At 37.1% G+C, this 230,686-nt stretch carries 209 protein-coding genes, 10 tRNA genes, 7 rRNA genes, 1 other RNA gene, 6 pseudogenes, 2 riboswitches and 1 other annotated feature (1 of these 236 only partly in view); of the genes and pseudogenes, 169 read left to right on the top strand and 64 right to left on the bottom strand.

The window, feature by feature from the left end; genetic code table 11:
* Window positions 1-136: 136 nt before the first annotated feature.
* The gene (gene bioB / locus MUA40_RS11815) at window positions 137-1,126 is read left to right on the top strand and encodes a biotin synthase BioB (RefSeq protein WP_016425684.1); all 990 of its coding nucleotides are present in this window, start codon (window positions 137-139) and stop codon (window positions 1,124-1,126) included.
* Window positions 1,127-1,212: 86 nt separating this feature from the next.
* On the opposite strand, the gene ahpF is transcribed toward bioB, so the two are convergent.
* Together ahpF and ahpC are read right to left on the bottom strand one after the other, a co-directional pair.
* Entirely contained in the window at window positions 1,213-2,736 is a 1,524-nt protein-coding gene (ahpF, locus tag MUA40_RS11810; protein ID WP_016425683.1) for an alkyl hydroperoxide reductase subunit F, read from the bottom strand.
* A 14-nt stretch (window positions 2,737-2,750) separates the two neighbouring features.
* Window positions 2,751-3,320, bottom strand: coding sequence for an alkyl hydroperoxide reductase subunit C (ahpC, locus tag MUA40_RS11805; RefSeq protein WP_016425682.1), 570 nt, complete (start codon window positions 3,318-3,320; stop codon window positions 2,751-2,753).
* A 563-nt stretch (window positions 3,321-3,883) separates the two neighbouring features.
* Between ahpC and nfsA the strand changes: the two genes are divergently transcribed.
* Window positions 3,884-4,639 (top strand): oxygen-insensitive NADPH nitroreductase, encoded by a 756-nt coding sequence (gene nfsA / locus MUA40_RS11800; protein WP_016425681.1) that lies wholly within the window; start codon window positions 3,884-3,886, stop codon window positions 4,637-4,639.
* A gap of 108 nt (window positions 4,640-4,747) precedes the next feature.
* On the opposite strand, the gene MUA40_RS11795 is transcribed toward nfsA, so the two are convergent.
* The 5 genes from MUA40_RS11795 to MUA40_RS11775 all read right to left on the bottom strand — a co-directional run bounded on the left by MUA40_RS11795 (window position 4,748) and on the right by MUA40_RS11775 (window position 9,710).
* The gene (locus tag MUA40_RS11795; RefSeq protein ID WP_194368741.1) at window positions 4,748-6,139 is read right to left on the bottom strand and encodes an L-cystine transporter; all 1,392 of its coding nucleotides are present in this window, start codon (window positions 6,137-6,139) and stop codon (window positions 4,748-4,750) included.
* A 64-nt stretch (window positions 6,140-6,203) separates the two neighbouring features.
* Entirely contained in the window at window positions 6,204-7,322 is a 1,119-nt protein-coding gene (gene thiO, locus MUA40_RS11790; protein WP_194513378.1) for a glycine oxidase ThiO, read from the bottom strand.
* A 93-nt stretch (window positions 7,323-7,415) separates the two neighbouring features.
* A riboswitch (TPP riboswitch) is annotated at window positions 7,416-7,518 on the bottom strand.
* A gap of 73 nt (window positions 7,519-7,591) precedes the next feature.
* Window positions 7,592-8,191: a DNA-binding protein gene (locus MUA40_RS11785; protein ID WP_262569621.1), complete on the bottom strand. Its 600-nt coding sequence runs from the start codon at window positions 8,189-8,191 to the stop codon at window positions 7,592-7,594.
* Between the two features lie 111 nt (window positions 8,192-8,302).
* Entirely contained in the window at window positions 8,303-8,977 is a 675-nt protein-coding gene (locus MUA40_RS11780) for a hypothetical protein (RefSeq protein ID WP_016425677.1), read from the bottom strand.
* A 307-nt stretch (window positions 8,978-9,284) separates the two neighbouring features.
* Window positions 9,285-9,710, bottom strand: coding sequence for a general stress protein (locus tag MUA40_RS11775; RefSeq protein ID WP_016425676.1), 426 nt, complete (start codon window positions 9,708-9,710; stop codon window positions 9,285-9,287).
* 180 nt (window positions 9,711-9,890) lie between these two features.
* Window positions 9,891-9,993: riboswitch (purine riboswitch) on the top strand.
* Between the two features lie 183 nt (window positions 9,994-10,176).
* On the opposite strand from MUA40_RS11775, the gene xpt reads away from it, so the two are divergent.
* From xpt to MUA40_RS11715, 12 genes are all read left to right on the top strand, one after another.
* Entirely contained in the window at window positions 10,177-10,758 is a 582-nt protein-coding gene (gene xpt / locus MUA40_RS11770; RefSeq protein ID WP_016425675.1) for a xanthine phosphoribosyltransferase, read from the top strand.
* The gene (gene pbuX, locus MUA40_RS11765; protein WP_037559511.1) at window positions 10,758-12,026 is read left to right on the top strand and encodes a xanthine permease PbuX; all 1,269 of its coding nucleotides are present in this window, start codon (window positions 10,758-10,760) and stop codon (window positions 12,024-12,026) included. The genes xpt and pbuX overlap by 1 nt, the downstream gene beginning before the upstream one ends.
* A 35-nt stretch (window positions 12,027-12,061) precedes the next feature.
* On the top strand, window positions 12,062-13,528 hold the full coding sequence (gene guaB / locus MUA40_RS11760) for an IMP dehydrogenase (protein ID WP_016425673.1): 1,467 nt from the start codon (window positions 12,062-12,064) through the stop codon (window positions 13,526-13,528).
* A gap of 22 nt (window positions 13,529-13,550) precedes the next feature.
* Complete coding sequence (gene guaA, locus MUA40_RS11755) at window positions 13,551-15,092, top strand: glutamine-hydrolyzing GMP synthase (RefSeq protein ID WP_016425672.1); 1,542 nt, start codon at window positions 13,551-13,553, stop codon at window positions 15,090-15,092.
* Between the two features lie 1,323 nt (window positions 15,093-16,415).
* On the top strand, window positions 16,416-16,775 hold the full coding sequence (locus tag MUA40_RS11750; RefSeq protein ID WP_016425671.1) for a thioesterase domain-containing protein: 360 nt from the start codon (window positions 16,416-16,418) through the stop codon (window positions 16,773-16,775).
* Between the two features lie 66 nt (window positions 16,776-16,841).
* Entirely contained in the window at window positions 16,842-17,249 is a 408-nt protein-coding gene (locus tag MUA40_RS11745) for a hypothetical protein (RefSeq protein WP_228480286.1), read from the top strand.
* A 26-nt stretch (window positions 17,250-17,275) separates the two neighbouring features.
* The gene (locus tag MUA40_RS11740; protein ID WP_016425669.1) at window positions 17,276-17,854 is read left to right on the top strand and encodes an MptD family putative ECF transporter S component; all 579 of its coding nucleotides are present in this window, start codon (window positions 17,276-17,278) and stop codon (window positions 17,852-17,854) included.
* Window positions 17,851-18,582: an energy-coupling factor transporter transmembrane component T gene (locus MUA40_RS11735; RefSeq protein ID WP_016425668.1), complete on the top strand. Its 732-nt coding sequence runs from the start codon at window positions 17,851-17,853 to the stop codon at window positions 18,580-18,582. The genes MUA40_RS11740 and MUA40_RS11735 overlap by 4 nt, the downstream gene beginning before the upstream one ends.
* Entirely contained in the window at window positions 18,575-20,029 is a 1,455-nt protein-coding gene (locus MUA40_RS11730; RefSeq protein WP_126496495.1) for an ABC transporter ATP-binding protein, read from the top strand. Before MUA40_RS11735 ends, MUA40_RS11730 begins: the two co-directional genes overlap by 8 nt.
* A 29-nt stretch (window positions 20,030-20,058) precedes the next feature.
* On the top strand, window positions 20,059-21,813 hold the full coding sequence (locus MUA40_RS11725) for an ABC transporter ATP-binding protein (RefSeq protein WP_016425666.1): 1,755 nt from the start codon (window positions 20,059-20,061) through the stop codon (window positions 21,811-21,813).
* Between the two features lie 34 nt (window positions 21,814-21,847).
* Window positions 21,848-23,581, top strand: coding sequence for an ABC transporter ATP-binding protein (locus MUA40_RS11720; RefSeq protein WP_167732728.1), 1,734 nt, complete (start codon window positions 21,848-21,850; stop codon window positions 23,579-23,581).
* Window positions 23,582-23,584: 3 nt separating this feature from the next.
* The gene (locus tag MUA40_RS11715; protein ID WP_194368734.1) at window positions 23,585-24,253 is read left to right on the top strand and encodes a saccharopine dehydrogenase NADP-binding domain-containing protein; all 669 of its coding nucleotides are present in this window, start codon (window positions 23,585-23,587) and stop codon (window positions 24,251-24,253) included.
* 203 nt (window positions 24,254-24,456) lie between these two features.
* Here the strand turns inward: MUA40_RS11715 and MUA40_RS11710 are convergent, their stop codons facing one another.
* The 3 genes from MUA40_RS11710 to MUA40_RS11700 form a co-directional block, all read right to left on the bottom strand.
* Complete coding sequence (locus MUA40_RS11710; RefSeq protein WP_016425662.1) at window positions 24,457-24,819, bottom strand: transposase; 363 nt, start codon at window positions 24,817-24,819, stop codon at window positions 24,457-24,459.
* A 144-nt stretch (window positions 24,820-24,963) separates the two neighbouring features.
* On the bottom strand, window positions 24,964-25,464 hold the full coding sequence (locus tag MUA40_RS11705; RefSeq protein WP_016425661.1) for a MepB family protein: 501 nt from the start codon (window positions 25,462-25,464) through the stop codon (window positions 24,964-24,966).
* Between the two features lie 5 nt (window positions 25,465-25,469).
* Window positions 25,470-26,165: a 4'-phosphopantetheinyl transferase family protein gene (locus tag MUA40_RS11700; RefSeq protein ID WP_394802127.1), complete on the bottom strand. Its 696-nt coding sequence runs from the start codon at window positions 26,163-26,165 to the stop codon at window positions 25,470-25,472.
* Between the two features lie 128 nt (window positions 26,166-26,293).
* On the opposite strand from MUA40_RS11700, the pseudogene MUA40_RS12180 reads away from it, so the two are divergent.
* Window positions 26,294-27,612 (top strand): annotated as a pseudogene (locus MUA40_RS12180) (ISL3 family transposase).
* 438 nt (window positions 27,613-28,050) lie between these two features.
* Here the strand turns inward: MUA40_RS12180 and MUA40_RS11685 are convergent.
* The 9 genes and pseudogenes from MUA40_RS11685 to MUA40_RS11645 all read right to left on the bottom strand — a co-directional run bounded on the left by MUA40_RS11685 (window position 28,051) and on the right by MUA40_RS11645 (window position 32,437).
* Window positions 28,051-28,317: a Txe/YoeB family addiction module toxin gene (locus MUA40_RS11685; RefSeq protein WP_016425657.1), complete on the bottom strand. Its 267-nt coding sequence runs from the start codon at window positions 28,315-28,317 to the stop codon at window positions 28,051-28,053.
* Window positions 28,317-28,574: a type II toxin-antitoxin system Phd/YefM family antitoxin gene (locus MUA40_RS11680; protein ID WP_016425656.1), complete on the bottom strand. Its 258-nt coding sequence runs from the start codon at window positions 28,572-28,574 to the stop codon at window positions 28,317-28,319. Before MUA40_RS11680 ends, MUA40_RS11685 begins: the two co-directional genes overlap by 1 nt.
* A 232-nt stretch (window positions 28,575-28,806) precedes the next feature.
* Window positions 28,807-29,640 (bottom strand): CPBP family intramembrane glutamic endopeptidase, encoded by an 834-nt coding sequence (locus tag MUA40_RS11675; protein WP_016425655.1) that lies wholly within the window; start codon window positions 29,638-29,640, stop codon window positions 28,807-28,809.
* Between the two features lie 66 nt (window positions 29,641-29,706).
* Window positions 29,707-29,883 (bottom strand): VraH family peptide resistance protein, encoded by a 177-nt coding sequence (locus MUA40_RS11670; RefSeq protein WP_016425654.1) that lies wholly within the window; start codon window positions 29,881-29,883, stop codon window positions 29,707-29,709.
* Window positions 29,884-29,892: 9 nt separating this feature from the next.
* Window positions 29,893-30,648, bottom strand: coding sequence for a hypothetical protein (locus tag MUA40_RS11665; RefSeq protein WP_016425653.1), 756 nt, complete (start codon window positions 30,646-30,648; stop codon window positions 29,893-29,895).
* Window positions 30,641-31,453: an ABC transporter ATP-binding protein gene (locus tag MUA40_RS11660; RefSeq protein WP_231371814.1), complete on the bottom strand. Its 813-nt coding sequence runs from the start codon at window positions 31,451-31,453 to the stop codon at window positions 30,641-30,643. Before MUA40_RS11660 ends, MUA40_RS11665 begins: the two co-directional genes overlap by 8 nt.
* 50 nt (window positions 31,454-31,503) lie before the next feature.
* Window positions 31,504-31,842, bottom strand: a pseudogene (locus MUA40_RS11655) (Msa family membrane protein); the annotation flags it as partial.
* Between the two features lie 101 nt (window positions 31,843-31,943).
* The gene (locus MUA40_RS11650) at window positions 31,944-32,168 is read right to left on the bottom strand and encodes a hypothetical protein (protein WP_323368676.1); all 225 of its coding nucleotides are present in this window, start codon (window positions 32,166-32,168) and stop codon (window positions 31,944-31,946) included.
* 107 nt (window positions 32,169-32,275) lie between these two features.
* Complete coding sequence (locus MUA40_RS11645; protein ID WP_228446226.1) at window positions 32,276-32,437, bottom strand: hypothetical protein; 162 nt, start codon at window positions 32,435-32,437, stop codon at window positions 32,276-32,278.
* A 14-nt stretch (window positions 32,438-32,451) separates the two neighbouring features.
* Between MUA40_RS11645 and MUA40_RS11640 the strand changes: the two genes are divergently transcribed.
* A complete protein-coding gene (locus tag MUA40_RS11640; protein ID WP_167512896.1) occupies window positions 32,452-32,676 on the top strand; it encodes a hypothetical protein in 225 nt (74 codons plus the stop codon).
* 214 nt (window positions 32,677-32,890) lie between these two features.
* Here MUA40_RS11640 and MUA40_RS11635 read toward each other — a convergent pair whose 3' ends face one another.
* The gene (locus tag MUA40_RS11635) at window positions 32,891-33,343 is read right to left on the bottom strand and encodes a 2-thiouracil desulfurase family protein (protein ID WP_016425650.1); all 453 of its coding nucleotides are present in this window, start codon (window positions 33,341-33,343) and stop codon (window positions 32,891-32,893) included.
* Window positions 33,344-33,352: 9 nt separating this feature from the next.
* A complete protein-coding gene (locus MUA40_RS11630) occupies window positions 33,353-33,538 on the bottom strand; it encodes a hypothetical protein (protein ID WP_016425649.1) in 186 nt (61 codons plus the stop codon).
* Between the two features lie 356 nt (window positions 33,539-33,894).
* Here MUA40_RS11630 and lip point away from each other — a divergent pair, with 356 nt between their 5' ends.
* Window positions 33,895-35,985 (top strand): YSIRK-targeted triacylglycerol lipase, encoded by a 2,091-nt coding sequence (gene lip / locus MUA40_RS11625; RefSeq protein WP_126496491.1) that lies wholly within the window; start codon window positions 33,895-33,897, stop codon window positions 35,983-35,985.
* A gap of 253 nt (window positions 35,986-36,238) precedes the next feature.
* Here the strand turns inward: lip and MUA40_RS11620 are convergent, their stop codons facing one another.
* Window positions 36,239-36,814, bottom strand: a complete 576-nt coding sequence (locus MUA40_RS11620; protein ID WP_167732963.1) for a hypothetical protein — start codon at window positions 36,812-36,814, stop codon at window positions 36,239-36,241.
* 351 nt (window positions 36,815-37,165) lie between these two features.
* On the opposite strand from MUA40_RS11620, the gene MUA40_RS11615 reads away from it, so the two are divergent.
* Window positions 37,166-38,308, top strand: a complete 1,143-nt coding sequence (locus MUA40_RS11615; protein ID WP_016425646.1) for an MFS transporter — start codon at window positions 37,166-37,168, stop codon at window positions 38,306-38,308.
* Window positions 38,309-38,339: 31 nt separating this feature from the next.
* On the opposite strand, the gene MUA40_RS11610 is transcribed toward MUA40_RS11615, so the two are convergent.
* Window positions 38,340-38,729 (bottom strand): DUF488 domain-containing protein, encoded by a 390-nt coding sequence (locus tag MUA40_RS11610; RefSeq protein WP_016425645.1) that lies wholly within the window; start codon window positions 38,727-38,729, stop codon window positions 38,340-38,342.
* A 97-nt stretch (window positions 38,730-38,826) separates the two neighbouring features.
* Window positions 38,827-39,030 carry a TM2 domain-containing protein gene (locus MUA40_RS11605; RefSeq protein ID WP_262569610.1) on the bottom strand — a complete coding sequence of 68 codons (204 nt, stop codon included), beginning with the start codon at window positions 39,028-39,030 and terminating at the stop codon, window positions 38,827-38,829.
* Window positions 39,031-39,272: 242 nt separating this feature from the next.
* Here MUA40_RS11605 and MUA40_RS11600 point away from each other — a divergent pair, with 242 nt between their 5' ends.
* The 12 genes from MUA40_RS11600 (at window position 39,273) to cntE (ending at window position 51,899) form a co-directional block, all read left to right on the top strand.
* Window positions 39,273-39,896, top strand: a complete 624-nt coding sequence (locus tag MUA40_RS11600) for a hypothetical protein (protein WP_194369068.1) — start codon at window positions 39,273-39,275, stop codon at window positions 39,894-39,896.
* A gap of 130 nt (window positions 39,897-40,026) precedes the next feature.
* Window positions 40,027-41,433 (top strand): LPXTG cell wall anchor domain-containing protein, encoded by a 1,407-nt coding sequence (locus MUA40_RS11595; RefSeq protein ID WP_262569608.1) that lies wholly within the window; start codon window positions 40,027-40,029, stop codon window positions 41,431-41,433.
* Window positions 41,434-41,640: 207 nt separating this feature from the next.
* The gene (locus MUA40_RS11590; protein WP_016425642.1) at window positions 41,641-42,345 is read left to right on the top strand and encodes a hypothetical protein; all 705 of its coding nucleotides are present in this window, start codon (window positions 41,641-41,643) and stop codon (window positions 42,343-42,345) included.
* Between the two features lie 319 nt (window positions 42,346-42,664).
* The gene (cntK, locus tag MUA40_RS11585) at window positions 42,665-43,474 is read left to right on the top strand and encodes a histidine racemase CntK (RefSeq protein ID WP_016425641.1); all 810 of its coding nucleotides are present in this window, start codon (window positions 42,665-42,667) and stop codon (window positions 43,472-43,474) included.
* A gap of 10 nt (window positions 43,475-43,484) precedes the next feature.
* Window positions 43,485-44,306: a staphylopine biosynthesis enzyme CntL gene (gene cntL, locus MUA40_RS11580; RefSeq protein ID WP_016425640.1), complete on the top strand. Its 822-nt coding sequence runs from the start codon at window positions 43,485-43,487 to the stop codon at window positions 44,304-44,306.
* A complete protein-coding gene (gene cntM / locus MUA40_RS11575; RefSeq protein ID WP_016425639.1) occupies window positions 44,306-45,598 on the top strand; it encodes a staphylopine biosynthesis dehydrogenase in 1,293 nt (430 codons plus the stop codon). The genes cntL and cntM overlap by 1 nt, the downstream gene beginning before the upstream one ends.
* A 143-nt stretch (window positions 45,599-45,741) precedes the next feature.
* Window positions 45,742-47,340, top strand: a complete 1,599-nt coding sequence (gene cntA / locus MUA40_RS11570; RefSeq protein WP_016425638.1) for a staphylopine-dependent metal ABC transporter substrate-binding lipoprotein — start codon at window positions 45,742-45,744, stop codon at window positions 47,338-47,340.
* A gap of 13 nt (window positions 47,341-47,353) precedes the next feature.
* Complete coding sequence (opp1B, locus tag MUA40_RS11565) at window positions 47,354-48,286, top strand: nickel/cobalt ABC transporter permease (RefSeq protein WP_016425637.1); 933 nt, start codon at window positions 47,354-47,356, stop codon at window positions 48,284-48,286.
* A 1-nt stretch (window position 48,287) separates the two neighbouring features.
* On the top strand, window positions 48,288-49,151 hold the full coding sequence (gene cntC / locus MUA40_RS11560; RefSeq protein ID WP_016425636.1) for a staphylopine uptake ABC transporter permease subunit CntC: 864 nt from the start codon (window positions 48,288-48,290) through the stop codon (window positions 49,149-49,151).
* A complete protein-coding gene (cntD, locus tag MUA40_RS11555) occupies window positions 49,151-49,969 on the top strand; it encodes a staphylopine uptake ABC transporter ATP-binding protein CntD (RefSeq protein WP_167732965.1) in 819 nt (272 codons plus the stop codon). The genes cntC and cntD overlap by 1 nt, the downstream gene beginning before the upstream one ends.
* Window positions 49,963-50,703: an ABC transporter ATP-binding protein gene (locus tag MUA40_RS11550; protein ID WP_016425634.1), complete on the top strand. Its 741-nt coding sequence runs from the start codon at window positions 49,963-49,965 to the stop codon at window positions 50,701-50,703. Before cntD ends, MUA40_RS11550 begins: the two co-directional genes overlap by 7 nt.
* Before the next feature lie 11 nt (window positions 50,704-50,714).
* Window positions 50,715-51,899, top strand: coding sequence for a staphylopine family metallophore export MFS transporter CntE (cntE, locus tag MUA40_RS11545; protein ID WP_016425633.1), 1,185 nt, complete (start codon window positions 50,715-50,717; stop codon window positions 51,897-51,899).
* A gap of 171 nt (window positions 51,900-52,070) precedes the next feature.
* Here the strand turns inward: cntE and MUA40_RS11540 are convergent, their stop codons facing one another.
* Window positions 52,071-52,505 (bottom strand): antibiotic biosynthesis monooxygenase family protein, encoded by a 435-nt coding sequence (locus MUA40_RS11540; RefSeq protein ID WP_016425632.1) that lies wholly within the window; start codon window positions 52,503-52,505, stop codon window positions 52,071-52,073.
* Between the two features lie 190 nt (window positions 52,506-52,695).
* On the opposite strand from MUA40_RS11540, the gene MUA40_RS11535 reads away from it, so the two are divergent.
* The gene (locus MUA40_RS11535) at window positions 52,696-53,031 is read left to right on the top strand and encodes a GNAT family N-acetyltransferase (RefSeq protein ID WP_262569606.1); all 336 of its coding nucleotides are present in this window, start codon (window positions 52,696-52,698) and stop codon (window positions 53,029-53,031) included.
* Window positions 53,032-53,288: 257 nt separating this feature from the next.
* On the opposite strand, the gene MUA40_RS11530 is transcribed toward MUA40_RS11535, so the two are convergent.
* Both MUA40_RS11530 and MUA40_RS11525 read right to left on the bottom strand, forming a co-directional pair.
* Entirely contained in the window at window positions 53,289-53,759 is a 471-nt protein-coding gene (locus MUA40_RS11530; RefSeq protein WP_016425630.1) for a DUF3021 domain-containing protein, read from the bottom strand.
* Complete coding sequence (locus tag MUA40_RS11525) at window positions 53,756-54,193, bottom strand: LytTR family DNA-binding domain-containing protein (protein WP_126495991.1); 438 nt, start codon at window positions 54,191-54,193, stop codon at window positions 53,756-53,758. The genes MUA40_RS11530 and MUA40_RS11525 overlap by 4 nt, the downstream gene beginning before the upstream one ends.
* A 249-nt stretch (window positions 54,194-54,442) precedes the next feature.
* Between MUA40_RS11525 and MUA40_RS11520 the strand changes: the two genes are divergently transcribed.
* Window positions 54,443-54,982: a hypothetical protein gene (locus MUA40_RS11520; RefSeq protein ID WP_016425628.1), complete on the top strand. Its 540-nt coding sequence runs from the start codon at window positions 54,443-54,445 to the stop codon at window positions 54,980-54,982.
* 486 nt (window positions 54,983-55,468) lie between these two features.
* Here MUA40_RS11520 and MUA40_RS11515 read toward each other — a convergent pair whose 3' ends face one another.
* Window positions 55,469-56,323: an oxidoreductase gene (locus MUA40_RS11515; protein ID WP_167732966.1), complete on the bottom strand. Its 855-nt coding sequence runs from the start codon at window positions 56,321-56,323 to the stop codon at window positions 55,469-55,471.
* A gap of 242 nt (window positions 56,324-56,565) precedes the next feature.
* Here MUA40_RS11515 and panB point away from each other — a divergent pair, with 242 nt between their 5' ends.
* The 5 genes and pseudogenes from panB to MUA40_RS11490 form a co-directional block, all read left to right on the top strand.
* Window positions 56,566-57,378: a 3-methyl-2-oxobutanoate hydroxymethyltransferase gene (gene panB / locus MUA40_RS11510; RefSeq protein ID WP_016425626.1), complete on the top strand. Its 813-nt coding sequence runs from the start codon at window positions 56,566-56,568 to the stop codon at window positions 57,376-57,378.
* Window positions 57,375-58,235 (top strand): pantoate--beta-alanine ligase, encoded by an 861-nt coding sequence (panC, locus tag MUA40_RS11505; protein WP_016425625.1) that lies wholly within the window; start codon window positions 57,375-57,377, stop codon window positions 58,233-58,235. Before panB ends, panC begins: the two co-directional genes overlap by 4 nt.
* Complete coding sequence (gene panD, locus MUA40_RS11500) at window positions 58,232-58,615, top strand: aspartate 1-decarboxylase (RefSeq protein WP_016425624.1); 384 nt, start codon at window positions 58,232-58,234, stop codon at window positions 58,613-58,615. Before panC ends, panD begins: the two co-directional genes overlap by 4 nt.
* 166 nt (window positions 58,616-58,781) lie before the next feature.
* Window positions 58,782-58,910: a hypothetical protein gene (locus tag MUA40_RS11495; RefSeq protein WP_262569602.1), complete on the top strand. Its 129-nt coding sequence runs from the start codon at window positions 58,782-58,784 to the stop codon at window positions 58,908-58,910.
* 7 nt (window positions 58,911-58,917) lie between these two features.
* A pseudogene (locus MUA40_RS11490) lies at window positions 58,918-59,052 on the top strand (transposase); the annotation flags it as partial.
* Window positions 59,053-59,528: 476 nt separating this feature from the next.
* Here the strand turns inward: MUA40_RS11490 and MUA40_RS11485 are convergent.
* Window positions 59,529-60,383, bottom strand: coding sequence for an NAD-dependent epimerase/dehydratase family protein (locus MUA40_RS11485; protein ID WP_016425623.1), 855 nt, complete (start codon window positions 60,381-60,383; stop codon window positions 59,529-59,531).
* 280 nt (window positions 60,384-60,663) lie between these two features.
* Between MUA40_RS11485 and ppdK the strand changes: the two genes are divergently transcribed.
* Together ppdK and MUA40_RS11475 are read left to right on the top strand one after the other, a co-directional pair.
* Entirely contained in the window at window positions 60,664-63,288 is a 2,625-nt protein-coding gene (gene ppdK, locus MUA40_RS11480; RefSeq protein WP_016425622.1) for a pyruvate, phosphate dikinase, read from the top strand.
* 4 nt (window positions 63,289-63,292) lie between these two features.
* A complete protein-coding gene (locus MUA40_RS11475) occupies window positions 63,293-64,108 on the top strand; it encodes a pyruvate, water dikinase regulatory protein (RefSeq protein ID WP_037559370.1) in 816 nt (271 codons plus the stop codon).
* 143 nt (window positions 64,109-64,251) lie between these two features.
* Here the strand turns inward: MUA40_RS11475 and MUA40_RS11470 are convergent, their stop codons facing one another.
* Complete coding sequence (locus MUA40_RS11470) at window positions 64,252-64,443, bottom strand: hypothetical protein (protein ID WP_016425620.1); 192 nt, start codon at window positions 64,441-64,443, stop codon at window positions 64,252-64,254.
* 184 nt (window positions 64,444-64,627) lie between these two features.
* Between MUA40_RS11470 and MUA40_RS11465 the strand changes: the two genes are divergently transcribed.
* Window positions 64,628-65,956, top strand: a complete 1,329-nt coding sequence (locus MUA40_RS11465) for a sodium-dependent transporter (RefSeq protein ID WP_262569600.1) — start codon at window positions 64,628-64,630, stop codon at window positions 65,954-65,956.
* 135 nt (window positions 65,957-66,091) lie between these two features.
* Here the strand turns inward: MUA40_RS11465 and MUA40_RS11460 are convergent, their stop codons facing one another.
* Entirely contained in the window at window positions 66,092-67,417 is a 1,326-nt protein-coding gene (locus MUA40_RS11460) for a carboxylesterase family protein (protein WP_016425618.1), read from the bottom strand.
* 13 nt (window positions 67,418-67,430) lie between these two features.
* Window positions 67,431-67,853, bottom strand: a complete 423-nt coding sequence (locus MUA40_RS11455) for a GNAT family N-acetyltransferase (protein WP_016425617.1) — start codon at window positions 67,851-67,853, stop codon at window positions 67,431-67,433.
* 177 nt (window positions 67,854-68,030) lie between these two features.
* Here MUA40_RS11455 and MUA40_RS11450 point away from each other — a divergent pair, with 177 nt between their 5' ends.
* From MUA40_RS11450 to MUA40_RS12205, 3 genes are all read left to right on the top strand, one after another.
* Window positions 68,031-68,936, top strand: coding sequence for a PLP-dependent cysteine synthase family protein (locus MUA40_RS11450; RefSeq protein ID WP_016425616.1), 906 nt, complete (start codon window positions 68,031-68,033; stop codon window positions 68,934-68,936).
* Entirely contained in the window at window positions 68,929-70,071 is a 1,143-nt protein-coding gene (locus tag MUA40_RS11445; protein WP_126496138.1) for a bifunctional cystathionine gamma-lyase/homocysteine desulfhydrase, read from the top strand. Before MUA40_RS11450 ends, MUA40_RS11445 begins: the two co-directional genes overlap by 8 nt.
* A 258-nt stretch (window positions 70,072-70,329) precedes the next feature.
* Window positions 70,330-71,511, top strand: a complete 1,182-nt coding sequence (locus MUA40_RS12205) for a LysM peptidoglycan-binding domain-containing protein (RefSeq protein ID WP_016425614.1) — start codon at window positions 70,330-70,332, stop codon at window positions 71,509-71,511.
* A gap of 287 nt (window positions 71,512-71,798) precedes the next feature.
* Here MUA40_RS12205 and MUA40_RS11435 read toward each other — a convergent pair whose 3' ends face one another.
* On the bottom strand, window positions 71,799-73,076 hold the full coding sequence (locus MUA40_RS11435; protein ID WP_016425613.1) for a YhgE/Pip domain-containing protein: 1,278 nt from the start codon (window positions 73,074-73,076) through the stop codon (window positions 71,799-71,801).
* A gap of 149 nt (window positions 73,077-73,225) precedes the next feature.
* Between MUA40_RS11435 and MUA40_RS11430 the strand changes: the two genes are divergently transcribed.
* Window positions 73,226-73,822, top strand: a complete 597-nt coding sequence (locus MUA40_RS11430; protein ID WP_126496137.1) for a TetR/AcrR family transcriptional regulator — start codon at window positions 73,226-73,228, stop codon at window positions 73,820-73,822.
* An 87-nt stretch (window positions 73,823-73,909) separates the two neighbouring features.
* Here the strand turns inward: MUA40_RS11430 and MUA40_RS11425 are convergent, their stop codons facing one another.
* A complete protein-coding gene (locus MUA40_RS11425; protein ID WP_016425611.1) occupies window positions 73,910-74,185 on the bottom strand; it encodes a hypothetical protein in 276 nt (91 codons plus the stop codon).
* A 492-nt stretch (window positions 74,186-74,677) separates the two neighbouring features.
* On the opposite strand from MUA40_RS11425, the gene isaB reads away from it, so the two are divergent.
* On the top strand, window positions 74,678-75,196 hold the full coding sequence (gene isaB / locus MUA40_RS11420) for an immunodominant staphylococcal antigen IsaB family protein (RefSeq protein WP_016425610.1): 519 nt from the start codon (window positions 74,678-74,680) through the stop codon (window positions 75,194-75,196).
* A 121-nt stretch (window positions 75,197-75,317) separates the two neighbouring features.
* On the opposite strand, the gene MUA40_RS11415 is transcribed toward isaB, so the two are convergent.
* The 4 genes from MUA40_RS11415 to gltC form a co-directional block, all read right to left on the bottom strand.
* Window positions 75,318-77,585 carry an ATP-binding cassette domain-containing protein gene (locus MUA40_RS11415; RefSeq protein ID WP_126496136.1) on the bottom strand — a complete coding sequence of 756 codons (2,268 nt, stop codon included), beginning with the start codon at window positions 77,583-77,585 and terminating at the stop codon, window positions 75,318-75,320.
* 218 nt (window positions 77,586-77,803) lie between these two features.
* Complete coding sequence (locus tag MUA40_RS11410; protein ID WP_016425608.1) at window positions 77,804-78,559, bottom strand: YibE/F family protein; 756 nt, start codon at window positions 78,557-78,559, stop codon at window positions 77,804-77,806.
* Window positions 78,556-79,662, bottom strand: a complete 1,107-nt coding sequence (locus tag MUA40_RS11405) for a YibE/F family protein (RefSeq protein ID WP_016425607.1) — start codon at window positions 79,660-79,662, stop codon at window positions 78,556-78,558. Before MUA40_RS11405 ends, MUA40_RS11410 begins: the two co-directional genes overlap by 4 nt.
* Before the next feature lie 11 nt (window positions 79,663-79,673).
* The gene (gene gltC, locus MUA40_RS11400; protein ID WP_262569596.1) at window positions 79,674-80,552 is read right to left on the bottom strand and encodes a glutamate biosynthesis transcriptional regulator GltC; all 879 of its coding nucleotides are present in this window, start codon (window positions 80,550-80,552) and stop codon (window positions 79,674-79,676) included.
* A gap of 120 nt (window positions 80,553-80,672) precedes the next feature.
* Here gltC and gltB point away from each other — a divergent pair, with 120 nt between their 5' ends.
* From gltB to MUA40_RS11385, 3 genes are all read left to right on the top strand, one after another.
* On the top strand, window positions 80,673-85,175 hold the full coding sequence (gene gltB, locus MUA40_RS11395; protein ID WP_167732979.1) for a glutamate synthase large subunit: 4,503 nt from the start codon (window positions 80,673-80,675) through the stop codon (window positions 85,173-85,175).
* Window positions 85,176-85,187: 12 nt separating this feature from the next.
* Window positions 85,188-86,654 (top strand): glutamate synthase subunit beta, encoded by a 1,467-nt coding sequence (locus MUA40_RS11390; protein WP_016425604.1) that lies wholly within the window; start codon window positions 85,188-85,190, stop codon window positions 86,652-86,654.
* 56 nt (window positions 86,655-86,710) lie between these two features.
* Window positions 86,711-86,803, top strand: a tRNA-Ser gene (locus MUA40_RS11385).
* Between the two features lie 316 nt (window positions 86,804-87,119).
* Here MUA40_RS11385 and MUA40_RS11380 read toward each other — a convergent pair.
* Window positions 87,120-87,275, bottom strand: a pseudogene (locus MUA40_RS11380) (transposase); the annotation flags it as partial.
* The gene (locus MUA40_RS11375; RefSeq protein WP_155976581.1) at window positions 87,271-87,621 is read right to left on the bottom strand and encodes a transposase family protein; all 351 of its coding nucleotides are present in this window, start codon (window positions 87,619-87,621) and stop codon (window positions 87,271-87,273) included. The pseudogene MUA40_RS11380 and the gene MUA40_RS11375, both read right to left, overlap by 5 nt.
* Before the next feature lie 423 nt (window positions 87,622-88,044).
* On the opposite strand from MUA40_RS11375, the gene treP reads away from it, so the two are divergent.
* From treP to rrf (MUA40_RS11320), 11 genes are all read left to right on the top strand, one after another.
* Window positions 88,045-89,487 carry a PTS system trehalose-specific EIIBC component gene (gene treP, locus MUA40_RS11370; protein WP_016425603.1) on the top strand — a complete coding sequence of 481 codons (1,443 nt, stop codon included), beginning with the start codon at window positions 88,045-88,047 and terminating at the stop codon, window positions 89,485-89,487.
* Window positions 89,488-89,518: 31 nt separating this feature from the next.
* A complete protein-coding gene (locus tag MUA40_RS11365) occupies window positions 89,519-91,153 on the top strand; it encodes an alpha,alpha-phosphotrehalase (RefSeq protein ID WP_037559368.1) in 1,635 nt (544 codons plus the stop codon).
* Window positions 91,154-91,165: 12 nt separating this feature from the next.
* A complete protein-coding gene (treR, locus tag MUA40_RS11360) occupies window positions 91,166-91,897 on the top strand; it encodes a trehalose operon repressor (RefSeq protein ID WP_016425601.1) in 732 nt (243 codons plus the stop codon).
* 92 nt (window positions 91,898-91,989) lie between these two features.
* Window positions 91,990-92,259, top strand: an RNA gene (gene ffs, locus MUA40_RS11355) — signal recognition particle sRNA large type.
* A 101-nt stretch (window positions 92,260-92,360) separates the two neighbouring features.
* Window positions 92,361-92,894, top strand: coding sequence for a GNAT family N-acetyltransferase (locus MUA40_RS11350; RefSeq protein WP_016425599.1), 534 nt, complete (start codon window positions 92,361-92,363; stop codon window positions 92,892-92,894).
* A 66-nt stretch (window positions 92,895-92,960) separates the two neighbouring features.
* The gene (gene dnaX / locus MUA40_RS11345) at window positions 92,961-94,649 is read left to right on the top strand and encodes a DNA polymerase III subunit gamma/tau (RefSeq protein ID WP_262569594.1); all 1,689 of its coding nucleotides are present in this window, start codon (window positions 92,961-92,963) and stop codon (window positions 94,647-94,649) included.
* A gap of 213 nt (window positions 94,650-94,862) precedes the next feature.
* Window positions 94,863-95,183: a YbaB/EbfC family nucleoid-associated protein gene (locus tag MUA40_RS11340; RefSeq protein WP_016425597.1), complete on the top strand. Its 321-nt coding sequence runs from the start codon at window positions 94,863-94,865 to the stop codon at window positions 95,181-95,183.
* Window position 95,184: 1 nt separating this feature from the next.
* Window positions 95,185-95,781 (top strand): recombination mediator RecR, encoded by a 597-nt coding sequence (gene recR / locus MUA40_RS11335; protein ID WP_016425596.1) that lies wholly within the window; start codon window positions 95,185-95,187, stop codon window positions 95,779-95,781.
* 575 nt (window positions 95,782-96,356) lie between these two features.
* Window positions 96,357-97,908 (top strand): 16S ribosomal RNA (locus tag MUA40_RS11330).
* 251 nt (window positions 97,909-98,159) lie between these two features.
* Window positions 98,160-101,083: ribosomal RNA gene (locus tag MUA40_RS11325) — 23S ribosomal RNA — on the top strand.
* A 77-nt stretch (window positions 101,084-101,160) separates the two neighbouring features.
* Window positions 101,161-101,275 (top strand): 5S ribosomal RNA (gene rrf, locus MUA40_RS11320).
* Together the 16S, 23S and 5S rRNA genes form the textbook arrangement of a ribosomal RNA operon.
* 386 nt (window positions 101,276-101,661) lie before the next feature.
* On the opposite strand, the gene MUA40_RS11315 is transcribed toward rrf (MUA40_RS11320), so the two are convergent.
* Window positions 101,662-101,853 (bottom strand): hypothetical protein, encoded by a 192-nt coding sequence (locus MUA40_RS11315; RefSeq protein ID WP_016426532.1) that lies wholly within the window; start codon window positions 101,851-101,853, stop codon window positions 101,662-101,664.
* Window positions 101,854-102,004: 151 nt separating this feature from the next.
* Here MUA40_RS11315 and MUA40_RS11310 point away from each other — a divergent pair, with 151 nt between their 5' ends.
* The 52 genes from MUA40_RS11310 (at window position 102,005) to MUA40_RS11055 (ending at window position 148,736) form a co-directional block, all read left to right on the top strand.
* A complete protein-coding gene (locus MUA40_RS11310; RefSeq protein WP_016426531.1) occupies window positions 102,005-103,351 on the top strand; it encodes an Orn/Lys/Arg family decarboxylase in 1,347 nt (448 codons plus the stop codon).
* Between the two features lies 1 nt (window position 103,352).
* Entirely contained in the window at window positions 103,353-103,967 is a 615-nt protein-coding gene (tmk, locus tag MUA40_RS11305) for a dTMP kinase (protein WP_016426530.1), read from the top strand.
* Window positions 103,968-104,052: 85 nt separating this feature from the next.
* On the top strand, window positions 104,053-104,382 hold the full coding sequence (locus MUA40_RS11300) for a cyclic-di-AMP receptor (RefSeq protein WP_016426529.1): 330 nt from the start codon (window positions 104,053-104,055) through the stop codon (window positions 104,380-104,382).
* 220 nt (window positions 104,383-104,602) lie between these two features.
* A complete protein-coding gene (locus MUA40_RS11295) occupies window positions 104,603-105,535 on the top strand; it encodes a DNA polymerase III subunit delta' C-terminal domain-containing protein (RefSeq protein WP_155976583.1) in 933 nt (310 codons plus the stop codon).
* A 5-nt stretch (window positions 105,536-105,540) separates the two neighbouring features.
* Window positions 105,541-106,344 carry a PSP1 domain-containing protein gene (locus MUA40_RS11290; RefSeq protein ID WP_016426527.1) on the top strand — a complete coding sequence of 268 codons (804 nt, stop codon included), beginning with the start codon at window positions 105,541-105,543 and terminating at the stop codon, window positions 106,342-106,344.
* A gap of 13 nt (window positions 106,345-106,357) precedes the next feature.
* Window positions 106,358-106,717 (top strand): DNA replication initiation control protein YabA, encoded by a 360-nt coding sequence (gene yabA, locus MUA40_RS11285; protein ID WP_126495996.1) that lies wholly within the window; start codon window positions 106,358-106,360, stop codon window positions 106,715-106,717.
* A gap of 16 nt (window positions 106,718-106,733) precedes the next feature.
* Window positions 106,734-107,459 (top strand): tRNA1(Val) (adenine(37)-N6)-methyltransferase, encoded by a 726-nt coding sequence (locus MUA40_RS11280; RefSeq protein WP_037559645.1) that lies wholly within the window; start codon window positions 106,734-106,736, stop codon window positions 107,457-107,459.
* Window positions 107,452-107,697: a GIY-YIG nuclease family protein gene (locus tag MUA40_RS11275; RefSeq protein WP_016426524.1), complete on the top strand. Its 246-nt coding sequence runs from the start codon at window positions 107,452-107,454 to the stop codon at window positions 107,695-107,697. The genes MUA40_RS11280 and MUA40_RS11275 overlap by 8 nt, the downstream gene beginning before the upstream one ends.
* 4 nt (window positions 107,698-107,701) lie before the next feature.
* On the top strand, window positions 107,702-108,535 hold the full coding sequence (gene rsmI / locus MUA40_RS11270; RefSeq protein WP_016426523.1) for a 16S rRNA (cytidine(1402)-2'-O)-methyltransferase: 834 nt from the start codon (window positions 107,702-107,704) through the stop codon (window positions 108,533-108,535).
* 94 nt (window positions 108,536-108,629) lie between these two features.
* A complete protein-coding gene (gene metG / locus MUA40_RS11265; RefSeq protein WP_016426522.1) occupies window positions 108,630-110,606 on the top strand; it encodes a methionine--tRNA ligase in 1,977 nt (658 codons plus the stop codon).
* Between the two features lie 332 nt (window positions 110,607-110,938).
* The gene (locus tag MUA40_RS11260; protein ID WP_016426521.1) at window positions 110,939-111,709 is read left to right on the top strand and encodes a TatD family hydrolase; all 771 of its coding nucleotides are present in this window, start codon (window positions 110,939-110,941) and stop codon (window positions 111,707-111,709) included.
* A 32-nt stretch (window positions 111,710-111,741) separates the two neighbouring features.
* Window positions 111,742-112,281, top strand: a complete 540-nt coding sequence (gene rnmV, locus MUA40_RS11255) for a ribonuclease M5 (protein ID WP_016426520.1) — start codon at window positions 111,742-111,744, stop codon at window positions 112,279-112,281.
* A 4-nt stretch (window positions 112,282-112,285) separates the two neighbouring features.
* A complete protein-coding gene (gene rsmA, locus MUA40_RS11250) occupies window positions 112,286-113,176 on the top strand; it encodes a 16S rRNA (adenine(1518)-N(6)/adenine(1519)-N(6))-dimethyltransferase RsmA (RefSeq protein ID WP_262569589.1) in 891 nt (296 codons plus the stop codon).
* A 99-nt stretch (window positions 113,177-113,275) separates the two neighbouring features.
* Window positions 113,276-113,542: a biofilm formation stimulator Veg gene (gene veg / locus MUA40_RS11245; RefSeq protein ID WP_016426518.1), complete on the top strand. Its 267-nt coding sequence runs from the start codon at window positions 113,276-113,278 to the stop codon at window positions 113,540-113,542.
* 818 nt (window positions 113,543-114,360) lie between these two features.
* On the top strand, window positions 114,361-115,209 hold the full coding sequence (gene ispE, locus MUA40_RS11240; RefSeq protein WP_016426517.1) for a 4-(cytidine 5'-diphospho)-2-C-methyl-D-erythritol kinase: 849 nt from the start codon (window positions 114,361-114,363) through the stop codon (window positions 115,207-115,209).
* A gap of 20 nt (window positions 115,210-115,229) precedes the next feature.
* Entirely contained in the window at window positions 115,230-116,051 is an 822-nt protein-coding gene (gene purR / locus MUA40_RS11235) for a pur operon repressor (RefSeq protein ID WP_037559647.1), read from the top strand.
* A 23-nt stretch (window positions 116,052-116,074) separates the two neighbouring features.
* Entirely contained in the window at window positions 116,075-116,455 is a 381-nt protein-coding gene (locus MUA40_RS11230) for a RidA family protein (RefSeq protein ID WP_016426515.1), read from the top strand.
* Between the two features lie 75 nt (window positions 116,456-116,530).
* A complete protein-coding gene (spoVG, locus tag MUA40_RS11225; protein ID WP_016426514.1) occupies window positions 116,531-116,851 on the top strand; it encodes a septation regulator SpoVG in 321 nt (106 codons plus the stop codon).
* A 347-nt stretch (window positions 116,852-117,198) separates the two neighbouring features.
* Window positions 117,199-118,554 (top strand): bifunctional UDP-N-acetylglucosamine diphosphorylase/glucosamine-1-phosphate N-acetyltransferase GlmU, encoded by a 1,356-nt coding sequence (gene glmU / locus MUA40_RS11220; RefSeq protein ID WP_016426513.1) that lies wholly within the window; start codon window positions 117,199-117,201, stop codon window positions 118,552-118,554.
* An 84-nt stretch (window positions 118,555-118,638) separates the two neighbouring features.
* Window positions 118,639-119,604: a ribose-phosphate diphosphokinase gene (locus MUA40_RS11215; RefSeq protein ID WP_016426512.1), complete on the top strand. Its 966-nt coding sequence runs from the start codon at window positions 118,639-118,641 to the stop codon at window positions 119,602-119,604.
* A 134-nt stretch (window positions 119,605-119,738) separates the two neighbouring features.
* On the top strand, window positions 119,739-120,392 hold the full coding sequence (locus tag MUA40_RS11210; RefSeq protein WP_194369365.1) for a 50S ribosomal protein L25/general stress protein Ctc: 654 nt from the start codon (window positions 119,739-119,741) through the stop codon (window positions 120,390-120,392).
* A gap of 414 nt (window positions 120,393-120,806) precedes the next feature.
* Complete coding sequence (pth, locus tag MUA40_RS11205) at window positions 120,807-121,379, top strand: aminoacyl-tRNA hydrolase (RefSeq protein WP_016426510.1); 573 nt, start codon at window positions 120,807-120,809, stop codon at window positions 121,377-121,379.
* A 5-nt stretch (window positions 121,380-121,384) separates the two neighbouring features.
* The gene (gene mfd, locus MUA40_RS11200; protein ID WP_371665195.1) at window positions 121,385-124,888 is read left to right on the top strand and encodes a transcription-repair coupling factor; all 3,504 of its coding nucleotides are present in this window, start codon (window positions 121,385-121,387) and stop codon (window positions 124,886-124,888) included.
* Window positions 124,878-126,410 (top strand): polysaccharide biosynthesis protein, encoded by a 1,533-nt coding sequence (locus tag MUA40_RS11195; RefSeq protein WP_016426508.1) that lies wholly within the window; start codon window positions 124,878-124,880, stop codon window positions 126,408-126,410. The genes mfd and MUA40_RS11195 overlap by 11 nt, the downstream gene beginning before the upstream one ends.
* Window positions 126,407-127,588 carry a MazG nucleotide pyrophosphohydrolase domain-containing protein gene (locus tag MUA40_RS11190; protein ID WP_016426507.1) on the top strand — a complete coding sequence of 394 codons (1,182 nt, stop codon included), beginning with the start codon at window positions 126,407-126,409 and terminating at the stop codon, window positions 127,586-127,588. Before MUA40_RS11195 ends, MUA40_RS11190 begins: the two co-directional genes overlap by 4 nt.
* Window positions 127,585-127,842 carry an RNA-binding S4 domain-containing protein gene (locus MUA40_RS11185; protein WP_016426506.1) on the top strand — a complete coding sequence of 86 codons (258 nt, stop codon included), beginning with the start codon at window positions 127,585-127,587 and terminating at the stop codon, window positions 127,840-127,842. Before MUA40_RS11190 ends, MUA40_RS11185 begins: the two co-directional genes overlap by 4 nt.
* A gap of 27 nt (window positions 127,843-127,869) precedes the next feature.
* Window positions 127,870-128,262 (top strand): FtsB family cell division protein, encoded by a 393-nt coding sequence (locus tag MUA40_RS11180; protein ID WP_016426505.1) that lies wholly within the window; start codon window positions 127,870-127,872, stop codon window positions 128,260-128,262.
* Window positions 128,263-128,402: 140 nt separating this feature from the next.
* Window positions 128,403-128,780, top strand: coding sequence for a S1 domain-containing RNA-binding protein (locus MUA40_RS11175; protein WP_016426504.1), 378 nt, complete (start codon window positions 128,403-128,405; stop codon window positions 128,778-128,780).
* An 83-nt stretch (window positions 128,781-128,863) separates the two neighbouring features.
* Complete coding sequence (tilS, locus tag MUA40_RS11170; protein ID WP_016426503.1) at window positions 128,864-130,153, top strand: tRNA lysidine(34) synthetase TilS; 1,290 nt, start codon at window positions 128,864-128,866, stop codon at window positions 130,151-130,153.
* Window positions 130,143-130,682: a hypoxanthine phosphoribosyltransferase gene (gene hpt, locus MUA40_RS11165; RefSeq protein WP_016426502.1), complete on the top strand. Its 540-nt coding sequence runs from the start codon at window positions 130,143-130,145 to the stop codon at window positions 130,680-130,682. The genes tilS and hpt overlap by 11 nt, the downstream gene beginning before the upstream one ends.
* A gap of 116 nt (window positions 130,683-130,798) precedes the next feature.
* Window positions 130,799-132,907 carry an ATP-dependent zinc metalloprotease FtsH gene (gene ftsH, locus MUA40_RS11160; RefSeq protein ID WP_016426501.1) on the top strand — a complete coding sequence of 703 codons (2,109 nt, stop codon included), beginning with the start codon at window positions 130,799-130,801 and terminating at the stop codon, window positions 132,905-132,907.
* Window positions 132,908-133,246: 339 nt separating this feature from the next.
* Window positions 133,247-134,131, top strand: coding sequence for an Hsp33 family molecular chaperone HslO (gene hslO / locus MUA40_RS11155; protein ID WP_016426500.1), 885 nt, complete (start codon window positions 133,247-133,249; stop codon window positions 134,129-134,131).
* A 171-nt stretch (window positions 134,132-134,302) separates the two neighbouring features.
* Window positions 134,303-135,232, top strand: coding sequence for a cysteine synthase A (gene cysK, locus MUA40_RS11150; RefSeq protein WP_016426499.1), 930 nt, complete (start codon window positions 134,303-134,305; stop codon window positions 135,230-135,232).
* Window positions 135,233-135,515: 283 nt separating this feature from the next.
* A complete protein-coding gene (gene folP, locus MUA40_RS11145; protein ID WP_016426498.1) occupies window positions 135,516-136,307 on the top strand; it encodes a dihydropteroate synthase in 792 nt (263 codons plus the stop codon).
* A complete protein-coding gene (gene folB, locus MUA40_RS11140) occupies window positions 136,297-136,668 on the top strand; it encodes a dihydroneopterin aldolase (RefSeq protein ID WP_016426497.1) in 372 nt (123 codons plus the stop codon). The genes folP and folB overlap by 11 nt, the downstream gene beginning before the upstream one ends.
* Window positions 136,661-137,140 (top strand): 2-amino-4-hydroxy-6-hydroxymethyldihydropteridine diphosphokinase, encoded by a 480-nt coding sequence (folK, locus tag MUA40_RS11135; RefSeq protein WP_016426496.1) that lies wholly within the window; start codon window positions 136,661-136,663, stop codon window positions 137,138-137,140. Before folB ends, folK begins: the two co-directional genes overlap by 8 nt.
* 358 nt (window positions 137,141-137,498) lie before the next feature.
* Window positions 137,499-138,986, top strand: coding sequence for a lysine--tRNA ligase (lysS, locus tag MUA40_RS11130; protein WP_126495999.1), 1,488 nt, complete (start codon window positions 137,499-137,501; stop codon window positions 138,984-138,986).
* Window positions 138,987-139,471: 485 nt separating this feature from the next.
* Window positions 139,472-139,586: ribosomal RNA gene (gene rrf / locus MUA40_RS11125) — 5S ribosomal RNA — on the top strand.
* Between the two features lie 9 nt (window positions 139,587-139,595).
* Window positions 139,596-139,671, top strand: a tRNA-Val gene (locus tag MUA40_RS11120).
* A 3-nt stretch (window positions 139,672-139,674) separates the two neighbouring features.
* Window positions 139,675-139,750: transfer RNA gene (locus tag MUA40_RS11115), tRNA-Thr, on the top strand.
* A gap of 6 nt (window positions 139,751-139,756) precedes the next feature.
* A tRNA-Lys gene (locus MUA40_RS11110) sits at window positions 139,757-139,829 on the top strand.
* Window positions 139,830-139,848: 19 nt separating this feature from the next.
* Window positions 139,849-139,923 (top strand) — tRNA-Gly (locus MUA40_RS11105).
* A gap of 7 nt (window positions 139,924-139,930) precedes the next feature.
* Window positions 139,931-140,019: transfer RNA gene (locus tag MUA40_RS11100), tRNA-Leu, on the top strand.
* Window positions 140,020-140,029: 10 nt separating this feature from the next.
* Window positions 140,030-140,106, top strand: a tRNA-Arg gene (locus MUA40_RS11095).
* 11 nt (window positions 140,107-140,117) lie between these two features.
* Window positions 140,118-140,191, top strand: a tRNA-Pro gene (locus tag MUA40_RS11090).
* Window positions 140,192-140,206: 15 nt separating this feature from the next.
* Window positions 140,207-140,282 (top strand) — tRNA-Ala (locus tag MUA40_RS11085).
* Between the two features lie 132 nt (window positions 140,283-140,414).
* A 16S ribosomal RNA gene (locus MUA40_RS11080) occupies window positions 140,415-141,966 on the top strand.
* A gap of 105 nt (window positions 141,967-142,071) precedes the next feature.
* A tRNA-Ile gene (locus tag MUA40_RS11075) sits at window positions 142,072-142,148 on the top strand.
* A 157-nt stretch (window positions 142,149-142,305) separates the two neighbouring features.
* Window positions 142,306-145,229, top strand: a 23S ribosomal RNA gene (locus MUA40_RS11070).
* 77 nt (window positions 145,230-145,306) lie between these two features.
* A 5S ribosomal RNA gene (gene rrf / locus MUA40_RS11065) occupies window positions 145,307-145,421 on the top strand.
* A 461-nt stretch (window positions 145,422-145,882) separates the two neighbouring features.
* Window positions 145,883-146,215, top strand: coding sequence for a transposase family protein (locus MUA40_RS11060; protein ID WP_194513348.1), 333 nt, complete (start codon window positions 145,883-145,885; stop codon window positions 146,213-146,215).
* Between the two features lie 592 nt (window positions 146,216-146,807).
* Complete coding sequence (locus MUA40_RS11055) at window positions 146,808-148,736, top strand: FUSC family protein (protein WP_126496526.1); 1,929 nt, start codon at window positions 146,808-146,810, stop codon at window positions 148,734-148,736.
* A gap of 155 nt (window positions 148,737-148,891) precedes the next feature.
* Here MUA40_RS11055 and pdxR read toward each other — a convergent pair whose 3' ends face one another.
* Window positions 148,892-150,292: a MocR-like pyridoxine biosynthesis transcription factor PdxR gene (gene pdxR / locus MUA40_RS11050; protein ID WP_126496525.1), complete on the bottom strand. Its 1,401-nt coding sequence runs from the start codon at window positions 150,290-150,292 to the stop codon at window positions 148,892-148,894.
* Between the two features lie 108 nt (window positions 150,293-150,400).
* Between pdxR and pdxS the strand changes: the two genes are divergently transcribed.
* Together pdxS and pdxT are read left to right on the top strand one after the other, a co-directional pair.
* Window positions 150,401-151,288, top strand: coding sequence for a pyridoxal 5'-phosphate synthase lyase subunit PdxS (gene pdxS / locus MUA40_RS11045; protein WP_016424274.1), 888 nt, complete (start codon window positions 150,401-150,403; stop codon window positions 151,286-151,288).
* Between the two features lies 1 nt (window position 151,289).
* Window positions 151,290-151,874, top strand: a complete 585-nt coding sequence (gene pdxT, locus MUA40_RS11040; protein ID WP_167732853.1) for a pyridoxal 5'-phosphate synthase glutaminase subunit PdxT — start codon at window positions 151,290-151,292, stop codon at window positions 151,872-151,874.
* A 172-nt stretch (window positions 151,875-152,046) separates the two neighbouring features.
* Here pdxT and MUA40_RS11035 read toward each other — a convergent pair whose 3' ends face one another.
* Window positions 152,047-153,252: a NupC/NupG family nucleoside CNT transporter gene (locus MUA40_RS11035; protein ID WP_016424278.1), complete on the bottom strand. Its 1,206-nt coding sequence runs from the start codon at window positions 153,250-153,252 to the stop codon at window positions 152,047-152,049.
* A gap of 164 nt (window positions 153,253-153,416) precedes the next feature.
* Between MUA40_RS11035 and MUA40_RS11030 the strand changes: the two genes are divergently transcribed.
* The 31 genes from MUA40_RS11030 to MUA40_RS10880 all read left to right on the top strand — a co-directional run bounded on the left by MUA40_RS11030 (window position 153,417) and on the right by MUA40_RS10880 (window position 186,959).
* Window positions 153,417-153,878: a CtsR family transcriptional regulator gene (locus MUA40_RS11030; RefSeq protein WP_016424279.1), complete on the top strand. Its 462-nt coding sequence runs from the start codon at window positions 153,417-153,419 to the stop codon at window positions 153,876-153,878.
* Between the two features lie 13 nt (window positions 153,879-153,891).
* Entirely contained in the window at window positions 153,892-154,422 is a 531-nt protein-coding gene (locus MUA40_RS11025) for a UvrB/UvrC motif-containing protein (protein ID WP_016424280.1), read from the top strand.
* On the top strand, window positions 154,412-155,416 hold the full coding sequence (locus MUA40_RS11020; RefSeq protein WP_016424281.1) for a protein arginine kinase: 1,005 nt from the start codon (window positions 154,412-154,414) through the stop codon (window positions 155,414-155,416). Before MUA40_RS11025 ends, MUA40_RS11020 begins: the two co-directional genes overlap by 11 nt.
* Window positions 155,417-155,433: 17 nt before the next feature.
* Window positions 155,434-157,893, top strand: coding sequence for an ATP-dependent Clp protease ATP-binding subunit (locus MUA40_RS11015; RefSeq protein ID WP_262569579.1), 2,460 nt, complete (start codon window positions 155,434-155,436; stop codon window positions 157,891-157,893).
* Between the two features lie 435 nt (window positions 157,894-158,328).
* Entirely contained in the window at window positions 158,329-159,696 is a 1,368-nt protein-coding gene (gene radA / locus MUA40_RS11010) for a DNA repair protein RadA (protein WP_126496070.1), read from the top strand.
* Between the two features lie 19 nt (window positions 159,697-159,715).
* Window positions 159,716-160,777, top strand: coding sequence for a PIN/TRAM domain-containing protein (locus MUA40_RS11005; RefSeq protein ID WP_262569578.1), 1,062 nt, complete (start codon window positions 159,716-159,718; stop codon window positions 160,775-160,777).
* Window positions 160,778-161,476 carry a 2-C-methyl-D-erythritol 4-phosphate cytidylyltransferase gene (gene ispD / locus MUA40_RS11000; protein WP_016424285.1) on the top strand — a complete coding sequence of 233 codons (699 nt, stop codon included), beginning with the start codon at window positions 160,778-160,780 and terminating at the stop codon, window positions 161,474-161,476.
* The gene (gene ispF / locus MUA40_RS10995) at window positions 161,469-161,948 is read left to right on the top strand and encodes a 2-C-methyl-D-erythritol 2,4-cyclodiphosphate synthase (RefSeq protein ID WP_016424286.1); all 480 of its coding nucleotides are present in this window, start codon (window positions 161,469-161,471) and stop codon (window positions 161,946-161,948) included. The genes ispD and ispF overlap by 8 nt, the downstream gene beginning before the upstream one ends.
* 76 nt (window positions 161,949-162,024) lie before the next feature.
* Entirely contained in the window at window positions 162,025-163,479 is a 1,455-nt protein-coding gene (gene gltX, locus MUA40_RS10990; protein ID WP_016424287.1) for a glutamate--tRNA ligase, read from the top strand.
* 386 nt (window positions 163,480-163,865) lie between these two features.
* Window positions 163,866-164,495 (top strand): serine O-acetyltransferase, encoded by a 630-nt coding sequence (gene cysE, locus MUA40_RS10985; protein WP_171839470.1) that lies wholly within the window; start codon window positions 163,866-163,868, stop codon window positions 164,493-164,495.
* Window positions 164,479-165,879 (top strand): cysteine--tRNA ligase, encoded by a 1,401-nt coding sequence (gene cysS, locus MUA40_RS10980; protein ID WP_016424289.1) that lies wholly within the window; start codon window positions 164,479-164,481, stop codon window positions 165,877-165,879. Before cysE ends, cysS begins: the two co-directional genes overlap by 17 nt.
* A gap of 4 nt (window positions 165,880-165,883) precedes the next feature.
* Window positions 165,884-166,273 (top strand): Mini-ribonuclease 3, encoded by a 390-nt coding sequence (locus MUA40_RS10975; protein ID WP_037559176.1) that lies wholly within the window; start codon window positions 165,884-165,886, stop codon window positions 166,271-166,273.
* Window positions 166,274-166,278: 5 nt separating this feature from the next.
* On the top strand, window positions 166,279-167,028 hold the full coding sequence (rlmB, locus tag MUA40_RS10970) for a 23S rRNA (guanosine(2251)-2'-O)-methyltransferase RlmB (protein WP_167732854.1): 750 nt from the start codon (window positions 166,279-166,281) through the stop codon (window positions 167,026-167,028).
* A gap of 3 nt (window positions 167,029-167,031) precedes the next feature.
* Complete coding sequence (locus MUA40_RS10965; RefSeq protein WP_167732855.1) at window positions 167,032-167,556, top strand: NYN domain-containing protein; 525 nt, start codon at window positions 167,032-167,034, stop codon at window positions 167,554-167,556.
* A gap of 75 nt (window positions 167,557-167,631) precedes the next feature.
* Window positions 167,632-168,207: a sigma-70 family RNA polymerase sigma factor gene (locus MUA40_RS10960; RefSeq protein ID WP_016424293.1), complete on the top strand. Its 576-nt coding sequence runs from the start codon at window positions 167,632-167,634 to the stop codon at window positions 168,205-168,207.
* 68 nt (window positions 168,208-168,275) lie between these two features.
* Window positions 168,276-168,419 (top strand): 50S ribosomal protein L33, encoded by a 144-nt coding sequence (gene rpmG / locus MUA40_RS10955; RefSeq protein ID WP_081635116.1) that lies wholly within the window; start codon window positions 168,276-168,278, stop codon window positions 168,417-168,419.
* An 18-nt stretch (window positions 168,420-168,437) separates the two neighbouring features.
* Window positions 168,438-168,617 (top strand): preprotein translocase subunit SecE, encoded by a 180-nt coding sequence (secE, locus tag MUA40_RS10950; protein ID WP_016424294.1) that lies wholly within the window; start codon window positions 168,438-168,440, stop codon window positions 168,615-168,617.
* Window positions 168,618-168,636: 19 nt separating this feature from the next.
* Window positions 168,637-169,185, top strand: coding sequence for a transcription termination/antitermination protein NusG (gene nusG, locus MUA40_RS10945; protein ID WP_016424295.1), 549 nt, complete (start codon window positions 168,637-168,639; stop codon window positions 169,183-169,185).
* A 161-nt stretch (window positions 169,186-169,346) separates the two neighbouring features.
* Window positions 169,347-169,769 carry a 50S ribosomal protein L11 gene (gene rplK, locus MUA40_RS10940; protein WP_016424296.1) on the top strand — a complete coding sequence of 141 codons (423 nt, stop codon included), beginning with the start codon at window positions 169,347-169,349 and terminating at the stop codon, window positions 169,767-169,769.
* 187 nt (window positions 169,770-169,956) lie between these two features.
* Window positions 169,957-170,652: a 50S ribosomal protein L1 gene (gene rplA, locus MUA40_RS10935; protein WP_050331764.1), complete on the top strand. Its 696-nt coding sequence runs from the start codon at window positions 169,957-169,959 to the stop codon at window positions 170,650-170,652.
* A gap of 90 nt (window positions 170,653-170,742) precedes the next feature.
* Window positions 170,743-170,882 (top strand) — a sequence feature (ribosomal protein L10 leader region).
* Window positions 170,883-170,931: 49 nt separating this feature from the next.
* On the top strand, window positions 170,932-171,432 hold the full coding sequence (rplJ, locus tag MUA40_RS10930) for a 50S ribosomal protein L10 (RefSeq protein WP_016424298.1): 501 nt from the start codon (window positions 170,932-170,934) through the stop codon (window positions 171,430-171,432).
* A gap of 38 nt (window positions 171,433-171,470) precedes the next feature.
* Window positions 171,471-171,836, top strand: coding sequence for a 50S ribosomal protein L7/L12 (gene rplL / locus MUA40_RS10925; RefSeq protein WP_016424299.1), 366 nt, complete (start codon window positions 171,471-171,473; stop codon window positions 171,834-171,836).
* Window positions 171,837-171,913: 77 nt separating this feature from the next.
* Complete coding sequence (locus tag MUA40_RS10920) at window positions 171,914-172,522, top strand: class I SAM-dependent methyltransferase (RefSeq protein ID WP_016424300.1); 609 nt, start codon at window positions 171,914-171,916, stop codon at window positions 172,520-172,522.
* 211 nt (window positions 172,523-172,733) lie between these two features.
* Window positions 172,734-176,285 carry a DNA-directed RNA polymerase subunit beta gene (gene rpoB, locus MUA40_RS10915; RefSeq protein WP_262569575.1) on the top strand — a complete coding sequence of 1,184 codons (3,552 nt, stop codon included), beginning with the start codon at window positions 172,734-172,736 and terminating at the stop codon, window positions 176,283-176,285.
* 328 nt (window positions 176,286-176,613) lie between these two features.
* On the top strand, window positions 176,614-180,234 hold the full coding sequence (gene rpoC / locus MUA40_RS10910; RefSeq protein WP_016424302.1) for a DNA-directed RNA polymerase subunit beta': 3,621 nt from the start codon (window positions 176,614-176,616) through the stop codon (window positions 180,232-180,234).
* A gap of 259 nt (window positions 180,235-180,493) precedes the next feature.
* Entirely contained in the window at window positions 180,494-180,748 is a 255-nt protein-coding gene (locus MUA40_RS10905; RefSeq protein WP_016424303.1) for a ribosomal L7Ae/L30e/S12e/Gadd45 family protein, read from the top strand.
* 95 nt (window positions 180,749-180,843) lie between these two features.
* Entirely contained in the window at window positions 180,844-181,257 is a 414-nt protein-coding gene (gene rpsL, locus MUA40_RS10900; RefSeq protein ID WP_016424304.1) for a 30S ribosomal protein S12, read from the top strand.
* 82 nt (window positions 181,258-181,339) lie between these two features.
* Complete coding sequence (gene rpsG, locus MUA40_RS10895) at window positions 181,340-181,810, top strand: 30S ribosomal protein S7 (RefSeq protein WP_014614746.1); 471 nt, start codon at window positions 181,340-181,342, stop codon at window positions 181,808-181,810.
* A 141-nt stretch (window positions 181,811-181,951) separates the two neighbouring features.
* A complete protein-coding gene (gene fusA, locus MUA40_RS10890) occupies window positions 181,952-184,033 on the top strand; it encodes an elongation factor G (RefSeq protein ID WP_016424305.1) in 2,082 nt (693 codons plus the stop codon).
* 183 nt (window positions 184,034-184,216) lie between these two features.
* Window positions 184,217-185,404 carry an elongation factor Tu gene (tuf, locus tag MUA40_RS10885; RefSeq protein WP_016424306.1) on the top strand — a complete coding sequence of 396 codons (1,188 nt, stop codon included), beginning with the start codon at window positions 184,217-184,219 and terminating at the stop codon, window positions 185,402-185,404.
* A 505-nt stretch (window positions 185,405-185,909) separates the two neighbouring features.
* Window positions 185,910-186,959 (top strand): PTS sugar transporter subunit IIC, encoded by a 1,050-nt coding sequence (locus MUA40_RS10880; RefSeq protein WP_016424307.1) that lies wholly within the window; start codon window positions 185,910-185,912, stop codon window positions 186,957-186,959.
* A 393-nt stretch (window positions 186,960-187,352) separates the two neighbouring features.
* On the opposite strand, the gene budA is transcribed toward MUA40_RS10880, so the two are convergent.
* The 3 genes from budA to MUA40_RS10865 all read right to left on the bottom strand — a co-directional run bounded on the left by budA (window position 187,353) and on the right by MUA40_RS10865 (window position 191,435).
* Window positions 187,353-188,057 (bottom strand): acetolactate decarboxylase, encoded by a 705-nt coding sequence (gene budA, locus MUA40_RS10875; protein WP_016424308.1) that lies wholly within the window; start codon window positions 188,055-188,057, stop codon window positions 187,353-187,355.
* A 31-nt stretch (window positions 188,058-188,088) separates the two neighbouring features.
* On the bottom strand, window positions 188,089-189,753 hold the full coding sequence (gene alsS, locus MUA40_RS10870) for an acetolactate synthase AlsS (RefSeq protein ID WP_016424309.1): 1,665 nt from the start codon (window positions 189,751-189,753) through the stop codon (window positions 188,089-188,091).
* Between the two features lie 515 nt (window positions 189,754-190,268).
* The gene (locus tag MUA40_RS10865; RefSeq protein WP_167732856.1) at window positions 190,269-191,435 is read right to left on the bottom strand and encodes a M20 family metallopeptidase; all 1,167 of its coding nucleotides are present in this window, start codon (window positions 191,433-191,435) and stop codon (window positions 190,269-190,271) included.
* Window positions 191,436-191,544: 109 nt separating this feature from the next.
* On the opposite strand from MUA40_RS10865, the gene MUA40_RS10860 reads away from it, so the two are divergent.
* The 3 genes from MUA40_RS10860 (at window position 191,545) to MUA40_RS10850 (ending at window position 195,627) form a co-directional block, all read left to right on the top strand.
* Window positions 191,545-192,732, top strand: coding sequence for a glycine C-acetyltransferase (locus tag MUA40_RS10860; RefSeq protein ID WP_016424311.1), 1,188 nt, complete (start codon window positions 191,545-191,547; stop codon window positions 192,730-192,732).
* Between the two features lie 489 nt (window positions 192,733-193,221).
* Complete coding sequence (locus tag MUA40_RS10855) at window positions 193,222-194,181, top strand: L-threonine 3-dehydrogenase (RefSeq protein WP_194369264.1); 960 nt, start codon at window positions 193,222-193,224, stop codon at window positions 194,179-194,181.
* Window positions 194,182-194,544: 363 nt separating this feature from the next.
* Complete coding sequence (locus tag MUA40_RS10850) at window positions 194,545-195,627, top strand: branched-chain amino acid aminotransferase (protein WP_262569573.1); 1,083 nt, start codon at window positions 194,545-194,547, stop codon at window positions 195,625-195,627.
* 284 nt (window positions 195,628-195,911) lie between these two features.
* Here the strand turns inward: MUA40_RS10850 and MUA40_RS10845 are convergent, their stop codons facing one another.
* On the bottom strand, window positions 195,912-196,373 hold the full coding sequence (locus MUA40_RS10845) for a transposase family protein (protein WP_262569572.1): 462 nt from the start codon (window positions 196,371-196,373) through the stop codon (window positions 195,912-195,914).
* A 172-nt stretch (window positions 196,374-196,545) separates the two neighbouring features.
* Between MUA40_RS10845 and MUA40_RS10840 the strand changes: the two genes are divergently transcribed.
* On the top strand, window positions 196,546-197,256 hold the full coding sequence (locus MUA40_RS10840) for an HAD family hydrolase (RefSeq protein WP_262569570.1): 711 nt from the start codon (window positions 196,546-196,548) through the stop codon (window positions 197,254-197,256).
* 65 nt (window positions 197,257-197,321) lie between these two features.
* Here the strand turns inward: MUA40_RS10840 and MUA40_RS10835 are convergent, their stop codons facing one another.
* Window positions 197,322-197,987 (bottom strand): deoxynucleoside kinase, encoded by a 666-nt coding sequence (locus MUA40_RS10835; RefSeq protein ID WP_050331752.1) that lies wholly within the window; start codon window positions 197,985-197,987, stop codon window positions 197,322-197,324.
* 1 nt (window position 197,988) lies between these two features.
* Window positions 197,989-198,597 (bottom strand): deoxynucleoside kinase, encoded by a 609-nt coding sequence (locus MUA40_RS10830; RefSeq protein WP_167733036.1) that lies wholly within the window; start codon window positions 198,595-198,597, stop codon window positions 197,989-197,991.
* Window positions 198,598-198,667: 70 nt separating this feature from the next.
* Here MUA40_RS10830 and tadA point away from each other — a divergent pair, with 70 nt between their 5' ends.
* Window positions 198,668-199,147, top strand: coding sequence for a tRNA adenosine(34) deaminase TadA (tadA, locus tag MUA40_RS10825; protein ID WP_016424318.1), 480 nt, complete (start codon window positions 198,668-198,670; stop codon window positions 199,145-199,147).
* A gap of 224 nt (window positions 199,148-199,371) precedes the next feature.
* Window positions 199,372-200,238, top strand: a complete 867-nt coding sequence (locus MUA40_RS10820; RefSeq protein ID WP_016424319.1) for a Cof-type HAD-IIB family hydrolase — start codon at window positions 199,372-199,374, stop codon at window positions 200,236-200,238.
* A gap of 303 nt (window positions 200,239-200,541) precedes the next feature.
* Here MUA40_RS10820 and folE2 read toward each other — a convergent pair whose 3' ends face one another.
* The 4 genes from folE2 to MUA40_RS10800 form a co-directional block, all read right to left on the bottom strand.
* The gene (folE2, locus tag MUA40_RS10815; protein ID WP_016424320.1) at window positions 200,542-201,423 is read right to left on the bottom strand and encodes a GTP cyclohydrolase FolE2; all 882 of its coding nucleotides are present in this window, start codon (window positions 201,421-201,423) and stop codon (window positions 200,542-200,544) included.
* A 47-nt stretch (window positions 201,424-201,470) separates the two neighbouring features.
* The gene (gene bshB2 / locus MUA40_RS10810) at window positions 201,471-202,148 is read right to left on the bottom strand and encodes a bacillithiol biosynthesis deacetylase BshB2 (RefSeq protein WP_016424321.1); all 678 of its coding nucleotides are present in this window, start codon (window positions 202,146-202,148) and stop codon (window positions 201,471-201,473) included.
* Window positions 202,149-202,166: 18 nt separating this feature from the next.
* Window positions 202,167-202,526 (bottom strand): YojF family protein, encoded by a 360-nt coding sequence (locus tag MUA40_RS10805; protein ID WP_037559048.1) that lies wholly within the window; start codon window positions 202,524-202,526, stop codon window positions 202,167-202,169.
* A 79-nt stretch (window positions 202,527-202,605) separates the two neighbouring features.
* The gene (locus MUA40_RS10800) at window positions 202,606-203,451 is read right to left on the bottom strand and encodes a MurR/RpiR family transcriptional regulator (RefSeq protein WP_016424323.1); all 846 of its coding nucleotides are present in this window, start codon (window positions 203,449-203,451) and stop codon (window positions 202,606-202,608) included.
* A gap of 411 nt (window positions 203,452-203,862) precedes the next feature.
* Between MUA40_RS10800 and MUA40_RS10795 the strand changes: the two genes are divergently transcribed.
* From MUA40_RS10795 to MUA40_RS10775, 5 genes are all read left to right on the top strand, one after another.
* Window positions 203,863-204,534, top strand: coding sequence for an N-acetylmannosamine-6-phosphate 2-epimerase (locus MUA40_RS10795; RefSeq protein ID WP_016424324.1), 672 nt, complete (start codon window positions 203,863-203,865; stop codon window positions 204,532-204,534).
* A 9-nt stretch (window positions 204,535-204,543) separates the two neighbouring features.
* Complete coding sequence (gene nagB / locus MUA40_RS10790; protein ID WP_016424325.1) at window positions 204,544-205,266, top strand: glucosamine-6-phosphate deaminase; 723 nt, start codon at window positions 204,544-204,546, stop codon at window positions 205,264-205,266.
* Window positions 205,267-205,376: 110 nt separating this feature from the next.
* Entirely contained in the window at window positions 205,377-206,015 is a 639-nt protein-coding gene (gene hxlA, locus MUA40_RS10785; RefSeq protein WP_016424326.1) for a 3-hexulose-6-phosphate synthase, read from the top strand.
* A 1-nt stretch (window position 206,016) separates the two neighbouring features.
* Entirely contained in the window at window positions 206,017-206,565 is a 549-nt protein-coding gene (hxlB, locus tag MUA40_RS10780; RefSeq protein WP_126496555.1) for a 6-phospho-3-hexuloisomerase, read from the top strand.
* Between the two features lie 282 nt (window positions 206,566-206,847).
* Window positions 206,848-207,531, top strand: coding sequence for a flavin reductase family protein (locus tag MUA40_RS10775; protein ID WP_262569564.1), 684 nt, complete (start codon window positions 206,848-206,850; stop codon window positions 207,529-207,531).
* Between the two features lie 39 nt (window positions 207,532-207,570).
* On the opposite strand, the pseudogene MUA40_RS10770 reads toward MUA40_RS10775, so the two are convergent.
* Window positions 207,571-207,889, bottom strand: a pseudogene (locus MUA40_RS10770) (transposase); the annotation flags it as partial.
* Here MUA40_RS10770 and MUA40_RS12170 point away from each other — a divergent pair.
* Window positions 207,885-208,160, top strand: a pseudogene (locus MUA40_RS12170) (integrase core domain-containing protein); the annotation flags it as partial. The pseudogenes MUA40_RS10770 and MUA40_RS12170 overlap by 5 nt on opposite strands.
* A 140-nt stretch (window positions 208,161-208,300) precedes the next feature.
* Here the strand turns inward: MUA40_RS12170 and MUA40_RS10765 are convergent.
* Genes MUA40_RS10765 through MUA40_RS10750 form a run of 4 tightly spaced genes read right to left on the bottom strand, consistent with a single transcriptional unit; the run spans window position 208,301 to window position 212,514 of the window.
* Window positions 208,301-209,395, bottom strand: a complete 1,095-nt coding sequence (locus tag MUA40_RS10765; RefSeq protein WP_228446218.1) for an MFS transporter — start codon at window positions 209,393-209,395, stop codon at window positions 208,301-208,303.
* A 29-nt stretch (window positions 209,396-209,424) separates the two neighbouring features.
* Window positions 209,425-210,471: a Gfo/Idh/MocA family protein gene (locus tag MUA40_RS10760; protein WP_262569562.1), complete on the bottom strand. Its 1,047-nt coding sequence runs from the start codon at window positions 210,469-210,471 to the stop codon at window positions 209,425-209,427.
* Complete coding sequence (locus MUA40_RS10755; protein ID WP_016424332.1) at window positions 210,464-211,276, bottom strand: HAD-IIB family hydrolase; 813 nt, start codon at window positions 211,274-211,276, stop codon at window positions 210,464-210,466. Before MUA40_RS10755 ends, MUA40_RS10760 begins: the two co-directional genes overlap by 8 nt.
* Window positions 211,273-212,514 carry a DegT/DnrJ/EryC1/StrS family aminotransferase gene (locus MUA40_RS10750; protein ID WP_167733076.1) on the bottom strand — a complete coding sequence of 414 codons (1,242 nt, stop codon included), beginning with the start codon at window positions 212,512-212,514 and terminating at the stop codon, window positions 211,273-211,275. The genes MUA40_RS10755 and MUA40_RS10750 overlap by 4 nt, the downstream gene beginning before the upstream one ends.
* An 81-nt stretch (window positions 212,515-212,595) precedes the next feature.
* Here MUA40_RS10750 and MUA40_RS10745 point away from each other — a divergent pair, with 81 nt between their 5' ends.
* The 4 genes from MUA40_RS10745 (at window position 212,596) to MUA40_RS10730 (ending at window position 215,834) form a co-directional block, all read left to right on the top strand.
* The gene (locus MUA40_RS10745) at window positions 212,596-213,549 is read left to right on the top strand and encodes a LacI family DNA-binding transcriptional regulator (protein ID WP_016424334.1); all 954 of its coding nucleotides are present in this window, start codon (window positions 212,596-212,598) and stop codon (window positions 213,547-213,549) included.
* A gap of 819 nt (window positions 213,550-214,368) precedes the next feature.
* Window positions 214,369-215,055 (top strand): 2,3-diphosphoglycerate-dependent phosphoglycerate mutase, encoded by a 687-nt coding sequence (locus tag MUA40_RS10740; protein WP_016424335.1) that lies wholly within the window; start codon window positions 214,369-214,371, stop codon window positions 215,053-215,055.
* Between the two features lie 317 nt (window positions 215,056-215,372).
* On the top strand, window positions 215,373-215,570 hold the full coding sequence (locus tag MUA40_RS10735; protein ID WP_016424336.1) for a hypothetical protein: 198 nt from the start codon (window positions 215,373-215,375) through the stop codon (window positions 215,568-215,570).
* Between the two features lie 30 nt (window positions 215,571-215,600).
* Window positions 215,601-215,834, top strand: coding sequence for a transposase (locus MUA40_RS10730; protein ID WP_194368881.1), 234 nt, complete (start codon window positions 215,601-215,603; stop codon window positions 215,832-215,834).
* Window positions 215,835-216,384: 550 nt separating this feature from the next.
* Here MUA40_RS10730 and thiD read toward each other — a convergent pair.
* Window positions 216,385-217,215, bottom strand: a complete 831-nt coding sequence (thiD, locus tag MUA40_RS10725; protein WP_016424337.1) for a bifunctional hydroxymethylpyrimidine kinase/phosphomethylpyrimidine kinase — start codon at window positions 217,213-217,215, stop codon at window positions 216,385-216,387.
* Between the two features lie 186 nt (window positions 217,216-217,401).
* On the opposite strand from thiD, the gene MUA40_RS10720 reads away from it, so the two are divergent.
* From MUA40_RS10720 to MUA40_RS10700, 5 genes are all read left to right on the top strand, one after another.
* Entirely contained in the window at window positions 217,402-218,079 is a 678-nt protein-coding gene (locus MUA40_RS10720) for a uracil-DNA glycosylase (RefSeq protein WP_306669211.1), read from the top strand.
* Window positions 218,072-218,398, top strand: coding sequence for a DUF5327 family protein (locus MUA40_RS10715; protein ID WP_016424339.1), 327 nt, complete (start codon window positions 218,072-218,074; stop codon window positions 218,396-218,398). Before MUA40_RS10720 ends, MUA40_RS10715 begins: the two co-directional genes overlap by 8 nt.
* Window positions 218,399-218,413: 15 nt before the next feature.
* A complete protein-coding gene (locus MUA40_RS10710; RefSeq protein ID WP_016424340.1) occupies window positions 218,414-218,776 on the top strand; it encodes a DUF423 domain-containing protein in 363 nt (120 codons plus the stop codon).
* Window positions 218,777-219,168: 392 nt separating this feature from the next.
* Window positions 219,169-220,620 (top strand): APC family permease, encoded by a 1,452-nt coding sequence (locus MUA40_RS10705; RefSeq protein WP_016424341.1) that lies wholly within the window; start codon window positions 219,169-219,171, stop codon window positions 220,618-220,620.
* Between the two features lie 143 nt (window positions 220,621-220,763).
* A complete protein-coding gene (locus tag MUA40_RS10700) occupies window positions 220,764-221,312 on the top strand; it encodes a GNAT family N-acetyltransferase (RefSeq protein WP_016424342.1) in 549 nt (182 codons plus the stop codon).
* 420 nt (window positions 221,313-221,732) lie between these two features.
* Here the strand turns inward: MUA40_RS10700 and MUA40_RS10695 are convergent, their stop codons facing one another.
* Complete coding sequence (locus tag MUA40_RS10695) at window positions 221,733-222,296, bottom strand: TetR/AcrR family transcriptional regulator (protein WP_016424343.1); 564 nt, start codon at window positions 222,294-222,296, stop codon at window positions 221,733-221,735.
* Between the two features lie 127 nt (window positions 222,297-222,423).
* On the opposite strand from MUA40_RS10695, the gene MUA40_RS10690 reads away from it, so the two are divergent.
* Both MUA40_RS10690 and MUA40_RS10685 read left to right on the top strand, forming a co-directional pair.
* Window positions 222,424-223,071 (top strand): HlyD family secretion protein, encoded by a 648-nt coding sequence (locus MUA40_RS10690; protein ID WP_060830342.1) that lies wholly within the window; start codon window positions 222,424-222,426, stop codon window positions 223,069-223,071.
* Between the two features lie 14 nt (window positions 223,072-223,085).
* Window positions 223,086-224,852, top strand: a complete 1,767-nt coding sequence (locus MUA40_RS10685; protein ID WP_016424345.1) for a DHA2 family efflux MFS transporter permease subunit — start codon at window positions 223,086-223,088, stop codon at window positions 224,850-224,852.
* 195 nt (window positions 224,853-225,047) lie between these two features.
* Here the strand turns inward: MUA40_RS10685 and MUA40_RS10680 are convergent, their stop codons facing one another.
* From MUA40_RS10680 to hemQ, 4 genes are all read right to left on the bottom strand, one after another.
* Window positions 225,048-226,589, bottom strand: coding sequence for an SLC13 family permease (locus MUA40_RS10680; RefSeq protein WP_016424346.1), 1,542 nt, complete (start codon window positions 226,587-226,589; stop codon window positions 225,048-225,050).
* Window positions 226,590-226,890: 301 nt separating this feature from the next.
* Window positions 226,891-227,349 (bottom strand): threonine/serine exporter family protein, encoded by a 459-nt coding sequence (locus MUA40_RS10675; protein WP_016424347.1) that lies wholly within the window; start codon window positions 227,347-227,349, stop codon window positions 226,891-226,893.
* Between the two features lie 12 nt (window positions 227,350-227,361).
* Entirely contained in the window at window positions 227,362-228,117 is a 756-nt protein-coding gene (locus tag MUA40_RS10670; RefSeq protein ID WP_155976594.1) for a threonine/serine exporter family protein, read from the bottom strand.
* 416 nt (window positions 228,118-228,533) lie between these two features.
* The gene (gene hemQ, locus MUA40_RS10665; protein WP_016424349.1) at window positions 228,534-229,286 is read right to left on the bottom strand and encodes a hydrogen peroxide-dependent heme synthase; all 753 of its coding nucleotides are present in this window, start codon (window positions 229,284-229,286) and stop codon (window positions 228,534-228,536) included.
* 314 nt (window positions 229,287-229,600) lie between these two features.
* On the opposite strand from hemQ, the gene pta reads away from it, so the two are divergent.
* Both pta and MUA40_RS10655 read left to right on the top strand, forming a co-directional pair.
* On the top strand, window positions 229,601-230,590 hold the full coding sequence (pta, locus tag MUA40_RS10660; RefSeq protein ID WP_016424350.1) for a phosphate acetyltransferase: 990 nt from the start codon (window positions 229,601-229,603) through the stop codon (window positions 230,588-230,590).
* Window positions 230,590-230,686: the start of a lipoate--protein ligase family protein gene (locus MUA40_RS10655; RefSeq protein WP_262569556.1), read on the top strand. Its footprint extends 740 nt past the window's final position; 97 of the gene's 837 nt are visible here — the first part of the coding sequence; its start codon is at window positions 230,590-230,592; its stop codon lies beyond the right edge, outside the window. Before pta ends, MUA40_RS10655 begins: the two co-directional genes overlap by 1 nt.

The raw sequence follows: 230,686 nt of genomic DNA, 5'->3' as shown, positions 1-230,686 counted from the left end.
TTAAGACAAAATTTGATTACCATCTAGCGGCCTAAATTTAAAGCCATTGTTTTGAAAAGAAAGACATATTGTAAACTTAAAATATAAATTAATTTACAATTATGGTATACTGGCTTTTATATGAGGAGGAATGGTTATGAAAATTGCAGAGCAAATATTAAAAGGTTCAGCTTTAACACCAGAGGAAGCATTCGACTTATTTACGAATCCAACCTACGACACCATGGACCTTGTACATGAAGCTTATCAATTACGTAAACATTATTATGGTCACAAAGTAAAATTAAATATGATTTTAAATGCTAAAAGTGGCATTTGTCCTGAAGATTGTGGTTATTGTGGCCAATCGCGTGAAATGAAGGAAAAACAACGTTATGCATTAATTCCGGAAAATCAAATTACAGAAGGTGCGAAAGTTGCGGCTGAAAATGAAATTGGCACCTATTGTATCGTTATGAGTGGTAGAGGTCCAAGTGATAAAGAGATTGATCATATCACATCCTCAGTCGAACAGATTAAGGCTGAGCATCCGCAATTAAAAATATGTGCTTGTTTAGGTTTAACGAATGAGGAGCAAGCGGGGCGTTTAAAAGCTGCTGGCGTGGATCGTTATAACCATAATTTGAATACAAGTGAAAATTATCATGATGAAGTTGTGACAACACACACGTATAAAGATCGTGTCGATACGATTGAAATAATGAAAAAAAATCATATTTCACCTTGCTCAGGTGTGATTTGTGGTATGGGAGAATCTAACCAAGATATCGTCGACATGGCCTTTGCATTGAGAGATATTGATGCTGATAGTATACCGGTCAACTTTTTACATCCAATTAAGGGGACTAAGTTTGGAGATATGGATCAATTGACGCCAATGCGTTGTTTAAGAATACTTGCGTTATTCCGTTTGATCAATCCAACAAAAGAGATTCGTATTGCAGGAGGTAGGGAAGTTAATCTTCGTTCATTGCAATCAACAGCCCTAATGGTTGCGAACTCTATCTTCGTTGGTGATTATTTAATTACTGGAGGTCAACCGAACCAACTGGATTATGATATGATTCGCGATATGGGATATGAGATTGATTACGGCACTAAACAAAGTGAGATGGAACGTGTATAACGTTTATTAAGTGATGCCATTCAGAATATGACATCAAAAAAGCTGATTGACATTGCGTCAATCAGCTTTTTGCATGTTTTAAAACTTTAGTTTCTGATGAGATAGTCAAATGCTGATAATGCAGCTGTTGCGCCTGATCCCATTGAAATAATAATTTGTTTGTAACGTTGGTCTGTACAATCTCCAGCTGCGAAGACACCTGGTACATTAGTATTACCAAGACGATCAACTTCAATTTCGCCCATACGGTTACGTTGAACAGAATCGCCTAACCATTCTGTATTAGGAGATAAACCGATTTGAACGAAAACGCCATCTAAGTCGATGTGTTTGTCTTCTTTTGATTGCATATCTGTATAAGTCAGACCGTTGACACGATCATCACCTGTAATTTCTTTTGTAGCTGCATTAGTAATAACTTGTGTGTTTGGTAATGATTTCAAACGTTCTTGTAAGACGGAATCTGCTTTTAATGTGTCAGAGAATTCTAATACTGTGACATTTTGACAAATTCCTGCTAAGTCAATCGCAGCTTCAATACCAGAGTTTCCGCCACCGATAACTGCAACATCTTTACCTTCAAATAGAGGGCCGTCACAGTGCGGGCAGTATGCGACGCCTTTGTTCGTGTATTTTTCTTCACCTGGTACCCCAATTTTTCTCCAGCGTGCACCTGTACCGATAATTAATGAACGTGTTTCTAGAACAGCGCCGTTATCAAGTGTTACTGATACAGTTTTATCTGTTTTTTCAAGTTGTTCTGCACGAACACCTTTCATAACATCGATATTATAATCTTTAATATGCTCTTCCAAGTTAGTTGATAATGATGGACCCGTTGTTTTCTTAACACCGATTAAGTTTTCGATATCTGCTGTATCGTTGACTTGGCCACCAATTCTATCAGCGACAATACCTGTAGTGAGCCCCTTACGTGCAGCATAGATTGCTGAACTTGCACTTGCAGGACCGCCACCAATAACAAGTACATCAAAGACTTCTTTGTTTTCAAATGCAGATGCGTCCGGACCTTGACCGAGTGTACTCAAAATATCTGTTACAGTCATACGGCCATTACCGAATTGCTCACCATTTAAGAAGATGGCAGGTACAGCCATGATGTCTTCTGCTTCTTCTTTAAATACAGCACCATCAATCATCGTGTGTGTAATATTAGGGTTCAATACACTCATTAAGTTTAATGCTTGAACAACGTCTGGACACTTATGACAAGTTAAGCTGATATAAGTTTCAAAGTGAAGTGGTTGTTCAATAGATTTGATTTGATCAATTACAGATTGTTCTTCTTTCGGAGCACGTCCACTGACTTGTAAAAGTGCAAGAACGAAAGAGTTGAATTCATGACCAAGAGGGACACCAGCAAATGTAATGCCAGTGTCCTCTCCAGGTCTATTGATACTAAAGCTAGGTGTACGCTTTAAATCAGCTTTTTCTACTGTAATTCGAGATGACATTTCTGCAACTTCATTCACAAGGTTTTCAACTTTTTGTGAATTTTCGTCAGAACCTGTACTTGCTTTAAGTACAACGTCACCTTCCATCAAATCAAGAAGTTGCGATAATTGTTGCTTCAATTCTTGATTTAACATGCAGCATAGCCTCCTTAAATTTTACCGACTAAGTCTAATCCTGGAGTTAAAGTTTCGCCGCCTTCTTCCCATTTTGCTGGGCAAACTTCACCTGGATTTTCACGCACATATTGTGCAGCTTTGATTTTGTGAACAAGTGTGCTTGCGTCACGGCCGATACCGTCTGCATTGATTTCTGCAGCTTGTACAACACCGTCAGGGTCAACGATGAAAGTACCACGTTGTGCAAGACCTTTTTCTTCATCTAATACATCAAATAAACGTGTGATTTGTTGAGATGGGTCACCAATCATTGTGTATTCTAATGTGCTAATTGCATCTGAGTGATCATGCCAAGCTTTGTGTACGAAGTGTGTATCTGTAGAAACAGAGTATACGTTTGTACCAAGTTCTTGTAATTTCGCATATTGCTCTTGAACATCTTGTAATTCAGTTGGACATACGAAAGAGAAATCAGCTGGATAGAATACAACAACACTCCAGCTACCTTTTAAGTCTTCGTGTGAAACTTCAACAAATTCATCTGTTTTTGCGTTGTAAGCTTGTGCTGAAAATTCCTCGATTTGTTTACCAATTAATGACATAATCGAAATCCTCCTATTATATGAATCATTATTATTTTAGATTAGAATTTAAAGACATCTCGTCTTAATTATAATTCCTTATTAATAATAATTCTAATCTCAATAGCTATTATGACATGGAACATGCTTTCCGTCAAATAAATATCATTGTTGAAAGGGACATACGCTGCGAAAGACAGTGGAATCAGCGTTTCGACCTGTGTTAGCGCGATTAAAACGATAAAAATTGCGCTTTAAATTCTAATAAATGTATCACCTTAATGATGAAAAAGGCTTGAAATTGGATAATAAAGGCGTTATTAATTTTATTCTAAAAAGTGTTAAACAATTCAAATGAACGATGAATAAGATGCTTACTAATATCATTTACGGGCGCTGATTCTCAATTACAACTATATAGTACAGAAATACATAGCCTCTCAATCAACAACGACCAATTTAATATACAGCATGTCTTCTGTTGTTATTTTTCTACGATTTAAGGGTATGCATGATATGCAAGGGACATGCGTTTTCTTGAGTGTTTTGATAGGATATAGAAAAAGGATAAGGAGTGTTTATAAATGTCAGAGTATGTGTATGATTTGGCAAAACGACATCACTCAGTTAGAAAGTTTAAATCAAATCAAATTAGTAGAGACACAATCGAAAAATTAATTGAAGCAGGGCAAATGGCTTCAACTTCTAGCTATTTACAGACAACATCAATTATTGGTATAGAAGATGCTGAAAAGAAAGAAGCTTTAAAAGAAGTTTCTGGGCAGCCTTACGTCGTAGAAAATGGTTATTTACTTGTTTTCGTGATTGACTATCACCGTCATCAGTTAATTAGTGAGAAACTTGAAGCTGATATGGAAGATAGCTTTGAGTCTTCTGAGGGATTACTCGTAGGTACAGTAGATGCAGCGTTGGCAGCACAAAATATTGCACTGACTGCAGAGGATATGGGTTACGGCATTGTTTATTTAGGTTCATTACGTAATGACGTACAACGTGTGAGAGAAATATTAAAACTACCTGAACATGTTTTTCCATTGTTTGGAATGGCATTAGGCGTTCCAGCTGATGATGAAAATGGTGCTCCTAAACCAAGATTGCCACGTGAACATGTTTTTCATATTGATACGTATTCCCAAAATGATGAACAGTTATCAAAACAGCTAGAGGCATATGATCAAGAAGTATCACAATATTATAGTCAGCGTACAAACGGTGAGCGCAATGAGACATGGTCACAACAAGTAGCGAGATTTATGAGCAGTAAGCAACGTACAGAAATGAAAGAATGGTTACAAATGGCAGGTTTTAATAGGAAATAAATCAGCAAACTTTTAATTGAAAGTATCTGAATCATAAAGTTGTAATAGCAAAAACCCCTTCAAATCTTTTCCACACGTAAGATTGAAAGGGGTTTTGTTATGATGTTATTAATGTTGCGGTGTTAATTCATCATAGTGATTTGAATTAAATGTTTCTTCATTTAATTGTTTTGTTAATTTAGCTGTTCCAGTACCTGCTAACATTGAATCATTAACATTTAGCGCTGTACGTCCCATATCAATTAAAGGTTCAACAGAGATGAGTACACCAGCGAGTCCAACTGGTAAATTTAACGCTGAAAGTACAAGGATAGATGCAAATGTTGCACCGCCTCCGACACCAGCAACACCAAATGAGCTGAGTACGACGACAACAACAACAGTTGCAAGGAATTTAAAATCAACCTCTACGCCAGCTACAGGTGCAACCATAATGGCTAGCATGGCAGGGTAGATACCCGCACAACCGTTTTGTCCAATCGAAAGGCCAAATGAGCCAGAGAAGTTTGCAATGGCTTGAGGCACGCCTAAACGGTTCGTTTGTGCTTGAACATTTAATGGTAATGTACCGGCACTTGAACGTGAAGTAAACGCGAATAAAATGACTTCGGCTGTTTTCTTCATATATTGAATTGGGTTGACGCCTATGATAGCAAGGATAATCATATGAATGATATACATCGTGATGAGTGCAGCATAAGATGCGATAACAAATTTTCCTAGCGTCCAAATGGCAGCGAAGTCACTCGTCGCAATGGTTTTCATCATAATTGCTAGAATCCCGTACGGTGTAAGTCTTAAGACGAATGTAACGATAGCCATTACAAGTGAATAGACTGCGTCGATACCGCGTTTAAGTGTGTGACCATTTTCAGGTTGTTTACGTGTCACGCGTAAAAAGGCAAAGCCGACAAAAGCGGCAAAGATTACGACAGCAATTGTAGATGTCGCACGTTGCCCCGTAAAGTCTAAAAATGGGTTAGATGGGATTAACTCTAAAATTTGAGCAGGTAATGTCGTTGCCGTTAATTCTTTAGCCTGACTTGCAATTTCAGAGCTACGTGCATTCTCAGCGTGACCGAGGTCAATGCTAGAAGCATCTAAATTAAAGACGACTGCATAAATAATACCGATAATTGCTGCGATTGCTACTGTTCCAATAAGGAAAGCAAAAATCAATCCGCCCATTTTAGCAAACTTTTCACCAATATCGATTTTCGTAAAAGCAGCAACAATTGAAACAAAGATTAATGGGATAACAATCATTTGCAAGAGGGCAATGTAACCATCACCCACTAAGCCAACCCACTCTGTCGTTTTTGATGTGACTTTGCTATCAACACCATAAATGAGGTGGAGTAGAAGGCCTAATAAGATCCCTAAACCAAGTGCAGTAAAGACACGTTTAGGGAATTTAACATGTTTTTTCGTCATGAACCAAAGTCCAATAAGAGCGAAAATAAAAATAATTAAATTAACAATAGTTAAAAACACAGACATATCAAAATACGCTTCCTTCTTAATTCCGACTTATACAATAGGATAATAGGAAAAAAGTATAAAATCAAGCTTTATTTTTTATCTGAGCAATTTTGGGTGAAAAGGGGGTGAGCTGTTCTTTCGCTTTAGCATGGCCGTCAATCAATTTTGCCATCAACGTACCTGCTATAGGTGAGAGTAAAATACCATTTCGATAATGCCCTGTGGATACATAAAGATGGTCTTCAACTTCTCCCATAATTGGCTCTTGGTTAGGTGTGATAGGTCGAATGCCCGTCCATGTTTTGATTACATGATGATTTTTGAGTTGCGGAATCATAGACAAGCTCTCTTGATCTAACCATGACAAGTTGTTCGCATCATTTTCAATACTCCAGCTATCGAAGTCTGATGTCGCACCAATTAAGAAACGATTAGGCAATTTGGGTACGATGTAACAACCATTCATATTAAAAATGGTTTCCTTCAACCCTTTATAACAAGAGGCAATCAGCTTAACGTCACCTTTAACTGGTTGAGTAGGTAATTGGATATGGAGTTGTTGGAGTAAAGTCCCCGACCAAGCGCCCGCAGCAATAATCAGTTCATCTGCTGAAAAGTTGCCTTTAGAGGTAATGACTGTATAACCATTGTGATGACGTTCAACTTTTAAGACTTCGGTCTGTGTCATGAGTTCAATATAGTCGCGCTTTATAACGGAAGCAATTAATGCTTTCGTATAGGTGTTTGCGTTAATTTGACCATCATCTTGGATTTTAAAAGCAGCACTTTGATTAGGATCGAGTTTGGGGAAACGTTGTTTTAGAGCGTATTTTGAGAGTTGTTTAATCGTGTGATCTTGGCTGTGTAAAAATTGGAATTGCGCTTCTACTGCTTGGATATCTTGTTTTTGAGAAGCCACTTTAATTAAACCGTATTTTTGATATTCAATATTAATTCCAGTCTCTTGTTCGAGGTCAGCTGCAACTTCAGGCATCATTGCACGACTTTCCATAGCGAGGTGATACAGTGGATTGGCTTCAAAAAACTCGTTCTGTGCACCAAGCATGCCTCCCGCAGCGTAAGATGCATTCATTCTTGGGGTATAACGATCGATAATCCGAATATGCCGGTTTTGAGAGGACAGCTGTCTTGCAATGGATAAACCCATAACGCCGGCACCAATAATAATTGTTTGTTTCATAAAAAAGCCTCCTGCATGAAAGGATGCAGGAGGAACACGTATATGATTGAAAAATGATGATTGAATCATCATTAAAAAGAGTTGAACTAAGTTCATTGTCATCATACGCTTTCCTTCGTTGGTTCTAACCACCTCAGGTTCAAAGAGTTAAGATAAATTCTTTCTCAGCTCGCCTCGAGCACCCCTAGCATATAAATTTTTATTTGATTTCATTTATTATTGTAACTTTCATATTTGAAATATGCAAGATACGCAAAGGTTGGATGGCTTTAACCACCGAATAAACGTTGGAAGAAGCCTTTCTTTTCACTGTTTTGAATCGATTGCACAAGTGCTTGTTGCTCTTTAGTTTGAGTCTCGATGCTTTGTTGCGTTTGACTCCATTGTTCACTTTGTTCTTTTTGTGCGGCTGTCAGTGATTCCAGAGACTTACTATTCGATTCAAGTTGTTGGTTTAATTGGGTATGTAACGCTTTTAATTCTTCTTGTTGTTGATGAACTTGGCTGACCATCTGACCTAACATTTGACGTTCTTCACGCATTTTGTTGATTTCATTGCGTAATTCATTGATAAGTTGTGGCACTTGTTGATCGCTCGGTAAGTGCTGTTTGTCTTCTTTGACGATAACTTGTAGAAAGTCTTTTTCTTGTTCTAATTCTTCAAAAGCAAGATCATAACTATTTGTACGTGCAACACGTTCTGTTATCTCTTGGAATAATTCAATATCTTCTTCTTTAAAATCAGTCGCTTCTCGACCACGGTATTCGGTTTTATTTAAATGGTAACCACGTTCTTCAAGATGCTGTACGATTTTACGTACTTGCTTTTCACTTAAGCCTGATCTTTGGGCAAATTCTTTTGTCAGCATATATCATTAGATCCTTTCTCTTCTTTTTAGACGTACGGAAGTGTGCGTTCAGTGACCCGTCAGTCTGCCTCTCTCATTATTTTAACGGCTTTAAGCATTGATTTCAAGGTCTTATGGGCGATGTTCTTTGCGTAAACCCATTTTAACAAGTAATGGATAAATGATACTTCGTGGTATTTGATTCGCATAAACATATTTTAAAATGTAGCAGGATTTAACACTTGTACCAAAAATATCCTTAGTTAAAGGAATATTGCCTTTCACATATAAATCTAAAGGGATGGGCTTACCGTTACGATCTAATGAAGGTTGTAAGTATGTAATTTCAGTTTGCTTTTCGTAACCGTTATCTACTAAAAAGTGACGACGGAAGTTAATTTTTTTTGCTGTTTCTTCATCAACATCGTTAGATTCAAATGTAGATTCAAACATAAAGAAATTAACATCTCGACCGTGAAGATGGTTAGATATACGATTCAACTCATACTCAATCTGTTCTAAAGTCGTTTTCAAGCAGGCCTCACAATCTTGACTATGTTGTGCAAGAAGATAAACAATAAAGCCGACATTTGTCGTCGCTTCATAGTGGGCTGTCGCCAAGCTTACAATGGCGTCGTCCTCAATACCAACAATAAATACAAAGTCGTGTTGGGTTTTATCTGTTTTGAGTGAACGCGCAAAAACAGACGCATCTTCTGTTACTAGATGGTCTAATTTATTTTTATAGAATGCTATTGCTGGCTCATACCAACGATCATGCGTAGATTTAATATGTACAAAGTTCATGTTACGTCACCTCTTTTAAGTTAACTCTCGTTTATTCTTGCAAGTATATAGGGTCATTGCAATGATGTATCAATACAATAGCTAGGTGAGGGAGTCAGTTGTGACTGTATCATTAGATAAAACAGATGACTAAGCTGGACTCATCATGACTGACTGTGGTGTCAAAACAAAAGATAAACAATAAGGGAACAGGAGAGAGTGTGTATGGAAATCTCATGTTTCTATAGATTTCCACATCTATCTCATATTCCCGTCCCCATCAAATGATTATGAAGTCATTCAGTATTAATAGAACGCAGTGTTTGATTTATTCAATGTCCCCTTTATGTTCAGAAGGAGCATGTTTGTCATCGTCTGGTGTTTGATATGCAGCATTGTTTTCTGGAACCTCATTGCATTCGTGATCAACTCTTTGCGCAATCACTATGATTTTATTGTTTACGATGTCTTGTTTAAGGTCTTCTCGCTCATGTTCAGAGAAATTATATTTAGACAGAGCGGCCTCTTCCGCATCTTCACCAATAAAAAAGCGCATAAATTTATCGCTGACTGTTCCATTAGTCGATTTGTGTTGAATTTGTGAATCATTGAATCGATCTGTTTTCAATTTTTCTCTGCTTAATACCACAATTTCGTTTTCTTTTAGACCTTCTTTTAATAGTAAATCAACGTATTGAATTGCATCATCTTCTGTACGTGCAACTTTATATTTTTCTACTTTATATAGTGCCATATGTGTGACGCCTCCCGATCGTGTTTTGTAATTACACTACCCTCATACTCCGTTCTATAAACGGTTTTATAATGCTATTATGCGCCTAAACATTACTTTACGCAACGAATTTCCATAAATTTCTGAATACAATGGATTTAAGATGATGCTATTGCGAAAGAGGGTTAAATTTGCTATTATCAGTAGATAATTTATCAAGCTCATATAATCTGAAGAATACGGCTTTAGAAGTTTCTACCATGTTGCCTTAAACGACATGACTATGAGTAATGGTACATCGATGTAGCGTGCTTAATGTATCCTTTCAATTCTGCTATTTGCATATTTTTGAATTGTCAAACAATACATGGGTTAGACACCTGTTATAGCGCCATTTTACAACTGTATGACTATTACTCGTATACCTAAAACCTCATTCTTTAGTTTTGGGTATTTTTGATATCATTTTTATCGAGGAGGAATAGGAGTGGACGCATTAAGAAAAAAGGTCATTGAAGATGGTGTTGTCATTGATGAAAAGATTCTCAAAGTCGATGGATTCTTAAATCATCAAATCGATGCTGGCTTGATGTATGACATAGGTCAAACGTTTCATGATCAGTTCGCAGATCAAGGTGTGACTAAAATTTTGACGATTGAAGCATCAGGGATTGCACCGGCCATTATGGCAGCGCATCGTTTTACCGTTCCTTGTTTGTTTGCCAAAAAAGCGAAACCAAGCACATTAAATGCAGGGTACTATCAAACAGATGTACATTCATTCACTAAAAACAAAACGAATACAGTGATTATCTCTGAAGAGTTTTTATCTCCAGAAGATAGAGTATTGATTATTGATGACTTTTTAGCCAATGGAGAAGCTGCATTAGGCTTACATCGTTTGGTTGAGCAAGCAGGAGCGACAACAGTGGGTGTGGGAATTCTAGTAGAAAAGAGTTTTCAACAAGGACGTTCACGATTAGAAGAGGCAGGCTTAACTGTATCATCGTTATGCCAAGTTGCTTCATTAAAGGGGAATAAAGTAACTCTAGTAGGAGATACAGAATGATGAAGCGATTTTTATTAAGTTTACAACATTTATTAGCGATGTATGCAGGGGCGATTCTTGTTCCGATTATTGTTGGGACAAGCTTGCATTTTACAAATGAACAAATTGCGTATCTTGTCACAGTCGATATTTTTATGTGTGGTGTAGCGACATTTTTACAAGTTTATCGAGGTATCGGTATCGGATTGCCTGTTGTTTTAGGATGTACCTTTACTGCGGTTGCACCTATGATCTTAATCGGACAAACGAAAGGTATTGACGTTTTATATGGGTCACTCTTTCTGTCTGGTTTATTAGTTATTTTAATTGCACCCTTTTTTGCTTCACTCGTAAAACTATTTCCACCTGTTGTAACTGGAAGTGTTGTGACAATTATTGGGATTACTTTGATGCCTGTTGCAATGAATTATATTGCAGGGGGTCAAGGTGCAAAAGATTATGGTGATCCAAAACATATTTTACTCGGTTTTGCGACGCTCATTATTATTTTGATTTTACAACGTTTTGCGCGTGGTTTCTTAAAATCCATTGCCATTTTATTAGGCTTAATTTTAGGTACTATTTTGGCAAGTGTATTCGGATTAATTAATGTAGCTCAAGTAGGACAAGCCCATTGGTTTGAATTACCTAAGCCGTTCAGATTTACAGGATTTTCTTTTGACTTTGGTGCAACATTAGTCTTTTTCATCGTCGCATTAGTGAGCTTGATTGAATCGACAGGTGTTTACCATGCTTTAAGTAAAATTACTGGTAAGAAACTTGAACGTAAAGACTTTAGAAAAGGTTATATGGCAGAAGGTATGGCGATTACTTTAGGCGCTATCTTCAATGCATTTCCGTACACTGCTTATTCTCAAAACGTGGGTCTTGTATCTCTTTCAGGTGTTAAGAAAAATGATGTCATTTACGGCATGGTTATTTTATTAGTTATTTGTGGCTGTATCCCTAAACTTGGCGCATTGGCTAATATTATTCCACTCTCTGTACTGGGCGGTGCGATGTTGGCAATGTTCGGTATGGTCATGGCATACGGTGTACGTATTCTCAATGATATTGACTTTAAAAATCAGAATAATTTGTTGATTATTGCAATATCGGTGGGTCTAGGTGCAGGTATCACAGCAGTACCTGAAGCGTTTAAAGCACTTGGTGACCAATTTGCATGGTTTACGCAAAATGGGATTGTTTTAGGCACAATATCAGCAATTCTCTTGAATTTATTTTTTAATGGTATTAACTCTCAACAAAATGATGAAAATGTGAAATAATATAAGTAATAATTTGAATGGAGGCTGTAAATAGTATGTGGGAAAACAAGTTCGTAAAAGAAGCACTCACTTTTGATGATGTACTTTTAATTCCGGCAGAATCAAATGTGTTGCCAAAAGAAGTAGACTTAAGTATAGAATTATCAGAAAAAATTAAGTTAAATATTCCGATTGTATCAGCCGGTATGGATACGGTAACAGAGTCTAAAATGGCGATTGCTATGGCAAGACAAGGTGGCTTAGGTGTTATTCATAAAAATATGAGCATTGAGCATCAAGCAGATGAAGTACAAAAAGTGAAACGCTCAGAAAATGGTGTCATTACAGATCCATTTTTCTTAACGCCTGAAGAAAGCGTCTATGAAGCGGAAGCATTAATGGGCAAATATCGTATTTCTGGTGTTCCTATTGTAGATAATAAAGAATCACGTCAACTTGTTGGTATCCTAACAAACCGTGACTTAAGATTTATAGAAGATTTTTCAATTAAAATCTCTGATGTCATGACGCAAGAAAATTTAATTACAGCTCCAGTTGGTACAACACTTGAAGAAGCAGAAGAAATTCTTCAAAACCATAAAATTGAAAAGCTTCCTCTTGTTGAAGATGGTGTTTTACAAGGTTTAATTACAATTAAAGATATTGAAAAAGTACATGAATATCCTTATTCAGCAAAAGATAGTCACGGTCGCCTCCTTGTTGCCGCTGCTATCGGTATCGCAAAAGATACAAGCATTCGTGCTGAAAAATTAGTTGAAGCCGGTGTAGATGCATTAGTTATTGATACAGCACACGGTCATTCACGTGGTGTTATTAATCAAGTTAAAGAGATTAAAGAAAAATACCCAGAAATTACAGTGATTGCGGGTAACGTTGCGACTGCTGCAGCAACAAAAGCATTGTTTGAAGCGGGTGCAGATGTTGTGAAAGTGGGTATCGGACCAGGTTCAATTTGTACGACACGTGTCGTAGCGGGTGTCGGCGTTCCTCAAATTACAGCTGTTTATGACTGTGCAACAGAAGCACGTAAGCACGGTAAAACGATTATCGCTGACGGTGGTATTAAATTCTCTGGCGATATCGTTAAAGCGTTAGCTGCAGGTGGCCATGCTGTTATGTTAGGTAGCTTGCTTGCAGGTACAGAAGAAAGTCCAGGTATGGTGGAAGTCTTCCAAGGTCGTCAATACAAAGTTTACCGCGGTATGGGTTCATTAGGCGCTATGGAAAGTGGTTCTAACGATCGCTACTTCCAAGAAGACAAAACACCTAAAAAATACGTACCAGAAGGTGTTGAAGGACGTATTGACTACAAAGGGCCATTACAAGATACAATCTACCAATTAATTGGTGGTGTTAAGAGCGGTATGGGTTACACAGGTTCACGTGACCTCAAAGCATTACGTGAAGAAGCACAATTTACGAAAATGAGTGCGGCAGGCTTAGCAGAAAGTCATCCACACGATGTTCAAATTACAAAAGAATCACCAAACTACTCATTCTAATTGGTAAAGGAGTACAAATAGTATGGAAATGGCAAAAGAACAAGAGCTCATTCTTGTCCTCGATTTTGGAAGTCAATACAACCAATTAATCACACGTCGTATTCGTGAAATGGGCGTTTATAGTGAATTACATGATCACGAAATGCCAATTGAAGAAATCAAAAAAATGAACCCTAAAGGTATTATTTTATCAGGGGGTCCTAACTCAGTTTATGCTGAAGATGCTTTTACGATTGATCCTGAAATCTATAACTTAGGTGTACCTGTTTTGGGTATTTGTTATGGAATGCAACTGACAACGAAATTACTCGGTGGTAAAGTTGAACGTGCCAATGAACGTGAATATGGTAAAGCAATTATCAATGCAAAATCTGACGAGTTGTTCTTTGGCTTACCTGAGGAGCAAACTGTTTGGATGAGTCACTCTGATAAAGTGATTGAAATCCCAGAAGGTTTTGAAGTGATTGCGGACAGTCCAAGTACACAATATGCAGCGATTGAAGATAAAAAACGTCGTATTTATGGTGTACAATTCCATCCAGAAGTACGTCATACAGAATTTGGTAATGACTTACTACGCAACTTTATTCGCCGTGTATGTGGATGTACAGGTGAGTGGACAATGGAAAACTTCATTGATATTGAAGTCCAAAAAATCCGTGACAAAGTAGGAGATCGCAAAGTTTTATGTGCGATGAGTGGCGGTGTTGATTCATCTGTTGTTGCGGTATTATTACACAAAGCGATTGGTGATCAACTAACATGTATCTTTGTTGACCATGGACTTTTACGTAAAGGTGAAGGAGACATGGTAATGGAACAATTCGGTGAAGGCTTTAACATGAACATCATTCGTGTGAATGCTAAAGACCGATTCATGTCGAAACTCGCGGGTGTTTCTGATCCAGAGAAAAAACGTAAAATCATTGGTAATGAATTTGTTTATGTTTTTGATGATGAGGCGTCAAAATTAGAAGGTGTCGATTTCTTAGCACAAGGGACACTTTATACGGATGTTATTGAGTCTGGTACAAAAACAGCACAAACAATTAAATCTCACCACAATGTAGGTGGTTTACCAGAAGACATGGAATTCGAATTAATTGAACCGATTAATACATTATTTAAAGATGAAGTGCGTGCTCTAGGAATTGAGTTAGGTATTCCAGAACATTTAGTATGGAGACAACCATTCCCAGGCCCAGGATTAGGTATCCGTGTACTTGGTGAAATTACTGAAGACAAATTAGAAATCGTGCGTGAATCAGACGCGATTTTACGTGAAGTGATTCGCCAAGAAGGTCTAGAACGTGAAATCTGGCAATACTTTACAGTATTACCAGATATTCGCTCGGTCGGTGTCATGGGAGACTACCGCACGTATGATTATACAGTCGGTATCCGCGCAGTCACATCTATTGATGGGATGACAAGTGACTTTGCACGCATCGATTGGGAAGTCTTACAAAAAATCTCAACACGTATCGTAAATGAAGTCGATCACGTTAACCGCGTTGTTTACGACATCACATCAAAACCACCAAGTACGATTGAGTGGGAATAATTAAATAGTGTGAATGAAAGGCTAGAATCACCGTTGTTACACGGTTTCTAGCCTTTTTGTTTGTACTTTTAATGTGTTAGGCTTGAAAATTGGTATAATTTGGGAACTTTACAGCTACTTGGTCGCGTTGTTTTTCAGTAATATGAGCATAAATAACCATAGTGGTTTAATGTACCCGTGACCCAATATATAGACTAATGAATTAATATTCTTCTCCAATGTGTTTAGCGGAATGAATATAAGAATTTTATCTCTTCTAAAATTAAGCTTCCTTCTTTTTTAGTTTTTATTATACATTTTTGGTATAGATGTTTAACAACTTAGCTTATTAATGAGTCTATATATTGTTTTATTCATAATTATATAAATTTAATACACTATGCTGAGGCTTATAAATTATATTTAGCCTTTATGAAATTTATTCAATTAATACAATTTAATATTCTTGACATAAATCCATATCTTTGCCGATATTCAATGTAATCTTCCCATTTATTATTTTGGTAAATTTCTATATGCTGGTATGTCATTTACCAATTCATAATCCCTTTTATTTCTTCATCAAGTAAAGCTTCATGCAGATCAGTCGCTCACTTTTCTGGATGATGATACATAAATTCACTTCCTAATAAAGCGTTTGGCATTATTTTCACATTTAAGCCAAACTTCTCTTTTAAAACATTAATTCCTCTTTTTGTCCTCCAAAGTAATTCTTTATCACCAGCTATTCCCTTTGACATAGCAACATAGCTAATCTTAGTATGTTTTTCTATTTATTAGGTGAAATCATTCACATATATCAAATAAAGTGGAAATCTATAAATAGTTTTAAAACAAATTTAATTTTGAAATAAACGTTCAACGATTTGTTCTGGTGACCAATGTAATTTTAGATGATATAGATATAATATATATATATATAATGGTTAACGATATATCTATATAATCTATTAGTATATTTATATTATATGATAATTAAATATTTAATTATTAATTTCTGATAGTTTGGAATTTTTTTACATAGATGTCCATTGATAATGATTATCAGTTAATGTATCATAATCATGTAAGATTCTAAAAATAATAACAAATGACATGAGGAGTGGATGTTTTATTGAATAAATATTTGATCGACAACCATAATGAATTTGATAAATCTATTATTTTATTTCCATTTGCAGGCGGTGGGTCCAATATTTATAAGAATTGGACCCTTTCTTTTAAGGGTTTTAATGTGTTGCGTATTCTTTATCCAGGAAGATAAAGTCGATTTGGAGAACGACCTATAACTAATATAGATTAGTTAGTGAAATTTATGAAGAAATGCTTGATGAATTAAAAACTAACGATCGAGATGCTATTGCAGGTATTACAATTCAAGACCAAGAAAAATATTGTCATATAGAGAAACATCAACTCGTTAAGAAAATTAGTGAAGAGTATGCAGATCTTATCGAAGAATCAGGATATAAATCTGTTCACTTAGTGGGTTACTGTTCGGGAGGTTTAATCGCTATGGAAGTAGCAAGTATGCTCATGCTTAGTGATGTCGATGTTGACAATGTTACTTTAATTGATACTTCACCATCACCGCTATCAGAAATCGATTATATGGTTTCAGAAATGGCATTTATCCAAACTCACTTTATTACGATTAAAGATGTATTACCAACCATTGATTAAAACAAACTAAACGATAGTATTAGAGCCATGTATTCTAATATTGAAACTGATGCAGAATACGATTTATTGAATTTCATTATCAAACAGTACGGTGAAGAAGATGAATTAAAAATAGAGTTAGAACAATTTTTTAAATACAAATCTTTTAATGAACGATTTGAAAAATATACTGAAGTTATTGATTCTAAAAAGGATGGTGATAATACAGTCAACACAGATTTCTTAATTTCTTCATATAAAACACAAATGGCAAGTTGGGAAGGGGCACATATGACACCTACTACATATATAGGTGATGTAACTTATTTGAAAGCACAAGAAGATGGTTCTGATTTGTTACCAGCACAAGATAGTAATGAATTTTGGCAAAATTGTTGTATAGGTGATTTCACTGAAATACCTATACCTGGTAATCATTATAATTGTGTTGACGATAAAGAGTATGCGTCATATGTTGCAAAATTATTAATATAAAATTTTAACAGACGGGGAGTTAGATTATGAATAAATTATCAGTTAAAGACTTAATTACAGTAGGTATTTTTACAGCGATTTATTTAGTAGTGTCCTTTGTTACTTTTATGATTGGTTACATACCATTTTTAATACCGTTTCTAGGGTTCATTTGTCCGATTGTATGCGGTATTCCGTTTATTTTATATGTTATGAAGATAGATAAATTTGGTATGGTGACATTGACTGGAACGATTTTAGGGGTTGCTTTTACAGTGATGGGCAGTGGCTTAATTATGATTCCGTTTGGCATTATCTTCGGTTTGATTGGTGACTTCATTATGAAATCTGGTGGATATAAAGAGTGGAAATCAATTGCGTGGGGCTATGCTATTTTCTCGTTTTGGATGATGGGATTTGTCGTAAGAATGTTTATTGCAAGAGATCAATACTTTAAAGAGGTCGGGAAGTCTTATGGTCAAGATTACGTAAATGTTTTGGAATCTATTACACCTTTATGGACATTACCTGTGATGTTTATTTTGACAATGCTTGGTGGTCTTGTTGGTGCATGGTTAGGTAAGAAAATGTTTAGTAAACATTTTAAAAAGGCGGGACTTGTTTGAAGACGGTTGTTGGTTCATTGAAAGATCATAGGAACATTGTCGCAAAATTAGACCCTAGAACTAAGATCGCTTTAACGATCACGATAAGTACGATTTTAATATCAAGTGGTAGTTCGCAAAGTATTTTAAGAGTATGTTTAACGTTGTTTTCACTCGCATTATTATTATCTATTCATAAGATCAGTTTATTTATTAAATGTGCGGTTACTTTTTTGGTGTTGATAGGCATTCAATATTGGGTTATTCCTCATACAGAAGGCATGATTAAATTTATTCTTCTTGCATTTGTTGGAATATTTATGAATATGTTTCCTGGTTTTATCGTTGGTTACTACACTTTATTCTCTACAAAAGTAAGTGAATTTATAGCAACTATGGAAAAAATGAAATTACCTAGAAATATTATCATTCCAATATCCGTGATTTTTAGATTTTTCCCGACGATTGCTGAGGAATATCGGAATATTAATTATGCCATGAAAATGAGAGGTATTAACTTTTCGAATCATTTTTTTAAAATAATCGAGTATAGAATGATTCCGCTTATTATATCCGTTGTTCAAATAGGAAATGATCTTTCTTTTACAGCGATGACAAGAGGAATTGATTCTCCATTTAAACGGACGAATGTATTCGTCGTGAAGTTTAAACTACTTGATATATTGTTAATCATTATCATGGTGATATTATGGATTATTTATTTTAAGGAGAAGTTGTTTAATGATTAAATTTGATAATGTAACTTTCAACTATGCTTCTTCAGAAGAACCAGCTATTCAAAATGTCTCGCTTCAAATTAAACAAGGTGAATTAGTCGTGTTCTGTGGTAAATCAGGTAGCGGGAAGTCTACCGTTGCTAAATTGATAAACGGCTTAATTCCTAAAGTTCAACCTGGTTATATGAGTGGGCATGTATACTTGGATGGATGCAATATATCGGAAATTGAGATGTATCAATTATCACAAATGGTTGGTAGTGTATTTCAAAATCCGAAGACGCAATTTTATAACGTTGATACGACAAGTGAGCTTGCGTTTAATTTAGAAAATCAAGGTATTGATAAAACGGTCATCATTGAAAAGATAAAAACAATTATGAACCAGTTCAAAATTGAGCATTTATTAGATCGTAACATATTTGAGTTATCAGGTGGCGAAAAACAAATCATTGCATGTGCGACAGTGCTTATTACTAATCCAGATGTTGTCGTATTAGATGAGCCATCTTCAAATTTAGATATGTATAGCATTAAGAAATTAAAAGAAATGATTTCTTATTTAAAAGAACGCGGTAAAACGGTCGTGCTGATAGAACATCGTTTGGATTATATTATGGATGAGACAGATAGCGTCTATTATATGGAACATGGCTCGTTACATGCCCATTTTTCTATAGATTCATTTAAATCACTAGATTGTGATGAACTTGAAAACATGGGTATTCGATACGGGCAAGAGGAACGATTACAACATGAGCCACAGTTTGGTGATCGTGTCATGGAAATGCATAATTTTACTTATACTTATGACAAATTTAATAAAGAGAAACAATTAGATGTGAATGAAATAGCCATACCAAAAGGTGAAGTAGTCGCGATTATCGGCGATAACGGAAGTGGTAAATCGACCTTTGCTAAATGTTTATGTGGTTTGCTGAAGGATTTTCAAGGACATGTGACATATGACGAGAAGCGACTCAAACAGAAACAATTATTAAAGCAGAGCTATATGGTTTTCCAAGATGTAAACACACAATTATTTACGGAAAGCTTAGAACAAGAATTACAGCTTTTAAATGTGCAAGTAACAGATACACAAGTTGATGACATGTTAGCAAGTATGAATTTGTTAGATAAAAAGCATGAACATCCATTGTCACTTTCTGGTGGAGAAAAACAAAGAATGGCCATTGCTACGGCAATATTGAGTGCTAAGGAAATCATTATATTTGATGAACCTACTTCAGGGCTGGATTTATATCATATGAAAAAAGTCGCGAAAATAATTAACGACATCCATGACAAAGGAAAGCAAATCTTTATCATTACACATGATAAATCATTGATATTAGAGATTTGTACATATGTCTTACATTTTGGAGATGGTCGTCTTATTAATCAGTTCGCATTGAATCATCAAGGCATCGATCAATTGAATCATTATTTCGATGTATAATTCGCATCAATGAGAGGAGTCAGTAAAGTATGAACACCGATGAACATTGGATAAAATCATTACTCGTATTTGGACAAGATGCTAAATGGAAGATTGTTTTATCTATTGTATTGTCTATTATTAGTGTGTTTTCAGGATTAGTGCCTTATTGGACGGTATATAAAATCATACTATTAATGATTGATGGAAATACAGAGATGAATCAAGTTATTTATTATATAAGTATCGCAGTTGGTGCTTATGTGATACAGGTTATTTGTTTCGGAAGTTCGACGATGTTATCGCATGTGACGGCTTATGATATTTTATCTAATATTAGAAAGCAATTGGCACATAAATTAATGCGTTTACCTTTAGGTGTTGTAGAATCTAAAAAAATTGGTGAACTTAAAAGTATATTTGTCGATAAAGTAGAAACGATTGAATTACCGTTAGCGCATATTATTCCAGAAGTAGTAGGTAATTTATTACTGTCTATTTCTATATTTGTTTATATCGTTATTATCGATTGGCGTATGGCTTGTGCCATGTTGATTACGGTGCCGATTGCATTTTTTGCTTTTAAAAAATTAATGTCTGGATTTAATGAGACATACGAAGAACAAATGGCATCGAATAATTACATGAATAGCTCAATTGTTGAATACATTGAAGGTATAGAAGTTATTAAAACATTTAATCAATCTCAAAATTCTTATAAAAAATATAAAGATGCTGTTAGTGCGTATAAGATACATACTTTAAATTGGTTTAAAAGTACATGGGGCTATATGAACTTAGGTGCAAGTATTCTTCCTTCGACTTTTCTAGGTGTGCTACCACTAGGTATGTATTTGATTTCAATTGACCAGTTGAACTATGCAGAATTTTTTATTTGCTTAGTACTGTCTTTAGGTGTTGTCGCACCAATCAAGAACTTTACGAATTATGTTAATCAATTAAAATCAATCCAATATGCGATTACAGAAGTACGCCAAGTATTGAATTTAGAAGAACTTGAAGTCTCGAAATCATTTAAAGACCCTAAAAATCATCAAATCACATTTAATGATGTTGGGTTCTCTTATTCAAATGACAAAGATAACTTAGTATTTAATCATTTGTCGTTTGTTATTCCAGAGAAGACTTTTACAGCAATTGTTGGTGCATCTGGTAGTGGTAAGTCTACGATTGCGAAATTACTATCAAGATTCTGGGATGTAACGTCCGGTGAAATTGATATCGGTGGCGTAAATATTAAAGATATTGAACCTAAGAAACTGAACGAATTAGTTGGTTTTGTCGGGCAAGATAACTTCTTATTAAATCTTACGTTTAAAGAAAATATTAAATTAGGTAATCCGGAAGCATCAGATGAAGCGGTTGAAGAAGCGGCTAAATTAGCGCAATGTCATGAATTTATTACGAAAATGCCAGAGGGCTATGATACGAATGTAGGTTCAGTTGGTGATAAATTATCGGGCGGTGAAAAACAACGTGTCACAATAGCGAGAATGATCTTGAAAGATGCACCGATTATTGTATTAGATGAAGCGACAGCTTATGTCGACCCAGATAATGAACAAAAAATTCAAGCTGCATTAAATGCTTTAACTCAAAATAAGACGCTCATTGTTATTGCCCATCGATTATCTACCATTAAACAAGCAGATCAAATTATTGTGTTAGGTCATCAACAAATTCTTGAAAAAGGTGACCATGCAAGATTATTGAATATGAATGGTCACTATAAATGCATGTGGGATATGCACATCGGTGCGAAAGATTGGGGGGTCTCTTCTTAATTTGTAATACATTCAAATATAAAGGAGGATTAACATGTTTCAGATTACATTTAAGATTTTAAAGTGGGCGACACCTTATAGATCAAGAATGATTTTAGGATTTGTAATGTCATTTATTAATTCTATTTTTATCGCCTTACCAATCTTCTTAGCTGCCCAAGTGTTTAACCGTGTGCTATCTCATAAACAAATTGAAATGTATGAAATTATGAGTGTGTTAGGCATCATGATTTTATTAGTATTAGCAAGATTTGTGACAGCTTATTTAAAGAATAGACTTCAAGAAAGTATTGCCTATGAAATGAGTGCTAAAGAACGTTTAAATATTGGTGATAAACTTAAGAACGTAAGACTAGGGTATTTTGAAGACCATCAAACAAATGAACTTGCAACAGTTGTTACAACAGATTTAACATTCTTAGAAAATTATGCAATGAAGATGATCGATATTGTCGTAAACGGCTATATATTAATTATTGTATTAATTTTGTCGCTTTTAGTTGTGTCTTGGGAAGTGTCACTATTAGCACTCGTGGGTGTAGTTCTATCTCTACTTTGCATTCATTTATTAGAAAAGAAAAGTCATCAAAACGCGCCTCATTATCATCATGTTCAAAATCAACTTGTTGAGAAAGTGCTAGAAGTTGTTCGAGGTATTCAAGTAATTAAATCATTCTCAAAAGAAAATACAAGTCTTCAAAGTTTTAACAAAGCAGTAGATGAAAGTCAACGCGTGAATACAAAAATTGAATTACAATATATACCTTTTAATTTATTACATTTATTGAGCTTAAAGATAGTCTCTATCGTTATTGTCTTAATGGCATGCTTATTATATATCAATCAAAGCATGGATTTACCAACGCTCATTATGATTTCAATATTTTCATTTGTGATATTTGAAAGTGTGGAGAATGTAAACAGTGCAGCACACGTATTAGAGATGATTGATATGACATTAAATGATATTGAAGAAATTAAGAAAGCACCTATATTAGATGAAACAGGAAGAGATATTGAAATCGATAACTTTGATATTGAATTTGATCATGTCAGCTTCTCTTATGGTGAGCATCGCGTGATTAATGATGTGAACTTTAAAGTAGGAACGCAAACATCTACAGCGATCATTGGACCATCAGGAAGCGGTAAGTCTACGCTATGTCATTTATTGTTAAGATTTTATGATGTAGACGAAGGTACGATTCGATTAGGTGGCGTCGATATCCGAGATATGACACTTAGTACGCTGATGTCGCATATTAGTGCGGTTTTTCAAAAGGTCTACTTATTTAATGATACAATCGAAAATAACATTTTATACGGTAAGCCAGATGCAACTAAAGAAGAAGTTATCGCAGCTGCGAAACAAGCATGCTGTCATGACTTTATCATGTCACTACCGGATGGCTATCAAACAATGGTCAATGAGAAAGGGAATAATTTATCTGGTGGAGAAAAACAACGTATCTCTATCGCAAGGGCAATATTAAAAGATGCACCTATCATCATTCTAGATGAAGCAACTGCGAGTATTGATCCAGAAAATGAACATCTCATACAAAGTGCCATTGATGAATTAAGCAAAGGCAAAACAGTTATCACAATCGCACATAAAATTGGAACAATTAAAAATGCCAATGAAATCATCGTATTAAACGAAGGAAAAATCATTCAAAAAGGTGATCACGAAACACTTGTGAATCAAGCAGGAACTTATCAGAACTTCATCGAAATCAAGACACAATCAGAAGGTTGGAGATTGTAGAGTATGAGTAAACAAATTGGCATTTTAGGTGGAAATGGTGCACTAGGTATTAGGTTAACGAAGTTATTATCTGAACATAAAAATATGCAAATTAAAGTCAGTACAAGAACTGAGAACTTTACCAAATTAGAACATCATCAAATTGAATATGTAACAGTAAGTTTATATAGTGCAGACGATTTAAAACAATTTATTAACGGATGCGATATTGTTGTGAATTGTACAGGTTATTACAATAAAAATATTATAGAGTGTTGTTTAGAATATCATGCGCACTATGTTGATACTTCTGGTGAGTTAAATTTAGCTCAAAGTGAAGTGGAATTGGATGAACAATTGAAGGCAAAACGGTTAAGTGCAGTACAATTTGTTGGTGTAAATCCAGGATTAACAGAAGTGCTGATTGCATATTGTAAAGCGTGTTCGAATGTTGATGAATTAGAATTATACTTTTCAGGTGTTGGCAAATTATCAAAATCAGCGGTCCTTGAAATGATTGAAACATCGGAACCGCCATATTCGTATAGTCAAATGTACATTAAAAACGGTAATCTTGAACGTTTAGATTATATGATGAAAGAAGCTAACTTAATGGATAATGAACGACCATTTAATTGTGTGCCCATTATCAATCATCATTTTATCAATTGCATAAAGCAAAATACCGTATAAATGCTAATTTAAAAATGTACACTCTCGCTTGAATAAGTATGTACAAAAATGACTGTTTTTATCATAATTTGATTGAGGTGAAATTATGAATTATACAGTCAAAATAGATACAGACATTAAAATTAAAAGCCTTTCAGACTTACCAAAGCTGAAAGAAATGAAAGAAAGATATTGAATTGATAACGTTTCCCAAATTTATCAATTCAATATCTTTCTTTCCAGTCTACTTGAGCAGCTATACCAGGGCGTTTTTCTACCCGTATAGTTGCTTTTTTAATTTCCTTTTCTTTCTTTTTCTTACAATATTCTCTTAGAATCGTATACTTGCCTTCATATCCTTTTTTAGAAATATATTTATAAATCGCCATAGCCGTACAACCTAACTCTAATTTTTCGTCTATGAGCGTTTTATAGGGTTCTAATTTTGATACTCTCTTTGTCGTTTTCCTTGTTTTTAATTTTTTCAACTCATTGCCTTTCCCAGCTTCATAATATTTTTTAACTGTCCTTGGATAGCAATGATATTGTCTAGCCAGCTCAGCGTAATTTGGTTTTATGCCTTTCATAATGTAAAATAACACTCCTTCGTATATATCATGTCTCAGTCAAACAACCTCCATTCAAAGATTGAGTTAAGACATGATTATATATTTTATACCGCCATTTACAATAGTTACTCTCTTAATAAAAACATAATGTTTTGTTGTTTATCATCTAAAATACAAAGAGTATAGTTTTTCTTCGTTAAAGTCATTTGAGAGATCTACAAAGTATTTCGTTTGCCATTTTTGTGTGCTTTTAGCAGTAGGATTTAAATTTGAAACCCAGCTCGGATAAACACGCATTGCCATTTTACCTTTAGCTTTATTTGATTTTATAACTCCTTTTTCTTTCAAAATATTTTTAGGAAATATGAACTGACCTATTTTTTCATTGTCTATAATATTTATGATTAATATATCTTCTGTTGTATCATAATCAAAAGGGATATTCACATTACATTCATTTTTTCGCCAAAAAGCAACAAAATATCCTTTTTTTTTTGGTGTTTTTTTGGCTAATCTACTTTTAAAAGTTAATTTATCTGACTCAAAAGTAAACGCTTCGTAATCAGAGTTCAAGTTATCAATTTTAATATTCGTTAAAGACAAGTTACTTATTACATTTATAACAGAGATTACTAATTCCTTTGAGATATAAGTGTCATTCATAATACTTATTCCTTTCTATTGAAATTCTTATGTCTTAAAATATCTTCTATTTCAATTTCATTAATAGAAGTAGGGAATTCATTTACTTTTGAACACACAGAAAATATGTAATTATCATAATGATACTTTTTAAAATAAAAATTGTTATCATAATAATTAGTGTAAACTGATATGTCATTCTCTAAAAAGCGATTTTTTATTGTAAAAGAGTTTAATGGAATGTAAAGGCCTTTACCTAAAGCTTTTACATAGCTCTCTTTTAATGTCCATATATAGAAAAATGTTTTACTAATGTCATCTTCTCCGGCATTAGTAAAGTAAGATTTTTCATATTTAGAAAATGATTGAATTAGAATATTAAAGTCTAAATATCTGACTTTTTCTATATCTACACCAATTTTCTGGGAGTGAATAGTACAAATTATCCATTTACCTGAATGAAATATATTATAGTGAAAATCAGAACTATTTTTTAAAAACGGTTTTCCATATTTGTTACTACAAAATACTAAGTCATCATTTTTAAGATTAAATTTATTCATAACTATATATCTAATTAGTAAATCAGAAAGTAAAGATCTTAATCGATCATTTTTATAGATATATCTTTCTATAGTTTTTCTTTTAGAATCAGAGATGTTATTTATAGCAAATTTGAAATTTTCGGAACTGAATTTGTTAGGTAGTTTTAAAGAAAATATTTGGTTGTATATTTTTAACGGTTGGCGAAATATTCACTGACCGTTATTTTAATTTTTGATATTAAAAAAGCACAAATATCTCTATAATTGTAAGTGACTAAACAAACCATTAAGGAGATATTGTGCCTATGTATAATGATATATCAGAAATGCTTGGAATTAAAGTCAAAAATTTAAAAATCACTCAAAATTTAGGATTACATGTACATAAAAACGTAAAGGCATTATTATACGAAGGCCAATTGACATATCATCCCAGTGCTTGTGCGTGTTGTGGAATTAAAAATGATGCACATTTAATTATTAAACATGGCTTTCGTAAAACGAAAGTTTATATGGGATTAATTTTTGAAAGACCTGCCTATTTAAAATTGAAGAAACAGCGCTTTTACTGTAAAGCTTGTCAACAAACCTTTACAGCTCAAACACCCTATATTCAACCCCGATGTACCATCTCAAATGAGGTCAAATGCATGATGATCCGGAAACTATCTAAAGTCATCTCTGAAAAGGATGTCGCTGAAAGTCTATGTGTATCACCTTCAACTGTCCATCGCCATTTAAAAGAGGTAAGTGATTCGGTGAAGACGCAGGCACATCATGTTTTAGCTGAGCACTTAGCTTTTGACGAATTCAAATCAACGGAAGATGTCAAAGGTGCGATGAGCTTTATTTACTGTGATAGTGTAACCCATGATATCATCGATATTTTACCTGATCGTCGCAAACATAAATGAGAAGCCTATCTTTAAAGTTCTCTAGAAAGCAACGTGAAAAGGTTAAAACCATCTCTATAGATATGTTTCCACCTTATATCGCACTCATTCAAGACTTATTTCCTCATGCGGAGATAATTATGGATCGCTTTCATATCGTGCAGGCTATCAATCGTGAAATCAATCGATGCCGAGTTCAAGTTATGAATGGTTTTAGGACAAAAGATAGACCTCAATATAATAAATTAAAGCGTTATTGGAAGTTACTATTAAAAGCGCCCTTAGATTTAGATCGAATGATATATCAGTCATACAGACTTTTTAAGTCTTGGCAGAGTCAATACAGTTTAGTTCAGTATTTATTGGGGCTTGATGAGAGGCTCAAAGAGACATATGAAACGGGGCATCGTCTTTTAAGTGCTCTGAAATCAAACGATATCCAGCAATTACGGTTCATCTTACAGGATTCAAAGACAAAAGATATTTCACAAGGACTCAAGCGTGTCATTCAAACATTCATCAAATACTTGCCCTATATCTCAAATACGATGCGTTATCCACATTTAACGAATGGGCCAATTGAGGGCATTAATAATAAAATAAAACTGATTAAACGGGTTTCTTATGGTTATAGAAATATCTGGAATTTTAGGAATCGAATCTTAATCATTTCCAAGGTATTTGTAAGTGAATATAAAAAACGCATTAAACAACAAAATAACGTTGCTTGATGCGTTATCGTCTCGCCAACCGACGTTGACAAAGAACCTATAAATTAAGCATATGCTTAGGTGGTGACTCCCGCGTAACACCTATGGTATCTATTTAATTGTCGGACAAAAAAGGACTGATAACGTAATCGTTACCAGTCCTTAACTCAAATTATATAAAAATCGGTTTACTAAACCGATTTAATTACTTGATATATCCTATTAATACCTATACAATTATAGTTATTAATGAGGCTTAGTAAGTAATCGTTTTAGCGTTAGGTTCGGTAACGTTGATACGTAAGCAATATAAATGCTACCAACATTTATATTTGCTGTGCTTATCAAGTCTCTATTTTTTTAATTTAACAATTTATATTATATTCTTCTGCCGATATATTTGCAAGTAATATAAAGGTCACAAAAAAAGCTAATTCATAGTTTTTGGTCGCATATTTTTTACTCATAATGCGACCAAGTAGAAAATATATAAACCTCTCTCTTTTCATCATCAACCGTATAAACAACTCTATGCTGATGATTAATACGTCTTGAATAACGTCCTAAATGCTTTGGTTGTAACTTTTCAAAAGATTGACTAGGTTCATAAGGATCAATTTTTAAAGTTTCAACAACATTTAAAAATTGTTCTTTGAGGTGCGATTTGTTGATTTTTTTCAAATCACTTTTAGCTGAATTTTTAATCAAGACGCTGTAATAACTCATTACAAGTTACCCCAATCTAAATCTTCAATATTTGTATAACCACTATCATCCTTTTCACGTTTTCTCACTTTATCCATAGTGCCAGTTGATTCAAGAAACAACGTTTCTTGAATACTATTCCAATCTTTTTGACTTACAATAACTGCGTTATTTTCACTTTTAGAACCACTTATAATAACTGGCTCATGATTAACATTTACATGTTTTAATAATTCATAAAATTCTTTTCTGGCATTTGTAGGTGTTTTGATATTCATAAAATCACTTCCTTGATTAGTATACTTATATTATAACGTACGCTTTTACGTACGTCAAATGATATAGTGTTTCTCTTTAAAATTTGAATAAAAATACAAAGTGCTAACCTATGGTTATGGGTCAAAAGCCCGTCAAATCAACGATGTATATTTCATGAATAAAACCACCTTTTCGTTAAGTCATTAAAACGTTGATATAACAACATTTTGCCCGAAAAAGTGGTTTACATAATTAACGATTATGGGTAGTTGTTTTGTATAGTTTATTCATTTTATAAATTATATAAAGTGCTATAACTATAAATGATGATATAGTGATTATAGATACAGTTGATCCATATTGCCCACCTGTTATTAATTGATTAGAATTACTATACACATACTCCATTACACTTTGATTACTTTGCTTTGTAGTTATATCAAACAATTGTGTGATATCAAACAAAAAATGAATTACAATAGAAGACCATATCGTTTTATAATAAATTGTTAATAATCCATAACATAAGCCAGCAATAAAAATACCAATGCTAATTTGTATTATATTTTGCAAATCAAAATTGCCATTCATAATATGAACCACACTAAATAAAGCAGAACTTATTATTAAACCCCAATAAATATTAATACGTCTTTCGATATAACCTAATAAAAGTCCTCTAAAAAATAGCTCTTCAGCTATAGATGTACTCAGGGAAGTAATTATAATGACAGTGATAAAAATAGGAATATTACTGATATTACAACTTCTCCACACACCATTAGTTATAATAAAAAAGCCTGAATACATAATAATTAAGGCTATAATCCCTAAAAAAAACCATTCTCTTTTCAAATAAGGTTTTGTAATACGATAATCTGATAAATTTGTTCTAATTCCTTTTGTTATACAACAATAAACAAACAAAAATGTTAATATTAATATTAATAAATGAGAAAGTGTATATCCTAAATCTTCCATACCGATAAATGGAATTATACCAATTAAAGGGGCGAATCCATTTATTAAAGTCATTATAAATAATGCACTTAAACAATTAATAATTACTTTTAAAGCTTGCTTCAAGTTTTTTCCTCCTACAATTAAAAAACGAATCTATAAGTAAATACTAATAGACCGCCATTTTTATTATTAATCATTTTCAAATGTATATACACCTATAACTAAACCAGCTGGAATACCTATAAAAGGAGTAAAAATCATACTTAATATTATCATTGCTATAATCATTAAGAAAAATGACTTCGATTTGATTTTCATATTTAATAAATTATTCTTAAAACTTTCCAAAAATTCTTTGACTTTCATTTGACTCTCCTAAAATTCCATTTTTTTATATTGATAGATACCAATTATATAAAATACGCATATATATATCGCGAAAATAATTGTAATAATAAGGAAAATACTGTTGAAATTTTGAGATGTTAGATTTTCTTGATATCCATTAGGGAAGATATACTTTAGTGACTTTAAAAAAGGGGCTATTGAGCTAACAATAAAGAAAGCTAATACGCCTAATATAGTATATCCATTGGGAAGATTTATAGATAATAGAACTGCCAAAAATATACATATTATTTGTAAAAATAATACACCAAAAAATTCTATTATCACATATTGTAAATCTTCTGTAGTTTTAGGCCAAAATTCATTTGACGCTAAGTCCATTGAAGTAATATGAAAATAATACAAAAATAGAGAACTTAAGAATAATACAATCACAAATATAATATACAACGTAATTATTGAAAGCAATTTACTGTTAAAAATACCACTTCTGGACAAGTCTTTATAAAAATATAGTTGCCCTTTTTCTTTTTCTGAGTAGAACTTCAATCCAATGATATAGGTCAATATAATTAACGGTATGACTGCATTATTTTGTATTACAAAAACTGATGAGAAAAACTCTATAAAACTCAGCGAATTTTTTTCACCACTTATTTGCATGAAATTAGTATTAAAAAAAGCCACTATGAATAATATCAAAGGGAACAAACCAAAAAATAAATATAACCATGATACTTTCATTTTTAATAAATTTTGTAGTATAGGCTGAAATTTATTCATAATTATTGTCTCCTTTGAATTTTTGTTGGATTAAATCTTTCTTTTCTTTAATGCTCAATATCTTATATTCTTTTGTTAGATCAACCAGTAAGTCGGATAATATTCCATTTTTGTTATTAACTTCGATAATTCGTTTATTATTAGTACTAGCGATATCATTTCCATATTTTTCACGAAATATTTCTTTATGATTGAACTCAGCATCTAATTCTATTAAAGTTGTATTTTCCTTTTGGCTATCAAAATCTTCTTTTAATAACCCATTGTCTATAAAAAGGTATCTCGTACAAATTTCTTCTAACTCACTTAATTGATGACTAGAAATTATAATTGCTGTATCTTTTTTTTCAACCCATTTTTTTAATGTTTGAATTAATTTATCAACACCATTAGGATCCAAACCAACAAAAGGTTCATCTAATATTAGCAGTTTAGGTTGAGTAACTAAGCAAATAGCTAGAGATAATCTTTGTTTCATTCCAAAAGAGAAACTATTAGGATTCCTATCTTTTTTTTCCCAAAGATCTACTAATTTTAGTACTTCTTCAATATTATTATAATCTTCCTTTTTTCCATTTAACTTTATAAAAAATTTTAAATGCTCTATAGCTGATAAATGATTAAAAATTGAACCCTCTATCATAAAACCTACTTCTTTTAGAGAATTATTCTTTTTTAAAATACTTTTATCATTTATAAAAATATCCCCATCAGTAGGTTTTATAGCTTTAGCTATTAATTTCATCAAAGTTGTTTTTCCTGCTCCGTTTTTCCCTATCAAGCCTACTATTTCTCCAACATCCACGGAGAAATTTATATCTTTCAGTGAGTATATTTCATTTTTTTTTGAATTTTTTACTTACATTCTTTACTTGTATCATTTTCGCCCTTCTTTCTTTTTGATAAATCAATTAAGAATAGAATTACAAAATTCAATAAAAACACAAATATTAATTGATCTATATTTGCTAACTCAGTATTTATTTGTATAGAAACACTTCCGGTTTCTCTACTATTTTCTGAAACAAATTCAGGAAACTCTGGTCTAGATATAAAATATACACTAAAAATAAAATAGCAAATCGTTGTTATACCAGAATATATTAAATTATATTTCAAACGGTTTCTCTCTTTTCCCAAGATATTAACAATACCGTTAAGTAAAAGTGGAGAAATATAAGCTAAAATGATAAAGCCTAATAATCCTAATTATAAATTGTAAATCATTCCAAAAGAAAAAATAATAATATTACCTAAGAGTATAAACATTGTTTTTTTGTCATTTTAAACATCCCTTATATGAATTCTGACACAATTATATTATGTAACCAGTGGAATAATATGGACTCTTGTAACCCTAATTTATCGGCTATAATATACAATAAAATTCCAGAAGGAAATTTAAGTATAATATTTTCTATAAAATTACCGTTAAGATGTAATAATACACCAAATATCAAAGAACCTATTATAAAAGATTTTAATTTACTAAATTTACTTATAAGAATAGCAAAAAATATACCCCTAAAAAGATACTCTTCACAAGTTGCTACTATAAAAGGTTGTATAATATTTTCTAACTTAATCGACCAAAACAGAAAGACGGTAAATACAATAACTATGTATATTATGAAACGATAAAAATTGATTGATAAATATAAGATTTGAAACCAATGATTTTACCAATAATAATTTTAGGTAGTATTATAAATCCAATAATCATAAAAACAGCTGGAATAATGAGTTGCCAGTTTCCTAAATTTTGGATTGGCAAAAATAATACTAACAATCCTCCAAAATTTATTGATATACCAGCTAAAACAGTTAAAACCACTGTATGGTATACAAGCGGTCCCTTATTTCGTAATTAACGATAAATATGTCGTAAAAGGTGCGCAACCATTAGAAACATTTGAAGGTGCAATTAATACAGCGTGGAGCGAAATCAATACACAAAAGAAATTTGAAGATTTGTCTACTGATGACAATTCTGGTCACTGTTCAGACGGCAGTTGCTCTATCTCTTAGAGTATCCCAATAGTGCTTTAATGATTAAAATAATCATGCGTTGTAGGATAGAAATCGGTTTAATATCATAGTCTCAATTTGGCAAGAATAACTTGGATTACAAACAGCTTATTATAGGATAAGCATCATTCAGTTATCTCTTGTCATTTTTTATTTTTAGGTCTATTTTAAAGGGCAAAATCTTGAAACGCAGCGTTTTAAAGTTGCTTTCAAATTAAGTGAGTTCGTAATACGTTTCGTCATAAACTTCTATTCCATTGACTTTTAAAAGCGCTGTAAACACACCGTCACCGCTTTTTTTAGTTCCATCAAAAGCGCCAGAATAAATGGTGTTTAAGCCACAAGTGGGACTGTCAGACTTTAAAATTAAAGTGCGACAATTTAATGCTTTACATATATTTAATGCTATTTTTGCACCTCTTACATAATCTTCAGTGACGTCATTTCCATGTAAATCAATAATTTTGGCTTTTTGATGCAATACATCATGCCCATCTCCACCGACAATTTCCGCAGCTGCTCTTGGTATAGATAGTCCTGCTAAAATTTCGGGGCAAATCGTTCGTGCGATCCCTTTATCTACTAAGTTTTTAAGCGTTGTGTTTCCTCTGTTTCCTCCATCGTATCGCACGTTTTCACCAGCTAAACAGGCGCTTATTAAAATCATGGCAGCACCTCATTTTCGATCTTTTTTCTTTGTGTTTTTGTTGCTTTTTCTAATCAATAAAATTGTATTTACGATAAATATAACAGCGATGACGACAGTAAGTGGTAACATATGCATGTTTGAGATATTTATAACAATGAGGGCAATCATCAGTACTATATTGATGATGTGGTGAATGGATAATGTTTGATGCATATGTTTTTCTCCTTCCTCGAAAAATTGAATGACGGTTTAAATAAGTCGTGAATATTAAGGCATTTAAAAGTTTATTTTTAGGTTGTTTGTTACGCTTGATCACAATTAATAAGGTAGCCGTTTGTTGTCATTATAACATGAACCATATTACAAATATTTTGTATAAACAAATAAACAGTAACACAAAAAAATAACATTAACGAGAGTGTTTTAGAAAATTTTTATCAAAAATATAAACAAACAAACTTTACAACAATTTTATCATAATGAAACAAAAGTTGCGATAAATGATGTTATATTATGAATATCAGTTATTCAATCTTAAATGTGGGATGAAAAACATTTGAGGTGGTAAAGTGGAAAATAATCAAGGTAATAAACGCTATTCTATTAGAAAGTATTCTATTGGTGTTGTCTCTGTTTTAGCGGCTACAACGTTTTTTGTGAGTACGCATGATGCACAAGCAGCTGAACAAGTCACAAATGGAAATCATGTACCTGCGGCAGTGGTTCAAAAAGGTGAGCAATCAACCCCTAATGATGTTAACGGCGTAACAAAAAAAGAAATTCCTGCAGAAAAATTACAACCAGCAACAAATCAACAGCCAGATCAACAGCCAAATGTTAAACCAGCAGAATTAACGCAATCAAATGCAGCTAAGCCAACAGTTCAACCGGCACCTGAGCTAACTCCGGCTGAACAACAAGATCATACAAACACTCATCAAGGTCATATCGACAAGGTTGCCGACGCGTCACATGCAGCATCTTTAACAGATCGACAATCTAACAAAGAAATCCCTCTGACACCAATTGAACCAGCACATAATACTAAACCAGATGCAACAGCGACAGACAAAAATACAGAAGTTAATGACAATCACCCGGGAAATGATGACAACGCAACAAATGTGGTCACTAATAAGAACAACGACACCCAACATGCAACAGCCTCTAATCAAGCACCACGCGCACTTGTGCAAGATCAAGATAAATCTAATTCAGATATAACAACGCAAAATCAAGATCAGCAAACTGCACAAAACGTTCTACCTAAAACAGATGTTGATGCTCATAATAATGGAAAAGACAAACAACCAGCGACACAGGTTGATAATAAAAAAGCAAAATCAGACTTTAAAGATGTGACTCAGGCGTCCCCAGTTGATAAAAATGAAAATAAAGCTAAAGCTGTTCCTCAAAGTCGGCCAGTAGCACGCACTTCAACACCGGCGCCAGTAGCTGATGCGCAAAAACCGCATGCACCTCAAGTGGGTCAAGCCCAACATGTGAATAAGTATCCTATTGTTTTAGTTCATGGATTTTTAGGACTAGTCGGCGATAATACGATTCCATTTTTAATTCCAAATTATTGGGGCGGCAATAAATATAATGTGGTCAGTGATTTGAAAAATAAAGGCTACGATATTTATCAAGCAAGCGTTGGGGCTTTTGGTAGTAACTATGATCGCGCAGTAGAATTGTACTACTATATTAAAGGTGGACGCGTGGACTACGGTGCAGCGCATGCAGCAAAATATGGACATGAACGTTATGGTAAAACATACAAAGGCATTATGCCTGACTGGGCACCCGGTAAAAAAATTCATTTAATTGGTCATAGTATGGGTGGTCAAACAATCCGTTTAATGGAACAATTTTTAAGAAATGGTAACCAAGAAGAGATTGATTACTATAAAAAACATGGCGGCGAAATTTCTCCATTGTTCTTAGGTGGACAAGATAATATGATTGCATCAATTACAACGCTTGCCACACCACATAATGGTTCACAAGCTGCAGATAAAATAGCTAATACGGATATTGTAAGAAATATCATGTTTGCGTTGAACCGTTTTACAGGAAATAAAAACTCAACATTGGATTTAGGTTTGACACAATGGGGTCTTAAACAAAAACCAGGGGAAAGCCGTATTGATTATATTAAACGTGTGAGCAACAGTCGCATTTGGACAACAACAGACAATGCAGCGTATGATTTAACTCTTGAAGGGGCTGCTAAACTTAATGCGATGACAGATTTGAATCCAAATATCACTTATACTACATATACAGGTGTGGCTTCTCATCCGGGACCTCTTGGTAATGAAAATCCAAATACAAGCGTATTTCCGTTGATGGACATTACAAGCACAATTGTAGGTCATGATGCAAATGTAGAATGGCGTAAAAATGATGGTGTTGTGCCAGTTATTTCTTCACTTCATCCAACAAACCAAGCGTATGTAGATATTTCAACAGACGATCCGGGTACAAGAAAAGGGATTTGGCAAGTGAGACCTGTTATGCAAGGCTGGGATCATACAGACTTTATTGGTAATGATGTATTTGACTTCAAACGCACAGGTGCAGAGTTAGCGAACTTCTATATGGGAATCGTAAATAACCTGTTAGGTGTCGAAGCATTAGACGGTAAATCATCATAAAGAAAATTTTATTTAGATGATGCGCATCAATTGTTTTCTTAAGCACTAGGTGTAAAGTGAAACGGAGGGCCCTTGTAAGAGGGAAGGATGTCTCACTTCTCAATGAAAAAGTATGTTAATCCAATTTGGTGTTTAAAAAGCAACGAGGCGCGAAGCTTTTTTTACAAAGCATTTAGCTAAAGATTTGGAGGCGACTTTCTATATGAAATAGAAGGTGCCTCCACTTTCTTTTTTGACGGCTATTTTTAAAAACTTAGTCCTGTTGTTCTTCAAAGTGGGTCTCGATGAAGGCGGCTTTTGATGTTTTGTTTTGCCATTCATCGACTAAATAACCTTCTAAATGACCGTAAAATCGGCCGTCCACTTCTAAATATGCGCCATCTTCAGATTCTTGACCATATACACCTACATCATGATGGGCTTGTTTAAAATAATCAATAAGATAAGCTTTCATTTCTTCAAATGCGTTAATATAAGACTCTACCTCATCATTATCGATAACATATGCCCCCACTCTCGTTTGACCTGATACACGACCGTGGACATCTGATATGACTTCTATTGGGTTCCACACGGCTATAATGTCACCCCCATCGGATGTGAAAGTATATCGACTGAGAATATATTGACTTTCCTGCCAATACACTTCTTGATATTTAGGAAGGTCATTGTAGTCTAAATAGTAATTTTCAAAAGTGACCTCATCTAAAACTTCTTTATCCACTTTGATGCCCTCTACTGAATGAAGCCACGATTTAACATCCGCTTCAGTTTCAAACAATCCGACTACTTGCTTAGTATTAAATTGATGTAATTCTAATAAATACATAAACATGTCTCCTTTATCCGTTATTGTCATATAGGAAAGAAATGAGTGCGTGCGATTTGTCTTATTTCAAAGGAATTTTTTACATAAAAGTGGCTTATAAATTGATCATATTTTATTTTAAAGATACATGCCCTCGATAGGATTGTCCAATAAAGTGATAAGAAACATGTAGGGGGTGTAAAAGTAAGGATGTACATAGAATAACGGAGTGACATTTTAAGAATACAATTAAAAAATAGGGTGATTCATACGTGTTTATAGGGTGTGTAAAGCGGCTTTCATATTGAAGGTGTGTGGTTTTAGCCATAGACTTAAAGTAATGAATGAAAAACAATTGAAGAAGGTATGAATATGTACAATGAAGTTCGTAGTCAATTACGCTTAAGTCTCGCATGGTTGACGCTCTTTTTAGTGGGTACCGATTTATTCGTGGTATCACCGTTACTCCCGAATATGCTTCGTGAATTTAATATATCTGCACAACAAGCCAGTTGGATTGTTACCTCGTTCGCCGTTATGTATGCGGTTATGGCACCGCTATTTGGTGTTTTAGCCGATCGATGGGGCAAAAAGAAAAATATCGTTATCGGGCTTATTTTATTCTCTTTTGCGAATGGGCTTACTTTTATCGCAAGTTCGTATTTTGTGCTCGTTTTAAGTCGTGTCTGGGCAGGTGGGGCTGCAGCTATGATTACTTCTTCTGTTTTTGCACTTACAGGTGATTTAGCGCCTAAAAATAAAAACGGCTTATATCTTTCTATAGCGACTTCTGGTTTTCTAACAGAGATATGGGTGGGTGCACCTATAGGGAATTTAATTGGCAACATTACGAACTGGCGAACCGTATTTATTATTTTAGCAATAGGGACATTGGCATTAAGTGCTCTAAATGGCTTTGCTTTACCAGGGCATATGCGTGCGCAATCACATCGGTCACTGCATTTCGAGCAATTTAAAGGTATGATTCGTGATGTACTTGTTACTACGTTTTGGGCTTTAGCTGTCTATGGTGTCTATACATTTCTCGGTGAAATTTTTAAAAGCGAGACAGGTTTGTCTAGCCTCATGACGAGTGTTGCCTTTACATTTTACGGAATAGGCGCCTTAATCGGAAGTGTTTCTGGGGGATGGTTTTCAGATCGTCTGGGTAATAATCGCGTTATCAAGATAGGCATGACCGGTTTAGCTATACTACTTGTTGTTGTAGGATTGACCGTTACACATCCCTTAATATTATTTCCGTCTCTCACGTTATGGGCTTTCAGTGGTTACTTGTTTTTCTCAGCGTATCAATCGTTTATCTCGAAACGGAATGCTACTTTTTCGGGAAGTATTATGGCGTGGAATCAGACTGCGATGTATGTAGGAATTACTTTAGGGGCATGGATTGGTGGAGGATTAATAGCCCATCATCTTATTCTCTTATTGTTTGTCTCATGTGCAACTTCTGCTTTAATCGGATTAATATGGTATCGCTTCAAAGTTGTGTCATAAATACAAAAACCAATCTTGTAGAGGACAATCTCTAAGATTGGTTTTTATTTTTAAGAGATCGGGGTGGATGATTGATCCAGTTTTGTAGAAGAATAGCGTGATTGTGCTCGGTATCTTTGGCTGCATAAAGTAATACCACATGCTCATTTTGACATACGATTTCCTGTAATTCTGCAAATGCGGCGCGTTGTTCATCCAGTGTTTGGAGTTCTTTTAAATATTGATCTTTAAATGTGGCAAAACGTTCAGGATCATGATGAAACCATTTTCTTAATTGAGAGGTCGGACCAATCTCTTTTAACCAATAATCTAAATTTGCATCTGCTTTAGAAATCCCTCTTGGCCATACACGGTCGACTAACACACGGACAGCGTTATTTTCTTGCGCTTTTGTATAGATACGTTCAATCTTAACAGTCACGAGAATCCTCCTTTTGAAATGTTGAAAGGCCATGGGCAGAAAGCAAGATACATTCTACCCGAATCACTTCTTGAGTACATTAGAATATTTGCGAGTGTTATACAATAATTTCGTTTGTTTCATATGGTGTTTTGAGTAATACAAGGATACCTTCGATAATACCAATTAGGCCGGGTATGCCTGTCCAAGAAAATAGAGCATATAAGATCCCGAGTCCGATTTTATGCGAATAGAATTTGTGAACGCCTAAACCTCCTAGAACAATCGCGAGTATAGCGTAAATCCATTTATTGACTTTCATTGTTTTATCACCTCATTGTAATTATACAACAAAATGTGAATAGATTTGTGAGATGACTATTTCGTGCAATATAAAACTACAATAAATAATGCATTATTTTAAATAGTTGATTTAAAGAATAAAATTGTTTTCCATTGCTATTATACATTTTTAAGTTCTAGTTAATATTCAGTTAATATGATTTATTTCTTTAGTATATTAAAGTTAAGCAGTAATGATTTTTTCTAGTAGAGAGGTTAAAGATGTTAAAGGAAAATTATAAATTAAGAAAAATGAAGATCGGTTTAGTTTCTACAGCAGCGGCAGCAATTTTTGTGATTTCAAATGGTACAGCGGAAGCTTCAGAAGATACAACGGCTCAAGAAGCATCAGCCGTCTCTGTTGATGAGAAACAAGTGAATGACAATCAACAAGTGGAAGAAAATACTGAATCAGAACAAGCGGAAAATGAAAGTTTTATCCATTTAGATGAAGTGCGCCCGGGCGACACACAAGTTTCAGGCTACACACAACCTAACAAAGCAATTTCACTTAAAATTGATAATAAAGATGTTGTTAATCTTGAAGATGAATTTAAAGAAGTGGTGTCTGATGAGAACGGGAAATTTACGTATGATTTAAATGGGCGAAAAATCGTTTATAACCAAAAAGTAGATGTTGAAGCAACAGAACCTCTAGACTTAGATGCTTTAGAAGATGATGAAGAAGCATTGGAAGCTTCTGATGAAGAAACAACAGCGGTGCCTCAGGAAGCAGAGCAAGATACTACAACACACGCGGTAGATTCAGAAGAAAAAGAAGAGGTAACAGCAGGAAATCACGAAGAAAGTGATTTATCACTAGAAGGATTACTATGTAGATGCTGAAGGCGAAGGTCCTAAAGCTTCGTATACAACACCTAGATATGAAAAAGCATACGAAATTCCAGAAACACGTATTCCTCAAATTAACGGTCGACACCAAGTCTGGATTGAACCTATTTTAGAAGGTACAGGTGTGGTTAAAGGGCATACGTCAGTTAAGGGCAAAGTTGCACTTGCGATTAACGGCAAGTTTATTAATTTAGGGGATTCAACTTCAACGCTTGAACAATTGAGTAAAGAAGCGTATGAAACACGTTACGACGGCGTTTGGAAATTTATTGATCCTAAAGGCTTTTTTGAATTCGAATTCAATCGTCTTTTCGATAAATCTTATTCATTGAAAAAAGGGGACCTCGTGTCACTTTCTTTTAAATCAGATAATGAACAAGACACAATGCCTTCATTTGTGTTTAATGTTTTAACAGAGCCATTTGAAGCGGTTGAAAAAGCTCATACATTATTTGATCATAATGCGATTGAACCTGTAAAAGAATTAAAAGATGTAGATGAAGCGATTGAAATTAATGACATTTTTGGAGATGTTATTGAAACAGCGATTCGTGGTGAAGACAAGTTAATCTTAGAAGGCACAAAAGAGATGACAGGTCGTAAGAAATATGCAAATGCGCTTATTCGAATTGATTCAAACTTAGGCGAATACAGACACTTCCCGACGCTTCAAGCAGATCAAGAAGGTAAGTTTACTTTCAATATTAAAGAAGCGGGCTATCGTATGTACAATGGTGAAACATTGACATTAACTGTAGTAGACCCAACGACACAAAAAGCGTTAGCTGAAATTCAAAAATATATTGAACCTGTTGATATTGATGAAATCATGGATGATGAAGTATTTGATGACTATTCAGATGAAGACGACGATATTTTTGAAATTCGCAGTTTTAAACCGGCTAACGAAGTCGTGGCACCTAAAGTAGAAGAAGCAACAAAGCAGCACGAAGAAGCACAACAAGAAGAAGTGAAACAAGATACGCAAGCTGCAGTACAACATGAAACGACAAAAGAAACTGATAAAAGTGACGCAAGCCCAGCTGTTAAAGCGGAACAAAAGCGTGATGCCTCTGAACAACACCAAGCAAGCGCTGAAACACCTAAAATGACGCAAGCGACTTCAGTTACAAAAACAACAATGCCTGAAAACGTGACACCTGTGTCCGTACAAGGTCAAGGTGAGCACAAACAAGCGGCAGATGCATCGGTATCTACAGCGCCTGAGTATACACAAGGTATGGAAGACATGGTTCCTTACAGCCAGCATTTAGCAACATTAAAGTTAGTCCATCATGAAAAAGGAAGTATGGGCCATGTGAACGGTTTACAACTTCAATCTACAATGCCAACAACACCTGTTGATTATTTAGTTAAACCACATATAGACAAGGCTGAGCCTAAATCTGTATCTGTATTACCAGAGACAGGTCAAGAAAAGGCGCCTACATTATGGTCTCTATTATTAATCGCTTCAGGCTTATCATTATTGGTATACAAACGACGCAAGCAACAAAAACATACACGTTAATCACAGAGTAGCAACTTAACGGGAAGATATAAGTCTTTATTAAAGCTTTGTGTATGAAAGCGGGACAATGGAATCAAATTGATTTCTGTCTCGCTTTCATTGTTTTTGGAAAGAAGTGTTAAAAAAGATAACGGCATATTGTATATTTGGTTTTATTTGATATATTTATAATTGTATAGCGCACCGCTTATAAAGTGAGGTATCAGAATGAAAAAATTAATTACAACATGTATAACATTATTAGTCATTTTAACAGGATGCAGTGAGGACAATCATCAAAAGGAAGAAAAAGCAAACAAAGCCGAGCCTCAAACTTCTGAACCGGCTACGCAAGAAAAAGAGACGACAACAGATCAACAACAATCGAGTAAGAAAGAAGTACCAAAAGATAAGAAAGAAGTTGCACAATCATTAAGCGAAAGTGACAAGGAACATCATGAAAAAGTTCAACAAGAAAAGAAAGATGAAACGAAACCCCAATCGGAACCGAAGCCGTCTGACTTAGACCGGGTTGATCTTAAAACGAAAATTGCGCTCGCATTCTTTGTGGAAGATGCGGCCCGCTATACAATCACAGCAACAGAAATCAATCAAGGAACGTATGAACATGTGGGAGCAGCTGGAACGGAATCAAGAACTGTAAATCATTTACAAGTGACGCCTACCATTCAAGTGCCCAATGCACCTGAAGGCATGCAGTTTTATATGGTGTCGCCACCTAAAGGGAATTTTGTGACGATTGTTGGTGTAAGTCCAAATACTTTATTTATTGGCGGCACACAAAGTGCATTCATCGATTATCAAATGTTATTAAGTTCAGGTAAAGCAATGCCGCTGCTTCCGTTATATGAAGCACATCATAATGACCCACGTTTACACAACATTACGACAAAGATGTCAATCAGCCAGTGAGAAATCAGATGAGCCGTTATGCGTTAAAAATGAAACGTCTGCACGATGATGTGACGTATTACTTCCTTATTATAATAAGTTCATCTTATTCAATGACGCATAAGTTAAATGTAATTTTAAAATAATAAATTAAATATTATTAAAGGAAATCATAAAATGTCAAGTAATTGTCGTTTTATGGTTCTTTTTTTATAAACATTTAAATCGATAATGATTATCATTGTTGACAATTTAAAAAGAAGAGAGTAGGATATTTTTAAATCGTTATGATTACGATTTGTAACAAAGCATATTTATTTTAAAAGGAGATTGAATACATTTGGAAATCGTTCATTTTTCGAAATTTAATCCATCTGGAAATATGACAGTATTGGTAGATTCTACTCATGATCCTTCAGAATATGCGGGTATAGCGCAGCAATTAATGCAAACATCACACGTGGGGTGTGAACAAGTTGGGTTTATTGTTGATGCCAAAGGTGATATTCCACATCAACTTGTTATGAGCGGACAAGAATTTTGTGGTAATGGCACTTTGTCATTTATTCATTATTTGAAAACGCGAGATCTATTACCTTCTTCTTCATTTGAACTTCAAGTTTCAGGTTTGAGCGAACCGACGAAGTGTGCTTTTTATGAAGAGACAGGACAATATGAAGTCGCGTTACCTGGACCGACGGAAATACTTGAGAAACAATATACGATTGATGACGTTATTTTTGATGGTTTAGAAATTCAATATGATACATATCAACATTTTGTCTGTCCGATTTCAGTATGGTCAGATCGTTTGGCAATATCAGTTGAAAAATTTGTGCGTCAACATCAATGGCCGGAGCATTTCACTGCAATCGGTATTATGCTATATGAAGCACATCAACGACGTTTGCATCCACTGATATACATACCTCAAGTTGACAGTATCATTTGGGAGCAGAGCTGTGGTTCTGGAACAGGTTCAGTGGGCGTTTATGAAGCATATCGCCGACACAGTTCACATATTGAAGAGGAGATTTTGCAGCCAGGTGGCGCATTATCTGTTTCAACTCGTCGACAAGATGAGGGCTATGAAATTTCCATAAAGGGTCATGTTTCTACAGTTGCAACGGGATTAGCATACTTAGAATAAGGAGAGAACCATGATCGACATGCAACAAGAGATTAAACAATTTGAAGCGCAGTTAGAAAACTATGCGCAACAATTCGAGCAATTATACGAAAAAGCACAAGCAAGCGAACAGGCAGTATGCGATTTAGAACAATTGGTTGATGATTACAGTGCTTATATTCTTGATGAGCAACAAGCACAAGTATATCAACAGTGGTATACACATCCAGAATCTAATACACAGTTGATTCACGTATTAGCGGAGATTACTTCACGTTGCGTGAAACTAATGGAATCCACACGTGCACGTCGATTAATATCAGGAAATGCAGGTTCATCAGGCTATTTTGAAAATATAGAGCACTGTATTGTAGAAGAATTTGGCCAGTTTGAAATTAAACCGGAAGATACGGTATTACTCGTAGGTTCTGGCGCGTATCCGATGACGCTCGTTCAGATTGCACAAGAAACAGGTGCTAATGTGATTGGTATCGATATTGATGAAGATGCCGTAAACTATGGCCAAAAAGTGATTGAAATCTTAGCGCCGAATGAAGCTATTGAGATCCATCGTAAAAATGTGAATGAGTTAGAGGCGATTCGAGATGTGACGCATATCATTTTCAGCTCTACAGTTAAAATGAAATATGACATTCTTGCAGAGCTTTATGAGTTAACAAATCGAGATGTTGTTGTTTCTATGCGTTATGGAAATGACTTAAAATCTATCTTTAACTATCCAAAACAGGACACATATTCACAGCATTGGACATGTGTGGCTGATATTACGCAACCCGATCAGATTTTTGATATTGCACTTTATCAAAAAGCAAATGAAAGGGGCGCATCGTAATGTCAAAGTCAGTATTGATAGCAGGAACAGGTCCTGTGGCGATTCAACTGGCGGTATTGTTTGATCAATATTCAGATAATCAGATTGCGATGGCAAGCCGAAGTTTACAATCAGAGAAATCACGCAAATTCATTGAGGCTTATCAACAAACGCAAAAAGTTGAAGTTTCTGTTCAAAATGAAGCGCATCAACAATTAGCTGGAGAAGCAACGTTAGCCAACGTCTATGAAAGTTATCATGACATTCAAAAGCAATATGATGTGCTCGTCCTTGCTTGTACAGCGGATGCGTATAGTGAAGTATTATCTCAGATTTCGGAACGTGTTTTAACGCAATTGAAAAGTGTTGTGCTTATTTCACCAACATTTGGATCGCATATGATTGTGAAACAGCAATTGCAAGCGTACCAACCGAATATTGAAGTTATTTCATTTTCAACTTATTTAGGAGATACGGGTGTGACAGATGTAGATCAACCGCACCGCGTAATCACTAAAGGGTTGAAGAAACGTCTTTATATCGGCTCAACTCAATCAAATACTCAAACTTTCCAGGAAATGGTCGCATTAATGACTCAAATTGGCGTGCCAGTAACAGTGGTGGAACATCCACTTCAAGCGGAGTCACGCAATAGCTCGCTCTATGTCCATCCTGCATTATTTATGAATATGCACGCACTTAAAGCGGTGTTTCAAGGTACCGATGTGCCGTTTTTTGTTTACAAATTGTTCCCAGAAGGACCAATAACGATGAAATGTATCACGGAAATGCGCTTAATGTGGCAAGAAGTGATGCATATTTTGCAGAAAATGAATATTGAAACTTTGAATTTATTGAAATTTATGGTGAAAGAAAATTATCCACTTCGTGAAGAAACAATCGATGCTTCAAAAATCGAAGCATTTGAAACATTATCACCAGTGGAGCAAGAGTATCTTTTATATGTACGTTATACAGGTATTCTGATTGATCCATTTTCAAAACCGGATGCGGCGGGTAAATATTTTGATTTTTCTGCCGTTCCATTTAAGCATGTCTTTCAAAATGGATCAGGGGAATGGCAAATTCCACGTATGCCGAGTGAAGATTACTATCGAACACAAATCATGCGCGGAATTGCACGTGTGCTCAAAATTAACACACCTATGATGGACACCTTTATGTATCGATATGAAGCACAGTTAGAAGCATTTCAAGCCAATCATCCGAACGATAGTTTTTCAGCACAGTTTAAAGTGCAAGATTTTGCGCATGATATTGCATGCATTGAATCGCAATTATCGCCGCACTAAAATAGGCTTTCTTATTATGGGTCTCGAATGGTTACATAGAGAGATGCCTACATTGAATCACTGTGTGTCTATTTAATGATAACTAAATATAAACTTCATAATACCCAAAACAAGGGTCACGGAGAAAAGAGAGGAAAAAGATTATGAAAAAGACTTTGAAGTGGCTGACTTTATGTATGGCCTTGTTACTTGTTTTATCAGCTTGTGGGAGTTCAAAGGCATTAGATGAGAAAAAAGAGGAGAAAAATCTTACATATGCAACATCTAAAGATATTGGAGATATGAATCCACACGTCTATGGTGGTTCTATGTCAGCACAAGGTATGGTTTATGAATCATTAGTTGATCATACACAAAAAGGGATTGAACCTTTATTAGCCAAATCATGGGACGTCTCTAAAGACGGTAAAACTTATACATTCCATTTACGTGAAGGCGTAAAATTCCATGATGGTACAAAATTTGATGCAGAAGCTGTTAAAAAGAATTTTGACGCTGTTCAAGCCAATAAAAAGTTACACTCTTGGATTAAAGTTTCTACTTTAATTGATAAAACAGAAGCAAAAGATGATTATACATTCGTATTAAAATTGAAAGAACCTTACAATGCAACTTTAGAAGAATTAGCAATGACACGTCCATTTGTATTTGTATCACCAAAAGCTTTTAAAGATGGCGGTACGAAAGATGGTTTGAAATCTTATGTAGGTACAGGTCCTTATAAGTTAAAATCACATGAAAAAGACGAACAAGCTAAATTCGAACGTAATGATGATTACTGGGGTGGACAACCTAAATTAAAATCAATCGTTGCGAAAGTGTTACCAGCAGGTGAAACATCATTCTTAGCCCTTCAAAAAGGTGAAGTTAACTTTGCATTTACAGATGACCGCGGAACTGACAACGTAGATAATGAAGCAATGAAAAAATTAGTGGACGAAGGCGACTACCAATTGAAACGTAGTAAACCAATGAACACTAAAATGATTGTTGCAAACACAGGTAAAAAAGACAGCCCTGCACAAGACAAAGCAGTTCGTGAAGCATTATGGCATAGTGTAGACCAAAAACGAATTTCAGAAAAAATCCTAGATAAAACTGAAAAACCTGCATCACAATTATTCTCAAAAAACGTGCCACATGCGAATATCGATTTACCAAAACGTGAATTTGATTTGAAAAAAGCTGAAAGTCTATTAGACGAAGCTGGTTGGAAACAATCTAAAAAAGGCGAAGTGCGTGAAAAAGACGGTAAAAAACTAGAAATGAACTTATATTATGACAATCACTCAAGTTCACAAAAACAAGAAGCTGAATTTATCCAAGCGAAAGCAAAAGATATCGGTATGCAATTGAAAATTGTAGGCGAAACTTCTGATAAAGTTGCTGAACGCCGTACTTCAGGTGATTATGACTTATTATTCAACCAAACTTGGGGCTTACAATATGACCCACAAAGTACAATCTCTGCATTTAAAGCAGATACAGGTTACAAATCAGCAGTTTCTGGTATTAAAGAAAAATCAAAATTATTCGATGATATTGATACAGCATTATCAACACAAGATGCTACAACGCAAAAAGAAAAATATAAAGATATTTTAACAACTGTTCATGACGAAGCGATTTTCATTCCGATTTCTCATGGTGGTATGACAGTTGTTGCACCTAAAGATTTAAAAGATATCTCATTCAAACAATCACAATATGAATTACCATTTGAGCAAATGGAATATAAATAAGGATGCTTAATGTATGGTATACAGTGTAATCAAACGTTTGTTACTGACCGTACCATTGTTAATTGTGATTAGCTTTCTCACATTTGCTTTAACCCATTTGTCGAATGAAGATCCAGCTGTAGTTATTTTACATGCACAAGAAGTTCCAAATATTTCACAAAGTTTGATTGAGCAAACACGTGAAAAATATGGGCTAAATGACCCCTTTATTGTTCAATACTGGGAGTGGTTCAAATCGGCAGTACAGTTAAAGTTTGGTCATAGTTTTGTGACCGGCGAAGATGTGAGTTTAAGATTATGGCCAGCATTTTTTAACACGCTTAAATTAACACTCGTATCAAGTGTAGTCATTATTCTATTATCTATGTTACTTGGTATTTTAACTGCTTTATTTCGTGGGACATGGTTCGACCGTGTCACACGAAGTACAGCATTTGTTTTAACTGCAATCCCTTCATATTGGCTTGCAGCGATTTTAATTATTTTTGTTTCGGTCAAACTAAACATACTTCCAACATCAGGATTGACAGGACCAGAAAGTTATATCCTACCCGTACTTGTGATTACGTTAGGATATACAGGGATATATTTTAGAAATGTGCGCAGTGCCGTTATTCAACAATTGGATCAAGATTATGTCTTATATATGCGTGCAATGGGTGTACCGACATCTAAACTTTTGCTGTATGTTGCACGTAATGCGATGCAAGTCGTTGTCTCTATCTTTTGTATGTCTATACCATTGATTTTAGGTGGTTCGGTCGTGATAGAGAATGTCTTTGCATGGCCGGGTATGGGGCAGTTAAGCGTGAAAGCCGTACTTGAACAAGACTTTCCAATTATCCAAGCTTATGTGCTTGTTGTTTCTGTCTTATTTATACTTTTTAATACACTTGCAGATGTCATCAATATGTGGCTGAATCCAAGGTTAAGGGAGGAAGGCTAATATGATTGTCTTTCAAAGGTTATTAAAAGATACAGGCGCAAAATGGGCATTGGCAATTATCGCTATGTATTTATTGCTCGGCGTTTTTGCACCTTTTGTCACACCTTATCCGCCGAATGAAGTTGATATTGATAATAAATTTGCAGGAATGTCATTCGCACATTGGCTCGGTACAGATCATTTAGGTCGTGATATTTTAACGCGTATTATTTTCGCGATTCGACCGAGCTTTATTTTAGTTTTATTTGCACTTATATGTTCAGTATTCATAGGCACGGTTTTAGGCTTCATTTCAGGTTACTTCGGTAAGTGGGTTGATGCGATCATTATGCGTGCTTGCGACATCATGCTATCGTTTCCAACCTATGTCATGACGTTAGCACTCATCGGCGTGCTGGGCATTGGTTTGAAAAGTATTATCGTAGCGCTCATTGTGACACGTTGGGCATGGTTTTGCCGTATCATTCGGACGAGTGTTATGCAGTATAGAGACTCAGATGATGTGAAATTTGCACGGACAATTGGTTTATCACACAGTCGTATTATTGCGACCCATATTTTGCCACGAACTTTAGCAGATATTGCGATTATTTCAACAAGTTCAATGGTATCCATGATATTACAAATTTCCGGATTTTCATTTTTAGGATTAGGTGTCAAGGCGCCTACTGCGGAATGGGGCATGATGATGAATGAAGCACGAAAAGTCATGTTCAGTCACCCAGAGCTTATGTTTGCACCAGGTATTACGATTATTATTATCGTATTAGCTGTCAACTTTTTATCTGATGCATTACAAATTGCAATCGATCCTAAGTTGTCTAAACAACAAATGAAGCAACGGATTAAGAAAGGGTGGATATAATGCAAGATACTGTGATGCATGTAGAAGACTTAACATTAATTGATGACAACACAAACGATGTCTTAGTCCACCACTGTAATTTTACGTTACATCGCGGCGAGGTCATCGCGATTATCGGTGAGAGTGGGAGTGGAAAATCGGTTACGTGTAAAGCTTTATTAGGTATCAATAATCGAAATATACGAATGAGTGGCCAAGTTACTTTCCAAGATCAAAATCTTCATCAAGCCTCCGAACAGGAACTTCGAAAAATAAGAGGTCGACGTATTGCGATGATTATGCAACAGGGCGGGACGGCATTTAATCCGACTTTCACGGTTGGGACACAAATGAAAATGATGTTGCAACAGCATCGAAAAATGTCTAAAAAAGAGCAAACAGCCACGTTAAAACATTATTTTGACATGTTGGGGTTAAGAGATTTTAACCGTATTTTAAAATCTTATCCCCATCAATTGTCTGGCGGCATGTTGCAACGGCTGATGATTATTCTTGCCCTTGCACTCAAACCGGATATGATTATTGCTGATGAGCCTACAACAGCTTTAGATGCAATTACGCAGTATGAAGTCATTGAAGAACTACGCGAAATTAAAGAAAAAATTGGCTGTGCCATGCTTTTTGTTTCGCATGACTTAGCAGTGGTTAAAAGTATTGCCGATACGGTCCTTGTTATGCGTCATGGAGATGTCGTTGAGTCTGGGCCTGCGGAACAAATTTTTAATCAACCGCAACATGAGTATACGCAGTTTTTAATTGCGGCACGAGATCGCGTTTCAAAGCATTTTAAGGCGCTAAGAGGTGATATGACATGTTAGAAGTTCAAAATGTAACGAAATCATATCGTAGTGGTGAAAGACGACGTAAGCGTCAAATTGTAAAATCTGTTAGCCTTAAATGCGATAAAGGACAAAGTATTGCAATCATTGGTGAAAGTGGGAGTGGGAAATCCACTTTAGCACGCATGATTTTAGGCATTGAAAAACCAGATAGTGGAAAAGTATTACTCAATGGCCGTGATGTCTGTCACCGCCAAGTTAGATTGGGTAAAATGAGTGTTGTTTTCCAAGATTATAAATCATCTTTACACCCGTACTTCAATGTGAGGCAAATTTTAAGAGAAGCGTTACGGCAATGTGAATCACCTGTAAGCGATAAAGAGGCGTATATGGTCGATTTATTAAAAAGTGTTGGCCTAGATGCGCAATATCTTGATAAATACCCACAAATGATGTCTGGAGGAGAGGCACAACGCGTTGCCATTGCGAGAGCGATTAGCACGAAGCCCGATTATATTGTTTTGGACGAAGCAATCAGTGCATTAGATATGTCAATTCAATCACAGATTTTAGATTTGTTAATTCATTTAAGGGATGTTCATCAATTGAGCTTTATTTTTATTACACATGATATACAAGCAGCTGTATATCTATGTGAAGATTTAGTGATTTTTAACGATGGACAGATTCAAGAGCGATTGAATCGTGATACATTAAACAATGTGCAACACGCGTATACACGCGAACTTTTTGCAAAACAATTTATGAACTAGGAGGCAATTGTATGAAAGGTGCATTGGCATGGCCTTTTCTAAGATTATATATACTCGCACTCTTCTTCTTTAGTGCGAATGCGATCCTTAACGTTATGATTCCTTTACGTGGTCATGACTTAGGTGCAACAAACGCAACGATTGGTATCGTAATGGGGGCTTACATGCTCACTGCGATGCTCTTTAGACCATGGGCGGGGCAAGTCATAGCTAAAATTGGACCTATCAAAATATTGAGATGGATTTTAGTGATCAATGGATTTGCACTTATCCTATATGGCTTCACTGGGCTTGAAGGTTATTTCGTAGCACGTGTAATGCAAGGGGTGTGTACAGCCTTTTTCTCAATGTCATTACAAATTGGTATTATTGACGCATTACCTGAAGAAGATCGAGCACAAGGGATTTCATTATATTCTTTATTCTCTTACATACCAGGAATTATTGGACCTATCATAGCGGTTGGTATTTGGAATTTAGATAACCTTAGTTACTTTGCACTTGCGATGATTATCATTGCAGTGACAACAGGTGTAGTCGGCTTCAGTGCAACGTTAAATCAAGATCACGAGCCACAAGCCGAACAACCTGAGAAACCACCTTATGGGCCTGTAACCGTATTTTTACAACTGTTTAAAAATCCATTTTTATTCAAATCAGGCATGATTATGCTCATTGCTTCTATTGGATTTGGTGCAGTTTCTACGTTTATTGTATTGTATGTGAATACATATCAAGTTGGACATGCCAGTGTCTTTTTAGCAATTCAAGCGATTACAGTCGTATTTTCGAGATTCTTTTTAAGAAAGTATATTCCTTCAGACGGGAAATGGCATGTTGGATTTATGCTAAAAGTACTCGGATTGCTCACGATTGCTTTATTCTTGATTGCAATGGGACCTTATCTAGGTGCACTCATTCTTTATGTGAGTGCAATCATGATAGGTATTACACAAGCCATGGTTTATCCAACGCTCACGTCTTTCTTGAGTTTCAAATTACCGAAACAAGGGCGTAACATGCTTCTCGGACTATTTATTGCAACTGCAGATTTAGGCGTATCATTAGGTGCTGCCTTAATGGGACCTATTGCCGATTTAACAGGTTATGCAAATATGTATCTCATATGCGGTATTTTAATGGCCATCATTACTGTGATGAGCATTGACCGTAGACCACAATTTATAGAACGTTAAAAAATGAGTAACGCTTCCTTCATTAAGCTGATTGCTATACACTGCTTAATAAGGGAGCGTTTTTGTGATTCAATCATATGCATATATTTAGCGGATATCCTAAACCCATATATCGCGTTATATGTGGGTTGATATAAGAAATTGTAAGAATGAGGTCTTTGCATCACGTCATTAATAAATATCGAATTTAATGAGGTATGAAGCGTTTAAATCTATAACCTCTTGATCGAGCCCTTCAAGTTGATGATGTTCTTTGTAGATACTTTTATAATGTGAAGACATTTGCCACGTTTCAAAACTGTCACGGTCATCCCATAAGGATAAAATAATGTAGTGATTTTGTGGGTCATAGGGTCTCAGTACTCTCAGAGCGACGAACCCGGGTGTTTCACCTAAGTAGGACGTTCGATTAAGAAAACGCTCCTCAAAGATAGCCTCACTGTAGCGAGCAACCTTAATGTAATTCATTACACAGAAATGGTCTGGTGAAAGGGTACCGATGTTTTCAATGGCGGTATATGTTTTTGCATCATTATTTTTATAAATCGTAGTTGTCAAATCATTTTCTTCAATCTGATAAAGGTGATCTTTATGAGAGAGTATCATTTTTTATACCTCCTCCTTATCCTTTATCACTTATACCCGTTATTGCACACTTTAATTGCATAAATTAAATTTTGTAACTGTAAATTTTGTTGTATTAAACTATAAAAACTCATTATAATAGTCAAACGTTAAAGTTGCTGTTAGCAGATTTAAATTGAGAGAGAATGAATAATAAAGGGGAGATAAAACAATGTTGCGCCATCGCACAGATTTAACAAAGGATATTCAAACATTAATGCTTACGGCTGATCCAAATCTTGAAAAAGTAAAAGCAGTATTTGAAGCGGGGAAGTGTTATGAATGGGTTGAAGGGAAGACGTTGATAGGTATTGCTGTGGTGCATGAGAGAGACACAAAAGCAGAGATTATGAATTTGAGTGTGGCGTCACAATTCGAAGGGCAAGGCTATGCGCGTAAAATCCTTGATACTTTGACAAAAATATACGCCGATGAAGGTTATCACTACTTAAGCATAGGTACAGGAAATTCAAGTTTAAGACAATTGAAAATTTACCAAAAAAATTGATTCCGAATTGTTGCTATACAACATGATTATTTTATCAGACAAGGTTATGCCCCTATTTATGAAGAAGGCATTCAATGTCGAGATATGCTAGTGTTAGAAAAAGAGCTTATATCATCGAGTAACATATCTTAAATATAAAAAACATGTGGCTGGGTAGGACAGTGATGCTTCTAACATTAAGTTAGAACAATTGATAAAAGCATAGGTTATGTCCTGACCTCAGCCACAGTCATTCTTGAATGGGATGAAGAGAAGAGTTACTTTTTAGGCGTATGAGTTCTTTGTTGTAACGATTGATTAATTTGTTGAATTTCTTTCTTAGTTATTAAGTAGTTGATACCCCAAATGATGAAATATATAAAGCTATAAATAATGGCAAAAAATACAAAGGCAGTGATTTTTAACGGGAACCATCCTGCTAAGCAAGCGAGCGGAAGAAAAAGTAAAAACATAAAGGAAAAGTGACGTAATGTCCGTTTTGTTAATGAAGTATCTTCGTATTCGAATATTTTTGCACCCCATTGAAACAAGATACCAATAATACCCCATAGAATCATCATAATGAGCATGATTTGCGCTTCAGTAAAATTTTGATAATACCACTCGCCAATTGTAGAAATAGGATTTGTAGGATGGTATTCATGATGGCTAAAAATCATCGAAATGAAAATTGAAATTAACACACCGATTGTCACTCCGATACAAAAACCATTTTTAATTGTTTTCATAGACCTAACCTCTCTTTAATAGATTTCACATAACGGCGCGAGGAATAAGTTAAATAGTCGTGCTTGAAAACCAGTTTTAAACTACCACTAGATGTGATTTCAATGTGATTTAAATAGTTGAGATTAATCAACTCACTTTTAGAAATCTGAATAAATGATGCAGGCAATTTAACTTTAATTTTGTAGAGTCGTTCTACCATTGTAAATGTCCCAATTACTGTTATGATTTTAAGTTTTTGTCGCTCCGTATAGATAGCAATAATATCTGTTATATCTACAAAGTAAATGGCGTTATCTTCTGTTTTTACATTCAAATAGGGCGTATCTTCTTGAATTTCTGTAACTATTTTTTGTAAATCAGGAGTCATAGACTTTGTAGTGATATGGATGTGATCCTCTGCCATCGCTGGATTAAGCGTAATGGTAACTTTCATAGGTGCTAACCTCCTTGTATTAAGTAAACCAAAGAAAACCCAAAAATACTATCTGCTGTTGCTATATGGTAGTGGATTCTTGTTAAACGGCATCGTAAGGAAAATAAACGGTGGGGTATAGAAAAGCGTCAATAATTTTTAATATATTCATCCATTATTTTTTGCGCAAGGTGTAGTAAGGGTTTAAAGTGATTTCAAATGTGGAAAATGTGAACCACTATTTTAAATTATTGTCGAAAGGAGTATGTGATGATCAATTTAATCTCTGCAATTGGTTCCATTGGGACGTTTATTATGGCGTTATTTTATTTTGTATCTGTGAGTGTCCAACTCTATCAAATGAAAATGAGTTTTTTACCTGCATTAGGATTCAATCAGATTTTGATGACACGAGATGGCGAAAGATTAAAATTAAAAAATACGGCTTCAACAACTTCGACAGATATAGGAGACGATTTTTTGAAGTTATTTAATCTTGGTGCGGGTGCAGCAAAACAAATTAAAATAGAAGTGTTTATCGACGAAGGTCAGGTTTTACAGAGAAAGTATGTTAGTATTTTGCCAAGTAAAGAGAGTTATTTATTACCTATTAATAAAGCTGTATTCAATGAGTTAGATCGCACTATTGAAAATAATGGGTATGAATCAAATTTAAAAATTAAAATGACATATCAACATAATGTGAGTCGGAAAACGCAAACGTTATATTTAAAAGGGAATATCGATAGTTTTAATCGTTACGATGATCGTTCAGTTTATGAATTGCAGTTTATAGAGGTAGATGGATAATCAAAGTATATGCGGACATCAATTGATACAAATTATATATTTTCTAAAACAAGTAATAGGAAGGACATACTTATCTGTTAATAGAATAGGTATAATTAGGGTTATAAATCATAGAAGCCTATTAGTCATGTGTTAATCATCCTCAGCGATTAAATTTGTAATAATTCGAGGTGATGGCATATGACAATAATAATCAACTTGGATGTTTATTTATCAATATCTCTAAGTATTATTGGGACTTTGTATGCAGTGACCTTATTGTTTAAAAATACAAAAAAATAGGCTCTCGTTATTGGGGAAACAAGAGGACCTATGATAGGCTGTAATGATTAACATATTTGAGTCTGGAAGCTCACTAATATGTTGCTATGTTTTTGCACCTAGTTCACGGTTAGTAGCCTAAGCTAGGTGTTTTTTCTTTTCTTCGTACTATCACTATATGTTACCGAAGTCAAAAAGTGTTGCTGTCGAAAGTTAACAACGTCCTTACTTAGCGTTTTGATAAGCAAGTAGTGTATAAACGGTTTCAAGATAAGGAACGGCTATTTGATGTGCTTGAGCACGTTGATAAATATAACCTTGAATGGCGTCGACTTCTAAAGGTTGACCTTGCATGATGTCATAATACATACTTGTTCCCATTTCATCAGGATACCCGGCATAAATCTTCATAATGGCGTCTACGATATTGTCATCCAACTGAATGCTTTCAGCTTGCGCAACGGCTGTGCCTTCTTCTAATAAGTGTCGACAAAGTTGAATCATCGCATCATCATGTAATACACGTGCGGTATCACGGCCTAGTGCGGTTATAGTATTAATTCCTAAATTTACGATGAGTTTATACCATATCGCATTTTCAATATGATTTTCGAGTACGAGCTCTAACGGGGCATCTTTTAGTTGCAGAGCAAGTTGTTCTGTATGAGCGTCTGCTTGGATATGAAGTTTATAGTCTCTAAAGTGTGTCACACGTTGCTCTTGTTTTTGACCACTAATGTAAACAACAGCTTGATAAGCATGATAGTCTGCTAATTGTTTGAGTTGACCATAGCCGTTTTGTGCCAAGATCACCAATGTGTTTGCATGTGTCAAATGGACGAGTTCTGGAATGACATCGGCTAATTGATGCGTTTTCACAGCAATAAAAATCACGTCAAACGGCTCTTGTACCGCTTCAATAGCCCGAACAGTCAGTTCCTGTTGGACTTGCGCATTCGATTCTTGAAAATGAATGATTTGATTTTGACGTCCTATTAACGTGACATCAAATGTGTGCGAAAGTGCAAAGGTAAGAGATGCCCCCACAGCGCCAGGCCCTATTACTGCAATTTTAGTCATGTTTGCCCTCTTTTCTCTATAAAATATAGGATGATTTACTGATATGTTTTAATGTATTACGATTAAAATACATTGTAAAGTCCGTTTTGATAATAAACGAATGATTGATCACTTTCGAAAATATGCCTGTTCAAATATTTTTCAAAAATGTGGTTTGCATTCTTGTGATATATTAAATATAAATGGAAAAATAAGGCGAATTGTTTTACGATTGATATATTAAAAATTAAAGGGTGAATGAATTGAAAACTTTAAATAATATCCAACAAATGAAGCGTGACGGTGAAAAAATTTCAATGGTAACTGCTTATGATTATCCGAGCGCCAAACAAGTGGAAGCTGCTCAAATCGATATGATTTTAGTCGGTGATTCATTAGGAATGACAGTCCTCGGATATGAAAGTACAGTAGATGTTACTTTAGAAGATATGCTACATCATAGTCGTGCTGTTCGTCGCGGTGCACCCAACACATTTGTTGTAGTAGATATGCCTTTTGGTTCAGTAGGTATCGATGCTTCAACAGATATTCAAAATGCTATTCGATTATACCAAGAAAGTCATGGAAATGCTTTGAAAGTAGAGGGTGCGCATCTAACACCTTTTATGAAACAAGCGACACAAATGGGTATTCCGATTGTGGCACATTTAGGTTTAACACCCCAAAGCGTCGGTGTTTTAGGTTACAAAATGCGAGGGACAACAAAAGAAGCAGCACAGCAATTAATTGAAGATGCACAAGCTGTAGAACAAGCAGGAGCAATCGCACTCGTATTAGAAGCGATTCCGAGTGATCTTGCAAAAGTAATTTCAGAAAAACTTACGATTCCAGTTATTGGTATAGGTGCAGGTAAAGATACAGATGGTCAAGTGCTGGTTTATCACGATATGCTTAATTATGGCGTAGAAAGACAAGCGAAATTTGTAAAACAATACGAAGATTTCTCGATTGGTATGGCTGCGCTTGAAAAATATAATGAAGAAGTGAAAACAGGTGTCTTTCCTTCTGAAGCATACACTTATAAAAAACAAATTATGGATGAGGTAGAAGCATGACACAGGTCATTACAACAGTTAAAGAAATGCAACAATTGATGAAACAACATCAATTAAAAGGTCGGAAAATTGGTTTTGTGCCAACAATGGGCGCTTTACATGATGGACACTTAACCATGATGCGTCAATCGATAACGGAAAATGATGTGACAGCGATCAGTGTTTTTGTGAACCCTTTACAATTTGGACCTAATGAAGATTTTGATGCCTATCCTCGCCAAATTGACCAAGATGTGGCGATGGTAGAAGCAATTGGTGTGGATTATGTCTTTTATCCAACAGTCGAAGAAATGTATCCGGGAGAAATTGGCATCCATGTTACAGTGGGACGACTGGCAGAAGTTCTAGAAGGGGCACAACGCCCAGGCCACTTTGATGGCGTTGTGACAGTTGTAAACAAGTTATTTAATATCGTCCATCCTGACGTAGCTTATTTTGGTAAAAAAGATGCGCAACAATTGGCGATCGTAGAACAAATGGTATTAGATTTTAACCATGATGTTCAAATCGTTGGTGTAGATATCGTGCGAGAGGCTGATGGATTGGCTAAAAGTTCAAGAAATGTTTATCTCACACCGGAAGAACGTGAAGAAGCGGTTCATTTACACAAAAGTTTAGAACTCGCGAAATCGCTATATCAGGCGGGTGAGCGCAATAGTAGCGTTATTATAGATAAAGTGACACAATATCTTCAGATGCATACGAGTGGTCGTGTTGAAGAAGTTGCAATTTATAGCTACCCAGAATTGCGTGAACAAGTTATGATAGAAGGACGTATTTTTATATCATTAGCTGTGAAGTTTACACAAGCACGGCTAATCGATAATATCATTATTGGAGATGAACAAGAGAAATGATTAGAACTATGATGAACGCAAAAATTCATCGTGCACGTGTTACAGAATCAAATTTAAACTATGTCGGTAGCATTACAATTGATGCTGATATTCTTGATGCTGTAGATATTTTACCAAATGAAAAAGTCGCGATTGTAAATAATAATAATGGTGCACGTTTTGAGACATATGTCATCGCAGGAGAACGTGGGAGTGGCAAAATATGCTTGAATGGTGCCGCATCTCGATTGGTCGAAGTAGATGATGTGGTCATTATTATGACGTATGCACAACTTAACGAAACGGAATTACAAACACATGCACCAAAAGTTGCAGTGATGAATGAAAAAAATGAAATCGTGCAAATGATTCATGAAAAAGAAAATACAATTGTCATGTAAGGACTTTCTCCATAGCACAACATGATGTTTTCAATACAAGAAGTTGTTAATATGAACGGTTGGTGAAACATTCACTGACCGTTATTTTAATTTTTGATAATAAAAAAGCACAAATATCTCTATAATTGTAAGTGACCCAACCAACGATTAAGGAAATATTGTGTCTATGTATTATGATATTTCAAAATTGAAGAAACAACGCTTTTATTGTAAAGCTTATCAACAAACTTTTACAGCTAAATCACCCTATATTCAATCCCGATGTACCATCTCAAATGAGGTCATCCACATTTAACGAATGGGGGCCAATTGAGGGAATTAATCATAAAATAAAACTGATTAAACGGGTTTATTATGGTTATAGAAATTTCTGGAATTTTAGGAATCTAATCTTAATCATTTCTAAGGTATTTGTAAGTAAATATAAACAACCAGTCTGGGACATAAATACCAAAATAAATAGCTCGAAGATGATTTTGACAAAAATCGTCTTCGAGCTTCCTTTTTATTATCATGCTTCATATTATATAGGCTCGCTTTCCGAGGGGACAGCCTCAGCCTGTAGTCTTCGGCTCGTCCTGTTCCCTCAGGAGCCTCGCTATAAATACTTCGCTTATATATGTAATCATTCACCATTATACTTAAACAATAAGGCACTTTCGTATAATTTAATTAATGCCAATAAAAACTAAACTAACGAGGTGCCTAAGGAAATTAGTCGCATCTAGTGCGGCTAAACTGATGATAAAAGGAAAAAAATCCGAGATTTTTCGTTTTTTACGAAAACCTCGGATTTCATCGATTATTGAGACAATTTTGTCTCAGGCTCGTTGGATTGCATTTAAATATTTTTCGTGATGTGATTGTTTTTGTGAATCAACATTTGCAAATAGCGAACTTCTTTTAATTAAAATTAGTTTTCATCTATGACCATGCCATCACGCCAAGAAGGATAACGAAGTGTCCCCTGGTGTGCTTTATATTTTTGATTGCTTGCACCACGTTCGAAAGGTTGAGCAGGGAAGAATTCAATTTCTGGTGAAACTTGAAGCTGTTGGGCATACCAGTTTGCCCATTCTTCCCCGCCAACTGGTTCATCATCTGTAATATTATAAATACCAGGCTCCAACGTAAGTGCGGCAACTGCTGCTTCTACAGTATCCTCAATATGAACAAAAGAGGTTACACCCTTTGAAACTTGAGCTTTCCCTGCTTTAAATTGATTATAAATCATACCTCCTTTTCCATACCAAGTCCCTTCACCATACATCATTCCGTATCTAAGAATAACAGCATGTGATAAACGCTGACTTTCTTTTTCTAAACCGATAACACCATCGACGGTTATTTTTCTATCTCCTGAAGATTCGGTATCCAATGCCGTCTGCTCATCTGCTAATGAGGCGCCAGGTGCGTACATAAAGGCTAAACTTTGTGAAATGATATGCTGAATATTATATTTCAGTGCCAGATCCACTAAATTTCGAGTGCCTTCAACGCGAACTTTTGTATTTGCTGACATATCGACATTTTTTAAATCTGTAATTTGATGCATGATGACGTCAGGTTTGAAATCTCTCAATGCAGGTTCTATTGTTTTTGGCTCGAGGATATTACCAATCCAGGCTTTTGCGCCGAGTTGTTCCAAGCGTGCTTTACCGTTTTGCGAAGTTGTAAAACCAGCAACCTCATACCCTTCTTGAATTAAGCGTTGTGTTAACTTCATACCAATGAGGCCAGTTGCGCCTGTGACGAATATCTTTTTCATTACTTTACTCCTTTGTATTAAATGGAATCAGGTTAATCATTTAATGACGATTCCTTTTCATTTGTTAATAATCCGTATTTATATTAAATAGCCGGTTTTGAAAAATTAAAACAAAGTAGATAGTTAATATTAGCTCTAGTAAAAATAATTATTTCTCGAATTTATGACAAAAAATAAAAATATCAAATGATTCTTATATTTTTGATTGTGTTTTCAGTTTTAATATGACATACTTTTATTAATTAGTATGACATATTAAATGTTAATGAGGTGGTAAAGTATGACAAAATACGTCTACGCTTTTGATGAAGGGCAAAAAGATATGAAAGATTTATTAGGTGGCAAAGGTGCGAATTTATCTGAAATGAAGCGCTTAGGACTACCTGTTCCTGATGGTTTTACCATTACAACTGAAGCTTGTATTGAATATCTAAAAAATGGAGAAAAACTTGCTGATGAGGTTCAAGATCAATTAGAAACACAACTCGCAGCTTTTTCAGAGAGAACGGGCAAGGCTTTTTCATCAAATGATCATTTGTTACTTGTTTCGGTTCGGAGTGGCGCGAAAATTTCAATGCCCGGTATGATGGATACAATTTTAAATTTAGGATTAAATGATGAAAATGTTGAAAAACTGGCAGCTAAAACTGGAGATGCCCGTTTTTCATACGATTGTTATAGACGTCTATTACAAATGTTTGGTGAAGTTGTATATCACATTCCGATGTCTGCTTTCGATACATATTTTAATGCGTATAAACAGTCACATGGTTACGAAAATGATGCAGATATCCCAGCAGAAGGTTTGAAAGAGATATGTGAGCATTATAAAACTGTTTATATTGAAGAAGTTTACAAACCATTCCCACAGGCCCCTATAGACCAACTACGAGAAGCGATTGAAGCTGTATTTAAATCATGGGATAACGATCGTGCGCGTGTGTATCGTGATTTGAATGAGATTCCACATGATATCGGTACAGCGGTTAATGTTCAAGAAATGGTTTTTGGTAATAGTGGCCCTAAAAGTGGCACAGGGGTGGCGTTTACACGTAATCCTGTGACAGGAGAGGCACAATTATTTGGTGAATACTTATTAAATGCGCAAGGAGAAGATGTGGTAGCGGGGATACGGACGCCGAAAGATATTGCAACATTACAGGCGCAAATGCCACACGTACATCAAGCTTTCGTCGAAGTTTCAGAACAACTTGAAGCCCATTATAAAGATATGCAAGATATTGAATTTACAATAGAAAATGAAAAGCTATATATTTTACAAACGCGTAACGGTAAGCGCACAGCTAAAGCGGCAATTCAAATTGCAGTGGATCTTGTAGAAGAAGGCGTCATCTCAAAAGAAGAAGCAATGCACAAAGTAGATGTGAAATCGATCGATACATTGTTACATCCTACTTTTAAAGACGAAGCACTTGAAGTCGCAGAAGTGATATCTAAAGCGGGTTTACCTGCAAGCCCGGGTGCTGCAACAGGTAAGATTGTTTTCTCAGCCGAAGCAGCGCAATTGCAAGCGGAGCAAGGAGAAAAAGTCATTTTAATGCGTCCCGAAACATCTCCTGAAGATATTGAAGGGATGATCGCAAGTGAAGCAATTGTTACAACACACGGAGGAATGACATCTCACGCCGCTGTTGTCGCGCGCGGTATGGGGAAATGTTGTGTGACAGGCTGTTCAGATCTTGAAATCAATACAAAAGAAAAAATCGTATCGTATGCTGGAAAAACATTACAAGAAGGCGATATGGTATCTGTTGATGGTGCAAAAGGCGACCTTTATGTTGGTGAAATTGAAACAACAAGTGCTGAACATAGTGAAGCTTTTGAACAATTTATGCAATGGGCAGAAGACGTGGCCCGCCTTAATGTCCGTATGAACGCTGAAACAACGCCGGACATTGAAGCTGGTTATCAATTTAATGCTAAAGGAATTGGTTTAGTTCGCACTGAGCATATGTTTTTTGGTGCAGAGCGTCTTGTAGAAATGCGTCGCTTTATTTTATCTTCAGATGATGCAACGAGAAAGGCAGCTTTAGATAAAATACGTGCTTATCAAACAGAAGATTTCGAACAGATTTTCCGCTTATCAGGCGAGCGTCCAACGATTGTTCGTTTATTAGATCCACCTTTACATGAGTTTTTACCAAAATCAGAAGATGAAATTCAAAATGTAGCACAACAATTGGCCATTCCAGTAGAAAAATTAAACAAACGTATATTAGAGTTACACGAAACAAACCCTATGTTGGGGCATCGTGGTTGTCGATTAGCTATCACCTATCCAGAGCTTTATGTGATGCAAGCAGAAGCGATTATGAATAGTGTGGCACAATTACAGCAAGAGGGAATCCATTGCCAACCAGAAATTATGATTCCACTTGTATCTACAGTAGAAGAATTTAAAATTTTACAGACACAAATTGTGGAAGCCATCCAACGTATTGAAACAAAAACAGATCAGACATTGCACTTTTTAATGGGAACAATGATTGAAACACCGCGTGCATGTATGATTGCAAATGAACTTGCTGAAGTGTGTGATTTCTTTAGTTTTGGTACGAATGATTTAACACAGTTAACGTATGGCTTTTCCCGTGATGATGCTGGAAAATTCATCAATGAATACTTAAACCAACAAATTTTAGAAGTTGATCCATTCCAAACTTTAGATGTTAATGGGGTAGGGGCATTGATTAAAATGGCTGTTGAGCAAGCAAAACAGGCCAATGAATCAATCAAAATTGGTGTATGTGGAGAGTTAGGAGGCGACCCTAAATCGATTCATCACTTTAACAAAATGGCTATTGATTATGTATCATGTTCACCTTTCCGCGTACCAGGAGCCATTTTAGCTACCGCACAAAGTGTCGTTGAGAGCGAGCGATAAGGCTATGGAGAAAAGGCAATTGACGATTTTTATCGTATCTGATTCACTAGGTGAAACGGCGCAACGTATGGTACATGCCGGTGTCAGTCAATTTCCAGATTTGACGCAAATTGAAATTAAAAAGTTTTCGTTTATCAAAAGCGAGGAAGAGTTAGTTCATGTATTAAAGTTAGCAAAAGAAAGAGATGCGATTGTTGTTACGACGCTAGTGACAGAAGAATATAATGTTATGGGACAAGCGTATGCAAACCAATATCAAATTCCATATATTGACTATATGTCGTCGCTCCTTCACCATATTCAAGCGCAAACGGGTCATATTCCTACGAAAGAAACAGGGATGATTCGAAAATTAGATGATGATTACTTCAAGCGTATTGATGCGATTGAATATTCGGTTAAATATGATGATGGTAAGCATTTTACGGATATAGGTGAAGCGGACGCACTCATTGTAGGTGTTTCGCGTACATCTAAGACGCCATTAAGCATGTACTTAGCAAATAAAGGCTATAAAATTGCGAATATCCCACTAGTTCCCGAAGTGACAATCCCATACGAGACGATAAAAAAGAAGCAAATTAAAGTATTCGGCTTAACAGCGAGCCCACAATATATTATGAACATTCGAACAGAGCGAATGAAAATATTAGGCATCGACGGCCAAGCCAATTATAACGATTTAAAACGAATCAAAGTGGAGTTGGCCTATGCGGAAGAAGTATTCAAAAAGTTGAATGCAACCGTGATTAACACAGAATATCGCTCGATTGAAGAGTCGGCATTCTATATCGAAAAATTTCTACAGGCCTCTTTTTAAATACATTCAAAAATAAAAAACAGAGCCTAGGACATAACCTAGCAAAAATAAGAAAACACCTCAAATTCTTGAATGAATTTTGGGGTGTTTTTTAGGAAATTGAAACCGTATCTCCCAGTTCTTTGCCATGTGTAGCGGTTAAATTATTTTAAATTGCGTGTATTTTGATTTTTAGTTGGTACAACAAAATACAATATTGCAAATACAATAATAGAAATAAAAGTGACTGCTGCAGTAATGGCAGGACTTAGGCTAAATAACACAGAAGAAATAACACATAAAGTACTAATAATAATCGCGATTAAATAAATGCGTTCTTTCAATTTTTCTGACATGATTTCTCACCCCTTTTATTCACTTTAATCATATCAAATTAAAGTGATGAATCAATCGCTATTTGAAAATTCATTGAACATTTCAATAAATAGTCGCAGAAGATTGTTCTTGAGCAGTGAATATGTTATATTTTCAAAGTATGCTTAAACGATTCAACGCATTAAAGCGAAAGGGTGAAAGGTATTGTCACAAAAGTCACAGTGGAAATCGTCGACGGGATTTATTTTAGCGAGCGCAGGCTCCGCAATTGGTTTAGGGGCATTATGGAAGTTTCCATATATGGTAGGGATGTATGGCGGCGGAGCTTTTTTATTCATGTTTGTTTTATTCACTATTTTAATAGGTCTCCCTTTTCTGATTATGGAATTTGCAGTAGGTAAATTAGGCAGAACCTATACAACGCAATTATTCGGAAAGTTAACGGGCCAAAAATGGCTTAATAGTATCGGTTGGATTGGCAATCTAACAGTATTTTTGTTGTTCGGTTTTTACAGTGTGATTGGGGGCTGGATTGTAGTCTATATTGGAATCGTTGGACTTCAATGGATTCATCTCGGCCTCGCGCATTTGAGCGATATACGTTTTGAATCGGTCATTAGCCAACCTGCCTATACATTGATCGGACAGCTTATATTTATTGGACTGACTTGTTTAATTGTGATGCTAGGCGTTGAAAAAGGTTTAGAAAAGGCATCTAAAGTGATGATGCCGCTGCTTTTTATCTTTTTAATTATCATTGTTGCCCAATCGCTTTCTTTAAAAGGTGCTATGGAAGGGGTGCGCTTTTTATTTGAACCACGCGTGACAGACATAACGATGGATTCTATTTTATTTGCGTTAGGCCAATCCTTTTTCGCACTATCATTAGGTACGACTGGTATGATGACATATGCAAGTTACGCACCTAAAGAAATGCCAATTAAGCGGTCTGCAATTACGATTGTTGCTATGAATATTGTTATCGCCATTTTAGCGGGTTTAGCTATATTTCCGGCATTACAGGCTTTTGGCTATCAGCCTAAAGAGGGACCTGGTTTATTATTCAAAGTGTTACCCCTTGTTTTTGAAAAAATTCAATTTGGTGCGTTATTTTATATTATTTTCCTAGTTCTCTTTTTGTTTGCAGCATTGACTTCTTCAATTTCATTGCTAGAGTTAAATATTTCTAATTTAACACGCAATGATAATCGAAAACGCACCAAAATGACGATGCTCGTAGGTGCAGGTGTGGTCATGATAAGTATACCGGCAATGTTGTCATTCAGTAGCTTAAGCGGATTAACTTTTGGTGCAGGTACGCTTTTTGATAATATGGATTTTCTTGTTTCAAATATTTTGCTACCTATTGGCGCGCTCGCCTCAACATTAGCAATTGGCCATAAGGTTAAAAAGGAGACATTAAGAGAGGCATTTGGTAATCACCGTCTTAAACTATTTTACCCATGGTATATATTAGTAAAATGGGTATTGCCATGTATTATATTAGCAGTATTCATTTTACAATTTGTTTGAACAGATTAAGTTTGACGTTTTTGTCTTATAGCACATTTCTGATTAATAAAGTTCAATATAAAAAAGCGTGGTCGAACTTGCCTCAATGATGAGAGGCAGACTACCACGCTTTTTAAATGAATGACAAGAAGAAATTTACATATAATATTGATGTTGTCTCAGTTCGCCATGTTTTGCAAAATGGCATAAATCGTGAATCATGCGGTGGCTCAGTTGTTTTTCATGTGAAGTCAGTGTTAAACCATTTGCTTCTAAAATATCGAGTCGTCCCATCCAAAAAATTAAGTCTAAGATATGATAAGCTGAAGCATAGCGTGGGTGATCAGGACGAAACCAATTAAACTCAGCTTTCCAAGTGGGCGCCGTTTTTGAAAGTGTGTGAAAAAGGTCGAGAAACGGCTGTTTAAAATAGAAATCTGTGATAAGCCGACGTTGTTGTTGCGCTGTCATCATCTCATGAAGAGCGGGTATGGGTAATCCAGCACGACTCAAAATTGCTTGAAATTGTAAAGGGTCTAATTTTTTTTGCTCGTTTTTAATATAAATATCACCTTCTGATGATGTGATACCTAATAAAACAGGTATATCGACATGGTCATAATGGGGCTCAATCTCCTTTGATGCAACAGGTTGATAAATTAATTCTAACCCTTTTGAAGGACCATAATGTGATTGATGCGCCTCCATCAACGTTAAAATAGCGTCACTATCTAATGTTTCCCATGTTTGATTGGGAAAGTGTCGATGTTTTAATGTGTTGAACATTTGCGCTTTTTGTTGTGCGGCGTATGGCGTATCGAGTTGTAATATGCCGCTTAACAGTACCGCATGTCGAATCAATGGTCTCACGCTTCGTATGCGTAACAGTGCCTCAATACTCATTGCGCCTGCGGATTGGCCCATGAGTGTGATACACTCCGGATCGCCACCAAAGCTGGAAATATGCGCATAGACCCACTTTAATGCACAGATTTGGTCAGAAAGTCCATTGTTTGCCTGCCAGTCAGAATGAATTGCAGACCAGTCCAAAAAACCTAAAGCACCTAATCGGTAATTGAATGTGACAACGATGACGTCCTCTTGTTGAACAATCGTTTGGGGTTGATATATATCTTGGGCACTATGACCATTCACAAAGCTTCCACCGTAAATAAAAATAATGACAGGTAGAAGTTGATCGCCCTTAGAGTGAGGACGCCAAATATTTAATGTGAGACAATCTTCACTTTGTTGAGGTGGTTCTTGAAAAGGAGAGAAAAAAGCTTCAAGCGAATTAAAGGGTTGTATCGGTGTATGACCAAATTCTGTCGCATAGAGGTCATTCTCGTAATATGTAACGGGCTGGGCATGTTTAAAGCGCAAAGCGCCTTTTGGTGATTGTGCGTAAGGAATACCTTTAAAAACGTCAAAACCAGCATATGATTTGCCATAAATTGTTCCTAATTTCGTATCAATACGCATCCCTTTCACTCCTTCAATGGTACAAATAAGCTTCAGCTAAGCTTTCTTTTTGATAAATCCCCATGCCCGTTTTTAATAATTTAAACCCACAAGATTCATAAAAATCAGTATGACCAATAGTCGAAATGAGATGAATACAGGAAACTGAACGAAAGATGTCGCAAAGTTGATGTAAAAGCTTTTTACCAATCCCTTGCCGTTGATAGTGTGGATGGACAATCACATCATATATAGCAGCATTGAAAACACCGTCAGAAAGGGCACGGGCACAGCCAACGATTTTTTGTTGGTGGACAGCTACAAAAATATGTGTGCTTGCATTGTAAATGACTCCAATATTTTCGAGCGTATGGCCAAACCAACCAATATCTTGATATAGCTTATAAAGTTGCTGAATGTCTTCCGATGTCAGCGTTGTTTTTGAGATGATCTCCATAAACTTAGCCTCCTTTATCTTTATTATATATTATAACGCAAACCATCATTTAAATTATCAGAAAAATATGAATATAAAAATTGATTGCCTTTACATTGAATCTCGCTATAATTTAACCTATAATTCATATTGAATAACTAAGAATTAAGGTAGTGAATGGATTGAGGAGGCGCAATTTTGAGGAATTTCGATTTAATTGGACATACACCGCTTGTGCAATTAGAACATTATAGTAATGACGATGTTCAAATTTATGCGAAACTCGAGATGTATAACCCGGGAGGCAGTGTAAAAGATCGACTTGGAAAGTATTTAATTGAACATGCGATAGAAGAAGGACGAATTCAAGCTGGAGATACGGTTGTAGAGGCCACTGCAGGTAATACAGGTATAGGACTTGCGATCGTCGCAAACCAGTATCAAATCCAATGTGTCATTTTTGCGCCAGAAGGGTTTTCAGAGGAAAAAATTGATATTATGCGCGCATTAGGCGCCCGTATTTATCGTACACCGAAAGATGAAGGGATGTTAGGTGCGCGTCAAGCAGCAGAAAACTTTGCGAAGCGTACAGGTGCGTATTATACAAACCAATTCGAAACATCAGATAATCCAGGCGCCTACAGAGAGACGCTCGCGGTAGAAATTATTGAAGCGATACCGAATTTGGATTACTTTGTGGCAGGGGCAGGTTCGGGAGGCACGTTTTCTGGTGTCGCTGAAGCTTTACAACCTTATGATGTTAAATCCGTTGTTGTTGAGCCAAAAGGATCTATTTTAAGTGGACAAGAAAAGGGAAGCCACGATACTGAGGGCATCGGTGTAGAGGTATGGCCTCAATTTTTGAAAAAAGAATGGATTGATGCCGTTGAAGTGGTCTCTGACGAAGTGGCATTTGAACATGTGAAACAACTCGCCAAATATGAAGGGATATTAGCGGGGAGTTCGTCGGGTGCAGCGTTAGAAGGTGCGCTTCAAGTGGCGCAACGTATTCAAAAGGGTAAGATTGTCGTCATTTTTCCGGATGGAAGTGACCGTTATATGTCGAAAAAAATATTTCAATATGGAGGAGATTTAAATGAATAAAAAAACATTATTAGTACATGGTGGAAATACGACAGATCCATATACAGGTGCAGTAACGACACCGATATATCAAACAAGTACGTACGAACAAGATGCAATCGGTGCGTTAAGACAAGGTTATGAATATTCACGTACCGCAAATCCAACACGTTCTGCTCTAGAATCGTTGATTGCAGATTTAGAACATGGTCAACACGGTTTTGCTTTTGGTTCAGGTATGGCGGCTATCAGTGCAGTCTTAATGCTTTTAGATCAAGGTGATCATATTATTGTCGGGTCAGATGTTTATGGAGGAACATATCGTGCCATGACAAAAGTCTTTACAAGATATGGCATCGAATTTGATTTTGTAAATACAACAGATGTTAAAAACATCGAAGCAAAAATTAATGATCAAACGAAAATGCTTTTTATTGAGACACCGTCTAACCCATTATTGAGAGTGACTGATATTCAAGCAGTGAGCGAATTAGCAAAACAACATCAATTATTGACTGTGGTTGATAATACCTTTATGACACCTTATTATCAAACACCACTTACTTTAGGTGCTGATATTGTGGTACATTCAGCTACTAAATATTTAGGTGGACATAGTGATGTTGTTGCAGGTTTAGTCGCAGTTAATAACGATGACTTGGCAGAGCGTATTGGTTTTATTCAAAATTCTACGGGTGGTGTGCTTGGACCACAAGACAGCTATCTTCTTGTACGTGGTATTAAAACTTTAGGTTTGCGTATGGATCAAATTGAACGTAATGCCTTAGCTGTCGTAGAAATGCTGAATCAACATCAGAATGTTAAAGCTGTTTACCATCCAAGTCTAACAACACACTTAAATTATGAAATTCATCAAGCACAAGCGGACGGCACGACAGGTATTGTTTCGTTTGAAGTGTCTGATGTAGAAAAAGCGAAATATTTGGTTAAACAAACGCAATATTTCACATTAGCGGAAAGTTTAGGCGCAGTGGAAAGTTTAATTTCTGTACCAAGTCTTATGACACATGCATCTATACCTGCAGATGTACGCGCTAAAGAAGGGATTGCTGATGGGTTAGTTAGATTATCTTTAGGTATTGAAGATACGAATGATATTGTAGCAGATTTAAAACAGACATTAGATCAGCTGTAAAATAGGTATGTGTTTGAAATACAGGTTGTTAAAAGTCGACTGTATTTATAAAATAGGCCATCGAATGATGTATATTTAAGATATATCTAATAAATTGATATTTAAGGAGTTATAGAAGCTAAGGTCATGTTCTACCTTAGCTTCTTTTTGTAATGATAATGTCATATAACGGAAATATATTTTTTATAGTGTTAGGTGTATACTTTATCAATGTATAGGTGTGTTTATAATGACTATCTTAAATAAGGAGGGAAATCAATGCATAAAAAAATCATTGCGGCAGTGATAGGGACTTCAGCTGTTACTGCAATGGTAGCCGCGGATGCCAATGCTTCAACATACCGTGTTAAAGCAGGTGACTCGCTTTGGTCTATTGCAACAAAATACAACATTACGATTTCACAACTTAAATCTTATAATAACTTGAGTTCCAATTTAATCTTTCCGAACCAAGTATTAAAAGTATCAGGAAGTACTGCGGGTACATCTAATCATGTGTCATCTTCGGGGAATTCATCAACATATACGGTGGTAAGTGGTGACTCATTATCAAGTATTGCCGCACGTTATGGAACGACATATCAACATATCATGCAATTGAACGGTTTAAATAGCTTTATGATTTATCCGGGTCAAAAGCTGAAAGTAAGTGGAACTGCTTCTACACCAAGTCGTCAAAAACCGGCTAAAACTTCTGGATCAACTACATATTATACAGTGCAACCAGGCGATTCATTATCACTTATTGCTTCAAAGTATGGGACAACTTATCAAAATATCATGAACCTAAATGGTTTGGATTCATTTTTAATTTTTCCAGGTCAAAAATTGAAAGTTAAAGGTACAGCATCTGCACCTAACCATACAACACCATCTAAACCTGCAAAACCAGCAACTAATGGTGCGACAACATATTATACAGTACAGCCAGGCGATTCATTATCGTTAATCGCTTCAAAATATGGCACAACGTATCAAAACATTATGCAATTAAATGGATTAAATTCATTTTTAATCTTCCCAGGTCAAAAATTAAAGGTTTCAGGTTCAGCGGCTTCTACAGGTACAACAACAGCACCTAACCGCCAATACCAAACACCAATCTTTAATCATGAAAATTACTATGACTGGGGTCAATGTACGTGGTATGTATTTAACAAACGTAAGGAAGCTGGTTTAGGTATCAGTACTTACTGGTGGAATGCTAATGCATGGGACGATAATGCAGCGCGTGACGGTTACACAATTGACCGCAACCCAACAGTAGGTTCAATTTTACAATCAGACTTAGGTTATTATGGTCATGTTTCATACGTTGAACGTGTGAATCCAGATGGCAGTATTTTAGTTTCTGAAATGAATTTCACTGCTGGACCAGGTGTACTGACTTATCGTACAGTGCCAAGTTACAATGTAGCGAACTTTAAATATATCCATTAATATATAAAAGGATTTCACTCATCATACTGATGAATGGAATCCTCTTTTTTTGGCTCTATACTCAATAGGGCTAGTGATTGATTGGCTCACCAGTCCTATTTTTCATACAAAAGAGCGGTCTCTTCATTTTACTTCGGTTAACTAACTTATCATCCGAAACGATTCAAGCTATACGGGACAATGAATTAAATGCATTTTTGTCCCGTGTGAAGTGATTATCATAAAAGGATGTCCTCTAACGCATTTGTATGGTTAGAGGGCATCCTTTAAATGTTAAATATTTTAATTTAAATTGTATTAACATAAGGAATGTGTTTTTTAGTGTAGTGACTGATTAACACTGAGATAATGCCAAATAGAATAAAACTGATTAATACAATAATTGTTGAATTCCATTCTAATGGTTGGTGTAGGTAAACTAAATTTTTAATCTCTGTTGTGTATAATTTGAAAGGATTCCACGGTAAAATATATTGTTGATAAAATTTAGGTACCATATGAATAGGTAATAAAATGGCTTGCATAGAAAAGAATACCAATATTAAAAATACAGGTGCTGCAAGAATACCAATCCAAACCATTAATCCTAAGATAAGCAATGAGAAACCAGAGATAGCTAAACCAATAAAGCTTGCGGTTACGAATGGATTTGGAAAGTTGAAATTCATAACGTAACTTAGGAAATAGACATATGCAAAACTTCCAGCAAAACTTGCGATGAGATCTATACCTATAGTTAATGCGCCTGTTAAAGTTTGACGACGTCGAGATGACATTTGACTTCTGTTTTTGAAATTAAAGTATAATACGACAGCTGTAATCATTGATGCAAGCCATACAGGCATAAAGAGTACCATAGCTGCATTACCATTAGCTTGATGTGATGCAATAGGATGGAATGTATGCTGATCAACGTTGACAGGGTTAGAAAACTGTTCGAATTGTTTAGCTGAGATATCGACGTTACTTTGAGCGAGTGCTTGAACATTTTGCTGACTGACTTGCTGATTAATATTCGTGCCTATTTGTTTCAAGACTTGTTTTGTTACATTTGCAAGTTGACCTTGACCCCCTTCATCAATGTAAGTACTGATTTGGGCTTGTTCTATTTTTGAAGGTGCTTTTTGTCCTTTTTTCTCCATTTGCGCTTTTATTTTTTGAATTTGTTGAGGTGGTATTTTACCTTCTTCAACTTGTTGTTGGAGTTCTTTTTGTTTAGATTTCATGATGGTTGTTTGAGCAGGGCTTAAAGCATGCTCTGAAAAATGATCTTCCAAAATAATTGCGCCAGCGTAAGTTCCTTTACGTACTTCATCTTGCGCTTTTTTGGCATCTTTGACTTCATGCCATTGAATTTCTTCTTTTTTGTTGTCTTTCAATTTTTCTGTTAATTTATTACCAATATTGATTTCTTTATCTTGTATGTGTGTCCCTTTATCTAAATTAACAATCGCCATAGGAACGTTGTTAGGTTTTGGGTTATATGCAGGATAAAATGCAGTAGCTAAAATTAATAAAATGGTTCCCGTAATGAGCGGTACAATCCATAATTTACGATTACTCATAAAATGACCTCCTTTAAGCAACATTGTGTTGTTTATTGTTCGTGATGTTATTATAATAGATATTAAAATAGATACAATGTTCAATTGATGGCAAAGTGCTGATTAACCAACACATAGTATAAAATTGTTGTTTAAAGGAGATTATTTTGATGGATAGAAGAGTTCGTAAAACGAAAACGGCAATAAAAAATGCGATGATTACACTTTTGAAAACGGAAAAGTTAGATAAAATTACCGTGAATCAAATTGCAGATGTTGCAGATATCAATCGTGCTACATTTTATCAGCATTATTTAGATAAGTATGATTTACTCGATCAAATTGAACAAGAAATGATTGAGCAGATGCAAATCAATTTTAATGAAAAAATTATGCGTCTTAAAGCAGTCGAGAATGCTGAGGAAGCAGCAATTGTGTTCAAAGAGATTCCACGCGCAGTTTTAACAATCATGCACGACGATCTTGATCGGTATCGCGTTTTATTAACTATGGGGCGCAATTATGAAATTGAACAAAAGATTGGAGAAATGATTGAGCTTAATTTGAAGAGTTTGTTACCTAATGATAAGGAGATAGCAGGAATTCCATTTCGATATTTTCATGCTTTTGTTTTGGGGAGTATGTGGTCGCTAATGCGTACTTGGGTGCTAGATGAGGCACGAAGTACAATTGATGAACAAGTCGAAAATATTTATAAATTGATGTATCAAGGGCCTTGGCGGATTATTTATGAAGTTTATCATTAAAAAATCATGAGACAGGTGACGTTTGGATTGCGCAGTTGTTAGTCGCAAGTTGTGCGCAATCCAAGTCAGCTGCCTCATTCTCACAAATTATGAACGTGCTTGAATTTCTTTAAGTTTTTGCACAGAGCTATAGACTTGGCGTCCTATTGAAAACATAGACCATGCTTTTCCAGCTTTGCTTTTAGCACCGAATGACAAGTAAAAATCAAGCAGTACATCTGCTACACCGATGCCGATAGAAATATAGCTCAATTTTTTGTTTTTTGAACGATAGATATAAGTATTGTAAGCATCGACAATGATGCTCGCGCCAGACAATGCGCCTGATAAGAGACTTAACGTTTTTTTAGGTTTTTTTGCCATAGAATGATAACCCCCATCTATATTGAATTATGATACATAGTATACCATTTTTGATAACTTTATCTATACATTGTGCGTTTATAACCTCTACACACTGCTAAATATCGCCATTTTTAAGCAAATCGTAATGGGCTATGCTTTATCAATCAATCCACCTTTAGTGTCTTTTATATAGTGTGAGTTAAGCGACTTTTCAGAAACTTGAAATGGATGTGGACGATATCATTTTTCGCGTTCTAATAATCATTTAATATACTAAAGTGGCTAAAATACCCAACTCAGGGCTGATGAAAAGGGATATTGCATAGCGTAAACTGTTGTAAGTGAAAGTATGACATGAATTTGTTATCATTTAATCAAGAAACAATTTAATATATCAATGATTGAATTGTAGGCAAATTGAGTAAATTTTTGAACTTGATTAATATGAGAATGATTGAGTAATCTTATTCAATTTGGATTGTGTCGAGAAATATAGAGGAGTGATACAAAATGAATCAAATGACAAAAGTAGTCATTGCAACAAGTTTATCTGTGGGGGCACTATTAGGTGCAACATCAGTAGGGGCACAACTGCCTACGGATGCGCATGCGGCAACAGCGCAAAAAGCCCCATACTACACTTACAAAGGTGTATTTAATTATAAGTCTAATAATGCTTTAGAAGATAAAAACTTTTATCAAGCACTAAAAGCAGATAATTTTAAATATGAAGGTTTAAAAGTAGGTCAATCAACACGTGCTGATGTGGAAAAAGCACTTGGAAAAGACTTGAAAAAATATTATGCGAAAAAAGGCATCACATATTACGAAAAAAATGATGTCATTATCGGCATTGATGACCATAATAAATTAGTTAATCTGACATTACTTGTCGATAAAGTAGAGCATAGTGACAAAGCGATTCGCGATCATGTAAAATCTGGAGAAATTTTTGATGCTAAAACAACACAAGTTGCGTTTTACCCAGGTAATTCTATCGTGATTAAAGCAAAAGGTAGTATGGCCTAATTATTGATAATAATGTTATAAAAAGCATGGGTGTGAGCCAAAAATCAGTTTGATTTCATAGTCTCATACCCATGTTTTTATGTTAAAAAATAATGCACATGTTCGTAAATTAGATGAAAGTTTAAAATGACTGACGATGGATATAGTCGGCAAGATGTTGTGCTGTTGCGGAATGCGTCGTTTCAATTAATCGTTGAGGCGGGCCACTAAATAAAATCTGACCGCCTCGTGTACCAGCGCCCGGGCCAATATCAATTAACCAATCTGCTTGGGTCATCATTGTTAAATTATGTTCGATTAAAATCACAGTGTTTCCATCTTGAACAAGTTGTTCAAATCGTTGTTGTAAAATAGGAATATCATCTTCATGTAAGCCTGTTGTGGGCTCGTCAAAAATAAAAATTTTTCCTGAAACATGATCGGTCATATAGCGACTCAGTTTTAATCGCTGGATTTCACCGCCAGATAATGTATCTAATGATTGTCCTAAAGTCATATAGCTTAGACCTGTTTTTTGGAGTGCAATCAAAGATTTTGAAATGGTCGTCTCATCTTTGAAAAGTGAGATGGCTTCTTCGACAGTGAGTGCTAATACATCTGCAATAGAATACCCTTCGACTTTTGCTTCTAATACCTCTGGACGGTAGCGCGTACCGTGACATACTTCACAAGTTTGAGAAAATGATGGCATAAAGGCAAGTTCTGTTTTGATTACTCCTTTACCGTTGCAATTTGGACAAGCGCCATCAGAATTGTAACTAAACATCGCCTTTTTCAAACCTGTGTTTTGACTAAAAAAGGCACGAACTTCATCAAATACGCCCATATACGTCAATAAATTGGAGCGGCTAGATGCGTGAATACCTTTTTGATTGATAAAAATTGCATTCGGGTTTTGTGCAAAGCCGCTTTTAATTAAAGAGCTTTTTCCTGAACCTGCTACACCGGTAATAACAGTCTGTGCATTTTGAGGAATAGAGACAGACACATCTTGTAAATTATTATGACTGATATGATTGAGATGAAACCAATCTTGGTAGTGAGCGACTGCTGGCTTAAGTTGATGTGTGCGCATCAATGCACGTCCTGTATCTGTGTTTGATTTTTTGAGTTGTTCATAAGTCCCTTCAAAAGTAACTTGTCCACCATTTTTTCCTGCCCCTGGACCGATATCGATAATATGGTCCGCAATTTTAATGACATCAGGATCGTGTTCGACAATAATCACTGTATTGCCTTTGTCACGTATATTCAGCATGATTTCATTGATTTTTTCAATATCTGCAGGATGTAACCCGACACTCGGCTCATCAATAATATAAACTAAATCTGTCAACGGTGTATTCAGGTGGCGAATCAGTTTAATACGTTGTGATTCTCCACCAGATAATGTAGGCGTTTCACGATTTAATGTTAAATAATTGAGGCCGATGTCATGTAAGGCCTGAAGCTGATTTTTTAATGGTGCAATAATGTAGGCGGCTTTGTCACTTTGAAGTTGCTCTAAAAAAAGGAGCGCTTCATCTATCGTTAATGCAGTAAAATCTGCAATACTTAAGCCGTTGATTTTACAGCTGAGCACTTTTGGATTGAGGCGTTGGCCTTGACAATCAGGACATGTATGTTGATGAACGACGCGCTGAACATCTTTTAGAAAGCGTTTTTTCTCAAAGTTATCATTGATTAAAAATGAACGACGAAAACGATGAATTAATCCTTCAAATTTTGCAGTTTTAGGCCATTCTGGAGGAGGATTTTTCAAACGTGTCGGTTCTGTATAAAGAAATGTATCAAGTTCTTCGCCTGTATAATCTTTTAACTTTTTATCATTATCAAACAATCCAGAATAGCGATAACGCTTTCCCCGCCAACTGTCTGGCTTGAAAGAAGGAAAACGTATTGCACCTTCATTTAAAGAACGATTGAAATCAATCAATTCGTTTAAATCAATATCTTCAACATAGCCAAGTCCTTGACATGTTTCGCACATTCCGTTTGGATGATTGAAAGAAAAAATATCAGAATATCCAACAAAAGGTTCGCCGATACGGGACCATAATAAGCGTACAGAAGCATAAATATCTGATATTGTGCCCACTGTGGAGCGAGAATTACCGCCAAGCCTTTTCTGATTAATGACCATTGCGACGGGTAAGTTTTCAATTTGATCGACGGCTGGTTTTTCATATTGTGTGAGTTGATGTTGGATATAACTTGAATAGGTTTCGTTTAATAAGCGTTCGGATTCTGCTGCTATTGTATTAAAAACTAGTGACGATTTACCAGAACCAGATCTTCCTGTGACAACCGTCAGCTGATGTTTAGGAATATTGACGTGAATATTTTTTAAGTTGTTTTGTCGTGCACCGTGGATATGAATCGTTGTCATTATTTTTCACCTCGTCATAAGTTTTACCCGAAACGCGCTTTGATTAATAATTGAGCGGTTAAAAGGCGAGAACCTGGGCATAAGTAGTGTTCTAAACGCGCTTTTTAGAGGGAGAAGGTTTAACGCAATATATACTCAAACAAGAAAAGGCGAGACCGGGAATGATGTCCCAGCCTCGCACCTGTTGCTTTACGCTTTTGAAATTGTATAAGGATCATTTAGTGGTGATATTGTTTCACTAGCCATGCAGTAATAATAGAAGTAATTGGAATACAAATGGCAATGGCAATACCACCTAATACGATAGTCACTAGTTCTTGTGCAAATAATTTCGCATTAATCAGGTGACCGAAACTATAGTGCAAATTGAAAAACCAAAAGACGATCGTCATTGAGCCACCAAGCAATGCGAGATAAATCGTATTCGCTGAAGTGGCTAATATTTCGCGCCCTACACGCATACCTGATTGGAAGAGTTCGCGCTTTGTTAATGAAGGATTCGCTTCGTGTAACTCAAAAACAGGCGAGCTGATGGTAATGGCTAAGTCAATCACTGCAGCAATGACGGCGAGAATGACTGTAAAAATCATAAACTGCTCCATATCAATCCCAATATTCAATGAAAAGACATAGGTTTCATCTTGTTCTTCTTGCGTAAAACCTTGTAAATGGCCCCAGTGAACAGAGAGATAAATCGCTGCAATCATTAATAACGTTGTCACGATACTAGAAATGAACGCTGCCAGTGTCTTTATATTGAACTTGTTAAGTAGAAAAAGATTAATGACAGCGATGATGATACAAAAGACAAACGTGACTAAATAAATGGGCGCGCGAAATACGATAAATAATATCGCAATGAAAAGTACAATAAAATTTAAAAACAGTGTTAAAAACGATACAAAGCCACTGCGGCCTCCAAAAACGAGCATCAGTATGAGTAAAAATAAACTTAATATCACAATTGCGTTCATTGATGCTTGCCTCCTAACCATTTCAACCATACTTGCATGAGTAAGATTGTTAATGGAATCGTTAAGACGATACCTATACCGCCTGTAATAGCCCGTGAAACTTCTAAAGACCAGTTCATAGAAATACTATAGGTCAGGGTATTCCCATTTTTTAAATAAAGTAAGAGCATTGGGAGGCTACCTGCAAGATAAGAAAATAATAAAATATTTGTCATTGTTCCCATAATATCTTGTCCGATATTACGGCCGGCCAAAACCCAACGCTCAGTTGAAATATGAGGTGCCCGTTGTAGCACTTCATACATACCACTAGATATTGTAATAGCCACGTCCATAACTGCACCCAAAGTCCCTACCATAACAGAGGTTAAAAAGACTGTTTTAGGTTGAATTGTCAAAAAGCTCATAGTTTCATATTTAATCCCTTGGCTATTTGTGAGTGAAATAACAGACCACGCGATAAATATACAAATAAAGGTGCCTAACAAGGTACTAAGAATGGTGACAATGGTACGCATAGACCAACCGATGACGAGCCAAAGCGTTAAGGTGGTTGCAATAACTACGGCTCCGGACATCAATAGGAACAAATTAAGATTCGTATTTGCGTGATACAAGCTAATAGCTAGTAAAATCGCAACAGAATTAATCAATAATGAAATAATCGATTGCAAGCCAATGCGGTGCCCCACAATGAGTAGTGCAATAAGAAAGAAGCTTACAATTGTGACAATCACAGTGTCACGTTTCTTTTCAATAATAAAGTTATCTTTACCTGCTTTATCTATATGGAGTAGTACTTTATCACCCACTTGGTAAGCTTGTGCTTCGGTTTGAGAAGCGTTATATAAGTGATCGACGTGTACAATTTGATCCTTTTTAGATGTATTTAAAACTTTAATTTTCAGGACATCATGATATTTAGTGTCTCGATTATGTTGATCATCAACAGATTTTTCGCTGTGATGTTGGTCGACATGAACGACTTCTCCAATCGGAATGCGATAAAAAGAGGTGTTCACTCGAGTGAAGAGAATTGCCAATAACGCGAGAATAATACAAATCGCGATAAAGTAATACCATAAATGACGTTTTTGTTTCATAATAAGTCTCCTTAGTGATAAATCGAACGTTGTTGTGTATGGGTCATTATAATTTTAATGACCTCATTTAATAATGGTTTTTGTAAATCTCGTCGATATACAAGGTGAAATGTTTTTTTTATATCTGTATGTGACAATGAAAATTTTTTCCACTGTTGATTTTGACTATATAAGTTGATGAAGGTAGGTGCAAGTACAAAGCCTTTTTGATTTTGTAAAATAAATCGCGCAAATTGCGGATTATTAATGATATGTACGGGTGTCTCAGCATGTGTTGTTAAATATAATTTTAAGTCAGTAGGCAAAGGCTCGTGTATGTACAAAGATTGTTTGAGTATATAGCTGAGCGGTGGATTAGGAACGTTCATGATTGGGGCGTGTGTGTCCCCATAAAGCACATAGGTCTCTTCAAAAAGGGGTAGGCTTTCTAGTGTATTATCATGAATGGTCGCTGTTGTTAGTGCTAAGTCGATATCTTGTGATTGCAAGGCAGGTAAAGTTGTTTCTTCATCTAATAAGGCAGGTACAAGCGATAAAGCTAATTCTGTTTCGATGGTTTGTAACACTTGCGGTAAAATTTGGCCAATTGAACCATTGACATAGCCAATTGTAAAAACGCTTTGCTTTTGTTGAACTTGTGTTTGAAATTGAGATAACGTGTGGTCCACTTGCTCAAGTATTGATTGCGCATGTTTTAATAATTGTTTCCCCTCAGTCGTTAAGAAAATGTTACGGCCACTGCGATAAAAAAGCGAAGTTCCTAACTCGACTTCCAAGTTGTGCATATGTCGGCTAATTGCCGATTGTGCAACATTGAGTTCGAGTGCCGCTTCTGAAATATGTTCGCGTTTAGCCACTTCTACAAAGTATTTCAACTGTTTAAGCTCCATAAATATTCCCCCTTCTTTTTATATTATCTCAAAATGAGATAGATTTCATCTCAAGTATATATTGATGTGATGAATAGGATTCCGCTATAGTTAGAATACTATTAAAGAGAGGTGTCAGAAATGTCTAATAATTCTAACTATACAAAAATTGGACTCTATGACAGTCGCGAAGAACACGATGCATGTGGTATCGGTTTTTATGCCAACATGAATAATGAACGTTCCCATGCTATTGTTGAAAAATCTTTAGAAATGTTGCGCCGCTTAGATCATCGTGGAGGAATTAGTGCAGATGGTATTACTGGGGATGGCGCGGGCATTATGACTGAGATTCCATATCAATATTTTAACCAAGTGACATCATTTTCACTTCCTGATGAAGGGGCCTATGCTGTTGGAATGATGTTTGCGCGAGACTTGATTTCTGACACTCCACACGCGTCAGCATTTGCATCCATATTTGAAAGTGAAGGGTTGCAAGTGTTGGGTTATCGTGAAGTGCCCGTTGATATAACGTGCCTAGCTACACGTGTAGCGGATACGATGCCAGCCATTCAGCAAATCTTTGTCTCAAACCAGAAGGCTCAAAATTTCGACCGGGCCTTATATCTTTCTCGCAAACAGATTGAAAAGTATAGTCACGAACAGGGCTTGGACCTTTATTTTACAAGCTTATCCCGTCGAACAATCGTTTATAAGGGATGGTTACGTTCAGATCAAATTAAACGTCTTTATATCGATTTACAACAACAGAACTATGTATCGAAGTTCGGTTCAGTACATTCTCGTTTCAGTACGAATACTTTTCCAAGTTGGGAACGCGCCCATCCGAATCGCTTGCTTATGCATAATGGTGAAATCAATACAATTAGAGGAAATGTGAACTGGATGCGTGCACGTCAACGTCGTTTAATCGAGACTGTTTTTGGTGAAGAACACGAGAAAGTGGAAGAGATACTTGATGAAACAGGAAGCGACTCGGCAATTGTCGATAATGCGCTTGAATTTTTAAGTTTAGCGATGCCGCCGGAGCAAGCAGCCATGCTACTCATTCCGGAACCTTGGCTATATAACAAAAGCAATGATCCGAAAGTTCGCGCCTTTTATGAATTTTATAGCTATTTAATGGAACCTTGGGATGGTCCAACTATGATTTCGTTTTGCGATGGCGACAAATTAGGGGCACTTACAGATAGAAATGGTTTGCGACCGGGTCGTTACACGATTACAAAGCAGAACGAAATTGTATTTTCTTCGGAAGTCGGTGTCGTTGATGTAGATGAAGCAGACGTAGCATTTAAAGGACAGTTGAACCCAGGAAAATTGCTTTTAGTCGATTTTAATCAACATAAAGTGATTGAAAACCATGAACTGAAAACAACAATCGCACAACAATATCCGTATCAAGAATGGCTTGAAACAAACCAACTTAACCTTAATTTGGAAACAATTCCTTATCAAGGCGATAAATTGTCAACAGACGAAGCTTTCGCGATGCAAAAACGATACGGCTATACAAAAGAAGAGTTAGATAAATATTTAACGGAATTAGTGTCAGGCGGTAAAGATCCCATTGGTGCGATGGGTTACGATGCCCCTTTAGCCGTGTTAAATCATCGACCGGAGTCACTATTCAATTACTTCAAACAATTATTTGCACAAGTGACGAATCCGCCTATAGACGCTTATAGAGAAAAAATTGTTACAAGTGAGCTCAGTTATTTAGGCGGAGAAGGGAACTTGTTGAATCCTAGTCCAGAGGCGTTACAACGCGTTCAGTTAAAGCATCCTGTCCTCACACATGCACAATTGGATGAAGTTGCTAAAACACTAAAAACAGCCTATCTTTCAACCGGCTATACAGAGGATCTGGAAGTGGCATTAGAAGCGTTAGGAAATCGTGTGGTTCAAGAAGTAAGACGCGGGGCGACAGTCATTGTATTAGATGACAGTGATGTTCGTCAAAGTGATACTTTTGCTATGCCTGCCTTATTGGCTTTAAGTGCTATACATCAGCGCCTTATTCGTGAAAACTTACGAATGCAAACCAGCTTAGTGGTGAGTTCTGGGGAGACGCGTGAAGTACATCATCTCGCTTGTTTAGTTGGATACGGTGCAAATGCAGTAGTGCCTTATTTAGCACAACATACGATTGCTGATTTAACGACACAAGGACGTCTTGAGGGCACTGTTGCTGAAAATGTAGCACGTTATAATGCGATACTGTCTGAAGGTCTGATTAAAGTGATGGCTAAGATGGGAATCTCAACGGTACAAAGTTACCAAGGCGCTCAAATATTTGAGGCAGTAGGGTTATCTGAGAGACTGGTTGATCAATATTTTACAGGGACAACTTCGAAATTATCAGGTATTTCAATTGAAACTTTAGATGCAGAAAATAAAGCACGTCAAACGGTGGAAGGTCAAACGCTTGACCCAGGAAGCACTTTCCAATGGCGACAACAAGGACAACATCACACGTTTAATCCGACAACGATACGATTGTTACAACATGCTTGTCGCGAGAATGACTATGCACAGTTTAAAGCTTTTTCTAAAGTGGCGAACGAACAAACAAGTAGTCACATTCGTGATTTATTTACATTTAAAGCACAACAATCAATTGATATTGAAGAGGTTGAAGCGGTCGACGAAATCGTTAAACGCTTTAAAACAGGGGCAATGAGTTATGGTTCTATCTCTCAAGAAGCCCACCAAACACTTGCAGAAGCCATGAATCAGTTGGGCGGAAAAAGTAATAGTGGTGAAGGGGGAGAAGCACGCTCACGTTACGAAGAGAGAGAAGATGGTCGTGATTATAAAAGTGCGATTAAACAGGTTGCCTCAGGCCGTTTTGGGGTGACGAGCCATTACTTACAACATGCGAAAGAGATTCAAATTAAAGTTGCGCAAGGTGCTAAACCAGGGGAAGGGGGCCAGCTACCAGGCAGTAAAGTTTATCCGTGGATTGCAGAAGTTCGAGGTTCGACGCCGGGAATCGGTTTGATATCACCGCCCCCTCATCATGATATTTATTCTATAGAAGACCTTGCACAGTTAATTCATGACTTGAAAAATGTTAATCGTGAGGCGGATATTACCGTTAAATTGGTTTCTAAATCTGGTGTCGGAACAATTGCAGCCGGTGTGGCAAAAGCATTCGCTGATAAAATTGTCATCAGTGGTTTTGATGGCGGAACAGGTGCTTCGCCAAAAACGAGTATTCAACACGCGGGATTGCCGTGGGAACTAGGTCTTGCTGAAACACATCAAACCCTCATGTTGAATGATTTACGATCACGTGTCCGTTTAGAAACAGATGGAAAGTTATTAACAGGACGAGATGTTGCCTATGCTTGTATGCTTGGTGCTGAAGAGTTTGGATTTGCGACAGCGCCATTGGTCGTTCTAGGATGCATCATGATGCGTGTATGTCACAAAGATACTTGCCCAGTAGGTATTGCGACACAAAATGGTGATTTACGTAAGCTTTATACCGGTAAAGCGCAATATGTGGTTAATTATATGCGGTTTGTTGCCGAAGAATTAAGAGAAATCATGGCTGAACTAGGTATTCGAACAGTGGATGAACTTGTAGGACGTACAGACTTACTCAAACGTTCATCTGTCGCTTATCATCATCCTAAAGCAAGAGAGATGAAGTTAGAAACTTTACTTCATCAAAATGAAGGTACACGTACAAAAGTGATTGAACAACAGCATGGATTAGAACATGGTTTTGACTTGAACCAGTTGTTGCCAGCCGCAAAATCACATATTGAAGCAGGAACACACTTTGTAGGACAATTTGAAATTGTAAATGAACAACGGAATGTGGGCGTGATCACAGGTAGTGAAATTACGCGAAATTACGGTTTGAAAGGCTTACCAGAGGATACCATTGTTGCAAAAACAATAGGACACGGCGGTCAAAGTTTAGGGGCATGGATGCCGAAAGGTTTGACGCTTCAACATACTGGAGACGCAAATGACTATGTAGGTAAAGGGCTATCAGGTGGTAAGATTGTTATCAACGTGCCGAATGTTGCACGTGAAAATGAAATTATTGTAGGTAATGTTTGTTTTTATGGTGCAACGCAAGGAGAAGCTTATATTAATGGTCGTGCGGGCGAACGCTTTTGCATTCGTAATAGCGGTGTCCACGTTGTCGTCGAAGGTGTAGGAGATCATGGTCTTGAATATATGACAGGGGGCCGTGTAGTCATTTTAGGTGATGTAGGTAAAAACTTTGGTCAAGGTATGAGTGGTGGTGTGAGTTACATTTTCCCATCAGATGTTGCCACTTTCAAAACACAAAATCAACTGGATTCACTTGATTTTGATGAAGTTGTGGATGAGGAAGAGAAAGAAATGCTAAAAGCGATGATTCAACGTCACTTGAAATATACAGACAGTCAAAAAGCGGCTACCATTTTATCTGATTTTGATGTGAAATTAAAAGCATGTGTAAAAGTAATTCCTAAAGATTATAAGAAAATGGTGCAAAAAATCCATTATCATCAGCAACGGACGACTTCACAGGATGAAGCGCTATTAGCTGCTTTCAATGATAAAGGATCTATACAAGAAACTGCGCAAGAAGAACGTATTCCAGTGTACTAAAGGAGGCTAACTATGGGTGAATTTAAAGGTTTTATGAAATATCACAAACAAAAGCTCGCGGAAGTTCCTTTAACAACACGTATTGAAAACTATGAAGCCTATCAATCACGTTTTACAAAAGAAGAGGCCCAACAGCAAGGGGCGCGTTGTATGGATTGTGGTACGCCATTCTGTCAGGTCGGTGAACTCGTAGGGCGTGAAACGGTTGGGTGTCCACTCGGGAACTATGTACCTGAGTGGAATGATCTCACTTACCGCGGTGACTTTAAAAATGCCTATGCACGTTTATCAGAAACAAATAATTTTCCTGACTTTACAGGGTATGTTTGCCCGGCACCTTGTGAAGCTTCATGTGTAATGAAGATTAATCGCGAATCTGTCGCTATTAAAGGTATTGAAAGAACAATCATTGATGAAGCGTTTGAGCAAGGATGGGTCAAAGCACGTCAACCAGAACAACGACGAGATGAAAAAATTGCGATCATCGGAAGTGGCCCGGCTGGGTTAGCTGCCGCTGAAGAACTCAACACATTAGGGTATACCGTTGTCGTTTATGAAAAAAATGCAAGACCCGGTGGCTTGTTGACATATGGTATTCCTAATATGAAACTAGATAAAAAGGTTGTATTTCGACGTGTTCGTTTGTTAGAAGAAGCGGGTATCACATTCAAATGTAATGTGGAAGTTGGAAAAGACATTACTAAAAATGAGTTGGATCAACAATATGACGCTATTATTGTTTGTACAGGTGCTGAAAAAGCACGTGACTTACCACTTGAAGGACGTATGGGGCAAGGTATTCACTTCGCAATGGACTATTTAACTGAACAAACACAGCTTTTATTAGGTGAGTTGGATACACAAACGATTACAGCAAAAGGGAAAAAGGTAGTTGTCATCGGTGATGGAGACACAGGCGCCGATTGTGTTGCAACTGCATTGCGCGATGGCTGTGATTCTATTGTTCAATTTAACCGTAAAGCTCGAAAACCAGAGCGTTTTGAAATGAATTACAGTTGGCCATTAGCGCAACCTGTATTGAAAAAAGATTATGCACACCAAGAGTATGAAGCTAAATATGGTCAGGAACCCCGTGCATATGGTATTCAAACGATGCGCTTTGATTTGGATGGAAACGGAAATGTGCGTGGAATCTATGCCCAAGTTCAACAAGATAGAGCTGACGGTACAATCGTAGGTGACGACCGAGAAATTTTTATCCCTGCGGATCTCGTGTTACTTGCAATTGGTTTTGAAGGTGTAGAACCCCGACTTGCACATGCCTTAAATTTGAAAGTAGAACGACAAAAAATAGCGGCTGATACTAAGGATTATCAGACAAACCAAGCGAAATACTTTGCAGCTGGTGATGCACGAAGAGGTCAAAGTTTAGTCGTTTGGGCAATCAAAGAAGGGCGTGAAGTGGCCGCTTCAGTCCATCAATTTATTAATGAAAAAAGTTTTGTATCATTTTTGTAAAAATCTTGTTGACAATGTGAACGAGCTATAATAATATATTTATGTGCTCGTTACACGGAGGAATACCCAAGTCTGGCTGAAGGGATCGGTCTTGAAAACCGACAGGGGCTTAACGGCTCGCGGGGGTTCGAATCCCTCTTCCTCCGCCATTATAAGTAAAATCCAAGACTAATAGATATAAAAGCCAAACACTCAATGCGGTTGAATGTTTGGCTTTTTTGTATGTAAAAATGAGGCGTATAGAGTCTTTTAAAATCAGTTTAATTTTTTCGGCTGTACACTTTATATGGTGGTTATGTGTCTATAATAATTAAGTCGCAAACTTCCGATTGCTTCTTCGAGTCTCGCTTTCCCAGGCGCCTTACCTCAACTAATTTTGGCTTTTATTGTAGCTCATAAGAAGCCAAAATGGATTTTCGGTTTCGGCTCTATGCCTCGGGAGTCTCGACTCGGTACGCAATCTATTTAAGCAATTTCACTATTGAAAAGTGGCATTGTTTTTTTCTTTGGTCTTTTATACAGTCTAAAAATAATAAAAATGCGATTTTTGAAGTTATAAAAGTTGCGATAGCCATATGAAACTCTTTTAATCAGTTTAACTTTTTGATTAATTCCTTCAATCGCTTATTGAATTGAGGGGTTCCAATCGTATAAGCAATGATATCCTCATACTTTCTGTAGAAGCGTAACACTTTCCATCCATACATTTAAAACATTGTTTTAACAGATTTAAATACACTGCTATCTCTTGGAATCTTAAAAAAGTAATTCGCGATAAACGTTTTCCGTGTTTGTGTATTCGGTTTGGATTCGTATGATAACAGTGAGGACAAGTCATAGGCTTGTATGAAAGGGTACCAAAGATGACGTTAGATTTCTTACCTCTAATAACTACATCTTCTTCAACTTTAGTGATTTTAATATTATTATCTTTAATTTTTAGTAACTTTAATATATCATTACACATAGGCGCAATATGTCTCCTTTATTTTTAGTTTAGTCACTTAAAATTATAGAGGCATTTGCGCTATTTTTGTACAAAAAAGCAGGATGACTTATGTCATCCCACCATAAAAAATGAAGAACCATTTTTTTATAGCATCTTACCTCTAACTTAATAATGAGTAAAAGCACTAATAACGTTGATACATTATTGTCTTTTGAATATAAAAGATTTTGAGATAAAACGCCACTTACATATGTCTGTATTATGCTTGTCTTTGAATTAAATTATTTTCAATGCAAATACTACAGAGTCAGAAACCCTTCTATTGTTCAAAAGAATAAACCAAAGCAATGTGAATTCTTGATATTTAATGTAAGCCTTTACATAACTTGTATATACAAGTTATAATTGTCTATACAAGTTGAACGAATGGAAGTGGTAAAAATGGCGGTAAACAAAGTGGATATACAAAACATCGTTAGAGCAATAGGAGGGAAGGAGAACATAAAATCAGCAACACATTGTGTCACACGTTTACGTTTAATTTTGAAGGATTACGACTTAGTCGATAAAAGTAAATTAAGTCAAAACCCTTTAGTTAAAGGTCAATTCAAAGCAGATAATCAGTATCAAATTGTTATTGGACCTGGGACTGTAGATGAAGCCTATCGATTATTAATAGATGAAACGCAAGCAACAGCAATTTCAAAAGAAGAAGCAAAAGAACAAGCCATACAAAAGGGTAATCTATTTCAACGTTTGATTAAATTGCTTGCTGATATCTTCATACCTATTTTACCTGCTATTGTTACAGCTGGTTTGCTCTTAGGGGTAAACAACGTGCTTACTATGAAAGGATTAGGGGGCACACCTTCTGTGATTGAGCGCTTTCCTCTAATTGCTGATTTTGCGAATATCATAAATGTTATCGCGACCACTGCTTTTATATTTCTTCCTGCCCTTGTAGGGTGGAGTGCAATGCGAGTGTTTAGGGGAAGTCCTGTATTAGGCATTGTATTGGGACTAGTATTAATGCATCCACAACTACTTTCGCAATACGATATAGGCAAAGTCGATACAATACCAAAGTGGCATATCTTTGGGTTAGAAATTAAGCAGCTAAATTATCAGGGACAGGTTTTGCCTGTATTATTAGCGTCTTATGTGCTAGCTCGAATTGAAAAAGCACTCAATCGAATTGTTCATGACTCGATAAAATTATTAGTTGTAGGGCCTGTGGCTTTATTAGTAACCGGATTTTTAGCATTTTTGTTTATTGGTCCTATCGCATTATGGATTGGAACAGGAATTACAGAGGGAGTGCAATTTTTATTTGAAAATGCAGGATGGCTTGGCGGAGGTATTTACGGTTTGCTTTATGCACCTCTTGTCATTACAGGGTTGCACCATATGTTTTTAGCGGTTGATTTTCAATTAATGGGTAGTCAACTCGATGGAACTTATTTATGGCCTATCTTAGCTCTCTCCAATATTGCACAAGGTTCAGCAGCATTTGGCGCATGGTTTGTTTATAAAAGACGTAAATTAACTAAGGAACAAGGTTTAGCGTTTACTTCGGGAATATCGGGATTTTTAGGTGTCACTGAACCAGCTATGTTTGGTGTGAATTTACCACTTAAATATCCGTTCTTTGCAGCAATTTTGACGACGATGTTCACTGGAATGCTTGTTGGGGGCTCTGGTGTGCTGGGTAAAGTGGGAGTAGGTGGAGTTCCCGCAATTCTCTCAATAAAAGCTAGTTTCTGGGGTGTTTATAGCATTGCAACGTTGATTTCTATGATTTTACCCGCAACCCTTACTATTGTTTTCTCACATTTGAAAGCTTATAAGAAGAAAGATAAGGTAGGGGCTCATGAATCAAGCTGAATCTTCGATAATGGATAGAGGTGGAATAACTATGGCGCAACAAGATTGGAAAAAATCAGTTGTTTATCAAATTTATCCCAAGTCATTTAATGACACAACAGGAAATGGAATAGGGGATATTCAAGGTATCATTGAAAAGTTGGATTATTTGCAATTTCTCGGTGTTGATTATTTATGGATTACACCTATTTATGATTCTCCAATGAATGACAATGGCTATGATATTAGAGATTATTATCAAGTTAATGCACAATTTGGGTCGAAAAGTGATTTGAAAAAGTTGGTAGATGCAGCACACGATCGAGGCCTTAAAATCATGTTGGATATTGTTATTAACCATACTTCTACATCGCATAAATGGTTTAAAGCAGCTAAAGCTTCTAAAGGTAATTCTTATAGAGATTATTATTTCTTTCGTGAATCTCAGCAGGGACCACCTACAAATTGGGTGTCAAAATTTGGCGGAAATGCATGGGAATACGACCAAACTACCGATAGTTACTATTTACACTTGTTTGATGTGACACAGGCTGATCTCAATTGGGATAATCCTGATGTACGGCGTGAGCTTTATAAAATGATTAATTACTGGATTGATTTTGGTGTGGATGGTTTTCGTTTTGATGTTATCAATTTAATTTCAAAACATGCACTTCAAGATTCTGAAAAAACAGGAAAAGAATATTATACAGATGGACCTCATGTTCATGAATATATTCATGAAATGAATCGACAAACTTTCGGTAATAAGGAAATGATGACAGTTGGAGAAATGTCTTCAACAACAATAGAACATTGTATAAAATATACGCAACCAGAACGACAAGAATTAAATAGTGTATTTAATTTTCATCATTTAAAAGTGGATTATAAAGAAGGAGAAAAATGGACGAATCAAAAATTTGACTTGCAGCAATTAAAAAAGATTTTAATGGATTGGCAAACAGGTATTTATGAAGGTGGAGGATGGAATGCTATTTTTTGGTGTAATCATGATCAACCAAGAGTAGTATCGCGTTTTGGACAAGATAATAATGAAGAAATGCGACGACGTAGCGCGAAAACATTAGCAATTGTTTTACATCTCTTACAAGGCACACCTTATATTTATCAAGGTGAAGAAATTGGTATGACAGATCCCCATTTTCAATCTATAGATCAATATAGAGATGTAGAATCAATAAATGCCTATCAAGAAATGCGAGCAGCTGGATATTCAGAAAGAGAAATTTTAACTATCTTGGGTCAGAAATCTCGTGATAATTCACGAACACCTATGCAGTGGAATGCAGATGAAAATGCTGGTTTCACCACGGGCACACCTTGGATCGATCTTTCTTATAATTATAAAGAGATTAATGTTCAAGCAGCTCTTGAAGACACTTCTTCTATACTTTATACGTATAAGAAACTTATAGAATTACGTCATGATTGTGATATTGTGACGTATGGTAACGTTGTCCCTCGTTATATAGAGCATGAGCAACTCTTTGTATATGAACGTAATTATAAAGAAGAAAAGTGGCTTCTAGTGGCTAATATGACCTCGCAAAAAGCTTTGTTACCTGATGACTTGCAGTTGGATGGTTCAATAGTGATGCAAAATGGTATAATAGAAGAAAATATAGTCGCACCTTATTCAGTAATAGTAGTGGCAATCAGGTAGTGAGAGGCAAAAATGAAAAAGCAGAATAAATTTCAGTATATTTTTGAAGATATGAGAATGTCTATTTTAGAAGGCGTATTTAATTATGGAGATGCCCTTCCTTCTGAACATCAACTCGTTAAAAAGTATAAAGTGTCACGTGAAACAGTTCGAAAAAGCTTAAACATGTTAGCTTCGGATGGTATGATACAAAAAATAAGAGGTAAAGGGTCTGTGGTAATTTATCATGGTATGACAGAGTTCCCTTTCAATGATTTGAAGAGCTTTAAAGAGATTCAAAATGAGCTCGCATTGAAACACCAAACAGTTGTAGTTTTATTTGAAAAGATTACAGCTGGACAAGCACAAGATGCTAAAAAAGCTTTAGATCTGTCACAAGGAAGACAGTTATGGCACTTTATTAGATATCGGCAAATTGGGCAAGCAACTAAAATTATAGATGAAGATTATATTTTAGCAGATTTATTCCCTGATTTGTCAGAGGAGATTATTCAAGATTCATTATATGATTATATTGAAAAAGATAAAGGGTATGAAATTAGTTTTTCCAGTAAGTCCATTACTTTTGAACCTTTTGGGGAAAGAGAAAGATTAGCTTTTGGTGATGTTTCTCCTCAGTATTCTGCAACAGTTACAGGTATTGTGCATTTGAAAGACACAACAAAGTTTCAATATAATGTCTCTAAACATATTGCAACTGAATTTAAATTTACTGATTTTTCTAGAAGGCATACACATGTATGAAAGAGCCTTTTATAGCGAAATTGCATTGTTTATTTATCGATATAGAGACTCTGCTTGCATTTTTATTAAAAGGTATAGTATTATTAAATATGCCGTGCTAAGCGGGGAGGTAGCGGTTCCCTATTCTCGAAATCCGCTTTATGCGAGGTCGAATTCCTTTGTCGCGGATATGTATTTGTGAAGTCTGCCCAGAGCACGAGGTGTTTGAAGATTTCGGTCCTATGCAATATGAACCCATGAACCATGTCAGGTCCTGACGGAAGCAGCATTAAGTGGATTCTCATATGTGCCGTAGGGTAGCCGAGATTTAGCTGTCGACTCTGGTAACGTTTGTGATGCGTATTCTACACAAAGGTGCACGGCATTATTATTTTTAAAATTGTATTTTCGATTAATAGATGTGTGAGTAACTTTTGAAGAGTTGCTCTTTTTTTATATATGAATAATGTAAGGAGGTTAACGGATGTCCGTATTTATTAGTACACCAACAGAAACTGACTATGAACCCTCTTATGAAATGATTGCTGAAGCTTTTAAAGATGTACCGCATTCAACACATCGCGAGCATGAATGGGTGAAACGTTTACGCATGTCGCCCAACTATCATTTTGAGTTGGAAGTTATCGCCAAAACAGAAGATGGCACGTTGATTGGACATGCGATGTGTACAGAGGTCAAAATTCAAAATGAAGACAAGACCTATACTGCGCTTGCACTCGCACCGCTCGCAGTTGTGAAAGCATATCGTAATAAAGGATTGGGGAAAGCACTCGTTCAAGCTTTGGAAGAACGTGCACTTTCTGAGGAATATACAACGATTCTCGTTTTAGGCGATGGGGCTTACTATGAAAAATTAGGCTATGAAGTTGCTGAAAACTATGATATCTATTTGCCGCCTCAAATGGGTGAAACTGAGCTACATGTGAAATTTTTGTGGGATGCTTTAGCGGATTTACCCAACGGAACAGTGGTCTATCCATCAGAATTTTTGAAGTAACTTTGCGCCATACAAACGAGATTGAACGTGATATAATGAAGTCATTGTTAGTTCGGAGGTGCCAAAGTGGATTATCAAGCATTATACCGTATGTTTCGTCCGCAAAGTTTTGATGATGTAGTCGGGCAAGAACATGTGACCAAAACCTTAAAAAATGCAATTGCAAAAGGGAAACAATCCCACGCTTATATCTTTAGTGGTCCGCGTGGTACAGGAAAAACGAGTATTGCAAAAATATTTGCTAAAGCCATCAATTGTGAAGTGAGAGAAGATGGAGAACCCTGTAATGAATGCCCGACATGCAAAGGCATTACACAAGGTTCTAATTCAGATGTCATCGAAATTGATGCCGCGAGTAATAATGGTGTAGATGAAATTCGTAATATTCGAGACAAAGTCAAATATGCACCGAGTGAATCAAAATATAAAGTGTACATTATTGACGAGGTCCATATGCTGACAACAGGCGCGTTCAATGCACTGTTGAAAACATTGGAAGAGCCTCCTGCACATGCAATCTTTATTTTGGCTACAACAGAACCGCATAAAATTCCACCTACAATTATTTCGAGGGCGCAACGTTTTGATTTTAAAGCCATTCATTCAGATCGAATTGTAGACCGTTTGAGATACGTTGCCGAACAACAGGCACTCGACTACGATGAGGAGGCCCTTGAGTTTATCGCAAAAGTATCAGAAGGCGGTATGAGAGATGCTTTAAGTATTATGGATCAAGCGATTGCTTTCGGTGATGAGCGATTAACTTTGAAGGATGCTTTGGATGTTACAGGGAGTCTAGATGAGTCCGATCTAAATGCACTCTTTCAAGATGTTGTACAAGGCCACGTTCATGATGCGTTTGAACGTTATCATCAATTTGTTAGTGAAGGTAAAGAGGTTAATCGTTTAATCAATGACATGATTTATTTTGTAAGAGACACGATTATGGCTAAAACAACAAATCAGCGAATGACGTTAGATGCTTTGGCTGAATTTGACTTAGAAGTTTTATATAAAATGATTGATGTCATTAATGATACATTAGTGTCAATTCGATTTAGCGTGAATCAAAATGTACATTTAGAAGTACTATTAGTTAAACTTTCCGAAATGATTAAAGAGGCTGGAGCAACAGGAGAAGTCGTTGTTAACCATGCGCCGTCAGAGCAACAAGATGCGATGATAAGACGTATGGAAGCACTCGAATCTGAATTACAAACGTTAAAATCTCAAAATATTGGGATGCCAACCTCACAACCTAAGCCACAGCCTGCAAAGCGTCGTAATTCGAATTCGACCTATTCAGTGGAACAAATTGCTAAAGTTCTAGATAAAGCAAACAAAGAAGATATTGCTTTAATTAAAGAGCGTTGGGCTGATGTTATTCAATATGCGAAAGATCGTAATCAGAAATCACTCGTCAGTTTGTTACAAAATTCGGAGCCTGTAGCAGCTAGTGAAGATAAAGTGTTAGTAAAGTTCGATGAAGAAATACATTGTGAAATTTTGAAAAAAGACGAAGAAAAGAAACAAAGTATTGAAAATGTCGTAAAAGATATTATAAACAAGCCTGTATCTGTGGTAGGTGTACCTGCTGATAAATGGATGCAAGTGCGGAGTGATTACATTACTAATCGTAAACGAAGTCATTCGAATGGGCAGCAGGAGTCTGCAAAGCCGGAAAAACAAGCGAGTGTTGTTGAAGCGGCCAAGAACTTGTTTGGAGAAGACACAGTTCATGTTATAGATGAATAAACATGACAAGGCTTTGAAAGGTATGTATAATTGTAAACGAATCTAAGAAGAACTCTCTCTTGGACGCGTATCATTACGTGAATATGTATATACCGTAAAATGATAGAGTATTGAGTATTCTGTTGTTTTAATAAAATGAATATAGATGGACCATCTCGTCTTTGATAAGATTATTTAATTGATGATGGTTTTAATAATAAGGAGGATACATTTATGCGCGGTGGCGGAAATATGCAACAAATGATGAAACAAATGCAAAAAATGCAAAAGAAAATGGCTGAAGAGCAAGAAAAATTAAAAGAAGAACAAGTTGAAGGAACAGCTGGTGGCGGCATGGTTAAAGTTGTCGTGTCTGGTCATAAAGAAGTCGTTGATGTGGTTATCAATGAAGAAGTCGTAGATCCAGAAGATGTAGAAATGTTACAAGACTTAGTATTAGCTGCAACGAATGAAGCAATGAACAAAGCAGATGAATTAACAGCTGAGCGTTTAGGAAAACATACTAAAGGTCTTAACATTCCAGGAATGATGTAATATGCATTATCCTCAACCGATATCGAAACTCATCGATAGTTTCATGAAATTGCCAGGCATTGGTCCCAAGACGGCTCAACGTCTGGCTTTTCACGTACTTGACATGAAAGAAGATGATGTTGTTCAATTCGCAAAAGCTTTAGTGGATGTCAAACGAGAACTTACCTATTGTAGTGTTTGTGGCCATATTACCGAACAAGATCCTTGTTATATTTGTGAAGATAAACAACGCGATCGTTCAACAATATGCGTGGTCGAAGATGATAAAGATGTGATTGCAATGGAGAAAATGAAAGAATATAAAGGCTTGTATCATGTATTGCATGGTACAATTTCTCCTATGGATGGCATTGGCCCTGAAGATATCAATATACCAAGCCTTATTGATCGTCTCAAAGATGAACAGGTTCAAGAATTGATTCTTGCAATGAATCCTAATCTTGAAGGTGAATCAACAGCGATGTATATTTCTAGACTGGTTAAGCCACTAGGCATTCGTGTCACACGATTAGCGCAGGGGCTATCAGTCGGTGGCGATTTGGAATATGCGGATGAAGTGACGCTGTCTAGAGCTATCTCTGGGCGTACAGAAATGTAGTAAGAAACAAATGGTCATATAATGAATGAAGATAACAGGCGGAAGAGAGAAAGCGACCTAGTTGTATCGTCTCGTATCATAGGAATGATATGTACATTAGAAAAGGATGGCATTAAAGTATAGGTTTCATTCAATGATTTGCTAATGCTTTTCTTTTGTATATTGAGATATGATGCCATCTCCTATCCTGTTGTCTTTATTTTTTTATTGTAGATTGCGTAGTGTTTTGTATAGAACAATAAAATAAAATGAGAATAATGCGTTTAAAATAACGAAAAGCATTAAAGAGTGTAATTTTTATTGTTGTTAAAAGGGTTGAAAGCCTGTATAGTTATATCTTATTGAGCGGCACAATAAGTCGCAACAACAAAACGAAAAAATTAATTAAAAAAGTTGTTGACATTAGAAAATAACTTGTGTATAATTAATTCTTGTCGAGTCAAAAAAATAAATGACATGAACATTGAAAACTGAATGACAATATGTCAACGTTAATTCCGATAATTTGAGTACTTCAACGTACTTTAAAGAGTGATTGACTTAATCAATCAACGAGCTATATCAAGCTTACTTCTTTTATGGAGAGTTTGATCCTGGCTCAGGATGAACGCTGGCGGCGTGCCTAATACATGCAAGTCGAGCGAACGGACGAGGAGCTTGCTCCTTTGAAGTTAGCGGCGGACGGGTGAGTAACACGTGGGTAACCTACCTATAAGACTGGAATAACTCCGGGAAACCGGGGCTAATGCCGGATAACATGTTGAACCGCATGGTTCAACAGTGAAAGACGGTCTTGCTGTCACTTATAGATGGACCCGCGCCGTATTAGCTAGTTGGTGGGGTAACGGCCTACCAAGGCGACGATACGTAGCCGACCTGAGAGGGTGATCGGCCACACTGGAACTGAGACACGGTCCAGACTCCTACGGGAGGCAGCAGTAGGGAATCTTCCGCAATGGGCGAAAGCCTGACGGAGCAACGCCGCGTGAGTGATGAAGGTCTTCGGATCGTAAAGCTCTGTTGTTAGGGAAGAACAAATGTGTAAGTAACTGTGCACGTCTTGACGGTACCTAACCAGAAAGCCACGGCTAACTACGTGCCAGCAGCCGCGGTAATACGTAGGTGGCAAGCGTTATCCGGAATTATTGGGCGTAAAGCGCGCGTAGGCGGTTTTTTAAGTCTGATGTGAAAGCCCACGGCTCAACCGTGGAGGGTCATTGGAAACTGGAAAACTTGAGTGCAGAAGAGGAAAGTGGAATTCCATGTGTAGCGGTGAAATGCGCAGAGATATGGAGGAACACCAGTGGCGAAGGCGGCTTTCTGGTCTGCAACTGACGCTGATGTGCGAAAGCGTGGGGATCAAACAGGATTAGATACCCTGGTAGTCCACGCCGTAAACGATGAGTGCTAAGTGTTAGGGGGTTTCCGCCCCTTAGTGCTGCAGCTAACGCATTAAGCACTCCGCCTGGGGAGTACGGTCGCAAGACTGAAACTCAAAGGAATTGACGGGGACCCGCACAAGCGGTGGAGCATGTGGTTTAATTCGAAGCAACGCGAAGAACCTTACCAAATCTTGACATCCTTTGACCGCTCTAGAGATAGAGTTTTCCTCTTCGGAGGACAAAGTGACAGGTGGTGCATGGTTGTCGTCAGCTCGTGTCGTGAGATGTTGGGTTAAGTCCCGCAACGAGCGCAACCCTTGAGCTTAGTTGCCATCATTAAGTTGGGCACTCTAAGTTGACTGCCGGTGACAAACCGGAGGAAGGTGGGGATGACGTCAAATCATCATGCCCCTTATGATTTGGGCTACACACGTGCTACAATGGACAATACAAAGGGCAGCGAAACCGCGAGGTCAAGCAAATCCCATAAAGTTGTTCTCAGTTCGGATTGTAGTCTGCAACTCGACTACATGAAGCTGGAATCGCTAGTAATCGTAGATCAGCATGCTACGGTGAATACGTTCCCGGGTCTTGTACACACCGCCCGTCACACCACGAGAGTTTGTAACACCCGAAGCCGGTGGAGTAACCATTTTGGAGCTAGCCGTCGAAGGTGGGACAAATGATTGGGGTGAAGTCGTAACAAGGTAGCCGTATCGGAAGGTGCGGCTGGATCACCTCCTTTCTAAGGATAATATACGGAAATATCACCAACAGGTGATAGACGGAATTAACATGACATATTGTATTCAGTTTTGAATGCTCATTCATTTGATGATTCAACGATTGTACATTGAAAACTAGATAAGTAAGTATAGATTTTACCAAGCAAAACCGAGTGACAAGCGAAAGCTTGAAACAAAATTATCGCTAGTCGTCGACAGACGACTCACATAATTAATAACTGGTGAATTGAGTGAAAGCTCAATCATAAAAGATTAAGTTATTAAGGGCGCACGGTGGATGCCTTGGCACTAGAAGCCGATGAAGGACGTTACTAACGACGATATGCTTTGGGGAGCTGTAAGTAAGCTTTGATCCAGAGATTTCCGAATGGGGGAACCCAGCACGAGTTATGTCGTGTTATCCGCATATGAATTCATAGTATGTGAGAAGGTAGACCCGGAGAACTGAAACATCTTAGTACCCGGAGGAAGAGAAAGAAAAATCGATTCCCTGAGTAGCGGCGAGCGAAACGGGAAGAGCCCAAACCAACAAGCTTGCTTGTTGGGGTTGTAGGACACTCTATACGGAGTTACAAAAGTATTTGTTAGACGAATAACCTGGAAAGGTTAATCAGAGAAGGTAATAATCCTGTAGTCGAAAACGAATACCCTCTTGAGTGGATCCTGAGTACGACGGAGCACGTGAAATTCCGTCGGAATCTAGGAGGACCATCTCCTAAGGCTAAATACTCTCTAGTGACCGATAGTGAACCAGTACCGTGAGGGAAAGGTGAAAAGTACCCCGGAAGGGGAGTGAAAGAGAACTTGAAACCGTGTGCTTACAAGTAGTCAGAGCCCGTTAATGGGTGATGGCGTGCCTTTTGTAGAATGAACCGGCGAGTTACGATCTGATGCAAGGTTAAGCAGAAAATGTGGAGCCGTAGCGAAAGCGAGTCTGAATAGGGCGAATGAGTATTTGGTCGTAGACCCGAAACCAGGTGATCTACCCTTGGTCAGGTTGAAGTTCAGGTAACACTGAATGGAGGACCGAACCGACTTACGTTGAAAAGTGAGCGGATGAACTGAGGGTAGCGGAGAAATTCCAATCGAACTTGGAGATAGCTGGTTCTCTCCGAAATAGCTTTAGGGCTAGCCTCAAGTGATGATTATTGGAGGTAGAGCACTGTTTGGACGAGGGGCCCCTCTCGGGTTACCGAATTCAGACAAACTCCGAATGCCAAATAATTTAACTTGGGAGTCAGAACGTGGGTGATAAGGTCCATGTTCGAAAGGGAAACAGCCCAGACCACCAGCTAAGGTCCCAAAATATATGTTAAGTGGAAAAGGATGTGGCGTTGCCCAGACAACTAGGATGTTGGCTTAGAAGCAGCCATCATTTAAAGAGTGCGTAATAGCTCACTAGTCGAGTGACACTGCGCCGAAAATGTACCGGGGCTAAACATATTACCGAAGCTGTGGATTGTCCGTAGGACAATGGTAGGAGAGCGTTCTAAGGGCGTTGAAGCATGATCGCAAGGACATGTGGAGCGCTTAGAAGTGAGAATGCCGGTGTGAGTAGCGAAAGACGGGTGAGAATCCCGTCCACCGATTGACTAAGGTTTCCAGAGGAAGGCTCGTCCGCTCTGGGTTAGTCGGGTCCTAAGCTGAGGCCGACAGGCGTAGGCGATGGATAACAGGTTGATATTCCTGTACCACCAATATTCGTTTTAAGCGATGGGGGGACGCAGTAGGATAGGCGAAGCGTGCTGTTGGAGTGCACGTCCAAGCAGTAAGATTGAGTGTTAGGCAAATCCGGCACTCATTAAGATTGAGCTGTGATGGGGAGAGGAAATTGTTTCCTCGAGTCGTTGATTTCACACTGCCGAGAAAAGCCTCTAGCTAGAATATCGGTGCCCGTACCGCAAACCGACACAGGTAGTCAAGATGAGAATTCTAAGGTGAGCGAGCGAACTCTCGTTAAGGAACTCGGCAAAATGACCCCGTAACTTCGGGAGAAGGGGTGCTCTTTGGGGTTCACGCTCTGAAGAGCCGCAGTGAATAGGCCCAAGCGACTGTTTATCAAAAACACAGGTCTCTGCTAAACCGTAAGGTGACGTATAGGGGCTGACGCCTGCCCGGTGCTGGAAGGTTAAGAGGAGTGGTTAGCGCAAGCGAAGCTACGAATCGAAGCCCCAGTAAACGGCGGCCGTAACTATAACGGTCCTAAGGTAGCGAAATTCCTTGTCGGGTAAGTTCCGACCCGCACGAAAGGCGTAACGATTTGGGCACTGTCTCAACGAGAGACTCGGTGAAATCATAGTACCGGTGAAGATGCCGGTTACCCGCGACAGGACGGAAAGACCCCGTGGAGCTTTACTGTAGCCTGATATTGAAATTCGGTACAGTTTGTACAGGATAGGTAGGAGCCTTAGAAGCGTGAGCGCTAGCTTACGTGGAGGCACTGGTGGGATACTACCCTAATTGTATTGGATTTCTAACCCGCAGCACTTATCGTGCTGGGAGACAGTGTCAGGCGGGCAGTTTGACTGGGGCGGTCGCCTCCTAAAGTGTAACGGAGGCGCTCAAAGGTTCCCTCAGAATGGTTGGAAATCATTCATAGAGTGTAAAGGCATAAGGGAGCTTGACTGCGAGACCTACAAGTCGAGCAGGGTCGAAAGACGGACTTAGTGATCCGGTGGTTCCGCATGGAAGGGCCATCGCTCAACGGATAAAAGCTACCCCGGGGATAACAGGCTTATCTCCCCCAAGAGTTCACATCGACGGGGAGGTTTGGCACCTCGATGTCGGCTCATCGCATCCTGGGGCTGTAGTCGGTCCCAAGGGTTGGGCTGTTCGCCCATTAAAGCGGTACGCGAGCTGGGTTCAGAACGTCGTGAGACAGTTCGGTCCCTATCCGTCGTGGGCGTAGGAAATTTGAGAGGAGCTGTCCTTAGTACGAGAGGACCGGGATGGACATACCTCTGGTGTACCAGTTGTCGTGCCAACGGCATAGCTGGGTAGCTATGTATGGACGGGATAAGTGCTGAAAGCATCTAAGCATGAAGCCCCCCTCGAGATGAGATTTCCCAACTTCGGTTATAAGATCCCTCGAAGATGACGAGGTAAATAGGTTCGAGGTGGAAGCGTAGTGATACGTGGAGCTGACGAATACTAATCGATCGAAGACTTAATCAAATTTGTTCATAAGGTTTTACTTGTAAATGTATACTTACGATCTAGTTTTGAATGTATAACATTCAAAAGCATTTTTGTTTGGTGACTATGGCAAAGAGGTCACACCTGTTCCCATGCCGAACACAGAAGTTAAGCTCTTTAGCGCCGATGGTAGTCGGACTGACGTTCCGCGAGAGTAGTACGTTGCCAAGCAGAAATAAACGCATAATTGGATGCGATGAGCGGCGTACATCCCGAAAGGTGAGAAATCATCTTTTGGGGTGTATTTTTATATGCTCTCAAAGTATGGGGGGCTGTTATCAACAGCGCTCTATGCAAGAGGATTGTGAGCATGCATGGCTCATTTTACGGCTGTATATTTTGGTTGTATATTTTTAACGGTCGGTAAAATATTCACTGACCGTTATTTTAATTTTTGATATTAAAAAAGCACAAATATCTCTATAATTGTAAGTGCCTAAACCAACGATTAAGGAGATATTGTGCCTATGTGTAATGATATATCAGAAATGCTTAAAATAAAAGCAAAATTTTAAAATATTATTGATAATATTTTAGCAAGCTCAAGTATGCGTATATTAGAAAAATGGTAATTGTTTGCTCGCTTCGATAATATCCTGAGTATAAAAAAACTGCTTGCCTTGTCCAGTGTACGCGGGTTCTAAAATCATATTTGTCATTGATGTGTAAAGCCATTTGGGGTGGATGCCACTGTTTAAGATTTCTTGGAATTCTTGAAAGTCTTTATCCCAATCTAATTGAATCTCCATTTATATCGTCACCTCCACAAAAATTATAGAACATATGTACGTGTTTTGAAAGGGTCTAGCCATGAAATTTCTGACGTCTCCCAAGATGTTCGTTATAATAGATGTATTAAATTCGTGTAAGTTAATAAATAGGTGAAGGAGGGATTGAGGGATGTCTTATCAACCATTAAGACAAAAAATGAAATCATGGGGGGAAAGTACGCCCATTTCCATGCATGTTCCAGGCCATAAAAATGGAACAATCGGTGATCTTTCTTTCACAAAGCCACAATATGATGTAACGGAAATAACAGGATTTGACGATTTACATCATGCAGATGACGTTTTATATCAAAGTATGCAGACTTTAGACCAGCATCCGAATTATAAAGGGTATTATTTAGTGAATGGGACGACGAGTGGTATTTTAGCGGTTATTCATGCGTTTGCCAATCGAAAAGGCACAGTGAGTATCGCTAGAAATGTACATAAATCGGTATTTAATGCGCTAGATATTGGTGGGCAAAGTGCTAATATCATGCCAACGTCAGTGAGTGCACAAACCAATCAGTATCTTGTGCCAGAGGTCAATAGGTCTATTAAAGCGAACTATAAATTAGGTGTTGTGACATATCCAAATTATTATGGTGAGGCGTATGACATCGGAAAAGTGATTCGAGATTATCATGCGATTAATGTGCCAGTCCTTGTAGATGAGGCGCACGGTGCACATTTTGGTTTGAACGGTTTTCCAGCTTCAAGTATGAATGATAACGCTGATTATGTTGTGCAATCTTATCATAAAACGTTACCGAGTTTAACCATGAGTTCTATATTATGGATACATAAGGATGCACCTTACCGTGCTCAAATAGAATTACTATTACAAACTTTTCAATCTTCTAGCCCTTCTTATTTGTTATTAGAAAGTTTAGAGTCAGCACAAACTTTTTATCGACACTACCAAAGTGACTATTTTTTTAAAAAGCGTGAAATATTGATTAAAAAGTTAAAAGAAAGCGCCTTTGAGGTTTTAGAGCCAGAGGACCCGCTTAAACTGCTGATTCGTTGTAAAGGACGGTCTGGACAAGAGATTCAGGCACTCATGGAAGAAAATGCGATCTATGTTGAATTAGCTGACGAACAGTCCGTTTTATGGGTTTTACCCTTATGGCATGTTGATGATCGTTATCCTTTTGCGTTGTTGTTACAACGTATAGCAAGAATGAAAATAGGTGCTGTTAGGGAAACAACTCAGCATGGACAGGCGCCAATGCTTTACAGTCAAGCAGGAGAATACAATGCGGTGACACCAAATTCATTTGTTGAGATACCTTTTGAACATGCAAATGGCAAAATATTAGCGGCACATTTAATTCCGTATCCACCGGGTGTACCTTCATTATTAAGGGGCGAAAAAATCACTAAAGATATGATAAAATTAATTCATTATTGGCAAACACGTGAGATACGCGTTGAAGGCCTTAAAAATGGAAAAATTAAAGTAGAGGATGAGTAGAATGGGCCGATTTATCACGATTGAAGGACCAGAAGGATCGGGGAAAACAACAGTACTCGAAGCTGTGGTTAAACGATTGTCACGTGATTATGATGTCGTGGCGACACGCGAACCTGGCGGTGTGGAAACAGCAGAAAAAATTCGTCAAATATTATTAAACGGCGATAGCATGGATGGTCGAACTGAAGCATTGTTGTTTGCTGCTGCGAGACGAGAGCATCTTGTCGCAAAAGTTTTGCCTGCATTAGCAAAAGGACAATTAGTGATTTGTGATCGTTTTATTGATAGTTCTTTAGCGTATCAGGGTTATGCACGTGAAATCGGGGTAAAAGGAGTACAAACTATCAATGACTTTGCGATAGAAGGACGCTATCCAGATTTAACGCTATACCTCGATATTCCAGCGGCAGTTGGACGAGAACGAATTGAACGTAATCAACGCGAGCAAAATCGTTTAGATAAAGAAAGTATGTTATTCCATGAACGTGTAATCGAAGGGTATCAACATATTATCAAGCAAGATCCAACGCGCTTTGCAGTGATTGATGCGAGTCAACCGATTGAGGCCGTCGTTGATGCATCAGTAAAAGCCATTCTAAAACAATTGGCAGATTAAAAAGTCATTTAGTTGTTTACTTAGGATTGAAGTGAAGCAGTGATACGAGATATGTTATAATATACGCTAAGAGGTGTTTGTAAAAATGAAAATGATTATAGCGATTGTTCAAGATCAAGATAGCCAAGAACTTTCGGATAAACTTGTTGAAAACAATTTTCGTGCGACGAAATTAGCAACAACAGGTGGATTTTTGCGAGCTGGAAACACGACATTTTTAAGTGGTGTTGATGACGACAGAGTTGATGAAATACTAGAAGTTATCGGTGGCACATGTGGTAATAGAGAGCAACTTGTATCACCAATCACACCAATGGGCGGAAGTGCTGATTCGTATATTCCTTATCCTGTAGAAGTCGAAGTCGGTGGCGCAACTGTCTTTGTAATGCCAGTAGAATCATTCCATCAATTTTAGAATAAAATGGAGGTTGTGACAGTGTTGGCGAGCAAAATTCGTTTACGTTGTTTCAACCTTTTTGTTTTTTGCCTGTATCAAGTATGACTTACATGCGTAGTAGCTCAGTTTAAATTACAAGGTGTTTCTTTCTTCGTCATACATCATGGAATTAAGTAAAAAACAGCCTAAAGTGTGTTGAGATGTCAGGATTCATTTTCATAAAGGAGCGCAAAGTTTCATGGAAGTAATTGATCAATTAAAAAAAGCGTATCAAAATCAAAAGTTGTCACATGCCTATTTATTCGAAGGTGACGATGCGGAAACGATGAAAACAACGGCGATGGATTTTGCACAATTTATCTTATGTCAAGATCAAGCGCAATGTAGGAATAAAGTAACCGAACATAATCATCCTGACTTTCAATACGTGATGACAGACGAAGCAACGATAAAAAAAGAGCAAGTTGAAGCGCTCGTTCATCATATGAATCAGTTACCCATTGAAGGGGATTTTAAAGTCTATGTGATTCAAGATTTTGAAAAATTAACGGTACAAGGTGAAAATAGTATTCTCAAATTTTTAGAAGAACCGCCTCAAAAGACGATTGCGGTGATTATGTCCACAAAGCCAGAGCAAATCTTAGATACGATTCACTCTCGGTGCCAACATGTGTATTTTAAACCGATGTCCAGAGCTACATTCGTGTCGCGTTTAATGGCACAAGATGAAACTATCACAAAACCGATAGCAGAGTTACTCAGTACATATACGACGCAAATTGAAGTGGCAACGCAACTCAATCAGGATTTCGAGTTGCAACCTTTCCGTAAGGTATTGTTGCAGTGGTGTTACCGTCTAGTGAAGCAGCGTGAAATGGCGCTCATCGGAGTTGTTGAATTACTCAAGCATGCTAAAAATAGACAGCTCCAATTGATGGCATTATCTGGAATTAATGCCTACTTTCAAGATTTATTGTATGTTAAAACAAAGATGTCCGACCGCATTACGTTTTCTGGCATGACAGAAGAGTATGAATCGTTAGCCTCACAAATGAGCTATCGTCATTTAACATATATTATTGAACAAATTACTGAGGCGCATAAAAAACTCAATCAAAATGTGAATCCAACGTTAGTATTTGAACAAATTGCAATTAAGGTGAAGGGGTGACGCTTATGCACTTTGTCGCAGGTGTATATTTTGAAAAAGCAAACGTATTAGAATATTATGAGCCAATTGACACGCCATTAACAGAGGGGCAATATGTGGTTGTAGAATCTAAGCGAGGACACGAACTCGGTGTGATCAAACATCCACCAAGAGCGGTGTCAGATCAAGATGTGACCCTACCTTTAAAGCCTGTTTTAAGAGTTGCTACTGAAGAAGATTTAGCCTGTTATGAAAAAAATGCGCAAGATGCGGATTGTGCTTTAGAGATGTGTAAAGGTTTTGTTGATCAATTGGAACTAGATATGCGTGTTGTGAACTGTGAATATATTCTGGACCGCACTAAAATCATTTTTAATTTTACAGCGGATGAGCGTATCGATTTCCGAAAACTAGTGCGTATGTTAGCGCAACGCTTAAAAACACGAATTGAATTACGCCAAATTGGGGTGCGCGATGAAGCGAAGTTACTCGGTGGGATTGGACCATGTGGGCGTTCATTGTGCTGTGCCACTTTTTTAGGAGATTTCGAGCCGGTATCAATTAAAATGGCAAAAGATCAAAATTTATCACTCAATCCTACTAAAATCTCTGGTGCCTGTGGGCGTTTAATGTGCTGTTTGAAGTATGAAAATGATTATTATGAAACAGCCAGAGCACATTTGCCTGACGTAGGAGAGCGTATTCAAACACCAGAAGGTCAAGGAGAAGTTGTCGGTTTAAATATTATTGATGTGTCCATGCAAGTCCGTCTTGATGGTATGGAACAACTGACAGAATACCATATTGAAGAATTAGAAACTTTAAAGTAGGGAGGTTCATCTGTTGGATCGAAATGAACTATTCGACCGATTAATGCGATTAGAAAAAAATGTAGCGCGTATTCATGAGGATATGCAAGAGTTAAAAGCTTTAACTGTTGAACTCGTAGAAGAAAATGTGGCATTACAAATTGAAAATGATAATTTTAAAGCTTTGATGCATCAAGAGGAAGAAGAGAACATCGAAACGCCCATTGAAGAAACGCGCAATGCAACCTCACAGCCCACTAAAAAACAACTACAAAGTCGGGAATATTTTGCCAAATTGTATCATGAAGGTTTTCATATTTGTCATGATGTATTTGGAAAGCATCGCCACGGCGAGGATTGTATGTTTTGTTTAAATGTGCTTAACGACAAATGAGGTGAAAATGAGAACCATGCTACAAACAGGTGAAAGATTAGACTATTTAATTCGAGAAGACTTGCGCATTATTCAAAATGATGCAGTCTTTTCTTTTTCTACAGATGCACTGTTGCTCGGTCATTTTACAAAGGTTAAAAAGAGAGATTGTATTTTAGACATGTGTTCAGGCAATGGTGTCATTCCATTGTTGCTCTCGGCGAAAGGTCTTAACCCAATTACGGGAGTAGAAATCCAGCCACAACTTGTTGATATGGCACGTCGTAGTTTTGCATATAATCAATTAGATGACCGCATCACAATGCTTGAGATGGACATTAATCGCTTGGTTGAAACATTTCAACCCGCGTCATTTGATTTGGTTACTTGCAATCCACCTTATTTTAAAGCGAATCAAGCGCATCAACACCAAATTGAAGCACATAAAATTGCGCGACATGAAATCTTTTGTACTTTAGACGATTGCTTTCGAGTTGCGAAGCATTTACTAAAAGAGGGTGGACGTATTGTAATGGTTCATCGTGCAGAACGTTTGCTTGATCTTTTGGAAGCAATGCGCCGACACCGTATTGAACCGAAGCAACTCCACATGGTTTACAGTAAACCTGGGCAATCTGCGCAAACCATTGTCGTTGAAGGTCGAAAAGGTGGACGGCAAGGTCTAAAGATTTCCCCGCCTTTTTATGTATACGACGAAAATCAACAATATACGCCTGAAATGCGAGAGGTGTATTATGGATAAACATTATATCTACATTGTTCAATGTAAAGATGCTTCACTTTATACCGGATATACGAACAACTTAGCAGCGCGAATCGCCAAACATAATGAAGGAAAAGGCGCGAAATATACAAAAAGCCGACGTCCTGTTCAATTGCGTTATTATGAAACGTTTGAAACAAAATCAGCAGCACTTAAGCGTGAATGTGCGATTAAAAAAATGACACGACAACAAAAAATCCAACTCATTGAGGAGTGATGAAATGGGAAGCTTATATTTGGTAGGAACGCCCATAGGAAATTTAGATGATATGACTTTTCGAGCTATCAATATTTTAAAACAAGTAGATTTGATTGCGTGTGAAGATACACGTGTTACTAAAAAGTTATGTCATCATTTTGAGATAGAGACACCTTTGAAATCTTACCATGAGCATAATAAGCAACGTGTGACAGAAAGTCTTATCGAAAAGCTCTGTGCCGGAGATGATATTGCACTTGTGTCAGACGCGGGTTTACCTTTGATTTCTGATCCTGGTTATGAATTGGTTGTACGTGCACGCGAAGAAAACGTTAATGTTATCCCTATTCCGGGAGCCAATGCTGGACTAACAGCGCTTATGGCAAGTGGTTTGCCATCATTTACATATACTTTTCTTGGTTTTCTACCACGTAAAACACGCGACAAGATAGAAGTGCTTGAAAAAAGAATGTTTCAAGAGAGTACTTTATTGTTGTATGAATCTCCACACCGTGTAAAAGAAACGCTAGAGGCGATTGCTAAGGTGGACGATCAGCGTATGATGACAGTGGCGAGAGAATTAACAAAGAAATTTGAACAGATTCAAACAGGCCGGGTGGATGACTTAATTGCCCAATTAGACGATACAATTCCGTTGCGTGGTGAGTTTGTATTAATTATTGAGGGAGCAATGGCGAAGGCGTCTACGTCATGGTTTGAGGACATGACGATTGAAGCGCATGTAAATCATTATATTGATCAAAATATGAAACCTAAACAAGCGATTAAGCACGTAGCGCAAGATCGTCAAATGTCGAGTAAAGAAGTTTATAATATTTTCCACAACATCAATTAAACACATTTTAGTACAATAGGGATTGAATTGTAACATTGAAAATAAAGCGAAATTTAGATATATTAGATAAGATAAGAATTGAGGAGGAGCGCTGATGGTGAAAGAGACATTTTATATTACTACACCGATCTACTATCCGAGTGGTAATTTACACATCGGGCATGCATATTCAACAGTTGCGGGTGACGTGATTGCTCGATATAAACGCTTGCAAGGCTTTGATGTGCGCTATTTAACAGGGACAGATGAGCACGGTCAAAAGATTCAAGAAAAAGCTCAAAAAGCAGGGAAGTCAGAACTCGACTACCTTGATAGTATGATCAAAGACATTAAAGCATTATGGGAAAAATTGGATATTTCTAACGATGATTTTATCCGAACAACTGAGCGTCGTCATGCCGAAGTGGTAGAAAAGATATTTGAAAAATTATTGGCGCAAGGCGATATCTATTTAGGAGAATATGAAGGATGGTATTCAGTTCCAGATGAAACCTTCTACACAGAAACACAATTAGTAGAGCCCGTTTATGAAAATGGCAAAATTGTAGGTGGTAAGAGCCCAGATTCTGGACATGAAGTGGAATTAGTCAAAGAGGAAAGCTACTTCTTTAAATTATCGAAATATACGGATCGCTTGTTAGAATTTTATGATCAGCATCCAGAATTTATACAACCACCATCTCGTAAAAATGAAATGATTAACAATTTCATTAAGCCTGGCTTAGAAGATTTAGCTGTTTCACGTACTTCTTTTAACTGGGGTGTGAAAGTTCCTTCCAACCCAAAACATGTTGTTTACGTTTGGTTAGATGCGCTTGTTAACTACATTTCAGCCTTAGGTTATTTAACAGACGACGATGCGTTATTCCGTAAATATTGGCCTGCAGATATTCATTTAATGGCAAAAGAAATCGTGCGTTTCCATTCTATTATTTGGCCAATTATTTTAATGGCTTTAGATTTACCGCTTCCTAAAAAAGTTTTTGCACATGGTTGGGTTTTAATGAAAGACGGCAAAATGAGTAAATCTAAAGGGAATGTCATGGATCCAAATGTGTTAATTGATCGCTATGGTTTAGATGCGACGCGTTATTATTTAATGCGTGAGCTTCCATTTGGTTCTGACGGTGTTTTCACACCAGAAGCCTTTATTGATCGCACAAACTTTGATTTGGCGAATGACTTAGGAAACCTTGTAAACCGTACAATTTCAATGATTAACAAGTATTTCGATGGCAAACTTCCAGCATATCAAGGACCTATGCACGAAGTTGATCAAGAAGTGGAACAAATGGCGCTAGATACCGTTGAAGTGTATCACGATCATATGGAAAAACTTCAATTTTCAGTTGCATTGTCAACGGTTTGGAAGCTCATTAGCCGTACGAATAAATATATTGATGAAACAACGCCATGGATTTTAGCAAAAGATCCTGAACAAAAAGAAGCGTTGGGCAGTGTGATGGCACACTTAGTAGAGAATATACGTTTCGCAGCTGTCTTATTGCGTCCGTTTTTAACACATGCACCATATCAAATTTTTGAGCAATTGAATATTAATAGCGAAGCACTTCATGGTTTTGAAAGTCTCGGTCGCTATGGCCATTTGACAGAGCCTATCATAGTGACAAGCCAACCGAAGCCTATTTTCCCAAGATTGGATGTAGAGGCTGAAGTTAGCTATATTAGAGAATCAATGCAGCCACCAAAACAAGCGGCAGAAACGCAAGTAGAAGTGACATCAAAACCACAAATTGATATTAAAGCGTTTGATAAAGTTGAGATTAAAGCTGCAACAATTATTGACGCAGAAAATGTTGAAAAATCAGATAAGCTTCTCAAAATTCAAGTGGATCTTGGACATGAGAAACGTCAAATTGTTTCAGGCATTGCACAATTTTACCAGCCTGACGATATCATTGGTAAAAAAGTCGCTGTCGTTACAAACTTAAAACCTGCAAAATTAATGGGACAAAAATCTGAAGGTATGATTTTATCTGCTGAAAAAGATGATGTCTTAACATTAATTAGCTTACCGAATGCGGTACCTAACGGCGCAATCATTAAATAAATGGGACGCAAAGCGTAATGCACAGAAACGTTTTTAACAGTGTATGGGTGACGCGAGCAAGGTTCTAATTCAAGTTGATGATATCAATCTAATCGCTAATGCAATGAGTGAGACGACAAAATCGAACGGAGTAGATTTTGATTACGTCTCACTCTTTCATTTATGATAAGAGGCGACGATAAGCACTACTTTATTGCGGATAGATTTATTTTCAACGATTTAAAAGGACCTATACGTATTGACTGGCGTGTTTGTTAAAGTCAATGACGCGGGTATAGAATTTTTGAAACGAAATAGAAAATAGAGGAATCAAATGATAAGGAGGATGAACAATGCTTATAGATACACATGTACATTTAAATGCAGATCAATATGATGAAGATTTAGAAGAAGTGATACAACGCGCACTAGATGCTGGGGTAGACCGTATGTTTGTCGTAGGATTCGAAACAAAAACAATTGAACGTGCGATGCAATTAATCGATGCATACGATTTTATTTACGCTATTATTGGTTGGCACCCTGTTGATGCCATTGATTTTACAGATGAGCGTTTAGAATGGATTGAAGAACTTTCAAAACATCCTAAAGTGATTGGGATTGGAGAAATGGGATTAGACTATCATTGGGATAAATCGCCAAAAGACGTCCAAAAAGAAGTTTTTCGTAAGCAAATTGCGTTAGCTAAGCGCGTAAAATTACCGATTATAATTCATAATCGAGAAGCAACACAAGACTGTATTGATATTTTAATGGAGGAACATGCCGAAGAGGTCGGCGGTATTATGCATAGTTTTAGTGGTTCTCCAGAAATTGCCGATATCGTAACGAATAAATTGAACTTTTATATTTCGTTAGGTGGCCCGGTGACTTTTAAAAACGCGAAACAACCGAAAGAAGTAGCGAAGCACGTGTCGTTAGACCGTTTATTAGTTGAGACAGATGCGCCATACTTATCACCGCACCCATATAGAGGTAAACGAAATGAGCCGGCGCGTGTCACTCTAGTGGCTGAGCAAATTGCGGATTTACGAGGTATTTCATATGAAGAAGTGGCCGCACAAACAACTCAAAATGCAGAACGCTTATTCGGATTGAAATAGGTCGGTTCATAGAAGGTAAAGAAGGTGCAGCGTTGAAAATTAATGAATTTGTTGTTGTAGAAGGGCGAGACGATACTGAACGCGTAAAAAGAGCAGTTGACTGCGATACCATTGAAACAAATGGCAGTGCTATAGATGCGCAGACTTTAGATGTCATACGTCAAGCTCAAGAAACAAGAGGTGTCATCGTTTTAACTGATCCTGATTTCCCGGGTGATAAAATACGGACGACGATACGTGAAGCGGTACCCGGTGTGAAACATGCATTTATCGACCGTGATAAAGCTAAAAATAGACGGGGTAAAATAGGAGTCGAGCACGCCGACTTTGAAACGATACGTGAAGCATTGATGCACGTTTCTTCGCCGCTATCAGAAGCACAAGAAACGATAGATAAAACAGTGCTAATTGAATTAGGATTAATCATTGGACCAGATGCACGCCGCCGCCGAGATCTTTTAGGAAGACGTCTGCATATTGGTCATTCCAATGGAAAGCAATTATTAAAAAAACTCAATGCCTTTGGTTATACAGAAGAAGATGTAAGAAGGGCATTAGGGGAAGAGGAGTAAATCTATGCATGATAAAGACATTGCAACACCATCGAGAACACGTGCATTATTAAATCAATATGGCTTTAACTTCAAAAAAAGTTTAGGTCAGAACTTTTTAATAGATGTGAATATTATTCATCGCATTATTGATGCAAGTGGCATTGATGCAACGACGGGTGTTATTGAAATTGGACCCGGGATGGGATCACTAACAGAACAATTAGCAAAAAAGGCGAAACATGTTTTAGCCTTTGAAATTGATCAAAGATTAATCCCTGTATTAAAAGATACACTATCACCCTATCCCAATGTTACAGTCATCAATGAAGATATTTTGAAAGCAAATGTCTCAGAGGCAATGCAGACGCATTTATCGGAATGTGAAAAAATAATGGTTGTCGCTAACTTGCCGTATTATATTACGACACCAATTCTACTCCGCTTATTAGAGCAAAATTTGAATATTGATGGTTACGTGGTCATGATGCAAAAAGAGGTGGGCGAGCGTTTAAATGCACAAGTGGGTTCTAAAGCATATGGTTCTTTATCGATCGTCACCCAGTATTATACAAAAACGTCGAAAGTTTTGACCGTTCCGAAAACGGTCTTTATGCCACCACCTAATGTGGATTCTATTGTTGTTAAATTAATGAAGCGTCAATCTCCGCTTGTCGAAGTGAAAAACGAGCAAGCGTTTTTCAAAATGGCAAAGGGGGCGTTTAGCCAGAGACGTAAAACGATTTTCAATAATTATCAGAATCTCTTTGATGATGGAAAAGCACAGCGGAATGAAATTTTACAATGGCTTGAAAAAGCTGGAATTGATCCGAAACGACGCGGGGAAACATTGTCAATACAAGAATATGCACGATTGTATGAAGAATTGGAAAATTTCCCTAAATTAACGTTCTAAATTTGTTGACATTGGCACGCCACCTTGCTAAAATTAAAATTTTATTTGACGCATCCTACTTAATTGTGTTATAATACACTTGTAGCGAGGTGGAGCAATATGCCAAAATCTATTGGAGACATCAAAAATTCTCTTGATTGTCAATTAGGAAATCGTATTGTACTTAAAGCTAATGGAGGTCGTAAAAAAACAATTGAACGTTGTGGCGTTCTTACTGAAACGTATCCATCAGTGTTCGTTGTTGAATTGGACCCTGAGAAACATAATTTTGAGCGTGTATCTTACACGTATGCTGACGTTTTGACTGAAAACGTTCAAGTTTCATTTGTAGAAGAAGAACTTCAACAAGAAGCAGTTGCGCAATAATATATGCCTGGCATATAAGGATAAATCTACATAATGGCCATTCTACTTAATAGGTAGTATGGTCTTTTTTGGTGTGGAATTCTATTTGATAGATAGTCTTGAGCGTTTTAATGTTGATTGATAAGTTGTCGATATACCTAAGAAAGCGCAGTAGCTGACTGGATTGAACATCGCTTTTTAAGCTCGTTCAACCCTAGTCATCCTTGCCGGGGCAGGACAACGAAATCAAATAGATTTCTGTCCAGCATGATAAGTGTACGCTAAAAATAAAAAGCGCAGTAGCTGACTGGATTGAACATCGCTTTTCAAGCTTGTTCAACCCTAGTCATCCTTGCCGGGGCAGGACGATGAAATCAAATAGATTTCTGTCCTGCATGATAAACGTACGCTAAAAATAAAAGCGCAGTAGCTGACTGGATTGAACATCGCTTTTCAAGCTTGTTCAACCCTAGTCATCCTTGCCGGGGCAGGACGACGAAATCAAATAGATTTCTGTCCTGCATGATAAACGTACGCTAAAAATAAAAGCGCAGTAGCTGACTGGATTGAACATCGCTTTTCAAGCTTGTTCAACCCTAGTCATCCTTGCCGGGGCAGGACGACGAAATCAAATAGATTTCTGTCCTGCATGATAAACGTACGCTAAAAATAAAAGCGCAGTAGCTGACTGGATTGAACATCGCTTTTCAAGCTTGTTCAACCCTAGTCATCCTTGCCGGGGCAGGACGACGAAATCAAATAGATTTCTGTCCTGCTCCCACTTTGAAAGGGTTCTGTGTTAAAATCACATTAATACCATTTGGAAAGAGGATATTGTAATGATTTATGAAACGGCTTCTGCTAAAATCAATTTAACATTAGATACTTTATATAAAAGAGATGATGGTTATCATGAAGTTGAGATGATTATGACCACGATTGATTTGAATGATCGCCTATCGTTTGAGAAGAGAAATGATCAACGTATTGTTCTAAATGTAGATGAGACTTTTATTCCGTCTGATGAGCGTAATCTGGCTTATCGTGCGGCGCTTTTAATGATGGAGGCTTATCAGTTAAAGCAAGGTGTCACGATTACATTAGAAAAAAATATTCCTGTTGCTGCTGGTCTCGCTGGGGGTTCAAGTGATGCGGCAGCGACGATGCGTGGTATGAATCGTTTGTTTGAACTCAATCGTCCGCTTGATGAATTAAGTGCACTTTCAGCAGAGATTGGGTCAGATATTCCATTTTGTGTTTATGGTACAACGGCGATTTGTCGAGGTAGAGGGGAGATATTGGAACAGTTACCAAAACCGCCTTCGACATGGGTAATTGTAGCGAAACCGCAAGCGGGTCTGTCTACACCTGAAATATATGGTGGATTAGATTTAAATCAGCCTTTTCCTGTTCATACAGCGCAATGTTTACAAGCATTGGAAAACAACGATTATCAAATGATGTGTGAAAGTCTTTCTAATCGTTTGGAGCCTGTGTCAATGGCGCTGCAACCTGAAATTGCAAAAATTAAGTCTAATATGTTGAATAACGGTGCGGATGGCGCGTTAATGAGTGGCAGTGGCCCTACCGTCTATGGTTTTGCACAACGTGAAAGGCAAGCGCGTCATATTTACAACGCTGTGAGTGGCTGTTGTAATGACGTATATCTTGTAAGAATGCTTGGTTAAAAAGAGAAAGGATGACAATCGTGCGATATAAAAGAAGTGAACGTATTGTTTACATGACACAATATTTAATAAGCAACCCGAATAAACTTGTACCACTTACTTTTTTCGTTACAAAGTTTGGACAGGCCAAGTCATCGATAAGCGAAGATGTTCAAATTATCAAAGATACTTTGATTAAAGAAGGCTTAGGCACAGTAGAGACGATTTCTGGCGCAAGTGGTGGCGTCAAATACCGACCACAAATGCAAAAAGAAGAAGCAAAAGCTGTCATTGCTGAAGTCATCGCCTTGCTACAAGAAAAAGAGCGTTTATTACCTGGGGGATATCTTTTCCTATCTGACTTGATGGGAAACCCCGCCTTGCTTAAACGGGTGGGACGTTTGATTGCAACGATATATATGCATGAAGAGTTAGATGCGATTGTGACAATTGCAACTAAAGGGATTTCTCTCGCAAATGCGGTAGCGAATGTACTCAATTTACCTGTCGTGGTGATTCGTAAAGATAATAAGGTGACAGAGGGATCAACAGTTTCAATTAACTACGTTTCAGGATCAACACGAAAAATCGAAACAATGGTATTATCTAAGCGTACTTTGAAGGAACATTCGAATGTTTTAATCGTTGATGATTTCATGCGTGCTGGTGGATCCATTAACGGTGTGATGAATTTAATGAATGAGTTTAAAGCACATGTAAAAGGGGTATCAGTACTTGTAGAATCCAAAGAAGTCAAACAACGACTGATTGAAGATTATACTTCCTTAGTACGTTTATCTGATGTTGACGAATATAATCAAGAATTTAAAGTCGAATCAGGTAACAGTCTAGCTAAATTTTAAAGACAAAAGGAGCGTTCAATCATTTGGAAATTATTAACACGAGTAAAGCGCCTAATGCAGTTGGACCATACTCACATGCTTCAGTCGTCAACGGACTTGTTTTCACTTCTGGTCAAATTCCGCTCACTTTAGATGGTGAAATTGTAAGTGATTGCGTACAAAAGCAAACAGAACAAGTCTTAGAAAATCTTAAAGTTGTGCTTGAAGCAGCTGGGTCAGATCTAAATCACGTTGTTAAAGCTTTAATCTTCTTATCGGATATGGAAAACTTTCAAAAAGTGAATGAAGTATATGAAAAATACTTTGACACACATCGCCCTGCGAGAAGCGCGGTGGAAGTTGCACGATTACCGAAGGATGTTAAAGTAGAGATTGAACTGATTGCTGAGGTTAAAGCTATATAATCATGAAAGTTACGGTAAAGACTTCTTTAATTACACAGCAATAAATATACTTAATTACTATGGGGGGCTCACTACATGAAAGTGACAGATGTCAGACTTAGAAAAATCCAAACAGATGGCAGAATGAAAGCCTTAGTCTCTATTACTTTAGACGAATCATTTGTGATTCATGATTTACGCGTAATAGAAGGGAACACAGGCTTATTCGTTGCGATGCCAAGTAAACGTACACCAGATGGTGAATTCCGAGATATCGCGCATCCAATCAACTCGGAAATGCGTCAAGAAATTCAGGATGCAGTAATGAAAGTATATGACGAAACTGATGAAGTGTTACCTTCTCATAATCATGAAGATAATCACGCATCAGAAGACAAAAACGAAGAAGTTGAATAGATATTTGCGATTTAAGGTTTTGTCATCTAAAAAGGGTGATGAAGCCTTTTTTGTATGTAAAAAAGGTGGGCGAGAGCCATTGAGCCATTGTGTTGAATGCTAAGAAGCGGTCGATAACATTTTAATGGTTGTATAGTAGCACTTAATCGCTTAAAATCGTAAAAGTGTTAAAGATGTGCTTATGACTTTTTAGCGTGAGCATATAGCGATAGCCATGATATTTCAGTCGTGTAGGCACAAGGTTTTTATTATGAGCCAAAGGTTTTATTCGTTTACGCCTTGAAAGTGTACACGCGCTTAAATTATAATTGTATAGAAGTGTAAAAGATACTGGAGGGTTCATTGCCATGCAAAAACATGCAGTCGTTTTGGCGGCGGGTAAAGGCACAAGGATGAAATCTAAGCAATATAAAGTATTACATCACGTTGCTGGTAAACCAATGATTCGTCACGTAATAGATCAAGTGCGCGAATCAGGTGTCGACAATGTGGTGACTATTGTGGGACACGGTGCAGAAAGTGTAAAAGAAACATTAGGGGACACGTCTTTGTATAGCTTTCAAGAAGAACAACTAGGAACAGCGCATGCTGTTAAGCAAGCGGCAGAGCATTTAGCATCAAAGGAGGGCACAACACTTGTTGTTTGTGGTGACACACCACTGATTACAAGTGCAACGTTGTCTCAATTATTAGCGCATCATGATCAAGAAGGTGCACAAGCGACAGTATTATCTGCGATTGCCGCGCAACCATTTGGATATGGTCGCATCGTTCGAGATGAAACAGGCCAACTGACTGAAATCGTCGAAGAAAAAGATGCGGATGCACAACAAAAAAAGATTCAAGAAATTAGTTCTGGAATTTTCGCATTTAATAATCAAACGTTGTTCCAATTGTTAGAACAAGTTGATAATGATAATGCACAAGGCGAATATTATTTACCTCAAGTTTTAAGTTTAGTGCTTCAAAATAAAGGTAAAGTTGCAGTCTACCGTACAGATGACTTCGACGAAATTATGGGTGTCAATGACCGCGTGGCGCTAAGTCGAGCAGAAAAAGCTTACCGTCAACGATGTAATGAATATCACATGCGCAATGGTGTGACGTTGATTGATCCAGACACAACCTATATTGGTTCAGAAGTTGAAATTGGCGAAGATACAGTGATAGAACCAGGTGTTAAGTTATCTGGCAACACGCGTATCGGTAGAGATGTCACAATTGGACAATATTCAGAAATACACAACAGCCAAATCCATGAGGGTGTGACGATTAAACAATCTGTCATCTCAGACGCTATTGTTGGCGAAAAATCAAAAGTAGGTCCATTTGCACAATTAAGACCAGGTTCAGAACTTGGCAAAGAAACAAAAGTGGGTAATTTTGTTGAAATTAAAAAAGCTCGTCTTGATGACGGTGCTAAAGTATCGCACTTAAGTTACATAGGAGACGCAGAAATTGGCGCGCGCACGAATGTGGGCTGTGGTTCAATTACAGTTAACTATGATGGTGCCAACAAATTTAAAACAATAATTGGTAAAGACGCATTCATCGGTTGTAACACGAATCTTATTGCACCTGTGACTGTTGGCGATGGTTCATTAATCGCTGCAGGGTCAACAATCACTGATGATGTACCGAACGAGAGTCTTGCGCTCGCACGTTCAAGACAGGTGACAAAAAAGGGATACATGAATAAATAAATGTAATGAATTTAAGCGAGAAATAGAAACAAGTATGTTGTAATCAATTGAAATGACTATAATAAAATTGGAGGATTCATAATAATGTTAAACACCGAGTATAAAAATTCGTCTTTGAAAATTTTCTCACTGAAAGGTAATGAACCACTTGCAAAAGAAGTTGCAGATCATGTAGGTGTTGAATTAGGTAAATGTACGGTTAAACGTTTTAGTGACGGTGAAATTCAAATTAATATTGAAGAAAGTATTCGAGGTTGTGATGTTTTCATTATTCAACCTACATCAAATCCAGTCAATGTACATTTAATGGAGCTACTTATTATGATTGACGCATGTAAGCGTGCTTCTGCAGCGAACATTTCAATCGTTGTGCCTTATTACGGCTATGCACGTCAAGACCGTAAAGCGCGTAGCCGTGAGCCAATCACTGCGAAATTAGTTGCGGACTTATTTGAAACTGCTGGTGCGGATCGAATGATTGCACTAGACTTACATGCACCTCAAATTCAAGGCTTTTTTGATATTCCTATTGACCACTTAATGGGTGTTCCGATTTTAGCAGAATATTTCTTGAATAATAAAGAGATTAATCCAGAAAATTGTGTTGTTGTTTCACCAGACCACGGAGGTGTAACACGCGCACGTAAACTTGCAGATTTCCTTAAAACACCGATTGCTATTATCGATAAACGTCGTCCAAAACCGAACGTAGCTGAAGTCATGAACATCGTAGGTGAGATTGAAGGACGCACGGCGATTATCATTGATGACATTATTGATACAGCAGGTACAATCACACTTGCCGCGCAAGCATTGAAAGATAAAGGCGCAACAGAAGTATATGCATGTTGTACACATCCAGTATTGTCAGGTCCTGCGAAAGAGCGCATCGAGAACTCGTCGATTAAAGAATTAGTGGTAACAAACTCAATCCAGCTTAAAGATGAACAAAAACCAAATAATATTACAGAATTATCTGTGGCTGAATTACTTGCACAAGCGATCGTACGTGTGTATGAACGTGAATCAGTCAGCGTATTATTTGACTAAAGCATTGACGAAACTGCAAATTTTGTGTAAAATATTTCTGTTCGTGCTCATACGGACAAATACACGCTTGCAAGCAACATAAGTTGATGGGCAAGTGCTGCACAGATGTGTGCAATGAAAGGTGGAAAATGAATATGGCTTCATTAAAGTCTGTTATTCGTCAAGGTAAACAAACACGTGGTGATTTACGTAAAATCCGCGAAGCAGGAAAAGTACCTGCAGTTGTATATGGTTACGGTACTAAAAACGTTTCAGTTAAAGTTGATGAAATCGAATTTATCAAATTGATTCGTGAAGTAGGACGTAACGGTGTTATTGAACTTGGCGTAGGTTCAAAACAAATCAAAGTAATGGTTTCAGATTATCAATTTGATCCACTTAAAAACCAAATTACACATATTGACTTCTTAGCAATCAATATGACTGAAGCACGTACAGTAGAAGTACCTGTACACTTAATCGGTGAAGCGCCAGGAGCTAAAGAAGGCGGCGTAGTGGAACAACCATTGTTCAACTTAGAAATCACTGCAACACCAGACAACATTCCTGAATACATTGAAGTAGACATTAGCGAATTAAACATCAATGATACTTTATCAGTAGCAGATGTTAAAATTTCTGGTGACTTCACTATCGAAAACGATGGAGAAGAAGCACTTGTATCAGTTGTTGCACCAACTGAAGAGCCAACTGAAGAAGAAATCGAAGCAATGGAAGGCGAATCTACAACAGAAGAACCTGAAGTTGTTGGTGAATCTTCTGAAGAAGAAGAAGAAAAAGAAGACTAATTTCTATCAATTTAGTCGTATTATAAAAAGAGCTGAAACTGTTATAGTTTTCAGCTCTTTTTATAATGGGTAAAACAAAATGCAGAATTTGTTGCATACGATGATACGAGACAATAGTGAAAAAGATGTGGTGGATGCTTTTAGTATAAAAGTGGCGTTGTGGTGATTTTGTGTTAAAATGTAAAAATAATAATATAATCACATTAAGTTATTTTTTATAGGATTTAAATCTTTAAAAGTAAAATTCATAATATTCAGTGATTCTAGCTTTTGTAGTCTCGCATTCAAATAGATCGTGCGATCGTATATATCGCAATTTAGCAAGTGTATTCTTAAATATGTTAATATATAGAAATAATGAAGAAGGGGCGTTTATTCAAATGAAGCGCATCAAGATCAATTTGGAGGTAAATGATGAAGTGTATCGTTGGTTTAGGTAATATAGGAAAAAATTATGAGCATACAAGACATAATATTGGTTTCGAAGTCATCGACCACTTACTCGAGCGACATCAAATCCAACTCGATAAGCAAAAATTTCGTGGTGCTTATACAATTGAACGAATTAACGGTCAAAAAGTAATGCTGATCGAACCTTTAACATTAATGAATTTATCTGGAGAAGCCGTAGCCCCATTGATGGATTATTATGACGTTCAAATCGACGAATTATTAGTGTTATATGATGATTTAGATTTAGCACAAGGTAAAGTGCGTTTAAGACAAAAAGGAAGTGCTGGTGGCCATAACGGGATGAAATCAATCATTCAGATGCTCGGAACAAGTGACTTTAAACGTATCCGTATAGGAATTGGACGACCTTCAGGCAGAACGCCGATTCGCGATTACGTGTTGCAAAAGTTTTCAAGCGCTGAAATGCAAGTGATGGATCCTGTTATTGCGCATGTTGCAGATGCTGTGGAAGCATTTATTAGCGATGAAAAATTCGAAAATGTAATGAATCAATATAATGGTGAGGCCAAGTGAAATCAATCATTAATGAAATTATAAATAGAGATACAAGATTTAAAGATTTGTCCGAGCAAGTCGGACATGCCAATTTATTAGTCACAGGATTAACGCCTGCAGCCAAAGCGTCTATCATAGCTGAACTTTACCAATCGGACCATCGTCAAGTTTTATTAGTGACGAATAATTTATATCAAGCGGATAAATTAGAGGCAGATCTCCTTCAATCTGTACCAGATGACGAAATTTATAAATATCCCGTGCAAGATATTATGATTGAAGAATTTTCTACGCAAAGTCCAGACTTAATGAGTGAGCGTGTCCGAACACTTACGGCACTTGCAAATGAACGTCGCGGACTTTACATTGTTCCTTTAAATGGTCTGAAAAAGTTATTAACGCCAAAAGCACTATGGCAAGAACATCAACTCTCATTGGAGGTTGGTGACGATATTGATGTTGATCTATTTCTAGATAAACTTGTAAACATGGGCTATCGTCGTGAAACAGTCGTTTCAAATATTGGAGAATTTTCAGTACGCGGTGGCATTATCGATATTTATCCATTGCTAGGTGAACCGTTGCGTATCGAATTATTTGATACAGAGGTGGACTCAATCCGTCAATTTGATGTTGAATCTCAACGTTCTTCTGAAAATGTGGAAATAGCAGAGATCACGACAGCGCATGATTATATTATGACGGATGCGGTTCGTCAAAGAATGATGGAAGGCTTAAGACAAGCTTACGAAACGACACGCCCTAAAACAGAGAAGTCTGTGCGTCAAGATTTAAAAGATACGTATGAGAGTTTTAATCTTTTAGAAGATACGCATTTTGATCCACAAATATTACGCCGTCTTATCGCGTGGATGTATGAAACACCGACAACCATCTTAGATTATTTCAAAGACAGCGCGATTGTTTTAGTAGATGAGTATAATCGTGTGAGAGAAACGGAAGAAACGTTGACTACCGAGACAGAAGCATTTCTTCAGAATTTAATCGAAAGTGGTAAAGGCTTTATAGGTCAACGCTTTATGGAAGATGACACTTTTGATCGTATGCTCCGTCAATTTAAAATTACTTTCTTTACACTGTTTACTGCCTCAATGCCTATGAAATTAGACCATATCGTCAAGTTCTCATGTAAGCCTGTCCAACAATTTTATGGCCAATACGATATTATGGCTTCAGAATTTCAACGCTACATGAAACAAGGTGACCGTATGGTGGTAATGGTCGAAACAGAAACAAAAAAAGAAAGAATTCATGCAATGTTGAGTGAAATGCATGTGCCTACACTGCTCGAACCCGAAGTTGATGCTATGGAACCCGGTCATGCTGCGATTATTCAAGGCAGTCTATCTGAAGGCTTTGAACTGCCTTACATGTCTATGGTAGTCGTGACAGAACGAGAATTATTTAAATCGAAGCAAAAAAAGACGTCTAAAAAACGTCGTAAAACGATGAGCAATGCTGAAAAAATCAAGTCATATCAAGAGTTGAACGTTGGTGATTATGTCGTCCATGTTCATCACGGTGTAGGACGTTACTTAGGCGTTGAAACCTTAGAAGTTGGAGAAGTCCACCGTGACTATATTAAGATACAGTATCAAGGCACAGATCAACTGTATGTACCTGTTGACCAAATGGAACAAGTGCAAAAATATGTTGGTTCTGAAGATAAAACACCAAAACTGTATAAATTAGGCGGTAGTGAATGGAAGAAAACGAAGGCTAAAGTTCAAAGTAGTGTCGAAGATATTGCTGATGAATTAATTGACTTATATAAAGAGCGTGAGCAATCTGTAGGATATGCATTTGGGCCGGATACAGAGGAACAACATGCTTTTGAAATGGACTTCCCATATGATTTAACCGATGACCAAGCAAAATCGATTTTAGAGATTAAAGAAGATATGGAAAGTCAGCGCCCTATGGATCGACTGCTCTGTGGAGATGTGGGTTATGGTAAAACGGAGGTCGCCGTGCGCGCAGCCTTTAAAGCGGTCATGTCAGGTAAGCAAGTTGCATTTTTAGTGCCAACGACTATACTCGCGCAACAACATTACGAGACATTAATCGAACGTATGCGAGATTTTCCAGTTGAAATTCACTTAATGAGCCGTTTTAGAACACCTAAAGAAATTCGAGAAACAAAAGAAGGCTTAAAGTCCGGTTTTGTTGATATTGTGGTAGGCACGCACAAACTTTTAGGAAAAGCTGTAGAATACAAAAACTTAGGCTTATTGATTGTCGATGAGGAACAACGTTTTGGTGTGCGACATAAAGAAAAAATCAAAACATTGAAAGCGAATGTCGACGTACTCACTTTAACAGCGACGCCTATACCAAGAACGTTGCACATGAGTATGTTGGGTGTGCGTGATTTATCTGTAATAGAGACGCCGCCAGAAAACCGTTTTCCAGTGCAAACGTATGTGTTAGAGCAAAATACGAACTTTATTAAAGAAGCGCTCGAGCGAGAGTTATCGCGTGGAGGCCAAGTGTTCTATTTATATAACCGTGTCCAATCGATTTATGAAAAACGTGAACAATTACAAATGTTAATGCCAGATGCATCTATTGGTGTGGCACATGGACAGTTACCTGAACGAGATCTAGAAGAGACAATGCTCGATTTCATTAATGGTGAATATGATATTTTAGTTACGACTACGATTATTGAAACCGGTGTAGATGTCCCTAATGCCAACACATTGATTATTGAAGATGCCGACCGTTTTGGCTTGAGCCAATTGTATCAATTACGTGGTCGTGTTGGTCGTTCGAGTCGAATTGGCTATGCCTACTTCCTCCATGCGACAAATAAAGTGTTGAATGAAACGGCTGAAGACAGATTACAAGCTATAAAAGAGTTCACAGAGCTAGGCAGTGGCTTTAAAATTGCGATGCGCGATTTAAATATACGAGGTGCCGGAAACTTATTAGGTAAGCAACAACATGGATTTATTGATTCTGTCGGTTTTGATCTTTATTCACAAATGTTAGAAGAAGCAGTGAATGAAAAACGAGGTATCAAAGAAGAAACAGTTGCACCTGAAATTGAGATGAACTTACGTTTAGACGCATATTTACCTGCCGAATATATTCGTAATGAGCAAGCTAAAATAGAAATTTATAAAAAATTACGTGCGACTGAAACGATAGATCAACTCATGGATATTAAAGATGAATTGTTAGATCGCTTCAACGATTATCCAAGTGAAGTTGAACAATTGCTCGATTCCGTTGAGATTAAAGTACATTTACTGCACGTAGGTGTGCAAACGGTAAAAGATACCGGAAAAACCATTGAAATTTTATTAACACAAAAAGGTACAAACGATATTGATGGCGAAGCGTTGTTTAAAAATACAATCGCGTTAGGACGAAACATGAAAGTCGGTGTACAAGAAGGTTGCATGAAAGTGACGCTGACAAAAAGTAAGCAATGGCTAGAGTCATTAAAGTTTTTGTCTAAGACGCTTGAAGAAAGTTTGAGAATACCAGATGAAGTCTAAAACAGCGTTCAATGGCGTCGTCGTTTTAACGCTCGCACTTATCATCGTCAAGGTATTAAGCGCTCTGTATCGTGTGCCTTATCAAAATATACTCGGTGATGAAGGATTATATGCGTATCAACAAATTTATCCGATAGTCGCATTGGGCGTTGTGTTATCTAGCAATGCGTTACCAAGCGCATATACCCAGCTCGTCGGGGATACCCATGAGACACAATCGGTTTTAAAACGATTATTATGGTCATTGACAGCAACAGGATTTCTTATCTTTATTGTGCTATTTGTAGGTGCAAAAAGTATTGCAAGCTTGATGGGTGACGTCCATTTGACACCGATGATTCATGCAGCAAGCTTGAGTTTTATCGTCATCGGAGCCTTAGGTTTATTACGTGGCCATTTTCAAGCAAAACGAGATATGCACATGCCGGCATACTCACAAGTTTTAGAACAGAGTATCCGAGTGGGAATCATTGGTGTTGTTATCCTGTTATTCGTTAAACAAGATTTATCAATTTATCAAGCAGGCACTTGGGCCATTATCGCTTCTGCTTTTGGCTTTTTGGGCGCAACGATTTTTCTTTGGCGCAAGCGTGATGTGCCACATAACAATGACGAAATGCCATCATTGCCGTGGCGTAAATTTATCGTTGCAACAGTCATTTTTGCAATCAGTCATTTAATCGTCATTTTATGGCAAGTGGTAGATAGTTTTACCATCGTGAACATGTTGCGTTATGGCTCGGGTTTGCCTTTCAAAGAGGCGATTACTGAAAAAGGTATTTATGATAGAGGTGCCTCATTTATTCAAATGGGCTTGATTGTCACAACGACGTTTTGCTTTGTCTTGATTCCGCTATTAACAGAGACGAAAAAAAGAGGTCAATTGCAACAAATGCACAGTTATGCGAATGCGTCGCTTAAAATTACTATTGTGATCAGTAGTGCTTGTGGCATTGGGCTCATCAATCTTCTTCCTGTACTCAATCACGTCTTTTTTGCAAGCCAAGACTTAACGCTAACACTATCTATATACATGTTGACTGTTATTTTGGTTTCATTAATTATGATGTATATTGCCTTATTAGAAGTACAAGAGCAGTTTCGCATCATTTTGATAGGTTTTTTAATGGGCATTACTACAAAATTAATATTTAATTTAATCACGATTCCACTTATGGGTATTATCGGAGCAAGTATTGCAACGGTCGCATCTCTAATCATTTTTGTGTTCTATTTACATGTATATGTAGTTAAACAATACCATTTAAACGCGTTAAGAAAGTTTTATTTCAATTTGGCTTTGGCTTTATTGGTAATGACAGCTAGTGTACAATTGTGTCAATATCTCATTCCTACATCTACACGTTTAGGCGGATTGCTCGAATTGCTTATTTTGGCTAGTGTAGGCGTTGGCAGTGTGATTTTAATGCTGTTATATCTTAATATTTTAAGTAGCGATGAATGGGTACATTTACCATTTGGTGATAAAATGATTGAATGGAAGAAAGGAAGAAAATCATGACACATCAACTTACAATTATAGGACTGGGTAATTACGGCTTAGATGAATTGCCTGTCAGCATTTATAGATTAATTCAGCAGCAGCCTAAAATTTATGTTCGTACTCAGCATCATCCAGTGGTTCAGCAGCTCAAAGAAATTGAATTTGAAAGTTTTGATCATATTTATGAGCAGTATGATTCTTTTGAACCTGTATATCAAGCGATTGTGGATGAACTTTTACAACGTGCCCAACAGTCCGATATTGTTTACGCTGTGCCGGGACATCCACGCGTAGCAGAAACGACGACACAACTGCTAATTGAACGTGCACATGAAAATAGCGTTGAGGTTCAAGTTTTAGGTGGGCGGAGTTTTATAGATGATATGTTTGAAGCGGTTCAAACGGACCCTAATGACGGTTTTACGTTGTTAGATGCGACAAGTTTAAATGCAGACATGTTGAACCCTCGAACAGCAACTATCATCACGCAAGTCTACAGTGCAATGGTGGCAGGTCATTTGAAACTATTGCTTATGGAACGCTATCCAGATGATTTTGAGGTCATGGTCGTTGATGGTGCGCGTCAGTCTGGCGCTCAAGTCGTACGTTGTCCAATATATGAACTGGATCATGAGATAGAATATACTAATTTAACGAGCGTATTTATCCCTAAAGCGAATGACGAGAAAGTGTTATACCAAGATTTTAACTATGCTGATCAAGTCATTGCACGACTTGTGGACGACGAAACTGGATGTCCATGGGATAAAGTACAAACACATCAAACACTTAAACGCTACTTGCTTGAAGAGACATTCGAACTATTTGAGGCCATAGATAACGAAGATGATTGGCATATGATTGAAGAATTAGGTGACATCTTATTACAAGTGTTGTTACACGCCAATATAGGTCGCAAAGAAGGTTATATGGATACACGTGAAGTTGTAGAAAGCTTGACTGAAAAAATGATTCGACGTCATCCGCATATTTTTGAAAATGATCAAGCTCAAGATGTAGATGATGTTAAAGCCATTTGGCAAAAGCAAAAAGTAGCTGAAGGTAAAACGCCACGTGTAAAATTCGAGAAAGTATTTGCGACGCATTTTCTAAAATTGTATGATGAAGTCAAAAATAGAGATTTTTCAGAAGAAGAGTTAACAGCCTATTTAGAAGAACGAGGAGGGTCACATTGAGACTAGACAAATATTTAAAAGTATCACGTCTTATTAAGAGACGTACATTGGCTAAAGAATTATGCGATCAAGGTCGTGTCGCTGTAAACGGAACAACGGCAAAAGCAGGCACAGATGTTAAATTAGACGACGTGCTCGTGATTCAATTTGGACAAAAAGTTGTGACAGTTAAAGTAACAGGATTGAGTGAACATGCCACAAAAGAGAATGCAAAAGGCATGTTTGAATTGGTCAAAGAAGAACGCATTCAGTAAAGGGTAAACAAAGAAAGGTGACGCCGCATGAATCAAAAAGTTCAAAATATCGGCAATCAATATACTTCTAAAAAAAACGCAAAGAAAAAACGACATGAACGCCGTAAAAAAGTAGTGAAAAAGCGTATTGCTGTTTTTGGAGGCGTACTTTTAGTCATTATTATCCTGCTTTTAATCATGGTTGCGTTTCAAATTAAAGGGAACCATGATGCCTCTGTTGAACGCCAAGCCAAAGAGGAGAAATATCAAAAGTTACAAGATAAAGAGATTGAACTTAAAGAACAACTCAATAATTTAAATGATGAGGCGTATGTTGAAAAAATTGCGCGAGATGAATATTATTTAAGTAATGACGGCGAGATCATCTTTAAGTTGCCTAACGACAAAGACAAGCAAGAGAAACAATCGAAAAAAGAGTAAAAGCAGTTTATAATTAAATTGCATAATATGTAAAATTCGTAAAGAAAAATGTCGATATTCAAATAGTCATTGTGAAAATAGATAAACAAAAGTATAATAGAACTAAATATCGAACAAAATCGGGAGGATGCATTAAAACAATGTCAATCGAAGTAGGAAGTAAGGTAAAAGGTAAAGTCACTGGTATCAAAAAATTTGGTGCATTTGTGGAGTTGCCTGAAGGTAAAAGTGGGTTAGTTCATATTAGTGAAGTAGCAGACAACTATGTAGAAAATGTTGAAGACCATTTGTCAGTTGGTGATGAAGTAGAAGTGAAAGTACTGTCTATAGCAGAAGATGGTAAAATAAGCTTATCGATTAAAAAAGCAAAAGATCGCCCACGTAAACAAAGACCGGCGCAAAAACCGGAAGACTTTGAGAAAAAGCTATCTAACTTTTTAAAAGATAGTGAAGATAAACTTACTTCTATTAAGCGTCAAACGGAATCAAGACGTGGTGGCAGAGGCTCACGTCGTTAAGCATTGATAATGACTTAGAGGTTGAGAAACGAAGGGTAACTTTGAATCTCAGCCTCTATTTTAATGTAGGAGTGTTTTGAACTATGCGGCAAAATTGGAAAGCGACAGACCACCTCGTTCTTGCAGTATCAACTGGAATCGATAGTATGGTGTTGTTACATCAATTATTGCATCAATATGCGTCGACGTATGAACAATTAACTTGTTTGCATGTCCATCATGGGTTGCGAGAGGCATCTCATCAAGAAGCGCTGTTCATTAAATATTATTGCGATATGCATAACGTCCCTCTTTATATTAAACAATTGGATTTATCACAAGCAGTTTCAGAAGGTAGAAGTATTCAAAACGATGCAAGAGAAATGCGTTATCAATGGTTTGATGATATGATGAATGCGTTGAATGCGGACTGTTTATTAACTGCACATCATCAAGATGATCAAGTTGAAACCATCTTTTACAGAGTTTTTACTGGCAGAAGCACACGGAGCCCATTAGGTATGGCAGATAGTGAACGAAGAAAGGACTATCGTCTACTAAAACCTCTGCTTGAAACAACGAAAGCACAAATCCGTTCATATCAACAAACATATAATGTCCCTTACTTTGAAGACGAATCCAATGCAACTGAAAACTACATACGCAATATGATTCGACATCGTTTGTTGCCTTCGATTCAAGACAGCCCGCAGCTACAAACGCAGCATTTATTAAAGTTAAAATCGTTTCATGATGAAGCACAACTGTTAATGAGAAACGAAGCGCAATCTTTTATTGAAAACTATGTGACAAAACAAGATGAGGGTGTTGTTTTGCCTAGAAAAACATTTAATCTGTGCACGCCACATGTTAAAATGTTAATCTTGGATCAATTGTTACAAGAATTTGATGACATCGTCACTATTAGTGAAAAAGCATACTATGATTGGTTTCATAAACTAGAGAGTGACGTTGCACAAACGCCGTTAATGCATACGCATCAATGGCATGCAGATGTTGTATATAATCAATTAATGATAATGAAACCGAGTCTGTACACTGCAGATTCACAACCGTTGCAAGTCGACCAAGAGGGAACTTACCATTTTGGTTTATATCGCATCAAAATAGAAGACTTTCATGAGATGAACACGGAATACATTACAATCCGTTCGCGTCATGAAGGTGATCATGTGACCTTAGATTCAAACCACCATAAAAAAGTATCGCGTTTAATGATTGATGCAAAGGTGCCTACGCAATTGAGGGAACAAATGCCAATTGTTGAAACATTAAATGGTGATATTTTAGCAGTGGGTACATTGTATGTTCGCAAGCAGTATGAAAAATTTATAAAGATTCAATTTCTGGGAGATGACAAAGATGAAAAATGATTTGAAAGAAGTATTGCTGACTGAAGATGATATTCAAGCAATATGTGAAACACTTGGCCGTAAAATTACGGAAGATTATAAAGGTAAAGATTTATTTTGTGTCGGTATCTTAAAAGGATCTGTTTTATTTATGACAGATTTAATCAAGCGCATTGACGTGCCCCTCGCAATAGACTTTATGGATGTTTCGAGTTATCATGGCGGTACAGAATCTACAGGCGAAGTTCAAATACTTAAAGATTTAGGTTCATCTATTGAAAATAAAGATGTTTTAATCATCGAAGATATCCTTGAAACAGGGACGACATTGAAGTCAATTACAGAATTATTAGCTTCGCGTCGAGTTAAATCATTAGAAATCGTGACATTATTAGATAAGCCTAATCGCCGAAAAGCAGAAATTGAAGCCAAATATGTTGGTAAAAAAATTCCTGATGAATTTGTCGTAGGTTACGGCTTAGATTATCAAGAAAAATATCGTAATTTACCTTATATTGGTACGCTTAAACAAGAAGTTTATGCAAAATAAATAATTTTAAAAATCATATGGTGTGTCAGTTGATGAAAGTCAATTACTAGCCATTTGTCAATCAATTATGGTAAAATTTTTATTAGTTTTATATTTGAAGTAGGAGGAAACGACGCATGCAGAAAGCTTTTCGTAATGTGCTGTTTGTAGCAATTATCGGCGTTGTTATTTTTGGGTTGTTTTCGTGGATTAATGGTAACGGAAATGTACCTAAAGAATTAACTTATAACCAATTTATACAAAAATTAGATAAAGGTGAATTGAAAACATTAGAAATTCAACCTGAGCATAACGTATATAAAGTAAGTGGTAAGTTAAAGAACAATGACGATTATGCATCGACAATTCTGTTCAATAATGATAAAGAATTGGACAAAATCACTGAAACAGCTAAAGAACAAAAAGGATTAGATTTTACAGTTAAAGAAGAAGAAGGACAGAGTGTATTTGTAAGCATCATTTCTACATTAATTCCAGTCTTAGTCATTGCCTTGCTCTTTATCTTCTTCCTTAGTCAAGCACAAGGTGGCGGCGGCGGTGGCCGTATGATGAACTTTGGTAAATCCAAAGCCAAAATGTATGATAGCCAAAAAGGAAGAGTACGCTTCTCAGACGTTGCAGGTGCAGATGAAGAAAAACAAGAGCTCATCGAAATTGTAGATTTCTTAAAAGATAATAAGAAATTTAAACAAATGGGTTCACGTATCCCTAAAGGGGTCTTATTAGTAGGGCCACCGGGTACAGGTAAAACATTACTTGCGCGTGCTGTTGCTGGCGAAGCAGGTGTGCCGTTCTTCTCGATTAGTGGTTCGGACTTTGTTGAAATGTTTGTCGGTGTCGGTGCAAGCCGTGTACGTGATCTATTCGAAAATGCGAAGAAAAATGCGCCGTGTATCATTTTTATAGATGAAATTGACGCAGTCGGTCGCCAACGTGGTGCGGGCGTCGGTGGTGGACACGATGAACGTGAACAAACGTTAAACCAATTACTTGTTGAAATGGATGGTTTTGGTGAAAATGAAGGCATCATTATGATTGCGGCAACGAACCGACCAGACATTTTAGACCCGGCATTATTACGTCCAGGTCGATTTGACCGTCAAATCCAAGTAGGTCGTCCTGATGTGACAGGTCGTGAAGCGATATTACATGTTCATGCTAAAAATAAACCACTTGATGAAACAGTAGATCTTAAAGCGATTGCGCAACGTACACCAGGTTTTTCTGGTGCTGACTTAGAAAACCTATTAAACGAAGCATCGCTTATTGCTGCACGAAGCGGCAAAAAGAAAATCGATATGCGCGATATCGAAGAAGCAACAGACCGTGTTATTGCCGGTCCTGCTAAAAAATCACGCGTAATTTCTGACAAAGAAAGAAATATTGTAGCCCATCACGAAGCCGGACATACAATTATCGGTATGGTATTAGACGAAGCGGAAATCGTACACAAAGTTACAATCGTTCCGCGTGGTCAAGCCGGCGGTTATGCGATGATGTTACCAAAACAAGACCGTTTCTTAATGACTGAACCAGAGTTATTAGATAAAATTTGTGGTCTGTTAGGTGGGCGTGTCGCTGAAGACATTATCTTTAACGAAGTTTCTACAGGTGCATCTAATGACTTTGAACGTGCAACACAAATCGCACGTGAAATGGTGACACAGTATGGTATGAGTAAAAAACTTGGACCGCTACAATTTAAACACGGCGGTGGACAAGTGTTCTTAGGTAAAGATATGTCTGGTGAACCTGAATATTCAGGACAAATTGCATTTGAGATTGATAAAGAAGTTCAACGTATCATTAAAGAACAATATGAACGTTGTAAGCAAATTCTTTTAGAACATGAATCTCAACTTAAACTTATTGCTAAAACATTATTAACTGAAGAAACATTGGTTGCTGAACAAATTCAATCATTGTTCCATGAAGGACATTTACCTGTAGTGAATTATGATGACGCACAAGTAGTCAATCACTCAGAAAATAAAGACTTTGACGAAGGTAAATATGGCAAGTCTTACGATGATATTCGCCGTGAACAACAGTCATTAACGCAACATCCAAGTGAACGCCGTCATGACGAATCATCAAATGAAGAGAAGCAAGATAACGATCAAAAAGATCAAACTTCTCATCAAGAAGACGAGGACAAAGATACAACAGGTTACGAACAAGAACCTAAAATCGATCGTCCAGGCGATAATGAGCCACGTCAATAAAAGATAGAATGGACTTTTCTTTAAAGTGAAAACTTTTTAGAAAAGTCCGTTTTACTTATGAAGTATCGTTTACTAATGGTAATGAAAAGTGATACAGATGTGTTGTGAGTCATTTTAGTTGTGTCTCTAAGCACATGCGCGTATGATAATGCGCAGTAGTTATTGTATACAATACATTGACATATAGAGGTGTGATTGAAATGTCGTTGCACTTCAACTTAAACGCTATATAAAGATAACGTATTTAGTGTTAATAAGATTTTGAATCTGTTAAAAATGATATTTGTATCAAAAAGCTTTAAAAACATTGTAGAAGGATTGAAGGAGTGGTATAGAAAGATGACACAAGATTATTTAGTAAAGGCATTAGCATTTGGCGGGGAAATTCGAGCGTATAGTGCAAATACGACAAATACAATTCAAGAAGCACAAACACGCCATTATACTTGGCCAACAGCTTCAGCTGCATTAGGTCGTACAATGACTGCAACAGTGATGATGGGGGCAATGTTGAAGGGTGAACAAAAATTAACAGTAACTGTTGACGGTGACGGCCCAATCGGTAAAATTATTGCAGATGCTAATGCAAAAGGTAAAGTTCGTGGTTATGTATCACAACCACAAACGCATTTTCCATTGAATCCACAAGGCAAACTCGATGTCCGTCGTGCTGTTGGAACTAGCGGTGCGATCAACGTAGTTAAAGATGTGGGTATGCGTGATTATTATACAGGTAGTAGTCCGATTGTATCTGGAGAACTTGGTGAAGATTTCACTTATTACTTTGCTAACAGTGAACAAGTCCCATCATCAGTGGGAGTCGGCGTGCTTGTAAATCCAGACAATACTATTAAAGCGGCGGGCGGTTTCATTATTCAAGTGATGCCGGGTGCTCAAGAAGAAACGATTGATCGCTTAGAAGCGGCTATTAATAGCATGAAGCCTGTTTCAAAATTAATTGACGAAGGATTGACACCTGAAGAAATGTTACAAACGATACTTGGCGAAGATAATGTGACATTTTTAGAGACAGTTCCAGTTGATTTTGAATGTCAATGTGGACATGATAAATTTTTAAATGCGATTAAAGGTTTAGGAGAAGCAGAAATTGAGAATATGATAAAGGTAGATCATGGTGCAGAAGCAGAATGTCATTTTTGTAGAACACGCTATCACTATACCGAAGAAGAGCTTAAGGCGTTATTAGTTGAAATGTCTTCTTAAATTTTTAATCGTTGAAGGGGCTTGCATTTTTCTAAAGAAAAGACGCGTATTTCAGGGAATAATTGATATTAGTGCTTTTGCAAAGGTCTAAATAGTGGTAAACTAAAGATATCCGATTCAAAAACTATGTATTTAACGAAATATAACTTTGATAAAGCGAGGTATCAACTTATGGTCAGAAAACCTGTAGAGAATATAACTGAAATTATTGGACAAACACCTGTGGTAAAATTGCGTCATCAAGCAGGTGAAGATGCAGCTGATATTTATGTGAAATTAGAATATCAAAACCCAGGCGGCTCTGTAAAAGACCGTATTGCATTGGCGATGATTGAACAAGCTGAAAAAGAAGGAAAAATTAAGCCAGGCGATACAATTGTCGAACCTACTTCAGGAAACACAGGGATTGGTTTAGCGTTCGTATGTGCGGCAAAAGGATATAAAGCGGTATTTACAATGCCAGAAACAATGAGTCATGAGCGTCGTAACTTATTAAAAGCATACGGTGCAGAATTAGTCTTAACACCAGGCGCTGAAGCAATGAAAGGCGCAATTAAAAAAGCGAAAGAACTTAAAGAAGAGCATGGTTATTTCGAACCACAACAATTCGAAAACCCTGCCAATCCGAAAGTGCATGAATTAACAACTGGACCTGAGCTAGTTGAACAATTCGAAGGTAAAACAATTGATGCATTTTTAGCTGGTGTAGGAACTGGCGGTACGTTATCAGGTGCCGGTAAAGTGTTAAAAGAGAAATATCCAGATATCCAAATTGTTGCGATTGAGCCAGAAGCTTCTCCAGTACTTAGTGGTGGAGAACCAGGACCACATAAATTACAAGGTTTAGGTGCAGGATTTATTCCAGGCACATTGAATACAGATATATACGACGAAGTGATTAAAGTGGGTAACGAAGTGGCGATGGAAACGTCACGTCGTGTAGCTAAAGAAGAAGGTATCCTAGGCGGTATTTCTTCAGGTGCTGCCATTTATGCTGCGATTCAAAAAGCAAAAGAATTAGGTAAAGGTAAAACAGTTGTGACTGTATTACCAAGTAATGGTGAACGTTACTTATCTACACCACTTTACAATTTTGAATAAAAGCTGACTAAAGAGATTGAAGCGTCCAATGACGATGCTTCAATCTCTTTTTTATGCTTAATATGTGGTATGTGGCAACGAGATGCTGTGCTGCCATGTATATTTGATAAGTCAAACCATCGTTCTAGTTTTCTTTATTGAGACGAGACAGCGTCATCAACGTGATATTGACGTGGCTATGAACGAATCAAGAGGGTTTGGTTGAAAAATTTGCTATAATAAATTTGTTCAAAAAAGAATTTTTCGTATAATGAGCTATCTCAAACAGAAAGGAAGGATTCCTATGCAGCAAACTCAAATTATGGGTATATTGAATGTCACACCAGATTCTTTTTCTGATGGTGGCCAGTTTAGCGAAGTCGATAAAGCAATCGAACATGCCAAACAGATGGTTCAAGAAGGTGCGCATATCATTGATGTAGGAGGTGTTTCGACTCGACCCGGCCATGAAAATGTAAGCATAGAAGAGGAAATGAAGCGCGTAATCCCTGTGGTCAGTGCACTGAAAGGTATCGATGCAGACATTTCTGTTGATACTTTTCGAAGCGAAGTGGCTGAAGCGGCCTTGAAAGAAGGCGCAACAATCATTAATGATCAATGGGCAGGTATTTACGATGAACGCATGTTTAAAGTGGTGGCGCAATATCAAGCGAGCATCATTTTAATGCATAATGGCGATGGTACACGTGATGTTCCTGTCGTGGATGAAATGCTTGTAACACTATTAAAGCAAGCGAATAAAGCCGTATTGGCAGGAATTCCAAAATCAAAAATTTGGTTAGATCCAGGAATTGGTTTTGCTAAAACAAGGGAAGAAGAACGTGAAGTGATGGCCCGTTTAGATGAATTAGTGGCTACAGGCTATAAAGTACTGCTGGCTACAAGCCGTAAACGTTTTGTTAAATTACTGCTTGGCGATGATAATAAAGTGGATGAACGCGATGAAGGTACAGCCGCTACAACTGCTTATGGCATTATGAAAGGGGTTCACGGTGTACGTGTGCACAACGTATTGATGAATGCGCGACTTGCTAAAGCAATGGACGGATTGAAAGGATATGAACATGACAGATAAAATATTTTTAGAAGGTTTAAACTTTTATGCTTATCATGGTGCACTATCAGCGGAAAATGAAATAGGACAAATTTTTACAGTAGATATCGAAATGAAAGTGGATTTACAAGAAGCGGGACAATCTGATCAAGTAGAAGATACCGTTCATTACGGCGAAGTCTATGAAGATGTTAAAGCAATCATGGAAGGTCCTCCTTCTAATTTACTAGAACATCTTGCGGAACGTATTGCATTACGTATAAATTCACACTATAATCGTGTAATGGAAACAAAAGTTAGAATTACAAAAAAGAATCCGCCCATCCCAGGTCATTATGAAGGTGTTGGTGTGGAAATAGTAAGGGTGAGCCATCATGGTTGATGCATATTTAGGATTAGGAAGTAATATAGGTGACCGTGAAAATCAATTAAAAGAAGCGATTCGCCTATTACGTGAAAATGAAGCTATCGAAATCATCGCGATTTCACCTATTTATGAAACGAAGCCAGTAGGATATACAGAGCAACCTGATTTTTTAAACTTATGTTTGCATATTAAAACAGAACTTTCAGCCCAAGCGTTGCTAAAAGTTGCCTTAAATACAGAGGCGGAATTACACCGCGTGCGTAAAATACGATGGGGACCTCGCACAATAGATATCGATATTTTATTATATGGAGATGAAGTCATCGATGAGACTGATTTGATTGTTCCTCATCCACGTATGACTGAACGCGCATTTGTGATGATTCCATTAAATGATATTGCAGCCAACGTCATTGAACCCCGATCAGGTCAAATGATTCAAAATATCGTGCAACAAGATGAAACAGTGGTAAAATATAAAAGTTAACTTGTTTCGATGCTTGATGAGGATTGAACCTGAAGCATTAATGAATTTTGGATGAGAAATCACACCGTTTATTATTGAGAGACAGGTGAATTCATCGATGAATCGTATAGCGATGGAAAATTAATCATGCATGGTTATGCTTACATCGTTGAGAGGGTTTCAAAAACGAAAAGTTGGCGTAATGGAATGCGAAAGCCTGACTCTTAGCATTGAAAGGGATTAGAGGTAATGGTAAAACGCATAAAGCTTTAAACCAAAATAGAAGCAGAAAAGACGGAAGTACGCATACAATTCCGTGATGAGATGCTTGGAAAACAATAAACAATAGAAGTATAAGCAGTGAAAAGGAGAGGTAAGAATGACAGAAGAAATGAATGACCAAATGCAGGTCCGCCGTCAAAAATTACAAGAGTTACGAGATTTAGGAATTGACCCGTTTGGCGAAAAGTTTGATCGTACTGGAGACGCTAAAACATTAAAAGCGCAATGGGATCAATATTCTAAAGAAGAACTTGTAGAAAAAGAATCAGAAAGTCATACCGTCATTGCAGGTCGTATTATGACAAAACGAGGTAAAGGTAAAGCCGGTTTTGCGCATATTCAAGACTTAACAGGGCAAATTCAAATTTATGTGCGTAAAGACCAAGTTGGAGACGAACAATTTGATCTTTGGAAAAGTGCAGATTTAGGTGATATTGTCGGCATTGAAGGTGTGATGTTCAAAACAAACACAGGCGAAGTTTCAGTAAAAGCGAAGTCATTCAAACTTCTATCAAAAGCATTACGTCCGTTACCGGATAAGCACCATGGTTTACAAGACATAGAGCAACGTTATCGCCAACGCTACCTTGACTTAATAACAAATGAAGAGAGTACGAAAACGTTTATTAATCGCAGCCGTATCCTTCAAGAAATGCGTAATTATCTAAATGATAAAGGCTTTTTAGAAGTTGAAACACCAATGATGCATCAAATTGCAGGTGGTGCTGCTGCACGCCCATTTGTTACACATCACAACGCTTTAGATGCGACACTCTATATGCGTATAGCGATTGAATTACACCTTAAACGCTTGATTGTTGGTGGATTGGAAAAAGTTTACGAAATTGGACGCGTTTTCCGTAATGAAGGTGTATCTACACGTCATAACCCTGAATTTACAATGATTGAATTATATGAAGCTTACGCTGACTATAAAGATATCATGGCTTTAACTGAAGAATTAGTGGCGCATGTTGCACGTAAAGTTTTAGGAACAACAACAGTACAATATGGCGATTACACAATCGAATTAGAGCCAAAATGGCGTCGTCTTCATATGGTTGATGCTGTAAAAGAAGCTACCGGCGTAGACTTTTACGAAGTGAAATCAGATGAAGAAGCACATCAACTTGCCCAAGAACACGGCATCGAAGTTGATAAAAATATGAAGTATGGTCATATCCTTAATGAGTTTTTCGAACAAAAAGTTGAAGAAACTTTAATTCAACCGACATTTATTTATGGTCATCCAATTGAAATCTCGCCATTAGCGAAGAAAAACCCAGAAGATCCGAGATTCACAGATCGTTTCGAACTATTCATTGTAGGTCGTGAGCATGCGAATGCTTTCACAGAGCTTAATGATCCAATCGATCAACGTGAACGTTTTGAAGCGCAACTTGTTGAAAAAGAACAAGGTAACGATGAAGCGCATGAAATGGATGAAGATTTCATTGAAGCGTTAGAATACGGAATGCCACCAACAGGCGGATTAGGTATCGGTATCGATCGTCTTGTGATGTTATTGACAAACTCACCATCGATCAGAGACGTATTATTATTCCCTTACATGCGTCAAAAATAAATTGAAGCAGCATAAATGAACTGCGGTTAGACGTTTTAATCAGTGTGTATGCTTAGTACATCCTTAATATTGAAATAATATTGGCAAGGGTGAGGCAAGGGAGTCAATTTGAACTTTGTCTCACTCTATTTTTATAGTGCTAATCCTTTTTAAGTTAGAAAGGCGCTTTTTTTGATAAACGCTGCGTTAGAATGTTGTGTTGAAGCGGTTATCGATACAAAGAAAATGGCTTTAAAAGAGCTATATCAATGGTTTTTATCTCAATAAAAGTTGAAGATGAAAAAAATATAAAAAAGTTACGAAAAAATGTTGACTTTATTGCAAGAATTGATTAATATATAAAGGTCGTCAAATTCAGTGACAAACTTATTTAAACTGTTTGTAAAAAACTTAAACAAAGTGTAAAATTAACTATTGAAAAGTATTTACAAAAATTGTATTATAATAAGGTAGCCAAAACGAGCTACTTAATAAAAAAATTATTGTCTGGTGACAATGGCAAAGAGGTCACACCTGTTCCCATGCCGAACACAGAAGTTAAGCTCTTTAGCGCCGATGGTAGTCGGACTGACGTTCCGCGAGAGTAGGACGTTGCCAGGCAATGATAACGGAGAATTAGCTCAGCTGGGAGAGCATCTGCCTTACAAGCAGAGGGTCGGCGGTTCGAACCCGTCATTCTCCACCATTTGCCGGCCTAGCTCAACTGGTAGAGCAACTGACTTGTAATCAGTAGGTTGGGGGTTCAAGTCCTCTGGCCGGCACCATTTCATGAGCCATTAGCTCAGTTGGTAGAGCATCTGACTTTTAATCAGAGGGTCAGAGGTTCGAATCCTCTATGGCTCATCATTCAAAATACTATCGAGCAGAAGTAGTTCAGCGGTAGAATACGACCTTGCCAAGGTCGGGGTCGCGGGTTCGAATCCCGTCTTCTGCTCCATTATTTTGCCGGGGTGGCGGAACTGGCAGACGCACAGGACTTAAAATCCTGCGGTGAGAGATCACCGTACCGGTTCGATTCCGGTCCTCGGCACCATTATTATTTAGCGCCCGTAGCTCAACTGGATAGAGCGTTTGACTACGGATCAAAAGGCTATGGGTTCGACTCCTATCGGGCGCGCCATTTTAAATATACGGGAAGTAGCTCAGCTTGGTAGAGCACTTGGTTTGGGACCAAGGGGTCGCAGGTTCAAATCCTGTCTTCCCGACTTCTTAAAAATCTTGGGGGCTTAGCTCAGCTGGGAGAGCGCCTGCTTTGCACGCAGGAGGTCAGCGGTTCGATCCCGCTAGTCTCCACCATTATTTTCTTGAATGAACATTGAAAACTGAATGACAATATGTCAACGTTAATTCCGATAATTTGAGTACTTCAACGTACTTTAAAGAGTGATTGACTTAATCAATCAAACGAGCTATATCAAGCTTACTTCTTTTATGGAGAGTTTGATCCTGGCTCAGGATGAACGCTGGCGGCGTGCCTAATACATGCAAGTCGAGCGAACGGACGAGGAGCTTGCTCCTTTGAAGTTAGCGGCGGACGGGTGAGTAACACGTGGGTAACCTACCTATAAGACTGGAATAACTCCGGGAAACCGGGGCTAATGCCGGATAACATGTTGAACCGCATGGTTCAACAGTGAAAGACGGTCTTGCTGTCACTTATAGATGGACCCGCGCCGTATTAGCTAGTTGGTGGGGTAACGGCCTACCAAGGCGACGATACGTAGCCGACCTGAGAGGGTGATCGGCCACACTGGAACTGAGACACGGTCCAGACTCCTACGGGAGGCAGCAGTAGGGAATCTTCCGCAATGGGCGAAAGCCTGACGGAGCAACGCCGCGTGAGTGATGAAGGTCTTCGGATCGTAAAGCTCTGTTGTTAGGGAAGAACAAATGTGTAAGTAACTGTGCACGTCTTGACGGTACCTAACCAGAAAGCCACGGCTAACTACGTGCCAGCAGCCGCGGTAATACGTAGGTGGCAAGCGTTATCCGGAATTATTGGGCGTAAAGCGCGCGTAGGCGGTTTTTTAAGTCTGATGTGAAAGCCCACGGCTCAACCGTGGAGGGTCATTGGAAACTGGAAAACTTGAGTGCAGAAGAGGAAAGTGGAATTCCATGTGTAGCGGTGAAATGCGCAGAGATATGGAGGAACACCAGTGGCGAAGGCGGCTTTCTGGTCTGCAACTGACGCTGATGTGCGAAAGCGTGGGGATCAAACAGGATTAGATACCCTGGTAGTCCACGCCGTAAACGATGAGTGCTAAGTGTTAGGGGGTTTCCGCCCCTTAGTGCTGCAGCTAACGCATTAAGCACTCCGCCTGGGGAGTACGGTCGCAAGACTGAAACTCAAAGGAATTGACGGGGACCCGCACAAGCGGTGGAGCATGTGGTTTAATTCGAAGCAACGCGAAGAACCTTACCAAATCTTGACATCCTTTGACCGCTCTAGAGATAGAGTTTTCCTCTTCGGAGGACAAAGTGACAGGTGGTGCATGGTTGTCGTCAGCTCGTGTCGTGAGATGTTGGGTTAAGTCCCGCAACGAGCGCAACCCTTGAGCTTAGTTGCCATCATTAAGTTGGGCACTCTAAGTTGACTGCCGGTGACAAACCGGAGGAAGGTGGGGATGACGTCAAATCATCATGCCCCTTATGATTTGGGCTACACACGTGCTACAATGGACAATACAAAGGGCAGCGAAACCGCGAGGTCAAGCAAATCCCATAAAGTTGTTCTCAGTTCGGATTGTAGTCTGCAACTCGACTACATGAAGCTGGAATCGCTAGTAATCGTAGATCAGCATGCTACGGTGAATACGTTCCCGGGTCTTGTACACACCGCCCGTCACACCACGAGAGTTTGTAACACCCGAAGCCGGTGGAGTAACCATTTTGGAGCTAGCCGTCGAAGGTGGGACAAATGATTGGGGTGAAGTCGTAACAAGGTAGCCGTATCGGAAGGTGCGGCTGGATCACCTCCTTTCTAAGGATAATATACGGAAATATCACCAACAGGTGATAGACGGAATTAACGTGACATATTGTATTCAGTTTTGAATGCTCATTCATTGAGGATTCAAAATCAAATGGGCCTATAGCTCAGCTGGTTAGAGCGCACGCCTGATAAGCGTGAGGTCGGTGGTTCGAGTCCACTTAGGCCCACCATTTGATATTGTACATTGAAAACTAGATAAGTAAGTATAGATTTTACCAAGCAAAACCGAGTGACAAGCGAAAGCTTGAAACAAAATTATCGCTAGTCGTCGACAGACGACTCACATAATTAATAACTGGTGAATTGAGTGAAAGCTCAATCATAAAAGATTAAGTTATTAAGGGCGCACGGTGGATGCCTTGGCACTAGAAGCCGATGAAGGACGTTACTAACGACGATATGCTTTGGGGAGCTGTAAGTAAGCTTTGATCCAGAGATTTCCGAATGGGGGAACCCAGCACGAGTTATGTCGTGTTATCCGCATATGAATTCATAGTATGTGAGAAGGTAGACCCGGAGAACTGAAACATCTTAGTACCCGGAGGAAGAGAAAGAAAAATCGATTCCCTGAGTAGCGGCGAGCGAAACGGGAAGAGCCCAAACCAACAAGCTTGCTTGTTGGGGTTGTAGGACACTCTATACGGAGTTACAAAAGTATTTGTTAGACGAATAACCTGGAAAGGTTAATCAGAGAAGGTAATAATCCTGTAGTCGAAAACGAATACCCTCTTGAGTGGATCCTGAGTACGACGGAGCACGTGAAATTCCGTCGGAATCTAGGAGGACCATCTCCTAAGGCTAAATACTCTCTAGTGACCGATAGTGAACCAGTACCGTGAGGGAAAGGTGAAAAGTACCCCGGAAGGGGAGTGAAAGAGAACTTGAAACCGTGTGCTTACAAGTAGTCAGAGCCCGTTAATGGGTGATGGCGTGCCTTTTGTAGAATGAACCGGCGAGTTACGATCTGATGCAAGGTTAAGCAGAAAATGTGGAGCCGTAGCGAAAGCGAGTCTGAATAGGGCGAATGAGTATTTGGTCGTAGACCCGAAACCAGGTGATCTACCCTTGGTCAGGTTGAAGTTCAGGTAACACTGAATGGAGGACCGAACCGACTTACGTTGAAAAGTGAGCGGATGAACTGAGGGTAGCGGAGAAATTCCAATCGAACTTGGAGATAGCTGGTTCTCTCCGAAATAGCTTTAGGGCTAGCCTCAAGTGATGATTATTGGAGGTAGAGCACTGTTTGGACGAGGGGCCCCTCTCGGGTTACCGAATTCAGACAAACTCCGAATGCCAAATAATTTAACTTGGGAGTCAGAACGTGGGTGATAAGGTCCATGTTCGAAAGGGAAACAGCCCAGACCACCAGCTAAGGTCCCAAAATATATGTTAAGTGGAAAAGGATGTGGCGTTGCCCAGACAACTAGGATGTTGGCTTAGAAGCAGCCATCATTTAAAGAGTGCGTAATAGCTCACTAGTCGAGTGACACTGCGCCGAAAATGTACCGGGGCTAAACATATTACCGAAGCTGTGGATTGTCCGTAGGACAATGGTAGGAGAGCGTTCTAAGGGCGTTGAAGCATGATCGCAAGGACATGTGGAGCGCTTAGAAGTGAGAATGCCGGTGTGAGTAGCGAAAGACGGGTGAGAATCCCGTCCACCGATTGACTAAGGTTTCCAGAGGAAGGCTCGTCCGCTCTGGGTTAGTCGGGTCCTAAGCTGAGGCCGACAGGCGTAGGCGATGGATAACAGGTTGATATTCCTGTACCACCAATATTCGTTTTAAGCGATGGGGGGACGCAGTAGGATAGGCGAAGCGTGCTGTTGGAGTGCACGTCCAAGCAGTAAGATTGAGTGTTAGGCAAATCCGGCACTCATTAAGATTGAGCTGTGATGGGGAGAGGAAATTGTTTCCTCGAGTCGTTGATTTCACACTGCCGAGAAAAGCCTCTAGCTAGAATATCGGTGCCCGTACCGCAAACCGACACAGGTAGTCAAGATGAGAATTCTAAGGTGAGCGAGCGAACTCTCGTTAAGGAACTCGGCAAAATGACCCCGTAACTTCGGGAGAAGGGGTGCTCTTTGGGGTTCACGCTCTGAAGAGCCGCAGTGAATAGGCCCAAGCGACTGTTTATCAAAAACACAGGTCTCTGCTAAACCGTAAGGTGACGTATAGGGGCTGACGCCTGCCCGGTGCTGGAAGGTTAAGAGGAGTGGTTAGCGCAAGCGAAGCTACGAATCGAAGCCCCAGTAAACGGCGGCCGTAACTATAACGGTCCTAAGGTAGCGAAATTCCTTGTCGGGTAAGTTCCGACCCGCACGAAAGGCGTAACGATTTGGGCACTGTCTCAACGAGAGACTCGGTGAAATCATAGTACCGGTGAAGATGCCGGTTACCCGCGACAGGACGGAAAGACCCCGTGGAGCTTTACTGTAGCCTGATATTGAAATTCGGTACAGTTTGTACAGGATAGGTAGGAGCCTTAGAAGCGTGAGCGCTAGCTTACGTGGAGGCACTGGTGGGATACTACCCTAATTGTATTGGATTTCTAACCCGCAGCACTTATCGTGCTGGGAGACAGTGTCAGGCGGGCAGTTTGACTGGGGCGGTCGCCTCCTAAAGTGTAACGGAGGCGCTCAAAGGTTCCCTCAGAATGGTTGGAAATCATTCATAGAGTGTAAAGGCATAAGGGAGCTTGACTGCGAGACCTACAAGTCGAGCAGGGTCGAAAGACGGACTTAGTGATCCGGTGGTTCCGCATGGAAGGGCCATCGCTCAACGGATAAAAGCTACCCCGGGGATAACAGGCTTATCTCCCCCAAGAGTTCACATCGACGGGGAGGTTTGGCACCTCGATGTCGGCTCATCGCATCCTGGGGCTGTAGTCGGTCCCAAGGGTTGGGCTGTTCGCCCATTAAAGCGGTACGCGAGCTGGGTTCAGAACGTCGTGAGACAGTTCGGTCCCTATCCGTCGTGGGCGTAGGAAATTTGAGAGGAGCTGTCCTTAGTACGAGAGGACCGGGATGGACATACCTCTGGTGTACCAGTTGTCGTGCCAACGGCATAGCTGGGTAGCTATGTATGGACGGGATAAGTGCTGAAAGCATCTAAGCATGAAGCCCCCCTCGAGATGAGATTTCCCAACTTCGGTTATAAGATCCCTCGAAGATGACGAGGTAAATAGGTTCGAGGTGAAAGCGTAGTGATACGTGGAGCTGACGAATACTAATCGATCGAAGACTTAATCAAATTTGTTCATAAGGTTTTACTTGTGAATGTATACTTACTATCTAGTTTTGAATGTATAACATTCAAAAGCATTTTTGTTTGGTGACTATGGCAAAGAGGTCACACCTGTTCCCATGCCGAACACAGAAGTTAAGCTCTTTAGCGCTGATGGTAGTCGGACTGACGTTCCGCGAGAGTAGGACGTTGCCAAGCAGAAATAAACGCATAATTGGATGCGATGAGCCGCGTACATCCCGAAAGGTGAGAGATCATCTTTTGGGGTGTATTTTTATATGCTCTCAAAGTATGGGGGCTGTTATCAACAGCGCTCTACGCAAGAGGATTGTGAGCATGCATGGTTCATTTCAACCTTTTCGAATTGTCTTTATGAGTCTAAAAAGCACGATTATTTCTACTATTGTAAGTGACTTAACTTATAATGGTTCTTCATTTTTTATGGTGGGATGACATAAGTTATCCTGCTTTTTTGTACAAAAATAGCGCAAATGCCTCTATAATTTTAAGTGACTAAACCAAAAATAAAGGAGACATATTGCGCCTATGTGTAATGATATATTAAAGATAATAATATTAAAATCACTAAAGTTGAAGAAGATGTAGTTATTAGAGATAAGAAATCTAACGTCATCTTTGGTACCCTTTCATACAAGCCTATGACTTGTCCTCACTGTTATCATACGAATCCAAACCGAATACACAAACACGGAAAACGTTTATCGCGAATTACTTTTTTAAGATTCCAAGAGATAGCAGTGTATTTAAATCTGTTAAAACAACGTTTTAAATGTAGGGTTTGTGGTCGGACTTTTACTTCTAAAACAAATGTTGTTGAGGATAACTGTTTTATCTCAAACCATGTTCAGAAAGCCATTATAGATAAAGCAACACAAGTTCGCTCAGAAACTGATATCGCAAGTGATTGTAACGTTTCTGCATCTTCTGTAAAACGTGTGATTCATAAAGTAAGCAATGCCACTTTTCAATAGTGAAATTGCTTAAATAGATTGCGTACCGAGTCGAGACTCCCGAGGCATAGAGCCGAAACCGAAAATCCATTTTGGCTTCTTATGAGCTATAATAAAAGCCAAAATTAGTTGAGGTAAGGCGCCTGGGAAAGCGAGACTCGAAGAAGCAATCGGAAGTTTGCGACTTAATTATTATAGACACATAACCACCATATAAAGTGTACAGCCCTTATAATAAAGGAAAGATAAAGCACCTAGACAAAGGCATGGCTTTGATTATATATTTTTTAACGGACGGTTGGTGAAATAGTCACTAACTGTTTTTTATTTCTGATATTAAAAACGCCACGATTTTTTAAACAACCAGATTCTTACTACAATAATTCAACATATACTGCAGCATTTACTATAAAAATGACAATGATGACACTAACATGGAATTTGTCATGTTACAATATGGGACGTGATCATCAATCGCAGTAGACGTAATACTTTAGAAAGTATTTGAAAGTGATTGTACCGTCTTAAATATCAAAAACACAATGTATGCTCGATGATTTTTCTTTTATATAATAGAGGTAAGACGGTAAATATGAGGAAAGGGAGCATCTCGATGATGAACTATTTAAAAAATGTGACCTATATAGATTGTCATAAAATTGATTTTCAACGCGCGTTTCGTCAAGGGCTGCTAATGTTTTTACCCCTATGTTTTGGGATGGTTTTTAATAACTTTTCAGCGGCACTCCTGGCGACAATTGGAACGTTTGCGAATATCTATGTCTTTAAGGGGACATTTAACTCCCGATTACGGGCGGTTACTTTTTCAGCTTTAGGCTTGACGGTGGCGATGATGTTAGGGACATTAACTTCTGGTACCCCTTTATTGTTTGGGATTTGTCTTTTAATTGTAGCGGTGGTGCCATACTATATTTTCAGTACGCTTAACATTCCTGGTCCTTCATCTACGTTCTTTATTATTGCATATAGCTTATCGAGCGTGATGCCTCATGACCCACAAGCTTTTGCGTTTCGAGGTGCTATGGTAGGAGTAGGTGGTTTGCTGGCGATCTTGTTTGTTTGCATTGAAATTAAACTAAGAAAAGAACAACCGGAGTATGATGCAGTTGCTCAAGAATTTAAACAAATCCAGTCGCTCATTGACCACTTCAATGATCAAGTGAAGTTTAATGACTTAACTAAGACAGTCGTTCGTACTTTAATTTCTACTTCGGAAATACTTCAAACATCGCGCTCACTTCTAAAGAAAAAGTCCATTGATTCTCAACGTCTGACGTTGTTGCATCGTGCTGCTGAAGGGATTTACTCGGAATTATTAGAGCTCAATGCGAAGGGACATCGGCCTATTCCTGAAATCATATCTGATATGATGACGTTTGTGATGTATCAAATTTTAGATTCAGCGCATAGCCATCGCACTTGGAAAAAACATGTGGATGTCTCACCAGAGTATGAAAATTTAGTAGAATTGATTTTTAAAGTTGATGAAATTTTGACTGCACCTGATGCGACAATTTCTAAAAATGCGACTATCCAATCGCCTCAGTATTGGAAAAGATTACGTTATAATTTAACGCCAGAATCAATGAATTTCATCTCTACAGTCAAATATTCAGTTATTATAGGCATCGCTATTTTGATTGCTTTAATCTTTGACTTTGAAAGGGCGTACTGGATTCCATTAAGTGCCCATACGGTTTTACTTGGTGGGACGACGATTGCCAGTGTTGAGCGTGCAGGGGCGCGTTGGTTTGGAACGATTGTAGGGGTAGGCATTGCGGTCGTGATTTTAATGTTTCACCCGCCACTTATCCTCGCAGTCATTTTACTCTGTTTAAGTGGTGCGTTAACTGAGATGTTGATTGGTGCGAATTATGCGCTAGCGATGTTTGCGATTACGGTTCAAGTGATTTTACTGAGTGGTCTTGCTCAAGGTAACTTAACGATTATGATTGCGGTGCCAAGATTATTAGATACAACAGTAGGGATTTTAATTGCTGTGATAGGTGTGATGATTATCGGAAGACGTCTTGCTTCCAAACGTTTACCTGAAATTATTGCCGATGTAACACGTATTGAAGCACAAATGTTTCACTCCATATTTTCTAGTAAAAGTGAAGAGACATCACACAATCGTTATCGTGAAAGATTACGGTTAAAACTCAATATCGATAATATGGAAACCATGTATCGTTTTGCTTATGGTGAGTTGTTATCTAATCGAAAACGGACGCAGTATTTATATCCAGCAATGTTTATACTTGAACAGATGAGTTTTAAGTTAATTCAAGCCTTATATGATGATAAGCCTAAATACTTGAATAACGAAGCTATGGGACAGTATTTAGTAGCATTTGAAAATGTTGCTAAATTATTTGAGCAAGGGCGATACCAAACTCAATTGATAGATCTTCCTAAATTAGAGTACTACGCGCAGTTACGTCGCTCTTTGATGCAGTTGCAAAATATTGAACTTTACGATTATCAAAATCATAGAAACCCAAATTTATTAAAAGATTAGTCTATTTATTTAGTCATATCGAAAAAAGGGATCCCGTGTCTAAAATCAATTTAGTGCACGTGATCCCTTTTTATGAGGGTTTACTGATAGAGATCTATCTTACATCGATTTGTTTATCAAAGGCATGTCAATGATTGATTGCATTGAGTAGTGTCTCAGTCTGCATTAAAACTAGCAATGAGTTGTTGTGTGTGTGCTTCAATTTTATCTATAGGAATCCCGCCAAATCCCAATACAAAACGAGGAGGCCCTATTACTTTGTCGAATGAATAATCAGAGAGGGGATGGATATCGATATCATTTACTTTAAGCTGACGGATACATGTCGCTTCATCCCACCCGTTTTGGATGGTGATAATAAAATGCATGCCTGTTTTTTCACCATTGATAATGAATAATTCTGGGTACTGTTTTAAAGCGTTTAAAACTTTATCTCGCTTTTGTCTATAAATTTTTCGCATTCGATTTAAATGACGCTCAAATTGGTTGGTTTGCATAAAACGTGTGACCATAAATTGTGTATGTCTCGGAACAGTCCCTCCTTCAAGATTTTGACGTGCATGATAACGTTGAAGTAATGCTTCAGGTAAAACCGCGTAGGCGATACGAATAGACGGTGAAATGGATTTTGAGAAAGTACTCACATAAATGACACGTCCTGATTGATCGAGACCTTGAAGTGCAGGAATGGGCTTACCTTCGTATCGAAATTCTGAATCGTAGTCATCTTCAATAATAAAGCGATTTTGGCTTTGATGTGCCCATTTTAGGAGTTGCATCCGTTTATTCAAACGCATTGTCACCCCGCTCGGAAATTGATGACTCGGTGTAATGTATACAATGTTATGATCAGTTTGGTTCATTGATTCAATTGCAATCCCATCTTTTTCGACTGGAATAAAGCGAAAAGGAATATGCTTTCGCTTTAGTAACTGATGGACTTGAGGATAAATAGGGTCCTCTAACATGAATTGGCTATGGGATGGTAATAAATCAGTAATGATGGACAACAATTGTTCAGTTGAAGAAGCGACAATCACATGCTCGGGAGTCGCTTGTACGCCGCGACTATGAAATAAATACTGACTAATCTGTTGTCGTAATGCATAATCCCCTTGCCTATGACCTATTTCAACTAGCGGATATTGAGGCTCCTCAAATGCTTCTTTCGCATATTTACGAAATTGCTCAAAAGGAAAATGAGCTTGATCCACCATGCCTAATTTGAATGCATATTGAGGGTTATGTTCTGACGCTAAGGAACGTTGTGGTGACGGTGCAGGTTTTTCGTTAATAAAGGGGAGCGTCTCAATCGCACTAATATAAAACCCAGATTTAGGTTTGCTATAAATATAGCCCTCATCTATAAGTTGTGCATACGCATTCTCAACAGTCGTTTGACTTACAGATAAGTACTGACTGAGTTGTCTTTTTGAAGGTAATTTTTCGCCTTCTTGCATACTCCCATTAATAATGCTTTTTTTAATATTTTCATATAGTTGAATGTAAATAGGTGAAGTTTGTGACTGTTGGATATCGAACATTAACATTTCCATCATATTACTCCAATCTGACCTGCTTATTTTTTATTATTCTGACACTTTAACCAGTTCAGTTATTAGTATAATCTACTTGTGAACGTATGAAAAGGAGGACAATCGCCTATGTCAAAATTAATCGGATCAGAGCGTGTTAAACGCGGTATGGCAGAAATGCAAAAAGGTGGCGTTATCATGGACGTGGTTAACGCTGAACAAGCAAAAATTGCGGAAGAAGCTGGTGCTGTTGCAGTCATGGCACTTGAACGTGTACCATCAGATATTCGTGCTGCTGGTGGTGTGGCACGTGCTTGTAATCCTTCTATAGTAGAAGAAGTAATGAATGCGGTATCTATTCCAGTTATGGCTAAATGTCGTATTGGCCATATTACAGAAGCAAGAGTTTTAGAAGCAATGGGTGTGGACTACATTGATGAATCAGAAGTATTAACACCTGCTGACGAAGTCTTCCACTTAAAGAAAAGTGACTATACTGTCCCATTTGTATGTGGATGCCGAAACTTAGGAGAAGCTGCACGTCGTATTGGCGAAGGTGCTGCGATGCTTCGAACTAAAGGCGAACCAGGTACAGGAAATATCGTTGAAGCGGTACGTCATATGCGCCAAGTTAATCAAGAAGTGGCGCGTATCACAGTGATGAGTGATGACGAATTAATGACTGAAGCGAAAAACTTAGGTGCACCTTATGAAATCTTAAAAGATATTAAAGCACACGGTCGCTTACCGGTTGTTAACTTTGCGGCTGGTGGTGTCGCAACACCTCAAGACGCTGCATTAATGATGGAATTAGGTGCAGATGGTGTATTCGTTGGTTCAGGTATCTTTAAATCAGAAGATCCAGAAACTTTTGCTAAAGCTATTGTACAAGCGACAACACATTATCAAGACTACAAACTGATTGGCGAGTTAGCTAAAAAATTAGGTACTGCAATGAAAGGATTAGATATTAATCAACTTTCATTAGAAGAACGTATGCAAGAGCGTGGTTGGTAAAATGAAAATCGGAGTACTTGCATTACAAGGTGCTGTTCGCGAGCACATTCGACATATTGAAGCTGCAGGGCATGAAGGTGTGCCAATTAAAAAAGTAGCACAATTAGAAGAAATAGAGGGGTTAATTATCCCTGGTGGTGAGTCAACCACGTTACGTCGCTTAATGGGGCTTTATGGTTTTAAAGAAGCATTACGCGAATCACAATTGCCAATGTTTGGCACTTGTGCAGGCTTGATTGTGCTTGCACAGGATATCGTTGACGAAGAAGGTTATTTACAAAAATTGGATATTACTGTAGAACGCAATTCATTCGGTCGTCAAGTAGACAGTTTTGAATCAGAACTTCAAATTAAAGGGATAAATCAACCTGTAGAGGGTGTCTTTATTAGAGCACCTCATATCCAATCTGCAGCCCCACACGTAGAAATTTTAGGTCGAGTTGAAGATAAGATTATCGCAGTTCGTCAAAATCAATATTTAGGGATTTCATTTCATCCAGAATTAACAGATGATTACAGTATGACACAGTATTTTATAGAACAGGTTATCCCGAACAGCACATCGCAAAGAACTGCAGTTGAATGATAGCCGTCTTTGTCTAATCTTATAGTTGTGCATCAAGTGTTAACCTAGGATTATAACGATATCAAATATCAAAGTGGTTGAGCTGGAAAGCAATCTCAAAATAAATAGCGCTAAGATGATTTATTAATAGAAAATCACCTTAGCGCTTCTTTTTATAAAAACTCGATTTCAATTATAAGAAGAAGCCTGCGATTGTTGCAGACACGAATGATACTAATGTAGCACCAAATAATAATTTAAGGCCAAAGCGTGCAACCATGTCACCTTTTTCATCATTTAAAGATTTAATGGCTCCGGAAATAATACCGATCGAACTGAAATTCGCAAAAGATACTAAGAATACAGAGACAACGCCTAGTGTACGAGGTGACAGCCCATTTGCTTTTCCTAATTCAGTCATTGCTACAAATTCATTAGATAGAAGCTTTGTAGCCATAATTGAACCTGCATGAACTGCATCATGCCAAGGAATACCTGTTAAAAATGCTAATGGTGCGAAAATGAAACCAATCAATGTTTGGAAATTCCAATCCAATTGACCACCAGAAACAAAACCGATAATACCGCCTACGATACCATTGAGTAATGAGATTAAAGCGATATAACCGATTAACATCGCACCTACAATAACAGCAACTTTAAATCCATCTAAGATATATTCGCCCAACATTTCAAAGAAAGATTGTTGCTTTTTCTCTTCTTCAATCAATAATTTGTCATCTTCTTCGTTGACTTTATATGGATTAATAATAGAGGCAATAATGAAACCACCGAATAAGTTTAATACGACTGCGGTTACAACATATTTTGGTTCAACAAGTGTAAAGTAGGCACCGACAATTGATGCAGATACTGTAGACATTGCTGAAGCAGTTAATGTATATAAGCGATGTTTAGGAATATAAGGAAGTTGTTTTTTTAATGAAATGAACACTTCGGATTGCCCTAAAATAGCAGAAGCTACCGCATTATATGATTCTAAACGACCCATACCGTTAATTTTAGAAATTAAAAATCCAAGAACATTAATAATTAATGGCAAGATTTTTGTGTATTGCAAAATACCAATCAACGCTGAAATAAAGATAATTGGCAGTAATACATTAAAGAAGAAAGGCGATGCCCCTTTGTTGGCTAAACCACCAAATACGAAATCGACACCGACTGCAGCTTGTTTTAATAAATAACCAAAGCCAGTCGCAACGCCGCCGACAATTTGAATCCCAATATTTGTTTTAAGTAAGAAAAAGGCTAAAACAAGTTGGATAACAAGCATGATGCCAATATATTGCCAACGTACGTGCTTTTTATCAGAACTTGCTAAAAAAGCTAGGGCTAAAAATACAACAATCCCAACAACCCCAATTAAAATATGCATGTGAGTTCCACCTCTGCTTTTCAAAATTAAATTTCACTAGAACTATCATACACCAAAAATGTAAGCAGTAACATAGCAATTTTATAAATTTAAAATCAAATTGGTTGAAAAAGGTCAAAGTGGGTTCTATAATATAGTCAAAGATGGTCAAAAGAGGTGATACGATGCACAATATGTCTGACATCATAGAACAGTACATTAAAAAGTTATTTGAAGAAGCACAAGATGACGTTGTTGAAATTCAACGCGCAAACATTGCACAGCGTTTTGATTGCGTACCATCTCAGTTGAATTATGTCATCAAAACACGATTCACGAATGAACATGGTTATGAAATAGAAAGTAAACGTGGTGGCGGCGGGTATATTCGAATCACAAAAGTTGAAACAAAAGATCAAGGCAATTATATTAAACGGCTAATGGAATTAATTGGACCTGCCATTTCTCAGCAACAAGCGCTTTATATCATAGATGGTTTGTTGGAAAACAACTTGATTACTGAAAGAGAAGCCAAAATGATTGCGGCGATTGTAGATAGGGAAACATTGAAAATGGATGTGGCAGCAAGAGATATTATCCGTGCAAATATTTTGAAACGCCTACTACCGGTTATTAACTATTATTAAAGGATGATGTGCTATGAATACCGATAAATATAAACTTGAACGACATCAAGCGACAAGCCCTTACCGTCAGCAAGTCAAATTGTCACAGCAACCTATCTATGGACAGTCTGACGATGATTGGCAAGAAGCAGAGGATGTTGAAGGGACTTTTGTCATCAAACAAATTTTACAACATTTGGCAGCTAAACACGGCTTGAGTGTCGATCAAGTGGTTTATCGAGAAGAAAAGCGCTGTCCAACGTGTCAAATGACATTAAAAGATATTGCGCATGTCGGCAAGTTCGGCTGTCATGATTGTTATCAAACTTTCAAAGAAGATGTTTATGACATTGTGAGACGCGTCCAAGGTGGTCATATTGAACATTCTGGAAAATGTCCACAGTCGTCGCAACAAAAACGGGCATTGAAAAAACAACTCGAAGAAAAACGTGCTCATCTTGAATCACTTGTTGCGAAACAAGCTTTTGAAGAAGCGGCGATTGTACGAGATGAAATTCAAGCACTCCAACAACAAAGTGAGGTGTCCAAATCTGATGACGAATAATCTTGATCAGCACATGAGTGATTGGATGCAAGAAGTTCAATCACAACCTGTGATTATGTCTTCACGTATTCGGTTAGCGCGTAATCTTGAAAACCATGTACATCCTTTGATGTTCCCGTCTGAAGAGGAAGGACATCGTGTGATTAATGAAGTTCAAGATGTTTTAAAAGATATGAAAGTTTTAAGATTAGATGAATTAGATCAACAAAGTAAATATAAATTAGTGGCTAAGCATTTAATTAGCCCAGAGCTGACAAAGCAACCCGCATCTGCTGTATTGTTGAATGAAGATGAATCTATTAGTGTAATGGTAAATGAAGAGGACCATATACGTATTCAAGCAATGGGCAATGATTTATCATTAGATACGCTTTATCAAAAAGCTTCTAAAATAGATGACGTCTTAGATGCTTCGCTCGATATCAGTTATGATGAACAACTGGGTTATTTGACAACTTGTCCGACGAATGTTGGCACAGGTATGCGTGCAAGTGTGATGTTGCACTTGCCAGGATTGTCTATTATGAAGCGGATGAATCGTATTGCACAAACGATTAACCGATTTGGTTTTACAATTAGAGGTATTTACGGTGAAGGTTCGCAAGTTTATGGACATGTTTATCAAGTTTCAAATCAATTAACACTTGGTAAAAGTGAACAAGAAATTATCGATGCACTAACAGAATTAGTTCATCAAATTATTAATGAAGAACTCGCATTACGAGATCGTTTAAATCAACACAATCATACTGAGACACTTGATAGAATCTATCGTTCATTGGGTATATTAAAATATAGTCGTTTAATTTCGGTAGAGGAAGCGTCATATCGTTTGAGTGATATTAAATTAGGTGTTGATTTGGGCATTTTAGAAATGGATGACTTTCGATTTAATGAATTAATGATTGCGATTCAATCGCCATTTTTAATTGATGATGCAGAAGAACAATCCATTGAAGCCAAAAGAGCAGAAATTTTAAGAACGCATATATAAAACTAGGAGGTTGGCATATGTTATTTGGAAGATTAACAGAACGTGCGCAGCGTGTTTTAGCACATGCACAAGAAGAGGCAATTCGCTTAAATCACTCTAATATTGGAACAGAGCATTTACTACTAGGTTTAATGAAAGAACCAGAAGGCATTGCGGCAAAAGTATTAGAAAGTTTTGATATTACAGAAGATAAAGTTGTTGCAGAAGTAGAAAAATTGATTGGACATGGTCAAGAACAAATGGGTGCGTTACACTATACACCACGCGCTAAAAAGGTCATTGAACTTTCAATGGATGAAGCACGTAAATTACAGCACAACTTTGTAGGAACAGAGCACATTTTACTTGGCTTGATCCGTGAAAACGAAGGTGTAGCTGCACGTGTATTTGCAAACTTAGATTTAAATATCACTAAAGCACGTGCACAAGTTGTTAAAGCGTTAGGTAGCCCAGAAATGTCTAATAAAGGTGCACAAGCGGCTAAATCAAACAACACACCAACTTTAGATGGATTAGCGAGAGATTTAACAGTTATTGCTAAAGACGGTACGTTAGATCCAGTCGTAGGCCGTAACGCTGAAATTACACGTGTGATTGAAGTGTTAAGCCGACGTACAAAAAACAATCCCGTTCTTATCGGTGAACCTGGGGTAGGTAAAACTGCTATTGCGGAAGGTCTTGCTCAAGCAATCGTCAACAATGAAGTTCCAGAAACATTAAAAGATAAACGTGTTATGTCTTTGGATATGGGAACTGTTGTCGCAGGTACAAAATACCGTGGTGAGTTTGAAGAACGTCTTAAGAAAGTAATGGAAGAAATTCACCAAGCAGGTAATGTCATTTTATTCATTGACGAATTGCATACACTCATTGGTGCGGGTGGTGCAGAAGGTGCAATTGACGCCTCAAATATTTTAAAACCTGCCCTTGCACGTGGTGAACTACAATGTATTGGTGCGACAACATTAGATGAATACCGTAAACACATCGAAAAAGATGCTGCACTTGAACGACGTTTCCAACCGGTACAAGTAGATGAACCAAGTGTTGCGGATACAATTGAAATTTTAAAAGGCTTACGTGATCGTTATGAAGCACATCACAGAATTAACATTTCCGACGAAGCGATTGAAGCTGCTGCAAAATTAAGTAATCGTTATGTACAAGATCGTTTCTTACCAGATAAAGCGATTGATTTAATTGATGAAGCTAGCTCAAAAGTACGCTTAAAAAGCCATACAACACCAACAAGCCTAAAAGAGATTGAAGTACAAATTGAACAAGTGAAAAAAGAAAAAGATGCTGCAGTCCATGCACAAGAATTCGAAAACGCTGCAAATCTTAGAGATAAACAAACGAAATTAGAAACACAATACGAAGAAGCTAAAAATGAATGGAAAAATAATCAAGGTGGTCAACACACAACACTTGTCCCTGAAGATATTGCAGAAGTTATTGCGGGTTGGACAGGTATTCCATTAACACGCTTGAACGAAACAGAATCAGATCGATTACTTAACTTGGAAGAAACATTACACCAACGTGTAATCGGTCAAGATGATGCAGTTGCTGCCATTTCTAAAGCAGTACGTCGCGCGCGTGCAGGCTTAAAAGATCCAAAACGTCCAATTGGTAGCTTCATTTTCCTAGGACCAACAGGTGTAGGTAAAACAGAACTTGCACGTGCATTAGCGGAATCTATATTTGGTGAAGAAGATGCGATGATTCGTGTTGACATGAGTGAGTTTATGGAAAAACATGCAGTGAGCCGTTTGGTTGGAGCCCCTCCTGGATACGTAGGTCACGATGACGGAGGTCAATTAACTGAAAAAGTACGTCGTAAACCATACTCAGTTATTTTATTTGATGAAATTGAAAAAGCGCACCCAGATGTATTTAACATCTTATTACAAGTGTTAGACGATGGTCACTTGACTGATACGAAAGGTCGCCGAGTAGATTTCAGAAATACAGTCATTATTATGACTTCTAACGTCGGTGCACAAGAATTGCAAGACCAACGATTCGCAGGCTTTGGTGGCAATTCAGAAGGTAATGACTATGAAACAATTCGTAAAACAATGATGAAAGAATTGAAAAATGCGTTCCGTCCAGAGTTCTTAAACCGTGTTGACGACATCATTGTATTCCACAAACTTAATAAAGAAGAATTGAAAGAAATCGTAACAATGATGGTAGGCAAATTAACAGATCGCTTATCTGAACAAAACATTCATGTGAGTGTCACAGATGCAGCGAAAGATAAAATTGCCGCTGAAGGTTATGATCCAGAATATGGTGCACGTCCATTAATCCGTGCAATTCAAAAAACAGTTGAAGATAACTTAAGTGAGTTAATCTTAGAAGGTAAAGAACTAGAAGGTAAAAACGTTACTGTTGACTTTGACGGTGAATCTTTCCAATACGACATTTCTGAACGAGAATCAGATCAAGCAACAACATCATCTGAAGCATAATCGTAAAAATGTCTGAAAAGAACTAACATATTTAAAGTGATTGAAAAGCGCACATAACCCTGCGCTTTTGAGTCACATGCTTTTAAGGAGACGATTAAATCTTATGACAAATAAGAGATCGTCTCCTTTTATGTTGTATTTATTAGAGTGATAGATATAAAATAGAAAATCATTAGCATTGATCTCCTTTTGTTAAGTGACTTTGTATTTGGTCAAGTTGGCGGGTATTCGATTGCTTGCAACAGGCACACAGGTAAAGTCTAGATATGTATTAAAATTGACTATGGATACGGTGTTAATTACGATGTACATTGAATGATTACGCATTATTTCATAGGTTGTAGTGTGAAGCACAATCAGCCTTACGCAAAATTTGTCTTAAATCTTTAACAAGTATAAAATATATATGTTATCCGAAGAGATGGGGGTGGCCTTGTGGCGAAAAAGAAAGTGATATTTGAATGTACAGCTTGTGGTTATCAATCTCCAAAATGGATGGGCAAATGTCCAAATTGTGGTGCATGGAATACAATGGAAGAATCGATAGAGCAAAAAGTAGCGAGCCCTAAACATGGGGTCAGATCTCAAAAAACGAGTACTTCCAAAATTCAAAAACTAAATGAAATTAAACAAGAGCAAGCACCGCGTATCCTAACAAATAGTGATGAGTTTAACCGTGTACTTGGCGGAGGTATTGTAGAAGGATCGCTCGTTCTCATTGGTGGTGACCCAGGTATTGGGAAATCGACGTTGTTATTACAAATGTGTGCAGCATTGTCCCAAAGTAAAAATGTATTATATATTACAGGTGAGGAGTCACTTAATCAAACAAAGTTAAGAGCAGATCGCCTAGACGAAGATGCGAGTCAATTGAATGTTTTTGCTGAGACAGACTTAGAAGTGATTCATGAAGCAGTAAAGAAAATTGAACCGGAGCTTATTGTAGTGGACTCAATTCAAACGATTTATCATCCAGAGATTAGTTCGGCTCCAGGCTCTGTGTCACAAGTTCGTGAAAGTACACAAAGCTTAATGCATATTGCAAAACAAATGAATATTGCTACTTTTATTGTAGGGCATGTGACAAAAGAAGGCCAAATTGCTGGACCGCGTTTGTTAGAACACATGGTGGATACGGTGCTGTATTTCGAAGGCGACGAACATCATGCTTATCGTATTTTAAGAGCCGTTAAAAACCGTTTTGGTTCCACGAATGAAATGGGCATATTCGAAATGAAACAGTCTGGATTGAAAAGTGTATTGAACCCATCAGAGATGTTTTTAGAAGAGCGTTCTACCAACGTACCTGGCTCAACAATCGTTGCGACGATGGAAGGGACACGTCCGCTACTTATTGAAGTTCAAGCGCTCGTTACGCCGACGACATTTAATAACCCTCGACGAATGGCTACAGGCATAGATCATAATCGTTTGAGTTTATTAATGGCAGTGTTAGAGAAAAAAGAAGGCTATCTATTACAACAACAAGACGCCTATATTAAAGTAGCAGGAGGCGTGAAGTTGTCTGAGCCAGCAGTGGATTTAAGTATTATTATCGCAACAGCATCAAGTTTTAAAGACCAAGCTGTCGATGGATTAGATTGCTTTATTGGAGAAGTTGGATTAACAGGTGAAGTACGACGCGTTTCCCGTATCGAACAACGGGTACAAGAAGCGGCAAAACTCGGTTTTAAACGTGTGATATTACCTAAAACAAATATAGGGGGATGGCAATTCCCGCAAGGTATTGAAGTGATTGGTGTTTCTACTGTAAATGAAGCATTAAAATATGCCATAAAATAATAGAAAGGAGGGAGGAAAAATGGATTTTGTCAAACTGCTCGTTATCCTATCATACATTGTTATCGGGAGTGTCTTAGGCATTGTATTGATTCCTGAGATTGTTGTAGACTTTGAAGTCAGTCATCCGCCGATGATAGAAAATAGCTATTTTGCAGCGTTTATGGGTACAGTTTTGATGTTTTTATTATTTGGTTGGTTTATTCCACGCATTGCATATGCTATTAAAGATTTAGAGCAATTTGTGTTAGGATACAGTGCGATTGAAATTATATTTGCGACTATTGGACTGTTTATGGGCTTGCTCATTTCTGTTATGATTTCTTTTATTTTAGAATTTATTGGAACAGACTTTATTAATCGTATTATCCCGATTATTTTAACTTTAATTTTAAGTTATTTAGGTTTCCAATTTGGTCTTAAAAAACGAGATGAAATGTTGCTGTTTTTACCGGAAAACATGGCACGTTCGATGGCAATTAGCGCATGTAACGCGGTGCCAAAAATTATTGATACGAGTGCGATTATAGACGGTAGAATATTAAAAATTATGGAAGCGGGCTTTATAGATGGTGAGATTTTAATTCCGCAAGGTGTGATTAACGAGTTGCAAGTTGTGGCTGATGCAAATGATAGTATTAAACGTGACAAAGGGCGTCGTGGCTTAGAGATTCTTAATGCGATCCATATGTCAAAACACCCGACACGTATTGTTCATCCACAGCGAAGTCATCATGATATTGATGATTTACTCGTAAGATTGGCGCAACATTATCGTGCTCACGTGATTACAACGGATTATAATTTAAACAAAGTTTGTAGTATTCAAGGCATTAAAGTGTTGAATGTTAATGATTTATCAGACGCAATTCGACCTGAAGTGCATCAAGGAGACCGATTTGACCTTATGATAACTAAAGTAGGTAAGGAACCGGGTCAAGGTGTAGGTTATTTTGATGACGGAACGATGGTCGTGGTCGACGATGCGAAGCAATATATTAATCAAACGATTCCTTTAGAAGTGATTAGTATGTTACAGACAGCTTCTGGGCGCATTATATTTGCAAAAAAGGTGGAGGAATAAATGACAAATTATCATGTGATCATACCGGCAGCAGGTACTGGAAATCGAATGGGACGTGCTTATAATAAATTATTGATTCGTGTTGCAGGGCGTACAATTTTAGAACATACGATAGACGTATTTCAAAAAGATGATCAATGTGAAAGTATTTATTTAGCCATCCATCCAAGAGACCGTGAGCAATTACAAAATCTTTTAGCGCCTTATAGTAAAATTAAAGGCTTAATTGAAGGTGGAAAAGAACGTCAAGAAAGCATTCATAAAGTCATCCAACATATGAATGTGGCTGAAGATGAAGTCGTACTTGTTCATGATGGTGCGAGACCTTTTATTACACATCAGACCATTAAAGAAGTTACTTTAGCAATCGAAGCATGTGGTGCGGCTATCGTAGGTGTTAAAGCGAAAGATACGATTAAATTGGTTCAAAATCAGTTTGTGTCACAAACTTTAGACCGTTCCGCTTTATGGCAAGTACAAACACCACAGGGCTCTAAATTTCAGCATTTAAAAACAGCCTATGATGATGCGCTGTCTAAAAAAATCAATGGCACTGATGACGCTTCGCTATTAGAAGCTTCTGGTCAGCCGATTTATATGGTTGAAGGCGACTATGATAATATTAAAGTAACGACGGAAGAAGATCTTACATATGCGGAAGCAATATTTGATAAAAGGAGAAAAGAAAATCATGTATAGAGTTGGATTAGGTTATGACGTTCATGCTTTTGACGAAACGCGCCCATTAATTATCGGTGGAATTGAAGTGCCGCATACACATGGGTTAAAAGGCCATAGCGATGCCGATGTTTTGCTTCATGCGATCACCGACGCGATGTTAGGTGCATGTGCACTAGGAGATATTGGGAAATTATTCCCTGACACAGACCCACAGTTCAAAGATGCAGATTCTAAAAAATTGTTAGTCGCTGCATATGAACAAGTTAAAAATGAAGGTTACATTATTAATAATATTGACGCAACCATCATTGCTGAGCGCCCTAAATTCCGCCCTTATATTGATGAAATGCGTGCTGTCATTGCTGATTTGTTTGAAGTCGCAATACAACAAGTCAATGTAAAAGCAACAACAAGTGAAAAGTTAGGTTTTACAGGTCGTCAAGAAGGTATCGCAGCACAAGCCATCGTATCCTTAACAGCGCAAGCATAGTTAAAAGTAACATATACACAACATGACATGACATGTTATAATTAAAAAATTGAAGAACAAAACAGGAGTGAACGAAATGAGTAACCGAGTAAGAGTCAGATATGCACCAAGCCCAACAGGTTATTTGCATATCGGTAACGCACGTACTGCATTATTTAACTATTTATTCGCGAAACACTATGATGGAGATTTTGTGATTCGTATTGAAGACACGGATACTAAGCGTAACCTTGCCGATGGTGAAGCTTCACAATTTGAAAATTTAAAATGGTTAGGCTTGGATTGGGATGAATCTGTGGATCAAGATAAAGGTTATGGTCCATATCGTCAATCTGAACGTGGTCACATTTATCAACCGCTTGTGGATCAATTGTTAGCTGAAGACAAAGCGTACAAATGTTACATGACGGAAGAAGAATTAGAAGCAGAGCGTCAAGCACAAATCGAACGCGGTGAGATGCCACGTTATGGTGGTAAACATGCCCATCTAACAGAAGAGGAAAGACAGCAGTTTGAAGCAGAGGGACGTAAGCCTGCTATTCGTTTACGTGTTCCACAAAATAAAACATATCAGTTCGATGACATGGTGAAAGGGACAGTTTCTTTTGAATCTGATAACTTCGGCGACTGGGTAATTGTGAAAAAAGATGGTATTCCAACATACAATTTTGCAGTTGCTGTAGATGATCACTATATGGAAATTACAGATGTGATTCGCGGCGATGATCATATTTCTAACACACCGAAACAATTAATGATTTATGAAACATTTGGTTGGGAACCGCCTCGTTTTGCACATATGACATTAATCGTGAATGAGCAACGCAAAAAGTTAAGTAAGCGTGACGGTCAAATTTTACAGTTTATTGAGCAATATAAAGAGTTAGGTTATTTACCAGAAGCGTTATTTAACTTTATCGCATTATTAGGGTGGTCTCCTGAAGGTGAAGAAGAAATCTTTTCTAAAGAACAGTTCATCGATATCTTTACTGAAAAGCGTCTATCAAAATCTCCTGCATTTTTCGATAAACAAAAATTGGCTTGGATTAATAACCAATACATGAAAGAAAAAGATTCAGAAACAGTTTTTGAGATGACATTACCGCATATGGTTAAAGCTGGTTTGTTACCTGAATCACCATCAGAAGCTGAATTAGACTGGGGACGTAAACTCGTGGCACTTTATCAAGAACAAATGAGCTACGCTGGAGAAATCGTACCTTTATCAGAGCTATTTTTCCGAGACGAAAAAGAATTAGACGAAGCTTCACAAGAAGTGTTGAATGGTGAACAAGTTCCTGAATTAATGAATGCACTATATGGTAAATTAGAAGCGTTAGAGCCATTTGAAGCTGCTGAAATTAAAAAGAAAATTAAAGAAGTCCAAAAAGAAACAGGCATTAAAGGGAAACAACTCTTCATGCCAATTCGTGTTGCGGTAACTGGACAAATGCATGGACCAGAATTGCCGAATACAATGGAAGTGCTTGGCAAAACAAAAGTACTTCGTCGAATTAATCAATTATTGTAATGACTGCCTTAATTATAAAATGAGGCTTAAAGAGCGATTTAGACTGTTTTCAAGCCGTTTCCAAATTTATAACTTGATATCACGTTCAAAATCCACTACCATAAAGGTGGATTTTGATTTGAATAAAGGATTAGTAGGCAAATTGCGTGTTTTAGAGAGTGTACGGTTGCTGCAAGTACATCACAATATTTGTTGAATGCACCTTTATAAGAAGAACTAAATAATGAATGAGTGAGTAGGTCAAAGAGAATTTAATGATTCTCGTCGATATACTAATTGAGAGTGGAACCGTGCTTAAGCACCTCTGACATAATTTGTGTCAGAGGTGTTTTTTGTACTAAGTAATAAGAATAACTATTTTAGGAGGAAATACAGTGATCAAACGAATGATGGATGATGTAAAAATGGTCTTTGAACAAGACCCAGCAGCGCGTTCGACTTTTGAAGTGATTACAACATACGCGGGCTTGCATGCCGTGTGGAGTCATCTTATTGCACATCGTTTATACAATAAAAAACGCTTCACATTAGCGCGTGTCATATCTCAAGTTTCTCGCTTTTTTACAGGTATAGAAATCCATCCAGGCGCTAAAATTGGACGTCGTCTTTTTATCGATCATGGCATGGGTGTCGTTATCGGAGAGACATGTACAATAGGTGATAATGTAACGATTTACCAAGGTGTGACTTTAGGAGGGACTGGGAAAGAAAAAGGTAAGAGACACCCCGATATTGGAGACAACGTCTTGATTGCAGCAGGGGCTAAAGTATTAGGAAATATTAAAGTAGACTCGAATGTCAATATCGGTGCCAATTCTGTTGTATTAAGAAATGTGCCTAGTTATACAACTGTTGTAGGCATTCCTGGTCGTGTGGTAAAACAAGACGGCATTCGCACCGGTAAAACGTTTGATCATCTCAATTTGCCTGACCCTATTTATGAACAACTCAAGCAGCTTGAACGACAACTTGAACAAACTAAAAATGGAGAGATTAAAGATGATTACATTATATAATACACTAACGCGTCAAAAAGAAACTTTTAAACCGATTGAACCTGGGAAAGTCAAAATGTACGTTTGCGGACCGACTGTTTACAACTACATTCATATTGGAAATGCACGTCCAGCTATTAACTATGATGTTGTCAGACGTTATTTCGAATATAAAGGCTATGAAGTGAATTATGTATCAAATTTCACAGATGTCGATGACAAACTGATTAAACGTTCTCAAGAACTTGGAGAAACAGTACCTGAAATTGCAGATCGTTATATAAAAGCATTCCACGAAGATACGGGTGCATTAAATGTCAAACCGGCAACATGCAACCCACGTGTTATGGAACATATGGATGATATTATCAAATTTATTCAAAATTTAATCGATGAAGGCTATGCTTACGAAAGTGGCGGAGATGTCTACTTCAGAACACGCAAATTCGATGGTTATGGAAAGTTAAGCCATCAATCTATCGATGATTTGAAAATTGGTGCTCGCATCGAACAAGGTGAACAAAAAGAAGAAGCTTTAGACTTCACTTTATGGAAAAAAGCAAAACCGGGCGAAATCAGTTGGGAAAGTCCATTTGGTACAGGACGTCCGGGTTGGCACATTGAATGCTCAGTGATGGCCTATGAAAAACTAGGTGCAACGATTGATATTCACGCTGGTGGAAGTGATTTACAATTTCCTCACCATGAAAATGAAATTGCACAATCAGAAGCGCATAATCATGCACCATTTGCAAACTATTGGATGCATAACGGCTTTATTAATATTGACAATGAAAAAATGAGTAAATCATTAGGTAACTTTATTTTAGTTCACGATATTATTAAAGAGGTCGACCCCGATGTATTGCGTTTCTTTATGATCAGCGTACATTATAGAAGTCCCATCAACTATAACATCGAGCGTGTAGAAGCTGCACGTAGTGGTCTTGAGCGTATTCGTAACAGTTATCAAGCGCTCATTGAACGAGAAGCGGTTGCTACAAATCTTGTAGACGATACGAATTATTTAGAACAAATTGAACAAGTACTTGAGCAATTTGAAAAAGTGATGGACGATGATTTTAATACAGCGAATGCCATTACAGCGTGGTATGATTTAGTTAAACTTACAAATAAATACATGTTAGAAGATAATACGTCGACACAAGTGATTCAACGTTTTAAAGAAGTATTCCAAATCTTCAGTGACGTACTGGGTATCCCACTTACTTCTCAAAAAGATGAGCAACTGCTTGATGAAGAGATTGAAAAATTAATTGAAGAACGAAATGAAGCTAGAAAAGCTAAAGATTTTGCACGTGCAGACGAAATTCGTGATCAATTAAAAGCACAAAATATTATTCTTGAAGATACACCACAGGGCGTGAGATTTAAACGTGGCTAATGACATCAACAAAAAATTATTAAATCCACTCTCTTTAGCATATGTGGGCGATGCTGTTTTAGATCAGCACGTCCGTACATATATCATTCTCAAATTACAGAGCAAACCGAACCGCTTGCATCAAGAAGCGAAAAGATTTGTCTCAGCTAAAAGTCAGGCTGCAACACTTGAAGCTTTAATTGAAAACAATTGGTTTACAGAAGAAGAACGAGATATCATTCGACGTGGACGTAATGCTAAAAGTTATACAAAAGCGAAAAACACAGATATTCAAACCTATCGAAAAAGTTCTGGCTTAGAAGCGCTGATTGGCTATTTATATTTAGATCAACAAAATGCGAGACTGGAAGCATTATTAACGACAATAGTTGAATATGTAGAAGAAAGGCGTTGAATGAAATGGATTCAGAAATCATTGTTGGCCGTCATGCAGTAAGAGAAGCTGTGACAACCGGACATACCATTAATAAGATACTGATTCAAGAAGGCATTAAAAAGCAACAGATTGAAGATATTTTAAAAGCTGCAAAATCAGCAAAACTTGTTGTACAAACCGTTCCAAAATCAAAATTAGATCAAATCTCGAATGCACCTCATCAAGGCGTAGCAGCTTATGTCGCTCCTTACGCATATGAGACATTAGATCATTTCTTAAAGCAACAAGCTGAAAAAGAGACACTTTCTACAGTATTAATCTTAGATGGCTTGGAAGATCCGCATAATTTAGGGTCAATATTAAGAACAGCAGATGCAACTGGTGTGGATGGGATTATTATTCCGAAAAGACGCTCTGTTGCATTGACACAAACAGTAGCTAAAGCGTCTACTGGCGCGATTCAACATGTCCCGGTTATTAGAGTCACGAATCTATCTCAAACGATGGATGAATTGAAAGATAAAGGCTACTGGATAGCGGGCACAGAAGCAAATCATGCGACAGATTATAGACAAATGCAAGTGGACGTTCCGTTAGCTATTGTTATCGGAAGTGAAGGTCAAGGAATGAGCCGTCGGGTAAAAGAAAAATGTGATTTTTATATTAAAATTCCTATGGTTGGCCATGTGAATAGTTTGAATGCTTCTGTTGCAGCAAGTTTAATGATGTATGAAGTGTTTAGAAAACGGCGGCCCATTGGCGGTGAAGATTAAAAGATGAAAGACTATTATGTAATCATTGACGGGTACAACATGATAGGTCAGTCTCCAGAATTAAGTCAAGTAGCTAAAGAAAACTTAGAAGAAGCAAGAGAGCAACTGCTGATTGAAATCGCAAACTATAATGCGGTCATAAAAGGGAAAATTGTTTGTGTTTTTGATGCTTATGAACAAGGTACGCCTCAGTCAGAGTCTGTCTATCATGGTGTGCATGTGATTTTTACGAAAGAAAATGAAACGGCTGATAGTTTTATTGAGCGTTATGTTTACAATATTTACAACAAACATACAACGCATATCACAGTTGTAACAAGTGATATGAGTGAACAGCATGCTATTTTTGGGACGGGCGCTTATCGTTTATCTTCAAGAGAAATGTGGCGCCATTTAAAAGAAAATAAAGAGACCGTCACAAAGTCGATGCATCATTTTCATGAACAGAAGCCGAGAACGCGGATTCACTTATCTGAAGAAGTATTGTCTGAATTTGAGAAATTAAGGCGAGGCGAGTCCGAAGAATAAGATTTCGCAAGTTGTCTGAAGTCGTTATGAATAGGTATGATAAAGCATATTTTTCGAAGGCGAGGAAGAACGCATATGCTTTATCAATATGAATTAGATGATACTTTTTCTGTAATGATTGCTCAAGTAAAGGCCCAGCAACCAGAGGCAATCGTACAATTGATCACTTACATTGAGCAATATGCACGAAAAAGTTTTAGTGACTTTAGTATCATACCGGCAGATTGCGAAGATCTTATCCAAGAAGTGTTGCTAGCCATTTTTAAAAAGATACAAAGCGAGAATTTTTATTACGATGTCCCTTTCGAACATTATATTCATCGCGCAATTTATTTACGTAAAATAGACTATCGCCGTAAAAAGATGACGCATGAACGGTTATTCGACAACTATATTGAACGCTATGCGACGCAATACCAAGTTATGTTGGCACAGCAATATCAAAGTGGGTGTACATCGCAACAATTTTGTCATGAAGTATTAAAACTAGCGGACCGTGGATTAAGTCATTTTGAAATGCAGGTGTTGAAATATCTGATTGAGGAATGGAAACCGTCAGAAATTGCATTGGCATTAAAGGCTGAAGATAAAAAAATATATAATGCCATCTACCGAATCCGTAAGAAATTGAAAGTACTTTTGGACGAATAGTGTGGTTTGACAATTGAACATAAACTTATGTATAGTAAACTGGTATTATAGAAGCAAGGTGAAATAAGTTGAAAAAAGTGCCATTAAATTGCGAGGAATGTGGAAACCGTAACTATCATGTACCGAAAACGATCAATAAAACTGACCGGCTCGTATTAAAGAAATTCTGTGCAAAATGTAATACACATACATTTCATAAGGAATCTAAATAAATAGGAGGGATTTTCGTTATGCCAAAAAAAGAAAGCTTTTTCCGAGGCGTTAAATCCGAAATGGAAAAAACAAGCTGGCCAACTGGACCAGAACTTGTAAAATACACAACAATCGTAGTCATGACAGTGCTATTCTTTTTGTTATTCTTCTACGGTTTAGATATTGGAATTGGTCAATTAATTAAAATGATAAAATAGTGAATGAGGAGTTGTCAGCATGTCTGAAGAGTTAGGGGCAAAACGTTGGTATGCAGTACATACCTACTCTGGTTATGAAAATAAAGTGAAAAAGAATTTAGAAAAACGTGTTGAGTCAATGAACATGACAGAACAAATCTTTAGAGTTGTGATTCCTGAAGAAGAAGAGACACAAGTTAAAGATGGAAAAGCTAAAAAGCAAATGAAGAAAACATTTCCTGGTTACGTATTAGTTGAGTTAGTCATGACGGACGAATCGTGGTACGTTGTTAGAAATACACCAGGTGTAACTGGATTTGTAGGATCAGCTGGGGCGGGTTCAAAACCTAACCCATTATTACCAGATGAAGCACGTTTTATTCTTAAGCAAATGGGCATGAAAGAAAAGACAATTGATGTAGAAGTGGATTTAGGTGAACAAGTCCGTATTACTTCTGGGCCGTTTGCAAATCAAGTGGGCGAAATCAGTGAAATTGAAGCGGATAAATTTAAGTTGACTGTATTAGTTGATATGTTTGGACGCGAAACACCAGTTGAAGTTGAATTTGATCAAATAGAAAAACTCTAAACGTGTAAAAAGTTATAAAAAATGAGTTGTATTCAGCGTATGAAAATGTTACAATTACGAAGTCGCGCATTCATAGCGCTACATTTCGTCACGAAATGTTAAGAGTGGGAGGGCAAAATTGAGCCCTGTGACCACATCACGATATCAAGGAGGTGCACATCGTGGCTAAAAAAGTAGAAAAAGTAGTTAAGTTACAAATTCCAGCAGGTAAAGCAAACCCAGCACCACCAGTTGGTCCTGCATTAGGTCAAGCCGGTGTGAACATTATGGCTTTCACAAAGGAATTTAACGCACGTACACAAGAACAAGCAGGTTTAATTATTCCGGTTGAAATTTATGTTTATGAAGATCGTTCATTTACATTTATTACTAAAACACCACCTGCAGCTGTATTACTTAAAAAAGCAGCTGGTATTGAAAAAGGTTCTGGTGAGCCAAACAAAACTAAAGTTGCTACAGTAACAAAAGATCAAGTACGTGAAATTGCTAACACTAAAATGCCTGACTTAAATGCTGCAGACGAAGAAGCAGCTATGCGTATCGTTGAAGGTACTGCACGTAGTATGGGTATTATTGTTGAGTAATTACCAACTGATTAACAAATAAGACAATGAGAAAATAAATTTTCGTAAGAACGCAGGTAGCCTATGAACAAGAAAGCATTCACTGTGATTCGCACAGATTTGTGCTAGGGACTATCTGCGCTCAACTTGCTTGAAGCAAGTAAATGTGGGAGGACATTCCGATAAAACCACTAAAGGAGGACAAAAAATGGCTAAAAAAGGTAAAAAGTATCAAGAAGCTTTAAACAAAGTTGATCGCCAAGCATTCTATACAGTAGAAGAAGCAATCAGCTTAGCTAAAGAAACATCTATTGCTAACTTCGATGCTTCAGTTGAAGTGGCTTTCCGTTTAGGTATTGATACACGTAAAAATGACCAACAAATCCGTGGTGCAGTAGTATTACCACACGGTACTGGTAAATCTCAACGTGTATTAGTTTTTGCTAAAGGCGACAAAATCGCTGAAGCAGAAGCAGCAGGTGCTGACTATGTTGGAGATGCAGAATATGTAAACAAAATCCAACAAGGTTGGTTTGATTTTGATGTTGTTGTTGCAACACCAGATATGATGGGTGAAGTTGGTAAATTAGGTCGTGTATTAGGACCTAAAGGTTTAATGCCAAACCCTAAAACTGGCACAGTAACAATGGACGTTAAAAAAGCTGTTGAAGAAATCAAAGCAGGTAAAGTTGAATACCGTGCAGAAAAAGCGGGTATCGTACACGCTTCAATCGGTAAAGTTTCTTTCGATACAGAAAAATTAGTTGAAAACTTCAAAACTTTACAAGATGTGTTAACAAAAGCGAAACCATCTTCAGCTAAAGGTACTTACTTTAAGTCTGTTGCAGTAACAACTACAATGGGCCCTGGTATCAAAGTCGATACTGCAAGTTTCAAACTTTAAGACTTATCTCTTAATGATGCGCTAAATCATTAAGTGACTTGATAAATAGAAAATAATGGTTGACTTATTACACAAAAGCCGTTATATTAATTTTTGTTGAATATTTTACCTAAGACAGTAGGAGTTCTAACTGAACTTAAAAATCATCCTACCGAGGCTAAAATGGACTTGAACGTATGAACTTTCAAGCACTTTTTGCCGTGGGTAAAAAGTGCTTTTTATTTAAGTCTTGGACTTAACTATAAAAAGCACCTAAAACTTATCGATGGAGGTGTCAAAATGTCTGGAATCATTGAAGCGAAAAAACAACAAGTTGACGTCATTACTGATCAACTTAAAAGTTCTGTTTCTACAGTAGTTGTTGACTACCGTGGTTTAACAGTAGCAGAAGTAACTGAATTACGTAAACAATTACGTGAAGCTGGTGTTCAGTACAAAGTATACAAAAACACTATGTTACGTCGTGCAGCAGAACAAGCTGGCATTGAAGGTTTAGACGAGTTCTTAACTGGACCTACAGCAGTAGCATTCACTACTGAAGACGTTGTAGCCCCAGCTAAAGTCATCGCTGGATTCGCTAAAGAACACGAAGCTTTAGAAATCAAGACGGGTATCATGGAAGGTAGTATCATTACTGCTGACGAAGTGAAAACAGTTGGTTCATTACCATCACACGAAGGTCTTGTATCAATGCTTCTTTCTGTATTACAAGCGCCAATGCGCAACTTTGCTTATGCAGTTAAAGCTGTTGGAGAAAACAAAGAAGAAAACGCAGAATAAACGATAAATTAAAACTTAAAAATTGGAGGAATAATAACATGGCTAATCAAGAGCAAATCATTGAAGCAATTAAAGAAATGTCTGTTTTAGAATTAAATGACTTAGTTAAAGCAATCGAAGAAGAATTTGGTGTAACTGCAGCAGCACCAGTTGCAGCAGCAGGTGCTGCTGGTGGAGACGCAGCAGCAGAAAAAACTGAATTTGACGTTGAGTTAACTTCAGCTGGTTCATCTAAAATCAAAGTTGTTAAAGCTGTTAAAGAAGCAACTGGTTTAGGATTAAAAGACGCTAAAGAATTAGTTGACGGTGCTCCAAGCATCATCAAAGAAGCTTTACCAAAAGAAGAAGCTGAAAAACTTAAAGAACAATTAGAAGAAGTTGGCGCTTCAGTAGAATTAAAATAATTCGTTGATAAGTGAAAAACCCGCTATTTTTGGAATAGCGGGTTTTTGAATATAATACGATAAAGAGGTGTGACACCGTGAGTCATTACTATGATGCACATCCTGATGCAACACCAGATGAGAGAGAAATTAGCTATTATTATCAGCAACACGAACTGTCACTCACAACAGATACAGGTGTGTTTTCTCGTGATAAAGTTGATTTCGGCTCTGATTTATTGATACAGACATTTTTAAATGAACACCCGCCAGGTCAATTGAAAAGGATTATTGACGTCGGTTGTGGTTATGGACCGATTGGTTTAATGGTGGCCAAAGTTGCACCCCATGATCATATTACAATGTTAGATGTAAACCATCGCGCATTAGCATTAGCTAAAAGAAACGCCAAAGCGAATGGCATCTCAAATGTGACGATACAAGAGAGTGATGGGTTAGCCATGATAGAAGACGAAGCATGTGACTACGTTTTAACTAATCCACCCATTCGTGCTGGTAAACAAGTGGTTCACCAAATTTTGACAGATGCATACCGCGTGCTTAAAACTGAGGGTGCGTTGTATGTCGTTATACAAAAAAAGCAAGGCATGCCATCTGCTAAGAAAAAAATGGACGAGGTTTTTGGAAACGTCTCATCTGTTAAAAATAGTAAAGGTTATCACATATTAAAGAGTTTTAAATCTTGATTTTAAATATTGACTATGATATAGTTGTAAGATGAAATAATTATGTTCAATAAGTGTGTACTTTTACGGTTAAAGTTTCATTGTAACATTTCAAAATAAGACTTATAGAATAGAAAATGGTGTCATCGATTATGTGCTACCGTTTTCTTTTTGTCTTGTTACATGATGAGAACTGAAAAGTGTTCGCACAATTTTTGAGGGGTGAATCTGTTTGGCAGGTCAATTTGTCCAATATGGAAGACATCGTAAACGTAGAAACTACGCAAGAATTTCAGAAGTTTTAGAGTTACCAAACTTAATTGAAATTCAAACAAAATCGTATGATTGGTTCTTAAAAGAAGGTCTTTTAGAAATGTTCCGCGACATTTCTCCAATCGAAGACTTCACAGGTAATCTTTCATTGGAATTTGTAGATTATAGATTAGGTGAACCGAAGTATGATTTAGAAGAATCAAAAAACCGTGATGCAACATATGCGGCGCCATTACGCGTTAAAGTTCGTCTAGTTATTAAAGAAACAGGCGAAGTGAAAGATCAAGAAGTATTTATGGGAGATTTCCCTTTAATGACAGAAACAGGTACTTTTGTAATTAATGGTGCGGAACGTGTTATTGTATCTCAATTAGTTCGTTCACCGTCTGTCTACTTTAATGAAAAGTTAGATAAAAATGGTCGTGTGAACTATGATGCGACTGTTATTCCTAACCGCGGTGCATGGTTAGAGTATGAAACAGATGCGAAAGATGTTGTTTATGTACGTATTGATAGAACAAGAAAGTTACCATTAACAGTATTATTACGTGCATTAGGTTATTCAACTGACCAAGAAATCATTGATTTAATTGGTGACAATGAATACTTAAGAAACACTTTAGAAAAAGATAGCACTGAAAATACAGAACAAGCATTATTAGAAATTTATGAACGTTTACGTCCAGGTGAACCACCAACGGTAGAAAATGCTAAAAGCTTATTGTATTCTCGTTTCTTTGACCCTAAACGTTATGATTTAGCAAGCGTAGGACGTTATAAAGCAAATAAAAAATTACATTTAAAGCACCGCCTATTCAATCAAAAATTAGCTGAACCTATTGTAAATACTGACACAGGTGAAATTGTTGCTGAAGAAGGCACAGTTTTAGATCGTCGTAAGTTAGACGAAATCATGGATGTTCTTGAAACAAATGCTAACGCACAAGTTTACGAACTTCCTAATAGTATTATCGATGAACCTGTAGAAGTACAATCTATTAAAGTTTATGTACCAAATGATGATGAAGAACGTACAACAACTGTGATTGGTAATGCATCCCCAGATTCAGAAGTGAAATGTATTACACCTGCTGACATCGTGGCGTCTATGTCATACTTCTTTAACTTATTGCATGGTATCGGTTATACAGATGACATTGACCATCTTGGTAATCGTCGTTTACGTTCAGTTGGTGAATTGTTACAAAACCAATTCCGCATTGGTTTATCAAGAATGGAACGTGTGGTACGTGAAAGAATGTCTATTCAAGATACTGACTCAATCACACCACAACAATTGATTAACATTCGCCCAGTGATTGCATCAATTAAAGAGTTCTTTGGTAGCTCACAATTATCACAATTCATGGACCAAGCGAACCCACTTGCTGAGTTAACACACAAACGTCGTTTATCAGCTTTAGGGCCTGGTGGTTTAACACGTGAACGTGCACAAATGGAAGTTCGTGACGTACACTATTCTCACTATGGCCGTATGTGTCCAATCGAGACACCAGAGGGTCCAAACATTGGTTTGATTAACTCACTTTCAAGTTATGCACGTGTGAATGAATTTGGTTTCATTGAAACTCCATACAGAAAAGTAGACCTTGAAACAAACACAATTACAGACCGTATTGATTACCTTACTGCTGATGAAGAAGACAGTTATGTTGTTGCCCAAGCGAACTCAAGACTTGATGAAAACGGACGTTTTATCGATGACGAAATCGTTTGTCGTTTCCGTGGTAACAACACAACTATGGCTAAAGAAAAAATGGACTACATGGACGTATCGCCTAAACAAGTTGTTTCAGCTGCGACAGCATGTATTCCGTTTTTAGAAAACGATGACTCTAACCGTGCATTGATGGGTGCGAACATGCAACGTCAAGCAGTACCATTGTTAAACCCAGAATCACCATTCGTAGGTACAGGTATGGAGCACGTAGCCGCACGTGATTCAGGTGCTGCTGTTATTTCTAAGTATCGTGGCCGCGTTGAACATGTTCAATCAAGCGAAGTTTTAGTACGTCGCTTAGTTGAAGAAAATGGTCAAGAAGTAGAAGGTGAATTAGACCGTTATCCATTAGCGAAATTCAAACGTTCAAACTCAGGTACATGTTATAACCAACGTCCTATTATCGCAGCAGGCGACGTTGTTGAAAAAGGCGAAATTCTTGCAGATGGTCCATCTATGGAACTCGGAGAAATGGCCTTAGGTCGAAACGTTGTTGTTGGATTTATGACTTGGGATGGTTATAACTACGAGGACGCCGTAATTATGAGTGAGCGCCTTGTTAAAGATGACGTTTATACTTCAATTCATATCGAGGAATATGAATCTGAAGCACGAGACACAAAACTTGGGCCTGAAGAAATTACTCGCGATATACCAAACGTTTCAGAAAACGCACTGAAAAACTTAGATGACCGCGGTATTGTATACGTTGGAGCAGAAGTAAAAGATGGCGATATATTAGTCGGTAAAGTGACGCCTAAAGGTGTTACTGAATTGACAGCAGAAGAACGCCTATTACATGCGATCTTTGGCGAAAAAGCACGTGAAGTTCGTGATACGTCATTACGCGTACCACACGGTGCAGGTGGTATTGTTCTTGATGTTAAAGTGTTTAACCGTGAAGAAGGCGATGATTCACTTTCACCAGGTGTGAACCAACTTGTTCGTGTGTACATCGTTCAAAAACGTAAAATTCATGTAGGGGACAAAATGTGTGGTCGTCACGGTAACAAAGGTGTCATCTCTAAAATTGTTCCTGAAGAAGATATGCCGTACTTACCAGATGGCCGTCCAATTGACATCATGTTAAACCCACTAGGTGTACCATCACGTATGAATATCGGACAAGTTTTAGAGTTGCATTTAGGTATGGCTGCTAAAAACTTAGGTATTCACGTTGCTTCACCAGTATTTGACGGTGCCAACGATGAAGACGTATGGTCTACAATTGAAGAAGCAGGTATGGCACGTGACGGTAAAACAGTACTTTACGATGGCCGTACAGGAGAACCATTTGACAACCGTATTTCAGTTGGTGTGATGTACATGTTGAAACTTGCGCACATGGTAGATGATAAACTTCACGCACGTTCAACTGGACCATATTCATTAGTTACACAACAACCTCTTGGTGGTAAAGCACAATTCGGTGGACAAAGATTTGGTGAGATGGAGGTATGGGCACTCGAAGCTTATGGTGCAGCATACACACTTCAAGAGATCTTAACTTACAAATCAGATGACACTGTAGGTCGTGTGAAAACTTATGAAGCGATTGTTAAAGGTGAAAACATTTCAAGACCAAGTGTTCCTGAATCATTCCGCGTATTGATGAAAGAGCTACAAAGTTTAGGCCTTGATGTGAAAGTGATGGATGAACAAGACAATGAAATTGAAATGCGCGATTTAGATGAGGATGATATTCCAGATCGTAAAGTCAATATTCAACCATCTACTGTTCCAGAATCTCAAAAAGAATTTAACGAATAAATGCATGTTGAAAATCAAAATCGATCTTGAATAGGAGATCGCAAAGTCGCATGAGACGTCATAGCGTGCCGATAGTTATGTACGTTCAATGTAACTTTTAAGAATTTAATTGCGCTGAGAACATGAAACGCGTTAAAGACTTAACCTGAACTTGATTAAAACGATAGGGAGACGAGTGGCGCTTTTGCTATTCGAGAAGAGAGATGTGTGGAAACTTACATGCATCCTCTCTATCCTGTTCGTTAAATAGACATTGCTTTAATATATTATGAAATCGTGTGAATCAATCAACTAGCACAGCTAATTTAAACTAAAGGAGGTAGGCTCCTTGATTGATGTAAATAAATTCCATTACATGAAAATAGGACTCGCTTCACCTGAAAAAATCCGCTCTTGGTCATATGGTGAGGTCAAAAAACCAGAAACAATTAACTATCGTACTTTAAAACCAGAAAAAGATGGTCTATTCTGTGAAAGAATTTTCGGACCTACTAAAGACTGGGAATGTAGTTGTGGGAAGTATAAACGTGTACGTTACAAAGGTATGATTTGTGACCGATGTGGTGTAGAAGTGACAAAATCAAAAGTACGTCGTGAACGTATGGGTCACATTGAGTTAGCAGCTCCAGTTTCGCATATTTGGTATTTTAAAGGGATTCCAAGTCGTATGGGTCTTTTATTAGACATGTCACCACGTGCGTTAGAAGAAGTTATTTATTTTGCTTCTTATGTCGTTGTGGATCCAGGACCAACAGGCTTAGAAAAGAAAACATTGCTTTCTGAAGCAGAATTCCGTGAATATTATGATAAATTCCCTGGTCAATTTACTGCAAAAATGGGTGCTGAAGGGATTAAAGATTTATTAGATGAGATTGATTTAGATCAAGAATTAAAAGTATTACGTGACGAATTAGAATCTGCAACTGGTCAACGTTTAACACGTGCTATCAAACGCTTAGAAGTTGTTGAATCATTCCGTAACTCTGGTAACAACCCAGCTTGGATGATTTTAGACGTACTTCCAATTATTCCACCTGAGATTCGTCCAATGGTTCAACTTGATGGTGGTCGTTTTGCTACAAGTGATTTGAACGACTTATACCGTCGTGTTATTAACCGTAACAATCGTTTAAAACGTTTGTTAGATTTAGGTGCGCCTGGCATCATCGTTCAAAACGAAAAACGTATGTTACAAGAAGCTGTAGATGCGTTAATTGATAACGGTCGTCGTGGTCGTCCTGTAACAGGACCAGGTAACCGTCCATTAAAATCACTTTCACATATGTTAAAAGGGAAACAAGGTCGTTTCCGTCAAAACTTGTTAGGTAAACGTGTAGACTATTCAGGTCGTTCAGTTATCGCAGTAGGTCCAAACTTAAAAATGTACCAATGTGGTTTACCGAAAGAAATGGCATTAGAATTGTTCAAACCGTTTGTAATGAAAGAATTAGTACAACGTGAAATTGCGACAAACATCAAAAATGCTAAAAGTAAAATTGAGCGTACTGAAGACGAAGTTTGGGACGTTTTAGAAGATGTTATTATTGAACACCCTGTACTTTTAAACCGTGCGCCAACATTGCACAGATTAGGTATCCAAGCGTTCGAACCTACATTAGTTGAAGGCCGTGCGATTCGTTTGCACCCACTTGTTACAACTGCCTATAACGCAGACTTTGACGGTGACCAAATGGCGGTTCACGTTCCATTATCTAAAGAAGCACAAGCTGAAGCACGTATGTTAATGCTTGCTGCACAAAACATCCTAAACCCTAAAGATGGTAAACCAGTCGTAACACCATCACAAGACATGGTATTAGGTAACTATTACTTAACATTAGAACGTAAAGACGCTGTGAATACAGGAATGATGTTTAACGATACGAATGAAGTCATCAAAGCTTATGCGAATGGTCATGTACATTTACACACACGTATTGGTGTCCAAGCTTCTTCATTCAACAACCCTACATTTACTGAGGAACAAAATAACAAAATTTTAGCGACATCTGTAGGTAAAGTCATCTTTAACGAAATTATTCCGGACTCATTTGCGTACATTAACGAGCCAACAGCAACGAACCTTGAGAAAAACACACCAGATAAATACTTTGTTGATCCATCAGAACTTGGTGAAGGTGGTCTAGCTGAGTACTTTGAAAATACTGAACTTGTTCCACCATTCAACAAAAAATTCTTGGGTAATATTATCGCAGAAGTGTTCAATCGCTTTAGCATTACAGATACGTCTATGATGCTTGACTTGATGAAAGACTTAGGATTTAAGTATTCATCAAAAGCAGGTATTACAGTAGGTGTAGCAGACATTGTTGTATTACCAGATAAACAAGAAATCTTGGATGAATCAGAAAAATTAGTTGAGCGCGTTCAAAAACAATTCAACCGTGGTTTATTAACAGAAGAAGAACGTTATAATGCGGTTATTGAAATTTGGACAAATGCAAAAGATAAAATCCAAGCTAAATTGATGAAATCACTTGATAAAACGAACCCAATCTTCATGATGAGTGACTCAGGTGCCCGTGGTAACGCATCTAACTTTACGCAACTTGCAGGTATGCGTGGTTTAATGGCCGCACCATCTGGTAAAATCATCGAACTTCCAATCACTTCATCATTCCGTGAAGGTTTAACGGTATTAGAGTACTTTATCTCTACTCACGGTGCGCGTAAAGGTCTTGCCGATACAGCACTGAAAACTGCTGACTCTGGTTACTTGACACGTCGTCTTGTTGACGTTGCACAAGATGTCATTGTTCGTGAAGAAGACTGTGGTACAGACCGTGGCTTACTCGTTTCAGATATTAAAGAAGGTACTGAAATGATCGAACCATTTATTGAACGTATCGAAGGTCGTTATTCAAAAGAAACTGTACGTCATCCTGAGACAGATAAAATTATCATTCGTCCAGACGAATTAATTACACCAGAAATCGCTAAAGAAATTACGGATGCTGGTATTGAAGAAATGTATATCCGCTCTGCATTTACATGTAACACAAGACATGGTGTCTGTGAAAAATGTTATGGTAAAAACTTGGCAACAGGTGAAAAAGTCGAAGTTGGTGAAGCAGTAGGTACAATCGCTGCACAATCTATCGGTGAACCTGGTACACAATTAACAATGCGTACATTCCACACAGGCGGGGTTGCTGGTAGTGATATTACACAAGGTTTACCACGTATCCAAGAGATTTTCGAAGCGCGTAATCCTAAAGGTCAAGCCGTTATTACTGAAATTGAAGGTGTGATTGATAACATCACAGTTGGCAAAGATAGACAACAAGAAATCGTTGTTAAAGGTGCGAACGAAACACGCTCATATCTTGCCTCTGGTACATCACGCTTGAAAGTAGAAATTGGCCAATCCGTAGAACGTGGTGAAGTATTAACGGAAGGTTCAATTGAGCCGAAAAACTTCCTTGCAGTTGCTGGTTTAACAGCGACAGAAGAATACTTGCTTAAAGAAGTTCAAAAAGTTTATCGTATGCAAGGTGTAGAAATCGACGATAAACACGTTGAGGTCATGGTACGTCAAATGTTACGTAAAGTTCGTATCATTGAAGCGGGTGACACGAAATTATTACCAGGATCACTTGTTGATATCCATAACTTTACAGATGCGAACCGCGAAGCCTTTAAAGAACGTAAGCGTCCTGCGACTGCGAAACCAGTCTTATTAGGTATTACAAAAGCTTCTCTTGAAACAGAAAGCTTCTTGTCAGCGGCATCCTTCCAAGAAACAACACGTGTTCTTACAGATGCTGCGATTAAAGGTAAACGTGATGACTTACTCGGACTTAAAGAAAATGTTATCATTGGTAAATTAATTCCTGCAGGTACGGGTATGAAACGCTACAGTAAAGTTGATATTGAAAAAGATGAAGCGCCACAACAAGGCCTTGAAGAGCAAGTCATTATCGACTAATTAGAATCATTGAAGTAAGTTGTAATATTGGGATATGTCAATATATGATCTGTATTGACAGAAATAAAAGGTAGGGGCTGATTTCGATATCGTGTATACAATATTGAAATCAGACTGCCTGCATCCCCAATATAAGATTGACAGGTATTCATAAGTCTCTAAAAATCAATATTTATTGTGAATAACAGTTGACGAAGCATTTATGAAAATGATAATATAGTAAAGGTTGATGCAAGCAAGTACTTTGGAGGATATGTAAATGTCTAATGAAAAAGTCACACGCTTAAACAAACAAGCCTACGTTGTTGGTTTAAAAGAAACGCTAAAAGCGCTTCAAAAACAACGTGTAAAAACATTGATTATCGGTGAAGATGTTAATGTGCATCTCTTAGCACGCGTGTTATGCTTTGCCAATCAAAATAAGATACCTATCGAATTCTTTCCAAGCCGCAAAGCATTGGGAGAATATGTTGGTATAAATGTAAAAGCAACGGTTGTTGCTTTGCTCAAATGAGATTAGTAAGTTTTTGCTTACTAAATTTTATTTAACCTAAAAATGAACCACCTGGATGTGTGGGATTAAGAAATGAAGAGAGGAGGAAACTTGAAATGCCTACTATTAACCAATTAGTACGTAAACCAAGAAAAAGCAAAACTCAAAAATCAGACTCACCAGCTTTAAATAGAGGTTTCAATAGTCAAAAGAAACAATTCACTAAATTGAATTCTCCACAAAAACGTGGCGTATGTACACGTGTGGGTACTATGACACCTAAAAAACCTAACTCAGCGTTACGTAAATATGCACGTGTGCGTTTATCAAACAACATTGAAATCAACGCATACATCCCTGGTATCGGACACAACTTACAAGAGCACAGTGTTGTACTTGTACGTGGTGGACGTGTAAAAGACTTACCTGGTGTGCGTTACCATATCGTACGTGGTGCGTTAGATACATCTGGTGTTGATGGTCGTATGCAAAGCCGTTCATTATACGGTACTAAAAAACCTAAAAAATAAGGTTAAAAGATTGTAAAATCAGCCTTTTAATCATGACTGATAGAATATAAATATACTATAATAGGAAGGGAGGACTTGTATTATGCCTCGTAAAGGATCAGTACCTAAAAGAGATGTGTTACCGGATCCAATTCACAACTCTAAGTTAGTAACAAAATTAATCAACAAGATTATGTTAGATGGTAAACGTGGAACTGCTCAACGTATTCTTTATTCAGCGTTCGACCTAGTTCAAGAACGTTCAGGTCGCGATGCTATGGAAGTTTTCGATGAAGCAATTAACAATATTATGCCAGTACTTGAAGTTAAAGCTCGCCGTGTAGGTGGTTCAAACTATCAAGTGCCTGTAGAGGTTCGTCCAGAGCGTCGTACAACTTTAGGTTTACGTTGGTTAGTAAACTATGCGCGCCTTCGTGGTGAAAAAACGATGGAAGAGCGTTTAGCTAACGAAATCTTAGACGCAGCAAACAATACTGGTGGTGCAGTTAAGAAACGTGAGGACACTCACAAAATGGCTGAAGCGAACAAAGCATTCGCTCACTATCGCTGGTAAGATATGTGCTAATTCCCTGAGCAATTCCAGTATCAGTAACAATCAACTTGCATTTTGCTTGTTTGAGAGAGCTGTACGTGCTTAGGGTAAAGCTATATCTAAATATATTATCCTATTATTCTGGAAGGAGAAAGAATACCCATGGGAAGAGAATTTTCTTTGAAAAACACGCGTAATATCGGTATCATGGCACACATTGATGCGGGTAAAACGACTACTACTGAACGTATTCTTTATTACACTGGACGTATCCACAAAATTGGTGAAACACATGAAGGTGCTTCACAAATGGACTGGATGGAACAAGAACAAGACCGTGGTATTACGATTACTTCAGCCGCTACAACTGCAGCATGGAATGGTCACCGTGTTAACATCATCGACACACCAGGACACGTAGACTTCACTGTTGAAGTTGAACGTTCTTTACGTGTACTTGATGGTGCAGTGACAGTATTAGATGCGCAATCAGGTGTTGAACCTCAAACTGAAACAGTTTGGCGTCAAGCAACAACATACGGCGTACCACGTATCGTATTCGTAAACAAAATGGACAAATTAGGTGCTAACTTTGATTATGCAGTAAGCACTTTACATGATCGTTTACAAGCAAACGCAGCACCAATCCAATTACCAATTGGTGCAGAAGATGACTTCAATGCCATCATCGACTTAGTTACAATGAAATGTTTCAAATACACAAATGATTTAGGAACAGAAATTGAAGAAACTGAAATTCCTGAAGACTACCGTGAACGTGCAGAAGAAGCACGTGAAACATTAATCGAAGCTGTTGCTGAAACAAACGACGACTTAATGGAAAAAATCTTCAGTGAAGAAGAAATCACTGTTGACGAACTTAAAGACGCGATTCGTAAAGCAACAACAGACGTTGAATTCTACCCTGTATTATGTGGTACAGCGTTCAAAAACAAAGGTGTTCAATTAATGCTTGATGCTGTTATTGACTACCTTCCTTCTCCGTTAGATGTTAAACCAATCATTGGTCATCGTGCGGACGATCCTGATGAAGAAGTGATTGCGAAAGCAGACGACGATGCTGACTTCGCTGCACTTGCATTTAAAGTTATGACTGACCCATACGTTGGTAAGTTAACATTCTTCCGCGTATACTCAGGTACTTTAACTTCAGGTTCTTATGTTAAAAACTCAACAAAAGACAAACGTGAACGTGTAGGTCGTATCCTTCAAATGCACGCAAACTCACGTCAAGAAATCAGCACTGTATATTCTGGTGATATCGCAGCTGCTGTAGGTCTTAAAGATACTGGTACAGGTGACACGCTTTGTGGAGAGAAAAATGACATCATCCTTGAGTCAATGGAATTCCCAGAGCCAGTTATCCACTTATCAGTTGAACCAAAATCTAAAGCTGACCAAGATAAAATGACTCAAGCGCTTGTGAAACTTCAAGAAGAAGACCCAACTTTCAAAGCGCATACAGATGAAGAAACAGGTCAAGTTATCATTGGTGGTATGGGTGAACTTCACCTTGACATCATTGTTGACCGTATGAAAAAAGAATTTAACGTTGAAGCTAACGTAGGTGCGCCAATGGTGTCTTACCGTGAGACATTCAGACAATCTGCTGCAGTTCAAGGTAAATTCTCTCGTCAATCTGGTGGTCGTGGTCAATACGGTGATGTACACATTGAATTCACACCAAACGAAACAGGTGCAGGTTTCGAATTCGAAAATGCTATCGTTGGTGGTGTAGTTCCTCGTGAATACATTCCATCAGTTGAACAAGGTCTTAAAGATGCTATGGAAAATGGTGTCTTAGCTGGTTACCCATTAATCGATGTTAAAGCAAAATTATTTGACGGTTCATACCACGATGTCGACTCATCTGAAATGGCCTTCAAAATTGCTGCATCTTTAGCGCTTAAAGAAGCTGCTAAAAAATGTGATCCAGTTATCTTAGAACCAATGATGAAAGTAACTATCGAAATGCCTGAAGAATACATGGGTGATATCATGGGTGACGTTACTGCGCGTCGTGGACGTGTAGATGGTATGGAACCACGTGGTAACGCACAAGTGGTAAACGCTTATGTACCACTTTCAGAAATGTTCGGTTACGCAACTTCATTACGTTCTAACACGCAAGGTCGCGGTACTTATACAATGTACTTCGATCACTATGCAGAGGTGCCAAAATCAATCTCTGAAGAAATCATCAAAAAGAACAAAGGCGAGTAATTCAATCATTACAAATTAGCGCGAATCATGTTAATATGACTAAGGGCAAGCCTTGTTTATAAATTGATTTTTTCAGTAAAATGATTTATAAAGGAAATATCATTATCTATCTCATGTTGGTGAGTAACTTTCATGAGAGATATTTAAAATATTAATTCTTATTCAAAGAGGAGAGATTTCATAATGGCAAAAGAAAAATTCGATCGCTCAAAAGAACATGCCAATATTGGTACTATCGGTCACGTTGACCATGGTAAAACTACTTTAACAGCTGCTATCGCAACTGTATTAGCTAAAAATGGTGACTCTGTTGCACAATCATACGACATGATTGACAACGCACCAGAAGAAAAAGAACGTGGTATCACAATCAATACTTCACACATCGAATACCAAACAGACAAACGTCACTATGCACACGTTGACTGTCCTGGACACGCTGACTATGTTAAAAACATGATCACTGGTGCTGCTCAAATGGACGGTGGTATCTTAGTAGTATCTGCTGCTGACGGTCCAATGCCACAAACTCGTGAACACATCCTTTTATCACGTAACGTTGGTGTACCAGCATTAGTTGTATTCTTAAACAAAGTTGACATGGTTGACGATGAAGAATTATTAGAATTAGTTGAAATGGAAGTTCGTGACTTATTATCTGAATACGACTTCCCAGGTGATGATGTACCTGTAATCGCTGGTTCAGCATTAAAAGCTTTAGAAGGCGAACCAGAATACGAAGAAAAAATCTTAGAATTAATGCAAGCTGTTGATGATTACATTCCAACTCCAGAACGTGACTCAGACAAACCATTCATGATGCCAGTTGAGGACGTATTCTCAATCACTGGTCGTGGTACAGTTGCTACTGGTCGTGTTGAACGTGGTCAAATCAAAGTTGGTGAAGAAGTTGAAATCATCGGTTTAGCTGAAGAATCTTCTAAAACAACTGTTACTGGTGTAGAAATGTTCCGTAAATTATTAGACTACGCTGAAGCTGGTGACAACATTGGTGCTTTATTACGTGGTGTTGCACGTGAAGACATCAACCGTGGTCAAGTATTAGCTGCTCCTGGTTCAATTACACCACACACAAAGTTTAAAGCAGAAGTTTACGTATTATCTAAAGACGAAGGTGGTCGTCACACACCATTCTTCTCTAACTACCGCCCACAATTCTATTTCCGTACTACTGACGTAACTGGCGTTGTTCACTTACCAGAAGGTACTGAAATGGTTATGCCTGGCGATAACGTTGAAATGGAAGTTGAATTAATTTCACCAATCGCTATCGAAGACGGTACTCGTTTCTCAATTCGTGAAGGTGGACGTACTGTAGGATCAGGCGTTGTTACTGAAATCGAAAAATAATTCATCTATTTGATGAGATAAAAGAGCTAGCCCTGTTGGGTTAGCTCTTTTATATTGGCGCTCTGTCAAATCGGATTGATAAGCAAAATAAAGAGGTTAAGTAGCATCGCGTTACTTAATCTCTTTTTTGTTGCGTTTCAAAATGATTCATACATAAAATGTTACAATGCACTACTAAACTATTTATAGAAGTAAAACAATAAAAAGCTAGCTTATCTAGAGAGTAATGCTAAAAATAACTATTTTTTCTTGATGATATATAAGTGTCTACTGCTTTGCGTTGAATTGAAAGATCAATGGCATCTTATTGGTAAAAGTATTCTATTAATTCAAAAGTACACTTTTGCCCGAAATTTATTGCTTTTAAGCGTTAAAGCGTGTATGATGGAAATTATCTAAATATTCCCACTTCACTTTTGATTGCGGGATATGACTCCGTTGAGTGTGTTGTGTATAAGATGGGATAAATTGAACTATTTAATTTGAATTGGAAAGTGGGAAAACCATGGAGAATTTGACAGCAAAGCAATTTGTAATGAATATTTTGAATGGCATGGCTATTGGTGTCGTCGTTGTACTTATTCCAGGTGCATTACTAGGGGAGTTAATGAAAGTATTAGTGCCTGTTCTGCCATTTTTGAAACCTATTGTAGGGGCTTTAGCATTGTCTAATGCAATGATGGGACTTGTTGTAGGTGTATTAACCGGCTTAAATTTTAAATTTAATCCAATACAAGCTACAGCATTAGGATTAGCGACGATGTTTGCATCAGGTGCAGCACAATTTGGAAAAGAAGGTATGATTATCCTTAAAGGTACGGGTGATGTGATCAATATGGGACTGACAGCAGCATTAGGAGCGGCTGTGATTTTGTTTATTGGTGATAAGTTAAAAGCCTATACGATTTTAGTGATACCACTTATATTACTCGTAGGTGTTGGCTTTATTGGACGCTTGATGTTGCCGTATGTCATGCAAATCACCACATGGATTGGACATGGCGTCGCAGCCCTGTTGAGCCTTCAGGCAGTCGTAATGTGTATCATCATAGCAGTGATATTTAGCATAATGATTGTGTCGCCGATTACAACTGTAGGTATTTCGCTTGCGATTTCAATTTCAGGCATTGGTGCAGGTGCAGCAAATATTGGTATTTGTGCAGCTGGTTTTGGATTTGCGATATTAGGTTGGTCAGTTAATACGAAAGGAACAAGTGTGGCACATTTTATTGGATCGCCTAAAATGTCGATGGCGAATGCAGCGCAAAAGCCCATTATTTTACTACCCATTGTATGTACAGCGGCTTGTTGCGGTCTGATTGCCTCTCTATTAAATATTATTGGCACACCTATGAGTGCAGGTTTTGGATTTAGTGGCTTAGTTGGACCCATTAATTACTTAAATTTAGTAGACGGTGGTTGGAATATAACTAATTTTATAAAAATGTTAGTTGCTTTTATTATTGCGCCGGTTGGATTCAATTTCTTATTTAAATATCTCTTTATGCGTGTGGTCCCTATTGTGAAACCTGAAGATTATCGTTTGAATATTTAAAGTATTAGCTGAAGAACTGACCTAATCAATTGAAAATCGTTTCAACCTATACAATAAAATATAAAAAGGGAGGAGGGGACATTGGTTTTAACTTATAAAAAATAAGAAGGCAAGACGTTGAAGTCTGCCTCCTTAATCATTTGTAATTGGCTTAAAATAGATTACAAAAAACAGTGCATATAACTTTTAATCATTTATAAAAAAGAGGGGTATCATATTCAATCACTAACAGTCTCCCAAGCCTAGCGCGAGTGAGCACATATGAATATGATGATATTTCATCCCCTCTTTAAGTAAGGATGACGAAGATCGAGCAACATACTGTTTAAATACAATGCTCAATCTCGTCTTCTATGGTTAATTAGATTTAAATGAATAAGCCACTTTTAGGGTTTATTCAGCTTCTCTAATTTCATCAGCAATATCGTTATAATCTATTTCAGTTTCTGTAAATGTACGATTATGAACTGGGAAATGTTGCTCAAAATTTTCGAAGTTTTGAATTTCAACTGTAACATGGTCGACTTCAAAATCGAGGACATGTCCACCAAACTGACGGGCATCATCAGCAAAATGGATATGAAATCCTCCAGAACCTATCCCATGAAAGAGTTCAGGTGTAAAAAAGCCAATAAGCGTTCCTTGAATATTTTCTTCTGTTTGTTCTGGCTGTCTACGCGCAGAATTGATTAAACGTGTATAAGGTGGCTCTTGGCCAGGCATCATACGCACATGCATTTTTTTAAATGTTCCTGTAATTCTTACAGATGAAAACATATTTGCACTTAGCATATGCGTTTTCACTTCTTCTAACACGTCTTCAGAAGATTTATTTTCTGTTTGGTAAGTTTCATCAGCAGAAAAGCGTGTAATTGTTGCATAAGGCGTCATTTCATCGCCTTTTAATTTAACGAACTCTTTATGTTCATTTGCATGATAAGCTTCTCCATTTAGAAAAATCACTTCACCGTCGGATCCTGTTAATGTTGCAAGTCCAGAATCACCATGTTCCAGTACTTCTTTTACACTCATAGTGCCTTCTAATAATCCCGCCATTAACGTACCTAAAGTACCGTGTTGATATAATGTGTGTGCCATACTCGAATTACTCCTTTGCTTTCTTTTCTGTTTAATTTAATGCATCGGGTAGTACATTTGTTGATAATTTTATGTTATCGGCATAATTGACCGGAATATCAATTAAAACAGGTCCTTCTGTCGTATAACTTTCTTTAATTGCTTGCTCTAATTCTGCTGGTGTAGTGACGCGAACGCCTTTTGCTCCGAATGACTCTGCGTATTTGACAAAGTCAACTTCCCCGAATTCAACACCTGCAGAACGTTGATATTTCATTTCCTCTTGGAATTCAACCATATTATAACGTCCGTCATTCCAAATCAATTGTGTAATATTAAGGTTTTTACGAACTGCTGTTTCAAGTTCTTGACCAGAAAATAGGAAGCCACCATCTCCAGCAACTGAGATTACACGTTCATGAGGTCTAACGAGTGCAGCAGCAATTGCCCAAGGTAAAGCGACACCTAATGTTTGCATCCCATTACTGAACAATAAATGACGTGGTTTATAGCTTCTAAATTTTCTAGCCATCCAAATATAATGACTTCCTACATCGACAGTCACTGTTGAATCGTCACTAATTGTTTTTTGCATCGCATCGATAATTTCGATAGGGTGAAGGACACCTTCAACATGTGTTGCTTTAATCCCTGTTGCTTCAGATATATTATCTCTAAGTGAATCGAGCTTTTGTAACTTTTCTTCGTCTAAGATCGGATGATCAATATGTTCAGAAATAAGTTGAATTGTTTCTGATATATTACCAATCAATTCAGCTTTAGGTTGCATATGGTTTGTGATTTCTGCAGGAACTTCATCAATATTGATAATTTCAGTCTCTAATTCTTTATTCCAGTTACTTGCTTCATACTCAATTGGGTCATAACCAATTGTGATAACTAAATCACTTTTTCTAAGAAGCTCATCACCCACTTGGTTTCTAAATAAACCTATTCTTCCAAAGAAGTGTGACTCCAATTCACGACTAATGACACCTGCACCTTGGAATGTTTCAACAACAGGTAATTTTGATTTTTCAACAAGTTGACGAATCGCATGTGTCTCAGCTTCACTAGAACTACGCATTCCCACTAATAATACAGGTGATTGTGCAGATTTTAAATCTTCGACAATATTTTTAATGTCTTCCTCTGCAGGAACACCTAATTTTGGTTTTTGAGGAACAGCGATTGCTTCTGTTTGAACTGGCGCACTAATAACGTCTTGTGGAATACTGATAAAACTTGCACCATTTTTTCCAGAAGTTGCTTCTCGAATCGCATTTGTCATCACTTCTGATAATGATTCAGGATCTTGAACTTCCGCACTGAATTTTGTAGAAGATCTCAATAATGATGCATTGTCCACACTTTGATGGGTTAAACGAAGTAAGTCATTACGCTTAACTTGTCCACCAATAGCAAGCACAGGGTCACCTTCAGAAGTTGCAGTGAGAAGGCCAGTAGTAAGATTGCTCACCCCTGGTCCACTTGTTACAAGGGCAACCCCTGGCTTTCCAGTTAATCGGCCAATTCCTTGAGCAATCATGGCAGCATTTTGCTCATGACGCGTAACAATGAGTTCAGGGCCATCATCTTTTAATGCATTAAAAAGAAAATCTATTTTTGCACCCGGTATACCAAATACATAGTCAATACCGTGATGTTTTAAAGTATCAATCACCATATCTGCAGCTGAATAGTTTTGATGAGTCATGTTATCAATTCCTTCCTTATCATGTAAGATAAGTCAGTATCAGTGAACGATTCATACCTAAAATATATAAGCAAGGCATCAAATAGATCACTCATATGACTTACGCCTATTTTAAGTCTAGAACACAAAACTAATTTAATCAAAAACAATGTTTTTATTATTTAGATGAAAATAGTTACTTTAAAAATATCAATTTATTAAGTCGTTGATATGACTTGTATTAAGCGGTTACATGAATTTTGGCTATTGGATAATATCAATTTTTCAACAATAAAAATATAGAATAATAAATGAAGTAAAAGGGAGTTTGATATAAAAGTAAGTTCATTTTAACGAGGGAATAAAACGTAAAAAAGAGGACAATCAAATCATTACTGTCCTCTTCTTTCTAACTCATTATAAATATGAAATTGTCCATTAATGTACGATAGTGCACCTGGATTAGTTGTTTGAGAAGTAACAACATTATCAAAAAGATTTTCTATATTGCTTATACTCTCAACTTGAAACTTTAACTAAAAGTTGCCTTCAAGTTCTAATATTTTCATGAATGTACTTACGGCGTACTTCATCGCACTTTCATCAATATCAAAGTGTGGACTATGATGGGGCCAATCGGTTTCTTTTTGTGGGTTACCGCAACCCGTAAAGAAAAAAGCACCGGGTCTGGCTTTTAAATAAAAAGAGAAATCTTCTCCAACCATCATGAGATCAGAGTCATGGTATCGAAAGTTCAATGCATTGGCTGCCTTTTTAACGGTTTCTGCTGATGCTTCATGATTATAGACAGGTAAATAACCTTTAATATAATCAAATGAATAAGTGATATCGTTTGCTAATGCGAGTCCTTGAAGCAGCTTATCCATTTTATGATAGATGTGTGTTTGAACTTCAGAATCAAAAGTTCGAACAGTGCCTTGGCAAGTGGCCGTATCAGGAATAACGCTATCGGCGTTTCCTGCTTCAATCTTACCGAAAGAGAGTACTGCTTGTTTGACGGGGTCTATCGTTCTTGAGACGATTTTTTGAGCACTTAAAATGAATTCTGCCAAAATAACGATGGGGTCGATGGTTTCATGAGGTTTCGCGCCATGACCACCTTTACCAAAGAGCGTAATATGAAATTCATCTGGCTGTGCCATCATAGGCCCGGGTCGTGTATGAATCGTGCCGGTAGGGTAGCCTGTCCACAAATGGTTACCATAGATTTTATCGACGCCCATTAATGCATTGTCTGCAATCATTTCTTGAGCGCCGCCCGGTGTTAATTCCTCGCCATATTGAAATATCAGAACGACCGTTCCTTTTAACTCCGATTGATGCGCGTGTAATAGTTCCGCAACGGTTAATAATATAGACGTATGGCCATCATGACCACAGGCATGCATAACACCTGGTACTTTAGAACGATAAGGGACGTCTTTTAAATCTTCGATAGGTAGTGCATCGAAATCAGCACGCAAAGCAATTGTAGGACCGGGCTCTTCGCCTGATATACGCGCTAATATACCGTTTTGTCCTACATGCGCATCAATTTGAAAGTTTAATTTTTGGAGACGCTCTACAATATAATCATGGGTATGTTTTTCTTGAAAAGACAATTCGGGATATTGATGAAGGTAACGGCGTGTTTCAATCATATCCTGTTCTTTTTCATAAGCCAATTGGAACCAATCAGTCACGATGCTCCCTCCTTACTCGCAGTTATTTCATTTATTATACACTTGCTTTTAAGTTTGTACAAAATACGTTATGATTAAAGTGTATGAAAATTGAAAGGGGAACTTAACCATGGTACAAAAGTTAAATGACTTTCTTGAAGAAAATATTAGTTATTTAAAAGATAATGGTCTTTATAATGAAATTGATACAATTGAAGGTGCAAACGGTCCTGAAATTAAAATTAATGGCAAAAAATACATTAACCTTTCTTCAAATAACTATTTAGGCTTAGCAACAAACGAAGATTTGAAAAAGGCAGCTAAAAGTGCCATTGATTCTCATGGTGTAGGTGCAGGGGCAGTACGTACTATTAATGGTACATTAGATTTACATGATGAACTTGAAGCGACTTTGGCGAAATTTAAAGGTACAGAAGCGGCAATTGCTTACCAATCAGGTTTCAATTGTAATATGGCTGCGATTTCAGCGGTTATGAATAAAAACGATGCTATTCTTTCTGATGAATTAAACCATGCCTCAATTATTGATGGCTGCCGTTTATCAAAAGCGAAAATTATTCGTGTTAACCATTCAGATATGGATGATTTACGTCAAAAAGCAAAAGAAGCTGTAGAATCTGGACAATACAATAAAGTGATGTACATTACTGACGGTGTTTTCAGTATGGATGGTGATGTTGCTAAATTACCTGAAATTGTCGAAATTTGTGAAGAATACGGTATCATGGTTTACGTGGATGATGCACACGGTTCAGGTGTGATGGGTAAAGGTGCAGGTACAGTTAAACATTTCGGCTTACAAGACAAAGTTGATTTCCAAATCGGAACATTATCTAAAGCAATTGGTGTTGTGGGTGGCTATGTTGCGGGCTCACAAAAATTAATTGACTGGTTGAAAGTACAATCACGTCCGTTCTTATTCTCTACTTCATTGGCACCTGGGGATACAAAAGCTATTACTGAAGCGGTCAATAAATTAATGGCATCCACTGAACTTCATGATCGCCTATGGGACAATGCGCATTACTTAAAAGAAGGTCTTAACCGTTTAGGATTTAATACAGGCAAATCTGAAACACCGATTACGCCTGTAATTATTGGAGACGAAAAGAAAACACAACAATTTAGTAAACGTTTAATGGATGAAGGCATTTATGTTAAGTCTATCGTATTCCCAACTGTGCCACGTGGTACAGGACGTGTACGTAATATGCCAACAGCTGCACACACAAAAGAAATGTTAGATGAAGCATTAGCAGTGTATGAACGTGTGGGTAAAGAATTAGAAGTCATTTAACTTAAAAATTATATATTAAGATTCGTTATTTGAGCTAGTAAAGGGCAATATTTCGAGTCATCTTTAAAGAGCAAGGTGTACACTTAACATAGCAGTGTAATGATTTTACCTTGCCCTTTTTTGATTTATGCGTCTATCGTATCAGGATAGAGAATTAATTTTGTTGTGAAACCTTGGTAAAGATAACTGCATTTGCGTAAAAATGGTTATAAACGAATACAAATCTAGTGGGTGATTTCCTTTATTTGTCTATAACTTTATCTTTAGCTTAAAATATGCTTATAGCTCAAACCGATTTAGCATTAAGGTATCTTTGATATTTAAAATTACGATAAAGTTAGAATTTGAAATCAATGTGTATTTCTATGTATATCATGCATATACAAGAAAACGCTTAAATGTTATAATTGTACTATATTTTACAGAAAATGATTGTACATAAAACACATGTGTCCTCAGGAGAAACACAGAATGGAGATGGATGACGTTATGAAAAGAATTATGGTTACCGGTGCGTTAGGACAAATTGGGACGGAGCTTGTCGCAAAATGCCGTGAAGTTTATGGGACTGAAAATGTGCTTGCTACTGATATTCGTGAGCCAGAAGCAGGTTCTATAGTTGCGGAAGGTCCTTTTGAAATATTAGATGTGACAGATGCAGATAAAATGATGCAAATTGCAGAATCATTTAAGCCTGACACTTTGATGCATATGGCTGCGCTATTGTCTGCAACTGCTGAACAAAAGCCTTTATTGGCATGGAATTTGAATATGGGTGGACTTGTAAATGCGTTAGAAACAGCGCGTCACTTAAACTTACAATTTTTCACCCCAAGTTCTATCGGTGCATTTGGACCCAACACACCTAAGAAAAATACACCACAAGTTACAATTCAAAGACCAAATACGATGTACGGTGTAAATAAAGTTTCTGGGGAATTATTGTGCGATTACTATTTTACTAAATTTGGTGTGGATACGCGCAGTGTTCGTTTCCCTGGTTTGATTTCTTATGTTAAAGAGCCCGGTGGCGGTACAACGGATTATGCCGTTGATATTTATTTCCAAGCGGTTCGAGAAGGTAAGTACACAAGCTACATTGATAAAAACACATATATGGATATGATGTTTATGGATGATGCGATACAAGCGATTATTCAATTAATGGAAGCGGACGGCGGTAAACTGATTCATCGTAATGCATATAACTTAAGTGCAATGAGTATAGAACCAGAAATGGTAAAGGCAGCAATTCAAGAGCATATGCCTGAATTTACGTTAGATTATAATGTAGATCCTGTACGTCAAGATATTGCTGAAAGTTGGCCAGATAATATTGATACGAGTTGTGCACGTGGCGAATGGGGCTTTAACCCTAAATATGATTTAGAAGCGATGACCACACGTATGTTAGAAGGTATTCGCGAAAAAGAAAGTCATAAAGCCTAAATAAATATGAAATAAAGCAGTAAAGTTGTTGAAAAGTATGTGGCTGAAGGAAATTCAGCATTTCAATAACTTTACTGTTTTTTACTTGTTATCGTGTCATTTCAGGATTTAACAACAATATGAGGGCCGACGCATATATCAAATCAATTGAAGTTCAATCAGTTAGAAAGTAAGATAGATGATAATATAGTTGTTTCGTATAGTTTAATCGAAATAGCGCTATCTTTTTGAAATGGCAGAAATATCTCACAAAAATTAAAATAAAATCTATAAGTTGTTTTAATTTTCGGAATTCTCATTGAATTGTATGACTGTCATTGTTATAATGCATATATTACATTTACATATTTAGGAGGAATAATCATGTCAGAACTCATTAAACTTGATGCCAGAAAATCACTCAAAGAAAAGCCCGACAATGCATCGCTTACTTTCGGTGAAGTCTTCACTGATTACATGTTAAGCTTTGAGTACTCATTAGAAAAAGGATGGCACGATTTAAAGATTATTCCTTATGGTCCAATTGAACTTTCACCGTCAGCACAGAGTATTCACTATGGCCAATCAGTATTTGAAGGGTTAAAAGCATACAAACATAACGGCGAGGTTGTTTTGTTTAGACCTGAGGAAAACTTTAAACGTATCAATCAGTCGTTGGCACGTTTAAAAATGCCGGAAATTGACGAAGCATTATTGTTAGAAGGATTAAAACAGCTCGTAGATATTGATCGTGATTGGGTACCAGATGGAGAAGGTCAGTCTCTTTACATTCGACCGACTGTATTTGCGACAGAAGGTGTGTTAGGTGTTCACCCGTCCCACGAATATCGCTTGTTAATTATTTTATCACCATCGGGTTCATATTATGGCGGTGATTCATTACGCCCAACTAAAATTTATGTTGAAGAAGAATACGTACGTGCTGTGCGTGGAGGCGTTGGATTCGCGAAAGTAGCAGGAAACTACGCTGCAAGTTTACTTGCCCAAGCAAATGCAAATGAACTCGGTTTTGATCAAGTGCTATGGTTAGATGGTGTAGAACAAAAGTATGTTGAAGAAGTAGGAAGTATGAACATCTTTTTTGTCATTAATGGCAAAGTGGTTACGCCACAATTAAACGGTAGTATTTTACCAGGGATTACGAGAAAAACGGTGCTTGAATTGGCACAAACATTAGGATATGAAGTCGAAGAGCGTCGTATTTCGATTGATGAATTATTTGATCTTCATAAAGAAGGCGCTTTACAAGAAGTGTTCGGTACCGGCACAGCAGCAGTTATCTCACCTGTAGGAACATTACAATTTAAAGATCAACAGATTGTAATTAATGATAATCAAACAGGCCCTATTACACAAGAACTTTATGATCACTACACAGGTATTCAAAGTGGAAAATTAGACGATCCTAAAGGATGGCGTGTAGTTGTACCACATTACGAAAGATAAGACATCTGGATCATTGTTAAATTTGAAAAAAGAAAGCGTCAAAATTGCGTTGTTCAATTTTGGACGCTTTTTATTTTGGCTGTACACTTTATATGGTGGTTATGTGTCTATAATAATTAAGTCGCAAACTTCCGATTGCTTCTTTGAGTCTCGCTTTCCCAGGCGCCTTACCTCAACTAATTTTGGCTTTTATTGTAGCTCATAAGAAGCCAAAATGGATTTTCGGTTTCGGCTCTATGCCTCGGGAGTCTCGACTCGGTACGCAATCTATTTAAGCAATTTCACTATTGAAAAGTGGCATTGCTTACTTTATGAATCACACGTTTTAGAGAAGATGCAGAAACGTTACAATCACTTGCGATATCAGTTTCTGAGCGAACTTGTGTTGCTTTATCTATAATAGCTTTCTGAACACGGTTTGAGATAAAACAGTTATCCTCAACAACATTTGTTTTAGAAATAAAAGTCCGACCACAAACCATACATTTAAAACGTTGTTTTAACAGATTTAAATACACTGCTATCTCTTGGAATCTTAAAAAAGTAATTCGCGATAAACGTTTTCCGTGTTTGTGTATTCGGTTTGGATTCGTATGATAACAGTGAGGACAAGTCATAGGCTTGTATGAAAGGGTACCAAAGATGACGTTAGATTTCTTACCTCTAATAACTACATCTTCTTCAACTTTAGTGATTTTAATATTATTATCTTTAATTTTTAGTAACTTTAATATATCATTACACATAGGCGCAATATGTCTCCTTTATTTTTGATTTAGTCACTTAAAATTATAGAGGCATTTGCGCTATTTTTGTACAAAAAAAGCAGGATGACTTATGTCACCCCACCATAAAAAATGAAGAACCTTTATTTTGAGGTATGATAAACGTAACGCAAAACAGATGAGGTGTGAAAAAATGACAAATCAACAATGGATATTATTCGATAAAGATGGCACACTGATACATTTTGATCAGAGTTGGACCAAGATAGGCATACAATTAGTTGATGAAGTCTGTGCACATTATAAAATTGATAATCGGATTGAAGTGTATCACAAATTAGGTATACGTGATCATCAATTTGTGAAAGGAAGTATCATGGCATCAGGAACGTTAAAAGATATGATCAATGTATTTAACGCTTTTACAGATGTGGAAACTACAAAATGGGTTTCGGAAAGAAGTCAGCAACTAATACGTCAAAGACAACCTGAAATTGAGTTGTATGAAGGTGTGCAGACATTGCTTTATGAACTAAAACAACAGTCCTATCAGTTAGGTCTAGTGACAAGTGATAATGCGGTAGGGGTAGACAAATTTATCAAAACCACACAATTGGAGCAGGTTTTTGACTTATTTATTTCTACAGAGGGTGATCAATATGAAAAGCCAGATGCACGGTTACTTCAACCTTTGTGGGACATGGGCGTTCAAGGTGAAGCGCTTGTCATGGTGGGAGATACAGATAACGATATGTTGACTGGAAAAAATGCAGGTAGTGCTTTAAATGTAGGTGTAAGAACAGGATTAGGGCAAGAAGCGACATTTGAAGCGGCAGATGTGGTCATTGATGACGTCAGTCAATTACTGTCGGTATTAGATAAAAAAGCAGATCAAAGAAGTTAACAACGTGCGTTGTTTCTTCTTTAACCTGCTTTAAAATTAGCGCATTAATCTTGAAAAGATACGGATTATGAACGCGAATCCACTTGTCTATATGTATGAATCACATGTTCGATTTTCTTGAGCACGATATCAATCGACTCAGGGTTTTCATATAAGTCGTATTCTTTAATATTGACACGAACAACTGGACAAGCGTTAAATTGATTAATCCAATCGTCATAACGTTTAAACAACATTTTCCAATATTCTGGATCTGTTTCGATTTCCATTTGACGGCCACGTGTTTGAATACGTTCAATCACAGTGTCATAATCAGATTCGAGATAAATAAGGACATCCGGCTTAGGAAAGTAAGGTGTTAATACCATTGCTTCGAAAAGGTTTGAGTAGGTCTGGAAATCTTCTTCAGACATTGTACCTTGTTCTTCATGCATTTTCGCAAAAATATCGACATCTTCATAAATAGAACGATCTTGTACAAAACCACCGCCATATTCAAACATACGTTTTTGTTCTTTGAAACGCTCTGCTAAAAAGTAAATTTGAAGGTGGAAACTCCATCGATTGAAATCTTGATAAAATTTATCGAGGTAAGGATTATTTTCTACATTTTCATAAGAAGTTCGAAAGTTAAGCTTCTCAGCTAAAGCTTGCGTTAATGATGATTTCCCAACACCAACGGTTCCAGCTATCGTAATAATAGCATTGGAAGGAATGTTATATTGATTCATTTCATTTGCCTCCGATTAGTTCGTTAATTTGTTCCAATACATACGCATAGTCATCAGGATTTTCAACAAAGTCAATTTTTGTTGTGTCTATCCATAAAACATGATGACCATCATTTTTTAATGATTGATAGTAATTTGCATAATCTTCTTTAAGTTTTAATAAATAATCATCTTGGATATTCGCTTCGAAATCACGGTCTCGTTTGGCGATACGGGCTTTAAGTATACTTAAATCTGCATCTAAAATAACAGTGAAGTCTGGAGAAGTCAGATCTTCTGTCAAAATGTCATAAATTCTGGAAAATTTATCATATTCTTTATCATTTAAAGTATTACGCGCAAAAATTTTGTTTTTATAAATATGATAGTCGCTGACAATGCCACCATCGTATTCAGCTAAATCTTGATAAGCTTTGTAACGATGACATAGGAAAAACATTTCCGTTTGAAAACTCCATTTGGAAATATCTGTATAAAAATCTGATAGATAAGGATTTTCGCCGACAATTTCTTTTGCTTCATAAAAGTGATAAGATTGACTCAACTTATGCGCTAATGAAGATTTGCCAACGCCTATCGGTCCTTCGATTGCGATAAACGGTTTTTTCATATTTTTCTCTCCATAAAAAATTTTATTGAACCAGTATTACAAATTTTAACACAAGTGAGGCTATTTCTGTATGACAAGTCATCAATATTATATGTCATTGGCACTTGAAGAAGCACGTGAAGCGGCAAAAAAAGGAGAAGTGCCTATCGGTGCCATTATCGTAAAAAATGAAAAAGTGATTGCACGTGCACATAATTTACGTGAAACCAATCAAAATCCGACTGCACATGCTGAGCATCTGGCAATAGAACAAGCTGCTGAAACGTTAGGAACTTGGCGATTAGAAGGGTGTACATTGTATGTGACACTAGAGCCTTGCGTGATGTGTGCAGGAACCATTGTGATGAGTCGAGTGGACACTGTTGTATTTGGTGCCTATGATCCAAAAGGGGGATGCACCGGTAGTTTAATGAATCTCGTTCAAGATCAGCGTATGAATCACCGAGCAAAAGTGATTGAAGGTGTATTGGCCTACTCGTGTGGTGAAATCTTACGTCAATTCTTTAGAACGCTACGTCAACGAAAAGCTGCTAAGGCAATGTCAAACTAAGCTTTAATTAAGGGATTGAGGCATGAAAAAATAATATAAGTGGGTGCCGAGTGTCAAATAACAAATACCTGACTGAATGACACAGCGTTGGACAGATAATCCTTTCGTTCGTTTTAAATAGATGAAAATGTTTGGACAATACTTATTGTCATAATTTTGATAGAATGAGACTGTATTTGAGACAGTCATTTTATATTTAAAACATAAAAGAGAGAGGGATAAAGATGGTAAAACTTATTGCCACAGATATGGACGGCACGTTGCTAAACGCTGCACATGAAGTTTCACAAGAAAATATTGAAGCCATTCAATACGCACAATCACGCGGTGTTACAGTAACAATTGCGACAGGCCGAGCGTTTTATGAAGCGAATGATCCGATTAAACCAACAGGATTAAAAGTCCCATATATTTGTTTGAATGGCGCAGAAGTTCGTGATGAAAGCTTTGATATTGTCCATACATCAAGTCTAAATCATGAACTTTATCAACGTATTCGAAACGTGCTCGTTCGTGAAAATGTCTATTACCAAATTTATACCAATTTTGGTATTTATACTGAAGATCCTGAGCGTGACTTAGCAATTTATTTGGACATTGCTAAATACTCAGGACAACAACCGGATGTTGAAAAAATACGTCAACATATTAATCATCGTATTGAAATTGGAACATTAAAAGTAGTAGACAACTATGACAATATAGAATCCGTAACAGGAGAGTTAATCATGAAAGTCCTTGCACATGATACAGATTTAGATAAAATTGCCCGAGTGAAGGCTGAATTGTCAGAGAGTAGTAATTTAGCGGTGTCTTCTTCTTCTAAAGGTAATCTAGAAATTACGCACATAGATGCACAAAAAGGGTTAGCATTATGTACGATTGCTGAAAAATTAGGCATTGATATGAAAGATACCATGGCAATCGGTGACAATTTGAACGATAAATCAATGTTAGACCGTGCAGGTATTGCTGTGGCAATGGACAATGCTTTACCTGAATTAAAAGAAAATGCCACTTTTGTAACAGCTTCGAATGAAGAGAGCGGTGTTGCAAAAGCAATCTATCGTGTTTTAGGTGAGGATAATTAAATTGGCTTAAGTGTGATATGGCATATTGTCTTTTAACTATATTGTAGCGTGTAAAATAATCCATCTAGCATGATGGATTTTGTATCAATCGGATTGGTGAAATGATATTTCAATTTTGCCTTTCCGATTTTTTTATGAATAAAAATAGAGGATCACTATCACGACGGTAAATTGTCTAGTTTCAAAGACTCATTTATAAAACATTAAAAAGAACCCTAGATTATTGGTTTAATCTAGAGTCCCTTCTAAATCATTAAGATTATGATGAGTTTGCCTCAAAAAAGATAATTTTATGAAAGTAAACTATGATTTTCTATATTTTAATTTTGCAAACGCATCATGCTGATGGATAGATTCCTCGTTGCGACATTCAATGTCGAAGCCTTCTATCCAGTTGACCTCTACTAAGTCAGCAGCAATCAAGCGTATTAAATCTTCTACAAAGCGTGGGTTTTCGTAAGCGCGCTCTGTTACTCTCTTTTCATCAGGTCTTTTTAAGATGGGATAAAGCATTGAGCTCGCATTGGCTTCCATTGCATCTAAAATAATCTCTTTATAGTTTTCAGGTAATGTTGCGTTTTTGTCGATATACGTTTTGACAGTAATTATGCCGCGTTGATTGTGTGCAGAGTATTCGCTGATTTCCTTAGAACATGGACAAAGCGTTGTCACTGCAGCTTCAATCGTCAATTCTTTACGTGTAACTTGATCATTATCGACAGCTAAACCATATGTGACATCTGCATGGCCAATTGCTTTAATTTGAGTAACTGGGCTCAAGCGATCAAAAAACCACTTTCCGCTCACGTCTACACCCGCACTTCGTTGTTTCATACTTGTTTTGAGACGATTCATCAATTGTGTTAATGCTTCAAATTCAAGTCGGATCCCGTTGTCATACTCCGCTTCGACAGATTCTAATATACGACTCATGTTAATGCCTTTTTCATCTTGCGTCAGGCTTGTCGAAAAGCTAAAATTACCAGCCGTTTGGTATTGATCAATCCAAACAGGGTAAACGAGATTTTTAATTCCTACTTCTTCTATTTCAAATAAGAAATTTTTATGCGTACTTTGAAGGTCGGGCATTTCAGATTTTGTTGTCGGCTTACTTCCGTTAACGGGATCAACCGAACCGAAATGTCTCCAACGACCTTCACGCGTTGATAAATCAAATTCAGTCATGTATCTTCCTCCACTAAATTTTCACAGTAATACGAATGTCATACCATTTATTTAAATTGATAAGTCCAAAATGTTTCTGTTGTTAAATAAGCTGCTGCATCTTTAGGTACACCCGATGCTTGTCCTTGAGGATTCGCAAGTTGTTCTAAAAACGGACCTGTTTGTGAACGATGCGCCTCAAAAGCAGCAAATTTTTGGTCTCTATAGTCTGAAATGTCATTGATGATATCAGGTTCACCGAGCACGTCGATGGCGTCGTTACTAAATGCTACAAGTTGTAGTCTTGGACGACGACTTTCTTCCATTCGACCTACTGTTCTTACAACAGCTTCAGCAGTCGCTTCATGGTCTGGGTGAACCGCATGCCCAGGATAGAAAGAAATAATGGTTGTAGGTTGCGTCTCATCGATTAATTTTTGAACCATTGCATCCATTTCTTCATGGGGTTCAAATTCAACCGTTTTGTCGCGTAGTCCCATTTTACGTAAATCTGTAATCCCGATTGCCTTTGCAGCATCTTCAAGTTCGCGTTCACGAATATCAGGCAGTGATTCGCGTGTCGCGATAGGGGGATTTCCTAAATTACGTGCCATTTGACCAAGTGTCAGACAAGCATAAGTAACTGGCACACCGTCGTTGATATAACGTGCAAGTGTACCAGCTGAGGAGAATGTCTCATCGTCAGGATGAGGAAAGATGACAAGAATATGTTTTTCAATCGTCATTTGTATTCGTACTCCTTTCTACGCCTTAAAAGGTTTGCGACTAATTTCAAGTGCTGCCGCAAGTTGACCTTCATAATTAAATCCTGCTAATAAGAACTCCTCATCATCGTTCACTTCGTAGTGTGTTAAGCCTTGAACGTAAACCCAACCGCTGTTGTCGAGCTTTAAACCTACGCGATAAGGATCCTTGCCGCCCCCTTTAAGTTGGGCGTGCTGATAAGTCAGCTGTATATTTCTTAAAAATGTGCCTGCGTTGAATACACGCTGATCAAAATGGTTCGCATAAGCGCCATTTGTTGTCTCAACGTGGATATAGACAGGTTCATTGGCATAGTGATCAAATAATTTTTGAACAGTCGTTTCTGTAATCGGTTGCAAAAAATTCACTGCCTTCCTGATTATGGTTATCTGTCCATTTTACTAAAAAAGAAAGAAAATTAATATAGCTCTGCTCATTTTAATCCTCAAATAAAAGCAAATCTTTACTTAATTGAGGTGTGGGTTGTCTTCTCATCACGAGCTGTTGATAACTTTCTGTAAAATAGTCAAGACGCTCTTGATCTTGTAAAAGATGATAGCTGAGTAGGTCAATAATAAAGTGATTGGCTAATTGTGAATTAATAAAATACGCATCATGCGTACGACTACGATCGGCAGTGATAATGATACGGTCACAATAACTTTCAAGTGCAGGAGTGCGCAAATGAGAAATAGCAATAATCGTCGCTCCATTTTGGTATCCATGATAAATGCTATCAATAATTTCTTGCGTCGCACCACTATTGGTAAAAGCAACAATGGTTGTTTTGTTATTGCACATATGCCCGACGACAGTCATTAAATGGGCATCAGTAATCGCAAGCGTATTAAACCCCATACGAGCAGTACGAAAATAAAGTTCTTGCGCGCTCAGTCCAGAACTACCAATACCGATAAAAATTGTTTTTTCACTATTTTTAATCGTATTTACGAGGTAGAGCAAATCTGACTCAACTAAAAATTCTCCAGTATGATCCATAATTGAACGATAGTGTTGGTGCAAAATTTGTATAGACGGACTATTATGAATCGGCTTCACTTGCAATTCATGTTGAATAGCGAATCGAAAAGATTGAAAACTATCATATTGTAGTTTATAAGCAAAGCGTGTCACACTTGAAGGCGAGACTCCAATCACATCAGCTAAATTATTTATGGCACCAATATCCATTTGATAATCAATATTTAAAATATAATTTGCAATTTGTCGATCCACTTTTGTGAAAAGATGTTGATATTGTTGAATACGATTTTCAATTTTCATAGCAATTCTCCTTTAATCTCATTGTATTTGAAAAGATTTTTCAAAACAATGTATTTTATTGACGGATATTTTCAAAATGATATATTGAAAGTGGACAGATGATGCATTGAAACACAAAGCATAAGCGTATAGTTATGCACCTTGTACTGTACTTTAAAAATGAAATATTTTTTAGACGTACGTTTTCAACTGCGAAAGATGTTGCGCAGAACGATTTAAATTGAATGAAGCATCATTGAAATCATAAATATAGACAGATTTTTAAAGAGATATGGCGTAGACAATGAATAGATCTACTTTAATAAAATGAAAAGTAGTCATATGACGGATAAAAATAGCTGAATCGAAGCGTAAACCTATGCCATACAGGCTAATACAAAGGAACAGACAACGAAAGGAATGTGGAATGATATGAAAATACCTCAAGGCTTGGTCGTATCGTGTCAAGCATTACCAGATGAACCGTTGCATTCATCTTGGATTATGAGCAAAATGGCTTTAGCAGCCAAAGAAGGCGGCGCGGTAGGGATAAGAGCAAATACAAAAGCAGATATTATGGCAATTCAAAAAGAAGTAGACTTGCCTATTATAGGCATTGTAAAACGCGACTATCCTAATTCCTCTGTTTTTATCACTGCGACCCAAAAAGAAGTGGATGAATTAATTGAGAGTGGTTGTGAAGTGATAGCATTAGATGCCACATTGCGAGAACGTCCAGAGCAAGATTTAGAAACACTAGTGACATATATAAGAGAAAAAGCGCCACAGGTTGAAATTATGGCAGATATTGCGACGATTGAAGAGGCTAAAAATGCGGATCGTCTAGGCTTTGATTATATAGGAACTACTTTGAGAGGCTATACAGAAGAAACACAAGGACAAGTCTTGTATGATCAAGACTTTAAATTTTTAACAGATGTTTTGTCAGTTGTACAACAGAAAGTGATAGCTGAAGGTAATGTGATCACACCGGAAATGTTGAAAACGGTATTTGAAAAAGGGGTATATGCTGCAGTAGTAGGCGGTGCAATTACAAGACCTCGAGACATTACAAGACGATTTGTAAAAATGATTGAGGAGTAGGATGCGAAGATGAAAATTATCAATTTAGGGACAGAAGCACATGCCTCATTCCATGTAGCGTGTGAACTTTACAAGCAAATGTTATATCAAAAAGAGAGTCGCTTAGGATTGGCGACAGGCGGTACAATGGTAAAAGTGTATGAATATTTAGTCGAGCTACTACAAAAAAATCAATTAGACGTTTCACATATTGAAACTTTTAATTTAGATGAATATGTTGGCTTAGCTGCAAATCATGAAGAAAGTTATTATCAATATATGCAAAAAGTACTTTTTAGCGCTTACCCACATTTTGATCCAGAGCGTATCCATCTCCCAAATGGGATTGCACAGGATATCCAAGCAGAAGCAAAACGTTATGAAGCGTTATTAGAAACAGGTGGCGCAGTGGACATTCAAATATTAGGTATCGGTCAAAATGGGCATATCGGCTTTAATGAACCAGGTACCTCTTTTGATAGCCTAACGCATTGTGTCAACTTGACTGAAAGTACAATTCAAGCGAATAGCCGTTATTTTGAAACGATTGATGATGTGCCTAAACAGGCGATTTCAATGGGATTGCATTCAATTATGAAAGCAAAACGTATTATTTTGCTTGCCTTTGGTGAGCAAAAAAGAGAGGCAATGCGTCAATTAATGACAAAAACCATTACAACTGAAGTACCGGCGTCAATATTACACCGTCATCCACATGTCGAAGTGTTTGTGGATGATGCTGCGATGCCTTAATCGATAAGGCTTTCCAGTATCTCCTCGATATCCGATTTGTTTAATCTCTTATATGTTGGGTAAATATGTTATCATGAGAGTTACAAATTAGACGGAGGATTGATGAAATCATGGAATTACAATTAGCTATAGACTTACTAAATAAAGAAGAGGCAGCAGAACTTGCTAAAAAGGTAACTGATTATGTAGATATTGTAGAAATCGGAACACCTATCGTAATTAATGAGGGCTTACCTGCCGTTCAACATTTAAAAGAAAATGTAAAAGATGAAGATGTCAAAGTTTTAGCAGACTTGAAAATTATGGATGCAGCTGACTATGAAGTGAGTCAAGCTGTTAAATTTGGTGCGGATGTTGTTACAATTTTAGGTGTGGCAGAAGACGCATCTATTAAAAATGCTGTAGAAGAAGCACACAAACATGGTAAACAATTGTTGGTAGACTTAATTGCAGTACAAGATTTAGAAAAACGTGCAAAAGAAATTGATGCGCTTGGTGCGGACTATATTGCCGTTCATACAGGTTATGACTTACAAGCACAAGGTCAATCACCACTAGAAAGCTTGAAGAAAGTTAAATCTGTCATTAAAAATGCAAAAGTTGCAGTTGCAGGTGGTATTAAACCTGAAACTGTTAAAGAAGTGGCTGCAGAATCACCAGACTTAATTATCGTAGGTGGCGGTATCGCAAATGCTGACGATCCACGTGAAGCAGCAAAACAAATTCGTGAAGCGATTGAAGGTAAATAAAATGGCTATTCAACAGCAATTTGAACTCATTCATCGTGAGCTTGAACAGACGTTGTCTCAAGTCGATGAAGAAGCCATCCGACAATTTGAACAAGCTGTGTTAAATGCAGAAGCGGTGTTTGTGACAGGTAAAGGACGTTCGGGTTTTGTCGCAAATGGTTTTGCGATGCGTTTGAACCAACTTGGCCAAAAGGCGCATGTCGTCGGCGAAACGACAACACCCTCTATTCAAAAAGGGGATTTGCTCGTTGTCATTTCAGGTTCAGGTTCGACGACACATTTAAAATTATTAGCCGACAAAGCGCATGAAGTAGGTGCAACAATTGCTTTAGTAACAACAAAAGCTGATTCTAAGATAGGTGAACGTGCAGAAGTGACGCTTGTCCTTCCTGCAGGTACGAAACATCAATCTGAAGGCTCTGCTCAACCGCTCGGCAGTTTATTCGAGCAAAGTGCACAGTTGATGTTAGATGGTGTCGTATTAGATTTAATGTCCGCATTAGATATAAACGAGACAACCATGCAAAATAACCATGCTAATTTAGAATAGTATCATCAAAAATAGATCGATGATTTGAAATTGAGGGAAAAGCTAGTTTCTACAGAAGTGATGTGGAACTAGCTTTTTTTGAAAATGTTAATACGTTGAGAGGAATTTGCATGGCTTGCTTTCAGCTTTAAATTCTTTTTTAGATTAAGTGCAGCGATGTCTCATCCGCATGACACACTCGATTAATAGAATTTCCTTATAATTTAATAGAATTTATGTATTAGAAACTGATTACACGATTTGTTAGATTAAAGCAAAGTCATCTATCAAGGAGGAAATGTTATGGAGTATTCACCAAAACAAGGGATTAGAAGTCATGGTTTACCTCATGATCCATTTAAAAGTAGTACGGTACCACGTCCGATTGGTTGGATTTCAACGGTTTCAAAAGATGGGAAAGACAATTTAGCGCCTTATAGCCAGTACCAAAATTTAACGTGGGATCCACCAATGGTGATGTTTGCGGCGAATCAATCAGTATTAGGAAATCATGAGCGTAAAGATACGGTGAAAAACGCTGAAGAGACAGGTTGGTTTGTGTGGAACATGGCAACATATGAATTGCGAGAAGCTGTAAACTTGTCGTCTAAAGCGTTACCACCCGAGGAAGATGAGTTTGAATTTGCAGGTGTGACAAAAGAAGCATGTATCGAAGTGCCGGGTTACCGTGTCAAAGAGTCACCCGTGCATTTTGAATGTGAGTATGTCCAAACAATTCGCATTCCAACTGGCGACCCTGTTTCGGCGGTAGATATTGTTATTGGTCGTGTAGCGCAAGTACATATTGATGATAATGTCATTATGGATAATGGAAAGTTAGATATTAAGTCTATCCGTCCTATTGCGCGTCTAGGTTACTATGATTACACAGTTGTCGATCAAATTTTTGAAATGAAAGCACCAGCAGCAACGAAAGAAGAACTTGCAGGACTCGAGGGACGTAATTTCGATAATAAGTCTGAATAAGAGTGATACATCGAGGGTGACGGGGTTAAAGTATTAAGTATAATTTCTCATGATTTTTTTATTTACTTTTGAATTAGATTTCATACACTGATTTCGAAGTGGACAAGCTGAACAGTCATCACATTCATATAATTTAAAATCTCTTTTAAATCCATAACGGTCATGTCGATAAGCATACCTTTTAAATCCTAGACGTTTATGATTGGGACAAATAAACTCATCGTTAATTTCCGCATATGGCCAGTTTTGTGTGTTGAATATGTCACCTTTGATCGTCTTTCATTCTCATAAACGTGGCATCATGATCCGTTTTAGAATAACTATTTCGTTCTTTAAGAATCGACTTTTGATATCGATATGCCTCAATAGAGTATCAAAATTTACTACGTGAAAAAGGGATTTAGAGCAGTATGAGTCGTAAAGGAAACTGTTACGACAACGCATGTATAGAATCTTTTCATAGTATCATCAAAAAGGAATTGATACATCATCAGAACTATAAAACTAGGAATGAAGCGATGTTTAGCATTGTGGAATATATCCTTACTTTTTACAATTCTAAAATCGCACATTCAACGTTAAATTATATGAGTCCCATTGCATTTAAGAAGAAATACGCAACAAAATAACCTAGCTCAGAATGTACTTTTTGATTTTTAAAAGTACATGATGGGCTAGGCTAGCAAGCGAAGCGCGGTAGAATTCTCTTTTTTTGTGTCCGTATTCTTGACATAAATCCAGAAGTATTATATAACATTATTGCTATATATTAAACATTAATTCTAGTAATTTTTGTTATAATAATACTTAAGAATAAACAAATTAATAATATCGACAAAATAGTTACATGTGCAGGGATATTTAAAGTTAAAGCTGTTCTAATAATTGTAGCACCAATTGCTCCTCCAATACCGGCTACAGCAATGAAAATACTAGTTAACAAATTTTTATTACTACTAAATCTATTGATTATACTAGCGCCTAACGGGAACATTGGTGCAAAGAATAATGTTAGTAAAAATAATAATATTAACTTAAACAAATCTGCTGTATCTGAATATATTAATATAATGTATAAAAGTAGTGAGATGATTGTATATAATAATAGTAGACTCTCTAATCTTATTTTTATTTTTGACAATATAATAGCATACAGTAATCTCCCTATAATTATTCCAAACCAAAATATACTGACAGTGATATAACTTAAATTATCAGAAACTAAATTCATATATGGCAGTAAATTTGAAAAATTAGTTTCTATACTAATATAAAAGAAGCACCATATCAAGATAATTATAATTATCATAAACTTTTTATTAGTAAAGACATTAGTGAGGTTACTTTTCTTCTTATTATCTATTTCGAATGTCAGTGAACTTACTATCCAAAGCGAAAAAATATTTACTATAAGTATAAAGAGAACTGAGAATTTTGTATTTGAGTATGACTCGAACAACCATACAATAATAGGAAGCAATAGTGCCCCTATAGCAAAGAATGATTCAATATATCCAAAGACTTTAGCAGAATTGAATTTATTGTTAAATATATATGATGCTATAGATGATTCTATTAAACCAGCACAAAATCCAAGTATAGCTATGAGAAAGTAAAGAAGTAAGAAATTTTCGAAAAAAACAAAGGCAGTAACGATTATTAAAATTAACAAATGAATTACTTTAAGCGTATTTTTTATACTTTTACTAAATGATAAAATAGAGTAAAATACTCCGATCATAAATGTCGTGAACTGAATACTTATTAAATTTGACACATCTGATTGATTCATATTAAATTCTATTTTTAAGTATTGATTAAATGAACCGACAAAAGTGTGTATCAAGCCAATAAGAAAATACATTAAAGAAAAATAGAGGATGTGATTTTTAGTCATTTTTGTTTAATGTATTGCTTTTGTTTATGACTATTAATACAATGTTCTAAAACTTCTTGTGCTCTCAAACCATCCTCGAAAGTTGAAATAGAAGTTTCTTTTTTATTCTTGATAGCTTCTAATAGATTTAAATGTGTGTAGTAAAAACTATCTTTCCACCCGTAAAACTCATTTTCAGGGTCAATGTATATCCTATCTTCTAATGGAATGATTTCTTGAACATTATTATTGCTTACAATAATTACCCCGCCCTTTTTAGATGAAAACTTTATTTCGCCATTATATCCTGATATATTAATATGGAATCCGCATAATTCCTTTTCACATGCTTTTGAAGTCTCTATATGAATGTGTTGACCGTGATTAGTTATAAAGAACGTCTCTGAATGGTCATCAACTTGAACCAGGTTATTGCTTTTATGTTTTACTTTGGTCATCATTTTAGTTTTAATTGTTTCTACCTTCACTTGACTATTTGTAATATAAGTAGCCAAGTCAAGAAGATGTACCCCTAAATCACCTAAAGCCCCACTACTTAATTTTGAAGTACCATCATCTCTCCAAGTAAAGTTTTTTCTTCGATAAGCACTATTTTTTAAAAATGACATATGAATAGATATTATTTCACCAATTTTATCATTTTCTATTAATGTGATAATTTTTTTAATAACCGCCAGATTTCTATAGTTTAGATTTATACTTTTTATATTATTTGTCTTGTTGTTGTAAGATCTAATTATATTTGATTCAGTAAGGTTAACTGTTAAGGGTTTTTCACATAATACATCACAGCTATAATCTAACGATTTAACTATGTGATCTACATGACAAAAATTAGGGGAACATATTATAACAGTATCTACTTTTGATAACATATCGTGGATGTCCCTATAAGCAGTTGTATTAAAATCTAAGCAGAATTTTTCTAAGTTTGAATCAACTATATCGTTAGCTCCATAAAGGCATACACCTGAGAGGTTATTTATAATTTCAGCGTGTACTTTCGCAATACCCCCCGTGCCAATAATTCCGTATTTAATCATATTTCCCTCCTATGAATTCACTGACATGTTTATATATCCCTTTGTAATAAGGATATTTTGTATTTGGAAACTTTTTCTTTATTTCTTCATCCTTGCTGTTAGACATAATAAACGCATGCTTTAAGTAGCTAAGAAACTCTTCATCATTGCCACTATCACCAAATCCAATAATTGACTTTTTTGAAATGTTATATTTTTTCATTAAAAACTTTGTCGCATATAACTTGCCGGCATTTTTAGGAGTAAAATCCACATCATAGGCATTCTCAGGATCCCCGGCTAACGGGTTACAACGATTAAATTTGGGCATATAATTTTTTGTTTTAGAATAATCTATGAGATTCTTTAAGATTTTCACGTCCAATTCTGTATTACCTGTAGAATAGAAGTAAAAATTGTACAGGGTTTCGTTTTCTCTAAATATTCTTTGTGGAATAAATTCAACTTTATGTTTTAATGAAATAGTGTTTAATATTTCTAATATATCCTCTAATAAAAAACGTTCTGTTAATACTTCTTCTCTATATTCATCTGATTCAACATATTCATTATTGTTCCATGTAAACATTTTGGAACTTAGGTCAGAGAAAATGTGTTTTGGTTTGTATGACATATCAACTTTTTTCATTTTTTCCAAGACACTATTTATAGTGCTTCCTGTTAATATCGCTGTGATGACACTATTTTTATTTGATATTTTTTCTAGTAACGCTTCCATTTCTTTTAAGTAGTATAAATCGTTGTTATTAGTGTTATGTTTATAATATGTTTCGTCAAAATCGAGTAATATTAAACTTTGGCTCATTTTACTCCTCCTCCCAGTATATTTTTGATTGCATTAATAGCATAATCTTGTTCTTCTTCCATCAAACTAGGATATAAAGGCAAACATAACAACTCTTTATGTAATCTTTCCGTGTTTGGAAGCGAAAGATTTGTTTTATAAGAAATTTGTTTATGACTTAGGTATGGATAGTATATTTCAGTTTTCACGCCAACACTTTCAAGTTCAGACTTTACAAAGTCTCTCTTATTATTGCCAATTCTGACAGGATATAGATGCCATACTGACTTGTTGTCTAATGCAGGTAGGATTAAATTTTCAATATTTGATAATTCTTCGTGATATTTTTCTGCAATTTTTAATCTTTTATATTGATTAAAAGTTAAATATTCCATTCTAATGATGCCTATTAGTGCTTGTGTGTTATCAATTTTAGAGTTAAATCCAAAGTTCATGAGTTTCTTATTTTTTTCTTTCAAATCAAATCCATGATAACTAATTAGTCTACATTTATAATCTAATTCAGTATCATTTGTTATAATAGCGCCAGCTTTCCCACAAACCCCTAAATTTTTATATGGATTAAAACTCAGCACTGCTAGATTAGAGTAAGTACCTACACCATTTAATCCTATTGCTTGACAAGCATCTTCTATCACCTTAATGTTATATTTTTCTGCAATCTCTTTAATTTTTATCATGTCACAAAATCGACCATATAAATGCACGGGTAGAATAGCTTTTGTTTTTGAAGTGATTCGGTCTTCAATTGATCTAGGACAAATAGTAAAATCATCTTTAACATCAGCATAAACTGGAATTGCCCCTATTGATAAAACTGCATTTTCTGTGGCAGCAAAACTATTTGAAGGTAGAATAACTTCGTCGCCATTTTTAACCCCTAGGGCTATCAATCCGATTGTTAAGGCTGAAGTTCCGCTTGATAACGCTATCACATGGTTAATAGATAAATATTCAACTAGATATTGTTCACATTCATAAATGTATTTACCACTTGTATATTTACCGGTTGGCAAAAAATTTTTTAATGCTTTTATGATTCTTTCTGACTCATCTTCCTTTATTAAACGATCTACCGGCATAAATTCTACTTTTTGAATGGGCTTATTAGATAAATTTTTGGGTTTTTCAATAACCAATTTACTGGAAAGATATTTATTAGCATGAATTTCATTATAACTTTTTAATTTTTGAATGTTTTTACGAAATTTAAAAATACTATTTGATTTTAAATCCATAGAAGCACCGCCTTATTTGTGATAAACTCATATTAAATTGTGGGAACATTCCCATGTCAATATAATTTTCGGGGGAATTTGATGAATATTTTTGATGTGGCAAAAGCGTGCAATGTCTCAAAATCTACAGTATCTAGAGTGTTAAATAATCATCCATACGTTAATGAAGAAAAAAGAAACAGAGTATTGCAATATATAAAAGAAAATAATTACGTCCCTAATAATATTGCTATATATTTTAGAAATAGGACGACAAAGTCTGTAGCCATATCGATTCCTTATATCGATCATCCATTTTTTTCTAAAATATCATATGAATTAACCAAAAATTTTAATGAAAAAGGTTATAAATCGTTTATTCATCAAACATTTTGCTCACCGAGCAAAGAAGAAGAAGTACTAATGTCGTTAGAAAAAAACGAAATTGATGCAGTTGTTCTGTGTTCTATAGAAAATAGCGCCGATGTCATTGAAGAGTATTCTAAGAGTGGATTAATTATTTCTTGTAATGATACAAACCAAACTAAAAGTGTATCTAATTTTCATTTTGACGAGTATAATATCGCGAAAGCAGCTACAGAATATTTATTGGAAAAAGGAATAAAAAATATAGCAATATGTATTGATAATCCTTTTAATGGCGCTCAAAAGTTGAGATTAGATGGATATAAAAAAGCGCTCTCAAAAAATAAAATCTCTTTTAGAAAAGATTATCTATTTTCTTCGGCATTTACAATCAATGATGGCATCAAAATAGGGATGAAAATTAGAGAAAAGTATAAAGATATTCAGGGTGTATACACTGGAAATGATTTCGTTTCAGCAGGAGTGAAAAAAGTATTAGGAGATGAGATATTTCTAATAGGCACAGACAATCATGACATATGTAAAATCACCAGCCCCCAATTACCTAGTATATCTTTGCCTATAGAAAATATGGCTAAAGATATATGTAACCATATGATTGAACGGTTAACAAAAAATAATAATGAAGTAATGAACAAGATATATTCATATGAAATTGTAAGTGAATAAAATATAAAGCATGGATAAACTGCATATATTTATAAGGTTTACTATAAGCGTTAAGAATTGTGAATATGTATAAAGGGGGCTCCGCACACATGAATTTTCATATTGGTATAATAAAATTCCCATAGATTTAGTTGAAGATTTTATTTAGCGGAAAGCAAAAAGTAATAGATTTCGTTGTGCAAGCAGACATAAACTAATGAAATATATACTAGATATAAAAGTGTTAATAAAATTATAAACGAAGCGCATTGACCTAAATATCTATAGTTTGATAATTCATATATCCAAGTTATGTATATAATAAATATTGAAACCATCGCAAGCCGCTTGTTGAAGTTTATAATGAATTTTTATAGACTTTGTCCCATTACTTTTCAAATGATTTTGTCAGCTGCAAAAAGGAGTTGGTAGTATTCTCGTAAGTAGAAGGTGTTGCGATATAACTTTTCGACTAAACAAAGTGGTGAATTATACTGAACTTGACCTCTTTTCTTAAATATCGAACAAGATTGTCCAAATGGATGAGACTCTTAAAAACCAACTGAAACAGAAATTTCACTAGTAACGCTTCAACCCAAAGGTAACCTTACAATAATAATTTTGTTCTATTAAACTTGCACAAATAAGTAAGCTAGGAAATGAAACAATATATTCATATTTTATCAAGTGTAAATCATGTAAAAGCATCAAAAAACTTGTTATAATCAATTTATATAATAAATAAATCGCATTTGTTAATACATTGATTAGCACGTGAACGTTTATTTTTGATTAACATTTAATGCGATTGGCGTTCACGTAATAGAAAGAAGGTAAAGTATGCCAAAACTTATTTTATGTAGACATGGCCAAAGCGTTTGGAATGCTGAAAATTTATTTACAGGATGGGCAGACGTTGATTTATCTGAACAAGGACATAATGAAGCCATAACTTCGGGTAAAAAAATGAAAGAACAAGGAATTAATGTTGATATCGCGTTTACATCATTATTGAAACGTGCCATCAAAACAACATTTCATTTATTAAATGAATCAGATCAACTGTATGTTCCTGTTGTTAAATCATGGCGCTTGAACGAACGTCATTACGGTGGATTGCAAGGATTAAACAAAGACGAAGCGCGTAAACAATTTGGTGAAGATCAAGTACATATTTGGAGACGTTCTTACGATACACCACCTCCAGCGCAAGATGAAGCACAACGCGAAAGTTATTTAAAAGATCGTAAATATGAATTGTTAGATAAACGCGTGATGCCTGAATCTGAAAGTTTAAAAGATACATTGGTACGTGTAATTCCATATTGGAATGATCACATTTCACAAGAATTATTAGCTGGCAAAACTGTTCTTGTGTCTGCACATGGTAATTCTTTACGTGCCTTGATTAAATACTTAGAAGGCGTATCTGATGAAGATATTGTCGGTTATGAAATTAAAACAGGTGCACCACTTATTTATGAATTATCAGATGATCTAAAAGTCATTGATAAATACTACTTATAAAGATGTTATCGCTATAAAGAATAAGCGACTTAAAAAGGTTGGGAAATACCCCAGCCTTTTTTTGATATCAAAGTGCATAAATCGTCATCAATTGTTATCGAAATGAATTAAGCTTTAGATTATAAGGCGTGCCATGACAGCCATCGAAATTATGTATAGAACGGACGTATAGAAAATCAATTTCATATATTAAAAAGGATTCTTCATTTTTTATGGTGGGATGACATAAGTCATCCTGCTTTTTTGTACAAAAATAGCGCAAATGCCTCTATCATTTTAAGTGACTAAACCAAAAATAAAGGAGACATATTGCACCTATGTGTAATGATATATTAAAGTTACTAAAAATTAAAGATAATAATATTAAAATCACTAAAGTTGAAGAAGATGTAGTTATTAGAGGTAAGAAATCTATCGTCATCTTTGGTACCCTTTCATACAAGCCTATGACTTGTCCTCACTGTTATCATACGAATCCAAACCGAATACACAAACACGGAAAACGTTTATCGTGAATTACTTTTTTAAGATTCCAAGAGATAGCAGTGTATTTAAATCTGTTAAAACAACGTTTTAAATGTAGGGTTTGTGATCGGACTTTTACTTCTAAAACAAATGTTGTTGAGGATAACTGTTTTATCTCAAACCATGTTCAGAAAGCTATTATAGATAAAGCAACACAAGTTCGCTCAGAAACTGATATCGCAAGTGATTGTAACGTTTCTGCATCTTCTGTAAAACGTGTGATTCATAAAGTAAGCAATGCCACTTTTCAATAGTGAAATTGCTTAAATAGATTGCGTACCGAGTCGAGACTCCCGAGGCATAGAGCCGAAACCGAAAATCCATTTTGGCTTCTTATGAGCTACAATAAAAGCCAAAATTAGTTGAGGTAAGGCGCCTGGGAAAGCGAGACTCGAAGAAGCAATCGGAAGTTTGTGACTTAATTATTATAGACACATAACCACCATATAAAGTGTACAGCCTTAAAAAGTCAATGTTCATAATGGTCAGTCTCGGTCAATGAGTAGTAGAACAGGTATGATACGTATTGAAATGGCAACCTTAGGTGTATAGGGTAATCAAGAGGCCATATTGATTGATGAGCAAATGGAGATACGTCATATGCGAAAGTTAATCAAAGTTGCAAACTAAATTAATCTTTCAATATATGTAAAGCGCTTGGTTTAGAAGTGGCTTGAACTAGGCATTATAGAGGATGGGGGAGATAGTATCTTAATCAATGCAAAAAGACTAGGGGTGTATGTTGCTTTCAAGTTCGTACACCCCTAGCCGTTCTGTTTCTTAAATATATTGATAGCCCAATGATTATACTTCTGTTACTTCAACTTCAATTTGTTCGATACGATTGGCTGCACCGTGATCGACTGGGCCAACAAATTCATTCATTTTCCAACCGTTTTTAATCGCAGAAGCGACGAATGCTTTTGCATTAACGACTGCTTCTTTTGGTGTTTGACCGTTCGCTAAGTTTGCAGTTGTCGCCGCTGCAAAAGTACAGCCTGCACCATGGTTATAACTTTGTTGGAACATATCCGTTGTTAATTGATAAAAAGTTTGACCATCATAGTAAAGGTCATAAGATTTATCTTGATCTAATGCTTTACCGCCTTTGATTACGACATGTTGCGCACCTTGCTCGTAAATGATTTGTGCTGCTTTTTTCATATCTTCAATCGATTTCAATGTGCCTAAACCTGACAATTGACCCGCTTCAAAAAGGTTAGGTGTTGTTACTGTTGCTTTAGGTAATAAATATTGAATCATTGCTTCAGTATTTCCCGGGTTAAGGACCTCATTTTCCCCTTTACATACCATCACAGGGTCGACGACAAAATATTTGGCACCTGATTCAGTAAAGGCTTCGCCTGCGCGCTGAATAATTTCTTCTGTGCCGAGCATACCTGTTTTGACTGCGTCAGGTCCGATACAAATCACAGTTTCTAGTTGTTTATTAAAAACGTCAAATGGAATCGGTGTGACATCATGAGACCATGTTTCTTTATCCATTGTTACGATTGCAGCTAATGCGACCATGCCGTATGTGTCTAGTTCTTGGAAAGTTTTTAAATCTGCTTGCATGCCTGCACCAGCACTTGTATCTGAACCTGCAATTGTTAATACTTTTTTTAAAGCCATAATATACGCACTCCTTTAAATCTAACTTATTGATATTGGACCGACAAAATTCGCATATCAATACGTCTCCATAGTTATTTAGTTACATACTATCTTATCATGGTCGCCTATCCTATGCATATGGAATGTTTGGATCTAAAATGAAAGAACACGATTCATGACGAATTATGGTAAAATGTCAACGAGGTGAAAAAGATGGATTGGTCAACAATATTTCATGAAATTACAACAAAACATGACTTTCAGGCTATGCACGATTTTTTAGAGAAAGAATATTCTACGCAAATTGTATATCCAGACAGAAAAAATATTTATCAGGCATTTGATTTAACGCCTTTTGAAAATGTTAAAGTTGTGATATTAGGTCAAGATCCTTATCATGGTCCGAATCAAGCCCATGGGTTAGCTTTTTCTGTACAGCCTAACGCAAAGTTTCCACCATCATTGCGTAATATGTATCAAGAGCTTGCAGATGATATCGGATGTCAACGAACTTCCCCTCATTTACAAGATTGGGCAAGGGAAGGCGTTCTCTTATTGAACACAGTCTTAACGGTTCGACAAGGACAGGCACACTCACATCGTGATATTGGTTGGGAAGTCTTTACAGATGAAATTATTAAAGCAGTATCTGAAGGTAAAGAAGGCGTTGTTTTTATCCTTTGGGGTAAACCGGCGCAACAAAAAGAGCGTTTAATCGATACTACAAAACATCATGTCATCAAGTCGCCCCATCCAAGTCCATTGTCTGCACATCGAGGCTTCTTTGGTTCAAAACCTTATTCAAGAGCAAATCAATATTTAGAATCACAAGGATTAAAGCCAATCCATTGGTGTGAAGGTAAGGAGAAATTCGATGAATAAAGAAAAACTGATTCAATTGTTGGAACAGGAATTAGTGCAAGCGGATGCAGCAACAACAGATGAAGCATTTCATAAACACATTTATGCGATACACACATTGACATCTTTATATGTTGATGAGGAAACACCAAAGTTTTCAAAGCATAATTTATCAGAAACAAACAAAAATCGTCATACGTCACGTTCATCTGAGGTGACTGACGAAGAAATCAAAATGATGGGCGGTAAGGTGTCCTCGTCTCCACAACAATTAGATTCAAATCAACGCATGGTAACAGATGATGAAGTGGGGAACGGCGCATCTATATTTGATTTTTAGTGAGGAGGAAATAAAATGAAAGTATTTATCATATTAGGCGCATTGAACGCCTTAATAGCAGTAGGTACAGGTGCATTTGGTGCACACGCATTGGATGGCAAGTTATCAGAGCACTACATGTCAGTATGGGAAAAAGCAACGATGTATCAAATGTATCATGGTTTAGGTTTAATATTGATAGGCATTATTGGTGGCGCTTTACATCTTAATGTTGGCTGGGCCGGCTGGTTAATGTTCATCGGTATCGTTTGCTTCAGCGGCTCTCTTTATATTTTATCCTTAACGCAAGTGAGTATTCTCGGCGCGATTACTCCAATCGGTGGCGTTCTCTTTGTAATAAGTTGGCTGATGTTAGCCATTGCCGCTTTTAAACTGTAAGATGATATTGTTTAAAAGTATCAAGTAGAGAAATTCATTTGATGGCAATGTATATTTACGTACAGAGCTATTTAGTCATTTTAATATTTATTAAAAGAATAGCTTAATCAATTTTATAAAAGCGTTACCTAGAGTGTAATTATTATACATTTAAGGTAACGTTTTTTTATTGCTAGATGTAAAGATGGATATTAAATCTAATTGTCACAAAAGGAAATGCGCCATGATTCGAAAAATAATGCATATTTTTGTAAAAGTTTGACAATAAATAGAGCGCCTTTTTTTATCGCACTTTTTTAAATTTTAAGGTATGATTTATTTTTAATATGCCAAAAATAATTGTTATAAAAATTTATAACAGGGGTATAATAACACTCAGGGGTGAAATGATAATGAATACAAAGAACGGAAAACCTGATCGTGGAGACCTCCAACAAAACTTATCTGAAAAGTTTGTGTGGGCGATTGCTTATGGGTCGTGTATAGGATGGGGCTCATTTATTCTTCCAGGGGATTGGATTAAATCTTCAGGACCGATTGCAGCATCTATCGGTATCTTTATCGGTGCGTTATTAATGATTATTATTGCGGTCAGTTACGGTGCATTAGTAGAACGATTCCCAGTATCAGGTGGTGGCTTTGCGTTCAGCTTTTTAGGATTTGGACGCTATGTGAGCTTTTTCTCAGCATGGTTTTTAACATTCGGTTACATATGTGTAGTTGCATTGAATGCGACGGCATTTAGTTTATTAATTAAGTTTTTATTGCCAGATGTTATTGAATTTGGAAAATTATATACCATCGCAGGATGGGACGTCTATATTACTGAAATAATCATTGCTTCGTTATTATTGATTATTTTTATGTTGATTGCGATTAAAGGGACGAGTGTCTCAGGATCACTTCAATACTACTTTTGTGTCGCAATGGTTATTGTCGTGGCATTATTATTCGTAGGTTCTTTCTTCGGTTCTAATTTTTCTTTTGATAATTTAAAACCATATAATGGACCTGAATATGGATGGTTTAAAGCGATTATTATGATTGTAGCAGTTGCACCGTGGGCATTTGTTGGTTTTGATAATATTCCACAAACCGCAGAGGAATTTAATTTTTCTCCAAATAAAACATTCAAATTGATTGTTTATAGCTTACTTGCTGCAAGTGTGACTTACATTATGATGATATTATATACAGGTTGGTTAGCAGGGGGAAGCAGTGACCTTTGGTTAACAGGATCTGTAACGCGTGAAGCTTTCGGTACGATTGGCTTAGGTGTATTGACAATCGCTATTGTTATGGGGATTTTTACTGGATTGAATGGTTTCTTATTGAGTGCGAGTCGCTTGCTCTTCTCAATGGGACGTTCAGGCATTATGCCTTCAGTATTTAGTAAATTACATCATCGATACAAAACACCTTATGTGGCGATTATTTTCTTAGTGGCGATTACATTAATTGCACCTTGGTTAGGGCGTACAGCGTTAACTTGGATTGTAGATATGTCATCTACTGGTGTTTCTATCGCTTATTTTGTTACTTGTCTATCCGCTGCTAAATTGTTTAGTTTTGATAAAAACAGTCGAACTTACGGTCCGGTTTATAAAATATTTGCTATTGTCGGTTCGGTGATTGCGTTTATTTTCTTAATGTTATTGTTACTTCCTATATCACCGGCTTCGTTGTCTTTACCATCTCATATTGCGCTTGGTGGATGGACAATACTTGGACTGATTTTCTTCTTAATTCGTTTACCAAAATTAAAACGTATGGATAAAGATGAGTTAACACAATTAATTTTAGATACAAAAAAACGTGATGTTGATAAAATGTTAAATGAATAAATATTAATAGTAGAGCAATGTTTAACTTTTAAAAATTGATTTAGAAGTTTGCATTGCTCTATTTATTTATGACTATATATTAAAAGAGATTGTAAAGATTTTTGGTTAATGTTATAATTTTCAGAAAAATAAGAGGTGCGTTGATGCATCATTTTAGATTACCTATCGAGGGGAATATCGCGCTCGTTTATCCTCATATCGCATATGCAGAAGAAATATTGGAAGTTATACAACAAAATCGCGGGCATTTAAGACGCTATTTAAAATGGGTGGACGAAGTAACAACAGTGGAAGTTGAAAGAAAATTTTTAGAAGTGATGTTAACACAAGTTGCAAAAGGTGAAGCCCTGCTTTATTTGATTTTTGATGAGAATCAATTCATCGGGATGGTAGATTTACATGCATTTGATAAAGAAAAAAGAAATGCAGAGGTAGGCTATTGGCTTGCAGAAGCCAAAACAAAGCGTGGAATTGTAACCCGTGTTGTAAAAAAATTGTGTGACATTGCATTTGAAGATTTGGCGCTAAACAAATTGGAATTACGTGCAAATGTTGAAAATAAAGGAAGCAATCGCATAGCGGAGAAAGTGGGTTTCCGTTGGGTAGGGGTAAAACGCGACGACGAGTATATCGATCATCAATATAGAGATATGAATTACTATGAACTTTTAAAATCTGATTATTATGCATGAAAAACGATTCGCGACCTTTCCAACACACAACATAAATAAAAAGTTGAAAAAATTCATAAAAAATTAATGAAATTTCAATATTTCTATCCCAAAAAGTTTAAAAACATGTTACATTAGTGTTAAGCAAAATATATGAACAGTATAAACATATCATTTTGTGTTTTTCATTTTCAAAAAGTTCTCCAATAAAGGGCCTGGCTCACATTAATAGCGTAGCGACTGTTAGTGATGAGACAGGCCTATTTGACTGCGATTTAAACAGACATTAACTGTTATGGCTTTGTCATAAACATATCATGAGAAACAGGTTTCTACTATTAATAAGTTAAAACCTTTGTTTAGACGAAAGCTATATGGCTTAGCCTTGTGAAAGACACATGATTGTGTCTTCTCCAATTTCCTCTCAATCAATCCATTAAATTATCTATTCATTTTAATTACATTTGAATACAAGATATCTGCCATTGTATCAGGAGATTCTTGACACCCTTTAGAGAGCCAACTGTAAACAATCGCCATTTGTCCGCCAAGCGTATAATTGATGAAGTATTGTGTCTGCTGTAATTCGGGCAGATGTTTCAACATTTTATCATACGCGCCAAAGGTGTACTGGATGTAGCTACGTATCAATACGGGCTGCGGTTGTGTGACAATAATGGCGGTAAAAAAAGTACGATGACGCTTTAAATAGCGGAATACCAATCTGAATATTTTTAAAATAGTCGTTTTAACTTCAAGAAGTGAATGATTCTCAACAACTTCTACAGCGTAATTAATTAGGCGCTCGTATTTTGTCATATGATAAGTCGTGAGTTTCTCAAATAATTGATATTTATCTTCGAACTGCGCATAAAAAGTAGAACGATGGACATCGCTCTCTGCACAAATTTGTTTAATTGTAATAGATTCAAGGGGTTCAGTCTTCAATAAGCGGATCATCGCTTTAATAATTTGACGCCTTGCTTTTGATTTTGATTTAGTCATAGTATCACCAATTGTTATTATAATATATTTTCAAATCCGACACATTTAAAAAGATTGTCTCTATTTTTTATGAAAAAATCATTTTATAATACAAGAGTTACTTTATTGGAGAAAGGGAGTAAAGACAATGAAGAAAATAATAACGATTAACATTGTAACAATCGTTCTTTTAATTATTATTGGTGTTGTCGGCTTTTATTTTTACAACCAATCTGTAAGTTATATCAAAACAGATAATGCAAAAGTCGATGGCGATCAAATTAAAATCGCAAGTCCAGTATCAGGTAAAATCGATGGCTTGGACGTGCACGAAGGTCAAAAACTAGATAAAGGCGACACAGTGGCTAAAGTACAAGGAAAAGGAGAAAATGGATCTCCACAATCTGTATCAATTAAAATGCCACAAACTGCAACAATCGCTAAACTTGATGGGCAAAACGAAGGTATTGCTCAAGCAGGACAACCTATTGCTTATGCATATGACATGGACGACTTATACATCACTGCAAATGTTGATGAAACAGACATTAAAGATGTAGAAGAAGGTCGAGATGTAGATGTTTCTATCGATGGCGAACACTCTAAAATTAAAGGTAAAGTTGACCGAATTGGTCATGCAACTGCATCAAGCTTTTCATTAATGCCTTCATCAAATAGTGACGGTAATTACACAAAAGTAACGCAAGTTGTTCCAGTTAAAATCAAATTAGACAATCAACCATCAAGTGGTGTTGTTCCAGGTATGAACGCTGAAGTAAGTATTCACAAAAATTAAAAGGGGGTCATCAAATGTTTGTGATGATTTATACAATTCTTGCCCTTATTGTGACTATTATACTTAACTGGATTTTAGTCCGTGGTAAAAAGCGTAAACCACAAAAACAACATCGCAAATCGTCAACACAGTCGATGACAACATCAAATGAACCCCATCAAAGTCAGCATACTTTCACATTAGACGATGATCATTCAAATGCGCAAGCTTCTCATGAGACGCATGTTCCACGTCAACCTGTGAATGAAAAAGTTGCAGATGCAACGCAAGACTTTGTGTTCAAAAAAGGTACCACTCGTAGCAAAGTATTAGTCGCAATGATATTTGGTATGTTTATAGCGATTTTAAACCAAACATTATTGAATACAGCATTGCCACAACTTAATACGGACTTTAATATTTCCGCTTCAACAGGACAATGGTTAATGACCGGTTTTATGTTGGTGAACGGGATTTTAATTCCGATCAGTGCCTTTTTATTCAATAAATATTCTTATCGACGATTATTCTTAATTGCGATGCTTTTATTTACAATTGGTTCATTCGTCTGTGGTATTGCATGGGGCTTCCCAATTATGATGGTTGGACGTGTGCTTCAAGCGATGGGTGCAGGTGTCTTAATGCCACTTGGTACAAATGTATTTATGACCATCTTCCCACCTGAAAAACGTGGTATGGCTATGGGAACATTAGGGATTGCAATGATCTTAGCACCAGCAATTGGACCTACATTATCAGGTTATGTTGTTGAAAACTATGATTGGCACTCTATGTTTATAGGTATGTTTGTGATTGGTATTATTTCGCTTTTAGTTGGTTTTCTTTGGTTCGGTATTTATCAAAGAACGACAAACCCAAGAGCAGATATTCCAGGTATCATATTTAGTACAATCGGTTTTGGTGCGCTATTATATGGCTTTAGTGAAGCGGGTAACGATGGTTGGACATCACCTAAAATTGTGATTATGTTCATTATCGGTACAGTGTTTACAATTGCCTTTGTCGTTCGTGAGATGACAATGAAAGTACCAATGCTAAGTTTTGAAGTCCTTAAATATTCTGGCTTCACATTAACAGCAATTATCAATATGATACTTACAATGAGTCTATTTGGCGGTATGATTTTATTACCACTTTACCTCCAAAGTTTACGTGGTTTTTCACCACTAGATTCTGGATTACTTTTATTACCAGGTGCGCTAATCATGGGGGTTATGGGACCAATCGCTGGTAAGTTATTAGATACGATAGGGGTTAAACCTATTGCCATTCTTGGTTTGGCAATTACGACCTATGGAACTTGGGAGCTTACCCAGCTGACAATGGATACACCTTATCGCAGTATTTTAATGATTTACATCATTCGTTCATTTGGTATGAGTTTTGTAATGATGCCAATCATGACTGCGGGTATTAACTCACTGCCATCTCGTCTCGTTTCTCATGGTAATGCACTTGTTAATACAATGAGACAACTTGCAGGTTCAATTGGTACTGCGATTTTGGTTACAGTGATGACGCAACAAACTGACCAACATCTTGCAACTTTCCAACAAGACCTAGACCGTACGAACCCAGCAATCAAAGACGAATTGCAAGAAATGGCACAACAAATGGGTGGCCAAGACCATGCAATGGCTGCGATTATTCGATTTATGAATCAATTAGCATCTGTTGATGGTGTGAATAGTGCGTTTTGGATCGCGACTGCATTAAGTGGTTTAGCACTATTTTTAAGCTTTTTCCTAAAAGGGAAATCACATTATATTTCACACGAATAAAAATAATCACAACGACTATCTTATAAAATTTGATAGGTTGTGTATCAATGAGATGTGCTTTACTTAATTAATTTTGTGAATCACAGTCCTCATAAAATTTATGATATTGCCCTACAAAGTCGCACAGATATAGTGCACACTTTGTAGGGCATTTTTAATTTTAATATAAGTGATATGAGTTATTAAACAGTCGTCTTATTTTTTAATAGGCAAACTTTGTGTAATATCTATACCTAGTACAATAGGTAATAAGAAATAGACAACGACAATAATTACAACAATGCTGATTAAGTTCATGATAAAGCCTTTGACGGCCATTTCTTTAATTTCTATTTTGCCGGTACCAAAAACAATGGCATTTGGTGGTGTGCCTACTGGTAACATATAGGCACAGTTCGCAGCCATTGCAGCAGGTACCATTAATAATAATGGATGTACATCAATCGCAACAGATAACGTAGCGAGAATCGGTAAGATCATCGTCGCAGTTGCCGTATTCGATGTAATCTCTGTCAAAAATAAGATGAACACTGTAATGACGATAACAATAACGATAGGACTTACATCTTTCAATAAGGTCATTTGTTCTCCTAGCCATTTTGCAAGTCCACTTGCTTGTATTCCTTTTGCGAGTGCGAGGCCCCCGCCAAATAGAATGAGCACGCCCCATGGTAATTCTTTTGCGATAGACCAATCTAAAATACGTTTATGCTTATGTTTTGCAGGAATTAAGAAGAGTAAAATTGACACAAACATCGCAATCGTACCATCTGCTACCAGTTGAGTTGGTCCCCATTTTGAAAGTAAAAATTCACGTGAAATCCACAAGAAGCTCGCAATTAAGAAAACAATAAATACAACTTTTTCTTCATATTTAATTTTGCCTAATTCAGCAAGTTTATCTTTAATTACCTTTTGGCCTCCTGGCAATGATTTCATATCATGACGAAAGGCGATGAATTTAAAATAGAGCCAAGCAAGAAATAATAGCAAGATGACAGTTGGAATTCCAATAATCATCCATTTCCCAAAACTTAATTCTTGTCCAAAATGTGAGGCATATTGGCCTTTTAAAATAATAAGAGGTGGAGTTCCGATAAGCGTTCCGAGTCCACCAATCGTTCCCGCATAGCCGATACCTAAAACGAGTGCACGCTCAAATTTTAAAATACTTTCTTCATTATCATTTTCAGTTTTTAAAGCATGTGCTTCATTGATAATCGCTAAACCGATAGGAATCATAATCATCACGGCAGCTGTATTCGACACAAACATCGATAATCCGCCAGTTGCTAACATAAAACCAAGTAAAATACGCCCTGTACTTGTCCCAATGCTATTAATAATTGTTAAGGCAATCCGTGTATGTAAATCCCAACGTTCCATTGCGATAGCGAGAATAAAGCCACCTAAAAAGAGATAAATAATATCATTCCCATATTGAGCAGAAACCGTGGCACTATCCATGACATGACCTAAAGGTAATAAAACTAAAGGTAACAAACTTGTCGCAGGAATAGGAATTGCTTCAGTAATCCACCAAATGGCAATCCAAGCTGTAATAGCGAGTACATAGATGCCTTTAAAAGATAAGTCGTCAGGTCTAACAAATAGTAAAATTAACGCAAAAAGAAGGGGTCCTAATACTAGCCCGATTAACTGTGCAAGCGTATAAGAAGGATCCTTCTTTTTCTCTGTAAAAAACGTCAACAATCGTGACTCATTAGAGTTATTCATGATGTTGCCCCCCTTTGTTTTTAATACACCATCCCATAAGTAGTATCATATTTGAAAATAGTATAGCACATTCATTAATGGCGTATCTAGAGGGTTTCAGCAATAAACAGCGAAGTTAAACCGAAAAATGAAAACGCTTTATATTTTGAGTGTGTATGAATCAAAAAAATTTTAGAAGTGGAAGTATATAGAAGCAGATAGCGTATAACAAGGTGAGAGAGCATAAAAAGATATTAGCGCTTGGAAAAGCCCTGTAAACGAATAGCATTCAATTCATTGCAGGGCTATGTAAAATCGTGGTTTATTTTTGAGGTGATTTTAAGATTTGAATAGGTTTGCGAATAAAAGATTTGGCCACTTGATCAGATATAAGAAGGCCTACTGCAATCGCACCGGCGATTAATGTTGCACGAACAAAGATGTCGCTAGCTTCATTAAAATTTAATGTGAGCAATTGTTGAGTGGCTTTAAAAAAGATACTCCCGGGCACTAAAGGAATAATCCCCGGAACCATAAAGATAATCACGGGAGATTTATAGGTACGTGCCATAATGTGAGAAATAATCCCTAAAATAAAGCTGCCATAGAGGCTCGCATAGATACTGTCCATCGTAAAAACATCATTTGCGACAAAGAAAGTTAAATAACCGAAGCCACCACATAATCCAGCGGGTAAAAATAATCGAGTAGGTGCATCGTATACAAAAGCAAAACAAAATGAAGTTAAAAAACTACATATAAAGATAAAGACAATTGTCAATGTGCGCACCTCCTATAATAGTAAAAACGCGGTTGTTACACCTGCACCAATTGCGAAAGATGTAACGATTGCTTCTAAAAATTTTGCTGTAAACATGAGCATGTGGCGACCAAATAAGTCTTGAATTGCGGTGGTGATTAGAACACCGGGGACGATAGGCATGACTGCAGCGGTGATGGTGGCTCCAATATTTGGACTGCCTAACCAATGATTGAGCGGAATGGCGATAAGTCCAATGGTGATGGCGCCTAAAAAGTCAGGAATGAAGAGTGTCAGTTGCTTACTTTTCATCCATTCTGTCACAAAATAACCTAATGCACCTGCTAAAACAGCTGGAAAAACATCAATCCAAAAAGCACCTTGTAAATATGAAAAGCCTAGCGAAATCATGCCAGCAAATAGCATTTTATGTCCTAAAGCGTAACGTGGTTGTTTTTGTTCGATTTCTTTTAATATGTTATATGCACGATCAAAGTCAATCGCGTGCTGTGCGATTTGTCTCGAAATATGATTGACTAAATAAACGTTTCTTAAGTTAGTATCATTTTTCTTAATTTTAACCATGCGTGTATCATGATCAGGTGACAAAGAAAAATTAATAAAAATATTGAGTGCATAACCTTGGGCCTCATCATAGCCATAGCTTTGTGCAATGCGATTCATTGTATCTTCTACACGTGTGGCTTCCGCACCACATTCAAGCAGAATACGTCCTGCTAAAATGACTAAGTTTGTGACTTCTCGATCAGAAGGTGTAATTTGGGTCATCCATGTCACCTGCTTTTTTATCTGTCATAAGTTAACTCCTATCCTAGGTCAAAGTAATGATTTAACGATCTGCAAAAGTCTAAATGGTGTTAATCTCTTAATATTGTGAAAATAAAAGTCAGCGACAGCAAAGTGTTTAATTGAGCTGAGGCTGATTGGAAAGCATCCTTTTGATATAGACCGATTATAGCACAAGAGAAGTTGAAATAAATATCGAGTTTGTTAAAGAATGAAGCGGCCATTAAAAATAGAGAAAACAAATTTTAAAGATACAGGGAGTCGTGCATTTGACTGTCATAAAAAAGCTGAGACGTGACAACGTCTCAGCTTTAAAAAGTACACGAAATGAAAGGTGAACGATGATGGGATACAAGGCGTATCCGTGCCACATTCATCTCGTTATTATTAAGCTTATATTATTGAATCGCCATTAAAGTATTAATGCCTTCTTTATCTAAATGGTGGCCGACAAAGAAACTACCAAATTCACCATAGCGTGCTGTTGTTTCATCAAAACGCATTTCATAAACAATTTTTTTGAATTGTAGTACATCATCAGAAAATAACGTTACGCCCCATTCGAAATCATCGAATCCAACAGAACCCGTAATAAATTGCTTGATTTTACCGGCATATTTGCGACCAATTAAACCATGATTGTACATTAACTTTTTACGCTCTTCCATAGATAACATATACCAGTTATATGTTTCGTTACGACGTTTGTTCATAGGGTAGAAACAAATATATTGTTTATGCGGTAATTCTGGATATAATCGCGCTTTAACATGTGGATTTTCATAAGGATCCTCCTCTGAATCACCACCTAAATAATTACTCAACTCTACCACTGAAACATATGAATATGTAGGAATAAAATGGTCAGCGATGGCTAACTTATTAATCTCGTTTTCAATTTCAGTTAAATCCTTCATTTCTGGACGTAAAAACCATAATAATAAATCAGCCTTTTGTCCTGTTACATTGTAAATCACTTGATCGCCACTATGATCTGACTTCGCTTGATCAAAACGATCGAGTAATTGATGGAAAGCAGTAACCATTTCTTCACGATCCGCCTCCGGAACCAAACGCCAAGAAGCCCAATCTATCGCATAAAATAAATGCAAACTGTACCAACCATCTAAAGTCTCTGCTGCATGACTCATTCAGAACACTCCTTAGAAATAGAATTATAATTAAATTTTATCATAAAGGGAGCAGGACAGAAATCTATTTGATTTCGTCGTCCTGCCCCGGCAAAGATGACTAGGGTTGCGCAAAGCTTGATAAAGCGAAGGCGCAATCGAGCCATCTACTGCGCTCACTAGAGTTTATGAAAAAATAAACATGCAGGACAGAAATAGATTTGACTAGGTCGCCTCATCCCTAGATTTACAAGCGAGTGGCATGGAAATCTACGTTTAAATAACGTATAATAATAGGTGGAAATTATTGAGAAGGAAAGCAGAGGAGGACAACGATGTCTAGTTTATTAGATGTTTTAAAAGACAAACTTTCTGGTAAAAATGTGCGTATCGTATTACCAGAAGGTGAAGATGAGCGTGTATTAACAGCAGCTGTAGAATTGCAAGGTTCTGATTATGTCACACCAATCGTTTTAGGGGATGTAGACAAAATTAATGCATTAGCAGCTGACAAATCTTTAAATATTGAAGGCTTAAAAGTTATTCACCCTGAAAACAGTGACTTAAAAGCTGAATTAGTTGAGAAATTTGTGGAAAGACGTAAAGGTAAAGCAACTGAAGAACAAGCGCAATCGTTCTTAAACGATGTGAACTACTTCGGTACAATGCTTGTTTACGCAGGTTATGCAGATGGATTAGTGAGCGGTGCAGCACATTCGACTGCAGATACAGTACGCCCTGCACTTCAAATCATTAAAACAAAACCAGGTGTATCTAAAACTTCTGGTGTGTTCTTTATGATTAAAGAAGATCAACAATTTATTTTTGGTGATTGTGCCATCAATCCAGAATTAGGCGCATCAGATTTAGCAGAAATCGCGGTTGAAAGTGCCAAAACAGCACAAAGCTTTGGTATGGATCCTCGCGTAGCTATGTTAAGTTTTTCAACAAAAGGTTCAGCAAAATCAGATGATACAGAAAAAGTTGTAGAAGCTGTTCAACTTGCTCAAGAAAAAATAGCTTCTGAAGGACTTTCTAACGTTGTTATTGATGGCGAATTCCAATTCGATGCTGCAATCGTACCAGAAGTTGCGAAGAAAAAAGCACCAGGTGCACAAATTCAAGGTGATGCAAATGTATTCTTATTCCCAAGCTTAGAAGCAGGTAATATTGGTTATAAAATTGCTCAACGTTTAGGTGGCTACGATGCAGTAGGACCTGTACTTCAAGGACTTAATTCACCAGTAAACGATTTATCACGCGGCTGTTCAACTGAAGACGTTTATAATTTATCTATTATTACTGCTGCACAAAGTTTACAATAATGGACTTAACATCAAAGTATTTTAATGACCACACATGGCGCTATGTTGACCATTCTTCTGGTTTAGCGCCTATGCAATCATTTGCTTTTGATGATA

It is taken from the genome of Staphylococcus schleiferi (assembly GCF_025558325.1).
Taxonomy (GTDB): domain Bacteria; phylum Bacillota; class Bacilli; order Staphylococcales; family Staphylococcaceae; genus Staphylococcus; species Staphylococcus schleiferi.
The sequence above is the reverse complement of the archived record's forward strand: the minus strand, read 5'-3'. Positions and strand labels throughout refer to the sequence as shown.

What these genes read in the sequence shown, in the direction of transcription:
- rsmI (WP_016426523.1), top strand. Translation starts at nt 107,702, where the DNA reads ATGGGAAGCTTATATTTGGTAGGAACGCCCATAGGAAATTTAGATGAT.
- MUA40_RS11550 (WP_016425634.1), top strand. Translation starts at nt 49,963, where the DNA reads ATGTTAGAAGTTCAAAATGTAACGAAATCATATCGTAGTGGTGAAAGA.
- cntM (WP_016425639.1), top strand. Translation starts at nt 44,306, where the DNA reads ATGTCAAAGTCAGTATTGATAGCAGGAACAGGTCCTGTGGCGATTCAA.
- MUA40_RS11795 (WP_194368741.1), bottom strand. Translation starts at nt 6,139, where the DNA reads ATGTCTGTGTTTTTAACTATTGTTAATTTAATTATTTTTATTTTCGCT.
- MUA40_RS11715 (WP_194368734.1), top strand. Translation starts at nt 23,585, where the DNA reads ATGAGTAAACAAATTGGCATTTTAGGTGGAAATGGTGCACTAGGTATT.
- cysK (WP_016426499.1), top strand. Translation starts at nt 134,303, where the DNA reads ATGGTCAGAAAACCTGTAGAGAATATAACTGAAATTATTGGACAAACA.
- ftsH (WP_016426501.1), top strand. Translation starts at nt 130,799, where the DNA reads ATGCAGAAAGCTTTTCGTAATGTGCTGTTTGTAGCAATTATCGGCGTT.
- treP (WP_016425603.1), top strand. Translation starts at nt 88,045, where the DNA reads ATGGCGGTAAACAAAGTGGATATACAAAACATCGTTAGAGCAATAGGA.
- gltC (WP_262569596.1), bottom strand. Translation starts at nt 80,552, where the DNA reads ATGGAGCTTAAACAGTTGAAATACTTTGTAGAAGTGGCTAAACGCGAA.
- MUA40_RS11060 (WP_194513348.1), top strand. Translation starts at nt 145,883, where the DNA reads ATGACTTGTCCTCACTGTTATCATACGAATCCAAACCGAATACACAAA.
- MUA40_RS11525 (WP_126495991.1), bottom strand. Translation starts at nt 54,193, where the DNA reads ATGAAAGTTACCATTACGCTTAATCCAGCGATGGCAGAGGATCACATC.
- recR (WP_016425596.1), top strand. Translation starts at nt 95,185, where the DNA reads ATGCATTATCCTCAACCGATATCGAAACTCATCGATAGTTTCATGAAA.
- MUA40_RS11295 (WP_155976583.1), top strand. Translation starts at nt 104,603, where the DNA reads ATGGAAGTAATTGATCAATTAAAAAAAGCGTATCAAAATCAAAAGTTG.
- MUA40_RS12205 (WP_016425614.1), top strand. Translation starts at nt 70,330, where the DNA reads ATGCATAAAAAAATCATTGCGGCAGTGATAGGGACTTCAGCTGTTACT.
- tilS (WP_016426503.1), top strand. Translation starts at nt 128,864, where the DNA reads ATGCGGCAAAATTGGAAAGCGACAGACCACCTCGTTCTTGCAGTATCA.
- MUA40_RS11485 (WP_016425623.1), bottom strand. Translation starts at nt 60,383, where the DNA reads ATGAAAAAGATATTCGTCACAGGCGCAACTGGCCTCATTGGTATGAAG.
- ispE (WP_016426517.1), top strand. Translation starts at nt 114,361, where the DNA reads ATGATTTATGAAACGGCTTCTGCTAAAATCAATTTAACATTAGATACT.
- isaB (WP_016425610.1), top strand. Translation starts at nt 74,678, where the DNA reads ATGAATCAAATGACAAAAGTAGTCATTGCAACAAGTTTATCTGTGGGG.
- MUA40_RS10775 (WP_262569564.1), top strand. Translation starts at nt 206,848, where the DNA reads ATGGAGTATTCACCAAAACAAGGGATTAGAAGTCATGGTTTACCTCAT.
- folK (WP_016426496.1), top strand. Translation starts at nt 136,661, where the DNA reads ATGGTTGATGCATATTTAGGATTAGGAAGTAATATAGGTGACCGTGAA.
- MUA40_RS11460 (WP_016425618.1), bottom strand. Translation starts at nt 67,417, where the DNA reads ATGCGTATTGATACGAAATTAGGAACAATTTATGGCAAATCATATGCT.
- folB (WP_016426497.1), top strand. Translation starts at nt 136,297, where the DNA reads ATGACAGATAAAATATTTTTAGAAGGTTTAAACTTTTATGCTTATCAT.
- MUA40_RS11530 (WP_016425630.1), bottom strand. Translation starts at nt 53,759, where the DNA reads ATGAAAACAATTAAAAATGGTTTTTGTATCGGAGTGACAATCGGTGTG.
- MUA40_RS11180 (WP_016426505.1), top strand. Translation starts at nt 127,870, where the DNA reads ATGAATCAAAAAGTTCAAAATATCGGCAATCAATATACTTCTAAAAAA.
- budA (WP_016424308.1), bottom strand. Translation starts at nt 188,057, where the DNA reads ATGGCACACACATTATATCAACACGGTACTTTAGGTACGTTAATGGCG.
- MUA40_RS11025 (WP_016424280.1), top strand. Translation starts at nt 153,892, where the DNA reads ATGAATACCGATAAATATAAACTTGAACGACATCAAGCGACAAGCCCT.
- fusA (WP_016424305.1), top strand. Translation starts at nt 181,952, where the DNA reads ATGGGAAGAGAATTTTCTTTGAAAAACACGCGTAATATCGGTATCATG.
- MUA40_RS11455 (WP_016425617.1), bottom strand. Translation starts at nt 67,853, where the DNA reads ATGGAGATCATCTCAAAAACAACGCTGACATCGGAAGACATTCAGCAA.
- MUA40_RS11215 (WP_016426512.1), top strand. Translation starts at nt 118,639, where the DNA reads ATGTTAAACACCGAGTATAAAAATTCGTCTTTGAAAATTTTCTCACTG.
- pta (WP_016424350.1), top strand. Translation starts at nt 229,601, where the DNA reads ATGTCTAGTTTATTAGATGTTTTAAAAGACAAACTTTCTGGTAAAAAT.
- cysE (WP_171839470.1), top strand. Translation starts at nt 163,866, where the DNA reads ATGATGGATGATGTAAAAATGGTCTTTGAACAAGACCCAGCAGCGCGT.
- MUA40_RS11785 (WP_262569621.1), bottom strand. Translation starts at nt 8,191, where the DNA reads ATGCTGACAAAAGAATTTGCCCAAAGATCAGGCTTAAGTGAAAAGCAA.
- MUA40_RS10765 (WP_228446218.1), bottom strand. Translation starts at nt 209,395, where the DNA reads ATGTATTTTCTTATTGGCTTGATACACACTTTTGTCGGTTCATTTAAT.
- MUA40_RS10690 (WP_060830342.1), top strand. Translation starts at nt 222,424, where the DNA reads ATGAAGAAAATAATAACGATTAACATTGTAACAATCGTTCTTTTAATT.
- nagB (WP_016424325.1), top strand. Translation starts at nt 204,544, where the DNA reads ATGAAAATTATCAATTTAGGGACAGAAGCACATGCCTCATTCCATGTA.
- MUA40_RS10745 (WP_016424334.1), top strand. Translation starts at nt 212,596, where the DNA reads ATGAATATTTTTGATGTGGCAAAAGCGTGCAATGTCTCAAAATCTACA.
- MUA40_RS10695 (WP_016424343.1), bottom strand. Translation starts at nt 222,296, where the DNA reads ATGACTAAATCAAAATCAAAAGCAAGGCGTCAAATTATTAAAGCGATG.
- MUA40_RS10795 (WP_016424324.1), top strand. Translation starts at nt 203,863, where the DNA reads ATGAAAATACCTCAAGGCTTGGTCGTATCGTGTCAAGCATTACCAGAT.
- MUA40_RS10830 (WP_167733036.1), bottom strand. Translation starts at nt 198,597, where the DNA reads ATGAAAAAACCGTTTATCGCAATCGAAGGACCGATAGGCGTTGGCAAA.
- MUA40_RS11600 (WP_194369068.1), top strand. Translation starts at nt 39,273, where the DNA reads ATGTTAAAGGAAAATTATAAATTAAGAAAAATGAAGATCGGTTTAGTT.
- pth (WP_016426510.1), top strand. Translation starts at nt 120,807, where the DNA reads ATGAAGTGTATCGTTGGTTTAGGTAATATAGGAAAAAATTATGAGCAT.
- rlmB (WP_167732854.1), top strand. Translation starts at nt 166,279, where the DNA reads ATGGATTCAGAAATCATTGTTGGCCGTCATGCAGTAAGAGAAGCTGTG.
- MUA40_RS11020 (WP_016424281.1), top strand. Translation starts at nt 154,412, where the DNA reads ATGACGAATAATCTTGATCAGCACATGAGTGATTGGATGCAAGAAGTT.
- MUA40_RS11540 (WP_016425632.1), bottom strand. Translation starts at nt 52,505, where the DNA reads ATGATACTCTCTCATAAAGATCACCTTTATCAGATTGAAGAAAATGAT.
- MUA40_RS11415 (WP_126496136.1), bottom strand. Translation starts at nt 77,585, where the DNA reads ATGACAACGATTCATATCCACGGTGCACGACAAAACAACTTAAAAAAT.
- pdxT (WP_167732853.1), top strand. Translation starts at nt 151,290, where the DNA reads ATGAAAATCGGAGTACTTGCATTACAAGGTGCTGTTCGCGAGCACATT.
- hemQ (WP_016424349.1), bottom strand. Translation starts at nt 229,286, where the DNA reads ATGAGTCATGCAGCAGAGACTTTAGATGGTTGGTACAGTTTGCATTTA.
- cntD (WP_167732965.1), top strand. Translation starts at nt 49,151, where the DNA reads ATGCAAGATACTGTGATGCATGTAGAAGACTTAACATTAATTGATGAC.
- tadA (WP_016424318.1), top strand. Translation starts at nt 198,668, where the DNA reads ATGACAAGTCATCAATATTATATGTCATTGGCACTTGAAGAAGCACGT.
- MUA40_RS10835 (WP_050331752.1), bottom strand. Translation starts at nt 197,987, where the DNA reads ATGAATCAATATAACATTCCTTCCAATGCTATTATTACGATAGCTGGA.
- ispD (WP_016424285.1), top strand. Translation starts at nt 160,778, where the DNA reads ATGACAAATTATCATGTGATCATACCGGCAGCAGGTACTGGAAATCGA.
- MUA40_RS11740 (WP_016425669.1), top strand. Translation starts at nt 17,276, where the DNA reads ATGAATAAATTATCAGTTAAAGACTTAATTACAGTAGGTATTTTTACA.
- pdxS (WP_016424274.1), top strand. Translation starts at nt 150,401, where the DNA reads ATGTCAAAATTAATCGGATCAGAGCGTGTTAAACGCGGTATGGCAGAA.
- MUA40_RS11520 (WP_016425628.1), top strand. Translation starts at nt 54,443, where the DNA reads ATGATCAATTTAATCTCTGCAATTGGTTCCATTGGGACGTTTATTATG.
- MUA40_RS10710 (WP_016424340.1), top strand. Translation starts at nt 218,414, where the DNA reads ATGAAAGTATTTATCATATTAGGCGCATTGAACGCCTTAATAGCAGTA.
- MUA40_RS11495 (WP_262569602.1), top strand. Translation starts at nt 58,782, where the DNA reads ATGTATTATGATATTTCAAAATTGAAGAAACAACGCTTTTATTGTAAA.
- rsmA (WP_262569589.1), top strand. Translation starts at nt 112,286, where the DNA reads ATGCATGATAAAGACATTGCAACACCATCGAGAACACGTGCATTATTA.
- MUA40_RS10840 (WP_262569570.1), top strand. Translation starts at nt 196,546, where the DNA reads ATGACAAATCAACAATGGATATTATTCGATAAAGATGGCACACTGATA.
- MUA40_RS10670 (WP_155976594.1), bottom strand. Translation starts at nt 228,117, where the DNA reads ATGACCCAAATTACACCTTCTGATCGAGAAGTCACAAACTTAGTCATT.
- MUA40_RS10965 (WP_167732855.1), top strand. Translation starts at nt 167,032, where the DNA reads ATGAAAGACTATTATGTAATCATTGACGGGTACAACATGATAGGTCAG.
- tmk (WP_016426530.1), top strand. Translation starts at nt 103,353, where the DNA reads ATGGGCCGATTTATCACGATTGAAGGACCAGAAGGATCGGGGAAAACA.
- MUA40_RS11445 (WP_126496138.1), top strand. Translation starts at nt 68,929, where the DNA reads ATGAATAAAAAAACATTATTAGTACATGGTGGAAATACGACAGATCCA.
- MUA40_RS10845 (WP_262569572.1), bottom strand. Translation starts at nt 196,373, where the DNA reads ATGTGTAATGATATATTAAAGTTACTAAAAATTAAAGATAATAATATT.
- MUA40_RS11310 (WP_016426531.1), top strand. Translation starts at nt 102,005, where the DNA reads ATGTCTTATCAACCATTAAGACAAAAAATGAAATCATGGGGGGAAAGT.
- MUA40_RS11515 (WP_167732966.1), bottom strand. Translation starts at nt 56,323, where the DNA reads ATGACTAAAATTGCAGTAATAGGGCCTGGCGCTGTGGGGGCATCTCTT.
- nusG (WP_016424295.1), top strand. Translation starts at nt 168,637, where the DNA reads ATGTCTGAAGAGTTAGGGGCAAAACGTTGGTATGCAGTACATACCTAC.
- rpsG (WP_014614746.1), top strand. Translation starts at nt 181,340, where the DNA reads ATGCCTCGTAAAGGATCAGTACCTAAAAGAGATGTGTTACCGGATCCA.
- MUA40_RS11590 (WP_016425642.1), top strand. Translation starts at nt 41,641, where the DNA reads ATGAAAAAATTAATTACAACATGTATAACATTATTAGTCATTTTAACA.
- MUA40_RS11190 (WP_016426507.1), top strand. Translation starts at nt 126,407, where the DNA reads ATGACACATCAACTTACAATTATAGGACTGGGTAATTACGGCTTAGAT.
- MUA40_RS11260 (WP_016426521.1), top strand. Translation starts at nt 110,939, where the DNA reads ATGCTTATAGATACACATGTACATTTAAATGCAGATCAATATGATGAA.
- lysS (WP_126495999.1), top strand. Translation starts at nt 137,499, where the DNA reads ATGACAGAAGAAATGAATGACCAAATGCAGGTCCGCCGTCAAAAATTA.
- MUA40_RS10740 (WP_016424335.1), top strand. Translation starts at nt 214,369, where the DNA reads ATGCCAAAACTTATTTTATGTAGACATGGCCAAAGCGTTTGGAATGCT.
- MUA40_RS11730 (WP_126496495.1), top strand. Translation starts at nt 18,575, where the DNA reads ATGATTAAATTTGATAATGTAACTTTCAACTATGCTTCTTCAGAAGAA.
- guaA (WP_016425672.1), top strand. Translation starts at nt 13,551, where the DNA reads ATGGAAATGGCAAAAGAACAAGAGCTCATTCTTGTCCTCGATTTTGGA.
- MUA40_RS11685 (WP_016425657.1), bottom strand. Translation starts at nt 28,317, where the DNA reads ATGAGTTATTACAGCGTCTTGATTAAAAATTCAGCTAAAAGTGATTTG.
- MUA40_RS11710 (WP_016425662.1), bottom strand. Translation starts at nt 24,819, where the DNA reads ATGAAAGGCATAAAACCAAATTACGCTGAGCTGGCTAGACAATATCAT.
- MUA40_RS11290 (WP_016426527.1), top strand. Translation starts at nt 105,541, where the DNA reads ATGCACTTTGTCGCAGGTGTATATTTTGAAAAAGCAAACGTATTAGAA.
- rplL (WP_016424299.1), top strand. Translation starts at nt 171,471, where the DNA reads ATGGCTAATCAAGAGCAAATCATTGAAGCAATTAAAGAAATGTCTGTT.
- cysS (WP_016424289.1), top strand. Translation starts at nt 164,479, where the DNA reads ATGATTACATTATATAATACACTAACGCGTCAAAAAGAAACTTTTAAA.
- MUA40_RS11535 (WP_262569606.1), top strand. Translation starts at nt 52,696, where the DNA reads ATGTTGCGCCATCGCACAGATTTAACAAAGGATATTCAAACATTAATG.
- MUA40_RS11195 (WP_016426508.1), top strand. Translation starts at nt 124,878, where the DNA reads ATGAAGTCTAAAACAGCGTTCAATGGCGTCGTCGTTTTAACGCTCGCA.
- MUA40_RS11680 (WP_016425656.1), bottom strand. Translation starts at nt 28,574, where the DNA reads ATGAATATCAAAACACCTACAAATGCCAGAAAAGAATTTTATGAATTA.
- cntC (WP_016425636.1), top strand. Translation starts at nt 48,288, where the DNA reads ATGATTGTCTTTCAAAGGTTATTAAAAGATACAGGCGCAAAATGGGCA.
- MUA40_RS11390 (WP_016425604.1), top strand. Translation starts at nt 85,188, where the DNA reads ATGGGTGAATTTAAAGGTTTTATGAAATATCACAAACAAAAGCTCGCG.
- MUA40_RS10700 (WP_016424342.1), top strand. Translation starts at nt 220,764, where the DNA reads ATGCATCATTTTAGATTACCTATCGAGGGGAATATCGCGCTCGTTTAT.
- MUA40_RS11665 (WP_016425653.1), bottom strand. Translation starts at nt 30,648, where the DNA reads ATGAATAAATTTCAGCCTATACTACAAAATTTATTAAAAATGAAAGTA.
- rplJ (WP_016424298.1), top strand. Translation starts at nt 170,932, where the DNA reads ATGTCTGGAATCATTGAAGCGAAAAAACAACAAGTTGACGTCATTACT.
- MUA40_RS11405 (WP_016425607.1), bottom strand. Translation starts at nt 79,662, where the DNA reads ATGAAACAAAAACGTCATTTATGGTATTACTTTATCGCGATTTGTATT.
- MUA40_RS10960 (WP_016424293.1), top strand. Translation starts at nt 167,632, where the DNA reads ATGCTTTATCAATATGAATTAGATGATACTTTTTCTGTAATGATTGCT.
- folE2 (WP_016424320.1), bottom strand. Translation starts at nt 201,423, where the DNA reads ATGACTGAATTTGATTTATCAACGCGTGAAGGTCGTTGGAGACATTTC.
- pbuX (WP_037559511.1), top strand. Translation starts at nt 10,758, where the DNA reads ATGAAGCGATTTTTATTAAGTTTACAACATTTATTAGCGATGTATGCA.
- MUA40_RS10750 (WP_167733076.1), bottom strand. Translation starts at nt 212,514, where the DNA reads ATGGATTTAAAATCAAATAGTATTTTTAAATTTCGTAAAAACATTCAA.
- hxlB (WP_126496555.1), top strand. Translation starts at nt 206,017, where the DNA reads ATGGCTATTCAACAGCAATTTGAACTCATTCATCGTGAGCTTGAACAG.
- rplA (WP_050331764.1), top strand. Translation starts at nt 169,957, where the DNA reads ATGGCTAAAAAAGGTAAAAAGTATCAAGAAGCTTTAAACAAAGTTGAT.
- MUA40_RS11300 (WP_016426529.1), top strand. Translation starts at nt 104,053, where the DNA reads ATGAAAATGATTATAGCGATTGTTCAAGATCAAGATAGCCAAGAACTT.
- nfsA (WP_016425681.1), top strand. Translation starts at nt 3,884, where the DNA reads ATGTCAGAGTATGTGTATGATTTGGCAAAACGACATCACTCAGTTAGA.
- tuf (WP_016424306.1), top strand. Translation starts at nt 184,217, where the DNA reads ATGGCAAAAGAAAAATTCGATCGCTCAAAAGAACATGCCAATATTGGT.
- bshB2 (WP_016424321.1), bottom strand. Translation starts at nt 202,148, where the DNA reads ATGACGATTGAAAAACATATTCTTGTCATCTTTCCTCATCCTGACGAT.
- veg (WP_016426518.1), top strand. Translation starts at nt 113,276, where the DNA reads ATGCCAAAATCTATTGGAGACATCAAAAATTCTCTTGATTGTCAATTA.
- cntE (WP_016425633.1), top strand. Translation starts at nt 50,715, where the DNA reads ATGAAAGGTGCATTGGCATGGCCTTTTCTAAGATTATATATACTCGCA.
- hxlA (WP_016424326.1), top strand. Translation starts at nt 205,377, where the DNA reads ATGGAATTACAATTAGCTATAGACTTACTAAATAAAGAAGAGGCAGCA.
- hpt (WP_016426502.1), top strand. Translation starts at nt 130,143, where the DNA reads ATGAAAAATGATTTGAAAGAAGTATTGCTGACTGAAGATGATATTCAA.
- MUA40_RS11725 (WP_016425666.1), top strand. Translation starts at nt 20,059, where the DNA reads ATGAACACCGATGAACATTGGATAAAATCATTACTCGTATTTGGACAA.
- MUA40_RS11475 (WP_037559370.1), top strand. Translation starts at nt 63,293, where the DNA reads ATGGAGAAAAGGCAATTGACGATTTTTATCGTATCTGATTCACTAGGT.
- alsS (WP_016424309.1), bottom strand. Translation starts at nt 189,753, where the DNA reads ATGACTCATCAAAACTATTCAGCTGCAGATATGGTGATTGATACTTTA.
- MUA40_RS11410 (WP_016425608.1), bottom strand. Translation starts at nt 78,559, where the DNA reads ATGAACGCAATTGTGATATTAAGTTTATTTTTACTCATACTGATGCTC.
- MUA40_RS11605 (WP_262569610.1), bottom strand. Translation starts at nt 39,030, where the DNA reads ATGAAAGTCAATAAATGGATTTACGCTATACTCGCGATTGTTCTAGGA.
- ppdK (WP_016425622.1), top strand. Translation starts at nt 60,664, where the DNA reads ATGACAAAATACGTCTACGCTTTTGATGAAGGGCAAAAAGATATGAAA.
- MUA40_RS10860 (WP_016424311.1), top strand. Translation starts at nt 191,545, where the DNA reads ATGGTACAAAAGTTAAATGACTTTCTTGAAGAAAATATTAGTTATTTA.
- MUA40_RS11750 (WP_016425671.1), top strand. Translation starts at nt 16,416, where the DNA reads ATGCTTGATGAATTAAAAACTAACGATCGAGATGCTATTGCAGGTATT.
- MUA40_RS11435 (WP_016425613.1), bottom strand. Translation starts at nt 73,076, where the DNA reads ATGAGTAATCGTAAATTATGGATTGTACCGCTCATTACGGGAACCATT.
- panD (WP_016425624.1), top strand. Translation starts at nt 58,232, where the DNA reads ATGATTAGAACTATGATGAACGCAAAAATTCATCGTGCACGTGTTACA.
- MUA40_RS11340 (WP_016425597.1), top strand. Translation starts at nt 94,863, where the DNA reads ATGCGCGGTGGCGGAAATATGCAACAAATGATGAAACAAATGCAAAAA.
- MUA40_RS11015 (WP_262569579.1), top strand. Translation starts at nt 155,434, where the DNA reads ATGTTATTTGGAAGATTAACAGAACGTGCGCAGCGTGTTTTAGCACAT.
- MUA40_RS10760 (WP_262569562.1), bottom strand. Translation starts at nt 210,471, where the DNA reads ATGATTAAATACGGAATTATTGGCACGGGGGGTATTGCGAAAGTACAC.
- folP (WP_016426498.1), top strand. Translation starts at nt 135,516, where the DNA reads ATGCAGCAAACTCAAATTATGGGTATATTGAATGTCACACCAGATTCT.
- MUA40_RS10715 (WP_016424339.1), top strand. Translation starts at nt 218,072, where the DNA reads ATGAATAAAGAAAAACTGATTCAATTGTTGGAACAGGAATTAGTGCAA.
- MUA40_RS11425 (WP_016425611.1), bottom strand. Translation starts at nt 74,185, where the DNA reads ATGGCAAAAAAACCTAAAAAAACGTTAAGTCTCTTATCAGGCGCATTG.
- MUA40_RS11620 (WP_167732963.1), bottom strand. Translation starts at nt 36,814, where the DNA reads ATGTATTTATTAGAATTACATCAATTTAATACTAAGCAAGTAGTCGGA.
- MUA40_RS11720 (WP_167732728.1), top strand. Translation starts at nt 21,848, where the DNA reads ATGTTTCAGATTACATTTAAGATTTTAAAGTGGGCGACACCTTATAGA.
- MUA40_RS11430 (WP_126496137.1), top strand. Translation starts at nt 73,226, where the DNA reads ATGGATAGAAGAGTTCGTAAAACGAAAACGGCAATAAAAAATGCGATG.
- MUA40_RS11705 (WP_016425661.1), bottom strand. Translation starts at nt 25,464, where the DNA reads ATGAATGACACTTATATCTCAAAGGAATTAGTAATCTCTGTTATAAAT.
- MUA40_RS10680 (WP_016424346.1), bottom strand. Translation starts at nt 226,589, where the DNA reads ATGAATAACTCTAATGAGTCACGATTGTTGACGTTTTTTACAGAGAAA.
- MUA40_RS11005 (WP_262569578.1), top strand. Translation starts at nt 159,716, where the DNA reads ATGGATTTTGTCAAACTGCTCGTTATCCTATCATACATTGTTATCGGG.
- metG (WP_016426522.1), top strand. Translation starts at nt 108,630, where the DNA reads ATGGTGAAAGAGACATTTTATATTACTACACCGATCTACTATCCGAGT.
- MUA40_RS10850 (WP_262569573.1), top strand. Translation starts at nt 194,545, where the DNA reads ATGTCAGAACTCATTAAACTTGATGCCAGAAAATCACTCAAAGAAAAG.
- MUA40_RS10755 (WP_016424332.1), bottom strand. Translation starts at nt 211,276, where the DNA reads ATGAGCCAAAGTTTAATATTACTCGATTTTGACGAAACATATTATAAA.
- MUA40_RS11175 (WP_016426504.1), top strand. Translation starts at nt 128,403, where the DNA reads ATGTCAATCGAAGTAGGAAGTAAGGTAAAAGGTAAAGTCACTGGTATC.
- MUA40_RS10880 (WP_016424307.1), top strand. Translation starts at nt 185,910, where the DNA reads ATGGAGAATTTGACAGCAAAGCAATTTGTAATGAATATTTTGAATGGC.
- panC (WP_016425625.1), top strand. Translation starts at nt 57,375, where the DNA reads ATGACACAGGTCATTACAACAGTTAAAGAAATGCAACAATTGATGAAA.
- pdxR (WP_126496525.1), bottom strand. Translation starts at nt 150,292, where the DNA reads ATGGAAATGTTAATGTTCGATATCCAACAGTCACAAACTTCACCTATT.
- hslO (WP_016426500.1), top strand. Translation starts at nt 133,247, where the DNA reads ATGACACAAGATTATTTAGTAAAGGCATTAGCATTTGGCGGGGAAATT.
- spoVG (WP_016426514.1), top strand. Translation starts at nt 116,531, where the DNA reads ATGAAAGTGACAGATGTCAGACTTAGAAAAATCCAAACAGATGGCAGA.
- MUA40_RS11055 (WP_126496526.1), top strand. Translation starts at nt 146,808, where the DNA reads ATGATGAACTATTTAAAAAATGTGACCTATATAGATTGTCATAAAATT.
- secE (WP_016424294.1), top strand. Translation starts at nt 168,438, where the DNA reads ATGCCAAAAAAAGAAAGCTTTTTCCGAGGCGTTAAATCCGAAATGGAA.
- MUA40_RS11615 (WP_016425646.1), top strand. Translation starts at nt 37,166, where the DNA reads ATGTACAATGAAGTTCGTAGTCAATTACGCTTAAGTCTCGCATGGTTG.
- bioB (WP_016425684.1), top strand. Translation starts at nt 137, where the DNA reads ATGAAAATTGCAGAGCAAATATTAAAAGGTTCAGCTTTAACACCAGAG.
- ahpC (WP_016425682.1), bottom strand. Translation starts at nt 3,320, where the DNA reads ATGTCATTAATTGGTAAACAAATCGAGGAATTTTCAGCACAAGCTTAC.
- MUA40_RS10800 (WP_016424323.1), bottom strand. Translation starts at nt 203,451, where the DNA reads ATGAAAATTGAAAATCGTATTCAACAATATCAACATCTTTTCACAAAA.
- gltB (WP_167732979.1), top strand. Translation starts at nt 80,673, where the DNA reads ATGTCTAATAATTCTAACTATACAAAAATTGGACTCTATGACAGTCGC.
- opp1B (WP_016425637.1), top strand. Translation starts at nt 47,354, where the DNA reads ATGGTATACAGTGTAATCAAACGTTTGTTACTGACCGTACCATTGTTA.
- MUA40_RS11350 (WP_016425599.1), top strand. Translation starts at nt 92,361, where the DNA reads ATGTCCGTATTTATTAGTACACCAACAGAAACTGACTATGAACCCTCT.
- MUA40_RS10735 (WP_016424336.1), top strand. Translation starts at nt 215,373, where the DNA reads ATGTGTAATGATATATTAAAGTTACTAAAAATTAAAGATAATAATATT.
- MUA40_RS11030 (WP_016424279.1), top strand. Translation starts at nt 153,417, where the DNA reads ATGCACAATATGTCTGACATCATAGAACAGTACATTAAAAAGTTATTT.
- guaB (WP_016425673.1), top strand. Translation starts at nt 12,062, where the DNA reads ATGTGGGAAAACAAGTTCGTAAAAGAAGCACTCACTTTTGATGATGTA.
- MUA40_RS11670 (WP_016425654.1), bottom strand. Translation starts at nt 29,883, where the DNA reads ATGAAAGTCAAAGAATTTTTGGAAAGTTTTAAGAATAATTTATTAAAT.
- cntL (WP_016425640.1), top strand. Translation starts at nt 43,485, where the DNA reads ATGATCGACATGCAACAAGAGATTAAACAATTTGAAGCGCAGTTAGAA.
- MUA40_RS11035 (WP_016424278.1), bottom strand. Translation starts at nt 153,252, where the DNA reads ATGCATATTTTAATTGGGGTTGTTGGGATTGTTGTATTTTTAGCCCTA.
- glmU (WP_016426513.1), top strand. Translation starts at nt 117,199, where the DNA reads ATGCAAAAACATGCAGTCGTTTTGGCGGCGGGTAAAGGCACAAGGATG.
- MUA40_RS11365 (WP_037559368.1), top strand. Translation starts at nt 89,519, where the DNA reads ATGGCGCAACAAGATTGGAAAAAATCAGTTGTTTATCAAATTTATCCC.
- MUA40_RS11375 (WP_155976581.1), bottom strand. Translation starts at nt 87,621, where the DNA reads ATGTGTAATGATATATTAAAGTTACTAAAAATTAAAGATAATAATATT.
- MUA40_RS10685 (WP_016424345.1), top strand. Translation starts at nt 223,086, where the DNA reads ATGTTTGTGATGATTTATACAATTCTTGCCCTTATTGTGACTATTATA.
- MUA40_RS11630 (WP_016425649.1), bottom strand. Translation starts at nt 33,538, where the DNA reads ATGCATCAAACATTATCCATTCACCACATCATCAATATAGTACTGATG.
- MUA40_RS11635 (WP_016425650.1), bottom strand. Translation starts at nt 33,343, where the DNA reads ATGATTTTAATAAGCGCCTGTTTAGCTGGTGAAAACGTGCGATACGAT.
- MUA40_RS11775 (WP_016425676.1), bottom strand. Translation starts at nt 9,710, where the DNA reads ATGGCACTATATAAAGTAGAAAAATATAAAGTTGCACGTACAGAAGAT.
- cntA (WP_016425638.1), top strand. Translation starts at nt 45,742, where the DNA reads ATGAAAAAGACTTTGAAGTGGCTGACTTTATGTATGGCCTTGTTACTT.
- MUA40_RS10820 (WP_016424319.1), top strand. Translation starts at nt 199,372, where the DNA reads ATGGTAAAACTTATTGCCACAGATATGGACGGCACGTTGCTAAACGCT.
- treR (WP_016425601.1), top strand. Translation starts at nt 91,166, where the DNA reads ATGAAAAAGCAGAATAAATTTCAGTATATTTTTGAAGATATGAGAATG.
- ahpF (WP_016425683.1), bottom strand. Translation starts at nt 2,736, where the DNA reads ATGTTAAATCAAGAATTGAAGCAACAATTATCGCAACTTCTTGATTTG.
- MUA40_RS10905 (WP_016424303.1), top strand. Translation starts at nt 180,494, where the DNA reads ATGTCTAATGAAAAAGTCACACGCTTAAACAAACAAGCCTACGTTGTT.
- ispF (WP_016424286.1), top strand. Translation starts at nt 161,469, where the DNA reads ATGTATAGAGTTGGATTAGGTTATGACGTTCATGCTTTTGACGAAACG.
- rpsL (WP_016424304.1), top strand. Translation starts at nt 180,844, where the DNA reads ATGCCTACTATTAACCAATTAGTACGTAAACCAAGAAAAAGCAAAACT.
- MUA40_RS11315 (WP_016426532.1), bottom strand. Translation starts at nt 101,853, where the DNA reads ATGGAGATTCAATTAGATTGGGATAAAGACTTTCAAGAATTCCAAGAA.
- MUA40_RS11470 (WP_016425620.1), bottom strand. Translation starts at nt 64,443, where the DNA reads ATGTCAGAAAAATTGAAAGAACGCATTTATTTAATCGCGATTATTATT.
- MUA40_RS10705 (WP_016424341.1), top strand. Translation starts at nt 219,169, where the DNA reads ATGAATACAAAGAACGGAAAACCTGATCGTGGAGACCTCCAACAAAAC.
- MUA40_RS11210 (WP_194369365.1), top strand. Translation starts at nt 119,739, where the DNA reads ATGGCTTCATTAAAGTCTGTTATTCGTCAAGGTAAACAAACACGTGGT.
- gltX (WP_016424287.1), top strand. Translation starts at nt 162,025, where the DNA reads ATGAGTAACCGAGTAAGAGTCAGATATGCACCAAGCCCAACAGGTTAT.
- MUA40_RS10855 (WP_194369264.1), top strand. Translation starts at nt 193,222, where the DNA reads ATGAAAAGAATTATGGTTACCGGTGCGTTAGGACAAATTGGGACGGAG.
- thiD (WP_016424337.1), bottom strand. Translation starts at nt 217,215, where the DNA reads ATGGCTTTAAAAAAAGTATTAACAATTGCAGGTTCAGATACAAGTGCT.
- MUA40_RS11780 (WP_016425677.1), bottom strand. Translation starts at nt 8,977, where the DNA reads ATGAACTTTGTACATATTAAATCTACGCATGATCGTTGGTATGAGCCA.
- MUA40_RS11280 (WP_037559645.1), top strand. Translation starts at nt 106,734, where the DNA reads ATGCTACAAACAGGTGAAAGATTAGACTATTTAATTCGAGAAGACTTG.
- MUA40_RS11275 (WP_016426524.1), top strand. Translation starts at nt 107,452, where the DNA reads ATGGATAAACATTATATCTACATTGTTCAATGTAAAGATGCTTCACTT.
- thiO (WP_194513378.1), bottom strand. Translation starts at nt 7,322, where the DNA reads ATGAAACAAACAATTATTATTGGTGCCGGCGTTATGGGTTTATCCATT.